Below are 223,821 nucleotides of genomic sequence, written 5' to 3'. Positions count from 1 at the left end.
TGATCCGGGGCGGCTTTTTGCGCCGCCCCCAATACGTTTTTCTGACGACCAAGGAGCATGTCCATGATCCGGGCCCTTTTCGCGTCCATGCTGTTCAGTCTCTTTGCCCTCAGCGCTGTGGCGCAGGAGGCACCTGCGCCGGACCGGACGGCGACAGGCGGCGCGCAGACTCTCGAAGACATCATGGCGCGGCAGCAGCAGTTGCAGATCGATGACAGCTTCCGCAGTGAGGCACTGGGCAATCCGGACGCCGCCGCGCCGTTGACTGATGATCTGGGCGCGCGCGGCGGGCTTTCGGACAGCGAGCTGTGGCGCGGTCTGCGCTTTGACGCGGCGGATGTGACCACGCAGGCGCGAGGTGATGCGCCTGCGGTGCTAATCCAGGACAGCGGGATGTGGTGGTATGAATTCCGGCAGGGGCCGCTGATGACGTTCGGGACCTATATCCTATTGGGAACGCTGGGCCTATTGGTCCTATTCTTCGTGCTGCGCGGGCGTATCCGCATTGATGGCGAAAAGACGGGGCGTACGATCACACGGTTCAAGGCGATTGAGCGTTTTGGCCATTGGCTGATGGCCGGATCGTTTATCCTGCTTGGCATCACCGGGCTGATCACGCTTTTTGGGCGCAAGGTGATCATCCCGACCTTTGGGCATGAGAGTTTTGCGACAATCGCGCTGGCCTCGAAATGGATCCACAACAACGTCTCATGGGCCTTCATGCTGGGCCTGATCATGATCTTTTTCATGTGGGTTCTGGAGAATATCCCGAACCGCACCGACCTGCGCTGGATCGCTGTGGGTGGAGGCCTTTTCAAGAAGGGCGTGCATCCGCCAGCCAAGAAATTCAATGCAGGCCAAAAGGTTATCTTCTGGTCTTGCATCATTCTGGGGGGCTCGATCTCCGCCTCTGGCTTGTCTTTGCTCTTCCCGTTTGAGCTGCCGATGTTCGCCAAGACCTTCGCCGCGCTCAACGCCACCGGCATCCCGCAGTTCATTGGCTTCGGCGTCTTGCCGACCGAGTTGACGCCCCATGCTGAGATGCAATATGCCCAGCTGTGGCATGCGCTTGTGTCCTTCGTGCTGATGGCCATCATCATCGCCCATATCTATATCGGCTCAGTCGGGATGGAGGGGGCCTATGACGCAATGGGCACCGGCGAGGTCGAGGAACAATGGGCCCGCGAACACCACAGCCTGTGGGTGGAAGAGGTCAAGGCCAAAGAGGCCGAGGCCCCCACGGGCGCGACCCCGGCAGAGTAGGAGCACGCAATGAAAGTCATGCTGACCGCCTTTGCCGTCACAGCCCTGATTTCGGTGGGCGCCTATTATGGCCTGCACGCGGCGGGGTTCGGCGCGGCAGACAGCACCGCCAGCGCGTCGGTCCGGTTAGGTGATTGATGCAAGTGTTCAATGGTAGCGGAGCCTCTGGCAGGAATTGCCGTACGATACCGTTGGATGAAAGACGCAATGACTTCGCATTGCAAAATGCGGACGGGGTGGACATTATCGGTAGCTGCGCCAACAGTCGGTTTCAAGAACGTCTGTTCAACTCAATCAGCTGTTCAAAACAGACCTCGCAAAGAAGACGGATCTTAGCAAATCCTTCTGTCTTGTCGTTCCAGTCCCCACCATTTGCCAATAGATAGTCGTCGCACTCACCGCACCATCCGTTGTATTGGTCGTTTTCGTCTCGAACGAATACTAGCCCCCGCTCAATACCATCGCTCAAAGACTCGACTGAGTGAGAGCACGCATAGGCCGGATTATTCTTGCCATGCTTGTTGCAGTGCATCTTCTTTTCTTCTGGCGACCTCGGTCACCTTTCTCTGAGTTGTTCTCGCCTAGTCGATGTTGACACCGATAAGCTTCGCAGTGTCGGTCAATGACGGGTTCCCGACAGACAATTGCTGCGTTTCAAATGGATAACCGTTCAATATCAAATCTGCCTCCCTTTTTGGTGCAGATTCAATGATGCACACGACATCGGTTTTCGGATGTTGCCTTAGCGATGATCAACAATTGGGCATCATTTGTGGCGCTTCCCTCTAGTCCCCATCTGCCACGCCTTCCTGCCGCAGCCGCGCGCGGCGGGCGCGGTAGCTGGGAAGGATGATGAGGAGGGCTGCAATGACCAGAAGGCCCAGGGTCAGCGGCCGTTCGTAGATGAAGGATGGTCCGTCGAAGAGGTTCATGGAGCGGGAGAAGTTGTTCTCAAGCATTGGACCAAGGATGAAACCGATCAGGAGCGGCGCGAGCGGGTAGTCGGCGAAACGCAGGATTGTCGCGCAGACGCCGAGGCCCACGAGGATCAGAAGTTCGGTCGCGTTGTTCTGGCCGATATAGGCGCCCATCAGCGTGAAGAATAGGATGAACGGAATCAGGAAGGTGCGCGGGACGGCGAGGATTTTCGCGATATAGGGGATCAGCGGCAGGTTCAGCATCAAGAGGATCACGTTGCCGACATACATGGAGATGATAACGGCCCAGAAGACCTCTGGCTCATCGATCATCAGGCGGGGCCCGGGCGAGACGTTGAGGGCGATCAGAGCGCCCAAGAGGATCGCGGTTGTGCCGGAGCCGGGGATGCCGAGCGTCAGAAGCGGCACGAAGGAACCCGTTGCGGCGGCGTTGTTGGCGCTTTCAGGGGCGGCGAGGCCTTTGATGCTGCCTTTGCCGAATTCTGCCTGATCTTCCTTGCTGGCGATATTGCGCTCCACCGCGTAGCCGAGGAATGAGGCGATCGTGGCCCCGGCACCAGGCAAGACGCCGATGAAGAAGCCCTGGATCGACTGGCGCCCGACAACGGGTGCGATCTGGCGGGCCTCGGAGCGGGTGATGCGCAGGTCCTTGATCTCGGACGAGCCGCCATCGGATTTGGAGCGGTTGGGATCGAGAATCAGATAGATCGCCTCGGGCAGGGCGAACATCGCCATGGCGAGGGTGATGAAGCCGAGGCCGGACTGCAGGTCCATGATGCCGAAGGTGAAGCGTGGCTGGTTGAAGAGCACGCCTTCGCCGATGGTTGCGAGCATCAGGCCGAGGACGGTCATCAGGAGCGCTTTGGCGACCTGTCCGGTGCCTGCGAAGGCGGCGATGGCCGAGAGGCCCACAACCATCAGGGCGAAGTATTCAGGCGATCCGAAAAGGAGCGCGACGGTGGAGAGGGCCGGGGCGAAGATCAGAAGCAGGATCGCACCCAGTGTGCCGCCGACAAACGATGAGATCGCGGCGACTGTCAGCGCTTTGCCGGCCTTGCCTTGGCGCGCCAGTGGGTAGCCGTCGAAACTGGTGGCGACGGTGGAGGCGACACCGGGTGCGTTGATCAGGATGGACGAGGTGGAGCCGCCAAAGATCGCGCCGTAATAGACACCTGCGAGCAGGATCAGTGCGGCGGAGGGGTCACCGATGGAAATCGCCACCGGGATCATGATCGCGATGATCGACATCGGCCCAAGGCCCGGCAGCATGCCGATGAAGGTGCCGATCAGGCAGCCGCCGATGACCATCAGGATGTTGGTAAGCGAAAAGGCCGTCGTGAGGCCGATCATCAATCCTTCAAGCATCGCCTAGACCCCCATGAATGCGGGCCAGGGGCGCAGAAAGATGCCTAGCACCTCTTGCACCAGATACCAGATGCTGCCCGCCGCGATGACGGCAACGGGGATCAGGATGTGCAGGCGCCGTTCGCCGAGAACGAGCGAGCCGATGGTGAGAAATCCGACCGTCGCCGCCAGAAATCCAATGGGGCGCAGAAGCAGCGCATAGGCGATCATCAGGCCAATCAGGGTGAGGGCGGGAACAACCTGATATTCCAGCAGCCGCCGATAGACGATGACTGAGGGGTCCTCTTCCCGCGGTTTTTCGTTTTTCTCAAAGCCCAGAAGGATGATCAGAGCCGCGATGATCGCCATGACCGACAGGACCTTGGGGAAGGTCGACGGCCATATGGGATTGTTCCGCATGAAAGGGGCGAGGGCGCCGTCCATCGTGAAAAATGCCGTGTAAGCATAGCCGAGGCTCATCACCAGAATGATGAGCGCGATCCAACGATCAAGCGCCATTGGCTCCTCCCCTTATGTCTTGAAAGTGTCCGGCGGCACACCGCCGGACACGAGATGGCTTTAGAGAAAGCCCAGTTCGCGCATCAGATCGCCGATGACCTGTTCCTGGTTCTCCAGGAAGGTCAGGAACTCATCGCCGCTGTTGTGAATGTTGACCCAGCCGTTGCGGGCACGGACCTCTTCCCATTCGGGCGTGTCGTACATCTTGCCGATGGCGTCCTGATACATCGCAAGTTTGTCATCCGGCAGACCCGGTGCGGCAAAGAACCCGCGCCAGTTAACAAACTCCGCGTCGATCCCCTGCTCTTTCATGGTGGGGGCGTCGGCGAATGTGTCCACACGCTCTGGCGCTGTGACGCCGATGATCTTCACCTCGCCCGCATTAGCCAGATCGACCGCTTCTGAGAAGCCGGTGCTGAGCGCTGTGATCTCGCCTGACAGGAGTGCGGCCATCGCCTCACCACCTGCGTCATAGGGGATGTACTTCACAGCTGTCGGGTCTTCGCCCGCCGCCTGCATCACGATGGCTGCCACAATATGGTCCATGCCGCCGGGGACAGAGCCGCCGCCAATGGCTGTGCCCCGCGGATCATCGCGGTACGCCGCTAGGAAATCGTCCATCGTGTTGATGGGGCTGTCCTTGCCCACAACGATGGTCGCATAGTCACCGATGGTGCCTGCGACGAGCGTCAGGTCACGGAAGTTCTGCGGGAACACGCCCGTGAGCGAGCGGATCACGATGGGGGTGGAATTCACCATCAAGGTGCCGTGGTTGCTTTCGGCGTTTTCAATCAGATAGCCGATGGCCTTGCCGCCGCCGCCGCCTGACATGTTCTCGTAAGTGGCCTGACCGACGAGGCCCGCATTTGTCAGCGCCTCGCCCGTGCCGCGCGCTGTGCCGTCCCAGCCACCGCCGGCTCCGCCGGGGATCAGAAAGTGGATGCTGTCGACCACCTGATGGCCATCGGCCATCGCCGGTGCGCCAAGTGAGACGCTAGCCGCAGCCGCCGCGATCACGGCCCTGCGGGTCATATTGAATAGTTTCATTGTTTTCCTCCCAAGTCGTATGGCGATGAACGCCTTGGAGGATTTTTCACGATCACCGGGCGCGACGCAACCGTCATTTTGGTCTTGATGTTTTGGCGAAAATGACAGCACGTGCCTTCTTTTTTGGCGGTACTTGGCTGTCAGCGGCCCAAGCTGCGTGCGATCTGTTCCGAGAGAGTCAGCAAGGCGGCGGATTGCGCGGCGGCTATGCTTTGCAAGCTTTGATCGGGCATGTCTTGCGTAATGGCGAAGGCGCGGGTGCTGTTTGGAAAATCGATGCCGTCACCGCCGACGTAATACTGGCCTGTCAAGCGAAACACGCCGTCAGCCCCGGCGAGCATCCGGGCGATGCGGATGTCAATGGCGACATCAGGCAGGCCTACAAAGGGCCAGGGGTCCGGCCCAACTCGTGTGTTGAGGATATTCGCCAGTGTCTGCGCGATGTTCAAAGTCACCGCACGGTCGGGCATATCCGCCCAAAGCACGTTTTCATTGATCGCGATCAGCCCCGAAGGCGTTTCAAACGCAACCTCTTCAAGCTCGGCATAGGTTGGCAGGATGACTGTGCGCACCATTGCGCTGCCCACCAATGGGCTGAGCGACAGTTCCGATTGCAGGCGTGGCATGGCCAGCCGGTCAATCGGTGGGGTACAGGCGATCAGCGCCATTGCAGCTAACACGACGAAAAAGCGCACCATCATTACCGTCCTACGATCAGAGAATTGGGATTGCGCTCAATTGCGCGCGCGAGCGAGGAGACTGCATCCGCCGCGATCTGGATATCGCGCAAGGTCGCGCGGGTTTCGGCGCCAAAGCGTGAGCGTTCGCTATAGCTTTCGATCACCTCTTCGGTCCGCGCGACAAGGGCATTGGTGCGGGCGGCGAGGCCAGGCAGACCCCCGACAGCTTCTTCAATGGCCTGCGCGGCGTCATTGGCCGCTTGCAGAGCCGCATTGACGTTGTCAATCGCGCCGCCCTCGCGCACATCCGCGAGAAAGCCGCGCATCTCATCCAGCGCGGTGTTGAGCGTGCCGGGTAGCGCGCCGGTGTCCTCGGCGCTGACGAAGGCCTCAATCGCGTCCAGCGTGTCCGTTGAGGACGCGACAAGCGCCTCAAGCTCCAGCGCGTTTGCCGTCGCCATCAGCGTGTCGATCTGGTCTGCAATCTGCGGCAGGCTTTGTGTCGCTTCTTCGATGTTCGCGGCCGCCTGAGCCGCGTTTTCGAGCGCTGTGTCGAGGTCACCGATCAGATCGACCTCATCCGCGCGCGCAATAATGGCATCGAGATCGGTGATGACATTGCGCAGGTCACCCGGCATCGCCTGCAGATCGTCGTCATTGATCAGGGCGCGGCTATCCTCAAGTAGCGCCAACAGCGAGGCGGGCGCGGCCACCGTTGCCTCATCATTTGCCAGCCGTTCGATACTGTCCATCAGGTCAATGGCGCCATCCATCAGTTCCTCGACAGGGAGGGCGTTGATCCGGGCCAAGACCCCCTCTGCGGTGGCTGCGACATCCGAGATCTCGGACTCGGTTGTCGGGATAATCGGGTATTGGCCGCCCGTGCCCGTCATGATGGCGGGCAGCGCATCATCGATCTGGACAAGCTCAACCAACAGGGCCCCGGACAGAATGTTGCCCGTTACCATCCTTGCCCGCAGACCGCGGGCCACGAAATCGGACAAAAGGACCATTGCGTCATCGGCAGTCGCATCGGCCCCCATGCCCAGCCGCGATGGCTCAATATCCAGCACGGCTTGCAGCCGCACCTCGGCATCCGCACCTTCGCCCACAACGATAGCGTTCAGATCGTTGACCTCGCCAATGCGGATACCCTGAAAGCGCACTTCTGATCCTGGTGTCAGACCGCTCACCGATTCCTCGAACAGAACCGCCACCTGCAACACGTCGGCGTTGGGATCGGTAAACAAGCTGTCCCGGGCGCTTTCTTCGGTGCTGAAGATGTCAAACAGATGGCCATCCCGGATGGGATTGCCGCCGGAGACGATGGTATCAAACGCGATGCCGCCTTCGATTAGAGAAGCGAGCGAGTTGACGTCCAGCGACACCCCGCCCGCACCAAAAGACACGCTAAAGCCGGAGGTATCCCAAAACCGCGTGCTGGTTGTGATCCGGCGGTCATAGGGGCTTTCGATAAAGGCGGTGACCACAACTTGCGTGCCGTCAAAGGACAATTCGGGTTCTTCGAGATATCCGACTTGCAGCCCCTTATGCAGAACCGGTGCCCCGGCCGCCAGTGATCCGCCATCACTCGTACGCAGGACAATGCGCGTACCGCGCTGGCCTGCGCGGGTCAGGACAGGCTGTTCCAGACCGCGAAACTCGAACTGCTGAACATCGGCCTGTGTATCCCAGTTGCCTTCGATGTAGACGCCTGACAGGACCGTATCGAGGCCGGTGATCCCGCGCACCGAGACGTCCGGGCGCACCACCCAGAATTGGGCATCGTCGTCCATGAAGGGGGCAACGGTCTGGTCAACACGGGCATGCACAAGGACCACGGCAAGACCTTCGTCAAACTCGACCGTTTCAACCTCACCAATGGTCACATCACGATAGCGGATCTGCGTCTCGCCCGATGTGATGCCTGCGGCATTCTCGAACGCAATGGTGATCAACGTGCCGCGATCCTGGTAATTCTGCCAGGCGGCGAAGAGAGAGACACCAAGTGCGATCAGCGGCACGAACCAGACCAGCGACAAACGCTGCCACACCCGCCTTTTGATCGGGCGGATATCCAAAGGCGCGGCCCCGATGGGGTCTTGGTCGCTCATGCTGTGTCCTGTCCCTTGTCCCAGATCAGGCGGGAGTCAAAAGCCTGCGCTGCCAGCATGGTGAAAATCACCGATAAAGCAAAGCTGACGGCCGCAATCCCCGGATTGACCGTGGCAATTGTGTCGAGTTGCACAAGCGCTGACAGAATTGCAACGACAAAGACGTCGATCATGGACCAGCGCCCGATAAACTCGACGACTTCATAGGCACGATGACGCTCATGCTGATTGTCCAGTGAATGCCGCTGCACGCTGATCGCCAGATACATGATGACGAGGAACTTGCCGATCGGGATCATGACCGATGCGACGAACACGATAAAGGCGACGCCGTATGAGCCATACTCAATCAGTTCGACCACGCCGCCGATGATCGTGCTTTCGCTGCGTTCAATCAGGGTCGATGTCAAAAGCATCGGATAGATATTGGCGGGGATGTAGGCGATCATGCCCGCAATCAGCCAGGCCCAGACCTTTTGCAGGCTGAGTTCGTCACGGCTGCGCAAGGCGGCGCCACAGCGCTTACAAAAAGCGGTCTCTTGCCGGTGCACCTGTCCGCAGCGCTGACAGGCCACAAGGCCCGCCTCACGGGCCGAGATTATGCCGCTGACCGGTCCAGTGTTTCCCAAATCGAATACCTGCAAATCAGTTGGTCTTTGAGAACGGTGATGATGACGACCCCCGCAAAAGCCCAAAAAGCGGGGCCAATGGTGACTGCTGCAAGCCCTGCAACCTTGATCAGCGCCACTGTCACACCGACGATAAAGATCTCCGCCATGCTCCAAGGCCGCAACCGTTCGGCCAGACCAAAGGCCACGCGTGCACCCGCGCGTGGTTTTTGTTCGCGCACCAAGGGCCCGAGCGCGTAAATCAGCGCGCCCAGCCGGATTAGCGGGATCACGACGATGAAGAATGCAACGGCGATGGCCAATGGAAATGCCAACCCATCATTAAAGGCGAGGACAGCGTCAATGACCGACGTCGCGTTTTGCAGCCCCCCGGCATCAAGCGTCAGAAACGGAAAGCTGATCGCGGCGATCATCATGATAAAGGCCGTGAGCGCGAGGCTGATCACACGTGCGATGGCGGCAGGTTGCGAGGTCATCAACACGATCCCGCAACGCTGGCAATGGGCGCGTGCATTGGGCGGCAATGCGCTGGCCCGATGCAACGTATCGCATTGCGGGCACGCAACCAGATCATCTAATGGTGGCAGTGTAACTGACACGCAAAATCCTTTCGGCTTGTCCCGGATAGCCCCAAGTCTAGCGCGACCGCGCCGGGTTTGACATAGATATGCTATGATCCCGCCTCGTACAATTCAATAAAGAGAGAGCATGCATGCCCGATCCTGTCTTTCCGCCTCGTCCCGTTCCACTTGTTCCGGTGACCACAGGCGGCGCCTTCCCGGTTGCAAGGATTTTCTGCGTTGGACGCAACTATGCCGCCCATGCTGCGGAAATGGGCCACGCGGTGGATCGCGAGGCGCCATTCTACTTTACGAAATCCGCGCATGCCGTGCTTTTGTCGGGTGAGGACATGCCGTATCCGCCGCGCACCGCGGATTTGCATCATGAGATGGAGCTTGTCGTGGCCATTGGTGGCGAGGCTCGTGCCATCAGTGAAGGCGACGCGTTGGGCGTCGTCTTTGGCTATGGCTGCGGTCTCGACATGACCCGCCGCGATCTGCAGGCCGCTGCCAAGGAAAAGCGGCGTCCGTGGGATACGGGCAAGGATTTTAAGAATGCGGCGATCCTCGGCCCGCTGACACCGGCATCGGCGATTGAAGACATCACGCAGGCGACCATTGAACTGCAGGTCAATGGTGAGGTGCGGCAGAGCGCCACCATCGCCGATATGGTCTGGTCGATCCCTGAAATCATCGCGGATCTGTCGACGCTTTACACGCTGATGCCCGGCGATCTGATCATGACGGGCACGCCGGCAGGGGTTGGCCCGGTTGTGGCTGGCGATACGCTCAGCGGAACGATTGATGGCCTGTCACCTGTATCCACGCGCATCGCTTAGGCAAAAGTGACTTGCATGAGGTCTTTTGCTTCGCCAAACAACGTCAAAGTCATGTTTGTCGGAGGAACCCCATGACGCTCACCCGCCGTACCGTGTTTGGTTTGGTCGCTGCCGCTTGCCTCTCGACTGGCGCTGCGGCGCAAGAGGTCACGTTGCGCCTGCATCAGTTCTTGCCCGCACAGGCGAATGTGCCCGCGCATATCCTTGATGTCTGGGCGGATAACGTCGAGGCAGACAGCGGTGGCCGGATCAAGGTGGACCGGTTTCCGTCCATGCAGTTGGGCGGCACGCCGCCGCAACTGATTGATCAGGCGATTGATGGCGTGGCCGATGTGATCTGGACTGTTGCGGGCTATACGCCGGGCCGTTTCCCGCAATTGGAGGTGTTTGAGCTGCCGTTCATTTCGACCAGCGCTGAGGCGACGTCGCGCGCCTATTGGGAACTGGCCGAAGAGCGGATGATGGATACCGATTTTGCGGCGTTTAAACCCCTAGGGCTTTGGGTCCATGGCCCCGGTCTGATCCATGCCAATCGGCCTATTGCCGATGTGGCGGACCTGAACGGGCTGAAGCTGCGCGCGCCCACGCGCACCACGACGACGCTTTTCACGGGGCTGGGTGCCACATCCGTGGGCATGCCGGTTCCTGCGGTGCCGGAGGCGCTGTCGAAGGGGGTGATCGATGGAGCTGTCATCCCGTGGGAGGTCGTGCCGGCGCTTAAGGTCCATGAACTGGTCAGCAACCATACCGAGTTTGGTGACGCGCATCTTTACACGACCGCTTTCATCTTTGCGATGAACAAGGGTGTTTATGAGGGCCTGCCCGATGATCTGAAAGCCGTGATTGACGCCAATTCCGGTCTGGAATTTTCGGCCTTTGCCGGCAGCATGATGGAGGAATATGACGCGCCCGGTCGTGCCATGGCGGAAGAGGCGGGCAACACAATCGTGACGTTGACCGATGAACAGGTGGCAGCGTGGCGCGTGGCCAGCCAACCCACAATCGACAACTGGATAGCCGAGGCGGATGCGGCGGGGATCGACGGCACCGGCCTGTACGAGGCCGCCACAGCGCTCATTGCCAAGCACAGCGTGGGCAACTGACCCACGCGGCGTGATCGGGCAGGAGGCGGGATTGCTGCATAAAATTATCTCCCTACTGGCCCGCGTGATGGCGATGTTGGGTGGGCTTGTCCTGTGCGCCCTTGTTGTGATGGTCTGTCTGAGCATCATCGGGCGTGAGGTGAACGGCATTGCTCATGGCGGGTATCTTGGTGGCTTTGGCGACTGGCTGATCGCGCAAGGGATTGGCCCGATTACCGGCGATTTTGAGCTGATTGAGGCGGGGATTGCGTTTGCGATTTTCGCGTTTCTGCCCCTGACGCAACTGACGGGCGCCCATGCGACGGTTGACATCTTCACCAGCGGTTTGGGTCCCAAGGCCAACAACCTCATCGCCGCGTTCTGGAGCGTGGTGATGGCCGCGATCATTCTGCTGATCACCTGGCGGCTTTTTGCAGGAATGCAGGACAAGCTGCGGTATGGTGAGACCACGTTCCTGATTCAGTTTCCGGTCTGGTGGGCCTATGCGGCGAGCTTTGTCGCCGCGTTGGTGGCAAGTATTGTCAGCCTTTATTGCGCGGCCATGCGCCTGATAGGTGCGCGCACCATATGAGCGATCTCGCCCTCGGTTACCTGTCTTTTCCGGTCCTGCTGTTGCTCATCTTTCTGCGGGCGCCGATTGGCTTGGCCATGCTGCTTTGCGGGATTGGCGGGCTGTGGCTGGCGACGGGTGGCACGATCGTCTTCATGGCGCGGCTGAAGTCCGAGGTTTACACGACGTTCTCCAACTACAACCTGTCGATCATCCCGATGTTCCTGCTGATGGGGCAGTTTGCGACGCTGTCGGGGATGTCGCAGTCGCTCTTTCGTGCGGCGCAATCGTGGCTGGGCCACCGCAAAGGCGGGATGGCAATGGCGGCGGTGGGGGCCTGTGCGGGGTTTGGGGCGATCTGTGGGTCTTCGCTAGCCACCGCCGCAACAATGAGCCGGGTCGCCTTGCCGGAATTGCGGTACTATGGCTATTCCGGGGGCTTTTCGACAGCGACGCTGGCGGCGGGTGGGACATTGGGCATTCTGATCCCGCCCTCGGTCATCCTTGTGATCTATGCGATCCTGACCGAGCAGAATATCGCGAAGCTCTTTGTTGCCGCCTTCGTTCCCGGCCTGCTGGCGGCCTTGGGTTACATGCTGACCATCGCGATCTATGTGCGCATCTACCCCAATCAGGCGGGCAAACAGGAGCGGCTGCCCTATGCCGCGCGGTTCCGGTCACTCTTCGCTGTCTGGCCGGTGCTGCTTGTCTTCGCGCTAGTCGTGGGCGGCATCTATAACGGCTGGTTCACCCCAACCGAAGGTGCGGCGGTGGGCGCGATGGGCACCGGGTTGATAGCGCTTCTTTCCGGGTCACTGAACTGGACGGTCTTCCGCGACAGCATCTTTGAGACGGCGACGGGCACAGGCATGATCTTTTTCATCGTGCTGGGGGCGGGGTTCTATAACGGCTTTCTGGCGCTCACGCAGGTGCCGCAAGAGCTGTCATCATGGGTGACAGACCAAGGGTTCAGCCCGTGGCTGGTGATGATCATGATCCTCGCCTTCTACCTGATCCTCGGCTGCCTGATGGACAGCCTGTCTATGATTCTGTTAACGATCCCCATCTTCTGGCCGGTTGTCTCGACACTGGATTTCGGGATGACGACCGAGGAAGTGGCGATCTGGTTCGGGATCCTTGTTCTCATCGTCGTGGAGGTCGGGTTGATCACGCCGCCTGTGGGGATGAACCTGTTTATCATCAACAGCATGGACAAGGATACGCCGATGACGGCGACCTATAAGGCGGTGCTGTTCTTTGTGGGCTCGGATATCCTGCGCGTGGTGATCCTGCTGATGTTCCCGATCATCACGCTGGTTTTCATCTAAGCGCGTCGCAGTCCCGGACTTGATCCGGGACCTCTTGCTCTACGTTTTGACATCCGGCCCATCGCGGCCTGTGCGGGATTTGATCTGGGCGATCTCTTCTGCGGCGGCGATGACGGGCGCGAGTGCGTCCTCCACCGGCAGTGCCAGGTTTTCAGGATCAGTTTCCAGCCGCTCCAAGTAGACGCGCAAGGTTGCGCCCTTTGTGCCGGTGCCAGAGAGCCGCAGAACGACACGCGCGCCGCCGTCGAACATGATGCGGATGCCTTGGCCTGTTGTCGTGCTCTGATCGACAGGGTCGGTATAGGCGAATTGGTCTGCGGATTGGATGGTCAGACCATCAAAGCTCTGGCCCGGTAGGTCCTCTAGCCGCGCTTCCAAGTCGGTGATCAGCGTCTTCGCCGCATCGCTGTCCACACCTTCATAATCATGGCGCGAGTAGTAGTTGCGCCCATAGGTCTGCCAATGCTCGGCCATCAGGTCCGTCACCGGCTTCTTGCTGACTGCCAGAATGTTGAGCCACATGAGAACGGCCCAAAGCCCGTCCTTTTCGCGCACATGGTCCGATCCGGTGCCGGCACTTTCCTCACCACAGAGGTTGACGCGGCCTGCATCCAGCAGCGAGCCGAAGAATTTCCAGCCCGTGGGCGTTTCATAGCATTGCAGACCCTTCGCGGCGGCAACCCGGTCGACTGCGCCAGAGGTGGGCATCGAGCGGGCGACGCCTGACAGGCCGTCGCGATAGCCCGGTGCGACATGCGCCTGCGCAGCAATCAGAGCGAGACTGTCGGAGGGCGTCACATAAGCACCGCGCCCCACGATCATGTTGCGGTCGCCATCGCCGTCGCTGGCCGCCCCGAAATCGGGTGCGTCATCGCCCTTCATGATCCCCATCAATTCATGCGCCCAGATCGGGTTGGGGTCCGGGTGGCCGCCGCCGAAATCGGGCAGGGGGGTGCCGTTCAGAACAGTGCCTTTGGAGGCTCCCAGGCGCTCTTCCAGCAGGCGATGCGCATAGGGTCCGGTGACCGCATGCATCGCGTCAAAGACCATGCGAAACCCGCCCTGAAAAAGCGCACTGATCGCGTCGAAATCGAAGAGCGTTTCCATGAGTGCGGCGTAGTCGTCGACCGAGTCAACGACACGCACGCGCATCTCGCCCAATGTCGTTTCGCCGATCTGGCTCAGATCAACATCCTGCGCCTCAAGCACCTTGTAGCTTTCGATTGTCTGGGTCTCGGCATAGATCGCGTCCGACACGGCCTCGGTCGCTGGGCCGCCATTGGCCATGTTGTATTTCAGGCCGAAATCGGCGTCGATCCCGCCGGGATTGTGGCTGGCTGACAGGATGAACCCACCGTCCGTCTTGTTGAGCCGGATCAGATGCGATGCGGCGGGGGTTGAGAGGATGCCGTTTTGCCCGACGATCACCTCTGCCGCGGCACCGGCTGCGGCCATGCGCAGGATCACCTGAATGGCGCGGTCGTTGAAATAGCGGCCATCGCCGCCCAGCACAAAGCGCTTGCCCGCGGCCCCGCCAATCGCGTTCAGGATCGCCTGCACGTAGTTTTCCAGAAAATGCGGCGCCATGAAGTCGCGCGTCTGGCGGCGCAAACCCGAGGTCCCCGCCTTTTGACCAGTGATCGGTTGGGTGGGAACGTCGATGACATGCATGGCAGCAGACCTTATATCTGGGCGTTCTGGGCAGGGGCAGGTTGCCCGTCGAATGTAAAATCACAAGGAAGCGCGCGATCAATCACACGTTGCGCGTTCGGAATATCATTGCCTTCGGCCCGGCGCGTGGCGACTGCGCGGGAGTAATTGAGGCTGAGCCAGCGATGGATCAGCCGCGCGCGCAATTCCGGCATCGGCACGTCGAGCCGCGCGGTCACGTCCCAGAGCCCGGCGAGCTCTGACCACGGTGCCTCATCAAACATCAGGTAATTGCCTTCGACGATGACGACCTTCGCGTCCACCGGCACGGCAATGGCACCCGCAATCGCGATGTCGCGGGTGCGATCAAAGATGGGGGCAAAGACTTCTTCGCCTGTCCTGAGCGCCTTGACGAGCCGGATGAAGCCGGGCGCGTCGAACGTCTCTGGCGCGCCCTTTCGCTGGGTCAATCCGCGCGCCTCAAGGATCGCGTTATCGAGGTGAAACCCGTCCATCGGAACGACCGTGGCCTTGACGCGCTGCGCATTCAGCCGCCGCGCCAGCTCGCTCGCGAGCGTGGACTTTCCACAGCCTGGCGCGCCAGTGATGGCAACCAATTGCCGTGTGTCTGCCTTGTCCAGCAGATGCTCTGCCAGCGTGTTGATATGAAGCGTTAAACTGCTCAACTTATGACCTGCCAGCCGAAAGGGTTTTTCCCCGTTTTGCGGAAACCTTAACCTGTGTTTCGGGGTGAGGCGAATGGTTTTTGCAGTGCTTTCGCTTTCTTGCCGACGCCTGATCATTAGGCTGCGGGCAAAAGTGGCCATGGCCGGTGCTTTGCCTTAGGTTTGCACAACAAGACGACATTTGTGAAAGCCTGCTTCATGGCGACATTGCTGCATATCTGGCGCGTTCTGGCGGCGGTTTGGACATCCGCTGGTGAGAAACATCTGGGGCTAATCGCGGCTGGTGTCGCCTTTTTCGGCGTTTTTGGCATTTTCCCCGGGATCGCGGCGGTGATTGCCATCTTTGGTCTGGTGGCGGACCCGGTGATCATCGCCGAGCAATTGGTGCTGATGGAGGATATCATCCCGCCTGACGCCTACCAATTGCTGTCGTCGCAGATCACGCGTCTGGTGAGTGCGCCGTCAGAGGCGTTGGGTTGGGCCACATTCGTGTCGATCACGCTCGCGCTCTGGTCGTGCCGAGCAGGCGTCAGCGCGCTGATCGGTGGGCTGAATGCGATTGCGGGGCAGAGGCTGCGCAATGGGATATGGCAGACCGTGGTGGCGTTTCTGCTGACGATTGCGCTGGTCAGTCTGGCGATTGTCGCCTTGACGGTGGTGGTGCTGTTGCCGATTGCCTTGGCGTTCATTCCGGTTGCGACATCGACCGCGTGGGTTCTGGAAGGCGTGCGGTGGCTGATTGCGCTGGGGGTTCTGATCGTGGCGCTCAGCCTGCTCTATCGCTTTGGTCCCGCGCGGACGGGCGGCCGGGGGCGTTGGGTGACCATTGGTGCGTTTGTGGTGGTGATCTTGTGGGTGGCTGCCTCGGCGGGGCTGTCCTACTACCTGACCAACTTTGCCAGCTACAATGAGGTCTATGGCTCGATTGGGGCGGTGATTGGCCTGCTGCTCTGGCTTTATGTCAGCGCCTATCTGATCCTGCTGGGGGCCGCATTAAACGTGGAAGTGCATGGATATGACTGCCCGCCGTCAGACGAAGATACGTCTTTCCTGCCAGAGGGTTAGGTGACGGCGGCTTTGGTTTTGTAGGTCTGATCATCCCACAAGCGGTTGGTCATGACATCGGCGATCACTGCGATGGCCTTGTCGACATCGGCGGCATCAATAAAGAGCGGCGTGAAGCCAAAGCGCATGATGTCCGGGGCGCGGAAATCTCCGATGACGTTGCGGGCGATGCAGGCCTGCATCGCGGCATAGCCTTCGGCAAACCGGAACGACACCTGACTGCCGCGCCCATCGGCGTCGCGCGGGCTGGCGAGGGTCAGCATGGGGCAGGCGGCCTCGACCCCCGCGATGAATTGCTCAGTCAGCGCGATAGAGGCCCGGCGCACGTCCTGCATATCCACCTCATCCCAGATATCGAGGGCCGCATCGAGTGCGGCCATCTGCAAGACAGGCGGTGTGCCGACGCGCATGCGTTCGATCCCCGTGCCGGGGCGATAGTCGAGATCAAAGGCGAAGGGGGCCTCGTGACCCAACCAGCCGGAGAGCGCGGGTTTGCAGCTATCGATGTGGCGCGGTGCGACGTAGATGAATGCGGGCGCGCCAGGACCGGCGTTGAGATATTTGTAGGTGCAGCCCACCGCGAAATCGGCACCGCAACCGGCCACATCGACGGGCAGTGCGCCCGCAGAATGGGCCAGATCCCAAAGCGTGAGCGCTCCGGCTTCGTGCGCGGCCTTGGTCAGCGCGGCCATGTCGTGTTTGCGCCCGGTGCGGTAATCGACCTCGGTCAGCATCAGGACCGCGACATCGTCGGTTACGTTGTCTGCGACATCTTCGGGTGCCACGACGCGCAATTCGTGACCGCGTCCGAGCATCTTGATCAGCCCCTCGGCCATGTAGATGTCAGTGGGGAAATTCCCGCTATCGGTCAGGATCACGCGGCGATCCGGGACAAGGTCAAGGGCGGCGGCGAGCGCCTGATAGACCTTGATCGAGAGCGTGTCGCCCAGCACCACATGGCCCGGTTGCGCACCGATCAGCCACCCCAACCGGTCGCCCAAGGCGGATGGTTGCGCCATCCAGCCCGCGCGGTTCCAGCCGGTGATCACCATCTCGCCCCATTTCTGCGCCATACAGCGCTCCATGCGGGCAAGCGCAGCCTTGGGCAAAGGCCCCAGCGAATTGCCGTCCAGATACGTGACACCTTCGGGCAGGTGAAAGAGCTTCTTGGTTTCGGCGAAATCGGACGTCACACCTGACCGCCTGAAATCTCGATTGTCTGGCCATTGATGCTGCGGGCACCCTCGGAACAGAGCCACATGAGGGCCGTCGTCGTCTCATCCACCTCCAGCAGCTTGCGGTGGCGGTTGCCTTTGGCAATCGCGTCAATCGCGCCTTGTTCATCGACACCGAAACGCTTCATCAGGCCCGGTAGCTGGTTGCGGACAATCGCCGTGTCCACATAGCCGGGGCAGAGCGCGTTAAAGGTGATGGGCCGCCGCATGAACTCTTCCGAGAGGCCCCGTATCAGGCCGATCACGCCATGTTTGCTGACCGTATAGGGGATCGCGTTCTTCAGACCGCGCACCCCGGCAATGGAACTGACGACGATCATGCGGGCAGGGTCTTCCGGTTTCAGCGTGGACATGGCCGCCTGAAAGGTCAGAAACACGCCATCAAGATTGGTCGTCATGATCTTGCGCCAGGCGGCGAGGCTGGTCGTCTCAAACGGGCCACCTTCGGCGATACCCGCATTGGCAATGCAAATCTGGACTGGTCCCCGTTGCTCTGCCGCGGCCTCAATCCCGTCACGGACGGCCTGTTCATCGTCGATATCCATGACCATGGGGTGCAGGCGCTCTTGCGTGGCGGCAAGCTCTTCCAGCACATCGGCGCGCCGGCCTGTGATGGTGACCTCTGCCCCGGCCTGCGCGAGGGCGACGGCGATGCCCTTGCCAATGCCCGTCCCGCCCCCGGTGACGAGCGCGTGTTTGCCTGCATGTTCCATGATCACCTCCTCGATTTTGCCGCAGGTTAGCGGCCCCAGCCCCGTGGACAAGCCCAAAGCGGCGCGGCACAAACGGTGCATGAAATGGATTGATCTTCCCCCTATCTGGCTGGCGCTGGCGATATTCATGACCTGGTGGATTGCAGAGTTGCAGCCTGCAGGTCTGGCGTTCGGTGGTCCAGTGATGGACCTGTTGGGCGGCTTGCTTGTGGGCGGCGGTCTGGTGCTGATGCTTCTGGCGGTGGCGGAGATGCGCAAAAGACGCACCACGGTCATTCCGCATATGGAGGCGAGCCATCTGGTGACCACCGGTATCTTTTCCCGCACGCGCAACCCGATCTATCTGGGCGATGCACTTGTCTTGGCGGGTCTGGCGCTGCGGTGGGACGCACCTGTTGCGCTGATCCTTGTGCCGCTTTTCGTCGGGACGATCACCCAGCGCTTTATCATCCCGGAAGAAGACCGTTTGCGGCGTAAATTCCGTGCCGATTTCGCGCGCTACACGCAAAAGACGCGACGTTGGTTGTGATGTTAGCGCATGACATGAAATGTCATGGCGGCCCGTCTCTTGTGAAATATTCTTCCGCCCTATACTCCAACACCAACAACCTGACTAAGATGGGGGACGGTCCGTGAAAATCGGCACGCCGAAAGAGATATTTGCGGGTGAGGATCGGGTCGCGATGACCCCGGCCTCGGCCAAAGACTTGCAGAAGCTGGGATATGAATGCCTGATCGAAACCGGCGCCGGGATGGCCGCGGGTTTCTCGGATGCGGCTTATGAGGAAGCGGGCGTGAGCGTGGTGAAGACTGCCGCGGCACTGTTCAAAGAGGCCGATATCATCGCCAAGGTACGCCCACCGGAGGATGCTGAGGTCAAGAAATTGCGCGAAGGGCAGACACTGATCTCGTTCTTCTATCCGGGTCAGAATGAGGCGCTGATGGAGGCTGCCAACAAGAAAGGCGCCACCGTCATCGCGATGGATATGGTCCCCCGGATTTCGCGTGCGCAGAAGATGGATGCGCTGTCGTCGATGGCCAATATCGCGGGTTACCGCGCTGTGATCGAGGCGGGCAACAACTTCGGCCGCTTCTTCACGGGGCAGGTGACGGCGGCTGGTAAGGTGCCGCCAGCGAAGGTGCTGGTTGTCGGTGCCGGTGTGGCTGGTCTGGCTGCCATTGGCACGGCAACGTCGCTGGGCGCCATCACTTACGCGTTCGATGTGCGCCCCGAAGTGGCGGAACAGGTCGAGTCGATGGGGGCTGAGTTTGTATTCCTCGATTTTGAGGAAGAACAGCAGGATGGCGCGTCGACGGGGGGCTATGCCTCTGTGTCTTCACCGGAATTCGCGGCGGCGCAGTTGGCCAAGTTCCGTGAATTGGCACCGGATATGGACATCGTCATCACGACGGCCCTGATCCCCGGCCGCGATGCGCCGGAGCTTTGGACCGAGGATATGGTGCAGGCGATGAAGCCGGGCTCGGTCATTGTCGACCTTGCCGCAGAGCGTGGCGGGAACTGCAAGCTGACCGTCAAGGATGAAAAGATCGTGACGGAGAACGGTGTCACCATCATCGGCTACACCGATTTCCCAAGCCGGATGGCAGCGCAATCCTCCACCCTTTACGCCACCAATATCCGCCACATGATGACCGATTTGACGCCGGAGAAAGACGGCGTTGCGGTTCATGATATGGAAGATGATGTGATCCGGGGCGCCACGGCCACCCATAAAGGCGAGATCACCTTCCCACCGCCGCCACCCAAGGTGCAGGCGATTGCGGCCCAGCCGAAGAAAGAGCCGCCCAAAGAGCTGACGCCAGAGGAAAAGCGGGCGCAGGAAGTGGCCGCTTTCAGGAAGGAAACGCGCAATCAGGTGACATTGCTGGCGATTGGCGCCGCACTGGTTCTCGGCATCGGGATGATCCCCGGCATGCCGGCGAGCTTCATGCAGCATTTCATCGTGTTCGTCCTGTCGGTCTTCATCGGCTTCCAGGTGATCTGGAACGTCGCACATAGCTTGCACACACCGTTGATGGCCGTGACCAACGCGATTTCGTCGATCATCATCCTTGGGGCGCTGATACAGATTGGGTCGACCTCGTGGCTGATCACGATCCTCGCCGCGCTCGGTATCTTCATGGCGGCGGTCAACATCTTCGGCGGCTTCCTCGTGACACGGCGTATGCTCGCCATGTTCCAGAAATCCTAAAGGGGCAGGGCAATGGATAACGCATTCACGATCGCGGCCTATGTGGTCGCTGGTATTCTTTTCATCCTGTCGTTGGGCGGTCTCTCGGGGCAGGAAAGCGCGAAACGGGCGGTGTGGTACGGCATCGTCGGCATGGCGATTGCGGTCTTTGCGACGCTGATCGGGCCGGGGGCGGGGCTGAGCATCGTCTCACTGGTGCTGATCGCGCTTGGGGCGGCTGTGGGCTATCAACTGGCGACGCGGGTCGAGATGACCCAGATGCCGGAACTTGTGGCGATTATGCACTCGCTGGTGGGGCTTGCAGCGGTGTTTGTCGGTTTCAACGCCGACATCATGATCAACTATATCGGCAATATCTATGAGGCGAACGGGCAGGTGCTGGGCGCTGTTGGGCCCGATGGCATCACCGCGATTGGCCTGCCGAAAGAGGTGTACGATGAGCTGAGCGCCTTTGGTCAGTTGATTGCCAAGAAATCGAGCGTCGAGATCGGCATTCTGCGTGTCGAACTGGTGCTGGGCATCTGGATCGGGGCGGTGACCTTCACGGGTTCCGTGATCGCCTATGCCAAGCTGGCCGGGTCATCCTCGTTGTTGCCGTTTAAAGTCGATACCGGGGCGAACAAACTGCCTGGCGGCCATCTGCTGAATGCGGCTGCGGCGGCTTTGTCCGTCCTGCTGCTGTTTGTCTACCTGACCGGCGGCGGTTCCTGGGCGCTCGTGCTGCTAACCCTCGCGGGCCTCTTCATCGGCTACCACCTGATTATGGGGATCGGCGGGGCGGATATGCCCGTCGTCGTGTCCATGTTGAACAGCTATTCCGGCTGGGCGGCGGCGGCGATTGGCTTCTCGCTCGGCAATGATCTGTTGATCGTTGTGGGTGCCCTTGTCGGCTCCTCCGGTGCGATCCTGTCTTACATCATGTGCAAGGCGATGAACCGGTCCTTCGTCAGCGTGATCCTTGGCGGCTTCGGCGGCCCTGCGGGTGAGCAGATGGCGGTTGAGGGCGAGCAGGTTGCGATTGATGCCGATGGTGTCGCGACGGCACTGAACGAGGCTGACAGCATCATCATCATCCCCGGCTACGGGATGGCCGTGGCGCAGGCGCAAACGGCGGTGGCCGAACTGGTGCGCAAGCTGCGGGCCAAGGGCAAAAATGTGCGGTTCGCCATTCACCCCGTCGCGGGGCGCCTGCCGGGGCATATGAACGTGCTCTTGGCCGAGGCGAAGGTGCCTTATGACATCGTGATGGAGATGGACGAGATTAATGACGATTTCCCCGACACAGATGTCGCCATCGTCATCGGGTCCAACGACATCGTGAACCCGGCTGCACAGGACGACCCCAACAGCCCTATTGCAGGCATGCCGGTGCTGGAATGCTGGAAGGCGAAACAGGTCTTCGTGTCCAAGCGCGGGCAGGGGACGGGTTATTCGGGCATCGAAAACCCGCTTTTCTTCAAGGAAAACACGCGGATGTTCTATGGGGACGCGAAGGCGTCGTTGGACACGCTCTTGCCCAAGATCGACTAGCCGACCAAGCGTCTGTGCCGTTCTGAGAACCGCCCCGGATACTGGCCCGGGGCGGTGTCTTTCCGGAAACCGCCAATCAGTAGGTCGGACCAGTCAGGCCGTCGCCTCTGGTGTCTTGGCTCCGTCGGTTTCGGACGCAACTTCATCCTCGTCAGTCTCGCGTTCCACTTCAATGCGGACATGGGATACCAGCGCTGCAATCGCACCGAGGATGGCAAGCCATGGGGCGGCAAGTGTCACCACGCCACCAACAACAAGGCCGATATTCAGCGGCGTTTCCAGAAATACATCGCCGTCATCTGCGATGATGCGCATCCGGCGTACATTGCCTTCCCTGGCGAATTCCTTCACGCGTTCGACAAGGTTCTTGCCGTCAACTTTGACCTCTTCAACGACCGTCTTCTTGGTGTTTGCCCGTTCTTCGGCCATGACATTCCTCCATCAATGGATTTCGATTGGGATAAAGTAGCGTCGAACCGGCGCGCGCGATTGATATTGCTCAACATGGAAATGGCAGATCGGGCTGCCTTGCTCGAATCAACGTCAACGGGCAGCATTCACCTATTCATTGTCTCATATTCTTCGGAGAACGCATTATGCCTGCATCTGTCGGTGCGATCACGCTTCACATGGGACCCGATACGATCGGTGCGCCGGACAATCTGGAAGCGCCCATCATCGATTTCATTGCCGCCGCGCAAGAGGAATTACTTGTTTCCGTTCAGGAACTGGATCACCGGCCCATTGCGGAGGCCCTGATCGCCGCCCGTAAGCGGGGTGTCTTTGTCAGGGTGATTCTTGAGCAGGATTACCTGCGCGAGGCGAAGCCACCTGCCGATGACGGCCTTGGCACGCAAGAGATCAATCGCGAGCTTCTGACCCGTATCTTGCGCGGCGGGGTGGATGCGAAGGCCGATTACAACCCCAACATCTTTCACCAGAAATTCATCGTGCGCGACAGGGATGCGGTGCTGACGGGCTCGACAAATTTCACCACAACCGGCGTGACCAAGAACCTCAATCACATCGCGATCATCACCGATGAAGAGGTCGCGCGCGAATATGCCCGCGAGTTCCGGCAGATGCGGCGCGGTATCTTTGGCAAGCGCAGCCTTGAGACGCCGCGCAAACCGCTGGAAGACCACACGGTTTGCGGTGTCCGCATCAAGCCGCTTTTTGCGCCGGATCACGCGCCGGAGATGGAATTCATCAAGCAGATGATCAAGGCGCAGACCCGTATCGATTTTGCGGCTTTTACCTTTTCGCAATCGTCCGGGATCGACGATGCGCTGGTGAATGCGCAGCAGAAGGGGTTACAGGTCACCGGTATTCTGGACCGCAGGCAGGCCAACCAGACCTGGGCGGCGAAGACGACGTTGCAGGCGGGTGGCGTGACTTTGCATCGCAACAAGACGGGCACTGGCGTGCGCAAGGTGCATCACAAGCTGATGGTGATTGACGATGCGCTGACGATCATCGGGAGTTTCAACTATACGGGGCCTGCGAACCTTTTGAATGATGAGAACATCGTGGTGCTCGGCGATCTTGATTTGCCAGCAGGGCAGGCGCGCGATGATCAGGAGCGGCTGGCGATCTATGCGCGGACCGAGATTGACCGGATCATCGCCACGCAGGCTGAACCGATCGCGCCTTAGTGGGATCACTCTGCCCGTGCGGCATCCTCGATAACATCCAGCATGATGCGCTGGCCTTCCACCTGTAGTGCGGCACTCTGCCGGCGCACTTCGGCCATGGCGGCAACAAGCGCCTCGCGGTCAAGGGGGCGTGCCTCGGCGGCGGCCATCATTGCACGGCGCGCATCGCCGAGCCGGGCGAGTTGTGTCCAGATCTCCTCCTCATCCTCGATCACCTCCATGAAGGCGCGGCCAAGCTCTGGTGGAAAGCGCGTGTCCTGCAGGCCCGCGCGGTCGCGCAATTCGACCGCCCGCAGGATCACACCGATGACCAACGCATTGGCCAGCAACGACAATACCAGAACAACCCGCAGGGCGATCCGCAGAACCCGGTTCCGCATCAGAAAATCCCTCCGAAAAGTGAGACTGGGTTGCCGGTAATCAGACCGAGCAGGAGTTGTGTGGGATCAGCCGTTAGGACGAGGACGAGCGGTGTCAGAAGCAGCGCGGCGAAGATGATGGACACGAGTACGGCCGGAACACGGCTCTGCCGCGGTCGCTCTGGTCGTTGGGGTGGTTTGCCCGGCGGTTGCCCGATCCCGCCACGCAGCAAGGCATCGATGGCATCGTCTTCATTCATGTCCCGTCTCCTTCATGCGTGCGCGCAGGTGTCGCCTTGCGCGCACGATCAATTGCTCCACCGCGCCCTGACTGCTGCCCATAATCGTGGCGATTTCATGCGTATCCAAGCCCGCTGTCGCGCTGAGCAAAAGCGCCATACGTTGCCGGTCGGGCAGATCAAGCATTTCGGCCTGAACCTGGCGCAGTTTGGCGCGGTCATCGGCCTGCACCGTTTGATCCGGTGCGGTGTCCACGGGTTCTGTCACAAGCGCGTCAAGCCCCACCAGCCAGCGCAGCCGCTGCCTGCGCAGGTGATCACGGGCCACGTTGCGGACAATCGTGAAAATCCATGCCGTTCCCGTGCCGCGGTTTGGATCGAAGCGATGGGCATTCTGCCAAATTTTGACAAAGGCCTCCTGCAGCACGTCCTCACCCGCATCCGCCGTGCCCAGAAACCGCATGCCGATCCCGTGGATCGCGCCGCCATGCAGCACCCAGAGCTGATCGAGCGCGCCGCGATTGCCGTCCGCCAATTGCCGGAGCAGTGCATCAGTCTGGTTGGTCTTGTCCGGCAATTGCGCGTCATTCCCAAGGATACGGCCCAGCCTTGCCCGGCCGTATCCTTGGTGCAACCCTTAGCGGTCGCGGCGCCATGTCGTAACCCGCTCGCGGCCAGACGGGTCTATACCAATCCGGGTCCCACTGACGCCGTTCTGGTCGTAAACGCGTCGCGCGGTGCTGCTGTAGGTTTTCCCGGCGGCTGTGGTCCATGTGCTCGTCGTCTCACACACGCGTTGGCCGTCAACGCGTGAACATGTGGTCGACCCGCCGCCAGAGCCGCCATTGGAGTTGGTGGCGCTCCAATCCGCATGGGCGGGCAGGGCGAGGGCCGTCAGCGCAAGGGCTGCAAAAGTCGTTCGCATCAGCATTGGGTTTCTCCTGTCTAAGCTGCGATACTTATCCTTACGCAGCGCGGCAGGAGCTCCTACGCAGCATCGACAAAAAAATCACTGACCGCGGATGCGTGGATCAAGCGCGTCGCGCAGGCCGTCGCCGATATAGTTGACCGACAGGACCGTCAGCGAGATCGCCATGCCGGGCCAGATGACGCGTTCGGGGAAGGCGGTCATGCGGTCGACGCTGTCAAACAGGATCTTGCCCCAGGTGGGGAAGTCCGACGGGAAGCCGAGGCCAAGGAATGAGAGTGCGCTTTCCGTGATGATTGCTGTGGCGAGGCCGAGCGTTGCCGAGACCATGATGGGCGACAGCACGTTGGGCAGGATATGCCGGGTGATCATCCGGCGCGGCGGTGTACCGATGGATTTGGCGGCGAGCACAAATTCACGCTCTTTCAGCGCCATGACGTCGCCGCGCACGATCCGTGCTGTCTGCATCCACGAGGTGATGCCGATCCCGAACACGATCAGCAGGAAGATCCCGTTCTCTGGCCCGAACGCCGCGCGCAGTGGGTCGCGGAAGAGGAGCATCATCACGAGGAGAAGCGGCAGGAGTGGCAAAGACAGAACCAGATCGGTGAAACGCATCAGCGGCCAGTCCAGGCGCTTGAAATAGCCCGCCAGCACGCCGACCAGTGTACCGATCAGAATGGCCAGGATCATCGCGGTCCAGCCCACGGCAAGGCTGATCCGGCCGCCTTGCATGATATTGGCCATGATATCGCGGCCCAGATGGTCGGTGCCCATGGGCCGGGCCCACGAAACCTTCGCATCACCATCCCAGATCACAGTGTAGATCGGGCGCAGGTCCTTGTTGCGGATGTCCAGCTTGCCGGGATCGACATCCCATGCAATCGGTCCCAAGGCGCAGAAAACCGTGATGAAGAACAGGAAGAACAGACCTGCCATCGCGCCCTTGTGGCTGCGGAACTGGTCCCAGACATCCCACCATTGGTTGCGGGCTTTCTCGTCCTTCTCGACGGGTTTGGCGAGGGTGGCATCAGTCATAGCGGATCCTCGGATCAAGCACACCGTAAAGGATATCGGCAATCAGGTTCATCATCACGATCAGTACCGCCAGAAGGAACGTAATGGTCATCACCATCGGAATATCGTTGCCCTGCAACGCGATGATCAGAAGCTGACCGAGGCCATTCACCTTGAACACCTGCTCGGTAATGATCGCGCCTCCGAAGATCGACGGGATACCCAATGCGATGACGGTGATGACGGGGATCATGGAGTTGCGCAGGACGTGCTTCATGACCACAACGCTTTCCGACATCCCCTTGGCCCGTGCGGTGCGCACGTAATCCTGGCCGAGATTGTCGAGCATGGAGGCGCGCATGTAGCGGCTCACCTGCGCAGTGGTCTGCAGGGCCAGCACCATGACGGGCATGATCATCTGCTGGATCTGGAACTTGAAGGTCTCCCAATCCACCACCTCATGGGTCGTATCGTAAATTGACGGCAGCCAACCCAGCTGGACCGAGAAAATGACGATGACCAGAACGCCAGAAAAGAAGGGCGGGACGGAAAAGCCGATCATGCTGACGAATGTACCGGCCTGGTCAAAGACGGAATACTGCTTGTAGGCGCTGATGATCCCGATAGGCAGCGCAATGGCGACGCCCACGACATAGGACATGCCCACGACCCAGAGCGTTTGCGGCAGGCGCTCAGCAATCGTATCGAAAACCGGGCTGCGGGACTGGAAGCTGATGATGCGCTGGGCATCGTTGGCGAAGTTGGTGCCGAAGGCGCCGTCAATCCAGTATTGCGGCTCGACGATGAAGAACTGGTAAAGCCAGAGGTAAAAGCGTGTATACCACGGCTCGCCCAGACCCAGCGCCTCGCGCATGCGTTGTTTGACGTCGTCGGGGATCGTCAGGGGCATCTGGCCCATCGGGTCACCGGGGGCCAGTTCCAGCAAAAGAAAAATGACCAAAGCAATAAACAAAAGCGTCGGGATCGACAGGACCAATCTACGGATCGTGTAGTTGAACATGGGCGGCGCCTTGGTTGATGGCTTTGGGTGAAAATGGGCAGCAGCCCCGGCGCACTGACCGGGGCTGCAAAAGGTTTAGCGGTTGTCGCCGGTCCGGTACCAGTCAGCGATGTTCCACAGCTCACTGTCCCAAACGTTCAGGTCAATGCCGCCCAGGCTGTTGGCATGGGCCGACAGACGACCACGGTGCACCAGCGGGATCATCCCGCCACGGCTAACCATGATGTCGTTGAGCTGGCGGGCAATCGCGGCGCGCTCGGCCGCATCGGCGGTCTGCGTCAATTGCGCGTGCAGGGCGTCATATTCCTCATCGCAGAAGCGGCTGACATTCTCACCCTGCCACTGGGTTGCAGGGCTTGGTGCCTTGTCGCAAAGACCGTTGCCGAGATAGGACTGCGGATCGGTGCCGTTGAACGTGTTGGCGTACATTTCTACATCCGCGTAGAACTTCTGGAACGTGTCAGGCGAACCTGGGTCACCGCCGAAGAACACGGATGCGTCGATGTTGCGCAGTTCCGCCTCGATACCAATCTCGGACCACCACTCCTTGATCAGCGCCTGGAAGTCCTGACGGACAGCGTTGGTCGAGGTCTGGTAGAGCACGCGCATCGGTACGCCGTTCGCTTCACGGATGCCGTCACCGTCACTATCAACGAAACCGGCTTCGTCCAGCATCGCATTCGCGCCAGCGATATCCTGCACGTCACATGTGAAAGTGTCTGAGTTCACGGCAGCCGGGGCAGGGACCCAGTTACAGGTGACCTTACCGGCCTGACCATAGCCGATTTCCACCAGCAATGGACGGTCGATAGCCATCGACATCGCCTGATAGACGGCAGGCTCACCCAGGAATGGGTGCGGGCGGATGACGGCGCGCTCATCTGGCCCAAGGGCCGGATCAGGGTTGGTGTTGTTGAGCATGATGCGCTCAACCAGTGGACCAAAGCCTGCAACCGGCGTGCCAAGGCCACCCTCTTGCATGCTGGCGATCACATCAGGCGCGAGTTGCAGGTTCCAGGCATAGTCAAACTCGCCCGTTTCCATCACGGCGCGACCCGCCGCTGTTGCGTCGCCACCACCTTTGAAAGTCACGCTTGCAAAGGCAGGTTTGTTCGGATCGCGGTAGTTGTCGTTAGCGACCAGCTGGATCACGTCATTCGTGCGGAATTCGGTGACGACAAATGGACCGGTGCCGATGGGGCCGAAGTTTTCGTCGGTGCATTCAGGTGCCCGCGCGCCCATGCAATCGGCGAACTGTGCGGCCTGCAGGATCGGGCTTTCACCGCCAACAAACGGGCCGTAAGGGAAGGGTGTCGGGTTTTCGAAGTTGACGACGACGGTCAGATCGTCAGGCGTTTCGACCGAGGATACACCTTCGAACTTGGTGACCTGCGCGCAACCGGATTCAGGATCGGTGCAGTATTCATAGGTGAATTTCACGTCAGCAGAGGTGAACGGTGTTCCGTCCGACCACAGGATGCCTTCGGAAATCTGCCATGTGATCGACATCAGGTCTTCGGACACGCCGCCATTGGCAACGGTGGGCACTTCGTCAACCAGCCATGGGATCAGCTCACCATCGGGATTGTAGCGCGCCAGCGGCTCAATGATCAGCGAGGCGGATTCAACATCCTTCGTGCCGCCCGACAGGAACGGGTTCAGGATCGATGGCGCCTGCCAATAGATGATCTTGACTTCGCCATCGCGCCCGCGCTCGCCTTCATGCGCGTCGGCAAAGGCCATCGGCGCAAGGCTTGCTGTGGCAACAGCGCCCATAAGGGCTGTTTTGAGTTTCATGTGATTGTCTCCTTGTTGGTGCTCGTAGTCGCCTCGGCTCCTGCCGTTTGGTCGGCAGTGTTGTTCATGTCGTTGTAAAGGTGGCAGGCGGTGAACCGGCCCGGTGCGACCTCGCGGTAATCCGGCTCAACTTCTTTGCAGATATCCATCACAGAAGGGCAGCGCGTGCAAAAGTTGCAGCCCTGTGGCGGGTTGGCGGGAGAGGGCACATCGCCTTTGAGTATGATGCGTTCGGTTGTGCGGGCCAGACTAGGGTCTGGTTCAGGAACCGCCGAAAGCAGCGCCTTGGTGTATGGGTGCAGCGGCTCGGCATAAAGCGCCTCGCGTGGGGCGAGCTCGACGACTTTGCCGAGATACATCACCGCCACGCGGGTTGCGATGTGGCGTACCATGGAAAGGTCATGGCTGATGAAAAGGTAGGTCAGCCCGTATTCTTCCTGCAGATCCTCCAGCAGGTTAACGACCTGCGCCTGAATAGAGACGTCGAGGGCAGCAATTGGCTCATCACAGACGATGAATTTGGGGTTGAGCGCGAGCGCGCGGGCAATCCCGATCCGCTGGCGTTGCCCGCCTGAGAAAGCATGGGGATAGCGCTTGGCAAATTTGCGATTGAGCCCCACCGCATCCATCAGCTCCGCGACCTTGGCGCGCTTTTCGCGGTCGGTGAGCGTCGTGTGTTCGTCCAGCGGTTCCTTGATGATGTCCTCAACCGTCATGCGGGGGTTGAGCGAGGCTTGTGGGTCCTGAAACACCATTTGCATGGTGGGCCGCATCTCTCGCAGGGCAGGCTGGGGGGTGGCACCGATTTCGCGTCCATCGACCACGATTGAGCCGTCGGTGATGTCGTAGAGGCGAAGAACGGCGCGGCCGCAGGTGGATTTGCCGCAACCGGATTCGCCGACCAGGCCCAGCGTCTCGCCTTCCATCACATCAAAGCTGACACCATCAACGGCCTTGACCTCGCCCACGCGGCGGCGGAAGAGGCCCGCGAAAATCGGGAAATGCATCTTGAGGTCCCGAACCGAGACCAGCGGTTTTCGTTCAGCGTCAAACATCGCGGGGCGCCCCCGTCCGCGCGTCAAAGAAGCAGGCGACGTCATGCCCTTCGCCCACGTCGTAGCGGGCCGGGTTTTCCCGTGCGCAACGGTCAAGCGCAACATCACACCGGTCGCGGAACGGGCAGGATGATGGCGGGCCGGCCATGATCGGCGGTTGCCCTTCGATGATCGTCAGGCGCGCGGCGCGTTCGCCATGAATGGTGGGGATCGTTTTCAAAAGTGCACGGGTATAGGGGTGTTGCGGATTGCCGAAAAGCTCCTTCACAGGCGCATGTTCGACCACCTGACCGCCATACATCACCATGACCCGGTCGGCGATACCGGCGATCACGCCCAGATCATGGGTGATCCAGATCACAGCCATGCCGAGCTTCTCGCGCAGCTCTTTCATCAGTTCGAGAATTTGCGCCTGAATGGTCACATCAAGTGCCGTTGTCGGCTCATCCGCGATCAGGACTTTCGGATCACAGGCCAGCGCAATCGCAATCATCACGCGTTGGCGCATCCCGCCGGAAAACTGGTGCGGATAATCTTCAAGACGGCGTTTTGCATCAGGAATACCGACAAGTTCCAAAAGCTCCTGTGCTCGCACCGCAGCCTGTTTCTTGTTCATCCCCATATGCTTGCGCAAAGGCTCTGCCAATTGCATGCCCACGTTGAAGACCGGGTTCAGCGACGTCATCGGGTCCTGAAAAACAAAGCCGATCTTGCCACCGCGCACGGCACGTAAGGTCTCTGGATTGACCTTCAAAAGGTCTTTGCCGTCGAAATTGACAGATCCGTTGCGCACATCTGCGGGCGGGGACGGCAAGAGACCCAAAAGGGACATCATCGTCACCGATTTGCCGGAACCGCTTTCGCCGACAACGCCCAACAACTCACCTGGCTTGAGTGAGAAGCTGACATCGTTAACCGCATGGACCTCTCCGGCCCGCGTTCTGAACACAGTTTTGAGGTCCTGGACGTCCAGGACGGGCAGCGCCCCATCGGGCATAGATGAACCTCCCAAGTGGTTCAGATATTGTTCTTGTTCCGCCGCGCTTATGAACAGAAAAGCGGCGTTTGCCCAAACGGTAACATCAAAATTCGAACCCGCAAGACGATTCCTGTTTGCGCAATCACAGAGGCCGCGCAACACTGTGTTGCATCTGCTTTGTGCAGACCGGAAATCGTGTGGTGCGATTTAATGCAAAAAATGAAGGACTTCCCATGACACTCAGCGCCCGTGACCTCCTGGACCGGCTTGTCAGCTTTCCGACCGTCAGCCGCGACAGCAACCTGGAGCTGATTGATTTTGTTGAGGATTATTTGAACGGGTTTGGCGTAAATGCGACCCGGGTGCCAAATGAAGACGGCACCAAGGCCGCACTTTACGCGCATATCGGTCCGGAGGTTAAGGGCGGTGTGGTGTTGTCAGGCCACACCGATGTGGTGCCGGTTGACGGGCAATCCTGGGACACCGATCCCTTTGTTGTGACGGAACGTCATGGCAAGCTTTTTGGTCGCGGCACCTGCGATATGAAAGGGTTCGATGCACTGGCCTTGTCTGCGGTGCCAGTGGCGCTCGAAAAAGGGATCAAACGCCCCATACAGATTGCGCTGAGCTACGACGAGGAGGTCGGCTGCGTCGGCGCCCCGCCGATGATCGACCACATGGTGGCAATGGGCATGCCGCGTGCGGATATGGTTCTGGTGGGCGAGCCGTCGATGATGAAGGTGGTGACGGGCCATAAAGGCGGCATCGGCTACCACATGCATTTTCGCGGCTTTGAAGTGCATTCCTCGCTCGCGCCACAAGGTGTCAGTGCCATCATGATGGCCGCCAAACTGATCAACTGGGCCAATGAGGTGAATGCAGAGAACGCTGCCAAGACACCTGGAGAACTCGCCGCCGATTTCGTTCCGCCCTACACAACGCTGCATGTGGGCACAATGAGCGGTGGCACGGCACACAATATCACGGCGAAGGACTGTCATTTCGGTTTTGATTTTCGGATTGTGCCGGGCGAGGACATCGCGGCGTGGCAAGACCGGTTCCTCGCAAAAGTGGCTGAGATTGAGGCCGAGATGAAATCAGTCCGGCCAGAGGCGGGCATCACGGCGCAGCAATACTTTGAGGTGCCAGGTCTCAAGCCTGAACAGGATGGCAAGGCGGAACGATTGATCCGCGACATCACCGGTGAGAATGCCAGCAATGTCGTCAGCTATGGCACCGAGGCCGGGCAGTTTCAGGAGCGCGGCTATTCTGCCGTCATCTGTGGGCCTGGCGATATCGCGCAGGCGCATCAACCCAACGAATTCATCAGTGTCGACCAGTTTCAGAAGGGCGAGGCTTTTATCGGCAGGCTCGTCGACAAACTGGCCGAATGACGCCCTCGTGAGTGGGCGCGTCATTTCGGCGGATTGCCGCCCATCTAGTGACGGGGCATGATAGGTGCCGCAATATCGTCCGTTTTCACTTGTCACTGTCGTCGGATGGATCAACACTAAGGTCAGAACAAATCTTTAAACGACATCGCGCAGACTAGCTCACAGTCGTATTGGCGCGACAGACCATTTTCGGAGACCAAAATGCCCGTTAAGAATCGTTTTGCAGAGTTGCTGCCTGAAATCACGGCATGGCGACGCGATCTGCATGAACATCCCGAAATCCTGTTTGAGACGCATCGCACCTCCAAGATTGTCGCCGATAAGCTCAAGGAATTTGGCTGCGACGAGATCGTGACAGGTATCGGGCGCACAGGTGTTGTTGGGGTGATCAAGGGCAAATCCGACACGTCGGGCAAGGTCGTTGGTTTGCGCGCCGATATGGATGCCTTGCCGATTCATGAACAGACAGATGTGCCTTACAAGTCAAAAACTGACGGGGCCATGCATGCCTGCGGGCATGACGGGCATACGGCGATGTTGCTCGGGGCGGCAAAGTATCTGGCGGAGACCCGCAATTTCGACGGCACGGTCGTGGTGATCTTTCAGCCCGCCGAAGAGGGCGGCGGCGGCGGTAAGGAAATGTGTGACGACGGCATGATGGATCGCTGGAACATTCAAGAGGTCTACGGCATGCATAACTGGCCCGGCATGCCCGCCGGTCAGTTTGCGATCCGGTCAGGTGCGTTCTTTGCCGCCGCTGATCAGTTTGAGATTGAGATCGAAGGCAAGGGCGGTCACGCCGCAAAGCCGCAGGAGACCATCGATACGACAGTGGTTGCAAGTCACGTGGTTTTGGCACTGCAAACCATTGTGTCTCGGAACGCGAACCCTGTTGATCAGGTCGTGGTGTCTGTCACCAGTTTTGAGACATCGTCAAAGGCGCACAACGTCATCCCCCAGCGGGTGAATTTGCGTGGCACGGTGCGCACGCTGAATGCCGAAACACGCGACCTGGCCGAGAAGCGGCTGACAGATGTGGTCCAGGGCACCGCCGCGACATTCGGGGCGAAGGCAAAGGTTGACTACATGCGCGGCTATCCGGTGATGGTCAACAGCGAGGACCAGACCGAGTTCGCCATGGAAGTGGCCAAATCCGTGTCGGGCAATTGCACGCATGCGCCACTTGTGATGGGAGGCGAAGATTTCGCCTTCATGCTGGAAGAGCGTCCCGGCGCCTACATTTTGGTGGGCAACGGTGATACGGCCTCGGTCCATCACCCAGAATACAATTTCAATGATGACGCGATCCCTGCCGGATGTTCCTGGTGGGCGGAGATCGTTGAGCAGCGGATGCCGGCGGCCTAGTTTACCTAACATAGCAGGCCCCCATTTGTCGGGATTCAGCAAATGGCAGCTTCGGCACATGCAGACACTCTTGTTCGGTTGTTGAGACTTCTCGATGACCGATGATAAGTCGCGACTTCCCCGCACAGTGCTGTGGCGCCGCATTGACGTCGAAGGACTGGATGCCTGTCACTATGGGCGATCGGAGAGCGGTTACGAGATTTCGGGTACGGCGATCTATCTGGAGGGCAACGAACCGGCCAATTTCACCTACCGCATCTCATGCAGCACAGATTGGTCGAGCAACTCTGCTTGGGTGACCGGACGGCTTGGTGCCACGGAGAAGAACATCAAACTATCGCGGGACGCTGGTGGCGAGTGGGCCTTCAATGATGAGAGCGTTGCCGGCCTAGATGGTCTTCTTGACATCGACCTCGGCTTTTCGCCTGCCACCAATACGAATGCGATCAACCGGCTAGGGTTATCAATTGGTGAGGAAGTCGAAACAACCGCCGTTTGGCTCGATACCGCGGACTGGCGCATCATTCCGCTGAGGCAGGTTTATCGACGGCTCTCGAGCACCGAGTTCGTCTATCGCTCACCATCACATGACTATTCAGCAAAGCTGACAACCGATGATTTCGGGATCGTTCGCGAGTACCCTGGACTGTGGACGGCTGTATCACAGCGCGGCAGCTATGCTGGCTAACCGCTTACCCACCGGTATGCGACATGTGCCTGCTGACCTGACCGTCGACCTGCTGGCGCGAATAGTCGAAATCGTGGCCCTTGGGTTTCAGCGCGATGGCCGCGCGGATGGCGTTTTCGAGGTCGATATCGGCCTCAGATCCGCGCAGAGGTGCGCGGAGATCCGAATGCCCCTCTTGGCCAAGACAGGTGTAGATCTCACCGGTGCAGGTGATGCGCACACGGTTACAGCTTTCACAGAAATTGTGGCTGAGCGGGGTGATGAACCCGATTTTCTGACCCGTATCGTCTGCGCGGACATAGCGAGCGGGGCCACCCGTCCGCTCCGGTAGGTCAGTCAGCGTCGAGCGCTCCTCGAGCCGCGCACGCAGGTCCTTCAGCGACCAGTATTGGCCCAGCCGGTCTTCGTTGCCGAGATCGCCCATCGGCATGACTTCGATAAACGTCAGGTCCATATCGCGGGATGCGCACCATTCTGTCAGATCGAAGAGCTCATCCTCATTGAAACCTTTCAGGGCGACCGTATTGATCTTCACCCGCATGCCCGCGCGCTGGGCGGCATCGATGCCACGCAAAACCTGGGGCAGGCGGCCCCAACGGGTGATCTGTGCAAACTTTTCCTCATTGAGCGTATCAAGCGAGATGTTGATGCGGCGCACACCCGCCGCAAAAAGATCGTCGGCAAAACGCTCCAACTGACTGCCATTGGATGTCAGCGTCAGTTCCTGCAAAGCACCGCTTTCCAGATGCCGCCCCATGCCTCTGAAAAACGTCATGATGTCGCGGCGCACCAGCGGCTCACCACCCGTGATCCGCAATTTCTTCACGCCAAGCCGGATGAAGGCCGAACACATCCGGTCAAGCTCTTCCAATGTCAGAAGCTCTTTCTTCGGCAGAAACGTCATGTTCTCGGACATGCAATAGACGCAGCGAAAATCGCAGCGGTCGGTGACCGAGACGCGCAGATATTCGATATGGCGGGCGAAGGGGTCGATCAATGGCTGGCTCATACACATGACATTAGGCACCGGCATCTGGCTGCGCAAGACGCAAGCCGGTCGTTGTCACGCCCCCGTGTGCGACATAAGCTACCGGTATGAGAGCTTTTCTGATCCTTCCCGTCTTGGCCTTGGCCGGGTGCACGTCACCCTCTTTGCAAGGCATCTTCGGCACCGAACCTGTGCAGCCAGTGGCCGCGCCCGCGCCGACGCTTGACCCCACACCGCCACCGCCACCGCCAACGACAGCGACGACGGTGGATCAGTTTGATACAACGACACAAGAGGACCGCGACGCGGCAACAGCCGTTGATGAAAGCGACGCAGGCGAGGCATTGGGCACAACCATCGCCTCCCTCGGCCCCCCGACAGAGCCGGGGATCTGGCTGGAAACGCCATTGGTCGATGAACTCACACCAGGCCGCGTGGCCTATCAGGGAACCGAAATTAATATCGAACTGCGCCCGTCCGGTGGCCCGCCCGGTTCTGGCAGCCAAATCAGTCTGGCGGCGATGCGGCTCTTGAACGCACCGTTGACGGGCCTGCCGGAGATTGAGGTGTTTACGAGGTAGGATGCTTTCGAACACGTCTTGCAGGGCAAGTATAAGTTAGGCAACTCAGATGACCGTGTATTGTTGCTACGGTTATGAAATCGCAGAATAACACCTGAATGTAAGGATTTCTTCTTTTGTCAGACTTGGAAAGACAAGTTCGGGAATTTGCTTTCATCGTTGCGTTTTGTTCGAACCGCTTGTCCTGGAAATTGAATGTCAATCATCCGATCTCCGCGTGGGGAGGAAAGAAAGATAAACGAGTCGGTGAGCTTGAACCCGGGTTAATTTATCAATTTCACGGTGTTGGTTGTACGTTCGAATTTGAGGGGGATTTTAGACGGGTCTTTAGTTGTGAGGCTGTTAGCGTTGACTACGACCGTTCTGGTAATATCATTCTTGAGCCCTGGCACATACACTATTTCCTGACTGAGCGTGCTGTATGCGCCTCGAAAGATGAGATCGAGTATGTCCTTCAGGATGCGGCTTGGGTTAGGCGTTTTGCAGATCAATGTGCTGGAATCGAACGGCAAAGCTACATCTTTCTTGCCCATTAGAGACGACATGTCCGGAGGTCTCGGAGGATGTAAGGCCAAAGACTTTACCCAATGCAGTTTAGTTTCCGTGCCGCCTCCTTCACCGCAAATGCCTTCATCCCCTCCGCGTGTTCTGCCAAAAACACCCGCACCCGCTCTGCATCATGTTTCGATAGTTCGCGCAGCCACCAGGCAATGGCTTTCTGGATGAACCACTCGTGGTCGCCAACATAGGACGCGGCCCAGCCGAGAATCCGGTCGCGGGCGGCCAGATCCGCGGGTTTGGGGTTGTTCTGTTTTGTCCAGGGCAGCGTCATGACGAGCGCTGCACGCCGGGTCCACATGTGATCCGACGTGGTCCACGTTTCGACTTCGTCCAACCGTGAAGGATCGGCGACAAGCCGTTTTTGCCCCGCAATGCTTGCATGATCGGCAACCGCCCAAGCGTCAAAATCGGGGACCCATGATTTGATCAACTCCCACGCACCCTGATCGTCGGGACGGATCCGCGCCTGGGTCAGGAGTTTGGCTGCAGCGACGCGCCCCTCGTGCGTGTTGCTTTTCCAAAGCCCTTTGGCGAGCGTCAGCCGTGTGTCGAGGTCAATCGCCGCACGCCATTCCTTCACCAAAGCATCAATCTGCGGATTTGACACGCCCAGATAGGGGCGGTCGACTTTGTGGTAGCGGTGAATTTCCGCTGCCTTGACCGGGTCGCCCAAGGACCGCAGGGCTGCGATGGCCTGTTTCGGTGTCATGGCAGTTTTGCGGTCAGATGTGCTTTGACCGCCGGCCATTCGGTGGCGATGATCGAGTAGACGGCCGTATCCCGCAACGTCCCGTTTGGCATGATCACATGGTTGCGCAAGATGCCATCAAGCTGCGCCCCAAGTCGTTCAATTGCGGCTCTCGATTGTCTGTTGAGCCGGTGCGTTCGAAACTCGACAACATTGCAGGACAGCTTTTCGAATGCGTGATGCAGCATCAGATACTTCATTGCTGTGTTCACAGAGCTGCGCTGCACCTCGCGTGAGAGCCACGTGGCGCCGATTTCCACCCGCGCATTGTTCTGATCGGTATTGCAATAGGTGGTCATCCCAACGGGCCTTCCGTCCGGCAAAAGCACCGCAAAGGGCTGCATGTCCGACTGTCCAAGGCGTTTGGTAATCTCTGCAGGCACGTCCTGCGGTATGCCCGTGTACCATGGATCACCGAGCGAAGCTGCGGCCTTCGCCAAGGCAGGTGCGTGTTCCTGGTTGAGTGGTTTAAGGCGCACGTATCGGTTTTCGAGCGTGACCGGCGCAGGCCAGGTCATTCGACCGTCACCGATTTCGCAAGGTTGCGAGGCTGGTCCACATCAGTCCCCTTGGCCACGGCAGTATGGTAAGCCAGCAGCTGGGCTGGGACGGCGTAAAGGATCGGGGCCAGAAACGAATCTATGTCGGGCATCAGGATCGTCTCCCAAACGCCGTCGCCAGCCTCCTTTGCGCCTTCACTGTCAGTGATCAACAGGACCTTGCCGCCGCGCGCCATCACCTCTTGCATGTTCGACACGGTCTTGTCGAAAAGCGCGTCACGCGGCGCCATGACGATGACGGGTACGTGTTTGTCGACAAGCGCTATAGGCCCATGCTTTAGCTCACCAGATGCATAAGCTTCGGCATGTATATAGCTGATTTCCTTTAGTTTAAGCGCCCCCTCGTGGGCGAGCGGATACATCGCACCCCGTCCCAGAAACAGGATATCGCGGGCCTCGGCCAGTTTGCGTGACAGGTCCAAGGTTTTGCCCTCGATCCCAAGTGCCAGGTTCAAAAGCCCCGGCAAGCTGCGCAGCGCCTTCAGTTTCTCTGAGAACTCCTCTTCAGAGATTTTCCCCCGCACGCGCGCGGCTTCAAGGACCAAAACGGCCAGGGTCGTCAACTGGCACGTAAAGGCCTTGGTCGAGGCCACGCCGATTTCGGTGCCTGCAAGGATCGGCAGGGCCAAGTCACTTTCGCGGGCGATCGAGCTTTCCGCGACATTGACGACCGAAACGATCTTGTCCGCTTTGCCGTCCATATATCGCAGTGCCGCGAGCGTATCTGCCGTCTCGCCCGATTGGCTGACAAAGACGGCGACTGTGGCGGGGGTGACGGGTGGTTCGCGGTAGCGGAATTCGGAGGCGACATCGACCTCCACCGGCAGGCCCGCGAGCTGCTCAAACCAGTATTTCGCCACCATGCAAGCGAGATATGCCGTCCCGCAGGCGACCATCGTCAGTCGTGAGACATGCGTGAAATCAAGACCGGGCTCCGGTAGTTGCACTGCCGTAGCGTCTGCGTTGATGTAATGCCCAAGGGCGCCTTGCAGCACATTCGGTTGCTCCGCGATTTCCTTGGCCATGAAGTGCTTGTAACCCGCCTTGTCCACCTGCGCGGTGTCGATCTGGATCATTTTGACCGCGCGATTGGCGATGTCGCCGGTGCGGTCGCGGATTTCGACGGAGTTGCGTGTGACAACCGCCCAATCGCCGTCTTCAAGATAGGTGATCCGGTCCGTCATGCCTGCAAGCGCAATTGCATCCGAACCAACAAACATCTCGCCATCGCCGTGGCCGATTGCCAAAGGCGGGCCCATCCGGGCGGCAATCAAGAGATCGTCCTGGCCATCGAACAGAAAACATAGCGCAAATGCCCCTTTTAGTCGTGCAATGGTCTGATCGGCAGCGTCACGCGGGCTCAGCCCTTGATCGATATAGTATTGTGCGACGAGGGCGACCGTCTCTGTATCGGTGTCCGTTTCAAAGCCGATGCCTTTCTCAGCCAAAAAGTCACGCAACTCGCGAAAGTTCTCGATGATGCCGTTATGAACCACTGCAACTGTGCCGGTGCGGTGGGGATGTGCATTTCCGACGCTTGGTGCACCATGGGTGGCCCAGCGGGTATGGCCGATCCCGGCCTTGCCTGGCAGGGGATCGTGGACCAGCAGATCGGACAGATTGATCAGCTTCCCAACCGCACGGCGCCGGTCGAGCCTGTCATTGTTGATCGTCGCGATGCCCGCACTGTCATAGCCGCGATATTCGAGCCGCTTGAGCGCCTCGACCAGAATGGGGGCGACCTCATGGTTTCCCAATACGCCGACGATGCCACACATGGGTTATTCTCCCCTCGCTTTACGCGCTTTGAGTTTTTCGAAGAGCCGGATTGCAAATCCCGGTTTGTTGTCCTGCCTCGCGCGCGCAAGGGCCAGATCGCCATCGGGCACATTGCGCGTAATGACGGAACCGCTGGCCGTCATCGCCTGATCGCCCACGGTGACAGGCGCAACAAGCATCGTGTTAGAGCCGATGAAGGCATCTGCGCCGATGGTTGTCTTGTGCTTGAAAACACCGTCATAATTGCAGGTGATCGTGCCCGCGCCGATATTGCTACGCGCACCGATCTCGGCATCGCCGATATAGGTCAGGTGATTGACCTTGGCGCCTTCACCCACTTGCGCGTTCTTGATTTCCACAAAATTGCCGACCTTCACGTCTTCTGCCAGCTCCGCGCCGGGGCGCAGGCGGGCATAGGGGCCGACCACCGCCCCGCGCGCGACGTGGCAGCCTTCAAGATGGGAAAAGGCGCGAATGGTGGCACCGGATTCGACCGTGACGCCCGGACCGAAGACTACGTTGGGTTCGACAACGCTGTCGCGCCCGATCACAGTGTCATAGGCGAAAAAGACGGTTTCGGGGGCTGTCAGCGTTACACCATTCGCTTGTGCCTCTGCGCGGGTCTGCATCTGGAAAAGACTTTCGGCTCTTGCCAGACCTGCGCGCGAATCCACGCCAAGCGTTTCCGCCTCATCGCAGCGGACCACCGTGGCGCTCAAACCTTTGGCGCGTGCGATGCCGACGATATCGGTCAGGTAATATTCGCCCGCCGCGTTGTCATTGCTCACGGCGTCGATGAGCGTAAAGAGCGTTTGCGCATTCGCCACAATCACGCCGCTATTGCACAAGGTCACCGCGCGCTCTTCTTTTGTTGCGTCCTTGAACTCAACAATGCGGTCCAACTGGTCGTCTTGCATGATCAGCCGACCGTAGCGCGCCGGATCAGCGGCCTCAAAACCAAGTACCACGACATCATGGGTGAGCCGCGCCGCCATCATCGCGGCGAGGGTCTCGGGCCGAATAAAGGGCGTGTCGCCATAAAGGACAATCGCATCGCCGTCGAACCCGGCCAGAGCGTCCTTTGCCTGGGCAACCGCATGGGCGGTGCCGAGCTGTTCGGTCTGGAGCGCGATTTCGGCGGTCTCATCATATGCTTTGGCCGCCTTGCTCACCGCTTCAGCGCCGTGGCCTGCCACCACAACAGTTTTGTCGGGGTCGAGCGCCGCACCCGATTGCATCGCATGCACCAAGAGCGGCGCCGAGCCGATCTGATGCAGTACTTTGGGCATATCAGAATTCATGCGGGTGCCCATGCCCGCGCCCAGAATGATCAATGCAACTGCCATGGCTGCCCCTGCCTTTTGTTGGCCCCGACTTCTACTTGGCTTTTTGCGTATCACAAGGGCAGGGGCTTCACATCAGTTTACATGGCGTTACAGAGGGGGCTGGATGCCGAGATGGAAAGGACCCTGATGCGCACCGTGATCTTCGACCTTGATGGAACGCTTGCCGATACAAGCGGTGATCTGATTGCGGCGGCCAATCATTGCTTTCGCGGCCTTGGCCTTGGCGATTTGCTGGACCCTGCGCAGGATGCGGCGACGGCCTTGCGCGGTGGGCGCGCGATGCTCAATCTGGGCTTCTCGCGGGTGACAGGGTTCGGGCAGGCCGAGGTTGATGCGCAATACCCGGTCTTGCTGACCGCATATGGCGACGCCATCGATACTCACACAACGCTCTATCCCGGTGCGATGGATGCGGTCATGCAACTAAAATCTGATGGCTACCGGGTTGGGATCGCAACAAATAAACCCGAAGCTTTGGCCGATGCGCTCCTGCGCAGCCTTGGGGTGCGCGACGATTTTTCTTCTCTGATCGGGGCGGATACACTGCCGGTGCGCAAACCTGATCCCGAGCATCATTTTGAGGCCGTGCGCCGGGCCGGCGGCGACCCGCGTCAGTCGCTCTTGGTGGGCGACACTACGACCGATCGTGAGACGTCGCGGAATGCGGGCGTGCCATCCGTTCTGGTCACCTTTGGCCCCGGTCGTGAGGATGTTCTGGCGCTTGATCCCGATGCGACAATTGACGGCTATGCCGAATTGCCGGGTGTCGTGGCGCGGCTGATCGGCTAAGCATTGACCTTGCGGTATCCGCATCCCACAATCTGCCCATGACAGAGATTTTTACCGGCAGTTTCACCCAACAGGAACCGATCCCCGATGAGGGGATCGCCGCAGCCAATGCCGTGATGCAGCACGGGCGCCTTCACCGCTACAATACGGTTGGCGACGAGGTGGCAGAGGTCGCTTTGCTTGAGGAAGAGTTTGCCGCGTCCACGGGGGCAAGATACTGCCTTGCTGTTGCATCGGGCGGCTACGCGATGACCACGGCGTTACGGGCGAGTGGCGTGAAACCGGGGGACCGGGTCCTAACCAATGCATTCACCCTGGCACCTGTGCCAGGAGCGATTGCCGCTGTCGGTGGCGTGCCGGTTTTCGTGGGCGTGACCGAGGATCTGGTCATTGATCTCGATGATCTGGCCGCGAAGCTGGATCAGGCCAAGGTCCTCCTGCTCAGCCATATGCGCGGGCATATCTGCGACATGGGCACACTGATGGCGATGTGCAATGCCGCAGGGGTGACAGTGATCGAGGATTGCGCCCACACGATGGGCGCCGCGTGGGACGGCGTGCCCAGCGGGCGTTGGGGCCGCTTTGGCTGCTATTCCACACAGACTTACAAACACATCAATTCGGGCGAGGGCGGCTTTCTGATTGGTGACGATGCCGAGGATATGGCGCGCGCGATCATGCTCTCTGGCAGCTATATGCTTTTTGAAAAGCATAGGGCGGCCCCCCCGCCAGAGGTGTTTGCGCAGATCAAATATGAGACGCCGAACATCTCGGGCCGCATGGACAATCTGCGCGCAGCGATCCTGCGCCCGCAATTGCGCAATCTCGAAGAGCAGGCCGCGCGCTGGAACGAACGCTATCGCGTCGTCGAGGCGGGGCTGGCCGATACGCCCGGCCTGCGCCTTATCGACAGGCCAGAAAAGGAACATTTCGTCGCCTCATCCTTTCAGTTCCTGCTGCTTGACTGGACGCCCGATGCGGTGGCGGATGTGATCGGACGCTGTGCTGCGAGAGGGGTTGAGCTGAAATGGTTTGGCGGGGCGGAACCGAAAGGCTTCACATCGCGCTACGATAGTTGGCGCTACGCGCCGTCCGCGCCGATGCCACACTCGGACCGGGTGCTTGCGGGCATCATCGATATGCGTCTGCCGCTGACCTTCAGCCTGGATGACTGTGCGCTGATCGCCCGGATCATCCGCAGCGAAGTTGCGGCGGTCTATCAAGGTCAAGCCGCCGCGCAATGACCTCATGCGCGTAGGTCGCGGCCATCGCCTGCGTATCCGTTTCAGTCCCCATGACTGAAGGAGCATCAGGATGAAATGGATCAGTATCTTGACGGTCGCGATGAGCGGCTTGGCCGCCACTGCCTATGGCCAATCGCTTGAGAGCCAGTTGGCCACAGCCCGGCAGGCTGCAGAGCCCTATATGAATATCGATACAGCGCGCAGAGATGGATGGCGCCCGTTTGGCGGCGATGAACCCCTGATGGGTCAGCATTGGCATCAACGCGGTGGCGTCGATTATGCTAGCGGCGCACCCATCGATCCACGGCGCCCGTCCAACCTGCTTTACACAGACCTTGGCGGTCAGATGCAATTGGTGGCCCTGTCCTACAATGTCCGCATCGCACCGGGTGAACCTGTGCCGGAGGGGTTCGTCGGCTCTTCGGATGAATGGCACGTGCATGACGTGGCCGCCTTTATCGCCGCAGCGGGTGCGGACCGACCGCTTCTGCGTGGACTAGCCCAGGGTTGGCTGGACCGTGAGATCGCACAGCGGGACGGGAAGACTCGTCTGGCCATGGTGCATCTATGGCTGATCCCAAATCCAGACGGAGTTTTCGCGAGCCACAACCGAACCCTTGCCTATCTGGATCTTGGATTGCCAGCCGCCTGGGCCAATGGCGCGCCCATGGCGTCAGCACGCGGCCTCGCGCTGGCCGGGCCAAATGGCTGCGATGAGGCGCTGGAGGGCAGGCTCTGGGTCGCGAATGTCGATCGGTCGACGGCCCGCAGGCTCATGCAGGGCTGCGAGCAAATGGCTGATTTCGTGCAGGAAGGCTTGCCAGGCGACATGGCCACTACAAATGCGCGCGCCGCGTCTGCCTGGATGTCGTTCGACCGCTTTCTGCAAGACACACTCACTGCTGATCAAAAACGCAGGATTGCGGCGATTGCCGAACACGGGATGGACCACGGTGCGGCAGAGCATCACTAGCCTTCGGGCAAAAATGACTCGACAGCCGCTTCGCCTGCTGCCTATAAATGAACAAGCGTTCAATTAAGCGGAGCGGTCCGGATGTTTCACGCCTCAATGACTTTCGATCTGGGCGAGGATGTGAACGCGCTGCGCGATGTGGTGCACGCTTGGGCGCAGGACCGGGTCAAGCCGATGGCGGCAGAGATCGACCGGACGAATGCCTTCCCCTCGGAACTCTGGCCCGAGATGGGCGAGCTGGGTCTTTTGGGCGTTACCGTGGACGAAGCGCATGGCGGCGCGGGCATGTCCTACCTCGCGCATACAGTCGCCATTGAAGAAATCGCGCGCGCCAGCGCCTCTGTCTCATTGTCCTACGGGGCTCATTCCAATCTGTGCGTCAACCAGATCAAGTTGAACGGAAATGATGAACAAAAGGCAAAATACCTGCCCCGGCTGATTTCCGGTGAGCATGTGGGCGCCTTGGCGATGTCCGAGGCGGGGGCGGGGTCAGACGTGGTCTCAATGACCTTGCGCGCCGAGAAACGTAACGATTACTACCGCCTGAACGGCAACAAATACTGGATCACCAATGGCCCTGACGCCGATACGTTGGTCGTCTATGCCAAGACCGACCCGGATGCAGGCTCCAAGGGGATCACCGCGTTTCTGATTGAAAAGGAGATGACTGGCTTCAGCACCTCCCCCCATTTCGACAAGCTGGGCATGCGCGGCTCCAACACCGCCGAGTTGATCTTCGACGACGTGCAGGTCCCGTTCGAGAACGTGCTGGGCGAAGAAGGCAAAGGCGTCCGCGTCCTGATGTCCGGCCTCGACTATGAGCGTGTGGTGCTTGCGGGCATCGGCCTTGGCATCATGGCCGCCTGTCTTGATGAGGTCATGCCTTATATCAGTAGCCGCAAGCAATTCGGCGAACCGATTGGGAACTTCCAACTGATGCAAGGCAAGATCGCCGATATGTATACGGCGATGAACTCGGCCCGCGCCTATGTCTACGAGGTCGCGCGCGCTTGCGACCGAGGGACGGTCACGCGACAGGACGCAGCCGCCTGCTGCCTTTACGCTTCTGAGGAGGCGATGAAACAGGCGCATCAGGCCGTACAGGCTATGGGAGGGGCAGGCTTCCTGAACGACGCGCCCGTCGCCCGCATCTTCCGCGACGCAAAGCTGATGGAGATCGGCGCCGGCACCTCCGAAATCCGCCGCATGCTCGTCGGGCGCGAGATGATGGGGGCGATGGGGTGAAAAGGCAACGTCTTACCCCTCAAGAGAAGAAGGCTTTCTCCTACGCGAAAGATCGTCGCAACTGTTATGGTGAGAACGATAAGTCGTCTCGCAAGAATATACCGTTGAGCAAGGCCAAGGCCGTTCGGGCAGTGCGTCGTGCAGACAAGGTCAAGTTACAAGCTGCTCCATTCTCGGATGAAGTTTTTGGCGAACGCATCAAGCCGCGTTGGAGAAAGTCCCCCGACCGGGCGTTGGGTGCGATGCTTGATTATCGTGACGCCGGGTATCCCGAGAACGGCAGTCATTCCGATAGTGACCGTTTGCTTGAGAAGCGCCGCATGAGAAAACGTATCTCGCGTATTGGCAAGCTAAACAAACAAGCCGACAGCAGATAAAGATGGGGCGATGGACATTCTTTCTGCCATTGGTCGTTCTCATCGCTTTCGCGGGATATCTCGGCCTGCGTGCAGGGCGATTGCCGAGCGAAACGGAGATCATCAATCGCTACGCCGCACTTTATGTGGCCGAGGCCGGGGCGGGCGCGCAGATGACCGATTGTGCGGCTATACCGCATCCGGATCCGACCATTCGGATGACAGTCATGTGCCAACCACCAAAGGGCGATGCGATCACCTATCTCGTTGGCCCGCGTGGAGGCCTGGTTGCACGGGCGGGCAGCGAGGCAGAGGCATGAAGTCCCTGATCGTTGTCATGAGCCTTTCGGCATGTTCATTTGCCCATGCACAAGGCACCGATACGCTGACGGTCGATACCGCGGCAGTGCGGGAATGTCACGCGACCACCCCCATCGGAGCCATCTATCCCGATTGTCTGGGGCAGGCGTCGGATCGTTGTCAGTTGCAGGATGGTGGCGGTACAACGCTTGGCATTGCGACCTGTATCAGTGCTGAAACGGCTGTCTGGGATGCGATCCTGAACGAAGAGTATCAGGCACTGCGCGCCGCATTCGAGGGGCAAGATGGCGGTGTGGGTGGCGCAACTTCCGATGAGCTACTCATTGCCCTGCGCGATGCGCAGCGTGCATGGATTGCTTTTCGTGATGCCGACTGCGGACTGCGCTACACGCTCTATCAGGGCGGCACGATCCGCTCGATTGTGGCCGCGAACTGTCACATGACGACGACGGCCCGGCGCGCGTTGGCGCTGCGGGACATGCGCGCGCCATGACCGCGGCAGATCATCAGGTGGCGCTTGCATTGGTGGCCGACGCGGCCAACGCTGCGGCGCAAGGAGGTGGCGAAAAAGCCCGTGACCGGCATGTGGGTCGCGGCAAGATGCTGCCGCGTGACAGGGTGGCCGGGCTGCTTGATCCGGGGTCTCCTTTCCTCGAAGTGGGCGCGACTGCGGCCCACGGCATGTATCACGGCGCGGCCCCTTGTGCCGGGGTGATTGCTGGCGTCGGGCAAGTTAACGGTGTTGAGGTGATGGTTGTCTGCAACGACGCCACCGTGAAGGGTGGGACCTACTACCCGATGACCGTCAAAAAACACCTGCGCGCGCAGGAGATTGCAGAGGCTTGTCATATCCCCTGCGTCTACCTCGTCGATAGTGGCGGCGCGAACCTGCCCAATCAGGATGAGGTCTTTCCCGACCGCGATCACTTTGGCCGCATCTTCTACAATCAGGCACACATGTCGGCCAAAGGTATCCCGCAGATCGCTGTGGTCATGGGCTCTTGCACGGCTGGCGGCGCCTATGTCCCTGCAATGGCGGATGTGTCGATCATCGTGAAGGAACAGGGGACCATCTTTCTGGCAGGGCCACCGCTGGTGAAAGCGGCGACAGGCGAGGTTGTCAGTGCCGAAGACTTGGGCGGCGGTGACGTGCACACGCGGCTGTCTGGTGTGGCGGATTATCTCGCCGAGGATGACGCCCATGCGCTGGCGCTGGCTCGGCAGGCGGTCACATCATGTGCCCGGCAGAAAGCATTGGAGATAAAGCGGTTGGCACCTGAACCTCCTGCTATCGATCCTAATACGATGTTTGACGCGGTCCCCGCCGATTTACGGACCCCCTATGACATTCGCGAGGTGATCCGGCGGATCGTCGACGGCTCGCGCTTTGATGAATTCAAGGTGCGGTTTGGGGAGACGCTCGTCTGCGGTTTTGCCCATATTGATGGATGGCCTTGCGGGATCATCGCGAATAACGGCGTTTTGTTTTCTGAGAGCGCGCAGAAGGGTGCGCATTTTGTGGAGTTGTGTTCTCAGCGCCGTATCCCGTTGGTTTTCCTGCAGAATATCACCGGGTTCATGGTGGGCCAGAAATACGAAAACGAAGGGATCGCCCGCCACGGGGCCAAGATGGTGACCGCGGTGGCGACGACATCCGTGCCCAAGATCACGATGCTGGTGGGAGGCTCATTCGGGGCCGGAAATTATGGCATGGCGGGAAGGGCTTACAGCCCGCATTTCATGTGGTCTTGGCCCACGTCGCGGATCAGCGTGATGGGCGGAGAACAGGCCGCTGGGGTCCTTGCAACCGTCAAGCGCGACGCAATTGAACGGTCTGGCGGAGACTGGTCGGCGGAGGAAGAAGCGGCCTTCAAACAGCCCACCATTGACATGTTCAACGAACAATCGCACCCGCTCTACGCCTCCGCCCGGCTTTGGGACGACGGCATCATCGATCCCCGCAAATCACGAGAAGTGCTGGCGCTTTCCCTTTCTGCCGCGCTCAATGCCCCAATCCGGGAGACACGTTTCGGCGTGTTCCGGATGTGATGTTTTTGGAAGACAGGCGTGGAGTGCTGGTCGGGCCGTTGGCGCCACTGGGAGGGGAACGGGATGTTTGACAAAATCCTGATTGCCAATCGGGGTGAGATTGCATGTCGCGTGATCCAGACTGCCCGCGCGATGGGAGTGCGGACAGTGTCGGTGTATTCGGATGCCGATGCGGGTGCGCTGCATGTGCGGCAAGCAGATGAGGCCATCAGGTTGGGGCCCGCGCCTGTGGCCGAGAGTTATTTGCGCGGCGACCTGATCGTTCAGGCGGCGTTGGAGACGGGTGCACAGGCGATCCATCCCGGATATGGGTTTTTGTCGGAAAACCCGGACTTCGTGGAAGCTGTGGAGGCGGCGGGTCTGCGCTTTATCGGGCCGTCCGCGAAAGCCATCCGTGCGATGGGTCTCAAGGACGCGGCCAAGGCGCTGATGGAGCAGGCGGGCGTGCCGGTGGTGCCAGGCTATCACGGCGAAAACCAGGACCCAGCTTTTTTGTCCAAAAAAGCTGAGGCGATTGGCTACCCCGTGCTGATCAAAGCCGTCGCTGGGGGTGGCGGCAAGGGCATGCGGTTGGTCGAGGGGCCGAAAAATTTTCTCGAAAATTTTTCCTCTACCCAGGCCGAGGCGCGCACGGCGTTTGGCAATACGGATGTGCTGATTGAGAAATACATCCAAAGCCCACGTCATATTGAGGTGCAGATCTTTGGTGACGGGACAGATGCCGTGCATCTTTTTGAGCGAGATTGCTCGCTACAGCGCCGCCATCAGAAGGTGATCGAGGAGGCACCTGCACCGGGCATGACGGACGCGATGCGTCAGGCCATGGGGGATGCTGCCGTGCGGGCAGCCAAAGCCATCGGTTATGCGGGCGCGGGCACCGTCGAGTTCATTGTCGACGGGTCTGACGGGCTGCATCCAGACGGGTTCTGGTTCATGGAGATGAACACGCGCTTGCAGGTTGAACATCCGGTGACAGAGGCGATCACAGGCGTTGATCTGGTGGAATGGCAGTTGCGCGTGGCAGCGGGAGAGCCGCTGCCCGCCCGGCAAGAGGAGCTGTCCATCAGTGGCCACGCTTTCGAGGCCCGGCTTTATGCCGAGGATGTGCCCGCCGGGTTTCTACCGGCTACTGGTGTGATCGATCACCTGTCTTTCCCCAATGATGCCCGGATTGACAGTGGGGTGACAGCAGGGTCCGAGATTTCGCCGTGGTATGATCCGATGATCGCGAAAGTCACTGTGCATGGGCCGGACCGGGCGAGCGCTTTGCGGTCACTCTCGGCAGCGCTGGATGCCACGCAGGTCGCAGGTACGGTCACGAACCTGAGTTTCCTGCGTAAGCTTTCACGTGAGCCTGGATTTGTTGCGGGTGACGTGGATACCGGCCTCATTGCGCGCGAAGAAGCGCTGCTTTGCGCAAAGGATCAGCCCACGTCGCGCGACATCGCGGTAGCGGCCGCCGCCGCAGCGGATATCGGGCAGGGGCCGCTGGTGGGGTTCAGTCTTTGGGCGCCGCTTCAGCGTGACATTGTGCTGGCCTTTGACGGGGATGTGCAGGTGGTGCGCCTCACGGTTCATGATGACAGCCGCATCGACGTACAGATTGGTGATGAGATCACGACACTCACGCGGCGCGGACCGGATTGGGGCATGCCTGCCGTTCGCCATGGCGACAGGGTCACAGTTTTTGGCGCGCAGACGCTGACCTTTGACATTGTCGACCCGCTGGATCGCGGCGGTGTCGCGATGGGCGGCGATACGGTGTTGGCGCCGATGCCCGGGCTTGTGCGCGATGTGGCGGTGACCGCCGGACAAGCCGTGGCGGAGGGCGACCGGATCGCCGTGCTGGAGGCGATGAAGATGGAACATGTGCTGCGCGCGCCGCGCGATGGTATTGTCGCCTCCGTGTCAGTCGCGACAGGGGATCAGGTGACAGCAGGCGCACTCATGGTCGCATTGGAGGAGGCGTCATGATCCGGCTGCATCACTGTCACCAGACCCGGTCAATGCGTAGTCTGTGGCTGCTTTACGAGATTGGCGTGGATTTCGAACTGCAGGTCTATCCATTCGACAAGACGCTGCGTGAGGAGCCTTACAGGTCGCTCAATCCGACCGGTCGGGTGCCGACGCTGGAGATTGACGGGCTGACGCTGACCGAAAGCGGCGCAATTGCCGAATATCTGTGCGAGCGCTTTCCCGAAGCGGGTCTTGGGCGAGAGCCGGGCCACAACGAACGCGGCGCCTGGCTCAACTGGATCCATTTCGCCGAGACGATCAGCCAGCATACTGCCGCGCTGACCCAGCAGCATGTCGCGCTTTACGAGGACCACATGCGCTCGCCCATCGTGATGCAGTTGGAGGCGAAACGTCTGGCCAAGACCTTGGCGACTGTCGAGACCGGTTTGGCTAATGACTTTCTGTTGTCATCCTTCTCCGCAGCCGATGTCGGGGTGGGGCAGGCGGTCTACATGGCGGGGCATTTCGTGAAACTGGAGCAGTTTCCGAAGCTTTCAGCCTGGTTTGACCGGATAACCGCCCGTCCAGCCTATCAAAAGGCCCTTCCGGAGGGCGCGGGCCTTTATGCCAAGGACTTTTACCCTCCATGGGAGATCTCCGCGTGACCGACTTTGTCCGCATTCACGAGGTCGGGCCCCGCGACGGATTGCAGAACGAAAAGGGGGTCATCCCGGTCGCCGACAAAGTCGCGCTGATCGATTTGCTGAGCCGCTCTGGTTTGCAGGACATCGAAGTGGGCAGCTTTGTCAGCCCGAAATGGGTGCCGCAGATGGCTGATACGGATCAGGTCCTGGCAGACCTGACCCCCGCGCCGGGCGTGCGCTACGCCGTACTGATCCCTAATATGCGCGGCTGGGAGGGGTTTGTTGCCGCGCGTGTACCGGACGTCACCTACGAGGTGGCGGTGTTCATTTCCGCCTCCGAAGGGTTCTCGCAAAGCAATCTGAATTGCTCCATCGCAGGGGCGGTGGAGCGACTGACGCCGGTTGTCCGGGCCGCGCTGGCTGCCGATGTCACTGTGCGCGGTTACGTCTCTTGCGTGACCGATTGCCCGTTTGACGGGCCGGTCGCCCCTGATGCCGTGGCACGGGCCTGTCACATGCTGCTGGACGTCGCGCCAATGCAATTGTCACTGGGCGACACAATCGGCAAAGGTACGCCTGAGACAGTGGGGCGCATGCTGGACACGGTGCTGGAAAACGTGCCTGCGTGGGGTTTGGCCGGGCATTTTCATGACACGGGCGGGCAGGCGCTCGCCAATATCGAAGTGTCTTTGGACAGAGGTCTGCGCGCGTTTGACAGCGCAGTCGGGGGGCTGGGCGGCTGCCCCTATGCGCCCGGAGCACCGGGGAATGTCGCAACCGAGACGGTTTTGGACCTGGTTCATGGGCTTGGTTTTGAAACGGGTGTCGATCCCGACATCATCAAGCAGGCGGCGGTATTGGCACGGGGAATGCGATGATTGATCTTACAGTCGATGACCGGGGCGTGGCGACGCTGGCGCTGGCCCGACCCGACAAACACAATGCGTTGTCGCAGGCGCTGATCGATGCGCTGCGCGATGCGGCTGATCAGATCGCAGGCAATCGGGACATCCGGGTGGTCGTGCTGGCCGGGCAAGGGCCATCATTCTGCGCTGGGGGTGATCTGAACTGGATGCGCGACCAGATGGCGGGCGATGCGGAGATGAAACGCAGCGCCGCCCGCTCCATTGCCGGCATGCTTGGCGCGCTCAACACCCTGCCGCAACCGCTGATCGGGAAAGTTCATGGAAACGCTTTCGGCGGTGGTGTCGGCATGGCGTGCGTCTGTGACATCGCGATTGCCGCAGATCACGTGAAATTCGGGCTGACCGAGACCAAGCTGGGGCTGATCCCGGCCACCATTGGCCCCTACGTTTTGGCCCGCATGGGCGAAGCCAATGCGCGGCGCGTCTTCATGTCGGCGCGCATCTTCGGCGCAAAGGAGGCCGTCGATCTGGGTATTCTCGCAAAGACCGTCCCAGCCGCCGCGCTTGATGCCGCAATTGAGGCCGAGGTCACGCCATATCTTGCCTGCGCGCCCGGCGCGGTTGCCGCGGCCAAGGCATTTGCGCGATCCCTCGGTCCTGTCATCGATCAGGAAACAGTAACCCGCTCTATTGATGCATTGATCGCGCAATGGAATTCCGATGAAGCGGCGGAAGGTATCTCTGCGTTCTTTGAAAGGCGTTCTGCGGCTTGGAACCCTACGTTATAAGGCGTTCGACAGATTTCCGTCTCACTTTAGACCCATTCGCCCCGTTAAGTCATCTTAACGAGGAGAGACCGATGCTGTTTGAATGGCCCACACCTGATCAGATGCTCTACCGTGTTGTGCGGTTGCGGCGCCTTGTGGCCTTGGCCATCGCGATTCCTGTTGCTGTGATGCTGATCGGCGCGGCAATTGATCCTGCATTTCTCGCACCTGATCGGGCTACCTTGGGTGCGCTCGCCGTCGCTGTCATGGTTGTCGGTCACGTGATGCTGTTTCCCAATGTACCGACCGAGACGCTGAGCCTCTCGTTTGGTGTGACCGGTCTGGTGATCGCGGCACCCTGGGTCAAGGTGCTGGCCTGGATGGCACCGGCGGAAAACGCGGCGGCGGCCTACACGATTTTGGTAGGTTTCGCCCTTTTGGGTGCCGGAGCTTTCACCGCACTTTGCAAGGCTCTGCTGTCAATGTTGGTGTACGCAGGACCCGCGATCAAGCTGCGGGTCAAGGCCGCGATGGATTTGCCCTGCTCGATATCGGTCGCACACCGTCAATTCGCATTGCAGCCCGCGACACGCCGCGGCCGCATCCTTTGTGGTGCTGACGATAGCGACGGCCTTTTCGACGTGGCGGTTGTGGCACCGCAGGTGCCCGATCCGGAAAATCCGGATCAGCCCTTCGTTGCACGGCTCGCTGCGAAGGTTCTGCATTCGGATGAAAACAGCCATCAGGTCATGCTGGTCCTCGGTGATGGTCGGGTGGCCGCGACATCGCTGTCGTTCGCGGCGCATGATGAAGGATGCCGTGTTGAGATGGTTGAGATGCCAGGCGACTTCACGCTGGGCATGCACGCCATGTATTGGTTGACCGATCAGCAGGCCGACAACATGACCGAATGCGCTGACACTATCCTGTCAGAGCCTGCACGGGCCAACGGCTTGGCCCATGGTGTCTCGCTCCTGTCGCTGGCTAGCGCAGTGCTTTCCCCAAGGGCACCAGCCGTAGGGCGCGCGAAGTAGGCTGACCCCTGTCACCGCATCGTCTGCCTTAGGGCTCATGCTAAAGCCCTCGCCCCCGCATCCATAGACTTCGTACCAAGCGACGACACCGGCCTCCTGAAAGGGGCCGTGGGCGCGATCTTTGCATTACTCAACAGCAGGGATGCCAAATTCGAACAAGCCGACGCTCCGGTTCGGTTGACGCTGTCGGGGCCGACCGGTATGCATCTTTCAGCCACGCCGCGTGACTTTTGTGCGGCGCCAGTGAAGGGACGCACAAGTGCAAGAGATGCTATCCGAATATCTGCCGATCATGATCTTTCTGGGCCTCGCAATTGCATTGGGCCTGATCCTGATCCTTGCTGCCGCAATCGTTGCGGTCCGCAACCCGGATCCTGAGAAAGTGTCGGCCTATGAATGCGGCTTCAATGCGTTTGACGATGCGCGGATGAAGTTCGATGTCCGTTTTTACCTCGTCTCGATCCTCTTCATTATCTTCGATCTTGAAGTAGCGTTTCTCTTCCCCTGGGCAGTTGCCTTCCAAGAGGTCAGCATGGTCGGCTTCTGGTCGATGATGGTTTTTCTTGCCGTTCTGACGGTCGGATTCGCCTACGAGTGGAAGAAGGGTGCGCTTGAGTGGGAATAACCGCTTTTCGCGGCTCTGATCCCTCATTCGCTATGGCCTGAACCGTGTGGCGTCTACGGACCACGCCAGCACCTTCCCCGGTAATAAGCGCCTGATGAGACACCGGAGCATCACAATTCAGCGGACGCTTTGACGTCCCTGATCTATCGCCGTCTTCAGTATTCTATGTGACGCATTGCGGCACTTGTCTTCCCGTCTCGAACACAGGATCCGAGGTTCCTGGCAACAGAAAACGCCCGCAGCATGGTGCTGCGGGCGTTTTGTACTCAGAGAGATTGAGTCGTGATCAGGTGGGCGAGTTGATCCACACTTCCACGCGGCGATTGATCCGGCGACCCTGGTCGGTCTCGTTGCAGCCTGATGGAGCCACTTCGCCATAGCCCACAGAGCGCAGGCTAACGCCCGACAATTGATTGCCCGCAGTGGCAACGACCTCGGCCGCCACCTGCGCCGCACGGCGTTCGGCCAGGTTCAGGTTGCTGTCAAAGCGACCAACGCTGTCGGTAAAGCCAACGAACAGAACTTCGGTTCCGGCGGGCTGCTCGGCTAGGTACGAGATCAGGCGTTCCTTGTCGACATTAGCCCGTTCATCCAGCTCGGAGGAGCCGGTGCGGAACCGGAACGTGGTTGAGAGACGGTCGAAGTCGCGCATCTGGCCCAGCATCCGCTGTGCGGTCTGCTGTTCAAGCTGGCCACCAGGCGTGTTGCGCAAGGCAGCACCACGCAAGTCGGTTGGGGATTGCTCCTTACGGTTCACGCGGAAGCCAATAAAGCCCGCCTTGCGCAGAACACCGTCCACCTCGTCAGAGGTCGCGTAGTTCACGAAGTCACTGACGTTTTCGTTGTCGGTGTCACCACGTGTGTAAAGATACAAACGGCGCTGAAGGGCGTATTCTTCGGTCTGGGCCGAGAATGCGTCAGGCACCATCGTGATCCCGCACTGGTTCACGATGTTGATCGTGTTCGCACCACGCTGGAAGGCATAGCCAACCACGCCAATTGCGCCGGGATTTTCGTTCACAAATTGCGCCACAGCATTACTGCTAGGCACGATTTCAGCGCTTGGTGTCAGGCTGATATCAGCGCTGCCAAAGAAGCTGCTTTCGAAGGCGTCCTGACGGTTGCTCCCAACGATGTTGCGCAAAACAACCTGAACCGGCAGATCGGGTCCGCCAAGTTGGGCCCAGTTCGAAACCGCACCGCTATAAATGCCGAAGAGCTGCCGTACATCAAGCGTACCGATCGGGTTGTCAGGATGGACAACAACGATCAGGCTATCGACCGCCAGAATGTGTTCCTGTGAGGGTGAGAGCATGTCACCGGCGCCTACATCACGCAGCGCGCTGACTTCCTGTGCAACAAGCCGGCGCGACGTCATGGCAACGTCAGATTCGCCGGAAAGGAGATCGGCGACCCCTGCGGAGGCGCTGGAGCCTGTCACCTGGATATTCGCAAGATCGTCACCAAAGCCCTGATCGGCAACAAGTTTTGCCACAAATTGGCCCGGCACCGCAGTATTGCCGATATCAGCCGCAGCGTCTTTCGAGCCTGCGAAACCTTCAACCAGAAGCGGCATAAGCCCGGCGCCGATTTCTTCGGACCCTGAAATTGCAAGGTCAACTTCGGCCACGCTCAGATCAGGGCAGGCATCGCCGCTGCAGATCACGCGATTGGCTTGTACCCGCAGGGGGCCCAGCAGCGTTTGGATCGTGTAGGTGTTGTTTTCAAAACTCAGTAGTTCACCGGTCATGTTGACCGTGCCGTCGCTTGATCGCAGCGTGACCTCTTGTGCCAGCGCGCTGCTTGCCATGCCTGCAATAGCAGTTGCTGCCACCATGCCAAGCCAACGGGCGTTTCCAGGTTTTCTCATAATACTTTGGCCTCCATTATATTCCATAAACGCGATCGCGGACCGATTCATGCGCATCGCCCATGGCGCTCTGCTCAGTGATTAAACTTTATTGCGTCGTCTCTTTAGCTAAAATGTGGGCAAAGTTGGGCATATTGTTTCGGGCCAATAGGCAAATGTGACGCGTTGCAATGGGACCACCCTCTGCCGGTTTCTCAGATCGTTTTGGGATAGGTTTCAACCGGGCATCCGCTCACGCAACAATGCGGTCTTCAATCGCCGCGCGGCAGTGATGTGGTAATCCCGTAAGCCGCCCAGAATACCCTTACGCATTCTGTAAGGTGTGCGTCTGCCGCTCCGGGCTTCAACGTTTTTGCCGCGCCGGTGAGCATGGCCTCGCTCGTTGGACCGCCCATGATCAGCCAGTTGAACGTCTCTGCCGCGCGACGCGGTTCTGGTGTGTTCAGCTTGCCTGCTGCATGCCACTTGCTGAATGCGCGTTCGAGCCGATTGATGGAACTGCCGGGTCCCAGTTCGAACACGGCTTTACCAAAATCGGGAAAGCGTGCGGCCTCCGCAATTGCGACCCGCCTGATTTGCATCAGATTCGGGTCATGCGCCGTACGCAGCTGTTGGCGCGCATGGGCCAATAAGAAGGTATAAGGGTCGTCAGCTCGCTGTGGTTCGGCTGTTGCCTTGCGCTGGGCCGCAACCGCATCTGCGATCATTCTTTCGGCCATCTCGAGAAACAGTGCTTCCTTGGTGCCCGCATGCGCATAAAGCGTCTGTTTTGAAACTTTCGCCTGTGCTGCGACCTCATCCATGCGGGTTTCGACAAAGCCTTTACTGAGGAACAGTTCTGTCGCCGCAGCGAGGATTTTTTCGCGGGTACGCCTGACACGCGGAGGAAGTGTTTCGCTGTTCATGACCGGTGAGGTAGCGCATATCCGTTGACAAATCAAACTGGACGGTCAAGTTTGATTTTGAAAGGATTGCTATGAAGCAGATTCGTCTAACATGTCGCTGCGGCAAGGCCGCGATGGTTCTTGCCGGTCCGCCGATTGTGGCGGCGGAATGTCATTGCGCCAGTTGTCAGGACGCAGCCAGAATCATGGAGGCACTGCCAGACGGCGTATCAGAGCGGGCTGAGACTAGCGGCACGCAATTCGTGCTGATGCGCAAGGATCGCGTCCGTTTTGCCGACGGCGCTGAACACCTGCGTCATTTTCGCCTGAAACCGGACAGCAAAACCCGGAGGGTTGTCGCGATCTGTTGTTCGAGCCCGATGTTTCTTGAGTTCTCTGACGGGCATTGGCTGTCGATCTATGCTGCCCGTTGGCCAGAAGATCAGCGACCGCAGATGGATTTACGCACAATGACAAAGGATCGCGAAGAGGGGCCATCGCTGCCGGATGACATTCCCAATCCAAAGTCACACACGGTTGGGTTTATGGTCAGGTTGCTGGTCGCGTGGGCCGCAATGCGGTTCCGGGTGCCGAAGGTGAATGTGGCGGAAGAAAGGATGACGTTTGATGTCTGACGAAACGATGGAAGTGCTCACGGCTGCCGGAAAGCCCTGGCGTGTGAACAAGGCAAAGTTCGAGGCGATGCGCGCCAGCCTTTTGGAAGCGTTGCCAGACGAGGCGCCCGGCATCACGGTGGCCGAAGCGAAGGCGGCCCTGCTTCCCACATTGGACGCGGCGCTTTTTCCCGGCGGCGAGAAGGCCGGGTGGTGGATCAAGGCCGTGCAACTGGATCATGAGGCGCGCGGCCTGATCAAACGCAGCAAGGGCAGTCCCTTGCGGATTTATCGCACCAAGTAACCAATCTGCAGTTTCAGTGAAAAAGGGCGTCCTCTGCGGCGCCGGATCGCGTTGACGGCCTTGAGCCTGGCGTCTACATGGAAAGGAGCCAAAGGCAGCAGCCCTGCCAGATGAAGGGAGCCACCATGGGTGTCATGACCGGAACCGCAGTTGGGGCCGATAAGGAACACGGCGCGCAATTGATCAACAGCGAGTTGCAGGACAAGGGGTTCCTCGTCACATCCACTGCCGACATCATCAATTGGGCGCGGACCGGGTCCTTGCACTGGATGACGTTCGGCCTTGCCTGCTGCGCGGTCGAGATGATGCATACTTCCATGCCGCGTTATGATCTGGAGCGGTTCGGGACGGCCCCCCGCGCATCCCCCCGCCAGTCCGACCTGATGATCGTGGCGGGGACGCTGACAAACAAGATGGCCCCGGCCTTGCGCAAGGTCTACGACCAGATGCCAGAGCCGCGTTATGTGATCTCGATGGGCTCCTGCGCCAATGGCGGCGGCTATTATCACTACAGCTACTCCGTGGTGCGTGGGTGCGACCGGATTGTGCCCGTGGATGTCTATGTGCCGGGCTGCCCGCCCACGGCAGAGGCGCTGCTCTATGGTATCCTGCAATTGCAGCGCAAGATGCGTCGGACGGGGACAATCGTGCGCTAAGCCGCACGCGAGGAAGGAACGAAGATGACCGAAGCCCTGCAAGAACTTGGCACCCATCTGGAACTCAAGCGTACCGATTGCGTGCTGTCGTGGGAGGTCGCACATGATGAGTTGACGGTGAATGTCGCGCCGTCGTCGTTGGTGAGCTTTGTGGAGTTCCTCAAGACCGATCAGAACTGCAAGTTCTCGACGCTGATTGACATCACCGCCGTCGATTATCCCAGCCGGGCGAAGCGGTTTGACGTCGTCTACCATTTCCTGAGCATGTATCAAAACCAGCGTATCCGCCTGCGGGTGCAGATCCGCGAAGAGGATATGCTGCCCTCGATCATCAGCATTCATCCGTCAGCCAATTGGTTCGAACGGGAAGTCTTTGATATGTTCGGCATCCTTTTCAGCGGTCACCCCGATCTGCGACGGATCCTGACCGATTATGGATTCCGGGGGTATCCGCTGCGCAAGGATTTCCCGACCACGGGCTATACCGAGGTTCGCTATGACGAGGTGCAGAAACGGGTTGTCTATGAGCCGGTGAAGCTGGTGCAGGAATATCGGCAGTTTGACTTCATGTCGCCATGGGAAGGTGCGGAGTATATCTTGCCGGGTGATGAGAAGAAGGACGAAAAGGCAGGCTGATGCCTGAGCTGCGCGGCAGATGCATGTGCGGTGCTGTGCAGTTTGCTGCGGACCCGCCCGCGCTGGAGGCAGGTGTTTGCCATTGCGGACAATGCAGCCAATGGACGGGTGGGATGTTTATCAACGTCTATTGCGCGGACACGATCCGCTTTGATGAAGGGGCGCCAGTAGGCTCATACAAGGCGAGCGAATGGGGCGAGCGCCTTTTCTGCCAAAAATGCGGGTCTTCGCTGATCTGGCAGACACAGGATGGCCAACATCAAAGCGCCTCGATCCATTGCTTTGACAACCCGTCTCAGTTCAATCTCACCACCCAGATTTTCATTGACCGCAAGCCGGATTGCTATGCTCTGGCCAATGCCACGGAAAACCTGACTGAGGCAGAGGTCTTCGCGAAGTTTGCGCCTGACGGTGACGTGTGACGCAAGCAGACCTGATTGACGGCATCGACGCCCGGTTCCGCACCGCAGACCGGCTATTGTTCATTATCGGCAGCCAGAAATGCGGCACGAGCTGGTTGCACCGGTACTTTGAAGGCCACCCCCAGGTGTGCCTACCGGCGTGGAAAGAGCACAATTACTGGAACGCTGTGGACGGCCACCCAGTGGACGATTTCTTGAAGTTGCGTCGCAGGCAATTGCAAGGGCCCAACCCGGTGCTGCGCCTTGCCCGCAGAGTGGGGCTGAAACCTTACAAAAGGCCCGCCAAGCTCGCTGCCGTTACTCGCGCCCTTGCTGCACAGCGTAATGCGGGACCACCGCATAGCGTCTATGCGGATTCTATCTTTGAGTTCCGCACGCCGGAAAGCCGCGTGTTTGGCGAAGCCTGTCCGCAATATGCGTTGCTGCACAGCGATACTTACCGTCAGATGGACCGGCTTGGGCCAGTGGTGCGGTTTGTCTTTGTGATGCGCGATCCGGTGGCGCGTATGATTTCTGGCGTTAAACACTCCATGCGGATGGCCGCCAAGCAATCCACCTTTCGGCGGGAAGATGTGGTTGATGCCGTTCTTACCTCGACGCGCGACCCAGGCAGTTGGGGCTATCAGATGACGCGCTATGACGAGATGATCGCGCGGCTTGAGGCGGCCGTCTCGCCAGAGCGGATCGGCTACTACTTCTTTGAGGATCTGTTCGATCAGGCGCAGATTGATCAGCTATGTGATTTCGTTGGGGTCCCGCGCCACACCGCCGACTTTGAAGAAAAGGTCAACTTTGACGGACGGCCCCAACTGACCCTCACCGCAGAGGAACGGGTAGAAGTGGTTGCGACCTTTCGTAATGTCTATGAATCGGTCGTTGATCGGTTTGGTGATCAGGTGCCTGACGCATGGCACAGATCGCTGGAACTGTTGCCTGAGATGGCTGCGTCGTGACATCGCCAACAATCCTGTTTTGCGTTGGCGCGACCAAGGCCGGGACCTCCTGGCTGTATCGCTACCTGCACGACCACCCCGACTGCGCCATGCCAGCCGTGAAAGAGGCGCATTACTGGGACACCTTTGATGCGGACGCGCTCGCCAAGCAGACGACGATGTTCCGCGTTCGTTTGCGTGAAATGCGCGAGATCAAGGCGCATGCGGCCGAAGAAGGGCAGGGTTGGAAGGTCAAGAATCTCGACCGGCGGATCAATGAGATGAAGGCGCTTCTCGCTGTTCTCGAAGGGGACAGGGTAGAGGATGCGGCTTATCGAGGCTGGCTGATGGATCGGGCAGGTAGCCCGAAACTGGTGGCGGATATGACGCCCAATTACGCCACGCTCCCCGATGAGACGCTTGCGCGCATGGTCGCGCTGAGCCCTGATGCCAAGGTCATGTTTCTGATCCGCGACCCGCTGGATCGGCTCTGGTCCCATATCCGCATGCAGGCCCGTCGTCAGCGGCAGGATCATGAAGTCTACGAGAAGAAGGCCAACAACATCCTTTACCGCATGCTCAACCGCAATCAGGAGCGGCATATCCTCAAGCGCGGTGACTATCCGAGCATTATCCGCAAGCTGCGTCGCGTCGTCCCGGACGAGCGGTTGCGCGTGCAATTTGCCGAAGACCTCTTTACAAATGATGGCGTGGCCGCGGCGTGTGCTTTTCTGGGGATTGCGCCTGTGGCCGCAGAGGTTAAAACACCCGTGCATGAGGGCCCGGAGGTCGTCATGCTCGACAAGTTGCGCCCGAGGGCGCTGGGATTGTTGGACGAACACTATGATTGGGTGGCCCGCAATATCGGCCCCCTGCCACAACGCTGGCATGATAACCGCGCAAAGGGCTAGGCCATGATGGACGGCGATATTCGGACAAACACATATGATGACGGCTCGACCGACGCCGCCACCGATGAACAGCAGATCCGAAATTTCAACATCAACTTTGGCCCGCAACACCCTGCTGCGCATGGTGTTTTACGGCTGGTGTTGGAGCTGGACGGTGAGATTGTGGAGCGGTGCGACCCGCATATCGGCCTCTTGCACCGCGGTACCGAAAAGCTGATGGAAAGCCGTACCTATCTGCAGAACCTGCCTTATTTCGACCGGCTCGATTACGTGGCCCCGATGAACCAGGAACATGCCTGGTGTTTGGCGATTGAGCGGCTGACCAAGACAGAGGTACCGCGTCGCGCGTCGCTGATCCGCGTGCTTTATTCCGAGATTGGTCGCGTTCTGAACCACCTCTTGAACGTGACGACTCAGGCGATGGATGTGGGCGCGCTGACACCGCCGCTTTGGGGCTTTGAAGAGCGTGAGAAGCTGATGGTGTTTTATGAGCGTGCCTGTGGCGCCCGCCTGCACGCCGCCTATTTCCGTCCCGGTGGTGTGCATCAGGACCTGCCGGATCAGCTCATCGAAGATATCGATCAATGGGCGGTGGAATTCCCGGCGGTGCTTGACGACATTGACGGGCTCTTGACAGAAAATCGGATTTTCAAGCAGCGCAATTGCGATATCGGGGTGGTGACCGAGGACGAGATCCTCGAATGGGGCTATTCTGGTGTGATGGTGCGCGGATCGGGTCTTGCCTGGGATCTGCGCCGGGCGCAGCCTTATGAATGCTATGACGAGTTCGAATTCCAGGTGCCGGTCGGCAAGAATGGTGACTGCTACGATCGTTACCTGTGCCGGATGGAGGAGATGCGCCAATCGACGCATATCATTCGGCAGGCCTGCGAGAAGCTGCGTGTTGAAAAGGGCGACGTGATGGCGCGGGGCAAGATGACGCCGCCGACACGAGGTGAGATGAAGACCTCAATGGAGGCGCTGATCCATCACTTCAAGCTTTACACCGAAGGGTTCCGCGTGCCGGAGGGTGAGGTTTATGCGGCCGTTGAGGCACCGAAAGGTGAATTTGGCGTCTACCTGGTGGCGGATGGCACGAACCAGCCTTATCGCGCAAAACTGCGCGCGCCGGGTTACCTGCATCTGCAGTCCATGGATCATGTAGCCTCGGGCCATCAATTGGCCGATGTTGCGGCGATCATCGGGACGATGGATGTCGTGTTTGGTGAGATCGACCGCTAAACGCGTCTGATCATTTCATCGCCGATTCCGGTTTTTGGGCATTGCCGCGCTTGGCCGCTTGCCGAAGACTGGACGCGGGCATGAAAGGCATCATCCAATGAGCATTGCAGATTTTCTTTTGGGCTTTCTGGTTGCAGGCGGTTTTTTCGTCTCGGCCGCGATATCACGCCTGTTTAGGCGTACGGCGACGGGGATCATCGTCGGCGGGGTGATGGGGATCGCCTTTTCCGTGGTCATCCTGCGTTATGGTCTGGCGGATCAATTTGATGCATTGATGGCGCCCGTGGGTGAATGATTGATGACAAAGGGTGCCTGTAGATGACGATCACATTTGATCTTTGGATGCTTTTGATCGGGGCCGGGGCGGGGCTCGCGGGCGCCCTGGTCGCACGCGGCAGGAACCGGCTGATCAAGGCGGCGATAGCCGGCGCAGTTGCGGTATTTCTGATTGACCTCGCCCGCGGGCTTTTGTGAACATCGCCACAAATTGGTGGGAACTGGAAGGAAAAGCCCAATGGTCCGTTATGTCGCAGCAATATCGTTGATGGGTCTTGCAGCTTGTGTTGCACCCGTTCCAATCTCTTCGCCAACCCCCTTGCCGACAATTGAGCCAGACCCTGAGCCTGCACCCAATCCACGGTCCGCCAAGGAGCGTTTCGTCGCGGCGGTCGAGGCAAATGGCTGTGTCATGACGGCACAAAATGTGCGCACGATTATGGATCAAGCCACCGTTGGTACGGGTGATCTGGAAAACATCATCGTCACCCTACAGGCCGAAGGTCGCGCCGCGCCTGATGGTGCTAATATTCGGGTGATCACGGATACCTGCGTGGCCTGATGATCCTTGGAGTTGTGCCGGATTTGCTCGTGCTGTCAGGCGCTGCCTTCAATCCATTGGCATTTGGTGTCTTTGCTGGGGCGACCCTTTTGGCAGGTGCACTGGGCGCGCTTTAGCGCGTTGATTTAAGGGCGCGGCCCGTTGTCATCGCAACATCATCGGTGTAGTCCGACAACAAAGCGGAGCACATCCGCATCCCAAAGACCCTGAGCCGAGGTTTTTTCATGCTGCGTCGTCTTCACCCCGAGCAACCTGACAGCTTTGCGTTCACGCCCGACAACCAGAAATGGGCCGAGGCGCAGATGAAGAAGTTCCCGGAGGGACGCCAGGCCTCGGCCATCATCCCGCTTTTGTGGCGCGCGCAGGAACAGGAAGGGTGGCTGAGCCGCCCGGCGATTGAGCATGTGGCAACAATGCTCGATTTGGCCTTTATCCGGGCTTTCGAAGTGGCGTCGTTCTACTTCATGTTCCAGCTGCAGCCGGTTGGTGCGGTGGCCCATATCCAGATCTGTGGGACCCTATCCTGCATGATTTGCGGTGCTGAAGATCTGGTGGGTGTCTGCAAGGACAAGATCGCGGCAAACCCGCATGAGCTGTCTGCTGACGGCAAGTTCTCCTGGGAAGAGGTGGAATGCCTTGGCTCTTGCGCCAATGCGCCAATGGCCCAGATCGGCAAGGATTATTACGAGGATCTGACGGCGGAGCGTCTGGGTGAGATCATCGATGAACTCGCAGCAGGCCGGGTGCCGGTACCCGGACCTCAGAACGGGCGTTTTGCGGCAGAGCCACTCAGCGGGCTGACCAGTTTGAAAGACTACGAAAGCGGCAAGACAAAGTACAATGCCAGTGTGCAAGCGGCTGTGGATATTGGCGACACCGTCAAGCGGATTGACGGGACCGAGGTCCCTTTGTTGACACCATGGATCAACGATGCTGCCGCGACATCGGCAAGGGCTGGCGCGCCTACAGCCGAACCAAAGGCGGCTGCCAAACCGCAGCCTTCGGCAAAGCCGAAGGCTGCGAAGGAGGACGCGGCAACACCAGTCGCCGAAGCCGCCCCTGAAACTCTGTCCGCGCCACGTGAAGGCGGCGCTGATGACCTGAAGAAGATCACCGGTGTCGGGCCAAAGCTCGAAGGCGTGCTGAACGAGCTTGGCTTCTGGCACTTTGATCAGATCGCGAATTGGACAGCGGAAGAAATCGCCTGGGTCGACTCTCGACTGAAATTCAAAGGCCGGATCGAACGCGACAACTGGGTCGCGCAGGCGACCGCCCTCGCCAAGGGCGACTAGTCGACACCTGCACAGCGATTCTGGGTGCTCTCGCATGACGAGACATGCACTGGATTTGCACAGCGAAGGTGCGACTGAAGCGGCAATTTGACTCTTTTTCGGGTGTTAACCGTCAAGGTTGCATAAATAATTTTCGATTTCGGCCTGTTTCGGTTACAGCTTGTAGTCAGCAGGGGCTGAGGCGTTTTGCCGCAGGCCCCGTTCACGATCTGCATGGCCGCTGCCCGGTCACCTGAGGGAGAGAGATTAAGATGAAAGATTCAGCACCAATCAGCCTAGGCATCATCGTGGTGGCGGGCCTCTTCGGCATTATCGCCATGGGCGTGGCCATGGTCCTTTATGATTACCAGATGGCGGGGGGCGCGTTGATCGGCGGGATTGTTGCATTGGTTGCAGCGCTTGTGCTGGCGCTTGGCTGGCGAGAGCCGGCGCCGGGGCCTCTTGGTGTTGCCGCACCGGTCGCCGCACCTGCACCGACAGCCGCCCCAGCGCCTGCCGCCGAACCAACGCCGGTGGCCGAACCTGAGCCCGTGACAACGCCGGAACCGGCGGCGGCGTCAGAACCCGAAATCACCGCTGAGGAAGCACCAAAAGTCATGCCGTCAGCGGCCTTGCCCGGAGAAGCAGAGCTCGACGCCAAGAAGGGTGAATGGAAATACGAGGGTGATGCAGCCCCTGCCGAAGAGGCATCTGCCGCCGCGCAACCTCAATTCCTGACGGCTGCACGGGAAGGTGGACCTGACGATCTGAAGCTGATCAAGGGCGTTGGCAAGAAACTGGAAGAGACGCTGCACGGCATGGGCATCTATCACTTTGACCAGATCGCCGAATGGGGCCCGGCAGAGCAGGCCTGGATGGACGACAACCTCAAAGGGTTCAAAGGCCGTGCGACGCGTGACAATTGGGTTGAACAGGCCAAGACTCTTGCCGCCGGTGGCACCACCGAATTCTCCGACAAGGTGAAAAAGGGCGACGTTTACTAAGTCGCATTTAACACCAATCGCGCGCGTCTTTTTCGCGCGCGATACTTCACGCCTGCTGCGAAACGCATTAGAGGTTTGCGCAAGATGGCGGGACACGGACAGACCAAACAGGCCAAGGCAGGGCAACGCGTCGCGTTGATCTTAGCGGGTACCGGTGCTTTATGGGTGTTGATGAACTTGATCGGCGCCGAATATGGCTGGTCAAACCGGACCCGCGCGTTTTTTGATCTTGCGGCATTGGCCGGTTTCGGATTTGCCCTGTGGCAGACTTACAGGCTGTGGCGCGCGCGCCAGGATGAAAAGGGCGGGAAATAATGCTCAAAGATGAAAACCGAATTTTCACCAACCTTTACGGGATGCATGACCGGACGCTCGCCGGCGCCAAGGCCCGTGGCCATTGGGATGGCACGGCGGAGATCATCAAGAAGGGGCCTGAGTGGATCATCAATGAGATGAAAACCTCTGGCCTGCGCGGGCGCGGCGGGGCGGGTTTTCCGACAGGACTGAAATGGTCCTTCATGCCCAAGGAAAGCGATGGGCGACCTGCCTATCTGGTGGTGAATGCGGACGAATCCGAGCCGGGCACCTGCAAGGACCGCGAGATCATGCGGCATGATCCGCATACGCTGGTCGAAGGCTGTCTGATCGCGAGCTTCGCAATGAATGCGCATGCCTGCTACATCTACATTCGTGGCGAGTATATCCGCGAGAAAGAGGCGCTGCAGGCGGCGATCGATGAGGCTTATGAGGCTGGTCTGGTCGGTAAGAACGCCGCCAAATCCGGTTGGGATTTCGATATCTACCTGACCCACGGCGCGGGTGCCTATATCTGCGGTGAGGAAACGGCGCTGCTCGAAAGCCTTGAGGGCAAGAAGGGCATGCCGCGCATGAAGCCGCCCTTCCCGGCGGGTGCGGGGCTCTATGGGTGTCCGACGACGGTGAACAACGTCGAATCGATTGCCGTCGTGCCCACGATCCTGCGGCGCGGCGGGGAATGGTTCGCGTCCATGGGCCGTCCGAACAATGCGGGCACAAAGCTCTTTGCGATTTCGGGACATGTGAACAACCCCTGTGTGGTTGAAGAAGAGATGTCGATCAGCTTTGAAGAATTGATCGAAAAGCACTGCGGAGGTATCCGCGGCGGCTGGGACAACCTCAAGGCCGTGATTCCGGGTGGGTCGTCTGTGCCCTGCGTGCGTGGCGAACATATGCGCGATGCGATTATGGATTTCGATGCGCTGAAGGAAAAAGGGTCCTCCCTCGGAACGGCGGCGGTCATCGTCATGGATAACTCCACCGACATGATCAAGGCGATCTGGCGGCTCTCCAAGTTCTACAAGCACGAAAGCTGCGGTCAGTGCACCCCTTGCCGCGAAGGCACCGGCTGGATGATGCGCGTTATGGCGCGTCTGGTGAAAGGGGATGCAAGCCCCGAAGAGATTGATATGCTCTTTGACGTGACCAAGCAGGTTGAGGGGCACACGATCTGCGCCCTTGGCGATGCGGCGGCATGGCCCATTCAGGGTCTGATCAAGAACTTCCGGGACGAGATCGAGGACCGGATCAAAGACAAAAGACTTGCGGGGATGGCTGCGGAATGATGGGACGTGGATTGATGATGGGGGCGGCGTTCGCGCTTGCCGCATGTTCAACGGGATCAGGGGCGGCTCGGTCGTTCGAGGACCCGGCGGTGCAGCAGCTCTTCAATATGCCAACGCCGCGCTATTTCGCGACGCTCAAAGTGGCCAATCAGGTCGCACAGAACTGCGCACGCTATCGCTATGACGCGATCCTTGATGCGGAACTGAATGAGCGCCGCAACGAAGTCGGGCGCGGGACCCTGACCGCACGCCCACTGACCGCGCAGATTGAAGCGGAAACGGATGTGACGCAGCGCAGTTTCCAAGGCAAGCATGGTGTCGAGCTCACTGGTGCTGACCTTTGCCCGGCCGCAGACGCGGAAGTGCTGGAGAATTCGGCGCTGAGCGCGTTGCTTGTTCCTGTCTAAGTTCATTGAACAAGGGAACGCTGATGCAGCTGAGAACCGTAGGTGTTGGGGTGTTGAGCGCCCTGGTCATGTCGGGCTGCGCGCCGATGATTTCCCCGAATGACACGCCAATTGCGTTGCGCAATGTTTTCGCCGACTCAGTATTTGCTTTCGAGGCAGAAGCAACTTGCTCAGGATTCTCCGTAAATGAAGAAGCCGTCGACGAACGCTTTGAGGATGTGCTCGTCGAAATGATCGAAGCGGGCTATTCGTCCGTCCAGTTCGAAGCAATGCTGGTCGGTCTCGATGTCGAAACCGATTGGTTTTTCCCCTACCTCATCGCTTTTGAACGCAAACACGATATCGATGCAGAAAATGATGCGCAGTTTTGTAATGTGATGGCGCGCGAGAGGCGCGAGCGCAGTTCAATCGGGCGACTGCTGAACTAGCGCGCTCTGGAAAGGCCAGAAAATCACTGACATTGCCTCAAGATCGCGTTTCGGGGTAGCTCTGAAGCGATGATGGTGAATGGGTCATGAGGGGCTGACATGCATCTGGCGGAACTGAATATCGGGCGCTTGATCGCCCCACCTGACGATCCGCTTGTGGCGGAATTCATGGATAATCTCGACCGGATCAATGGGCTGGCGAAGCGGATGCCGGGCTTTGTGTGGATGATGGAAGGGTCGGGTGAGCCGGGGCGCGGCAATACCGAGACCTGCATCGACGGCGATCCGCGATTTATCGCGAACCTGTCGGTGTGGGAGACGCCCGCGCAGTTGGAGACCTTTGTTTTTGGAACGCTGCACAACACATTCCTCAAGCGTCGTCAGGCGTGGTTTGAGGCGCTGGAGCAGATGCATTTCGTCATGTGGTGGGTCGAGGAAGGGACGGAGCCGACCCTGGATGAGGCGTTGGCGAAGCTTGATCACCGTGCTGCGCATGGTGACAGCCCGGATGCCTTTGGCTGGGACTGGCTGCGCGCCGCAGCGCAATGACCCGGCATCTGGCGGAGTTCAATTTCGGCACGCTCCGCTACCCGTGGGATGATCCGCGCCTTGCGGATTTTCAGAACGGGTTGGATCAGGTCAACGCGATTGGCGCGCGCAGCCCTGGTTTTGTCCGGCGGATGCCTGATGACGAAATGGAGGCTGCGCAAGAAGACCCGAATGGTCCGTTGGCGCATCGGCCGAATACGGCTTCGACGCTGTCGGTCTGGACGGGGCCAGGTCCGCTTTACCGTTTCGCGATGAAGACGCTGCATGCACGGTGCATGGCGCGCAATGATGAATGGTTCGTGCCCGGTGATCGCGGCTACCTCGTCTGCTGGTGGGTGCCCATCGGTTACCGCCCTGACGTGGCCGAGGGGATGGCGCGCTGGCACGAACTGCAGGCGCAGGGTGAGACAGAGAATGTGTTTGGTAGCAATATGTTAGCAAATCTCGCTGCGCGCGAAACCGCCTGAAATAGCCGATAACCCGGCGCTGATATTGAATAGCGCGGGCGCTTGCCCACATCTGTTCGCATGCAAGGCACCGATGCGCCTGCTGTTGAGGAGAGTGAATATGACCAAGTTTCCGGCTTTGGCCCTTGCGGCCCTTGTTGCGATAACTGCGATTGCGGGCAGCCTGTCGGCACAGCCGCCGCTGAAGGACGTTCAACGCGTGCGCGACGGGATTATTCACGTGGGCATGGCCTATGAGATCTCCGAAAAGTGCAGCAGTATTCGTGCGCGGACCTGGCGTGGTATCAACTTCTTGCAATCGCTGAAGAACCACGCCGAAGAGCTTGGCTATTCAGACGCCCAGATTGACGCCTATATCAATGACGACGCCGAGAAAGACCGGCTGGAAGGTATTGCGCGGCGCGAGCTTGCGCGATTGGGCATCGTGGAGGGTGACGAATCCACCTATTGTGCAGTCGGTCGGTCGCAAATTGCTGCAAATACGCGCGTTGGCTGGCTGCTGCGTTAAGCCGCGAGCCAACATGCGAAAATCAGGTTCTTTTTTGTCGATCTGACTGGCATCATGTGTTTCGTCGCGCTAGAACGCGGCAACGCGCGAGCCGCCGCCACCGCGGTGCCCGCGCTCAGGGAACACATAGGGCACCAGCCATGTCTGATTTACGCAAAGTCGTCATTGACGGAACTGAGGTCGAGGTGGACGGGGCCATGACCCTGATCCAGGCTTGCGAGGAAGCGGGCATCGAAATCCCGCGGTTCTGCTATCATGAACGGCTTTCCATTGCAGGCAATTGCCGCATGTGCCTCGTTGAGGTTGTGGGTGGCCCGCCCAAACCCGCCGCCAGTTGCGCGATGCAGGTCCGCGACCTGCGCCCCGGTCCCGAAGGCCAGCCGCCAGTTGTGAAGACCAACTCCCCCATGGTCAAGAAGGCCCGCGAGGGGGTGATGGAGTTTCTGCTGATCAACCACCCGCTCGATTGCCCAATCTGCGATCAGGGCGGTGAATGCGACCTGCAGGATCAGGCCATGGCGTATGGTGTTGATTTCAGCCGCTATCGTGAGCCCAAGCGGGCAGTGGATGATCTAGACCTCGGTCCGCTGGTCGAAACCCACATGACCCGCTGCATTTCCTGCACCCGCTGTGTGCGTTTCACGACCGAGGTCGCGGGTATTCACCAGATGGGTCAGACGGGCCGTGGCGAGGATGCGGAGATCACGAGCTATCTTGGTGAGACGCTGGATTCGAACCTACAGGGCAACATCATTGATTTGTGCCCGGTTGGCGCACTTGTTTCGAAGCCTTACGCTTTCACCGCGCGGCCTTGGGAGCTGACAAAGACCGAGAGCATTGATGTGATGGATGCGCTCGGCTCCAATATCCGGATCGACACCAAGGGCCGCGAGGTCATGCGTTTTCTGCCGCGCAACCATGACGGCGTGAATGAGGAATGGATTTCCGACAAGACCCGCTTTGTCTGGGACGGGTTGCGGCGGCAACGGTTGGACACGCCTTACATCCGTGAGAACGGCAAGCTGCGCAAAGCCAGCTGGCCCGAGGCGCTGAGTGCCGCTGCGGCGGCGATGAAGGGCAAGAAAGTTGCCGGGCTTGTGGGCGATCTGGCCCCGGTCGAAGCCGCCTTTGCGCTGAAGCAATTGGTCGAAGGGCAGGGCGGTAGTGTCGAATGCCGCACTGATGGCGCCAAGCTGCCTGCTAGCAACCGTTCGGCTTACGTCGGCAACGCGACCATCGAGGATGTCGATGACGCGCAGATGATCATGCTGATCGGCACCAACCCACGTGATGAGGCGCCGGTGCTGAACGCCCGCATTCGCAAGGCCTGGCTGAAAGGCGCCAAAATCGCGCGGATCGGTGAGCCTGCCGATCTGACCTATGACGTGGTCGATATCGGAACTGATCGTGCGGCGCTGGAAAACCTCGCGGGCATGGACCATTCCGACAAGCACGGGGTGCCCGGCGTCATGATCGTGGGGCAGGGTGCCCTGAACGAGGCCGATGGGGAAGCGGTGCTGAGCCTGGCCATGAAAGCTGCCGAGGCCGCGCAATCGAAATTCATGGTCCTGCACACCGCCGCTGGCCGCGTTGGTGCGATGGATGTGGGTGCCGCGACCGAAGGTGGCATGGATGCGATCAAGGATGCCGAGGTGATCTACAACCTTGGCGCTGATGAGGTCGAGATCGCGCCGGGCGCATTTGTGATCTATCAGGGCAGCCATGGCGACCGAGGTGCGCACCGCGCCGACATCATCCTGCCGAGTGCAGCCTACACGGAAGAAAACGGGCTTTTCGTCAACACCGAAGGCCGCCCGCAATTGGCCATGCGCGCCAGCTTCCCACCCGGCGAGGCCAAGGAAAACTGGGCGATCCTACGGGCCTTGTCCGCCGAGTTGGGCGAAGCCCTGCCGTTTGATAGCCTCGCGCAACTCCGGCAGGCGCTGATCAAGACACACCCGCATCTGGGCAAGATTGACGAGGTGCCTGACAATGAATGGCAGCCGATCCCCGTCAAAAAGCCAGGCCAAGCGGCATTCCGCAATGCCATCAGTGATTTCTATCTGACAAACCCGATTGCCCGCGCCTCGACCCTGATGGCGGAACTGAGTGCAAATGCAAAGGCGCGTAAAGCTGCCCCACTGGCGGCTGAGTAAGGACGACACGTATGGTTGATTTCTTTTCCAACACCAATACGGGCATCGTCCTGGTCATTCTGTTTCAATGCCTTCTGATCCTGATCCCGCTGCTCGTCGCACTGGCCTTCCTGATGTATGCCGACCGCAAGGTCTGGGCGGCGGTGCAGATGCGGAAAGGCCCGAATGTCGTTGGTGCTTTCGGGCTTTTGCAAAGCTTCGCGGACTTCCTGAAATACATCGTCAAGGAAATCGTCGTACCCGCAGGCGCGGACAAGGCGGTGTTCTTCCTTGCGCCCATGATCGCCTTTGTGCTGGCGGTGATTTCATGGGCCGTGATCCCGTTCAACGAAGGCTGGGTCCTTGCCGATATCAACGTGGCGATCCTTTATATCCTCGCGATTGGGTCGCTTGAGGTCTATGGCGTCATCATGGGGGGATGGGCCTCCAACTCGAAATACCCTTTCCTCGGTTCGCTGCGGTCGGCCGCACAAATGATCTCCTATGAGGTCTCAATCGGCCTGATCATCATTGGTGTGATCATCTCGGCGGGCTCCATGAACTTCGGTGATATCGTCGCTGCACAGGATGGCAGCGGGGGCCTCTTCAGCTGGTTCTGGGTCGCGCATTTCCCGATGCTGTTCCTCTTCTTTGTGAGCGCCTTGGCCGAAACCAACCGTCCGCCATTCGATCTGCCCGAGGCGGAATCAGAACTCGTCGCAGGCTATCAGGTGGAGTATTCATCGACCCCATTCCTGCTGTTCATGATTGGCGAACTCATGGCCGTCGTGCTGATGTGCGCGCTGGTGAGCCTCTTGTTCTTCGGCGGCTGGCTGTCGCCAGTACCATTCCTGCCCGATGGCATCTTCTGGATGGTTCTGAAGATGGCGGCCTGCTTCTTTGTCTTCTCGATGGTGAAGGCGATCACCCCGCGCTACCGCTATGATCAACTGATGCGGATCGGCTGGAAAGTCTTCCTGCCCTTGTCACTGGCCTGGGTCGTCATCGTGTCATTCCTTGCAAAATTCGAAGTGCTCGGCGGGTTCTGGGCGCGCTGGGCTGTAGGAGCTTGAACATGTCTGAGAACAAGATCTGGGAAGCCATTGCACAATCCTCATCGCGTGAGTTGTTCAACTTTGTCATGACGCTTGAGACGCATTTTGCTTTCAAGCGCCTGGGCAAGGAAACGGACGCGGCGACGGATGTGAGCGAGGGCGAATTGGCGCAATTTCTGTTTGAGATTGCGGATGAGCAAGCGACACCCGTCCGCAGCAACGTTGTTGAGGTAAAGTCGTGAGCCACGTCAGCGACAAGCGCAGCTTGAGGTGTTTTCGCCACGATGGAAACGCAGGCGGTGCGTTAGCCGCGCCCCTTGCCAGCGCGACGATGTCGATCCGGACCAAACAACACGTGCTTTGCCCTTGCCAAGTGGTGGCGGCGTGAGGCTGCGCGCTGCCATACTTGCTCTGGCTCTGACCGGTGGCCCGGCCTTTGCGCAAGACAATGATATTCTTGACCGCTGCGCACAGATGGGTCTGGGCCTGCCGCATTGTCCGACAGAGGACTTGCAGCAAGCGTTGGATCGGCTGTCGGCGGGTGACTTCCGCCAGTTCCGTGATTTGGGCATGGAGTCATATGCCATGTTGACGGCGATGCGTCATCTGGCGGTGGCGCTGGAGTGGCGTGAAGGTTACGACGATAATTGCCGCCCGTCATATGAAGTGTATCAGGCGGGCGAGCTCTGGTTTGAATGGGTGCGATTGCCCCAGGGTGTGACCGAAGATGAAACGGCGGATTTTCAGCGCTACGCGCTTATTCTGGATCATTTGAGTGCCGCTTATGTCGGTGGAGACTGCATATGAAGCCGAGAAGTGGTGGCAACTTGCGGATGTTGCGGATTTTGGTAACCGATGAATGCCAGCCCGCACTGATGAATGAGGGGAAAGCTGAGCAATGACCCAAATCGACTACAACCGCGCGGCCAAGTATTTCCTCATGCAGGACATCTGGCAGGGGTTCAAATTGGGGATGAAGTACTTCTTTGCCCCCAAAGCCACGGTGAACTACCCGCATGAAAAGGGGCCCCTGTCACCTCGCTTTCGTGGCGAACATGCGTTGCGCCGTTATCCCAACGGTGAAGAACGCTGCATTGCCTGCAAGCTGTGCGAGGCGGTGTGCCCCGCGCAAGCCATTACCATCGACGCCGAGCCGCGCGATGATGGGTCACGCCGGACGACCCGCTACGACATTGACATGACGAAATGCATCTATTGCGGTTTCTGTCAGGAGGCTTGTCCGGTTGATGCCATTGTCGAGGGACCGAATTTCGAGTTCTCGACCGAGACCCGCGAAGAACTCTACTACGACAAAGATAAGCTTCTGGCCAACGGCGATCGTTGGGAGGCTGAAATCGCACGCAACCTCGAACTGGACGCACCTTACCGATGAGCCTTAAGACCATCCGCATTGCCAGCTATCGCGCGTCAGAGGAACGGTTATCCTCTGACAACGAAAGCCTCCGCGATGCGCTGGAGGAGGCCTTGCGCCGGATTGCAGAATTGGAAACCGAGGTTGCCCGGTTGCGCGGTGAATTACCTCCCGTTGAGGATGATGAATGACCGACACCAACCCCTTTGAAGCGATGATGAAGATGGGTCAGGACTGGGCAAAGGCCATAAACCCGGCGCTCGAATCCTTTACGCCCAACGGGTTTGAGGCGCTGTTTCCGACGATGCCAAAGGACGTCATGGAGATGTTCATGGGCAAGGGGATCAGCCCAGACGGTTTGGACGCAAAGACGCGCCTGCTTTTGACGCTGGCCGGACTGACTGTGTTGGGCGCGCAGGCCGAAGCGCAGATCAGGATCACCGTGCGTCATCTGGTCGAGGCCGGGGCGACGAAACAGGAAATTGCTGAAACCATCGCCCAGATGGGCATGTTCGGTGGTGTACCCGCCATGAGCAAGGCCATGGAACTGGCAAACGAAGTATTGGAAAAGGACGAAGCCGAATGACCGTCTTTGCATTCACATTCTATCTTTTTGCCGTTGCTACCATAACTGGTGGGCTGATGACCGTCATCAGCCGCAACCCGGTGCACTCTGTCTTGTGGTTGATCCTTGCGTTCTTGTCGTCGGCCGGGCTCTTCGTCACCTTGGGCGCGGAGTTTGTCGCGATGCTTCTGATCATTGTCTATGTCGGTGCGGTTGCAGTGCTGTTCCTGTTTGTGGTGATGATGCTCGACGTGGACTTTGCTGAACTCAAGGCGGAGATGACCAAATACCTGCCCTTGGCGCTTCTGATCGGCGTCATCATCATCATGCAGTTGGCACTGGCCTTAGGGGTCTGGGGCTTCGCTGATGGGGTCGAGAACCGGATTGCGGCGCCTGCGGGTGATTTGGACAATACCCGTGCGCTTGGGTTGCTCATCTATGACAAATACATCCTCTTGTTCCAGTTGGCCGGGCTCATCCTGCTTGTCGCGATGATCGGGGCGATTGTGCTCACCTTGCGGCACCGCGTTGATATCAAACGCCAGAACGTCCTAGCGCAGATGTATCGCGATCCCGCCAAGGCGATGGAACTGCGCGACGTAAAGCCGGGGCAGGGGCTTTGATGAGACGACTGGTAAGGTTCCTTCTGACGACAGTTGTTGCCTTGTTCATGGCAGTGAACGCGGCTTCCGCTTGTTCACCAGGACAGCCGCCAGATGGCTGGAGAGATCGTTGGATACAAGTCAACGACGATGGCAGCTTTAGCGATGCTGGGCGCTATCATTATAACGATCTGTCAGGTGATCCAATAGCGGACATTGGAGCGGGTCGAACCTTGCAGATTGTTAGGGAGGCCGTGCTTCCTTGTGGTTACTACGAAAGCTTACTGTTTGTTGATTGCCGCACGGCCGAGATTGTTGAGGTTTTGGGGTGGCCCAGTCCCGTGCCTGAAGGCACGGCAGTGTTTGGTGATGACCGACGTGTTGACGAGGTCTTGGCTCCTATGGGTCCAATTGATTTTGCGGCTCTGAATTCAGTGTCAGAGGTCGTTTCTGCCGCACAGTCACATGGCATCGAAGTAAACCTGAAAGCTGCTGAGAGAATTCTCAGTATGCGGTGGCGTAATCGCTACGACCCATTCAACGGCTGCAAGATCTTTTACCCCGATTCTGCGGGAGCTAACCTGTGATCGATCCCTTGCACCATCTTGTAGTGGCAACGGTCGTAGTGCCCTTAATGGCGACACACGCCCATGCACTGACCCTCGCGGATTGCACGCGGACCACGCATATCAGCCATGGTGGTGAGGCGGATCATATGGACCTTGGAGAAGGCCGTGTGATGTGGCGGAACTGGTGGTCTCAGGAAGGCACGGCCACAACCTTTGTTGTCGCTGATTGTGCGAGTGGTGAGGCGCTTTCGGCGCGGGCGGCAGAAGAGAACATGGGCGCGCGCCATGCTTTTGATCGGACCGATGACGTGCTTGCCGTGCTCGACCGGCATCAATCAGGCGCGCGTGTCTTTGCCACTTTCCCGCGGATTGCGGATGATCTGGGCAATATTGCACGCGACGTGGCGATCTCAACGGACGTGCAGGAAAGCTGCGCCTGCGCGGCGCTTTATCCGGAATTGCGCGGCGACAAAACGGAATTTGCGCTGGCCGGTTGAAGGCCCGCGCGGACAAGACTAAAGGGTCCATGAGCGACCCGAAATGGGACGAAGTGATGATCGGATGTGATCAGAGGGGCCGTGATCCGGTACAGGATCAAGCCAAAAGGGCCGAGGAACGGAGCCGGGGATATGCGTAAATTCGTGTTGGCGACAACCGTGCTGGCTCTGGCCGCCGGGCATTTTGCGGGTCGGGATGCTGTTTCGCTCGTTCATGGCCAACCTGTGGGTGGCCCCGGTCATACCGGTGTTGGCCCCGCCTTGCCACAAGGAGCATCCAGATGATCGGACTTGAGCATTATCTGACCGTCGCGGCTGCGCTCTTTGTGATCGGGATTTTCGGTCTCTTCCTGAACCGCAAGAACGTCATCATCCTTTTGATGAGCATCGAATTGATGCTGCTGGCGGTGAATATCAACCTCGTCGCGTTTTCCAGCTATCTGGGCGATCTGGTGGGGCAAGTCTTCACGCTTTTCGTGCTGACGGTTGCGGCCGCAGAGGCCGCGATTGGCCTTGCAATCCTTGTATGTTTTTTCCGCAACCGCGGGACCATCGACGTTGAAGACGTCAACGTGATGAAGGGCTGAACCCATGGAAACCATCATCCTTTTCGCCCCGCTGGTTGGCGCAATCCTCTGCGGGTTTGGTTGGAAGCTGATTGGCGAGACGGCAGCCCAATGGGTCGCGACGAGCCTTCTGTTTCTTGCCGCGTTCCTGTCCTGGATCGTATTTCTGACCTTTGACCCCAGCGCGCACCCCAACGGCGGCTACACCGTCACGATCCTGCGCTGGATCGAAAGTGGGGCGCTCTCCACTGATTGGGCGATCCGGATGGACCGATTGACGGCGATCATGCTGATCGTGATCACGACGGTCTCGGCGCTCGTGCACCTGTATTCCTTCGGCTACATGGCGCATGACGACAATTTCCGCGAAGGCGAGAGCTATCGCCCCCGGTTCTTCGCCTATCTGTCGTTCTTTACCTTCGCGATGCTGATGCTGGTCACGGCAGATAACCTGATCCAGATGTTCTTTGGCTGGGAAGGGGTTGGCGTCGCGTCTTACCTGCTGATCGGGTTTTACTTCCGCAAACCCAGCGCCAATGGCGCCGCGATCAAGGCCTTTGTGGTCAACCGCGTGGGGGATTTCGGCTTTGCGCTGGGGATTTTCGCGCTCTACCTCGTGACGGACTCCGTGCGGTTTGAGGATATCTTTGCCGCGATCCCAGACCTGCAGGATCATACGCTCACCTTCCTGTGGCGTGACTGGAATACGCTGAACCTGATCGCGTTCCTTTTGTTCATCGGGGCGATGGGCAAATCCGCGCAATTGTTCCTGCACACATGGCTGCCCGACGCGATGGAGGGGCCGACGCCTGTGTCGGCGCTGATCCACGCGGCGACCATGGTGACGGCGGGTGTGTTCCTCGTCTGCCGTATGTCGCCGCTGATGGAGTATGCGCCTGCGGCGACGGACTTCATTGTCTTCCTTGGAGCCTCGACCGCGTTTTTTGCCGCGACCGTGGGGCTTGTGCAGAACGACATCAAGCGCGTGATCGCCTATTCGACCTGTTCGCAGTTGGGTTACATGTTCGTGGCCACCGGTTTGGGCGTCTACTCCGTCGCCATGTTTCACCTGCTGACCCACGCTTTCTTTAAGGCGATGCTGTTCCTTGGTGCGGGCTCGGTCATCCATGCGATGCATCATGAGCAGGATATGCGGAACTATGGCGGGCTGCGCCACAAGATCCCCAAGACGTTCTGGATGATGATGATCGGGACACTGGCGATCACCGGGGTGGGTATTCCACTGCTTTATGTGGGCTTCCCGATTGGCTTTGCAGGCTTCGTATCCAAAGACGCCATCATTGAAAGTGCCTATGCGGGCACGGCGGGGGGCTATGCATTCTGGATGCTCGTGGTCGCTGCCGCGATGACAAGTTTCTATAGTTGGCGGCTGATGTTCCTGACCTTCTATGGTGAGCCGCGCGGCGACAAGCACACGCACGAACATGCCCATGAGAGCCCGATGACAATGCTGGCCCCGCTTTATGTGCTGGCCTTCGGCGCGGTGTTCAGCGGGATGGTCTGGTATGGCTCTTTCTTCGGCTCGAACGACAAGGTCGGCAAGTTCTTTGGTGTGCCCTATGCCGAAGCGTCGGAGCATGGTGATGAGAGCCACGGCGATGATCATGGCGACGACCACGCCGAGGAAGGTAGCCATGGCAAGGCGCATTACAATCTCGTCGGCGCACCGGGTGAGGGGGCCATTCACAACAGTCCCGACAACCATGTGCTGAACGACGCCCATGAGGTTTCATGGCTGGTAAAAGTAGCACCATTCATCGCGATGCTGTTGGGACTTGGGCTGGCTTATCAGATGTATATTCGCCGCCCGGATTGGCCTGCGAAGCTGGCCGAACAGCAGGCGCCGCTTTATCAGTTCCTGCTCAACAAGTGGTACTTTGATGAGATCTTCGATTTCATCTTTGTCAAACCGGCCATTGCCTTGGGTCGCATCCTGTGGAAGCAGGGCGATACCAACACAATCGACGGCGGCATCAACGGTGTGGCGATGGGTGTGATCCCGTTCTTCACGCGCCTCGCGGGTCGGGCGCAATCCGGCTACATCTTTAGCTATGCCTTCGCAATGGTGCTGGGGATCGCCATATTGCTGACCTGGGTGACACTCGCCGGGGGGGCAAACTGATGGGCAATATCCTTTCGCTCACGACGTTCCTTCCGCTTTTGGGTGCGCTGATCCTCGCCCTTTTTCTGCGAGGTGAGGACGAGGCGGCGCAGGGCAACGCCAAATGGGTTGCGTTGATCACGACGGTCGTGACGTTTATCGCGTCACTGATTATTCTGGCGAATTTCGACCCTGCCGATACCGGCTTCCAGCTTGTGGAAGAGCGGGCCTGGCTGTTGGGCCTGCAATACAAGATGGGCGTGGACGGGATCAGCATTCTGTTTGTGATGCTCACCACCTTCCTGATGCCGTTGGTGATTGCGGCTTGTTGGGATGTGAAGGAGCGGGTCAAGGAATACATGATCGCGTTCCTTGTGCTTGAGACGCTGATGCTGGGCGTCTTCATGGCGCTTGATCTGGTGCTCTTTTATCTCTTCTTTGAAGCGGGCCTGATCCCGATGTTCCTGATCATCGGCATCTGGGGCGGCAAGAACCGCATTTATGCGAGCTTCAAGTTCTTCCTTTATACTTTCCTTGGTTCTGTCCTGATGCTGGTTGCGATGGTGGCGATGTTCAGCGATGCGGGCACGACGGACATTCCGACGCTGATGACACACACCTTCGGGACGGAGACGTTCAGCGTTCTTGGTATCCAGATCATAGGTGGCATGCAGACGCTACTGTGGCTGGCTTTCTTTGCCAGCTTTGCCGTCAAGATGCCGATGTGGCCTGTCCATACTTGGTTGCCCGATGCGCACGTTCAGGCGCCCACGGCAGGCTCTGTCGTGCTGGCGGCCATCCTGTTGAAGATGGGCGGCTATGGCTTCTTGCGGTTTTCTCTGCCGATGTTCCCTGTCGGGTCAGAGGTGATGGGGCCGCTGGTCTTGACCCTGTCAGCCATCGCGATTGTCTACACCTCGCTTGTGGCCTTGGTCCAAGAGGATATGAAAAAGCTGATCGCCTATTCGTCGGTCGCACATATGGGATACGTGACAATGGGCATATTTGCCGTGAACCAGCAGGGCGTTGACGGTGCGATTTTCCAGATGATCAGCCACGGCTTTATCTCAGGCGCGCTCTTCCTCTGCGTTGGTGTCATCTACGATCGGATGCATACGCGTGAAATCGACGCCTATGGTGGTCTGGTGAACCGGATGCCAGCCTATGCGCTGATCTTTATGTTCTTCACGATGGCCAATGTGGGTCTGCCGGGCACATCCGGGTTTGTTGGGGAATTCCTGACACTGATGGGCATCTTCCAGGTGAACACATGGATTGCGGTCTTTGCCACATCCGGCGTAATCTTGTCGGCAGCTTACGCGCTGTGGCTCTATCGCCGCGTGGTCATGGGCGATCTGATCAAGGAGAGCCTGAAGACCATTCAGGATATGACAACGCGCGAACGGGCGATCTTTGCACCGCTTGTGGGCATGACGCTGCTCTTGGGTGTGTATCCGGCGCTGGTGCTGGACATCATCGGCCCAAGCGTGGCCGCGCTCGTTGGCAATTACGAAACAGCGTTGGCGACCTATGAGGCCGCCACGCAATTCGCTTCGAATTAAGGAATGCGGTAATGATTGGCGCTGATATCCAAATCCTGATGCCCGAGATTGTGCTAGCGCTTTATGCGATGGCCGCACTCATGGCTGCCGTCTACACGACGAAGGATGATGCCGCACCGCTGCTGACATGGGGCACGTCGGGGCTGTTCATTCTGCTGGCCGTGTGGATTGGCATCAACGGGCAAGGCACGAATGTGGCCTTTGGCGGCATGTTCGTCGATGACGCCTTTGCGCGGTTCGCCAAAATCACGATCCTTGTTTCCGCTGCCGCCGTCCTTTTGATGTCGGAAAGCTACATGCAGCGGCGCGGGCTCTTGCGCTTTGAGTATCCGCTTTTGGTGGCATTGGCCGTGGTTGGCATGATGGTCATGGTCAGCGCTGGGGATTTGATGGCGCTCTATATGGGCCTCGAATTGCAATCTCTGGCGCTCTATGTGGTCGCCTCTTTGCGGCGTGACAGCGTGAAATCGACTGAGGCTGGCTTGAAGTATTTCGTGCTGGGCGCCCTGTCTTCGGGTCTGCTTCTTTACGGTGCCTCGCTCACCTATGGCTTTACCGGCACGACACTCTTCAGCGGGATTATCGAGGCAACCGCAGACGACCCATCGCTGGGCCTCCTCTTCGGCCTTGTGTTCCTGACCGCAGGCTTTGCCTTCAAGGTCTCTGCCGCCCCATTCCACATGTGGACGCCCGACGTCTACGAAGGCTCGCCCACACCCGTGACCGCTTTCTTCGCAACAGCCCCAAAAGTGGCCGCGATGGCGCTGTTTGCCCGCGTGGTGCATGACGCCTTCGGCGGCATTGTCGGCGACTGGCAGCAGATTGTGGCCTTCCTGTCGGTCGTATCCATGTTCCTTGGCGCAATCGCTGCCATTGGTCAGACCGACATCAAGCGCCTGATGGCCTATTCCTCGATCGCGCATATGGGCTTTGCCCTGATGGGTTTGGCTGCGGGAACGGCGTTCGGCGTGCAGGCCATGCTGATCTACATGGCGATTTACGTGACGATGAATATCGGCACATTCGCCTTCATCCTGTCGATGGAGCGCGATGGGCGGCCTGTCACCTCAATTGACAGTTTGCGGATGTATTCCAACCAGCAACCTTTGCGGGCGCTGGCGATGCTGATCCTATTGTTCAGCCTTGCGGGCGTGCCGCCCATGGTGGGTTTCTTCGGCAAGCTCTATGTGCTGCGCGCGGCGGTTGAGGGCGGTTTGGCTTGGCTGGCGGTTCTGGGCGTGATCGCATCGGTGATTGGTGCCTTCTATTACCTGCGGATCGTCTACTACATGTATTTCGGGGAAGCGGGTGAGACGCTGGATGGCAAGATGAACCCCGTGCTCTGGACCTTCCTGATGGGGTCAGCGCTGATCATGGTGCTGGGGGTCGTGAACCTCTTCGGGATTGAGCCTATGGCCGCAGCGGCGGCAGCCACACTTGTCAACTAAGGACAATGCGCATAGCCACTGGCCCGAAGGCTACGGGCGGGTGGTGCTTGATACTGTCGACAGCACGATGGCCGAGGCCGCGCGGCGGGTTGATGATATCACCAAGCCGACCTGGATCATGGCCCGCCATCAGACCGCCGCACGTGGCAGACGGGCGCGGCCTTGGATCGCACCACCGGGCAATCTGAACGCCACCTTGATCTTCAACCCCGGCTGTACGGCCGCAGAGGCGGCGCGCCGGTCATTTCTGGCGGCAAATGCGCTCTATCAGGCGCTGGCCATCTATGTGCCCGCCGAGAAACTCAGCCTGAAATGGCCCAACGACGTTCTGTTATCGGGCGGCAAGGTCGCAGGCATCCTCTTGGAAAGCAGCGGGCAGGGGCCTTTCATTGACTGGCTGGCCATCGGGATCGGCGTCAATCTGCAGCACGCGCCGGAGGTTGCCGATGCCAGTTTCGCGCCGACCAGCCTCATGCAAGCGGGTGGTTGGGAGGTGGAGGCAGAGGATTTCCTCGCCACGCTGGCCGACGCGTATGCCACGCAAGAGGACAAGTTGCGCCATTTCGGCTTCAAACGTATCCGCGATGACTGGCTCGCCAATGCGGCGCGTCTGGGGGAGGTTATCACGGCACGGACGGGGCGCGAGGATGTGACCGGTATCTTCGACAGTATCGATGAAGACGGCAGTCTCGTCCTGATCACCGGCACCGGGCCAAGGGCGATCCCGGCTGCGGATGTGTTTTTCTAGGGAGAGTCCCCATGCTTTTGGCCATTGATTGCGGCAACACGAATACCGTGTTTTCGATCTGGGACGGCGAGCAATTCATCGCCACATGGCGCCAAAGCACCGAATGGCAGCGCACGGCGGATCAGTATTATGTCTGGCTTTCGACGCTGATGCGCTTCCAGAACATGGAGGTGCATATCGATGAGATCATCATCAGCTCCACTGTGCCGCGCGTAGTCTTCAACCTGCGCGTCTTTGCCGACCGTTACTACAATTGCCGCCCGCTTGTGGTGGGAAAGCCGGACTGCCTGCTGCCTGCGGATCCACGCGTTGACGAGGGGACCCAAGTGGGGCCGGACAGGCTTGTGAATGCGGCGGGAGCCTATGACCGCCATGGAGGCGATCTGATTGTCGTGGATTTCGGCACCGCCACCACCTTTGATGTTGTGGCCCATGACGGGGCTTATGTGGGTGGCGTGATTGCGCCCGGCGTGAACCTGTCACTCGAAGCTTTGCACAACGCCGCCGCCGCCCTGCCGCATGTGGACATCTCAAAGCCGCAGAAGGTGATCGGGACGAATACGGTCGAATGCATGCAATCCGGTGTTTTCTGGGGTTACATCGGCCTCGTCCGTGAGATATGCGCGCGCATCAAGGCGGAGCGGGGTGCGGAGATGCAGGTGATCTCCACCGGGGGCCTCGCGCCTCTGTTTCAGCAATCTGCGACGCTTTTCGATGCGTTTGAAGACGATCTGACGATGCACGGCCTGACCGTCATCCACCAATACAACAAGGACAATAAATGAGCGACCGCCTGATCTATCTGCCTCTGGGGGGCGCCGGCGAGATCGGCATGAACGCCTATGTCTATGGCTACGGGCTCCAGGACAAGGAGCGGCTGATCGTGGTCGACCTAGGCGTTACGTTTCCGGATATGGACGGCACGCCGGGGGTTGATCTGATCCTGCCCGACATCACCTGGCTGGAAGAGCGGAAGGCGCAGATCGACGGCATCTTCATCACCCACGCGCATGAGGATCACGTGGGGGCGATCGGACACTACTGGGAACGGCTCGGCGCGCCGGTCTATGCGCGGCGCTTCACCGCCAATATCGCGCGGCGCAAGCTCGATGAACACGGTCACCCTGAAAGCGTGGTCAAGGTTGTCGAGCCCTATCCGCACATGATCCCCTGCGGGCCGTTCAAGGTGTCCTATCTGCCGATCAGCCACTCGATCCCCGAAAGCGCGGGGCTGTTGATCGACACACCGGACGGACGCGTCCTGCATTCGGGTGACTTCAAGATCGATGAAACACCCGTGGTCGGCGACCCATGGGATCAGACGCTCTGGGAAGAGGTCTCGAAAGATGGCGTCAAGGCGCTGGTCTGCGACAGCACCAACGTCTTCTCCGACGCTCCTGGGCGGTCAGAGGCGTCGATTGGCCCTGCCATCACCGAGCTTATGTCCGAAGCCAAGGGCATGGTTGTGGCGACCACATTCGCCTCAAACATCGCGCGGCTGAAAACGCTTGCACTCGCGGCAAAAGAGGCGGGGCGGTCGGTCTGCCTGCTGGGTCGGGCGATGCGACGAATGGTCGAGGCCGCGACAGAAGAAGGCATCCTGCACGGCTTCCCCAGCACGGTCACGCCCGAAGACGCGCTGAACATCCCGTGCGAGAACCTGATGCTGCTGGTCACCGGCTCCCAAGGCGAACGGCGGGCCGCTTCTGCACAACTGGCGCAGGGCTCCTATCTGGGGCTGAAGCTGAAAGAGGGGGACACCTTCCTCTTCTCCTCGAAAACCATCCCAGGCAATGAACGCGGCGTGATCCGTATCATGAACCAACTCTCCGAACTCGGCGTCGATGTGGTCGATGATGCGGGGGGCAAATACCATGTCTCCGGCCACGCCAACCGTCCCGATCTGGAGCGGCTGCACCAGATCGTCAAACCGCAAATCCTGATCCCCATGCACGGCGAACACCGGCACCTGCGCGAACATGTGAAGCTGGGCAATGCGGGCGGGCTGACGGGCATTCTGGCGGTCAACGGGATGATGATCGACCTCTCCGGCAACCAGCCCAAGGTCACGGGCTATGTGGATACGGGCCGGACCTATCTGGACGGGTCGGTGCAGGTCGGCGCGCTCGACGGGATCGTGCGTAACCGCATCCGCATGGCGCTGAACGGGCATATGATCATCACACTGATCATCGATGAAAACGATGAACCGCTGGGCGAGCCATGGGTTGAGGTGAACGGGCTGCCTGAGGTCGGATCATCCAATGCGCCTCTGGTCGAAGTGGTTGAGGAAGACCTGAGCCAATTCCTCAACCGCGCCGAAGATCGAACATTGGCCGATGACGACAAGTTAGAGAAAGAGTTGCGGACCATTGCCCGGCGGACAGCGCAAAGCGAGATCGGCAAGAAGCCGGAAGTGACGGTGATTGTGTCGCGACTTGGTTGATATCGGTTGAAGCCAAATTTCTCATGCGACGCGTCAATCGAATGTCCGATTTCCTATACTTCACTGCTCGAAATCAAAGTGCGCGCGATGGCAGAGTTCTTTAGCTGAGTGTAGAATGCGGTAAGACTTTCTATGAACTCATTTTTGTTGAGCATAAGAAGTGCTTGTTCGAATTCGTCATCCAGTTTCAAAGTGCGGTTCATCCACGCCCTAACGCAAAGATACATTTCGGGGCGGTGCCCTCCATGGGGAAGCTGCTCAAGATAGAAGCTTGAAATGTCTTCCGGATCGGCGAGCTCAAGAACCTTCTCAATTACCCTGTGTCTAATATGGGTGCTCAGCCTGGCAAGCTTCTCGGCACTTACGAATTCGGGAGCGAACACCAAGTCTGGTTCCGAGAAGTTGACGAACGACCACATTCGGGATCGCGTCGGCTGCTGAAATGCGCGGTGTGATGTATTGAGGCCTGCGGCGTATAGTTTTTGTACTGGTTCCCAATGGACTTGAGGGCATGTATCGATTTGCACCGTTCCGTCTGGAAAATCTCGATGCTGCAAGACTACAGCTCCTGAGACCTCATCCGACACTTCCCACACCGCCAGTCCTCGCCGCCTCCGAGACATTCCATGCCTCATCATGACCTCGGTACCGCGCTCCAATACTTCTTTAGTAAATGGTTTCAAAAAAAGTTCCTTAAGCGCGATGTACCGACCACCATTTTCTCGGCATCAAACTAGTTCCGTAAAGCAGGCATTTGTACGAACACTGCGAACAGTGGTTACATCGGGCATAGCAGCCATCGTCTGGTAGTAGTCTCCTAAAGTCGAACTAGACTTTCGCCCGCTCTGCAAAGCTCATTGCGATGAAGGCGGGTGGCTCGTCGCCCATGCCGACGACTTCGGGTTCATTGCGCCCACGTCCACGTCCGCCGCGTGATCGTTCTGGCTTGGGCTTGTCTTCGCGCTTTGGCTTTTCGTCCTGTGCGGGTGCCTCGGCCTTTGCGACGTCCTTCTTCCGGCGCTCGCGCTTCGGTTTTTCTTCCGGTGCGGGCATCGGATTGTCGAGGCGGGGGATCTCCTGCTTCACCAGCCGTTCCACGTCTTCAAGGTTCTTCTCGTCGCGGGGGATGCAGATCATGATCGCGGTGCCGGTGCGGCCCGCGCGGCCGGTGCGGCCGATGCGGTGCACGTAATCCTCGGCATGGCTGGGTACGTCGAAGTTGAAGACGTGGCTGACCATGGGTATGTCGAGGCCGCGGGCGGCAACGTCGGAGGCGACGAGGAAACGGAGTTCATCATCGCGGAACTTGTCCAGCGTGCGGGTGCGGTGCGATTGGTCCAGATCGCCATGGATCGGGGCGGCGTTGTAGCCGTATTTGTTGAGTGATTTCGCGACGATATCGACATCCGACTTGCGGTTGCAAAAGATGATTGCGTTGGTGCAGGCGTCGCCTTCGGCATCGATCAGCGCGCGCAGCAGGGCGCGTTTCTCGGAGGGTTCCTTGCGCTTGTCGGACCCTTTGAAGATTACCACGCCCTGTTTGATATTGTCATTCGTGGTCGCCGCGCGCGCCACTTCGATCTTGGCCGGGGCGGAGAGGAAGGTGTTGGTGATCCGCTCAATCTCGGGCGCCATGGTGGCGCTGAAAAACAGCGTCTGGCGGGTGAAGGGGGTGCGTTTGAAGATTTCCTCGATATCCGGGATGAAGCCCATATCGAGCATCCGGTCGGCCTCATCCACCACCATGACCTTCACATCCGTCAGGATCAGCTTGCCACGTTCGAGGTGGTCGAGCAGGCGACCGGGCGTGGCGATCAGCACATCAACGCCCTTGTCGATGATCTTGTCCTGATCCTTGAAACTCGTCCCGCCGATCAGCAAAGCCTTGGAAAGCTTGGTATATTTGGCGTATGTGTCGAAGTTCTCGGCGACCTGCGCGGCCAGTTCCCGTGTGGGCGCCAACACCAGCGAGCGCGGCATGCGCGCCCGTGCGCGACCACGTCCAAGCAGGGTAATCATCGGCAGGGTGAAACTGGCGGTCTTGCCGGTGCCGGTCTGTGCGATCCCCAGCACGTCTTTGCCTTCAAGGGCAGGGGGAATGGCGCCCGCCTGAATGGGGGTTGGGGTCTCATAGCCGGTATCAGCGACGGCTTTGAGAACCTTGGGGTCAAGGTTCAAATCAGTGAACTTGGTCATCTACGTCCTATATCTGCGGGTCGGTCCGCAAAGGTGAATGGACGCGTGTTCCCTGCGCCCTGGCATCATCTGCCCGTTTAACGGGTGGGCAGGCGATAGCCCAATTGCTGCAATGCGTCAAGTTGGGCGGGGTTTTCCACGGTTTAGTGTGTTTTTGCCGCCGTTTCGCGCATCAGGGCAAAGCGGCGAAAGACGGTGCCGTCATCTTCGTTCAAGAGGCTCAGGAGATGCCGGGCGAGCCGCCCGCAGCCCGGCGCATGTTTCGCTTCGCGCCAGAGGGGGGCAAGGAGGTGTGCCTCAAGATCGCCGTTCAGTACGGAGAAATCCTTCATCCCCATTGGTAATGGGGACTTGTTACGATCCCTGATCTTGAAGGGCTTTCGGGCGGGCAGGCCGGAGAAGCAGCGTTCGGCCTCGTAGATTTTCATCAATGAAAAGAAGATGTTCATAGATTGCGCAAGCATCCTGTCACCTTCAGTTTCGCCGAACTTGGCAAAGGTGATAACGGCAGAGATCAGCCAGCGGGTTGGCAGATTGGCCAGCAGCCAATCCTCTTCCTCGGCCCAGAGGCGCAGGAAGAGCGTGGGTGCTTCATCGGGGTAGGTGTGTTTGCGCAAATGCGAGATCAGGAGGCCATGCAAAAGCGCGAGTTCCGAATGGCCTGCGAGTTCGTCCAGCAGCATATGGCGTTTCTTCGCCACGCGGCTGAGGCCTTCGGGCCGGGGCAGTTCTTGCGCGGGCAGGGGCATTGCGGCCAGTGCCTTGAAATCGACATCCAAGGGCGGCAGCTCTTGCCCCGGATCATGGGTCAGCAAGGCGCGTCGTTTCTGGTATTGCGGCAGCAATCCGGCAATGCCGTCGTTAAAGGTCAGTTTGGGTTCGGTCACATCACACCTGATTTTGCCCGACTATGGCCCGGTGCTGCGCGTGCTTACAAGTGTGATGTCGAGTGCAGGATCGGGGCAAAGCCCGCGCGCAGGACCTCCACCATCGGGCGAGGGGTGAGAACGATTGCAGTTCCCGAAGGGCGCGGAATGGGCGCACCGTAACCCTCTGGCGCGAAGGGCAGAAGGTGGTTGCCCTGCACCATGTACGCTGCGTCGCTAAGCAGCACGAAGACTCCATCGGGCAGCGTATCAAGATCCGCCTCATGCCGGATCTGCTGGCGGGTTCGGGTCACGCGCGCGCGGTGCAGGGCGGTATCCATCGCCATGCGGTTGGCCCCGTCCGCGACACCTGCGGCCCAGGTATCACGGAACGCATGATAGGCGTCACGTCTGCAGTAATGGCAGGGGCGGTGGCCGGCGGTGAGGGCAACAGCCTCGTCAAGAAAGAACAGGGCCGACCAGCCACGCTCTGGCATGGGGCCATGATAGACACCGCGCGGATGATCGAGCGTGCAGACAAGCCAATGCTTATGCGACCAGCGCGAGGTGCCTAAAGTGCCGTCAGGTTGATGGATGATCCCACGATTGCCCGTGAATAGGCCGCGCGCCGGGTTTGCTACAATCTCGCCAGTCGGCAGAACGCGGTTTTGCAGGGGCATCCAGCACTCCTTTTCCCGCGCCGACTGGTCTTAGCCGTCGATCACCACGGCATCGCGCATGATTGTCGATTGCCAGGTCTGAGGGTCGTCGATCGTCTCAAGCGATCCGCGCAGGGACAGGCGCATGCCTTCCATGACAAAGGGCATCGGCTCCGTCAGGCTCACCTGAAGTGCGGCGCCATGATCGGGGTCACCGCAGAAGGGGCAGAAGCCCATATCCGAGACCAGCATGAATTCCCGCACATTGCTGGTATCGCCCAAAGGTACCGCAAAGCCGGTGATGTCGAATTGCTCCACGCCATCCTTGATCTCGGACGGGAAGACCTTGCGGACCTCATAGGAGTTTTCGGTGATGATCTCTTCGATTTCGATGCCTTGGATGGCGTCCCATGCCGGGCTGTCGATCCGCTCGGCCAAGGCCGGGGATGCGGCGGCCAGCGCGGTTGCAGAAACGCTCATCGTCAGGGATCGTGCCATCGATTGCCTCATCTTTTTTTGTCCTTGGACTGACATATCAAATCCGCACATCCTGTCCAGTGTGGCAAGAATCCGTGGGCGGAAATGATCTTATACCATCATTTCCTTCGTGGCGCTTAATGTGACGTCGGGGTAATCGCGGCCGACGCGGTCAATGTCCCATTGCAGGCGGGTGAGGAAGACCGCGTCGCCATCATTGTCTTCGGCGATATGCTGTTTGTTGGCGGCGGCGAACTTTTCGACTGCGTCCTTGTTGCCATGCACCCAGCGGGCGGAGGTAAACTGCGAGGGTTCGAACCGGACAGGCAGGCCGTATTCCATCTCGATCCGGCTGGCGAGCACTTCGAATTGCAGCGCGCCCACGACACCCACAATGAAGCCGGAGCCGAAAGTGGGTTTGAAGACTTTGGCCGCACCTTCCTCGGCAAATTGCATCAGCGCCTTTTCCAGATGCTTGGCCTTCATGGGGTCGCCTGCGCGGCAGGTCTGCAGGAGCTCCGGCGCGAAGGAGGGGATACCGGTGACCCGGATTGCTTCGCCTTCTGTCAAAGTATCACCAATGCGCAGCTGCCCGTGGTTGGGGATGCCGATAATATCCCCGGCCCAGGCCTCTTCCGCCAATTCGCGGTCAGCGGCGAGGAACAGGACGGGGTTCGTAATCGCCATCTGTTTCTTCGACCGAACATGGGTCAGCTTCATGCCGCGTTCGAAATGGCCTGACGCCAGACGCAGAAACGCCACGCGGTCGCGGTGTTTAGGGTCCATATTCGCCTGCACCTTGAAAACGAAGCCAGCGACCTTCTTTTCCTCCGGTGCAATCTCGCGCGGCTGGGCGGTTTGCACCTGCGGTTCCGGTCCATAGGTGCCGATCCCGTCCATCAGCTCTTTCACGCCGAATGAGTTGATGGCTGAGCCGAACCAGATCGGCGTCATCGACCCGTTCAACACCGCCTCATGATCAAGCGTGGGTAACAGCTCCTTAGCCATCTCGATCTCTTCAAGGAACTTCTCAAGCAGATGTTCAGGCACGTGCTCCGCGAGTTTCGGGTCGTCGAGGCCTTCGATTGCGATGCTCTTGGCCACCTTGTTGCGGTCGGCCCGGTCCATCAGTTCCAGCCGGTCGCGCAGGATATCATAGGTGCCGATGAACTCACGCCCCACGCCGATTGGCCAGGCGGCGGGGGTGACATCAATGGCGAGGTTTTCCTGAATTTCGTCAATGATCTCAAACGTATCGCGGCTTTCGCGGTCCATCTTGTTGCAGAAGGTCAGGATCGGCAGATCGCGCAGGCGGCAGACCTCGAAGAGTTTCTGTGTCTGGCTTTCGACACCCTTTGCGCCATCAATCACCATCACGGCGGCATCAACTGCTGTCAGCGTGCGATAGGTATCTTCCGAGAAATCAGAGTGACCGGGCGTGTCGACCAGATTGAAGCGGAACTTCTCGAAATCAAACGACATCGCGGATGCTGAAACCGAAATCCCACGGTCCTTCTCCATCTGCATGAAATCCGACCGGGTGCGCCGCGCCTCACCCTTGGCACGCACCTGTCCGGCCATCTGAATGGCACCGCCATAAAGCAGGAATTTCTCGGTCAACGTCGTCTTGCCCGCATCCGGGTGCGAGATGATCGCGAAGGTGCGGCGACGGGCGATTTCAGGCGGAAGGTCGGGGCGGTTTGTCATGCGCGGTCATGTATGTCGTCAGGCCGTAAAGGGCAATTCCCGATCTTGCTTAACCGATACTTTGGGAATGTCCGCTACACCCGGTGCAGGAAAAGGGGGCGCAAGATGCGCGGGTGGATCTGGATTTTGATGATGGCTGTTGCCGCTTGCGGTGGCGGCGGTGGTGATGGCGGCACCGGTGGTGGGATTGATCCCCGCCTCACGCGGCTTGATATCTATGAGGCGCAGAAACTTCGGGTGCTGGGTGATCCGGGGGCAGGGGTCATGGGGATGGCACCGACGCCTGAACTGGCGATACCGGATAGCGGTTCGGCGCTCTTTACCGGCTCGGCCACAATCCGGGTAGAGACCGATGTGGCCCCTTTGGTTCTTTTTGGTGATGCAGAGGTGACCATCGGTTTTGCCGACGGCCAGACCGACGGTACGCTTGATCGCTTCTTTGGCACGAACGCCAGCGGGCCGGTTGTTGACTACGATGGTGCGATCACAATCGATGGTGGAGAGTTAACCGACGGCCTGTCGCTCGACTACAGCGGCGCCCTGACCGGTGCAGGCGAAAACCTGATCTTTGACGGCACGATGGAGGGGCAGTTTCTTGGCGACCCAATTGGCGCATTGAGTGCCGCAGATCTCGAAGCCGATGTGATCGTCAGCGGCACGCCAACTGACGCCACGCTGGTTGTGATCGCCGAGACGGATGGTGTGGAGGCTCCCACGACCCCCTAGCTAGCAGAGGCCTTGCGCAGGAGGCGTGCCGCGTCCGCCGTCGGCAATAGATGGTCTTTGACCTCGTATGCGCGGCTGAGGTCGTGTCGATGGTTCAGCATTCCGGCTTCCGCAGGCAGGGCCGCGCGGGTTTGGGGATCAACTAGATGCGACTCTGCCGCAATTCCCTCAGCATAGATGATGAAGTGCTCATCAAAGATCAGTTGGAAGTAATCAACGAATCCGCCACGACGCCGGACGACCGTCTCTCCATTCACCAAATGCCGCGCTTTGAGCAGCACTTCTGATCGGCCCACGCCAATCTCGTCGGCGCGCTGATAGACGAACAAACGATGATCCGGGCGCAGGACCAGGTCGTTTTCATTATTGAGAGCGCCCTTGCTAATTACGACCGGTGCAAAGCTACCCGTCGCGCGCAATGTGGCTTGCCCGATCCACCGGATCGGCCTTTTGCCCGCATCACGGGTCAGTACGAGGTCGCCATTTCGCAGGGTCTCAATCGTCCGTTGGGCGCCGTCAGCCATGGTGATGTGTGTGCCCCGCGCGAAAGAGCCGCTCGCAGCTTCGGCAAAGCGTCGGGTCGCCGCATGTCGCGCGATGCCGACTAAACGATATTCGAGGTTTGGGATCAACTCTCCCAACGGCAGAAGATATATCGCGGCCACCGTTCCTGCAGCGACCTCGACGAGGATAAGTACATCGTGGGTGCCACCATCCTTGCCCATCAGTGTCAGGCAGCAATCCAGATGCACATCGTGGTGCGGCGGGTCCGCCCGCTGCAGCCCGTCCGCGCCAGAGTTCAGTGCAAGAGGATGAAGAACGGCGCGATCACTGAGCTGATAGACGTCGTCCATCACCAGTTCATCCGCAAATGACATCGGTTCGCCCACCGTCACGCCCGCCGTTGCAACAAACGCGGCTGCGTCAAAAACATCGATTGTCAGTTGATGCATGCTCATCGTCATCGGCCTATCAAGCGATGGATGCGATTGAAAGTCTCGTGTGGTGATTGCCGCTGGGTCATCCGGGTGCTACCTCCGGCAAGGTAGAATGAAAGGAAGGCATCTGATGGATCTGGGCATCAAGGGAAAACGCGCGCTGGTTTGCGCATCATCAAAAGGGCTGGGTCGCGGCTGTGCGGAGGCTTTGGCCGAGGCGGGCGTGGACCTTGTGCTGAATGCCCGCGGGGCCGAGGCGTTGGAGGCGACGGCGACCCATATTCGCGATACGTACAGCGTTGATGTTGTAACTGTCGCTGCCGATGTCGCGACGGATGCGGGGCGAGATGAACTGATCGCCGTGGCGCAGGGCGTTGATATCCTTGTGAATAATGCGGGTGGTCCCCCTCCGGGTGTCTGGTCGGATTGGGATCGCGACGATTTTATCAAAGCACTGGATGCGAACATGCTGGCGCCCATCGCACTCATCAAAGCGCTGATGCCGGGGATGATTGATCGCGGTTGGGGGCGGGTCGTGAACATCACATCCGGCTCGGTCAAGGCGCCTATTCCGCAACTGGGTCTGTCCAATTCCGCACGCGCGGGCTTGACCGGTTACGTTGCTGGAACCGCGCGTCAGGTGGCGCAATTTGGGGTGAACATGAACAACATGCTGCCTGGCATTCACGCCACCGATCGGGCGATCAGTCTCGATACCGGCGTGTCCAAGGCGCAAGGCATCACAATGGACGAAGCGAAAAAACAGCGCGAGGCGACGATCCCGACCCGCCGATACGGCACAGCTCAGGAATTCGGCGCGATGTGTGCGTTCCTGTGCTCACAACATGCGGGCTTTATCGTCGGGCAGAATATCGTTCTGGACGGCGGTGCGATCAACGCGACGATCTGATGGCCGAGCGCTTCAGTCTCAAGGATCACCTGTTCAACCCGGAGACGGTTGGGCGTCTCGGTGGGCATTTTGAGGCGGCGGGGGTCTTCAAGGCCGCCCCCTTCGTCGCGGATGTGCTGGCCGAGATGGGACCGCTTGAGCTAAAGGCGCGGATCAATCTGATCGCGGAGGTTCTGGAACGGTATCTGCCGGGTGACTTCCAGGCGGCGGCGGATGCGATCAATGCCGCGTTGCCGCCGCCATTGGATCCGACGCTTACGGATGATGACTTTGGCCACTTCATCTATGCACCTTTAGGGGTTTACGTGGAAAATCATGGCCTTGAGGATCATCTTGAACTCAGCCTCACCACGTTGGAGGCGGCCACTCAGCGCTTTTCCATGGAATTCTCGATTCGCGCGTTCCTCAATCGTTGGCAAGACGCCACGCTCGAACGCATGCAGGATTGGGTGCACCACGATCATTACCATGTGCGGCGTCTGGTGAGTGAAGGGACACGGCCCAAGCTGCCTTGGGGGCAGGCCGTCGGGCTGACCACGGCACAGACCTTGCCGCTTCTGGACCAGTTGCATGGCGACCCGACACGGTTTGTCACGCGCTCCGTCGCCAATCATTTGAACGATATCACCAAGAAAGAACCGGACGCGGTGATTGCTCGGTTGAGCGCATGGCAAAGCGCGGATCGGCAAAATGAAAAGGAACTGGCCTGGATGCGCAAACATGCCCTGCGTGGCCTCATAAAGGCGGGTGATCGGGCGGCGCTGTTGCATCTGGGCTACCGGCCTGACGTGGCTGTGACGGTCTCGGATTTTGGCATCACACCGGATGCGCTAGCCCGTGGTGACAGTGCCGAGGTGGCGATGACCATCGAGGTTAAGAAAGACGCGCCGCTGATCGTGGATTACGTGATCGACTTCGTGAAGGCGAATGGCAGTACAGCGCCAAAAGTCTTTAAGATGAAGGTGTTCGACGCCAATGCGAAGGCACCTGTCAATCTTCGCAAGAAGCATGTGTTCAAGGACAATGCGACGACCTTCACCCTCTATCCCGGCCCGCATAAACTGCATGCGCAAGTGAACGGGCGGATCGTGGCCTCTGCCGCTTTTGATCTGACGTGACCTTGCCCCATCGGCGAACTGTTGTTAGGTGAGCAAAACCTTAACGTTTCAGTCAGGCATCTCCTTCGTTTATGCAAACCCCCCGTCTTGAGATCAAGGATATCGTCAAGGATTTTGGCGGGCGCCGGGTGGTGGACCATGTCGACCTGACCGTGATGCCGGGGCAGGTGACCTGCCTCTTAGGGCCGTCAGGCTGCGGGAAGTCCACCACCTTGCGGATCATCGCTGGCGTTGAAAAGCAGGATAGCGGCACGATCCATGTGGATGGCAGCCTGGTCTGCGACACCGTGTTTCGCTTGCCGCCCGAAGAACGCTCCATCGGGTTGATGTTTCAAGATTTTGCTCTGTTTCCGCATCTGACGGTCGGGAAGAACGTGGCTTTTGGGCTGAAAGGCAAGAACAGCGCCGCGCGTGTTGAGGCGCTTTTGAAGAAAGTCGGTATGCTGAGCCATATCAACGACTACCCCCATCAATTGTCCGGCGGTGAACAACAGCGCGTGGCGCTCGCCCGCTCTCTCGCCCCAAAGCCGCAGATCATGCTGATGGATGAGCCGTTTTCGGGCCTAGATGACCGCTTGCGCGATGGTATCCGCGATGAAACGCTGGACGTTCTCAAAAGCGAAGGCACAGCGGTCCTGCTGGTCACGCACGAGCCGGGCGAGGCGATGCGGATGGCCGACGAAATCGCCCTGATGCGCGACGGGCGGATCGTGCAGCAGGGCGCGCCTTACAACATCTATAATGCGCCGGTGGATCTTGAAGCTTCAGCATTTTTCAGTGATATCAATGTGATCCGTAGTAAAGTTAAGGGCGCTTTGACCAACACACCCTTTGGCCAATTCCTCGCCCCCGGCGTGCCTGACGACACTGAAGTGGATATCGTCATCCGCCCGCAGCATCTCAAGATCGATTTTGACCGCGGCGGCCGCGGCCCGAATCCAACCCCTCAAGACGGCACCGCCGCGCGCGGTGTGGTGCAACGCGCGCGCTTTATGGGCGCATCGAGCCTCGTCGAGTTCCGCATGGATTATGACGGATCAATCCTGAAGGCGGTGGTTCCCTCGGTGTTCCTGCCCAAGCCGGACACCGCCCTTTGGCTAATGATCCGGCGCGACAGGTGCTTTGTTTTCCCACGGCAGTGAGATTTGGCAAAAATGCCTTGAAATCAAACTACTTGTGGGACAACACGTTGAGAAGCTTGCCCACCGGGTCCAACAGGAAAAAGCGGCGCACGCCCCAGGGTTCGTCGGTGAGTTCATACTTAATGCTGCAGCCCAAAGACTTTGCCCGCTGATATACCGCATTAACATCATCGACCTCGATTGAGGCATCTGGAACCGGTGTACCCGAGCCGCCCTCGGACGCAATGCTGACCTGAACACGGGCAGAGTTTTCCGAGGCAAGGGTGACGATCCATCCTTGGTCCATGATGGGTTCAAGACCAAACAGGTCTGAATAGAACTGCTGAACTTCCGGAACCGATTCAGTCGCGATGTCCAGCACGATGCGTTTTACGACCATTCAGCGCCCCCCGTTTACGCGCATTCTACACTGGGTCGCGAATATTGTCAGCTTTGGCCACGCACCGTGTATTGCCCGTTAGCTCAATCTTCCCGCGCGCCCGCCGCGCCGCTTTGTGATCTGACCGGCGCGCGACGGCAGGTCTTCCATCACCTCTTGCCGGGCTTCGGGTGTCATTTGCGACCATGCGCCGATCTCATCAATTGACCGCAGGCAGCCGGTGCAGAGCCTGCTTTTCGGCTCAATCACGCAGATTTTCACGCAAGGGCTTTCGATCTCGGCGCGGGCCCAGATGTGGTCGGTGTTTTCTGGCTTGCTCACGCCTCGTTCCTTAGATGGAGTAGTCGGTCTAATAGTCCTTGCAAGATATAGCCCGCAGCGACGTGATCAATAACCTCTGCGCGACGTTTTCGCGACGTATCCGCCGCTAATAGAGCACGTTCGGCCGCCACGGTCGAAAGCCGCTCATCCCAGAAGGTGATGGGCAGCGGCGTCAACCGCTCCAGGTTGCGGGCGAAGGCGCGGGTGGCCTGACAGCGCGGCCCTTCGGAGCCGTCCATGTTGATGGGCAGACCCAGCACAAAGCCGGTCACAAGGCGACTGCCGGAAATCTCCAGCAGCTTCGCGGCATCCACCCCGAATTTCTTGCGGCGGATCGTATCAACCGGCGTTGCGACCGACCGCATGACATCAGAGATCGCCAGCCCAATCGTCGCCGTGCCCAGATCAAGCCCCATGATCGCGCCGCTTTCCGGCAGGGCATCGCGAAAGGCTTGGGGTGTGTCGAGGATCATTCGTCGAGCACGCCTGCATCACGGGCCGCATTGGTCAGGATTTCCATGCCGCGCATGGAACTGACAAAGACCTGCTGCGCCTCCTCCCAAACAGCGCGAGCAGCCTCTGTCTCACCGATTGAGGCATAGGAACGGATAAGGCGCGCCCAATCCTGGGCAGGACCGCCTTGGGTGGCCAACCGATTTGCAAGACCCGAGACCATGTCGCCAATCATCGCTTGCTGTTCTTCCGGCGGAAGCTGCGATGCGGCTTCCATCTGCGCGAATGTCGGTCCGCGTGTTTCGGGCAACGCGTATTCCACGCCCGCGCGGAAGGCCGCATCGCTGATCTGTGCCCTTGCGCTCGCGATGTGGAAATTGTTCGGATCGCCCGTTTCAACCAGATCGCGCCAGAGCCGCAGCGCCAGATCGGGGCGGTCAGTTTGATTATAGAGCGCGCCCAGATAATAGAGCGCGGCGATATTCGCTCTATCTTCGTCGAGGATCGTGTTGATCACATCCTCGGCTTCGGGCGAGACGAAGCCACCCGCCGCCACGACCATCAGATCAAGCAGGCGCTGGCGGTCGATCATTTCGACCGCGTCGCCCTTGATCGCGATCACCTGGGCCTGCGCTTTGGCAGCATCTGCGTAGTTGCGCAACTCGACCTCATGACTGGCGAGTAGCGACCAAGCTTCAAGATCATCAGGCCGGGTTGGCGCGATCACGCGCAACTGGGCGATAGCTTCGCGGTATTCATCGGGCACTTCGACAGGCGGTGGCGCGGGTGCGGCGGCCTCTAACGCGGCCTGGCCGGGGCGGTTGGTGCGCATTTCTTCGCTCGCGGCAAGCCGGGCCTGCAGCGGCATATCCGGATAGCCGGGCGCACCGATGGCCCAATAGACATAGACGCTTATGGCAAGGACACCGGCGGCGATCAGAGCAGGGGTAAGCAAGCTGCCTTTGCCCGCCTTGTTTGGTGTCGTCTTGGCGCGATTTGCGGCGAGCAGACGGCGCGCGACTTCGGTGCGGGCGCGCTCCGCCTCATCGGGCGCGAGCAAGTCGCGGGCAAGGTCGCGCTCAATCTCATCCAGTTGCGCGCGATAGACGGCGATGTCGGGATTTTCCTCGGCTACGCGGCCACCGCGCACCAGCGGTCCCGCAATGATCGCGGCGACAACCAAGGTCATCACAATGCAGACAAGCCAGAAAATCATCGTTCCCCGTGAATTTGATCTTTGTTGCACATAACGATCGCAATGCTCCCTGAAAAGAGCCTGCGACATGGCATCCATTCACGGTGTCGCGCGCATGTCGTAAAACGCAAATCAGACGCCGCTGGCAGTTGCTAAGGCGTGGCGCGTTCGGTCCAGATAGATGGGCAGGCGCGGGTGCGTGCCATAAGGGGATTTGGGATCGATGAAACGCTATTCCGCTTTTGCCATCGCGCGCGAGGCCTTGCGCCAGCACAAGGGCTGGGATCGCGCCTGGGCCAAGCGTGAGCCCAAGCAGAAATACGATGTGATCATCATCGGGGCAGGCGGGCACGGGCTGGCGACGGCCTATTACCTTGGCAAGAATTTCGGGATCACGAATGTGGCGATCCTGGAGAAGGGCTGGCTGGGCGGCGGCAATACGGGCCGGAACACAACGATCATCCGGTCGAATTATCTGCAGGACCCGTCAGCGGCGATCTATGAGAAGTCCCGCAGCCTTTACGAGAACATGAGCCAGGATCTGAACTACAACGTCATGTTCAGCCCGCGCGGCGTGATCATGCTGGCGCAGACGCAGCATGAAATCCGCGGCTACCAGCGCACGGCGCATGCCAATGCTCTGCAAGGGGTCGAGACCGAATGGATCGGGCCGGAGCGGGTGAAAGAGCTGTGCCCGATCATCAATATCGACGGTCCGCGCTATCCGGTGCTTGGCGGGCTGTGGCAAGCGCGCGGTGGCACCGCGCGACATGATGCGGTGGCCTGGGGCTATGCGCGGGCCTGTTCGGATATGGGCATGGATGTGATCCAGAAATGCGAGGTCACGGGTATCCGGCAAGAGAACGGTCACGTAGTCGGGGTCGACACCACGAAAGGCGCGATTGATTGCGACAAGCTCGGCGTTGTCGTGGCAGGCCATTCCGGCGTGCTGGCGCAAATGGCCGGTTTCCGGTTGCCGATTGAAAGCGTGGCGTTGCAGGCGCTGGTGTCAGAGCCGATCAAACCCTGCATGGATGTGGTTGTGATGGCGAACACCGTGCATGGCTACATGTCACAATCCGACAAGGGCGAAATGGTGATCGGCGGGGGTGCCGACGGCTACAACAACTACACCCAGCGCGGATCGTTCCACCATATCGAGGAAACGGTGCGCGCGCTGGTCGAAACCTTCCCGATGATCTCACGGCTCAAGATGTTGCGGCAATGGGGCGGGATCGTCGACATGACGGGCGACCGTTCACCCATCCTGTCGAAAACGCCGGTGGGTGGCATCTTCGTCAATTGCGGCTGGGGCACGGGCGGGTTCAAGGCGATCCCCGGCTCAGGCTGGGCCATGGCCGAACTGATGGCCAAGGGTGCCTCACCACTAACGGATGAGTTCAGCATGTTCCGCTTTCGCGAGGGAAAGTTCATCGACGAAAGTGTCGCGGCAGGGGTGGCGCATTGATGGAAGTGGTAAAGAGCGCCAACGCGCGGTCACTCGTCCCGTTTGCTGTCCGGAAATCCTTCGTGGAAGTCTCCAGGGACAATCATGTCGTCGTCGTCGGGGAAATCACCCCGCAGCCGGTCAATTATCATGAAGACAATCGCCGTCGTCAGCGCGCCACCAACTATGATCAAAAGCAGTTCCATGCGTCACCCCTACCAAAACGCGTTGGCGCAACGAACCCGATGATTGACGCCCCGGCAACGCTTGGCCGACGTGATGCGCCAAATCCGGCTGAGCCTTGCTCATATAAGCCGGGGAAATCCGCCGATGTTCCCCTTACGTCACAGTCTGCTTTGATGTGCGTGTCTCAAAAGGAGGACGCACCATGGATGACTATACCCAATCACGGACCAGCAGCGGCAGCGGCATCGGCTTCCTCGTGGCGGCTGTTATCGTTGTGCTTGTACTACTTTATGCGCTTTTTGCAGGTGGTTCGGTCGATCCGAATACAGACCCCGCGGCGGCCGGGGCCGCAGACGGCACGGCACCTGTTCTTGAAGAAACGGCGCCCGCGGCACCCGCTGTGCCTGTTACCGAATAACGCCACTCACCCGAACACCGCCAAAGGCGGGCGCTTTCACGCGTCCGCCTTTTTTGCGCGCGTATGCTGGGTGATGGCGCGTTGCATCCCCCAAAAATCAGTAAGTGAGGGTGTCCCATGCTGATCCTGCGCTGCCCCTTTTGCGGCATGGATGTGGATGAAACCGATCTGCAGCCGGGTGGTGAGGCCCATCTGAAACGCGAAGGGCCGGGATCGTCGGACGAGGATTTTGAGGATTACCTGTTCTTGCGCGCCAACCCCAAGGGCGTGCATATCGAACGCTGGCGCCATGCCTATGGCTGCGGCAAGTGGTTTCATGCGGCACGCTGCACCAATACGCTTGAGGTCTTTGGCACCTATCCCGCCCAGACGCTAGAGCCCCCGCAAGAGATCAAGGACAAGATTGCCGGTAAGCGCCCCGGATGGTCATGGGGGGTCTTCAAATGAGCACGCGACTCGCCGATCATGGCCGTCTTATTAACAAAGCCAAGCCGGTTTCTTTCACCTTTAACGGCAAGCATTTGCGTGGTTTTGAAGGGGACACGCTCGCCTCGGCACTTTTGGCGAATGATCAGATGCTGGTCGGTCGGTCCTTCAAGTATCATCGCCCGCGCGGCGTTGTGGCCGCGGGCGCGGAAGAGCCGAATGGGCTTGTGAACCTGGGCAAGGGCACACGCTTTGAGCCCAATCAGCGGGTAACGACGACTGAGTTGTTTGAGGGGCTGACGGCCACATCGCAGAACCACTGGCCCAGCCTTGAGTTCGATGTGGGTTCTATCAACAGCAAGCTCTCGCGTTTTCTGCCTGCGGGCTTCTATTACAAGATGTTCATGTTTCCCCGCCCATTCTGGAAACATGTCTATGAGCCGTTCATTCGTAAGTCTGCGGGCCTTGGGAAAGCGCCCAAGGATCGTGATGCGGATACTTACGAGCATTTTCATGTGACCGTTGATGTTCTGATCATCGGCGGCGGGATTGCCGGACTTGCGGCGGCCTTGGCAGCCGGAGAGCGCGGCGCGCGTGTGCTGCTCATGGAACAAAGTGCCGATTGGGGCGGGCGGGCGCTTGTGGACAGCCCTGAAATTGATGGGCAGCCTGCAGAAGAGTGGGTTAAGAGTGCTATTCAAGTCATTGAAAAGATGCCACATGTTGACATGCGCCTGCGTTGCATGGGGGCCGGTATCTACGACCATGGCTATGCGCTCGCCTATGAACGGCTGACGGATCACGCGCCAGAGGATGAGGGGCCACGACACCGCCTTTGGCGTATTCGCGCCAAGCAGATTGTCACCGCCACAGGCGCGATTGAGCGGCCATTGTCCTTTGCTGGCAATGACTTGCCCGGTGTGATGCTGGCCTCTGCCGTGCGAGACTACGTCGTCAACTACGGCGTGTCGGTCGGTGATCGGACGGTCGTTGTCACCAACAATGATGATGCCTATCGCACTGCGATCACGCTTAAGAAGGCCGGGTTGGAAGTCCCCGTGATCGTAGACGCGCGGTCGGAAATCGCAGGTGACCTGATTGACGAGGCGCGCGATCTTGGCATCCGGGTCGAGACGGGAAAGGGCATTGCGGCGGTCAAAGGCGGCAAGCGTGTCACCGGGGTCGCGCTTTGCGCGCAGGCTGGCGAAGGTGCGGTGCTGGAAGAAATTGCTTGTGAGTGCGTCGCCGTGTCGGGCGGCTGGTCTCCGGTCGTGCATCTCTGGTCCCATTGTGGCGGCAAGCTGAACTGGGATGCGGATCAGGCGATGTTCCGGCCTGATCCCGAACGCCCTCCCACAAGCCATGACGGGCAAGGTTTCGTCGCGACAGCGGGAACGGCGAATGGGCATCTGTTCACAGCCGAAGTTCTGGGCGATGGCTGGGCCGCCGGGCGCGCGGCAGCAAAGGCAGCCGGTCACACCAAGCGTGGCGGTCAGGCACCGGACGGGCAGGATGCGGGTGAGGGGCCGATGGCTCCGGTCTGGCTGATGCCGCAGGGTGCGGCCCATGCGTTGCGGTCAAAGGCTTGGCTGGATTTCCAGAATGACGTAAAGGTGTCCGACGTCCAACTGGCCGCGCAAGAGGGGTTTGAAAGCGTTGAACATGCCAAACGCTACACGACGCTCGGCATGGCGACAGATCAGGGAAAACTGAGCAATATCAATGGCCTTGCGGTGCTTTCTCAATCGTTGAATGATGAAATCCCGAATGTCGGCACGACGACGTTCCGTCCGCCTTACACGCCGATCTCCATGGGCTCCATTGCCGGGGTTGCGCGGGATGAGCTGTTCCAGCCGATCCGCAAAACGCCGATCTCGGACTGGGCCAATGAAAACGGCGCGGATAACGAGCCGGTGGGCTATTGGCGCAGACCTTATGCCTATCTCCGTCCCGGTGAAAGCGTTGAAGATGCGGTCAACCGCGAGGTGAAGAATGCCCGCGAAAACCTCGGCCTGCTCGATGCCTCGACCCTTGGCAAACTGATCGTGAAGGGGCCGGACGCGGGCAAATTCCTCGACATGATATATACCAACATGATGTCGACGCTGCCGGTCGGCAAATGCCGCTATGGGCTGATGTGTACTGAGAACGGCTTTCTGATGGATGACGGCGTTGTGGTGCGCATGGCCGAGGATACCTGGCTTTGCCACACCACAACCGGCGGGGCCGACCATATCCATGCCCATATGGAAGATTGGCTGCAATGCGAATGGTGGGACTGGCGGGTTTATGTCGCCAATGTGACCGAGCAATATGCGCAAATCGCCGTCGTCGGCCCGAATGCCCGCAAGGTGCTGCGCAAGCTGGGCGGGATGGATGTCTCAGCCGAGGCGCTGCCCTTCATGCAATGGGCGGAAGGGAAGATTGGCGATTTTGATGCGCGGGTGTTCCGGATCTCGTTCTCCGGTGAGCTGTCCTACGAAATCGCCGTGCCTGCGGGGCAGGGTCGCGCCTTTTGGGGCGCGCTGATCGAAGCAGGCGAAGAGTTTGGCGTGATGCCTTACGGAACCGAGGCGCTGCATATCATGCGTGCCGAGAAGGGGTTCATCATGATCGGGGACGAGACCGACGGCACCGTGATCCCGCAGGACTTGAACCTGCATTGGGCGCTGTCGAAGAAGAAAGAGGATTACTTGGGCAAACGTGCCCATGCGCGCACTCACATGGCGAGCGCTGACCGCTGGAAACTGGTCGGGCTGGAGACCGAAGACGGCTCTGTCCTGCCTGACGGGGCCTATGCGCTCGCGACCGGCACAAACGAAAACGGTCAGCGCAATACGCAAGGCCGCGTGACTTCAACCTACTACTCGCCGACGCTTGAGAAGGGCATCGCCTTGGGGCTGATCCATAAAGGGCCGGACCGCATGGGTGAGGTGATCGAGTTCAACAAGGTCGATGGCACGACAATCCGCGCCAAGATCGTTGATCCCGTCTTTTATGACAAGGAGGGGGAGAAGCAGAATGTCTAACCCTGTCAGTGCATTACAAGGCAAGGTTGCGGCAGAAGAGGTGACGATCCGCGAAGCGGGCCTGCGCGGCATGATCACTCTGCGTGGTGATTTGGCGGATCGGAAGCTGAAGGCCATTTGTACCAAGCTGACAGGTGCCACCTTCCCTACACAAGGGCAGGCGAACTGCGAAGGCGAAAAGGGCCTATGCTGGATGTCCCCTGACGAGATGCTGGTGCTGCTGCCCTACGCTGAGGTTCCTGAGGCGCTGGCGCAGATCAATGAGGCCCTGGCGGGCACGCATTATCTGGCCGAAAACCTCTCGGATGCCCGCGCGATGTTCTTTGTCGAAGGGGAGTTCTGCCGTGAGGTCATCGCCAAACTCGCCCCCGTCGATCTGCATCCCGACACATTCAAACCGGGCGATTTCCGCCGCACAAGGTTGGGCCAGATCGCCGCGGCCTTCTGGATGCGCGATGAAGACACGTTTGAGGTGATCTGTTTTAGGTCGGTGGCGGGATATGCGTTTGACCTACTCGCGGCGAGTGCGAAGGCGGGTTCTGTTGGGCACTTCCAGTTGGGACAAAGCAATTCCTGACACAGGAATTGCCGCCAAATCCTCAGCCGAGGATTTGCCGCCCAGACTTTCGCGGAAAGTCTGACAGTGCGGGCCGTCAAGGGCACTTGACCTTGCGTGACCATGTGACATGTATCAGCCCATCCGGTCCTTAACTCAGAAAGATATGAGCCATGGCTTTTGAACTTCCCGATCTTCCTTATGCACATGATGCGCTGGCCAGCAAAGGCATGTCGAAAGAGACGCTCGAATACCACCACGATCTGCATCACAACGCCTATGTCACCAATGGCAACAAGGCGATTGAGGGCACCGAATGGGCGGACAAGTCCATGGAAGAGATCATCGTCGGCACCTATGATAAATCCGCCGTGGCGCAGAACGGGATATTCAACAATATCAGCCAGTTGTGGAACCATAACCAGTTTTGGGAGATGATGGGCCCCGGTGACAGCGCGATGCCCGGTGAGCTGGAAAAGGCGATCACTGAGAGCTTTGGCTCGGTTGATGAATTCAAGACCCAGTTTGGTGCCGCAGGGGCTGGTCAGTTTGGTTCTGGCTGGTGCTGGCTTGTGAAGAATGCCGACGGCTCACTGGCGGTGACCAAGACGGAAAATGGTGTGAACCCGCTTTGCTTTGGCCAGACGGCCCTGCTGGGCTGTGATGTGTGGGAGCATTCCTACTACATCGACTTCCGCAACAAGCGCCCTGCCTATCTGACCAACTTCCTTGATAATCTGGTGAACTGGGAAAACGTGGCCTCTCGGATGTAACCGATCTGACATGGACAATGCCAAAGGCCCGTGGGACACCGTCCTGCGGGCTTTTTTGATTTGAGGGCGGACATGGTTGGACCGGACTTGGATGAGGTCGCCGAAGCGGCGGAGCTTCTGGTGGATGCGATCATCGAAACGCCAATCCTGCCGCTGAAATCCGCGCGCTGGGACACGGTGTTACCGGATTGCGCGTCCGTGACGCTAAAACTGGAACTGTTCCAGCAAACCGGATCGTTCAAGGCGCGCGGCGCGCTTTTGGGGCTGCGCCGTTTGACAGATGACCAGCGCCGCGCGGGTGTCGTGGCGGCAAGCGGTGGGAACCATGCTCTGGCGGTGTCATGGGCTGCGAGAATGGCTGGGGTTGATGCGTTGATCACGATGCCAGAAGCGGTGGATCCCGCGCGGATTGCTGGTTGCAAGGCGTTGGGCGCGACGGTCACGCTGCATGCGGACATGGCCTCTGCCTTTGCGGCTATGAGCAGTGCGGCAGAGGCCGGGCGCACGATCATGCATCCGTTCGAGGCAGAGCATATGATCCTGGGCGCCGCGACCTGTGGGCGTGAATATGCTTTGCAGGCGCCGGATATCGATACTTTTGTGATCCCCGTTGGTGGTGGCGGACTGGCCTCTGGCATGGCTGCTGCGATCAAGCAGATGAAACCCGGCGCAATGGTGATTGGTGTCGAACCGATGGGCGCCGATACATTGTGGCGTAGTCTTGCCGCAGGCAGCTCGCAGTCGATTGCCGAAGTGAACACCATCGCCGATAGCCTTGGCGCGCCCTTCGCGCTGCCGGAGAGCTTTGCGGTGGCGCAGGCCTATGTTGATGAGGTCGTCCGGATCGAAGATCACGAAATGCTGCGGGCCATGGCGCAGTATCAGGAGATCCTGCGGATCACTGCCGAGCCCGCTTGTGCGGCATCACTTGCTGCGTTGACGGGGCCGCTGTCTGACCGTGTTGCCGGGCGGCACATTGGGTTGATCGCCTGCGGCTCAAACATCTCGCTCACGCGTTATGCGGAACTGATGCAGGCGCTATAGCGCGTGCTTGAGCATGCCCTCCAGGCTCGCCATATCTTCAGCAACAGTTGTGAATTCCAGAATGTTGTTGTCGGCAAATCCGTGATCGACAACATGTTGCAACAGGTCACAAAGCGGGTCCCAGAACCCATCGACATTCAACAGGACGATCGGCTTGGCATGCAGGCCAAGTTGGCGCCAGGTGAGCGCCTCGAAGAACTCGTCCAGTGACCCGGCACCGCCTGGCAGGACCACCACCGCGTCGGCATTCATGAACATGACCTTCTTGCGTTCATGCATCGTCTCAGTCACGACGAAGCTGTCGAGGTCACGCTTGCCCACTTCCCAATCCATTAGATGGGCGGGAATGACGCCAAATGTCGCTCCGCCTGCCGCCTGAACTGCGTTGGCAACCTGGCCCATCAGCCCCACATCACCTGCGCCATAAACAAGGCGCCAGCCATTGTTGGCCAGCATTTGCCCCACGGCCACTGCCGCCTCGCCATAAACAGGATCATCGCCATTGCGCGAGCCGCAATAGACACAGACCGATTTTTCGAAGGTTGACATCACATCGGCCTCACGCAGCTTCGCTTTGACCGGTCATAGCGGTGTTGGTAGGGTGTCTCAACATTATCCGTGCGTGCGGTGAGCAAAACCGCCGAAGAAGGGGTTGCACGTGGCAGAGGAAAAGACATCGCGGGTTGTGCCGCTTGTGCTGGGTGGTGCAGCGGCCATTGTCATCGGGGCAGGGGCGATCATGCTTTTGCCTGCGCCGGAGCCTCTATCTGAAGTCGCAGAGGCCGCGCCGCCTTCGCCTGAGCCGGCGCCCGTTGTTGCCGAGGAAGTTGTTGCCGAGGAAGTTGTTGCCGACGAAATCGCCGCAACGCCGCCTGTTGCTGCCGAAGAACCCGCCGCACCCACCGCGCCAGCCGGCCCGTCCTTTGATACCTTCCGTGTTGAGGCGGACGGCTCCATGGTTATCGCGGGCCGCGCCGAACCCGGGCAGGTCGTCGACATCATGTTGGCTGGAGAGGCGATTGACCGCGTGACGGCGGATGCGACGGGCAGCTTTGTGGCCTTGCCTTCGGCAGGACCAGCGGAGGAGCCGCGCCGGTTGACGCTGCTGGCCGATCCGGAGGGTGCCAAGCTCGGCTCTGACACCAGCTATATTGTTGCACCGATTGCAGCGCCTGTCGTGGCATCCGTCATTGCGGAACCAGAGACTACAGAGGAGGATGCACCCGAGGCCGTTGCCAGCGCCGAAGAGGTGCTGCCGACGCCCGTGCAAGAGCCAACGCCAGAGCCGGAACCCGAAGTTGTGGCACTGGCCGCGCCAACCGTCCTTGAAGCGGATGAAGACGGCGTGCGCGTGGTGCAATCAGGCACCGGCCCGACACCGCCAAATGTCGCCCTTGATGCGATTACCTATGATCCGACGGGTGAGGTTCAATTGGCCGGGCGTGCCACGGGTGACGGGGCGGTTCAGGTCTACATTGACAACCGGCCGATCACCGCTTCACCCGTTCTGGAAGGCGGAGACTGGCAGATCGACCTGCCAGAGATCGACACTGGCGTGTACACCTTGCGCATTGATGAACTTGATACCGCGGGCGAAGTTGTTTCCCGCATCGAAACCCCGTTTCGCCGCGAAGAGGCAGCGGATGTTGCCGCAGTCCTGGCCGAGGAAACAGACAAGGAGGGGTTTGAAGTTGCGGTCAGAACCGTGCAGCCCGGTGCCACCCTATGGGCGATTGCGGAAGAGAACCTGGGCAGCGGGATTTTGTATGTTGAGGTGTTTGAGGCCAATGCCGACCTGATCCGTGACCCGGACCTGATTTACCCCGGTCAGATTTTTCGCATTCCCGAAATCACGCAATAGCGCGCCGCCACTGGTGTTCCTCCACAGCCCGGCTTAGGTAGTGGTTTGCTAAGGCGGAGCGAGTGATGCGTGGTCTGACGAAAACCGATGCCAATCTGAATGATGCCCAGGTCCAGGGCTGGGCTGTGATCCGGCGCGTTGTGCCTTATCTCTGGCCGGACGGGCAGGCATGGGTCAAGCGCCGGGTGGTGATGGCGCTTGCGGTCTTGCTTTTGTCTAAGGTGATCGCGGTGGGCACACCGATCCTTTACAAACAGGCAGTCGATGCGCTGGCGCCAGAGGGGGCGGATGCCGCGACTGTGCTTGGATTGGGCGCCGTGGGCCTGACGCTGGCTTATGGTATGGCGCGTCTGATGACCGTCGGGTTTCAGCAATTGCGCGACGTAGTCTTCACACGCGTCGGCCAACGCGCTTTGCGGCAACTGGCGCTTGAGACCTTCACCCATATCCACCGTCTGTCGATGCGCTATCACATTACGCGCAAAACCGGCGGGCTGAGCCGGATTATCGAACGTGGTGTGAAGGGGGTGGATTTCCTGTTGCGCTTCCTCTTGTTTTCGATGGGGCCACTGGTTCTTGAGCTTCTGATGATCTCGGTCGTTCTGTTTTTTCTTTTTGATGTCTGGTACTTGGCGGTCGTTGTTCTGACGATCGCGCTCTATGTCTGGTTCACGTTCAAAGTTACGGAATGGCGCGTGCGCATCCGTAAAGAGATGAATGACCAGGACACGGATGCCAATCAAAAGGCCATCGACAGCCTCCTGAACTTTGAAACCGTCAAGTACTTTGGGGCCGAAGGATGGGAGGCTGATCGGTACGACACCGCAATGGCCAACTACGAAAACGCCGCCATCCGCACGAACTACTCGCTGGCCTTTTTGAATTTCGGGCAGTCGGTACTAATCACCGGCGGTCTCGTTGCGGTCATGGTCATGGCGGCAATCGGCGTGCAGCGTGGTGATTTGACGGTGGGCGACTTCGTGATGGTCAACGCCTACATGATCCAGATTACGATGCCGTTGAACTTTCTTGGCACCGTCTATCGCGAAATCCGGCAGGCGCTGATCGATATGGGGGACATGTTCGATCTGCTCGGCCAGCCCGCCGAGGTGCAGGACAAGCCGGGTGCCAAGGACTTGCAGGTGAATGGCGGACGTGTCGAGTTGCGCGATGTGGCCTTTGGCTATGATGCGGAGCGGCCCATTCTGAAGGGGGTCAGTATTGATGTTCCGCCCGGCCAGACGGTCGCGATTGTCGGTTCATCCGGGTCGGGCAAATCGACAATCGGGCGGCTTCTCTTTCGGTTTTATGATGTCGGATCCGGTGCTTTGTTGATCGATGAGCAAGATGTGCGCGACGTGACCCAGGCCAGCCTGCACGCGCAGATCGGTGTCGTGCCGCAGGATACGGTCCTCTTTAACGACACCATCTATTACAACATCGCTTACGGGCGCCCCGATGCGACAGAAGATGAGATCATCGCTGCAGCCAAGGCGGCGAAGATCCATGATTTTGTGTCGGGTCTGCCTGAAGGCTATCAAACCACCGTCGGTGAACGCGGGCTCAAACTCTCGGGGGGTGAAAAGCAACGGGTGGGGATCGCGCGGACCCTTCTGAAGAACCCGCCGATCCTTTTGCTCGATGAGGCCACTTCGGCGCTTGATACCGAGACCGAGATGGAGATTCAGGCGGAACTCAAGGCGATGGGCGAGGGGCGCACGGTGATCACCATAGCCCACCGTTTGTCGACCATCGCCGATGCTGACCGGATCATCGTGCTGGAAAACGGGCACATCGTCGAAGAGGGTCGCCACGAAGACCTGCTGGCCCGCGAGGGCCGCTATGCCCATCTTTGGAACCGGCAATCCGAGGAAGAACCGGTCGGGTAACCCATGGCGAAGAAAGGGCCCATTACAGATATTCTGGATATCCTTGAGGCCCGCATAGCTACTGGACCTGTTGATGGGCGTGACCTTTTTGATGCGCTGGACGCTGCGGGGCTCGTGCCCGCGCTAATGCTGCCCGCGCTGCTGATCGTATCACCGTTGAGCGCCATTCCACTCTTTTCCAGCTTTTGCGGCCTGATCATCGTGTTCATCGCCCTGCAGGGCGCGTTTGGCCGTAAACACCCCTGGCTGCCGGGTTGGCTGTTGGACCGTCACCTACCTACGCAACGCACAAAAAACGCCGTGGCCGTCATGCGGAGGGTGATCAGCTGGCTCGATCGGGTTGCGCAGCGCAGGCTGTCACTGTTGGTGCGTGGACCGATGAGCAGGCTGCTCTACCTCGCCTGCGCTTGTGCGGCCGCCTTTATCCCTTTTCTGGAGCTAGTACCGATGTCATCAACGACCATCGGGGCCGGCATCCTGCTGATCTCTGTCGGCATTCTGACGCGCGACGGTATCTTCGCGGTGATGGGCCTGGTCTGCTTTGGCCTTGCGTCGCTCATTCCGCTATTTGTCGTCACGCAGGTGGCAGCACTTGCGGCTTGAAAACGGTCGCGCAGCAACCTGCGCGGCCATTGCGTTACTCTGCCGCCTGCAATGGGTTCTTGAGCTGCAGTGGCGGTAGCGGCTCTTCTACCTGTTCTTCATCCCAGATGAACTCTGGCGCCTTGACCCGGCGCGCCTGCCGCTCAAGGGCCCAGTCACGCGCCGCACGGCTGCTGCGACCCAGGGACAGTTTGGCGAGGAGCCGCGCGATCCAAATTGCGTAGGTGACGACCCAGACACGGACGGCGAGCATTGAGGGCGTGAAGACCAGCGTCAGCATCGTCGCAATCCCAAGACCAAAGACGACTGCTGTCGCCAGCTGCTTCCACCAAAGCGCCGTCGGGCTGTCGATGGAATAGCCGCCATTCATGAAGTCAAGGCTGAGGCCAAACATCATTGGTGCAAGGCCCGCCATCGTTGTGATCGTCGTCAGCAGAACTGGCCTGATCCGCGCCTGAGCGGTGCGTGTAATCGCCTCGGTCCGTGGCATGTATTTGCTGTATTCCTGATAGGTGTCGATCAGGATGATGTTGTTGTTCACGACGATGCCCGCGAGCGCCACGATGCCGGTCCCGGTCATGATGATCGAGAATGGCTGCCCCATGACCAGCATCCCCACAAGCGACCCAGCAGTGGACATCACCACAGCCATCAGCACGAGGATCGAGTTATAGATGCTGTTGAACTGCGCCAGCAGGATGATGAACATCAGACCCAAAGCACCGGCAAAAGCCACCTGCAGGAAGGCGCCGGATTCTTCCTGATCCTCCTGATCGCCGGTCCATTCCCATGCAATGGATGCGGGCAGAGGGTTCGTCTCCAGCCACTCGGTCAGCACCGCGATCCGCTCATTGGGGTTGACGGGCACTTCGTTGACATCTCCGGCGTCCACGAGCGCCGCCAGATCGGTGAAGCTGGCCGCTGCCTCCAGACTGACAACATTGTATCGGTCCATCCCGGTCGCCTCATCGTTGACGCGTTCGACAATGGCCTGCGTTTCGCCGTCAACCAGCTTGAAGAGATTGGCGCCAACGTCGGCCTTCACGTCGAAATACCGTGTCTGATCGATCCGGTCGATTTGCGCGAGTTTGGCGACAGGCGTGCGCGTGATGAAATTTGACAGCGGAACGAGCCCCTGATTGGTCCGCACCCGCAGACTGTCGAGCGTCGAAAGCACCCGGTCTTCGGCGGGCAGGCGGACGCGGATCTCAATCTCTTCGTCAGAAGTATCAACCCGCATCGTATCAAGCAGGATGCCGCGCGTGACCATCTGCACCATCGCGCCAACTGTCGCCACGTCTGCGCCAAAACGCCCGGCCTTTTCGACATCGACATCGATCTGCCAGTCGATGCCGGGCAGGGGGAGTGAATCCTCTATCGTGATCAGGCCTGGTGTCTGGTCGAAATGCGCGCGTGCGGTACTGGTTGCCAGCAGCAGATCATCCCAATCATCGCCTTTCAGGCGCAGATGCACGGGCTTGCCCGAGACGGGGCCACGGTTTTGCGCGAGGATCTCTGTCTCAATGCCCGGCAGCTTGGCAAGCTCTGCCTGAAGCTCATCAAGCACGATGTCACCGTCAAGCTCGGCAATCCCCGCACGATCTTCCCAAGGGATTGTCTCAAGCTGCACCTGACCGATCGTGTCGGCAGGGATTGCGGCACCACTGGCATCCGTGTTCAGCCCGCCATCACCGGCAAAGGCGAAGGCCGTGATCACACCGGGATGGGCGAGCACGATATCCTCGGCCTGACGCACCAGCGCATCCTTTTCAGCCAGAGATAGGTTGCCGCGCGCCCGGACATAGACGATGGCCTGTTCGGGCTCGGATTCCACAAAGAATTCAACGCCGTTGTTGTTGCTGCCATAATAACCAAAGATCGAGAAGACCGTGAAAGCGACAGCGCCGACTGTTACCAGCGGCATGATCGGGTTGCCCACGATGAAATGCATGAAGTGACCGAAGGCGCTGCGCTTGTAGCCCGCCTGGATCTTCTTTTCACCGCGTTCGAACTTGGCCGCGCCCATTGTGATGGACAAAAGGAACGCACCGACCAAGAAGAGGAGCATGCCGGGTAACGAGTCACCAAGCCCGTTGGTTTGTACCGCTTCTCCGGTCAAATAGCCGGGGTTCAGCGTAAGCATCGCTCCCGTGAACACAACCATGATCGCCGGAAACACCAAAAGTGCCCGCACGAACCATGGCAAGCGCGCGCGCAAGGCATCAGACGCACGGCCGAACATCCGGCTCATCCGGCCGGTCACGCCGCCCATCACCGGTAGGTAGATGAGGGCGACAACAAGTGATGCGGAGAGAACGAAGATCAGCGTCACCGGCAGCATGCCCATGAACTGCCCCGGCACACCGGGCCAGAATAGCATGGGCAGAAAGGCGCAGAGTGTCGTTGCTGTGGATGAGATGATGGGCCAGAACATTCGCTTCGCCGCCTCCACGTAGGCATGCATCGGCCCGGTGCCTTCGCGGATGCGTTTGTCGGCATATTCCACGACCACAATCGCCCCGTCGACGAGCATGCCCACCGCCAGGATCAGCCCGAACATGACGATGTTCGAGATACTGATCTCCATCACTGCAAGCAGCGCGAAACAGAGGAGGAACGAGGTTGGAATCGCAAAGCCCACCAATAGCGCAGGCCGTGTGCCCAACGCCGCCAGAACCACGATCATCACCAGCGCGATGGCGGTCAGAACCGAGCCTTCCAACTGGCTGACCATCGAGGCCACGTTGCGCGACTGGTCATTGGACGTACCCACCTGAATCGCCGCCTGCAATTCCGGCGGCCAGCTGGCGCGCTCTAGTTCGACCTCTTCTTTCACCAAGGCTGCGGTGTCGATCAGGTTAAAGCCCTTGCGTTTGACGACTTGCAGCGCAACGGTGTTGACGCCGTTAAAGCGCGCTGTGCCCTCGCGGTCTTCGAATGTCAGACGGATCGTCGCCAGATCTCCTAGGGTGATCACGCGGTCGCCATCTGTCTTGACGGGCAGGTTGTAGACATCCTGCGGCTCATCAAAGGAGGAGGGGATTTTGACGGCAAAGCTGCCTTGTGCCGTTTCCACTTCACCAGCCGCAATCAGAAGGTTGTTGTTGGTGACAACACCGATCAGCTCACTGGCCGTGACGTTGTATGCCTCCAGCCGCAACGGGTCGATCACGACTTCCAGCATCTCGTCACGCTGCCCGGCAAGCCCTGCCTCCAGCACTGCATCCAGCCCTTCGATCCGGTCCTGCAGGTCCTTGGCGACGCGCAAAAGCGTACGCTCAGGCACCTGACCGGTCAGGTTCACGATGACGATGGGAAACTCAGAAAAGTTGATCTCGGTGATCTGGTATTGATCGGCACCTGCGGGAAACTGTGCCTCGGCATTGTTCATGGCCGAACGGATATCGGCAATGATGGCGGACTTGTCCCAACCGAATTCGAACTCCAGCGCCATGCCGGCAAAGCCCTCTGCCGCCGTCGCGGACATGGATTTCAGACCGTCAAGATCAGAAAGCTCCGTCTCCATCGGTTGTACGAGCAGCGTCTCACTGTCTTCGGCGGAGATGCCAGGGAAGGGGACAGAGACGAAGATCGCCGGGATTTCGATATCCGGTTCACCCTCTTTTGGCAGGCCCACATAGGCCATGCCCCCCGCCAGCAGCGACAGGGCAATAAAGGCCAGCACCATCCGCGCACGCGCGGCGGCCATATCTACTATACCGTTCATCCCTTGGCCTCTTGAAATGTGGGCGCGACAGCGACGCCATCCACGACGAATTCCTGCCCGATCGTGATAATATCAAGCGCATCCGGGAGGTCGGTGACCCACACACCCTGCGCGGTGTCGCGCAGCAGCGTGACGGCCATGAACCTCGCAGTATTATCCGCAGCGACCGTCCTGACACCCAGCACCCCGTCATCATCCAAAGTGAGAGCCGATTGCGGGATCAGATGGGCCATCTGCCCGTCAGAGGCCACAATGATCTCGGCAGTTTGGCCGTCCCTGATCGCAAGGTCATCGTTCGGAATGGTGACCTCGACCCGGAATGTGCGGGTCAACTCGTCAGAGCTGCGCGACAAGAAGGTGACAAGGCCCTGCACCTCTCGCCCGTCCGCAAGGCGCGCACCGGCGATGGCGCCAACCGTGATCTTGCGCACGTCGAGTTCCGGCACAAAGCCCACCAGCTTGATCTCTTCAAGCTGAATGATCGTCGCGCACAGCGCGCCGGGTTGCATCAGTGTGCCCAGTTCGGCGGTGTCCGTTTCCAAGAGGCCGGAGAAAGGGGCCGTGATTTCGAGACGCTCAATCTCGCGTTCGGCGGATGCTACCGCGGCTTCCGCAGCTTCAATGCCAGCTTCGGCGGAAGCTACGGCAGAGTTTGCGCGCTGCCGACCTGCAGTTGCGGCATCCATGGCCGCCTGAGCGCCGACCAGCCGCGTTTCAGATGCGAAGCCGTCCTCTGACAGCTGTCTTGCGGCGTTCAGATTGATCTCTGCCTCGCGCACACGCGCATCGGCTTCTGTCACACCCGCCAGCGCTTCCGGCACGCGCCCCATTGCCTCGGCCAGACGTGCACGCGCTTCTGCCAAGGACGCCTCGCGCGTGCCGGGGTCAAGACGGCACAGCATATCGCCTTCACTCACGCTCGCCCCCTTGCGTAAAGGTTCCGAGATCACAAGGCCAGACGTCTCAGCTGCAACCGAAACCTGGCGCGCGGCCTCGGTCCGGCCACGCAAAACGACAGCGCTATCAATGGTTTGCGCAGTCGAGTGCATCGCCACGACTCCTACCGCTGCAGGCATAGCCGCGTCATTCGCGGCGGCCTCGGTGGCTGTCTCGTCAATGGCCTCTGCGGCGGGTGCTGCGTCACCTTGCGCGAACGCTACCAATTGGTCCCGCTCAAAGATCACGAAATACAATACGCCAAGCACCAGCAATGCGGTGATCACAGGAATGAGTCTCATACCAAGGCCCCTATACCTATCGGCCAAGTGCCGATAGCAATTGGATTTTTTCGTCGTCCTGCGTGTCTGAGGTCATCCTGGATCACGCAATTTGCACTAAACTACTCAGTTCACTTTACACCTCTGTTTCCGTGACGACAAGTTCACTTTTCTGCGTTGCGGCTGGATCGTTATGCTCGGCTCTTGTTCATCCTGTCTGCTTCACGATATGTACGCGCAAACGGCGCGTCGTATGCCGCTGATGAAAGAGGCCCAAGGTGAGCAATCCGGACAGTTTTATCAACGAAGTCACCGAAGAGGTGCGCCGCGAGAAGCTTTTTGGATATCTGCGCCGTTATGGCTGGATCGGCGTTGTCTGTGTTCTCGCACTTGTCGGTGGCGCGGCCTGGATCGAGTATCGGAACGCCCAGGCGCGAAATGCGGCAGAGGCGACTGGTGACGCCCTGTTGGCCGCACTTGAGCAAGATGATCCGGCCGCACGTGCAGCGGCCATTTCCGCTGTCGCAACAGATGGCAGTGCGGCTGCTGTTACGGCACTGCTGACGGCCTCAACGCAGGTTGAGGCCGGCGATGTTGAGGCCGCTGCGGCAACACTTAGTGCGCTTTCAACAAATCAGGACGTGCCAGAGACCTATCGCGAGCTTGCGACGATCAAGGCAGCGATGTTGCCGGTGGCAGATACCGAAGCGCGGCTCGCGTCGCTTGAGTTTCTGTCGCAGCCGGGCCAACCCTTCCGGCTTCTCGCCTTGGAGCAGCTTGCCTATGTGACGCTGGAGACCGGCGATATTGAAGCCACCCTTGCGATTTTGCGCCAGATCGAAGAAGACGCAGCCGTGAGCCGCGGCCTGCTGGAGCGGGCGCAAACCCTTATGGTGGCCTTGGGTGAGCCTTTGCCCGAACCCGCCACCGAGTAGATTTCAGATCGGATCACGGACGTGACAGCCAGAACACTTATCGGCGCGACGCTCGCACTCGCTTTTCTGGCGGCTTGCGGCGAAGACGATGTCATCCTGCCGGGCGAGCGGTTCGATGTCCGCCCACAAGCGGTAAGTGTGAACGAGGTCCGGTCCGTTGACCTACCAGCGGCTGAGGTGAACGCTGACTGGACCCATCGCAATGGCGGGCCTGCGCACCGGATCAGCCATCCGGCTTTGGGCGCGACCCTCAGCCCTGTTTTTGTTGCGGATATCGGTGAGGGCGATGGTCGCCGCGCGCGCATTACGGCGGAACCGGTCGTGGCAGGCGGCGTGATCTACACCGTGGATTCTCGTTCAACCGTAACCGCGACGACAACGGCGGGCGAAACTCTGTGGTCCCGCAATCTGACACCTAGCCGTGATGGTCCTGCGGACGCGTCCGGTGGAGGTGTCTCTGCTGGTGGCGGGCAGGTCTTTGTGACGACCGGGTTTGGTGAGATTACGGCGTTGAATGCGGCCGATGGCCAGGTGCAATGGGTGCAGGATCTTGATGCGCCGGTCACAACCGGACCCACTTTGCGTGGTGACTTGGTCTATGTCGTCTCGCGCGACAGTACGGCCTGGGCGCTCGACAACAGCAATGGTCGCATTCGCTGGCAACGCAGCGGCACGCCTTCGGACGCCAACTTTGGCGGCGGGGCGTCACCTGCCGTGCAGGGAGAATTCGCGATCTTTCCGTTCCCATCGGGTGAGGTGGCCGCAACTTTCCCGCGCGGTGGTTTGCCACGCTGGTCTACTGTCGTGTCAGGTGATCGTCTGGGGCGCGCAGCCTCGCTGATCAACGATATCGCCGGTGATCCGGTCATTTCCGGTAACCGCGTCTATATTTCCAACTTTGGGGGTCGCACCGTGGCGCTTGACCTCCGGGACGGTACCCGCATCTGGACGGCGGGTGAGGGGGCGGTCAGCCCGGTCTGGCCCGTAGGCGATGCCCTGTTCCTGATCAACGATGTTAATGAACTGGTGAGGCTCGACACACGCACTGGCCGCCCCGTCTGGCGCGTCGCGCTGCCAAACTTCGGCGAAGGGCGGACCGTGCGCCAGCGCGCCATCTTTGCCCATTACGGCCCGATCCTGGCCGGTGGACGGCTGATTGTTGCCTCATCCGATAATTTGATCCGTCAGTTTGATCCTGCCTCTGGCGCGCCGTTGGGTACGCTTGATTTGCCGGGTGGTGCTGCCTCCGCGCCCATAGTGGCGGGTGAGACGCTGTATGTGCTCAGCAAGACGGGCCAATTGCACGCTTTTCGTTAAGCATCACTTCGTGTAACGGGTGCGGTCAAACCCGTCAGGAGCCGCTTGATGACCTTTACGCTTGCCATTGTGGGGCGTCCCAATGTGGGCAAATCCACGCTATTTAACCGTCTGGTGGGCAAGAAACTCGCGCTGGTCGATGATCAGCCGGGGGTGACCCGCGATCTGCGCGAGGGCGAAGGGCGGCTGGCCGATCTGCGCTTTACCGTGATCGACAGCGCCGGACTGGAAGAGGCGACAGATGACAGCCTGCAGGGCCGCATGCGCCGATTGACCGAGCGTGCTGTGGAAATGGCAGATGTGTGTTTGTTCATGATCGACGCGCGGGCCGGGGTGCTGCCCGCGGATGAGGTCTTTGCCGATATCCTGCGCAAGAAAAACGCAAATGTCGTGCTCGCCGCCAATAAGGGCGAGGGGAAGGCGGCGGATGCCACCATTCTTGAGGCTTACTCGCTCGGGTTGGGAGAGCCAATCCGCCTTTCTGCCGAACATGGCGAGGGGATGGGCGATCTTCTGGAGGTTCTGCGCCCGATTGCGGAGGCGCATGCCGAGCGCGTGGCAGCGGATGCGCCCGAGGTCGACGTAGATGTGGGCGACGATGATGAAGACGCGCCGCGCGTGCCGACACATGCAAAACCGTTGCAGATTGCGGTTGTCGGGCGGCCTAATGCTGGCAAATCGACCCTGATTAACAAGATCATTGGTGAAGAGCGCTTGTTGACCGGGCCGGAGGCCGGGATCACACGCGATGCGATTTCGGTTCAGACCGAATGGGGCGGCGTACCGATGCGCATCTTTGACACAGCCGGCATGCGCAAGAAGGCGAAGGTTCAGGAAAAGATCGAGAAACTCTCCGTATCAGACGGGCTGCGCGCGGTGAAGTTTGCGGAAGTGGTTGTCGTCCTGCTCGACGTGGAAATCCCCTTTGAACAGCAGGATTTGCGGATTGCCGATCTGGCCGAACGGGAAGGTCGCGCCGTGGTCGTCGCCGCCAACAAATGGGATGTGGAGGGCGATAAACAGGCCAAGCTCAAGCAATTGCGCGATGATTTTGAGCGCTTGTTGCCACAGCTGCGCGGGGCGCCCTTGGTCACCGTGTCTGCCAAGACGGGCAAGGGTCTCGACCGGCTGCAGCATGCCATCATGCGTGCGCATGAGGTCTGGAACCGCCGCGTGACGACGGCCCAACTCAACCGCTGGCTGACCGGCATGCTCGAACAGCACCCGCCACCGGCACCGGGCGGCAAGCGGATCAAGATGCGCTACGCGACGCAAGTGAAGACGCGTCCACCGGCCTTCGTGGTGATGACATCGCATCCCGATGCAGTACCTGAAAGCTACAAGCGCTATCTGATCAATGGGTTACGGCTCGATTTTGATATGCCGGGTACGCCGATCCGGCTGTATCTGCGCGATCAGGGGGACAAGAATCCCTATAAGGATAAGAAGTCCTCGCAACCATCGCGCCTGTCCAAGCATCTCAAAAAGACCCCAACGGACCGCTAGCCGCCCTTTCTATTGCTGTGGGGTGATTGCCACGTCTGGAAATGGTCGGGAAATGCCGACTTGTCAGATAGCTGACCTTGCGTCAGCATGCTCGCATTAAGCCAAAGGATTTTGACATGAAACGGATTGCAATTCTGTGCGATGGCACGTGGAATTCACCCACGATGAAGATCCCGACAAATGTGGTGAAATTGCGCGATGCCTGCCTTGATGATGGTGAAAACCAGGTCGTCATATACATCCCAGGTGTGGGGGTTAATGAGATCACGAACAAGCTGATCGGCCTTGTCCATAAACTCGGTGGCGGTGCTTTTGGCTGGGGGCTTGGCGCGAATGTGAGACGCGCCTATCAGCAACTTTGCCAGCATTATGAACCGGGGGATGAGATCTATATCTTCGGTTTTTCGCGCGGAGCCTACACCGCACGATCTTTGGGTGGGATGATCCGCAAATGCGGGATTGTGCCCAAAAACCGGATCAAAAGCGTCTTTACGCTGAACAAGGCATGGCGGCTTTACAAGCGGCGCGGTGCGGAACTGGACAAAGGCCCGCTTTGGACCCAGCGCAAGGCCTTGTCGCCCGATATCGCCACGTCAGAAGACGATTGGAAGGAACGCGGGCAGACTGGTAGTATCGTTGATGTCCGCTATATCGGCGTGTGGGATACGGTTGGGGCCAAGGGCTTGCCCGTGTCTTTGCTGGGGCCTATCGCGAAGTTTTGGAACCGGCGTTATGAGTTCTATGACATGAAGCTTTCCGGCATGGTCAAGAACGCGCGCCATGCGATTGCGCTGGACGAACAACGTATCCTTTTCGAACCGACCGAATGGGACAATCTCGACAAACGAAACGCTGGCGCGGTTGGCCCGGATCGGCCATATCAGCAGCTTTGGTTCATCGGCGATCACGGCACGGTTGGTGGTAGTAAGGAGACCCGTGAACTGGTGTCATTTCCATTGGATTGGATCGCCAAAGGCGCCGTGAAGCTTGGTTTAAAGCTTGATGATAGCGTGCAAATCCCTGACGTGCCGGGTGATGCGGCGGCCCGGTCACCGCATCTCGATCAGCGGATCGGCCCGCTTTATGCGTGGCGCGTGGGGCCGGCTGACCCGCTGCACTACCACTTTTCAGTGGCAGAGCGGATGCGTTTGCTTGGCAATGGGTACAGACCGCAATCGGCAAGTGGCGTACGGCAGGCCTTGCTTCAATTGCCTGCCGAACAGCCCGATGTCAGGCCAGAAGTCCTTCATGCGTGATCCGGGTTTTGCCGCGTAGATAGGGATGCAGGGCGGCGGGCAGGGTAACCGACCCGTCCTCCTGCTGCCCGTTTTCCACAACGGCAATCAGAGTGCGCCCCACAGCGAGGCCTGAGCCGTTGAGCGTATGCACGAATTGCGGTTTGCCCCCTTCCGAGGGCTTGTAACGCGCATTCATGCGTCGCGCCTGATAGTCTCCTGCGACCGAGACAGAGCTGATCTCGCGATACTTGTTCTGACCGGGCAACCAGACCTCGATATCATGGGTCTTGCGCATGCCGGCCCCCAGATCACCAGTGCAAAGCACGACCGTCCGGTAGGGCAGGTCCAGTTTTTCGAGGATCGCTTCCGCGCATTTGGTCATACGGTCATGCTCAGCCGCACTGTCTTCGGGTTTGGTCACACTGACCATCTCAACCTTCTCGAATTGATGCTGGCGCAGCATGCCCGATGTGTCGCGCCCTGCCGATCCGGCCTCTGACCGGAAACACTGGGTGTGGGCGACATAGCGGCGGGGGAGGTAGTCTTCCTCAATCGTCATGCCATTGACGATATTGGTCAGCGTCACCTCAGCCGTGGGGATCAGCCACCAACCATTGGTCGTCTGATAGCTGTCCTCGCCGAATTTCGGCAATTGGCCGGTGCCGTACATCATCTCTTCACGCACGAGCACGGGCGTGATGGTTTCGGTCAGCCCGTGTTCTTCCACATGGACGTCGATCATGAATTGCGCGAGCGCCCGGTGTAGACGCGCGACAGCGCCTGAGAGAAGCACGAACCGGCTGCCCGACAGCTTGGCCGCCGTCTCAAAATCCATGCCGGGGCGGATGGCGGGAATGTCGTAATGCTCAACAGGATCAAAGCTGAAGTTACGTGGGCTGCCGTTGCGATGGATTTCGACATTGTCGTCTTCGTCATCACCGTCAGGGATCGTCTCATCGGGCAGGTTCGGGATGCCCATCAAGAGATCGGTGAGGGCCGCATCCTTCGCTTTGGCCTCTTCGTTCAACGTCGCGATTTGCGACTTTTTCTCAGCCATAAGCGTACGCAAGCGCTCAAACTCGGCCTCATCCCCGCGCGCCTTGGCGGCACCCACCTCTTTCGCAGCTTTGTTCGCCTCGGCCTGGGCCGTCTCTGCCGCCAGAATCTTTTCACGCCGCGCCTCATCCAAGCTCAGAACCTCAAGGGAGACCGGTGCAATCCCACGACGAGACAGGGCTGCATCGAAGGCAGCGGGGTTGTCACGGATAGCGCGGATATCATGCATGGGTCCGGTCCTTTGGTGGTCGTTGAAAGTGCGCGGAGATATGCATCATTGCCCTGCCCAAGGGAAGCGCTGATGCGGGGGCTGCGGCGTAAACGGGCAGATTACAATTGCTTTCCTGAAACCCAGCGCCCATATGACAGCGAAACCAAGGCAAAAGACCCCTAGGCGCGGTTGCCAAGCGCGCGGGCGGGTCATAATGTGCCGCGAATTTTCAGGGCGGTATTGCCGCACAGACCAAGGGATGGAATATGAGAGCCGAAGACCTCATTTTATTGCTGCTGATTTTCGGGATCATGTATTTCCTGCTGATCCGGCCCCAGCAGAAAAAAGTGAAAGAACATCAGGCCATGCTCTCGGCCTTGCGGCGCGGGGATCAGATTGTCACCCAGGGCGGCGTTGTCGGGAAGATCGTCAAGGTCAAGGATGATGCGAATGAGGTGGAGGTTGAGATTGCGAAGGGCGTGAATGTCCGCGTTGTGAAATCAACCATCGCAACCGTGATGAACAAGACCGAACCGGCGAAAACCTGAACCGCCGAAAGGCTGCTTGATGCTCAATATCTCTTTTCCCAAGCTGGTCATGATCTGGTTGACGGTCGCGGTCGGTTTGCTTTTCGCCATGCCGAACGGGTTTTATGGCCGGGTTGAGACTCACAATGACGCGATGGCGATCATCGAGACGGGTCAGACCAATGCAGAGTTGGAGGCGGATGCGGCGGAATGGCCGAGCTTCCTGCCATCTGGCCTCGTTAATCTTGGCCTCGATCTGCGCGGCGGGGCGCATTTGCTGGTCGAGGTGCAGGTGGAGGATGTGCATGCTTCATTCCTCGAAGGCTTCTGGCCATCCGTGCGTGACGTGCTGGCGGCTGAACGCGATGTCGTTGGCTTTGTCACACGTGAGGACAGTCCGCCGACCGAGTTGCGCGTACGTATTTCGCAGTCCGAAGGGGCAACCCGCGCTTTTGAGCTTGTACGCGGTCTTGCCAGCCCTGTGGCCTCATTCACCGGCGCTGCGGCCACGAATATCGATGTGCGGATCAGCGGCACGCTGCTGACCATCACGCTAAGCGAAGCAGAACGCGCGGCGATGGATGAACGCACGATCCTGCAGACACTTGAGATCATCCGCCGCCGGATTGATGAGGTCGGTACACGCGAGCCCACGATCCAGCGGCAGGGCGCGGAACGTATTCTGGTACAGGTGCCTGGCGTCGGATCGGCCAATGAGATTATTGAGCTGCTGGGGACAACGGCACAGCTGACCTTTAATCAGGTTGAAGGCATCGCGTCGGATGCTGACGAGCCTCCCGGAACCGGGAACATGATCCTGCCATCGCTTGACGAGCCGGGATTGTTTTACAGGCTGGAACGGCGGCCTGTTGTGACGGGCGAAGATCTGGAAAACGCGCAACTTGATTTCGACCAGAACGGGCGGCCCGCGGTCGCATTCCGGTTTAATACCTCTGCCGCGCGGACCTTCGGGGATTACACGCTTGAAAATGTAGGACGGCAATTTGCGATTGTGCTGGATGAAGAAGTCATCTCTGCGCCTACAATCCAAAGTCATATTCCGGGTGGGTCGGGGATCATTACCGGGAACTTCACGGTCGAAGAGGCGACAAACCTTGCTGTGCTTCTGCGCGCTGGTGCGCTGCCCGCAGAACTGACATTCCTGGAAGAACGCACCATCGGCCCCGAACTCGGTGCAGATAGTATCGCGGCCGGGCAGATCGCCTGTATCGTCGCGGGTCTCGCGATCCTTGTCTACATGGTGCTGAGCTACGGGCTTTTTGGCATCTTCGCCAATATCGCTTTGGTCATCAATGTGGGTCTGATCTTTGGACTGCTCAGTATCGTCGGGGCCACGCTCACTCTGCCGGGGATCGCGGGGATCGTGCTGACTATCGGGATGGCGGTGGATGCCAATGTGATCGTGTTTGAGCGGATCCGCGAGGAGCTGAAAACCGCCAAAGGCCCGGCGCGGGCGATTGAACTCGGCTATGAAAAGGCGCTGTCCTCAATCATTGACGCCAACATCACGACATTCATTACGGCTGTGATCCTGTTCACCATGGGCTCCGGCCCCGTCAGCGGCTTTGCCGTGACATTGGGCTTTGGGATCATCACATCCGTCTTTACTGCGATATTCGTCACACGGTCCCTGATCGTGATTTGGTTTTCGCGCACCCGCCCAAAGACAATCGAGGTTTGATATGCGTCTAAAGCTGGTTCGCGAAAACACATCGATTGATTTTTTCAGCAAGGCCCGGATCTGGTTGGGTATTTCGATGATCCTGATGGTGGTCGCCTTTGCATCGTTTCTGATCCAGGGCCTGAACTACGGGATCGACTTTCAAGGCGGCACGAGCATCCGGACTGAGTCAACCACGCCCGTTGATGTCGGCGCCTATCGTACCGCTTTGGAGGCGCTGGACCTTGGTGATATCTCGATTGCCGAAGTCGATGACCCGCTTTTTGACGAAGATCAGCATGTGGCTTTGGTCCGCGTGCAGGCCCAGGAAGGCGATGAGCGGATCGCGAGCGAGACGATTGAGGCCATTCAATCGGCATTGCGCACGATTGATCCTGATATGACCTTCCCATCGGTCGAGTCGGTTGGGCCCAAAGTCTCTGGCGAGTTGATCCAGACCGCGATTATCGCTGTGGCCCTCGCGGTTGTGGCGATCCTGCTCTACATCTGGCTGCGCTTTGAATGGCAGTTTGCCATCGGGGCCGTACTGGCTTTGTCGCATGACGTTATCCTAACTATCGGCATCTTCTCGGAACTGCAGATCAAGTTCGATCTGGCGATTATTGCGGCGCTCCTGACGATCGTGGGTTACTCGATCAATGACACGGTGATCGTGTTCGACCGGGTGCGGGAAAACCTTCGGAAGTACAAGAAAAAGGACCTCAAGGAAGTCCTGAACATCTCGATCAACGAAACGCTCAGCCGGACCTTGATGACCTCGGTGACGACCTTACTTGCGCTGATTTCGCTCTTTGTTTTGGGCGGCGATGTGATCCGAGGCTTTGTGTTTGCGATGATCTGGGGCGTGATCATCGGGACTTATTCGTCGATCTTCGTGGCGTCTGCTATCCTGCTGGTGCTCGGTGTGAAACGCGACTGGTCCAAGAAGGACCCGTCCGCTGGCACACGCTACGGCCATATCGATACCTGAGGGGGGCGGATGCGCCTGAACGAAGTCGAATATAACGACGCAGTGCCAATTGATGGCTACGGCCCCGGCTTCTTTCGGATCGGGGGAGAGCGGTTCGAGGGCACGGTCGCTGTCTTTGCCAGTGGCGTGAAGAGCTGGGGCGGGTACGGCGACACGCAAACGATCATCGATCAGGTGGACAGTCTTGATGTGCTTTTTGTGGGCACAGGCGCCGAGATCGCGCATCTGCCCAATGAGTTCCGCATCACGCTTGAGGCAGCAGGTATCGGCGTGGAACCCATGGCCTCGCCCGCAGCCTGCCGCACCTATAACGTGCTTTTGTCCGAGGGACGGCGGGTCGCCGTGGCCTTGCTGCCGGTCTGAATGCTGAAGGTGGAAAACCTGACCTGCGCGCGCGGCGGGATGCCGGTGCTGAGCGATGTCGGGTTCACGGTGGAAGCCGGGCAGGCGCTGGTCCTGCGGGGGCCGAACGGGATCGGGAAGACCACGCTTTTGCGGACTTTGGCTGGATTGCAGCCCGCCATTGAAGGGGAAGTGGATTACCCAGAGGATCAGGGTGCTTATGCGAGCCATGCTGACGGCGTGAAGTCGGCGCTGACGGTGGCCGAGAACTTGCAGTTCTGGGCGGATGTCTATGGCCAGAGCGACGTAGCTGCAGATGTCCCGCCCGGCGGCACCGCCGGGCAGCCCCCGACCGCCGCCCCGGACAGGGGCTTCACCCCCACCCGCGGCCGGGGGTTGCACTCCGTTCTTGAGGCCTTCGATCTCGACGAATTGCGGAACCGCATGGGCGGCACCCTCTCTGCCGGGCAACGGCGCCGCCTCGGTCTTGCGCGGCTCGCGATGATCGGGCGCAAGGTGCTTTTCCTCGATGAGCCCACGGTGTCCTTGGATCGTGCATCGGTGAGCCTCTTTGTCGATTGGCTAAAGGCACATCTGGCGGCGGGAGGCATTGCCGTCATCGCCACCCATATCGATCTGGGGCTGGATGCGCCAGAACTTGACTTGACCCCGTTTAAAGCCGCGCCCGATCTGGGCGGCGGCGCGGATGAGGCCTTCTTATGATCGCCCTTTTGCTACGTGACCTGCGCCTCGCGGTCCGCGCAGGGGGCGGATTTGGCCTCGGCCTCGCCTTCTTTTTGATCGTCGTCGTGTTGGTCCCATTCGGTGTCGGGCCGGAGACGGAACTCCTGTCCCGTATCGCGCCGGGCATCCTGTGGGTCGCGTCTTTGCTGGCCGCGCTCCTCTCGCTCGACCGGATATTTGCACTGGATTACGAAGACGGGTCGCTGGCGCTGCTGGCGACATCACCTTTGCCGCTGGAGGGTGCGGCATTGATGAAGGCGTTGGCGCATTGGATTACCACGGGCCTGCCGCTGACCATTGCGGCTCCTGCGCTGGGGTTCCTGTTGAGCCTCGCGCCCGATGCCTATCTCTATCTGCTCATCTCGCTTCTGATCGGCACGCCAGCCTTGTCGGTGATCGGCACTTTTGGCGCTGCGCTGACCGTTGGGCTGCGCCGTGGTGGGCTTTTGCTTTCGCTGCTCATCCTGCCGCTCTACGTCCCAACGCTGATCTTCGGGGCCGAGGCTGTAAGGCGTGGCGCTGATGGGCTCGACCCGACCGGCGCGCTGATCCTGCTGGGTGGGATCACAGCTGGGGCATTCGCGCTGATGCCATTCGCCACTGCGGCGACGTTGCGCATCAATCTGCGGTGATGGGGATTGAGCGGATGATGGGGGAGGATTAGATAAGCGCCATGTCGATGTGGGAATACGCCAATCCAAAGCTGTTCATGGGCTGGACCCGTCCGGTTCTGCCTTGGCTTTTCTGGTCTGCGGGGCTGTGCCTCGTGGTCGGCCTCGTCTGGGGCTTTTTCTTTACACCTAATGACTTCCGCCAAGGATCGACCGTGAAGATCATTTATCTCCACGTGCCCTCGGCCCTAATGGCGATCAACGCATGGCTGATGATGCTGGTGGCCTCGATCATTTGGGTCGTCCGTCGGCACCATGTCTCGGCCCTTGCGGCGCGCGCTGCAGCCCCGGTTGGCGTGGTGATGACCCTGATCGCACTCTTCACCGGGGGCATCTGGGGCCAGCCGATGTGGGGGACCTATTGGGCGTGGGATCCAAGGCTCACTTCGTTCCTGATCCTGTTTCTGTTTTATCTGGGCTACATCGCCTTGTGGGAGGCGATTGAGGATCCCGACACCGCCGCGGACCTGACCAGCGTGCTCTGCATGGTCGGTTCGATCTTTGCGATCTTGTCGCGGTACGCGGTGCTGTTCTGGAACCAGGGGTTGCATCAGGGGGCGACGCTGTCGCTGGATAAGGAAGAGAACATCTCGGACGTGTTCTGGTTCCCGCTTCTCGTCTGCATCGCGGGCTTTGTGCTTTTGTTCATTGCCCTCGTTCTGATGCGCACACGCACCGAAATCCGCGCCCGCAGGATGCGGGCCTTGCAAGCGAGGGCGGCCCGTGCCTGATCTGGGGGAATATGCGGTCGAAGTGCTCTCGGCCTATGCAGTGACGCTGGCGCTTTTGGCGATCCTGATTGGACTCAGCTGGCGGCGCTATGCGCGGGTGAAGGCGGCATTGGAGGAGGTTGAACGAAATGGCTAGAATCTCGCCCCTAATGATCCTGCCGCCCGCGATCTTTGCCGCCTTTGCTGGCTTGGCGCTGGCCGGGATGCTGCGGGACAACCCCGATGAATTGCCGTCCACCTTCGTGGGCCAACCCGCGCCGCCGGTGCCGGTCGAGGCCGTTCAGGGCACCGCGCAACTGACCGATGAGGACCTGCGGTCGGGCGATATCACCATCGTGAACTTCTGGGCCAGCTGGTGCCCGCCTTGCCGGGCAGAGCATCCGAACCTCCTGGACCTTGAGGCGCAGGGCTACCGCATCGCCGGAGTGAATTTTCGGGATCAGCAAGAACAGGCCTCGACCTATTTGGTGGATTACAATGATCCGTTCTTTGCCACTGGGTTCGACCTGCGGGGCAGGGTGGCCATCGACTGGGGCGTGACCGCCCCGCCGGAGACTTTCATCGTGGATGGCGATGGGACAGTGCTCTATCGGTTTGTCGGGCCGCTGGTTGGGTCGGATTATGAACAGCGGTTTTTGCCGGAACTGGCGAAGGCGGTGGAGTAGTCGAAAATCTCATGCCCGTCTTGCGGGTCACAGCCTGCTGAACATTTTGTCGATGGATAGTTGAATGCAGAAATCGTTGAAGTCTGCGGCAACCTCCGGATAGTCATCGTAACCTGCTCCAAACGCAACAAATCGTGGACGTTCTTCATTTGTTGTGTCCATTAAGAAGCTGACGCCCATATCATCGTCAGCAATAACGATTTGGTTGAGGTTTGCTTTCGAACCTAGTGCGTCTCGATGAAATATGGTTTGCTGTACAACATCCATGAAAAAGTTGTTGCGATTACGATCCAAGCCGAAGATTTCAAATCCTTGGCCAACCATGGCTCCGTAATTTGATAGGAACTCGCGGTATTCTGGTGGAAATTTCAACCCAAGCTCAGTTTGTGCCGCCTCTATCTCTGCGGCGCGGGCCGCTTCGGCGATGTAAGTTGGGTTTGGCGGTGTCTTCGGGACGCCATTGTCAAAGTACCCACGGCCAACCACCACAGGCGTTGTCATAATGCTATCGATTTGAAGATGCATGACGCCTTGGCAGATTTACAAATAAGTTAGGCCCCAGCAGTACCGCCAGGGCCACTTTAAAATCAAGCGGCCTTCGCCAAGTTCTGCAGCACATAGTGCAGCACGCCGCCGGATTTGATGTAGTCGATCTCGACCGCTGTATCGATCCGGCATTTCAGCGTGATGTCCTTGGTCGATCCATCCGCGAAGGTGATGTTTGCCGTCACCTCTTGCAGGGGCTTCACGTCGGCCAGCCCTTCGATTGTCACCGTTTCCTCGCCCGTTAGGGCGAGCGTATGCCGGGTGTCGCCGCCGGTGAATTCGAATGGAACCACGCCCATGCCGACGAGGTTGGAGCGGTGGATGCGTTCGAAGTTTTCGGCGATGACCGCCTTTACACCCAGAAGCGAAGTGCCCTTCGCAGCCCAGTCCCGCGATGATCCGGCACCGTATTGTTCGCCACCAAAGACGACCAGCGGAGTGCCGTTGGCCTGATGCGCCATTGCGGCCTCGAAGATGGATGTTTGCGCGCCATCGGGCCCTTTGGTGTAGCCGCCTTCGACACCTTCCAGCATCTCGTTCTTGATGCGGATATTGGCGAAGGTGCCGCGCATCATGACCTCATGGTTGCCTCGGCGCGAACCGTATGAGTTGAACTCGCGCACTGGCACCTGCCGTTCGATCAGGTACTTGCCTGCTGGCGTCGTGTCTTTGAACGACCCGGCGGGGCTGATGTGGTCGGTGGTGACCATGTCGCCGAGGACGGCGAGGACCTTGGCGTTCACCACATCCTTGATCTCGCCGGGTTCCTTGGACATGCCCTGGAAATAGGGCGGGTTCTGGACGTAGGTCGAAGTGGGAGGCCAGTCATAGGTTTCGCCGGTGGATGTCTCAACCGATTGCCATTTTTCGTCGCCTTTGAACACGTCGGCATATTTGCTGATGAACGCTTCGCGGGTGACGGTTTTCTCGACCAGTTCATTGATCTCGGCCGAGGTGGGCCAGATGTCTTTCAGGTAGACGTCGTTGCCGTCCTGATCCTGTCCCAGCGGCTCGGTCGTCAGGTCGATATCCATCGTGCCTGCCAGCGCGTAGGCCACGACCAGCGGGGGCGAGGCCAGGTAGTTGGCGCGCACGTCGGGGCTGATCCGGCCCTCGAAGTTCCGGTTGCCGGAGAGGACGGAAGTGGCGACCAGATCGCCTTCGGCAATCGCGTCGCTGAGCTCCTTCTGGATCGGACCGGAGTTGCCGATGCAAGTCGTGCAGCCATAGCCGACGAGGTTGAACCCGATCTTATCCAGATCATCTTGCAGGCCGGCAGCCTCCAGATACTCCGATACGACCTGAGAGCCAGGGGCGAGCGATGTCTTGACCCATGGCTTCCGGTCAAGGCCCAAGGCAGCGGCTTTGCGCGCCACGAGGCCCGCGCCGATCATCACATAGGGGTTCGATGTGTTGGTGCAGGAGGTAATCGAGGCGATCACGACCTTGCCGCTTTCCATCGTGTAATCCTCGCCCGCGACGGCGACTTCCTTGCCCATGGGGCGCTTGAAGGTCTCCTCCATTTCCTTTTTGAACGCCGCTTTCGCGTCGGTCAGCGCCACGTAATCCTGCGGACGCTTGGGGCCGGAAATGGCGGGCACGATTGTGCCCATGTCGAGATGCAGCGTGTCGGTGTAGACCGGTGCGTAGTTCTCATCCCGCCAGAAGCCGTTTTCCTTCGCATAGGCCTCGACGAGCGCGATGCGCGCTTCTTCTCGGCCCGTGTTGCGCAGGTAGCGCAGGGTTTCACCGTCGATGGGGAAGAATCCGCAAGTGGCGCCATATTCGGGGGCCATGTTGGCGATGGTCGCCCGGTCGGCCAATGGCAGACGGTCCAGCCCTTCGCCATAGAATTCAACGAACTTGCCGACGACGCCGAGTTCGCGCAGCATCTCGACGACTTTCAGCACCAGATCGGTGCCTGTGGTGCCTTCCATCATTTCGCCGGTCAGCTCAAAACCCACGACCTCAGGGATCAGCATGGACACAGGCTGACCCAGCATCGCGGCCTCCGCTTCGATCCCGCCAACGCCCCAGCCAAGAACGGCAAGGCCGTTGACCATGGTGGTGTGCGAGTCGGTGCCGACGAGCGTGTCAGGGTAGGCGACTTCCTCACCGTTCTGGTCCTTGTCCGTCCAGACGGTCTGGGCGAGATATTCCAGGTTCACCTGGTGGCAGATGCCGGTGCCGGGAGGCACAACGCGGAAGTTGTTGAACGCGCCCTGACCCCATTTCAGAAACTGGTAACGTTCCATGTTGCGTTCGTACTCGCGGTCCACATTCATCTGGAAGGCGCGGGGATTGCCGAATTCGTCGATCATCACGGAGTGGTCGATGACCAGATCAACCGGGTTCAGCGGGTTGATCTGTTGCGCGTCGCCACCAAGCGCCACAATGCCATCGCGCATCGCCGCCAAATCAACAACGGCAGGCACCCCGGTGAAATCCTGCATCAGCACGCGGGCCGGGCGATAGGCAATCTCGCGCGGGTTCTTGCCGCCGTTTGCCGCCCAGTCGCCGAACGCCTTGATATCATCGACCGAGACCGAAAAACCATCATCTTCAAACCGCAAGAGGTTCTCCAGAACCACCTTCAGCGCCGCGGGCAGTTTGGAAAAATCGCCGAGGCCCGCAGCTTCAGCCGCCGGGATCGAGTAATAGGCAACCGACTGGTCGCCGACCTTCAGGGTTTTGCGGGTTTTGGCTGTGTCTTTGCCGACTGTGATGGTCATGGCTATCCCTTTCGTGGCTATGCAGACGAGACTTGAGGTGCTTCTGCACCAAGCAGAAAAAGCAATCAAGAGGCTCACGCAAGTTTTTGTATACCATTGCACACAATTCATCACAAGATTGATTATGACCCCCAATTGCAACATGACATAACACTCGCAATTGGTTGATTGGCTATTTCAAGCAAAGCTGCGTAAGCCTGTCGGGCAGTAGACGATCAGGACCTCCAATGCGCCATTTTTTTGCAGCCGTCGCGTTTTTCGGCCTCTTCCAGACGACCCAAGCCTTCGCACAAAATGGCCCCGTGGTGATCGAGCTTTATACGTCGCAAGGATGTTCGTCCTGCCCGCCCGCCGACGCAATGTTGCACGACCTGGCAAAGCGGGACGATGTGATCGCGCTGGCATTGCATGTGGATTACTGGGATTACATCGGCTGGAAAGATAGTTTTGCACAGCCTGCTTTCACGGCGCGGCAACACGATTACGCGCGCGCCGTAAACTCCGCTACGGTTTACACCCCTCAGATGGTGATTGGTGGCGTCGATCACGTCATCGGGTCGCGACCCATGCAGGTGATGGACACGATCCAGGCGCATAGTGCGAAAGGCAATCCAGTTGCAGTGTCATTGACCAGGCAGGGTGAGAACATCCAGATTAGCGCGCAACCCGGCGGGACCGGCGAGTATGTGGTGCAGCTCGTGCGCTATACGCCCGAAGAAACCGTCGCCATTCGTCGTGGCGAGAATGCCGGCCGCAACTTGCGTTACGCCAATATCGTCACATCATGGACGGTGATTGAGCGATGGGATGGAAGCGCGCCGCTGGACATTGTCGCGCAGGCGGATGGAGATGCACCCGTGGCGGTCATCATCCAGCAGGCCACGAACGGGCCGATTGTTGGCGCTGCACAGCTGCGCTAACGGGTTTTCCAGCGACGGTGGATCCAGAACCATTGCTCGGGATTATCGGCGATACGTGCCTCAAGCCGTTCTGTCATGGCTGCCATCATTGCTGTGGGCGTGCCGGGCGCGACAGGTTCTTCGACAACGACTTTGAATGACAAACCATCGTCGCGGCGTATGCCGAAATAGGGGATGACCAGCGCATCCATTTTGAGCGCAATATCCGCGGCGGATGTTGCCGTGCGGGCCGGATGGCCCAGAAACGGCAGCACGATCCCCTGGGCCGAGACATCAAAAAGCAGGGTTCCCATGCCGCCGGATTTCAGATGACGGGCAAATCCCATCGTGCCTTTGCGCCCTTGTGCGAACACGGGGCCGCCCCAAGACGTCATCGTCTTTGCATAATGGTCGTTGAAATAGGCGTTCTGCATCGGTCGGTAGAGCCCGCCGATCACATGCCCCATCCGTGTCAGCACATGGCGTGGTGCCTCGTGATTGCCGAAATGGGCCGTCACAAAGATGACCGGACGGTCATCTGCAGCGGCTTGGGCGAGTGGGGCGAGGCCCCCGCCCGTCGGTTCCAGATCGGCCAAACGGGCGCCGAATTCCTGCCAGGAGTAGTTTTCCATGATCGTGCGGCCGAAATTGTCGCAACAGGCCTCCGCGATCCTGCGACGCTCATTTGCTGACATATCGGGATAGATCAGCGCCAGATTGTCTTCCGCCCGTTTGCGGTAGCCAACGAGCGGGCCAATCGCGCGGTGTAGCATCGTGCCCATCATTGCCACGCGTTTTTCGTAAGGCATCAGACGCAGTGCGCCTATCAGCGTGCGCAACATGCGATCCGCGACCCAATCGGCACGTGATCCTGTAGGAATGTCCTGGTTGGTCACGAGGTCTCGGGCGTCTTTGCCAGCCCCGTGCCAATCATACTGTCGCGGGTGACGAGCTTGGCAAGATCATCCTCTGACCAGTCGTCAGTGCCCCCAGGGCGGGCCGGTATGACGATGTAGCGCATGTCGGCGGTGCTGTCATGCACGCGTACTCTGGTCGTTTCGGGCAGGTTGACGCCAAATTCCGCCAGAACCTTGCGCGGTTCTTTTACAGTGCGCGAACGGTAGGCCCGCGATTTATACCAGTCGGGCGGTAGTCCGAGTAGATTTCTGGGGTAACAGGAGCACAATGTGCAGACGATGATGTTATGAATGTCGGCCGTGTTCTCAACTGCGATGAGATGCATCGGGCCGATGTCGAACCCCATGTCGCGGCTTGCGACGCTGGCATCGGCCAGAAGTGCTGTACGAAAGTCAGGATCGGTCCAGGCCCGCGCGACAACGGCGGCGCCGTTGGCAGGAGAGCGGCTGTCCATCCTGTCGATCTGCGCGGCGATCTCGGCGGGCGTTGTAACGCCCTTCTCGATCAGCAACTCGCGGATCGCGATTTCCATCTGCTGCCAATAGGTCAGCGGGTGGTCGTTGTCAGGTCGGTAAGGGTGACCTGACGGGGACAACTCATCATGGTGATCATGGGGCATGCGGGGCGTCCACCGGTTCCAGCCAATGGCTGTAGATTTCCACGTCAATCGTGTCGTCGGGCTGCGCTGCTTCTGCCCCCCAGATCTCAGTCATGGTAAAGCGCACCCGTAAGAGCGGCAGCTTCTCCGCAGGCAGGCCGTAAGCCAGTTGTTCGGGATTTGCGAATGACCCCAAACGGCGCTCGACTTGGCCGACCTTGCCCCGCAGATAGCTGGGGGTACGGACATGGCCGGGGGGCATATCGGCGCGGACGCGCATCCATTCAACCATCTTCATCTGCCCGTGACATAAAATCGAAGGAGGCGAACTGCTCTATAGGGGCCATTTCCGCCGTCATCGTTGGTCCTTCGCCGACACGGGTCATACGTTTCCCGGCATCGGTGAAATCGACGATCTCGACCTCTTGGCGGTCGCCGCCCATCAGATAGACAAGCTGCACGTCACCGTCATTCGTCAGTTTGTGGGCCGGGCCGCCCGCTGGAAAGGCGGCAAAGCTGCCCTCGTGCATGACATGGGTGTCGTTATCCATCTCCAGCCGTCCGGTCCCGCTGATGATGTAAACCCATTCCTCTTCGTGGTAATGCCGGTGTTTGGGAAAGGATGTCTGTCCCGGTGAAAGATGGGCAAGGGTGACCGATGCGCGGGCAAGCCCGGCAGCATGTGCCAACGGAAACATGGTGATATCGGCATCCTGATCCAACGGGTGGCGAAACCGAAATCGTGTCGCGGCAATGTCGGGGGCGTGCCAGACCAAGCTATTCTCAGCCATTGGCGGCCTCGCCATAGGTGGCGCCACGTTCCGCGACCTCGGACATGCGGGCACCCAGTTCGGCGGTCGTGTAGATCCCGGCCTCGATCAGGTTCTGGTTTACCGACGCGATCCAACGCTCGTAATATGTCATCGTTTCGAAGGCTTCGGGGCCCATATCCTCAAGCACGCGGCGCAGCCCATCAACCGTGAAATGCCCTTTGGACGAGCAGATGACCATCAACGCATCCACACGCTTTTCCCAAATTGCAAAATCGTGTTGATCCCTGTCGATTGGCCCAGCGGGTTGGCCGCCCATGTCGTGCCATCTGCGGCCATCAAAAGGGTGCAAGTCGTCAGTCATGCCCCGAGGTTAACAGATGAGCCAGCACTGTCTACGCGGTTTTAGCCGTCTTCGTCGGCGGCGTCAGGGTCGCGGAAGACGATCTTGCCAGCATCCGCCAGACCACGGATTGCGGTTGTCACCTCGGACATTGCAGCCTCTGCATCCGCCTTTTTGACGGTGCCGGCCTCTTCTGCATCATCGCGCATCTGCGCCGCGATCCTCTGCGATACATTGGCTAGGATGAACTCCGCCGCGGCGCGCACATCTTCTTCGCCCGCCAAGGCACCGGCCATTGCCCTGCCAAGGACCTCCGCCGGTACTTCGCGAATACAATTGGGAATATCGACGGGTTTGATGCGGTTAGCGATGTCCTTGAAGGTGAAGATGGCCTTGCGCACATGACCCGCGAATTCCGGATCATCGTTATTCAACCCTTCAAGCACGTCGTCGCGGCGATCCGCGCGGGTCGCGTTCAGGATGTCACCCAGCCGCTGAACCGGCGCCTTTTCAAACGCGCCGATGGTGATCTGCCCGTATTCATCGGCAAGGGCGGCCCCAATAGTCCGCACAGCCTCGGACGAGGTGTGTTCGGTGCGCGACATCGCAAGGCTGATCCGCCTGGCCCGTTCGCCGGGCGTTTGCGTCAATACCTCCGCCGCCTTGGCAACTGTGAGTTTCGACAAGGTTATCGCGCTAACCTCAATGCTTTCGGCCATCATGATAGTGACCAGCCTGTCGACGGGAAGCGCTGTGATGATTGGCCAGTGATCGCCGTTGCGAACATCTGCGGTCTGTTTGCGCAGCCGATCCGCCAATTCGGGCGAGAGGTGGTCGGCGAGGGCCAAGATGGCGCCGTCTTTGGTACCCGGTGCGGTCAGTCCGATGGCCTCAACCTCGCCCAGAAACTCCTCCGCCACGGCCGCGACAGTGTCGCGGTCAACAAGGCGCAGCGCCCCCAACTCTTGGGTCAGAAGTTCCTGCAAATGAACGGGCAATTGTGACAGCGACAACTGGCTGCCATCACCGACAATCATTTGCACGATCATGGCTGCCTTGCGCCGACGTGTTAACTGGGCTTGTGCAGCAATAGGGGCCTGAACGTTCATGCCCCCGTACTACGGTTATTTGCGTAAACGAAGCGTTAGCCGGACCTGTCAGGAACCGGGATGTGTCACCAGAATCGACATTTTTCTTAGCTGTGCGACCGTTTCGTCGGAAAGGTGGGCCTGGCTTTGCGTCGAATCGTGCAATTCGTTGAACCGGCGAGAGATACTGGCAACCTCTTCATCGGTGAAGTCACGGTCGCCGCGCGCGAAACTGCCGACGCTTCGGATGCCATCGGTCACACCTGGCGTTTCGTGAGCGCATGTAATGCCGAACTTGATCCCGTGCTCGTTCGCGAGCTCCAAAACGCCGACAGGGTCGTTGTCACGCAGCTTGTCCCACCGGATCGCGCCGGTATTGTCAAAACCCCATGCTAAGGTCGGGTCGCTCATCAGCAACCCCTTTTCCGCGTAAAGGTCCAACCATGCCTTGCTGTAGGTCTGGAACATAAACTTCGGCGTGGCATACTCAATCTGCAAACCAATCGCATAACCCGCAGGTGCCAACTCGTTCAGCTCGCCCAGGACAGCACTGATTTCAATCTGGGTCGACGACATCATTACTACTCGCTTTCCGGTTGCCAAACTGGACACTGTCCCAATAGAGTTCAGTTTAGCGTTGTCTCTTGGCATAGTAGAGATAAGAGTCAGGCCGAAACAAGAGCTATGTGAAGTTGGCGGCTCTTTGAGGGAATTGAATGACGACACTTCTGGGTCCAGAGGAGATCGCGCAGCTTGCGCCGTCGGGCTATTACATCGCGTTGCGCATCGGTTTTGCGTTCCCGATGGAAGAAGTGAACGCTTTCCCCGAGGAGTGGATCAGCCACTACACGAAACAGCGATTTATGCTTTTCGATCCGATTGTTAGGTGGGCTTACAGCCACACGGGAACGATCCGTTGGAGCGAGCTCCCGCTTGACGATCCTAAGCGGATAATCGCGCAGGCCCAAACCTTTGGTATGCGCTACGGCGTGACCGTGTCACTGTTTGACAGTGGGGCTGACGCACAGCGATCGTTTGCGTCGTTCACACGGTCTGATCGGGAGTATACCGACCTTGAAGTGAAACTTTTGAAGGCATTTTTAGCGCGACGGCACAACGAAACGGCGCCGCCGACGAACCTGACCAAAGCAGAGCTGGAAGCCTTGGGAATGGTGAAGGATGGGAAGCGTCTGAAGGAGATCGCCTTTGAGTTGAGCGTGAGCGAGGGGGCTGTCAAACAGCGCCTCAAGAACGCCAAGCTGAAACTAGGTGCAAAAACAGGTAGTCAGGCTGCCGCACTTGCCAACCAATATGGCCTGATCTGAAACTTTACCTGATTTTTTTTCTCACTTAGGAACAATTCGCGTTAATTTGTCGTTGTCTTGGTTAAGAAGGCAATGAAACGAATGGACGGCGGACGCGTTTTCGTCTTTGGGTAGAAAGAAAATCGGCATGGAAAACATAACGTTTAACCTCGCGCAGCTGCACCAGTATGGCACTGCATTCTATGAGTTTTTGGGTCTGCGAAAGCGATTCTTTGTTGATCAGTTGGGATGGAGCATCCCACATGATGACAATGTCGAAATGGACCAGTACGACAATCCGAAAGCGTATTATTCGCTTGTGTTGCGTGATGGGGTCGTGATCGGCGGAACTCGCGCAATGGCGACTACTGCGCAATGGGGGTCACATACTTACATGCTGCGCGATGCGGTTGCGGGCAAACTGATCGGCATTCCGCCCCATATTCTTCCGAACGCGGAGGTGACCACCAATATCTGGGAAATCACGCGCACGGTCATTTCGGACGATGTGAATACACAAGCGGACCGCTCAGAATGTTTGGCGCTTATGCTGGATGGTGCCGTCGATGTCGCGCGCGAACAGGGGGCAACGGAACTCATGTCATTGTCGCCCGTCGCCATGGTGCGGACCTTGCGCAAGCTGGGCTATGAGACGCAAAGGATCGGTGAGCCGTATCGAAACGCGGAAGACGGGCGGCTTTATGCCTGCATGAACATGCCGGCCAAGCGCCGAAACATCGGACCGGCTCCTGCGCCTGTCACGCCAAAGCCGACACATGCGATGGACCAGCATGCGGTGCATTCGCCATCCGTGATCTAACGTTCCTTTCCATGTCGGGCTTGCCCATTGGCGTTTCGTCAAAATCTGATTTGTCAGCTTTTGGCGAAACGTTGATTTAAACAGGCTAAGTGAATGGCTCGACGATCACCATTTCAGGACCGTTTAGACACTTGCGAAGCTTGTGCGGTCCCTCAATCCTCTCCGAAAACACGCGCGAAAATGGTATCCACATGCTTGGTGTGGTAGGCGAGATCGAACTTCTCGGCGATTTCATCGGCTGACAAGGCCGCGCGGACATCTTCATCAGCCATCAATTCGGTCTGAAAATCCGCGCCTTCCTCCCAGACTTTCATCGCATTGCGCTGCACCAGGCGATAGGCGTTTTCGCGGCTGACTCCGGCTTGCGTGAGTGCCAATAGCACGCGTTGTGACATGATCAGCCCACGGAACTTGTTCATATTTGCCAGCATGTTGTCGGGGTAGATCACCAGTTTTTCAATCACGCCAGCCAAGCGGTTCAGCGCAAAGTCCAGCGTCACCGTCGTATCCGGCCCAATCGCCCGTTCCACCGATGAATGGCTGATATCGCGTTCATGCCACAGCGTGACATTCTCCAAAGCAGGCACAACCGACATCCGCACGAGGCGCGCGAGCCCGGTCAGGTTTTCGGTCAAAACCGGGTTGCGTTTGTGCGGCATGGCGGAGCTGCCCTTTTGCCCTTTGGAAAAGAACTCCTCCGCCTCAAGCACCTCGGTCCGCTGCATGTGGCGGATTTCTGTTGCGATGTTTTCAATGCTGCTGGCGATCACGCCAAGTGTGGCAAAGAACATCGCATGCCGGTCGCGCGGGATGACTTGTGTGCTGATGGGTTCAGGAGTTAGCCCCATTTCCTTGCACACATGCTCTTCGACCGCCGGATCGATATTGGCGAATGTGCCCACAGCACCCGAGATGGCGCCGGTCGCGATTTCGGCACGCGCATTAACCAGACGCGCGCGGCCCCGGTCCATTTCGGCGTAGAACCGGGCAAAGGTCAGGCCCATCGTGGTCGGTTCCGCATGGATGCCGTGGCTGCGGCCGATGCGGACGGTATCCTTGTGCTCATAGGCACGGGTTTTGAGGGCGGCAAGCACGCGGTCCATATCCGCAATCAGGATGTCGGAGGCACGGACCAGTTGAACATTCAGCGTGGTGTCGAGCACATCCGATGAGGTCATACCCTGATGGACAAAGCGGGCTTCATCATTGCCGATGATCTCGGCCAGGTGGGTGAGGAAGGCGATGACGTCATGCTTGGTGACCGCTTCGATCTCATCAATCCGGGCGACGTCGAATTCTACATCCTTGGCCTTCCAGACCGCCTCCGCATTTTCCTTTGGAATGACACCCAACGCGGCCTGCGCGTCACAGGCATGTGCCTCGATCTCGTACCAGATCCGGAACTTCGTGGCAGGCTCCCAAATGGCGGTCATTTCGGGGCGGGAATAGCGAGGGATCATGAAAGGGCACCTTTATCCGGGCTGGCCAGCAATTGCAGGTCGCGTCATAAGGGGGCGGGCCGGAACCCTCAAGGGAGAGATGACATGTTGGACGCTGTCGATTTCATCGGCCAATGGCAGGTGCAGCGCGTGATCGATGATCGGTATGGCGGGCAGCAAGGTGTGTTTGAGGGGACATGTGTTTTTTCTGAGCAGAGCGCATCGCGGCTGGACTACGCCGAAGAGGGCAAGATCAGGATGGGGGCGGGGCCCTCGCTGACAGCCAACCGGCGCTATCTCTGGGTTTTTGGGTCCGAGAGGGTTGACGTGTTCTTTGCCGATGGCGGCGCGTTTCACAGCTTTGTTCCTGCAGGGCAGACGGATGGGACGGATCACCCCTGCGGTGACGACTATTATCGGGTTCAGTATGACTTCCGCCACTGGCCCGATTGGCAGGCGACTTGGCACGTGACGGGGCCACGCAAGGACTACACCTCAACATCCCGCTACAACCGCGTGTCACCATAGCGCCGCTGAGGCGTTGGCGCTAACGCGCTTGCGCCGCATTGCCGCATCGGGCAATAACCGTGCAACGAAACAAAACAGGGGAAGGCGGCAGATGGCGCTTGCACTCAATGACAAAGTCCTGACCGAGACGTTCGGTCCATCCGAAGGCACCGCGCTGCGGATCAAGCAGGTGTTGATGGTTGTGCTCGGCATCGTGGCATTGGCCGTTTTCGCCAAGATCACGATCCCGATGTGGCCGGTACCGATCACCATGGGCACATTCGCCGTTTTGACCATCGGTGCCGCCTATGGCCCGCGTCTGGGTCTGGCGACGATCCTGGGTTACATGATCATTGGCGCGCTCGGCTTTGATGTTTTCGCCAGCTCATCGGCCGAGAGCTTTGGTATCGCATACATGATGGGCGGCACCGGCGGCTATCTTGTGGGCTATGTCCTTGCAACCCTGGCCTTGGGCTGGGCCGCGCGTGCTGGATGGGATCGGTCGGTACTGTGGATGGCGTTGGCCATGCTGATCGGGAATGCGCTGATCTACGTTCCCGGACTTTTGTGGTTGGGTCAGCTTTATGGCTGGGATCAGCCGATCCTGGAATGGGGTCTGACGCCATTCCTTGTTGGCGACGCGCTTAAACTTGGTCTGGCAGCGTTGTTGGTGCCCGGCTTGTGGAAGCTGTTCGGTGACGCGCGCCAATAAGCTTGGCACAAATCAGCTATCTGAAAAGGCGCCGCAATCCGCAGCGCCTTTTTTTCATGCAAGCTCTGTGCTGATCTCAGAACTCCGCTCCAGCGTCTTATGCACGGGGCACTTGTCGGCAATCTCAAGCAGTCGTTCACGCTGCTCATCTGAGAGATCGCCCGTCAGATGGATCATCCGCTGAAAGCGATCGACTTTGGCACCGGGGTCAGCTGCATCGGCTCCGTGTTCCTTGGCGTGTGTGATATCCACGCTGACGTCGGTCAGCGGCCAGCCTTTGCGCCGCGCATACATCCGGATTGTCATGGATGTGCAGGCACCCAACCCGGCCGAAACTAGGCCGTAGGGTGTGAGCCCCTTGTTTGTGCCGCCGAATTTGGCGGGCTCATCAGCAAAGACATGATGCGGGCCGGACTGGATGTCTTGCAGAAAGCCGTTCGCATCGGCCTCCGTCACGCGCAAGACACCTTCGGGCACATCCGCAGGTTTAGGTGGCTCCGGCAGCTTGAGATATCGCTTCGACCAGGCGGCAATCACGTCGGCGGCATACTCCGCATCTGCAGGACGTGACACCAGATGATCGGCGTCGTCGAGTGTGACAAAGCTCTTTGGATGTTTGGCTGCCAGAAAGATGTCAGAGGCATTTTCAACGCCCACCGTTGCATCGCGTGGCGCATGCAGGACGAGCAGCGCTGCTTTCAATTTGGCAATTGAGGATGTCAACGCCGCCTCAGACACGTCATCCACAAAACCCTTGCCGATGCGGAAGGGGCGACCGCCAAGGCTGACCTCGGCCACGCCTTTGTCGACAATCTCTGGCAGCGCTTCGGAGAAATTGTGCGTCACGTGCCCTGGATCAAACGGCGCACCGATGGTGACAACGGCCTTGATGCTCTCCATCATCGGTGCGGCCTTCAGAACGGCTGCCCCGCCCAGCGAATGGCCGATGATCAGCGAAGGGGCCATGCCGCGCGCTTCAAGCGCCCGACAGGCGGCGATGAGGTCATCCACATTGGACGTGAAGCTGGTATTCTCGAACTCGCCTTCCGAATGTCCCAGCCCCGTGAAGTCAAACCGCAACACCGCAATCCCCATGGCCGAGAGGCGCGCGGCGATCCGGCGCGCGGCAGTGATATCTTTCGAGCACGTAAAGCAATGAGCGAATAGTGCGGTGGCCAGATGCGGGCCGTCCGGCATGTCGAGACGGGCGGCAAGGATGTCCCCCGCATGGCCCTGAAATGTCAGCTTTTCTGTCGGCATGGGATCGCCTTTCGCGTTGTCTGCACAAATTCTGCGCAAGACATGGGCAAGGGTTGCAAACGAAACAACTCTTCTTGCAGGCAATCGCGGCAAGGTGAGAGATGTTACTGAGATGAGATTCTTTCGGATTGGTTTGGGATTGGTGCTTGGATGCGCCGCTTTGGGCGTCTGGCTCGGCTTTGCAGGTAGGCTGCACCCGATAGGGGACAGCGTGTCGCTTTTCCGGATCGTCCTGGGGCTTGTCTGCCTACTGGGGTGCCTTTGGCAGATCGGTCTGATCTGGCGGGCCGCACTGGGGCTGACAGCCGCCGCTGCTTTGCTGACGACGTTGCCGCTGTTCTGGGGCAGCGGTGCTGACGGCGAACTCAGCGTCTATTCCAAGAACCTGTGGTATCGCAATGATCAGGTTGCAGCCGTTGCAGCCGATATGCGCGAAAGTGGGGCCGAGGTGATTGCCTTGCAGGAAGTGTCAGGCCGCAATCTGCCTTTGCTTGCGGCGCTGAGCGACACGCATCCGTTTCAGCATCTTTGCCGGTTTGCCGGGTGGAGCGGGGTTGCCGTGCTCTCTAAACATCCCATTACCGATCAGACCTGCTCGGATAGGCGTGGCATTGCGGTTGCCCGCATTGACCACGAGGGAGAATATGTTTGGGTCGGATCGGTCCATCTGAAATGGCCGTTTCCTTACGCCAACGCGCATTCGTCGCGCGCGGTCAAAGACGTCCTCAGCGGTCTTGACGGTCCGGTGGTGCTGGCCGGTGATTTCAACATTTTCCCATGGGCCAACAGTGTCAGGCAATTGCAACGGAGTGCCAATATGCAGGCCGCGCAACCGATCAGGCCGACCTTCTCGTTGCGGGGCACCCCGCTTTTTCTTGACCACGTTCATGCGCCTGGTGGCGGGTCCGCGACCTACCGTGACCTGCTTGGGTCTGACCACATGGGTGTGCTAGCGCAAGTAAGGCTCAGCCGGTAGTCGCGCTACAATCCCATCAAAGCCGGATCGTGCGGATACTTGGTGAGGTTTTCGTACCCGTCTTCGGTGATCAGGACCTGATCTTCCAGCTTGATCGAAAAATCGCCACCGTCGGGGCTGACCAAAGCCTCAACACAAAACACCATCCCGGCTTGCACTTCGTAGTCAAACGCGCCTTCGACCCAGTTGTCCGGATAGGCGATCAATGGCCATTCATCGCAAAGGCCCACGCCGTGCATCAGGCAGCCATATTTTAGCTTCTGATACTTGTCGGGAAGCACATGTGTATTGTGGGTCAGGTCGTTGAACGAGACGCCGGGTTTCAGCATTTCCATGTTCGCTTCGATATGCTCGACGCCAATTTTCATGGCCTCAATCATATCGGGCCGTGGTTTCCGATCGCCGATCCACCAGGTGCGGCTGATATCCACGCAGATGCCGTAGGACCCGACAAGATCGGTGTCGAAGGCCACGATTTCGTTGTTCTGGACGATGCGCGGCCCGCATTCCTGAAACCACGGATTCGTGCGCGGGCCGGATGTCAGAAGGCGGGTCTCGATCCATTCGCCGCCGCGCTTGATGTTTTCCGCATGCAGGACGGCCCAGATATCGTTTTCCGACATATTGCCCTGCGGCACGCCGCTGCGCGCGGCATCTTCCATCGCGTAACAGGCAGCTTCGCAGGCATGCGAGGCGCAGCGCATGGCGAGGATCTCATCCGGTCCTTTGATGCTGCGTGCTTTTTCGGTCAATTCCTCGCCGGGGAAGATCTCAAAAGCCGCAGCCTCCAACGCGCGCAACCCGTGCAGCATGGGTTTATCGGCCCCAAGCCGCATGATCCCGCCGCCATGTTCGGTGATGAGGTCCCGCACCTCGGTTGCAAAACGGGCGGCGGCGGCGTTTAGTCCATCGCCACGATCGAAATAGAACAGGTCCGCGCCGGTGCGTTGTTCGTCAACAAGCGGATTGAACTTGGTCAGGAACATGCCGTTCTTGTAGTCCCAGACCACCATATAGCCGTCCGCGCAGACCAGACAGGCGCGGAACGGATTATGGGTGTTCCAAAGCTGCATATTGGTGCTGTCAGTGGCGTAGCGGATGTTGAGCGGGTCGAAGAGGAGCACGCCCCCATAGCCACGGGCATTCACCGCATCCACCAGCCGCCGGTGGCGCCAGGCACGCATCGCAGGCAGGTTTGGCAGCGTCAACCCGGCCTCAGCCCATTCGCGAAAGGCAAGCTGCGTCGGCCCGATCTCAACCCGGTCCTGATTGTTGGGCGTGCCATCCCCCAATTCCGCACCACGTGTGGGGTCAATCTTGCGGGTGTCGCGATAATGGGTGTTCATGCCGAGCCCTCGTTACTGACGGGGAGGGTGGCAGAGCAGGGGCCCAAATTCTGGTAGAATTGCGACCTCTGGCGATGTGCGGCGCGGCATCAGGCGGCCAAACTCTCCCAGATCAAGGGCCAGATGCAAAGATGACGGACAATCGCCCGCCACCTGTTACTCGCGACTTGCCTAGTTTGCGGCACTTACCACTGGAATGAGATGCCGGCCTTGCCGCCTGTCGTCCCTTCGGCGCCCGCAATCCCGAAGTAGAGGACCGTGTTGCCTGTCGCCCCAATCCGGCCAGAGCCTGTGATGCCGAATGCGGCTTCACCATCATGGAAACCAGTGCCGATATTCATCCGAAAATCAGAACCCGGATCGGGTGCAAAAACCTCCATCGCGTTAGCCATGGCAAGCCCACGGTTCAGGTCCCTCCGAAGGTCAGAAATGTCCGCGGCGTTTTGAGCGATGCCGTCGGCATTGGCTGCGATGTTATTGGCGTTGGTCTGGATGTTGTCTGTATTGGTCTGAATATTCGTGGCATTCACCGCGATATTGTCTGTGTTCGTTTGGATGTTTGTGGTGTTTGTCGCGATGTTGTCCGTGTTCGTCTGAATGTTGTCCGCGTTGGTTTGAATGTTGGTAGCGTTCGTTGCGATATCATCCTCATTTTCTGTCACGCGCGTATCAAGATCGGTGATGTCGTTTGCGTTTTGCGCTATCGCGTCGTCTTGTGCCGCGTCCGTGATTGCCTGATCAGCAACCACATCAGCCAATGCCTGATCCTGTGCCGCGTCCGTGTTCGCCTGATCGGTAGCATTCTGGTTGATCAGATCGGTGTTATCGGAAATCGCCTGTTCGGCGGTGTTCAGATCATTCTGTATATCGTTCACAAAGTCCTCGACATCGGCCATGTCGTCGTCGTCACAAAGGTTCGTCGCGGTATCGGCGTTTGTGTTGCAGGTGATGTCCAGGCTTTGCGCGTGCGCGCTTTGTGGGACCGTAATGGCCAGGCTGGTGAAAGCGGCCAATCCGATTGCCGCAAGTCTTGTTTTGTCGATCATTCTTATCGCTCCAATAGGTTTGTGTTTGATCCTGCGGTGCCCGAGCGATTTCGTGCTCAACCTGCCGCCTCTAACGAATGGCGGTTTGTCTAGCGCGGCGAATTTCCATAAAAAAGCTTTTAAATACAAATAATTACGTTATCTTGATAACATGGTTCTGACCTCGGTTTTCACAACGGTTTTTGCCACGGGTCATTCCACGGTCCCTGGCTCAAACGTGTCATTGTCCGTGTGAAGGCCTGCGATCAGCGACGGCTTGGCCACGCCAACTGGGACGATTATCTGGGAATCATCCTGAGTTCCGCGCAGCGCCTGCGACTTTGTGGGAGCCGTCAGTTGATTTGCTGCATGGTTGTGGAGCCGAATATGGCTTGGATCGCTTCCACTTCATTGCTGAGATGAAAGATTAGGAAATAGAGCCCAAAGGCGACGACAATCTGACTTGCAATCCTGAAATAGCTGTGCCCACGTGCGCGTTCACCAATCAAGGCGGCCCTGATCTTGTGGTACAATAGAGCGGGGCCAAACAGGTTGGCGCTGAGCGGTGTTTCTTGCAGGGCCGCTTTTTCGGCATCCCGACCGATTTTTTCGCGGGCGCGCCGCTCTATCTCGTCACTGTCGCGGATTGGCCCGGCTTTGGCACCGGGTGGGACAGGCGGCTCATAGGGTTGCCGCCATGGCTTCTCGCTCTTCTTTGGGTCTGTGTCCTTATCGGCTTTGTGCCGCGTATCGAGCGGATGGTAATTGGCCATCAGAACAGAACCGTGACAAGGATGTATATCAGCGCAATCGACCAGGCCCATCCCAGACGGCGAAAGAGGTTCAAAACCAGCTGGAACGGCCAAGGGATAAGCAGGCGCATCGCCAGTGGCATTTGCTGCGGCTTTCGCGGTTTGGCGTCGACCGCTTTGCGGACAAAGGCCTCAAGCTCGCTCGTGTTCTTGCCGCCCCAGGGATTTGTGGGCTTGCTGGGTGCTGCACGCTGAACGGGCGTAGATGGCGTCTTGGGCGCTGCGATGTTGGATGCCGGCGTGGAATTGCTCTTCTTCTTGGACGACCCGGTATAGGCGGTCGAAGGGCCTTTGTAGCGGACGTCGATGGGGTGATACTTTGGCATGCGTTTCGGCTAGGGGAGAATTGGGGCGTTTTTGCGACCGCCATGGTGGTTTGCGCAACGTAAAGGCGCAAGACGCAAAAGGCGCCCTCGAAAGGACGCCTTCGAAGATCGGCAATGGGCCGAATTTAGCAGCTGTAGTAAAGCTTGTATTCCATTGGGTGAGGCGTGTGCTCGTAGGCATAAACCTCTTCCCATTTCAGCTCCATGTAGCCTTCCAGCTGGTCTTTGGTGAAGACGTCACCGGCCAGGAGGAATTCATGATCGGCTTCCAGTGCTTCCAGCGCCTCGCGCAGGGACGCGCAGACCGTTGGGATCTCAGCCAGCTCTTCCGGTGGCAGATCGTAAAGGTCCTTGTCCGAAGACGCGCCCGGATCGATCTTGTTCTTGATGCCGTCAAGGCCAGCCATCAGCAGGGCCGAGAAGCAGAGATATGGGTTCGCCGCCGGATCGGGGAAACGCGCCTCAACACGTTTCGCCTTGGGGCTTTCCGCCCATGGGATCCGGACGCAGCCTGAACGGTTGCGGGCAGAGTATGCGCGCAGCACAGGTGCTTCAAAGCCGGGGATCAGGCGCTTGTAGCTATTGGTGGAGGGGTTGGTGAAGGCGTTGAGCGCCTTGGCGTGTTTCAGGACCCCGCCAATGTAGTACAACGCTTCCTGGCTCAGGTCAGCGTATTTGTCGCCTGCGAAAAGGGGCTTGCCGTCCTTCCAGATCGACATGTTCACGTGCATGCCGGTGCCGTTGTCGCCAGCAATCGGCTTGGGCATGAAAGTGGCGGATTTGCCGTAAGCCTGTGCCACGTTGTGGATCACATACTTGTACTTCTGCAGCTCGTCCGCTTGCGTGGTCAGCGTGTTGAAGATCAGACCCAATTCGTGCTGGCACGACGCCACCTCGTGGTGGTGCTTGTCGACCTTCATGCCCATCCGCTTCATGGTGGAGAGCATTTCAGAGCGCATTTCCTGCGCGTCGTCGATGGGGTTCACTGGGAAGTAGCCGCCTTTGACGCCGGGGCGATGGCCCGTATTGCCCATCTCGTATTCAGTGTCGGTGTTCCAGGCACCGTCAAGCGCGTCCACCTGGTAGGACACTTTGTTCATCGACACGCTATAGCGCACGTCATCGAACACAAAGAATTCAGCCTCTGGTCCGAAATAGGCGGTGTCACCGATGCCGGTCGACTTCAGATAGGCCTCAGCCTTGACCGCGGTGCCGCGTGGGTCACGCGCATAAGCCTCGCCCGTGTCAGGCTCAACGATATTGCAGTGAATGCAGACGGTCTTTTCCGCATAGAAGGGATCGACATATGCGCTTTCAGACTGCGGCATCAGCTTCATGTCGGATTGATCGATGGACTTCCAACCAGCAATGGAAGACCCATCAAACATGAACCCTTCTTCAAGGAAGTCCTCATCGACCAGATCTGCCATCACTGTCACGTGCTGTAGCTTGCCGCGTGGATCAGTGAAGCGGATATCGACATAGTCGACTTCTTCATCCTTGATCAGTTTCAGAACAGCTTTGTTGTCCATCTATAACGTCCCTTTTTAGCAGATGTATGGATTAGAGCGCGTCGTCGCCGGTCTCACCGGTGCGAATGCGAATGGCGTGTTCGATAGGTGAGATGAAAATCTTGCCATCGCCGATTTTGTCGGTCTTGGCGGCGCCAATGATGGCGTCAACAGCCCCGTCGACTTGATCATCACCCAGCACGACCTCAATTTTTACTTTGGGTAGGAAATCGACCACGTATTCAGCGCCGCGATAAAGTTCTGTATGGCCTTTCTGGCGACCGAACCCTTTGACTTCAACCACCGACAGGCCCTGTACACCGACCTCCTGGAGCGCCTCTTTCACCTCATCAAGTTTGAACGGCTTGATGATCGCTTCGATTTTTTTCATGCGCCGGCGACTCCCCCTTTGGTGTTTCGGTAGTGGTCAGACCATTTCTCTTGCAGAGGGACAATTCGCGGGCGAACCTATCCCAAGGCCCGTTGGGGGAAAGCGTAGGGTTTGCGTAAATTTTGTGCAACTCGCTTTTCCGATGGGCGCTGTGCGAATTTGAGGTGCTGAAACCATGACCGAACTCCTGACGGCTGCCCAAATGCGCGCCATTGAGCAGGCTGCAATCGAGAGCGGAGAGGTGACCGGGCTGGAGCTGATGGAGCGCGCCGGGCAGGGGGTTGTGGATGCGATTTTTGAGGAATGGCCGGAGTTGAGCAAGGGCAAGCGTCGGTCAGTTGTGCTATGCGGGCCTGGGAATAATGGTGGTGACGGTTTTGTTGTTGCGCGGCTTTTGAAAGAGGCCGGGTGGGCTGTGGAGGTGTTTCTCTATGGCGATCCGGAAAAACTGCCTCCGGATGCGCGGATGAATTATGACCGGTGGTTGGAGATAGAGGATGTGGTTCGGCTCAAAGACGCTGCTTTCGACGGTGGCTTTGATGATGACGCTGCGCCAGACATTTACATTGATGCGCTCTTTGGAACGGGGCTCACGCGCGCATTTCTGGATCTTCCGAAGCTGCAAATGACCTTGAACACAGCACATTCATATTGGCTCTCACAAGGGAAGGGCGCGCGCGTCGTTGCAATCGATATTCCAAGCGGTCTTTGCGCTGATAGCGGGCGGTGGCTCGGCGACGATCAGCCATACGATTTCGCGGGGCTGGCGCATCTGACAGTTTCTTTCCACCGTCCCAAATCGGGGCATTTTCTGGCTGATGGACCATGGTCCTGTGGCAGCCTGCGGCACCGCGAAATTGGCTTGCCAGCCGCTTGGCGCGCCACACGACAATTGACTTGGAACGATATTGTTTTTGCTGCGGAACGACCTGAAGGGATCGACGTTTGGCATTTGTCCAAGAACAAGCTCTCAGGCAAGGCACACAAGTATTCGCACGGACACGCCCTCATCCTCTCTGGCGGCGTCGGCAAAGGCGGTGCTGCGCGTCTTGCCGCGCGTGGTGCGCTTCGGGTCGGGGCAGGAGCAGTGACCGTTGGCGCGCCGCTTGCGGCGCTGGCCGAGAATGCAGCGGAGCTGAATGCGATTATGCTGACCGCAGTGAAGGATGCAGATGGGCTGACTGGCATCTTAGAAGATGACCGCATCAATGCGCTCTGCATCGGTCCCGGTCTGGGCCGGAGCGAAGAAAGCGCGGGCCTCGTAGAGGCCGGCTTGATGAGCGGGCGGGCGATTGTTTTGGATGCGGATGCGTTGACGCTCATCGGACGCGATGCGTCTCTTTTCGCGGCGCTTCATGAGAAATGTGTGCTGACGCCCCATGCGGGGGAGTTTGCGCGGCTGTTTCCCGATATTGCTGAGACGCTGAACGCGCCCGCGACGACCGGCCCGGCTTACTCCAAAGTGGATGCGACTCGCGAGGCGGCAAAGCGCGCTGGCTGCGTGGTGCTGTTCAAAGGTCCGGATACGGTGATCGCAGACTCGTCCGGGCGATGTGCGATCAATGCGTCGGTTTATGAACGGGCAGCCCCGTGGCTCGCCACGGCGGGATCGGGAGACGTCTTGGCGGGGTTCATCACCGGCCTCCTCGCGCGCGGCTTTCACCCCATGCAGGCCGCCGAAACCGGCGCCTGGCTGCATACGGAATGCGCGCTAAGCTTTGGGCCGGGTCTGATCGCCGAGGACTTGCCCGAAGAACTCCCCAACGTCTTTCGTAAACTGGGGCTTTGAGCCGCATTTTCCGCTCGCATCGCCCAAAAACCTTTGCTAGAAGCCCCGCAACATCGGGGCAGGCGCAGGCTTGCCCCTTTTAGATCATGCGGGTGTGGCGAAATTGGTAGACGCACCAGATTTAGGTTCTGGCGCCGCGAGGCGTGGGGGTTCAAGTCCCTCCACCCGCACCAAAATAACGAAGGACGGATAGAGAAATGCAGGTCACCGAGACCCTGAACGAAGGCCTCAAGCGCGGTTACGCGATCACGGTCACTGCGGCAGAGCTTGATGCAAAGGTTGAAGAAAAGCTGAAAGAAGCCCAGCCGAATGTCGAGATGAAGGGCTTTCGGAAGGGCAAGGTGCCGATGGCGCTCTTGCGCAAGCAGTTTGGCCAGCGCCTGATGGGTGAATCGATGCAGGAAAGCATTGATGGCGCCGTTTCCAAGCATCTGGAAGAATCCGGTGACCGTCCTGCGGCGCAGCCTGAAATGAAGATGACCAATGAAGATTGGAAAGAAGGCGATGACGTGAATGTCGAGGTCTCTTACGAGAAGCTGCCGGACATCGCCGAGGTCGACTTTTCCAAGATCAAGCTTGAGCGGATGGTCGTGAAAGCGGACGAGGATTCCGTTAAAGAGGCGTTGGATAACCTCGCCGAAAGCCCGCAGGCCGTTACATACGAGACCAAGAAGGGTGCCGCCAAGAAAGACGACCAAGTCGTACTTGATTTCGTGGGTAAGGTTGATGGTGAGGCTTTTGAAGGTGGCTCTGCGGAGGACTATCCGCTGGTTCTGGGGTCAAACTCGTTCATTCCCGGTTTTGAAGATGGCCTTCTGAAGGTCAAAGCGGGCGACGAAAAGGACGTTGAGGTCACCTTCCCCGAAGACTACCAGGCCGAAAACCTCGCCGGGAAAAACGCCGTCTTCTCTTGCACGATCAAAGAAGTCAAAGGCCCCAAGAAACCGAAGATCGATGATGAACTGGCAAAGAAGTTTGGTGCCGATGATCTTGAAGCGCTGAAGACGCAGATCACTGAGCGGCTGGAAGCGGAATATACGGGCGCATCGCGTGCCGTGGCCAAGCGGGCGCTGCTCGATACGCTCGATGCGGAAGTGGCCTTTGACCTGCCGCAATCACTGGTCGATGCGGAATCCAAGCAGATCGCACATCAGCTCTGGCACGAGGAAAACCCTGATGTTGAGGGCCACGATCATCCAGAAATCGAAGCGACCGATGAGCATGTGAAACTCGCCGAACGGCGCGTGAAACTGGGCCTTCTTTTGGCGGATATCGGTCAGAAGGCCGAGGTCAAAGTGACTGATCAGGAGATGACCCAGGCCATCATGAACCAGGCGCGGCAATATCCGGGGCAAGAGCGTCAGTTCTTTGAGTTCGTGCAGCAAAATGCGCAGTTCCGTCAGCAACTGCAGGCACCACTTTTTGAAGACAAGGTGGTCGACCACATTTTTGAGATGGCCGATGTCGCTGAAAAGGACGTCAGCAAAGAGGATCTGGAAAAAGCTGTCGAGAAGCTTGAAGAAGAATAAAGCTGTTTCAAAATCGGCAACAAAGGGCACCTTTCGAGGTGCCCTTTGTTTTTCGGGATGGAACGGATACGCAATCGGTAACGCGAAGACGACGAACGGGTTTTCGCCTCTGGGTGGGTCGGCCCGCCTGAATAATGGCGGGCCTTTGCCACTCTGTAGATTAATTAACTTGGTCTTTTGTCCTCGAAATACTGAGGCGCTGTGTACTAAGAATGTCCACAAGTTACCGCAAGGTTAACGAATCCACTGTGCGGATTGTCACAAACAGCCAAAAAAGTGCGCTGACTTGCAAAGCAGACTGTGCGACGTAAGTCCTTTTAATGGACCATATTCCTGAAATTGCGTTGTCCGTTCGCCAGCCTTGGGCGTGGGCGATCGTTGCCGGTTACAAGAAGATTGAAAACCGATCTGCAGGGGGGATCCGGGCGGGTGGGATGACGTGTCGGCGCATCGCGCTGCATGCGGCGACGGGCATGAAACAGGACGAATATGAGTGGGGTGCCTGGAGGCTCGACAAGCATGGCGTGCTTTGTCCGCGCCCGGAAAAGTTGATCCGCGGTGCAATTGTTGGCGCAGTCGATGTGGTTGATATCGTCTCAGAATCCGACAGCGAATGGTTTGGCGGGCAGATGGGTTTGGTGCTGGAGAATGCTGTGATGTGCAATCCGATCCCGGCAAAGGGGGCCTTGGGGTACTTCGCATGGGAAAGGGCCGAAGATTTTGCGCCTGTGAAACCCTGGATGGTGAAATGGGGCGGTGATGCCCCGACGCTGTTTGATGATCTTGCCCCGTCTTGGGAGAGGGTGCCGAAGCGACCATTCTAAAGCGGCGCGACATCGGTTCACAGCGCCTGTACAAAAAAGGCCGCCCTCTGCCGGGCGGCCCTGCTTTTATAACGGTGTTAGACGATTAGTCTTCGTCGTCTGTCTGTTCAGCTGTCTCGTCCGATGGCGTTTCAACGCCAGCGGCCTCGGCCAGGTCCGCATCGTCAGAGGCGGCCGCACCGATATCGTCAAAGAGTTCCTGAATTTCGAACTCTGCAGCAGCTTCCTCTTCGGCAGCCAGTTCAGCAATAGATTTGCCAGCTTCTTGCAGTTCCGCCTCTTCAACCGAGCGTGCGACGTTCAGTGTGATCGTCGCCTCGACCTCTGGGTGCAGGTTGATCGTGACGTCATGAAGGCCCAGTTCCTTGATCGGGCCGGTCAGGACAACTTGCTTTTTGTCGATCGAAAAGCCTGCTTCGGTTGCGGCTTCGGCGGCGTCACGGGTGGTGACGGAGCCATAAAGCGACCCGGCGTCAGATGCCGAGCGAATCACGATGAACTTTTGACCATCGAGTTTGGCGGCCAGTGCGTCGGCTTCTTTCTTGGTCTCCAGATTGCGGGCTTCCATCTGCGCTTTCTCAGCTTCGAACCGCGCCATGTTGGCGGCGTTCACGCGGAGCGCTTTGCCCTGTGGCAAGAGGTAGTTGCGTGCGTAGCCTTCCTTGACCGACACAACTTCGCCCATCTGGCCCAGCTTCGCGACGCGTTCCAGTAGAATGATATCCATGGGATGTTCCTTACTTTACGGCGTAGGGCAACAGGGCGAGGAACCGGGCACGCTTGATCGCCTGGGCGAGCTTGCGCTGGTTCTTGGCACCAACTGCGGTGATACGGGCGGGGACGATCTTGCCACGCTCTGAGATATAGCGCTGCAGCAGTTTCGTGTCTTTATAGTCGATCTTGGGGGCGTTATCGCCTTCAAACGGATCAGACTTGCGACGGCGGAAAAATGGTTTCGTTGCCATGGTTTATGGTCCTTTCCTGATCTGACTTAACGGCGCTCGCGACGGCTGTCGCGGTCTTCACGCTTCTGCATCTGAATGGAAGGGCCTTCTTCGTGGGCGTCGACCTTGATGGTCAGCACGCGCATCACGTCTTCATGCAGACGCATCAGGCGCTCCATTTCCTGCACGGCAGGGGCAGGTGCATCGGTCCGCATAAAGGCATAATGCCCTTTGCGGTTCTTGTTGATCTTGTAGGCCATGGTCTTCACGCCCCAATATTCGTTCTCCAGCATCTTGCCGCCATTGTCGGCAAGAACGGTTCCGAAATGTTCGATGAGGCCTTCAGCTTGCGTGTTGGACAGGTCCTGACGCGCAATCATGACATGCTCGTATAGCGGCATGTTAACTCCAGTTCATATATCGGCGCATTTCAAAGGATGGGCGGTTGACCCGGGGCGTCCCATCCACGAGAGACTGCGCAGTTCATCAGATTGCCCGCGGGATGCGGCCTTATACATAGACTGCATATTCTTGCAAGCCTTGCCGCTGCTGCGCGTGAGTCTGTTTGGCAACAATCCGAAATTTCTTAACGCTGCCTTGAGGTTGCCCATATATTGCCGGGTTTATTGTGCAAGAAAACAGCATCGAGCAAGGAGAATGCACATGGCCGACATGCAAGCATCAGTGGTGGGGTTCCAGGATCAACTCGCCAAGCCGTCAAGCTTTTCAGTCGAAGATACCTTTTGGGGATACATCGTACGTTCGGGCAAGGGCCCATCGCTGGGTGTGGCGATTGCGCAGGCCGTGAGCTTCTTTTTTGGCGTATGTCTGCTGACCGCTGCCGCGGGCATTCTGATACTGCCGGCACTGTTTTTTGACGGTGGCATTGGCACGATGCGCCTTGGCGCTGCCGCGATGTTTGGCGGGTTTGCCGCATATCTTTTGTGGTTTGCAAGCCGTGGCACACAGGCCGAGGTGCACGTTGATACCAGCGTCGGCGAACTGCGTGAGGTGATCTGCAATCGTGCGGGAAAACCAACGACGGTGGGGTCTTACGGGTTCGACACGATCAGCGGCGTCCACCTTGATACTGACGAGGCCAGCAACAAGGCTGTGCTGTCCTTGCGGTATCGCAACACATCGCAAAGCGTGATGGTTGCTGAAGGGACCGAAGCACAGCTGGTCGGCCTGCGCGACCGTTTGGCAAGTGACCTGATGGTGACGCCAACGACGACAGAGCACGCGGCCTGAGCACTCGCTGAGTTGCGGCGCCTCTGTGGCGTTGAACAGAATTTGTTCAGAATTGTAGAGTTGCGCAATTTGTCGCAGCGCTATTTGTGTGGGTTACGATTGCAACTCACGCAAGGAGCTCACAATGAACTACGCACGCGCCGCAGCCGTTTTGGCCGCAACAGCACTGGCAACGCCAGCATTGGCCACGGCAGAAGATTACATCCTGGATGCCAGCCATAGCCAGATTCTGTTTACCTATGACCACCTTGGTTACTCGACCACTTACAACATGTTCTCTGGTTTCGAGGGTGAGATTTCATTCAACCAAGAGGATCCTGCCGCATCTTCGGTCTCCGTATCTTTCCCAGTTCGTACAATGTTCACCGGGTGGGAAGCACGGTTTGATCATTTCATGGGTGACGATTTCTTTGCCGCCGCCGAAGACGAGATGGTCACCTTTCAGTCGACGTCGATCGAAGTGACCGGCGAAGATACAGCGCTGATCACGGGTGACTTGACGCTGAATGGCGTGACGCAATCCGTCGTTCTGGACACAAAGCTGAACCAGGTCGGCATGCATCCGATGGCCGAGAAACCTTGGGCAGGCTTCGACGCAACGACAACACTGCTTCGCTCTGATTTCAATGTTGGCGCATTTGCCCCGTTCGTCAGTGACGAGGTCGAGGTGCAGATCTCCATCGAAGCGATGCAGGCTGAGTAAGCCGACAACAGGATAGTCTGAAGGGGCGGTTGCGGCAGCAGCCGCCCCTTTTTCTTTACTCTGCGGCGCGCGTGGCGGTCAGATTGATACTGATCCCAACGCCAAATCCAAGATTGGATTCGTCCGTCACGCCGTTGCCAATGGCAAAGTCGCGACGGTCAAGCGCAACAATACCTGCCATGACCGCTGTGCCGCCTTCCAACGTGAGCTTAAAGGGCAGGGTGACAGGCACGGTGCTGTCTTTGATGGTCAGCGTACCGTCCGCCACATAGTCGGTATCACCGCGCGTGATTTCTGCGGTGAAGGTCGCGGTGGGAAAGGCCTCGACGTTGAAAAAGTCCGCGCCCATGGCCTGCCCGGTGACGGAGCCAAGCTCAAGCGATCCGATGGCGATGGTTGTCGTGACATCTCCCAAAACACCTTCGGCTTCCGGGTCAAAGGTGATGGCCGATGTCCATTCATTGAAGTCGCCGGTCACCTGGCTGCCAAACTGGGTCACTGTGATTTCGAGACTGCCGTCGGTGACCCGCCAATCGGATGAGACCTCCTCGAGTGCCACGGCGGCATCGACGGTTTCATGATGTGTGTAAAGGCCAGCCATGGCGCCGCCGCCGGTGGCAAGCGCATAGATCGTCACGGCGGTAATGGGCGCGGTGAGTGACTTTGGGTTGGCAGGCACGTCCGGAGCTTCAGTGTTGCCGAACCACATCCGCCGCATGGTCGCGTCTTTATCGACGATCTGGTGTTTCAGTGCGCCTGCGATATGCAGCAGGATCGCGCCCACCATGATCTTGCTCCAGACCCAATGCAGCCCGGCGAACAGCTCAGAGACGCCTTCATCCTTGGGCACAAGCGGCAGACCCTGGCCGATTGGCAACAGGATCGGAGCAAAACCGGCGGACGCGGCATGGTGTATCCATCCGGTGAGTGGCACCGCCACCAGTGAGATGTAAAGGAGCCAATGCACCATCTCGGCAAGTTTCGTCTCTAACGTCCGTTCCGGGTGTAGCGAGCCGGGCTTGGGCTGACCCAATGCCCACAGGATTCTTGCCAGGGCGACAGCAAAAACCAGAACGCCAAGCGTTTTGTGGAAAGAGAAAAGCTGTGCCTTGAAGGCGAGCTGATCGTTTGTTTCATAAGGCAGTCGGTTCGCCACCGCCCCCAGAATGATCGCGGTGATGATCAGAAGTGCGGTAAGCCAGTGAAAGGTTTTGGTCACCGTACCATATGTCGTGGTGCTGTTTGTCGCTGCCATCGTCTGCTCCGATATCTGAGTTCAAGGCTAACTCTCTTACGATACGAAGCAAGCCTCAGCTTTATTCGCACAGGCACAGAGATTGTGCAGATATGAAAAATGCGCAGCTTGCTTGTCGCGGGCTTGCGTCCGCGTTAAGCGAGAGCAAGCAACGAAGAAGTGGGGGACAGATGCGGGCATTCGTATTTCCGGGACAGGGTGCACAGGCAATTGGCATGGGCAAAGCATTGGCCGACGCCTATCCAGCAGCGAAAGCTGTGTTCGATGAAGTGGATGATGCGCTGGGAGAGCCGCTGTCAAAGCTGATCTGGGAGGGCGAACTGGCCGATCTGACGCTGACGGCGAATGCGCAGCCAGCATTGATGGCAACGTCGTTGGCGGTCATGCGGGCGCTTGATGCCGAAGGGGTCAAGGTGACATCTGCATCTTTTGTCGCGGGCCATTCGTTGGGGGAATACTCCGCGCTGGCCGCTGCCGGTGCGCTGAGCGTTGCAGATACTGCGCGTTTATTGCGGGCACGCGGCACAGCAATGCAAGAGGCCGTGCCGGTTGGCGTCGGGGCCATGGCGGCCTTGCTTGGGCTTGATTTTGAGACCGTGCGCAACGTGGCGGACGAGGCTGCGCAAGGCGAGGTCTGTGAGGCCGCGAATGACAATGATCCGGCACAAGTCGTCGTTTCAGGTCATAAGGCTGCGGTTGAACGCGCGGTGGAGATCGCCAAGGCAAAGGGTGCCAAGCGCGCGGTCTTGCTGCCAGTGAGTGCTCCGTTTCATTGCAGCCTGATGGCACCGGCTGCGGAGGTCATGGCGACAGCACTTGAGGCGGTCGCGATTTCGGAGCCTGCGGTGCCGGTTGTGTCCAATGTCAAAGCCGAAGGTGTAACGGATCCCGATGAGATCCGCGCGCTGTTGATCCAGCAGATCACAGGCTCTGTCCGGTGGCGCGAATCCGTGGCCTATATGGCCGCGCAAGGCGTGACGGATGTCTTTGAGATCGGGGCGGGCAAGGCGCTGTCGGGCATGGTGAAACGTGTTGATCGTGCGTTGACAGCGACGGCCGTAAGCACACCGGAGGACGTGCAGGCGATGGCCGCAAAGATCAAGGAAGAGACTTAGAGGAAGGGCAGGGACATGTTTGATCTGACAGGAAAGAATGCGCTGATCACGGGCGCCTCTGGCGGTATTGGCGGGGCGATTGCGAAGGCTGTGCATGATGCCGGGGCGGTGGTGGCCTTGTCCGGAACACGGGTTGAGCCGCTTGAGGAACTCGCCGCCAGTCTGGGTGAGCGTGCGCATGTCCTGCCCTGCAATCTGAGCGATGCAGAGGCGGTGAATGCGCTGCCGAAACAGGCGGCAGACGCCATGGGATCCGTCGATGTATTGGTGAATAATGCAGGTATTACCCGCGACAACATCTTTATGCGCATGTCGGACGAGGAATGGGCGAGCGTGTTGGAGGTTAACCTGACCTCGACCATGCGTCTCTGCAAAGGTGTGATCCGCGGGATGATGAAATCGCGTTGGGGGCGCATCGTCAATATCTCGTCGGTTGTGGGGGCGACAGGCAATCCCGGCCAGGCGAATTATGCGGCGTCAAAAGCGGGGATGGTCGGCATGTCGAAATCGATCGCCTATGAGGTGGCGAGCCGGGGCATCACGGTCAATTGCGTGGCGCCCGGCTTTATCACCACAGCCATGACCGACAAGCTGACCGAGGATCAGAAGGCGGGAATTCTGGCGCAGGTTCCGGCTGGCCGAATGGGCGATGCGGATGAGATCGCCGCGGCGGTCTTGTACCTTTCCAGCACGGAAGCAGCTTATGTTACCGGTACCACCTTGCATGTGAATGGTGGCATGGCCATGTTCTAAAACTGCGGTGTGAAACCGTTTGCCTATGTGGAATTCTCTGTTATAGGCCACGCAGATTTGCCGGAACGCGGTTGTGACGCGGCGTCACACGCAATAAGCGCAGATTGGCAAAAGCCCCGGATCAGCGGGCGTGAAGAACGGGCATGCGCCCAAGGTTAAATCGGGCTTGAGCCCAGAAAGACATGAGGAATTGATATGAGCGACGTTGCAGACCGCGTGCGCAAGATTGTTGTTGAGCATCTTGGTGTTGAAGAAGACAAAGTGACGGAAGCTGCGTCTTTCATTGATGATCTGGGCGCTGACAGCCTGGATACTGTTGAACTGGTCATGGCGTTTGAAGAGGAATTCGGCATCGAGATTCCTGATGACGCCGCCGAGACCATTCAGACATTCGGTGATGCAGTCAAATTCATCGACGGCGCACAGTAAGCGTCCGATATTTTGACTAGGCGGCGTCCAATTGGGCGCCGCTTTGCTTTTGTGGTGTGGCGCCCTTTTTTGTACGCACTTCCTGGACCACATCTAGGCTGACGCTGCGCTTGAATTGCACGCCGGCATAATGTGCATTCGTCCACATCACGCTGGCTGAAACCCAATCATCACCAATCAAGACGTCGAGCGCCGTGCCTTTTGAGGGTGGCACATTCTGGCCATGGCGCAGTTTGGTGCCGTAGCAGTTGATGTCGATCAGTCGTCCGGGTCGTGTTGCATTGGCGAGCCGATAGGCCGTCTTGTACGTCACTGCATGACGTTTCGCGCGGCGTTTCCGGCGTACCGAAAAGCGGTGCCAAAGCCGGATGATGACAAGGGTGCTGAGGCCAATGCTTGTGAAGAGAAACAGGTTGGTCCAACTGATGAGTTGCTGGGCGGCTTCGCGGATGATCTCGACGGCATCATCATCAGAGGTGTCGGTGATTGCGACAGCGGCGGCATCTTCGGCTGCCGCAATCTCTTCTGCGGTGCAGCGTAGATCGACCAGATACGAGCGCACATTGGCAAGGTTGGTGCGCACGCGTGACGTGAAATGCGGCGCGACACTGTTGGGGTCATCGAGGCTGGCCAGTTCCAGCAATGCGCGTGTGTTTTGCAGAAAGCGCGTGAAAGTGTTTCCCTTGATAGCCAGCGTGTTGCTTTCGACCGCCTCAAGCGCCGCTCGGTCGCTGATATCGCTGACCGTTTTGCGCAGCATGCGGATGTCATCGACAAACATTACTGAGTCTGGATTTCTAGCGAGACGGGTCTGGATGTCGTGCAAACGGTCAATGTCGGCGATGACAAGGCAACCTTGTGAGACCGACTGCGCTTGCGCGCCGGTGGCCAGGCAAATCGCAAAGGCGCAGGCCAGCAGGCGCACTCGACATCCCTTCTTTCACTTGGACCTGATGATAAGCGCGCGCCGCTTAAGCATTCGTGAAGTGGCGTTAGGTTGCCGATGTCAGCGTATTGGCTGCCCTTGCTCCTTCCTGCGGGCCTGGGGTATCAGTAGTCCAAATACGCCAAGAGGTGAGGGCAGGAAATGCGTCGCGTTGTAGTCACAGGCCTGGGGTTGGTCACACCCCTGGCGGATGGTGTTGAGCATAGCTGGAGCCGCATTTTGGATGGGCAGTCCGGCGCTGGGCCGATTACGGGGTTTGATCCCAGTAGATTGACGACGCAATACGCCTGCGAGGTCCCGCGCGGCGATGGCAGTGATGGTACGTTCAATGCTGACGCCTATCTGGACCCGAAAGAGCAGCGCAAGGTGGATACGTTTATCTTGTTCGGCATGGCTGCCGCGCAGCAGGCCATCAAGGATGCCGGTTGGCAACCAGAGGATCGCGAGGCGCAGGATCGCACAGGCGTGCTGATCGGGTCGGGGATTGGCGGTTTGAACTCAATCGCCAACACATCGATCATGATGGCCGAGAAGGGGCCACGGCGGGTGTCGCCGTTCTTTGTGCCGGGTGCTTTGATAAATTTGATTTCCGGTCAGGTGTCGATCAAATACGGGTTTCGGGGGCCGAACCATTCGGTTGTCACGGCATGTTCAACCGGCGCGCATGCGATTGGCGATGCGTCGCGATTGATCCAGTATGGCGATGCGGATGTGATGGTCGCAGGTGGTGCGGAGGCTGCGATTTGCGAGGTGGGGATTGCTGGTTTCAATGCTTGTAAGGCGTTGAGCACGAAGCATAATGATGATCCGACAAAAGCGAGCCGCCCTTGGGATGAGGACCGTGATGGCTTTGTGATGGGCGAGGGTGCGGGCATTGTCGTGCTGGAAGAATACGAACATGCCAAGGCGCGTGGCGCGAAGATCTATGCCGAGGTGCTGGGCTACGGGCTGAGCGGGGATGCGCATCATATTACCGCGCCGCCGCCGGATCACGAAGGGGCCGAACGTGCGATGCGCGCTGCCTGCCGCAATGCGGGTATTGAGCCTTCGAGCATTGATTATGTGAATGCCCATGGCACATCGACCATGGCCGACACGATTGAGCTGGGCGCTGTTGAGCGGCTGGTGGGCGACGCTGCGGCAAGTTTGGCCATGTCGTCAACGAAGTCCGCGACGGGGCATTTGCTGGGCGCGGCGGGCGCGATTGAGGCGATCTTTTCGATCCTAGCGATCCGCGATCAGGTGGCGCCGCCAACGATCAACCTCGACAATCCTGCGGCTGAGACCAAGGTGGATCTTTGTGCCAATGAAAAGCGTCGTCGGAAGATTGATATCGCGCTTTCGAACTCATTTGGCTTCGGTGGGACCAATGCGAGCGTCATCTTTGGGAAGACCGACTGATGTGGCGCCATATCGCATCCAACGCGATGACGTTTCTGATCGTGGCGCTGTTTCTGATGGTCGGTGCCGTAGCTTGGGGCACGCGTGAATATAGCGCGCCGGGGCCATTGGAGGCGGCGATCTGTCTTGAAGTGCCAAGTGGGGGGACATTTGGGCGGCTCAGCAATGATCTGATCGAAGAAGGTGCCATCACGTCGGCGTTCATTTTTGAGACGGGTGCCGACTACACCGACAAAGCTGGCGATTTGAAGGCGGGGCGTTTCCGCGTGCCGGAAAGCGCGTCGATGGAGGAGATTGTCGATATCGTCACGCGTGGCGGGCGGAATACGTGCGGCACGGAAGTGATCTACCGGGTCGGCATTACGCGGACACTGGTGGATGTGCGCGAGCTTGATCCGGCCACGAACCAGTTTCGCGAGATCGTGAGCTTTGACGTCGCGGATGAAGAAATCCCTGCAGAATATACCGAAGTGCGTGGTGACAATGGCGCAAGTTACCGTATCGTGGTGGCTGAGGGTGCGACAAGCTGGCAGGTAGCGAATGCGCTAAGTCAGCTCGACGTTTTGCGCCCGGACGTGACCGATACACCGTCTGAAGGGTTCCTCGCACCTGGTGACTATGATGTGAGCGCAGGGGATGCTGTATCCGCTGTGGTTGAGCGGATGCGTGAGCGGCAGGAGGAGAACCTGCGCACGGCCTGGCAGAACCGGGCGGATGGATTGCCGCTGGCCTCAGCCGACGAGGCGCTGGTACTGGCCAGTATCATCGAGAAGGAGACGAGCGTTCCGGATGAGCGGCGGCAGGTGGCGAGCGTCTTTGTGAACCGCCTGAACCGGGGCATGCGGTTGCAGACGGACCCGACGGTGATCTATGGGATCACGCGGGGAGAGGGCGTGTTGGGGCGTGGCTTGCGGCAAAGTGAGCTAAGGGCGGCAACACCCTGGAATACATACGTTATTGAGGGATTGCCGCCGACACCAATTGCTAATCCGGGTCGGGCAAGCATCGAAGCGGCGCTGAACCCTGATACGACTGATTACATCTTCTTTGTGGCTGATGGCACTGGCGGGCACGCATTCGCGACCAATCTCGATGACCACAACCGCAACGTCGCACGCTGGCGCGAGATCGAAGCGCAGAGGGCGAATGACGGTTAACCTCTTGTCGTGGTTAACAAAGTCTTGATGTAGCGTGCGGATCGCAACCCCGGATTGATTGACTTTTTCGGGGCGGCAAACGTAGCTTTAAACCCGCTAGAAAGCAGGTATTTTTCGCCTGTTTCTCGACTGTAACGGAAGTATCCTTACAGGCTTTGTTAATCATGACTGAATTGGACGAACGGGGGCAATTGGCCCTTGATGATGCGCAGACGCGCATTGATGAACTTGCTGATCTTTTTCGCAGTCTGCGCACCACGGTCAGGCTGGCGATTGCGCAAATGGGATCTCCCGACGCGCAAACGCCGAAAGTGACCCTTTCCAAACTGAACGAATTGCAATCCGTACATTTCAAACTGCTTGAGGCAGAGGAGGCGTTTTATGCCAAACAAGACCAAGGCTGTGACACCGCAGAGATCGATTTTGATGCCATCCGTGCTGAGATCGGGCGCCAACTTGATCGCCTCCGCAAAGCCCTGCCACCAGAGTGAGTTTCTGGAAACGCTGACGCCTGCGCAGGCTTTGGCGCTGCCGTACTTGTTTGATTTCTGGGCTTTGCCGCATCAAGTGCCACCTGCCGGAGATTGGCGCACATGGGTGATCCTTGGGGGGCGCGGAGCTGGGAAGACGCGTGCAGGTGCGGAATGGGTGCGGTCCATGGTGGAGGGGCCGACACCAGCGGCGCCGGGGCGTGCCCGGCGGTTGGCGCTGGTGGCGGAGACGATGGAACAGGCGCGCGAGGTGATGGTCTTTGGCGAGAGCGGGATCATGGCAGTGTCGCCGCCCGATCGCAGGCCCGATTGGATTGCTGGGCGGCGGTTGCTGGTCTGGCCGAATGGGGCGCAGGCTTATCTTTACTCAGCGCATGAGCCGGAGAGTTTGCGGGGGCCGCAATTTGACGCGCTGTGGGTCGATGAGCTTGCAAAATGGCGCAAGGGGCAGGCGGCCTGGGATATGCTGCAATTCTGTCTGCGTTTGGGCGACGATCCGCGGGCTTGTGTGACGACGACACCGCGCCGGGCGAAAGTGCTGCGTGATCTGTTGGAGCGGGACAGCACCGTTACAACGCACGCGCCGACCCAAGCGAACCGGGCCAATCTGGCGGAGGGGTTCCTGGAAGAGATTGAGGCGCGCTATGGCGGTACTTCGCTGGGGCGGCAGGAGATTGATGGGGTGCTGCTGGCGGATGTGGATGGGGCGCTGTGGTCCCAAGAACAATTGCTGAGCGCACAGATGGATGAGGCGCCGGTTTGCGACCGTGTGGTGGTGGCAATTGATCCGCCGGGATCGTCGCATCGCGGATCGGACGCTTGCGGGATTGTCGTGGTGGGCGTGGTCATGCAGGGGCCGATGCAGGACTGGCGGGCTTATGTGATTGAGGATGCCTCAATTCAGGGTGCGCGGCCCACGGACTGGGCCAAGGCGGCCATTGATGCGATGCATCGCCATGATGCGGACCGGCTGGTGGCGGAGGTCAATCAGGGTGGTGAGATGGTGGAAAGCGTGGTGCGCCAGGTTGATTCGCTGGTTCCCTATCGGTCCGTTCATGCCAGCAAAGGCAAGGTGGCGCGGGCTGAGCCGGTGGCGGCGCTTTATGAGCAGGGGCGGGTCTGGCATGCCCGTGGCCTTGGGCTGCTTGAAGATCAGATGTGTCAGATGACAACGCGCGGATTCGCAGGTTCGGGATCGCCGGACCGAGTCGATGCGCTGGTTTGGGCTTTGTACGATCTGATGATTGAACCGGCCAAAACCTGGTCAAACCCCAAGATACGTGGGCTGGGATAGCGTTGCGGGGGCACCGCGCGGTGGTGTCCCGGCTTCGTAAGACCTTTGCTGCAAATTGTCTTTCGTGGATCGCAGACGGCCATCACCGGCCGGCACCGAGGAGTTTTGGATGTTTGAGTTTTTAAATCGTGCAAAGCCGGATGCGGCAGCGGTTGAGGTCAAGGCCTCGGCCGCGGGACGTGTGCGCGCGATGTCCGGTGCCGGCCGCGTGGCCTGGTCCCCCCGCGATGTGGCGTCGTTGACCCGCAACGGGTTCACGGCGAACCCGATTGGGTTCCGCTGCGTGAAACTGATCGCAGAGGCTGCGGCGTCCTTGCCCGTGGTCGTGCAGGATGCGGAGCGTCGGTATGAGACGCATCCTGTCCGTTCTTTGCTGGCGCGGCCAAATGCGGGGCAGGGGCGTGCGGAATTGCTGGAGGCCGTGTTCGGGCAGGTGCTGCTGACCGGCAATGGTTATCTTGAGGCGGTTGCCGATGAGGATTTGCCGGTAGAATTGCACTTTCTGCGTTCTGACAGGATGTCGATTGTGCCGGGCGCGGATGGCTGGCCGGTGGCCTATGAGTATAGTGTGAGCGGGCGCAAGCATCGCTTTGCGGTCACGGATGGGCTGAGCCCGATTTGCCATATCAAGAGTTTTCACCCGCAGGACGATCATTACGGGTTCTCGGCCCTGCAGGCTGCGGCTGCGGCGATTGACGTGCACAATGCGGCGTCGCGCTGGTCAAAGGCTTTGTTGGACAATGCAGCCAGGCCTTCGGGGGCGATTGTCTATCGCGGTGCTGATGGGCAGGCTTCGCTGAGTGCGGATCAGTATGATCGCCTGTTGGGTGAGATGGAGACGCAGCATCAGGGCGCGCGGAATGCGGGGCGGCCGATGCTGTTGGAAGGTGGGCTTGATTGGAAGCCGATGGGCTTTTCGCCATCCGACATGGAGTTTCAGAAGACCAAGGAGGCGGCAGCGCGCGAGATTGCGATTGCCTTTGGGGTGCCGCCGATGCTTCTGGGGATTCCGGGGGATGCGACTTACGCGAATTATCAGGAAGCGAACCGGGCGTTTTACCGGCTGACTGTGCTGCCGCTGGCCGCGCGGGTGATGAGCGCGATTGCGGAGTGGTTGTCGGATTTCACCGACGAGACGGTCGAACTGCGCCCCGACCTCGACCAGATCCCCGCGCTGTCCGCAGAGCGCGATGCGCAATGGCGCCGGGTGAGTGAGGCCGCGTTTTTGACGGATGCGGAGAAGCGCGCGCTCTTGGGCTTGCCTGCGCTGGAGGTGGGCGATGGATAACAAGATTGTCGATATGCATGGCAATCCGCGCCAGCAGACGCAGCCGCCGGTCTCGGACTTCTGGTTCGCGCAGGTGGATGTGCGGCTGGGCCGGATCGAGTTCATGGTGTCGCGGTTGGAGCGGCAGATATGGCTGATCGTTTGCGGCTGTGCCGGATTGTTGATTTTCGAAATTGTCAAAGCGCTGAGCGGGGGTGCGTCATGAATTTAGAGCATAAGTTTTGTGCGCTGGGCACGGATGTGACCGTAACGGATGGCACGACGATCAGTGGCTATGCCTCGCTCTTTGGCAAGACCGATCAGGGTGGTGATGTGGTTGAGGCGGGTGCATATGCGGCCTCGCTCTCCAAAGGGCGTGGCGTGAAGATGCTGTGGCAGCATGATCCGGCGCAACCGATTGGCGTTTGGGACGAGGTGCGCGAGGACGACCGGGGGCTTTGGGTTAAGGGCCGCTTGCTGACGGATGTGACCAAGGGTCGTGAGGCGGCATCGCTGATTGGGGCGGGTGCGATTGATGGGCTTTCCATCGGCTATCGCACCGTCAAGGCCCGTAAGGATGACAAGGGCAATCGCCTTTTGTCAGAACTGGAACTTTGGGAAGTGTCGCTGGTGACGTTCCCGATGCTTCCCGATGCGCGTGTGGGGGCCAAAGGGGATGACCCGGCGGATGCCGCGATGCGTGACTTGGCCGCTGCATTTGAGGGTGCACGCCGTTTGATGGCACGGGACTAACCCCGCCACGATCAAAGGACTGATTGATGACGACAACTGAGAGCGAGTCTCGGGTCGGGGAAGATGTGTCTCCTGCCCAGGCTTTGAATACGGCCATCGCCGGGTTCATGAGCGATTTCAAAGATTTTTCCAACGGCGTGAATGCCAAACTTCAAAAACAGGATGACCGGATGAACAAGCTGGATCGAAAGACGATGATGAATGCGCGCCCTGCCTTGGCGGCGGCAGCAAGCGAGGAGGCCCCGCATCAGAAGGCATTTGCGGCCTATCTGCGATCAGGCGATGATGATGGCCTGCGTGGGCTGGAACTGGAAGGCAAGGCGCTGAACACGAGCGTAGCTGCTGACGGCGGTTATCTGGTTGATCCGCAGACGGCGGCGACGATCCAGAGCACGTTGTCTTCGACAGCGTCCATCCGCTCGATTGCCAATGTGGTGAAAGTGGACGCGACCTCTTACGATGTGCTGGTCGATCACACCGAGCTTGGTGCCGGTTGGGCGACTGAGGCCTCGACGATTACCGAGACCGACACGCCGCAGATTGAGCGGATTTCGATTCCGTTACATGAATTGTCGGCCCTGCCGAAAGCGTCGCAGCGTCTGCTAGACGATTCTGCGTTTGATATTGAAGGCTGGCTGGCGGGCCGGATTGCAGACAAGTTCGCACGGTCTGAGGCGAATGCATTTGTTGCGGGTGACGGCGTGGACAAGCCGACCGGCATCCTGAACTACACAAGTGTCGATAATGACAGCTGGTCTTGGGGCAATATCGGTTATGTGCCCTCTGGTACGGCTGGCGGCATCACGCGCGCTGATCCGATTGTGGACCTTGTTTATGCGCTGGGTGCGGAGTATCGCGCAAACGGGACGTTCGTGATGAACTCCAAGACCGCGGGCACGGTGCGCAAGCTGAAGGATAATGACGGTCGCTTCGTCTGGGTCGATGGCCTTGCAGTGGGTGAGCCTGCGCGGCTGATGGGCTATCGTGTGCTGATCGCCGAAGACATGCCGGATATTGCGGATGATGCGATGGCGATTGCCTTTGGTGATTTCTCGGCTGGTTACACCGTGGCTGAGCGCCCTGATCTGCGCGTGCTGCGCGATCCGTTCTCGGCCAAGCCGCATGTGCTGTTCTATGCGACCAAGCGTGTGGGCGGTGCGGTCAGTGATTTCGCTGCGATCAAGCTGCTGAAATTCGCGGTCAGCTAAGGCTTGGCCCGCGAAGGGGTGCGCCCTCATGCAGGGCGTGTCCTTCCCGGACGCATGCGAGACATCCCTTGTGTTGTCTAGCTGCTCCCTTCCGTCCGAGCAATGCGGGGGGTGTGCATGCGTCCGGGAACCCATCGGACGAGACGTGATTTTCGGAGTATTTCCATGATGTTAGTCGAAGAGACCACCGTGCCGCAATCGGCCTTGCCGGTCGCACAATTGAGAGAGCATTTGCGTCTTGGTTCGGGGTTCTCGGACGACGATCTGCAGGATGTGGTGCTGGAGAATTATCTGCGCGCCAGCATGGCGGCGATTGAGGCTCGGACGGGCAAGATCCTGATTGAACGGGAGTTCAGCTGGACCCTGACCGCCTGGCGCGATGGGCGCCGCCAGCCGCTGCCAGTTGCGCCGGTGAACGCGATTTCCGCGGTGATGCTGATTGACATGAATGGGGATGAGAGTTTTGCCGATGGCGATGCCTGGTATCTGGAACCGGACAGCCAGCGCCCAAGTCTGAAGGCGGTCAGCAATTGCCTGCCTGCGGTGCCTGTGAACGGGTCCGTGCGGATTGGGTTGCTTGCGGGCTTTGGTCCCGAATGGGGTGATTTGCCGGCTGATCTGTCGCAGGCCGTGCTGATGCTGGCGGCGCACTATTATGAATATCGTCATGAGGTGTTGCACGGCGCGCCTGCGATGCCCTTTGGTGTCTCATCGCTGATCGAACGCTACCGAACTGTGCGCCTGTTCATGGGGGGGCGGGTATGAACGCCCCACATTTGAACCGTGCGCTCACGCTGGAGGCCCCGGTCCGCGTGCTTGACGGCTCAGGCGGCTATACGGCGGATTGGCAGGTGCTGGGCGTCATCTGGGGCGAGGTGAAGGCCGGCGCAGGTCGGGAGCGTGCTGCTTTTGCCGTGACAGTCTCCCGCGTGCCTTATCGGATTACCGTGCGTTCTGCACCTTATGGTGCGCCGTCGCGCCCTGTTGCCGGGCAACGTTTTCCGGACGGCGCCCGCGTCTTTCAAATCAATGCCGTGGCCGAGAAGGGCCATGATGGCCGGTTCCTGACCTGCCATGTCGAGGAAGAGGTGGCGTCATGAGCTATGGTGTTGCGGCGGCCCTGCAGGGGGCTGTGTTTCAGGCCCTGTCGAATGATGCAGCTTTGGACGCGCTTGTGAATGGCGCGATCTATGATGCCTTGCATGCAGGCGCGTTGCCCACGCTTTACGTGATCCTGGGATCAGAGGATGTCAAAGACGCCTCGGACCAGACGGGTGGCGGGGCGCTACATGAGTTCACCGTGTCTGTGGTGACCGAGAGTGCGGGCTTTGCGTCGGCCAAGGCGGCGGCTGCGGCGGTGAGCGACGCGCTGGTTGATGCGGACCTGACGCTGACGCGGGGCAGCCTTGTGTCGTTGAATTTCTACAAGGCCAAGGCAGCCCGTATTGGCACCGGCGATATGCGCCAGATCAACCTGATTTTTCGTGCCCGCGTGGCGGATGACACGTAACCCCAATTTTTCCAAAGGAGTGAGCCGATGGTGGCCCAGAACGGTAAAGACCTGCTGATCAAGATCGATATGACAGGTGGTGGATCATTTGAAACGGTGGCGGGGCTGCGCGCGACGCGGATCAGCTTCAATGCCGAAAGTGTTGAGGTGACGAGCCTGGAGAGCTCCGGCGGGTGGCGTGAATTGCTGGGCGGCGCGGGGGTGAAGACCGCGGCTATTTCTGGCTCTGGCGTCTTTAAGGATGAGGCGACGGATGAGCGTGCGCGTCAGATTTTCTTTGATGGAGAGACGCCTAATTTTCAGGTGATCATTCCGGATTTCGGGACGGTGGAGGGGGCCTTCCAGATCACATCTATCGAATATGCGGGGTCGCATAACGGGGAGGCGACGTACGAGCTGTCCCTCGCCTCGGCGGGGCCGCTCACCTTTACGGCACTGATCTAATGGCAAACCCCTGGACGGGAGAGGTGAGCGTGACCATCGACGGGGTGCCCCATATCTGCAAGCTGACATTGGGTGCCCTGGTGGGGCTTGAGGAGGCTTTGGGGGAAAGCTCCCTGGTGGCGCTGGCCGAGCGGTTTGAGGCGGGGCGGTTTTCCAGCCGTGATGTGATGGCAGTGATCGTCGCGGGGCTGCGCGGCGGGGGATGGCAAGGTGCATCAGCAGATCTGATGCGGGCCGAGATAGCGGGCGGGCCGGTGGGTGCGGCGCAGGTGGCGGCCGCATTGCTGGCCCGTGCCTTCGCGGTGCCTGATTGATGGATTGGAACGGGTTGCTGCAGGCGGGGCTGGGGCGGCTGCATCTGCGGCCGGCAGAATTTTGGGCGCTGACCCCGATTGAGCTGCAGCTGATGTTGGGTGTCACAGGCACCCAGGCGCCGATGGGCCGGATGCGTCTGGATGATTTGCTGAAGGCATATCCGGACGAACCAAAGGACGAAGAGAATGGATGAAATCGACCAAATCGACGGGCTGGAAAGCGATGTTCAGGCGTTGGAGACGACGCTGGGCGACGCTCGCGAGGTGACGGCCGCCTTTGATAGTCAGTTGCGTGGTGTGCAGGGCACGTTGGCCGATACAACGCGCGATTTGGGCAATCTGGAGCGGGGCTTTTCCGGCGGTTTGCGGCGTGCCTTTGACAGTCTGATTCTAGACGGGGCGAGCCTGTCGGATGCTCTGGGCGGGCTCGCGCAATCGATGGTGAACGCCGCCTATTCAGCGGCGATGAACCCGGTGACCAACCAGTTGGGTGGTGTTCTGGCTAATGGCTTGAATGCGGCGGTTGCCAGCATCATGCCCTTTGCAAATGGCGGATCGTTCTCGCAGGGTCGTGTGATGCCCTTTGCCAAAGGCGGCGTTGTGAGCAGCCCCACGACATTTCCAATGCGCGGTGGCACAGGCCTGATGGGCGAGGCGGGGCCAGAGGCGATTATGCCACTTGCGCGTGGCGCTGATGGCCGGTTGGGCGTGCAGGCTCAGGGTGGGCGCACCGTCAACGTGTCCATGCAGATCAACACACCCGATGTGCAGGGCTTCCAGCGCAGTCAAAGCCAGATTGCCACCCAAATGGCCCGCGCTTTGGGCCGTTCACAGCGCAATCGTTGAGGGGAGAACGAGATGGCATTTCATGAGGTGAGATTTCCTGCTTCGTTGAGCTTTGGCTCGGTCGGGGGGCCAGAGCGGCGTACCGATATCGTGACGCTCGCCAACGGATTTGAAGAGCGGAACACGCCCTGGGCGCATGGGCGTCGGCGCTATGATGCGGGGCTTGGGCTGCGGTCATTGGATGATCTTGAAACCCTGATTGCGTTTTTTGAGGCGCGTCAGGGGCAGTTGATCGGGTTTCGTTGGAAGGATTGGAGCGATTATCGATCTTGTGCGCCATCTGACGATATCTCGGACAGTGACCAGTTGCTGGGGGTGGGTGATGAACTCTTGGATACATGGCAACTGACCAAGACCTATCGCTCTGGTGCGTTTTCCTATGCGCGGCCGGTCAGCAAGCCGGTTGAGGGTTCCGTGCGCGTCTCTCTGGGGGGTGATCCGCTGCAGGAAGGGGTGGATTACACCGTCGACCATGCCAGCGGGCAGGTCAGCTTTGCCCATCCGCCAGACGTGGGGGCGGAGATCAGGGCCGGATTCGAGTTTGATGTGCCGGTCAGGTTCGACACCGATCGCATCATGACCTCGATTTCGAACTTTCAGGCGGGTGAGGCGCCGAACATTCCGGTTGTGGAGATCCGGGTATGACGAAGCCAGCTTTGCTTGCGCATCTGGCGACAGGTGCGACCCATGTCTGCCATTGCTGGGCCGTGAAACGGAAAGATGGGCTGGTGCTCGGCTTTACGGATCATGACCGCGCGTTGTCGTTTGACGGAATCAATTTCCAGCCGGAAAGCGGGCTGACGGCGCGCGCGCTTGCGAGTACGACCGGTCTTTCCGTCAATAACTCTGAGGCGGTTGGTGTTTTGTCTTCCGATGCGATTTCGGACGCGGATATCGAGGCAGGACGTTACGATGGCGCCCTGGTCGAGATGTGGCTGGTGCAATGGGATGATCCGGCAGTCCGTCAGGTGCAGTTCGCTGGCACGCTGGGCGAGATCACGCGGGCAAGTGGTGCCTTTGAGGCGGAATTGCGCGGGCTCTCCGAGGCGCTGAACCAACCGCGCGGTCGATCCTATCTGAAGACCTGTGGTGCGGTGCTGGGCGATGGGCGTTGTGGTGTTGATCTCAATGATCCCAACTTCATGGTGGTGCGCGATTTGGCTGCTCCCACGGACGGTGTTGAGTTTCGCTTTTCAGATCTAAGTGGGTTTTCGGAGGGTTGGTTTCAGGGTGGTGTGCTGACCATAGAAACTGGCGAGGGTCGTCGTTTGACCGCGATGATCCGCGAGGACATGCAAGAGGCTGCCATGCGCGTAGTGCGGTTATGGGAACCCATCCGGTCGCCTATCGCCCTGGGGGACCGGGTCAGGATGACGGCGGGGTGCGACAAGCGGCCTGCGACATGTCGTGAGAAGTTCGCCAACTTCCTTAACTTTCAGGGGTTTCCGGACATTCCCGGCGATGATTGGCTGGTTGGCGTGCCGCGATCCGACCGGCCCAATCGTGGTGGGAGCCGAAGCCGGTGAGTGTGGCCATCGTTGAGGCTGCCCGGAGCTGGATTGGCACCCCCTATCTGCATCAGGCATCGCGCAAGAGTGTCGGCTGTGACTGTTTGGGCTTGTTAAGGGGCGTCTGGCGCGAGGTTTTTGGGGCCGAGCCTGAGCAGGTGCCGATCTATACCGCCGATTGGTCGGAGCCGCAGGGGGACGAACGGCTTTATCGCGCGGCGATGCGGCATATGCGGCGGGTTGATGAGGCGATACTCGCACCCGGTCAGGTGCTGCTCTTTAGGATGCGTGAAGGTGCGGTGGCGAAGCATCTGGGCATCGTTTCGGCGGCGGATCCGGTGCCGCGATTCATCCACGCCTATGCCGGGCATGGGGTCTGTGAAAGCCCGCTTTCGCAGCCCTGGCGCAAACGGATCGTCGCACGTTTCGAGATTTCACAAGGATAAATGACATGGCAACGATTGCGCTTTCTGCCGCCGGGATGGCTTTGGGTGGCTCTATTGGCGGCTCGGTTCTGGGCATTTCAATGGCTGCAATTGGCCGTGCTGCAGGTGCTGCGATTGGCCGCCGTCTGGATCAGCAATTGCTGGGTGGCGGGAGCGAACCGGTGGAGAGCGGGCGCGTTGATCGTTTCCGCCTGACAAGTGCCGCTGAAGGATCAGACATCCAGCAGGTTTTCGGGCGTATGCGCGTACCGGGGCAGGTGATATGGGCGTCGTCATTTAAAGAGGAACGCAGCACCTCTGGCGGTGGCAAGGGCGCACCGCCGGAGCCGGAAGTGACCACTTTTACCTACAGTGTGAGCTTGGCGATTGCCTTGTGCGAAGGCGAGATCAACCGGGTGGGCCGGATTTGGGCCGATGGTGAAGAGCTCTCAAGAGAAGACCTGAATATCCGGGTTTATCCTGGCTCACCTGATCAGGTGCCGGATCCGAAGATTGCGGCGGTTGAAGGACTGGAGAATACGCCCGCTTACCGGGGGACGGCGTATGTCGTTTTTGAGGACCTTGCCCTTGGGCAGTTTGGTAACCGGATTCCGCAGTTTACTTTTGAGGTTATGCGTGCTGGGGCTGATGACCTGTCCGATCAAGTGACCGGCGTCGCGCTGATCCCCGGCACGGGCGAGTATAGCCTGGCGACATCAAGGGTGTACTTGTCGCCCTCATTCGGCCAGCAGGTGGCGATCAATGCAAACTCGCCTTCGGGTCGCAGCGACTTTTCTACCGCGATGGACGCGCTGGAAGGCGAATTGCCGCAGTGCAAGTCGGTGGTGCTGGTTGTGTCCTGGTTCGGGGATGACTTGCGCTGCGGTGACTGCCTGATCAAACCGAAGGTCGAGCAGAATGATGTTGATGCATCCCGCATGCCGTGGACGGTGTCCGGGCAGGATCGCGATGCGGCAGAGCGTGTACCGTTTCGCGAAGGCGCGCCGGTTTATGGCGGCAGGCCGGCAGATGCGTCGGTCGTCCAGGCCATTTCATCCATGCGCGCGCGCGGGCTGAAGCCCGTCTTTTATCCCTTCATCCTGATGGAGCAGCTTGAGGGGAATACGCTGATCAACCCCTATACGGGCACGCCTGGCCAGCCGGTCTTGCCATGGCGAGGTCGGATCACGAGCGCGCTGGCGCCGGGAGTGGATGGCAGCCCGGATGGCACGGCGCTCGCGGCAGATGAGGTTGCGGCCTTTATGGGCAACGCGGACCCGTCGGATTTTGCGGTTTCCGGTACATCCGTAAGCTATACGGGGCCGACGGATTGGGGCTATCGCCGGTTTATCCTGCACTACGCCCATCTTTGTCAGGCAGCGGGCGGGGTTGATGCATTCTGCATCGGTTCGGAGATGCGCGGCCTGACGCAAGTTAGGGGGGCTGGGAATTCCTTCCCGGCAGTTGCGGCTCTGCAGGCGCTCGCTGCGGATGTGCGCAGCATTCTGGGGCCGGATTGCAAGATCAGCTATGCCGCCGATTGGTCTGAGTATCACGGCTATCAGCCTGCAGGTACGGGTGACAAATTCTTTCACCTCGACCCGCTTTGGGCCGATGATAATATCGACTTCATCGGGATCGACAATTACATGCCGCTGTCTGATTGGCGTGATGGTGAAGGTCACACAGATGCCACTGCTGGCAGCATATACAACCTCGACTATCTCCGCGCGAATGTGGCGAGTGGTGAAGGGTATGACTGGTTCTATTCCACGCCCGAGGCCCGTGATGCACAGAGGCGTACCCCCATCACTGATGGTGATGGCGAGCCTTGGGTCTGGCGCTACAAGGATTTTGAGGGCTGGTGGTCGAACCCGCATCATGACCGGATAGGTGGTGTGCGGCAGAGCACGTCAACTGCCTGGATCCCCGAAAGCAAGCCTTTTTGGTTCACAGAGTTTGGCTGTGCCGCTATCGACAAGGGCACCAATCAACCCAACAAGTTTCTGGATCCAAAATCCTCGGAATCGCGGCTGCCCTATTATTCAAACGGGCGGCGCGACGATTTCATGCAGATGCAGTATCTCAAGGCGGTTTATGCGCATTTTGCTGATCCCGCGAATAATCCCGCCTCGGCGGAATTTGACGGGCGGATGGTGGATACCGCGCGCATGCATGTCTGGGCCTGGGATGCGCGGCCCTATCCATTCTTCCCCGCCAATAAGGCCTTGTGGTCGGATGGTGACAATTACGCACGTGGCCATTGGCTGAATGGTCGGGCGACCAGCAGATCCTTGTCCTCGGTCGTCGCGGAGATTTGTGAAAGCTGGGACGTCACGCGCTATGATGTCTCGCAGCTTTACGGTGTTGTGCGTGGCTATGCGATCAGCGATGTCAACTCGGCCCGCGCAGCGCTACAGCCGCTGATGCTTGCCTATGGCATTGAGGCGCTGGAGCGTGGGGGTGTGCTGGTGTTCCGCAATCGTGATGGGCAGGCGACGGCAACGCTTGATGACAGCGCGCTGGCGCTTAATCCCGAGACGGACCAATCCGTTGCACTCACCCGATCGCCCGCGACAGAAGTCGCCGCGCGTGTGCAGATCAGCTATTTGGATGTGGATGCGGATTATGATCCCATCGCTTCTGAAGCGATCCATCCTGAGCCGATCAGCCCCAATGTCACCCGCAGTGAGTTCCCGTTGGCGCTGACCCGCGCGGAGGGGCAGGGTGTGGCCAATCGCTGGCTGCAAGAGGTGCGTATGGCCGATGAGAGCGCCAGTTTTGCCCTGCCGCCGTCGCGCATGGATATTGAGGCGGGCGATGTCGTGGCGCTACAGACCGATGCCCATCAGGGCCAATACCGGATCGACCGGATCGAAGATGCTGGTCTGCGCCTGATCGAGGCGACGCGGGTAGCGCCAAGCGTCTATACACCGCAAGAGCTTCCGGCAGACGGTCCGGTTTTGCCGCCCGTCGTCGCGCCGGTCCCGGTAACGTTGCAATTCCTGGATCTGCCACTGCTGACCGGGGACGAAGTGCCGCATGCGCCTTTTGCGGCGGCCACATCGATGCCCTGGCCGGGTGACGTGGCACTTTATGGCGCGGCCCAGGATAGCGGCTATGCGCTGCAGGACGTGCTGTCGAGCCCCGCCACGATGGGCTTGACGGAAACGCCGCTTGTCGCGGGGCCAGTTGGGATCTGGGACCGGCAGGCACCGCTTGAGGTGACGCTGGTTGATGGAGCGCTGGGCTCCGTTGATGCAACAGCGTTGTTTGCAGGGGCAAATACGCTTGCGATTGGCGACGGGACGCCGGATTTCTGGGAGATCATTCAGTTCCAATATGCTGAACCTGTGGGGCAAAACCGTTTTGCGTTGCATGGGCTGCTGCGGGGGCAGGCGGGCAGTCGCGGGCTCATGCCGGATGTCTGGCCGGTCGGGTCACGTGTTGTGCTGTTGGACGGCGTGCCTGCGCAGATCACGCTACCCTCAGCCGCACGTGGTATCACGCGGCATTTCAGGTATGGCCCGGCCAAACGCCCTATGTCAGACGAGAGCTTTCTTTACGCAAGTTTCGCATTTCAAGGGAACGGATTGCGGCCTTATCCAGTTGCGCATCTGCGCGCAAAGGACGGCGTTGCTGGATTGGACGTCTCGTGGATCAGATGTAGCCGGATCGACGGCGATGTGTGGACTGATGGTGAGATTCCGCTCGGCGAAGACGAGGAACTCTATCGCGTGCGGATCATTCAGGACGGCGTGACGCGGCGCAGCGAGACCGTCACTATGCCCGGTTGGACCTATGCAGCGGGAGATTTGGCGGCCGAGGTCGGCTCTGCGCCTTACCGGCTGGAGGTGGCGCAGGTTTCGGCCCGCTTTGGTGAAGGGTTATGGTCGGCGTTGGTGATGCAGGCGTAACGCTGTGCGGCCCGTGAACATAGCGGATATTGAGGTCGGCGTGATGGCGTTGCTGGCTGTGCCCAAAGGCGAACGTGCCGGACTGGCCCGCCGCTTGTGTGACCATGCGCGTACTGCTGATCGCCATCGCGCGCATACTCAAAAGCTCCATCCTCGCTATGGAACGGGGACTCTGATGTCGGCAGCGCAAGGCTATCAGAAGGTTGCGCGCAACGCCATCAATCCAACTGAGTTCTTGTTTTCACTGCAAATTCTCGTCGATACACTCTGCGCGTGCCAGCGCGATCAATCCTCGTGATGGGCCAGATCACGGCTTTATTCTTGGCGCAACGGGGAAAAGTGCACTAAGTAAGGGCTAGACCGAGAGGGAGCCGAGCTATGGCGCATTTGAAACCATCGATCAGTGAAGTTGACCCGATCTGGCATCGGATCTGTGATGAAGCTGAAGAGGCGATCGCAGCAGAACCGCTGATGGGCGGTTTGATCCATTCGGGAATCTTGCATCATCAGACGTTCGAGGGGGCGTTGGCCTATCGGTTGTCAATGAAACTCGCCTCATCCGAGATGTCGGAGCAAATCCTGCGGGAAATCGCAGATGCCGCCTACATGGCTGATCCGAGCCTCGCCGCTGCCGCACGGGCCGATCTGGTTGCGATCTATGACCGTGATCCGGCGTGCCATCGCTTCATGCAACCCATCCTGTTCTTCAAGGGGTTTCAGGCTGTGCAATCCTATCGTTTGGGACACTGGCTGTGGCAGAACAATCGCCGGGATCTTGCCTACTTCGTGCAAATGCGGGTGAGCGAGATGTTCGGGGTGGATATTCATCCCGCAGCGCGGATTGGCAAGGGGATCATGATTGATCACGCCCATTCTGTTGTTGTGGGGGAGACGGCTGTTGTTGGTGACAATGTGTCGATGCTGCATTCTGTGACGCTGGGGGGGACCGGCAAGGAAGATGATGACCGACATCCAAAAATTGGTGACGGCGTGCTGATCGGTGCTGGTGCGAAGGTCCTTGGCAATATCAAGATCGGCCATTGCAGCCGGATCGCTGCAGGTTCGGTCGTGCTCGAAGAAGTACCGCCTATGAAGACCGTTGCCGGTGTGCCCGCGAAGATCGTTGGCGAGGCGGGGTGTTCGCAACCTTCGATCACTATGGATCAGTTGTTAGGCAACTAAACTGAGATTTCGTTGCGTCTTGTGATGCGCCGCAACACTCGGCCTTGCCAGCGAATGCACCACTCAATCAACGCGGCCAAGACAATGCACGTTGCGAGCGTCATGCCTAGCAAGATCAGATCGCGGCCAAGCCCCTGTGAATGAGCTTCGAGACTTGCTTGCGTGAAGTACATCACCGGGAAATGCAGAACATATACTGGGAAGCTTGCACGGGCCAAGAACTTGGTCACGTTGACAAGAGGGCCTTCAACGATACGAAGATTGCGACACCAGTGATACAACGCAAGAAGATGCGCGGTAAAAAGCATCGCTACTGTAAGCTGCCAAACAAAGTTCGCGGAAAACCGCAATTGTGCAAAGACTTCGATAGAAAGAACATGTGCCGTTAGGAAAAGAAGCGCCTCAGGCAATTGGACTAACTGAGCCAGCACATAACCCACGACTGGGATGAGCATCAGGTAAAATGGCCGTCGTTCGAAGCTCTCTTCAGCAACCTGGTGATAGAGCCAGACACCCATGTACCAGCATGGAAACAGCAGTACGATGTTCGGTCCGACCAGTAGGCATAGTCCCAGCATCAACATGATACGCAAGTGGCCACGCAGAAACACCGCAATTGCAAACGCGGCGTAGTAAGCAACTTCGTATGATAGCGACCATAAAGGAACGTTGGTCCCCAACCTAATTGGGTCCCAATACCATTCGGTTGAGAATGTTAGACCCCGAAAGAGCTGCTGAAAGAGAGTTGTCGGATCATAGGACACACTTTCATAGCTTTCAGGAAAGAGTTGTGCCCCTGAACGATCTATGATGAAGCCCAGGATCAACGCTGGAAGCAACACCGAGACCAGCCTGGTAAGGCGTGACAACGTAAACGTGGCGATTGTTTTGTTTTTTGTGTCCACGCGAAAGGCAATAAGAAAGCCGGACATCACAAAAAATGCGATCACAGCGTCGGGCCCTAGCCCTAAATCGTGAAACGCCTGATATCTGCCACCAGTGAACAAGGGATGCGAAAAATGGTAAAGTACGACGGCAAATGCCGCCAGAGCACGAGTTATGTCGAGGTAGAATGAGAAAGCTGAATTCGGCATCCTAGAAGGCTGGGGCCAATCTGTTACTTCCAATCAAGATCAACCTCGCCATTCAAGCAGCCGATTTTTGTATGTCAAGCGCAACGAAGAATAGTGGCGGTTTTGCTCCGGTTGCGCGAATTTGTGGCGATCCGGCAATGATCGCCACAATTCAGGTCCTAGGCCAACATCGTCATCGGGCTTTCGAGGTTGTCTTTGATCGCCTGTAGCAGATTGGCGCCAAGAGCCCCATCGATCACTCGGTGATCAACTGAAAGCGTGACCGACATGATTGTGCCCACGGTCAACTCGCCATCTTCACCGACAATCGGCTTTTTCACACCTGCACCCACGGCCAGGATCGCCGCGTGAGGAGGATTGATGATAGCGTCGAAATTGTCGATGCCAAACATGCCAAGGTTGGAGATCGCGAAGCTGCCGCCTTGATATTCGTGCGGGGCGAGTTTGCGTTCACGCGCGCGGGCAGCAAGGTCTTTCATCTCGGAGGACAACGCGGAAAGGGACTTCATGTCCGCGTCTTTCAGGACCGGAGTGAACAGCCCCCCCTCGATAGCAACGGCGACTGCCACGTCCGACTTCTCGAACTGCAAGGTGCGATCACCGGCCCAAACGGCATTCGCTTCGGGTACCTGTTGCAGCGCCAAGGCGCAGGCCTTGATGATAAAGTCATTCACCGACAGTTTCACACCGCGCGGTTCAAGCTGCTTGTTCAACTGGCTGCGGAATTTGAGCAATGCGTCAATGCCGATGTCGCGACGCAGATAGAAATGCGGCACCGATTGCTTGGCCTCGGTGAGGCGGGCGGCAATGGTTTTGCGCATGCCGTCAAGGGGCACCTCTTCATGAGGGCGATCGGCGTAGGTCTTCAGTACAGCGTCGGTAGATGGGCCGGTCGCTGGGGCAGGGGCCGCAGCTGGCGTCTTGGCTGCGGCTGGAGCTGCTTTTGGCGTGGCCGTTGCATTTTCCACATCTGCTTTTACGATCCGGCCATGTGGGCCGGAGCCTGAGATCTGCGCCAGATCAAGGCCCTTGTCTGCCGCAATACGCCGAGCCAGCGGGGTCGCAAAGATCCGGTTACCATCTTTAGAGGGGGCTGCCGGTGCGGGCGCTGAGGCTGCTGGCGCAGCACTCGGCGCTGGTTCTGGTGAAGACGGCGCGGCAGCGGCGGATGAACCACCCGCAGACACATCGCCGATATCATCAGCACTTTCGCCGTCTTCCAGCAGGACTGCGATGACATCGTTGACTTTCACGCCCTCGCTGCCCTCCGGCACGATGATCTTGCCAATGACACCCTCATCGACGGCCTCAAACTCCATCGTTGCCTTGTCGGTTTCGATCTCGGCCATGACATCGCCGGATGAGACGGTGTCACCCTCTTTGACCAGCCACTTGGCAAGCGTGCCCTCTTCCATCGTGGGGGACAGGGCGGGCATCAGGATTTCTGTTGGCATGACGCTGTCTCCTTAGCGGTAGGTCACTTGCTTGACCGCGGCGATGACTTCGTCGGTGGTCACAAGGGCATGTTTTTCAAGGTTCGCGGCATAAGGCATCGGGACGTCCTTGCCTGTGCAGGTGATGACCGGTGCGTCCAGATAGTCGAAAGCCTGCTGCATGATTTCGGAGGCGATCCATGACCCGACAGATCCTTGCGGCCAGCCTTCTTCTACAGTGACGCAGCGATTTGTTTTTTGTACTGAGGCCAGAACTGTTGGCAAATCCAGCGGACGCAAGCTGCGCAGGTTGATCACCTCGGCATTGATCCCGTCCTCCGCAAGTTTCTCGGCCGCTTCCATGGCATAGGTCATGCCGATGCCGAAGCTGACGATGGTGACATCGTCGCCAGCGCGTTCGATCTTGGCCTTGCCGAATGGAATGGTAAAGTCATCCATCACCGGAACGTCAAAGCTTTTGCCGTAGAGGATTTCATTCTCAAGGAAGATCACCGGGTTGGGATCGCGGATTGCGGTCTTAAGGAGACCCTTCGCGTCGGCAGCCGAGTAAGGCATCGCCACTTTCAGACCGGGGATCTGCATGTACCAGGCTGCATAATCCTGGCTGTGCTGTGCGCCAACACGGGCGGCGGCACCGTTGGGGCCACGGAAGACCATGGGCGCGCCCATCTGGCCGCCTGACATGTAAAGCGTCTTTGCTGCAGAGTTAATAATCTGGTCAATGGCTTGCATGGCGAAGTTAAACGTCATGAATTCAACGATGGGCTTCAGGCCGCCAAAAGCCGCACCAACGCCGATCCCGGCAAAGCCATGTTCGGTGATGGGTGTGTCGATCACGCGTTTCGAACCAAATTCATCCAGCAGACCTTGAGAGATTTTGTAGGCGCCTTGATATTCGGCGACCTCCTCACCCATCAGAAACACCTCTTCGTCGCGGCGCATTTCTTCGGCCATCGCATCGCGCAGCGCCTCGCGCACCGTGGTCTGCTTGACCTCAACGTCGGCATCCCAATCAGGCGTCGCGTCGGCCACCGCAGGGGCGGGGGCTGCGGCGACGGGTTCGGCTGGTGCATGCGCGGGAGCTTCGGCGGCTGGGGCAGGGGCGGGTGTGGCGCCTGCGGCAGGGACATCCTCGCCATCTTCGACCAGGATCGCGATCACGTCGTTGACCTTCACACCTTCGGTGCCCTCAGCAATCAGGATCTTCCCGACGATGCCTTCATCGACGGCCTCAAACTCCATTGTCGCCTTGTCGGTCTCAATCTCGGCCATGATATCGCCGGATGAGACGGTATCGCCCTCTTTCACCAGCCATTTTGCAAGCGTGCCTTCTTCCATCGTGGGCGACAGGGCGGGCATCAGAATTTCGGTTGCCATATCGGTTCGGGGCCTCCCACCCGGTTAGTAAAGTTGGATCATGCCGAAGACATTGCCTTCGGTATCGTAGCAATAGGATGCGCGGCCAAGATCGGGGATCTCGGAAATCGGCCGTTCTTCAGTGCCGCCGCTGGACAGCGCATCAGCATGGGCTGTGTCGATGCTGTCCACGGAAAACACGCTGACTGTGCTGTTAGGGGCAGTATGGTCTGATGCAGCTGCGGGGGTCGCCCTCGGCATCAGCGCGCCAGTAGGACGCCCGGCACCGATGCCATCACCGTCGATCAGGTAGTACTCTCGCTCACCCCATTTCTGGAACGACCAGCCAAGGACCTTGCCGTAGAAATCCATTGCCCGGTCAACATCGCCACAATGGATCTCAAAGTGCTGCACGCCGCCCATGGCTCAGGCCTTCACGTCTTCGTAGATGTCCGTCCAAAGCTCGTCCAAGTGGGGCTCGGGGCTTTCTTTTGAAAACTCTGCCGCTTCGTTGACGATCGCCTTGATCTCTTTGTCGATGGCTTTCAGATCGTCATCGGTGGCATGTTTTCCGGTGATGAGCATGTCGCGGATCTGTTCAATCGGGTCACGCTCATCACGCATTTTCTGCACTTCCTCGCGGGTGCGGTATTTGGCGGGGTCGGACATGGAGTGGCCGCGATAGCGATAGGTCTTCACCTCCAGAATGTATGGTCCTTTGCCCGCACGGCAGTGTGCAACGGCCCTTTCACCCGCTTCTTTGACGGCGAGGACATTCATACCGTCCACTTCTTCGCCTGGAATGCCGTAGGCCGCACCCCGCTCCCAAAGTGACGGCGACTTTGTCGAGCGTTTGACTGACGTGCCCATCGCGTATTGGTTATTCTCAATCACGAAAACGACGGGCAGGTCCCAAAGTTCGGCCATGTTGTAGGTCTCATAGACCTGGCCCTGGTTGGCGGCACCATCGCCGAAATAGGTGAAGGTGACGCGGTCATTCCCCTTATACTTGTCAGCGAAGGCAAGGCCTGCGCCAAGCGGCACCTGTGCCGCAACGATGCCGTGACCGCCATAGAAGTGCTTTTCCTTGGAGAACATGTGCATGGAGCCGCCCTTGCCCTTGGAAAAGCCGCCCTCGCGCCCGGTCAGTTCTGCCATGATGCCCTTGGGGTCCATCCCACAAGCCAGCATATGGCCGTGATCACGGTAAGAGGTGACGCGTTTGTCACCTTCATCCGCCGCAGCCTCCAGCCCGACCACAACAGCCTCTTGCCCGATATAGAGGTGGCAGAACCCGCCGATGAGCCCCATGCCGTAAAGCTGGCCTGCCTTTTCTTCAAATCGCCGGATCAGCAGCATCTCACGGTAGTGCCCCAGCAGCTCTTCAGCCGAGACGTTGGGTTTCGCGGCGGCCTTTTTTCTCGGCGGCATGTGCAATCCTCCAGCGCAGATATATAGTTTAGCGTTAAACTATTCTCTAAACGATGCGCGGAAAAATTGCGAGGGTCAAAGTGACGTCCCGTCACGCGTCATAGACATAGCGGCGTTGCGTCTAGCGGATGACGATCTCATCCGCGCGGATCAGGCCCAGCACGTCGCGGGCCTGTTCGTCCAGCAGATCGAGGTCCAGAAAATCATCTGACAAGCGGGTGGTGAGGTTTTCCATATGCGCGACCTCGGCTTGTAGTGCCGCGAGTTCCGCCCGCAACACGTCGCCTTCAGCCTGCACCTCGATCCGTTTGAAAAGGCCGTAGTCGCCCTGCACAGCGGCAAAGGTGAAATAGAGACCCAGCATCAAAGCACCGAGAACATAGAAAATCGCACCAAGATGAGGAGTACTGCGCCGCATGTTTATTGCCTCTCGCGCCACCTCTTTGCGGGCGGCTGAAGCAAGAATCGCATATTTGATTCGCCTTGTGAATCCCTAAAACGCCCTTGCGGCGGGATTATCCGGCGACAGACGCTTGGTAGACTTCATCAATCGTGGTGCTGATTGTGTCGTTGAACGTGGCATCGTCCTGATCGGCCGACAGACCCTCAGTCAGCGCGCGGGAAAAGCTTGCAATGACCCCCTTGTTCTGGGCCAGACGCGCATTCGCCTCGGCCCTTGTATAGCCCCCAGAAAGGGCGACAACGCGCATCACGTTCGGGTGGTCCACAAGCGGCTGATAGATATTGGCCTCTTCCGGTAGCGTGAGTTTCAGCATGACCTTTTCATCAGGCGCAAGCGCTTCCAAGTGGCTCAGGACAGCATCGCGTAACAGCACCTCGGCCTTGGCCTTATCAGCCATCTTGATGTTGATCTCGGGCTCAAGGATCGGAACAAGGCCATGGGCAATCACTCTTTTGCCCTCTTCGAATTGCTGGGAAATGATTGCGGCGATCCCGTCCGGATTGGCCTGATTGATGACGGAACGTGCCTTGGTGCCAAAAACGCCATGTGACACGGCGCGGGGCAGCACGGTATCAAGATGATCCATCGGCTTCATCAATTGAACGCCGTCCGCTTCTTCCTTCAGCCCTTTATCAATCTTCAGGAAAGGGACGACTTTCCGGTCTTCCCAAAGAAACTGTGCCGAAGGCTTGCCATTAAACGCGCGATCCATCGTCATCTCAAACAAGATGGCCCCGACGATCTTGTCTCCGGTAAAGGCAGGCGCGTTCACGATGCGGCTGCGCATCGCGTGGATCATGTCAAACATCTCGTCATCGTTGGCATAGGCATCCGCAGGCACGCCATAGGCGGCAAGCGCCTTTGGCGTTGACCCACCGCTTTGATCCAATGCCGCGATAAAGCCCGCCCCGTCGCGCACCTGCTTTGCCATCTCATCGTTTGCCATGAAATCCACCTTCGTCACTTCAAATCGTCCGGGGCGTGCCCGTCAGGACAGGGTTGTAGGCAACGGGCAGCCACCTGACAATTATGGTCGCGCTAACAGGCGTTTAGAAATGTCTGGGCGGGCTGCCGTTCAATTCGTTGTTAGGTAGACAGCGGGCAGATCGGCGTTGATCCAGTCTGTAATGGCCAACTGCTGCATGTCTGCCGCGATGTCACTCCAGACCTGTGCGACGTCCGGTCCTCTTGCGCCAAACCGGGCAGCGATCTCTTCACGCAGTGTTGTTGCGGCGATGTCGCCCGCCGCCTCTGCCAGAAGGGCGTAGTAGTAGGCCCGCGCATAGGAACGGGTTTCGCCAACACCCGCGAAATGCGCGAGTGCCAACCGGCGCAAATCACGTGGATCACTGCCAGAGACACGACTGATCGGGGCGGGTGCGCCAGTTTGTTTCAGATAGCTATCCTGCGCGGCAAGCACAGCCTGTGTTGTCATCTGCAACTCCAGACGATCAAGCTGGGCCGTGGCGTTTGGCATGTCTGCGGCGGCGGCAATCAGTGCATAGCCGTAGGCCGCCGGGATGTCGCGATCCTGGGTGGCTTGCGCCAAAAGTGCTGCGGCCTCACCCGCCACTTCTGGATCGTCCAGTAGCGACATCAGCAAATCAGGCACCAGGGCGGCACCGCGCGGCACGCCGTTCCCTTCCAGAAGGGCCGTCGCAAGAGTGATCCGCTGTGTTGGGGACAGATTGTCCGGGCTTTGAATTTCAGCGAGATCTGCGACGCTCAGAATCTCAGTTCGCACCAGCGGTGTGCTGCGCGCCTGCAGCCCGAGCGCGGCAATCAGCGTCTGCGGTGCCGCGTACATGTCCGGTTCAATGACCACACCAGATGGGGGCAAATCAGCCTCGATCGTGATTTCGCCGGTCTCCGTGACAAAGTCTTCGACCTCATCCATCAGGTCCCTGATAAAGTTGCGCTCGACTGCGCCAAGCGGGCGTAGGCCGCCGTCGCTCAGGTATTGCGAAATCGCCTCTGTTCCCAATTCACGGATTGTAAGGGGATCGCGTAGGTTTTCCGGTAGGACCTGCGATATCGCGGCCCAACCGCCGTCGTCCTTCAGCGTTACAACTGCGCGGCTCACACGGACGGCCGGATCGCCGGGATAACCGAATTCGCCCAAGCGTGGCAGAATGGTGCCGCTGCCAGAATAGTCCAGTGCCCCAAAACCGTTGACCGCGATGCTGCCATCAAGGGTGGTTTCCCCGGTCGTGTAGGCGTAGTTGGCGCTGACTTTGAACTGGTCCAGCGATAATTCCCGCAGGCCCGCCGTCCGCAGGGGCAGGGCGATCTCACGCTCTAGGCAGGCGAGGTTTATCTGGGTGCCGATCAGATTCAGGTTCAGTTCCGCCACCGCTTCAAACGGCGTGGCAAGATCGCTGGACAAAGTTGCCCGCTCAATTGTGATCTCGCATTGGCGGGCTTGATCGTATGGCAAAAGAGGCCGCGCGACGATACCTGAAACCGACACAACCCCGCGCATCGGATCGGCTGACAGATGATCGTATTGCAGTTCCATCCGGGTCCTGAGGGCGGTGATCGCGCTATTTGCGAGTGCCGTGGCAATCCGGTCGGGGCTGAAGAATTCGCCCAAAGTCGGTTGCGGGTCACGTTCCTGCGCGAAGATCGGCGTCGCAACGACGCATGCAATGGCGGTGGCTGAAGTCAATTTGGTAAAATGGGTCATTGTGTTGCTCCTTTATCTAGAATTGACATATGTGAACAACGTTCAAATTTCAACAAAAAAGTAGATATTGCTTCCGCCCGGAGACTGGCGCCGAAGCTTTATGCGCTATCCGAGCGCTGCAACTCCGGGCAATTCCTTGCCTTCCATCCATTCCAGAAATGCGCCACCGGCGGTCGAGATATAGGTGAAATCATCAGCCGCACCCGCCTGATTGAGCGCGGCGACTGTATCGCCACCGCCCGCGACCGACACGAGTTGGCCTGCCTTTGACAATGCCGCAGCTTTGGTCGCGGCGGCATTGGTCGCGGCGTCAAACGGGGTGATCTCAAACGCGCCAAGGGGGCCGTTCCAAACAAGGGTTTTGGCCTTGTCGAGAACCTCACCGATATAGGCAACTGTTGCGGGACCGGCATCGAGGATCATCGCATCGGCGGGGCAGGCGTCGGGAGCCACCGTTTCATGCGCAGCACCTGCCTTGAATTCGCGTGCGACAACGATGTCGCAAGGCAGGATAATCTCGCAGCCTGCCGCATCAGCCTTGCCCAGAATCTCGCGCGCGGTCTCGGCCAGGTCATGCTCGCAAAGCGACTTGCCCACATCCATGCCTTGCGCGGCCAGAAACGTATTCGCCATCCCGCCGCCGATCACCAGATGATCGACCTTGCCCACGAGGTTCCCCAACAGATCGAGCTTGGTCGAGACCTTAGCTCCACCCACAACCGCGACAACGGGACGGTCGGGCGTGCCCAAGGCCTTTTCCAGCGCGCCCAGTTCTTCGGCCATCAGCCGCCCGGCGCAAGCTGGCAGAAGATGCGCGATGGCCTCGGTGCTGGCATGGGCTCGATGGGCGGCTGAGAAAGCGTCATTGACATAGATGTCGCCCAGACCCGCGAGCCGTTTTGCGAAGCCCTCATCATTCGCTTCTTCACCCGGATTGAAGCGCAGGTTCTCCAAAAGCAGAACCTCGTCTTCCTCCATCTCGGCGACAGCGGCCCCGAAATCGGAATTGACCCAGGTCACCGGCACGCCCAGAACATCCGCCACGGTCGGGGCGATGATCTCAAGCGACATCTCTGGCACAACCTTCCCCTTGGGACGGCCGAAATGCGCCATCAGAATGACCTTACCGCCCTTGGCCTGAATGTCTTCAACAGTTGGGACAATGCGTTCAATCCGCGTGGCATCCGTCACAACGCCATCCTCGACCGGTACGTTGATGTCCACGCGAACAAGGGCCCGCTTGCCCGTAAAGTCAAAGTCATCAAGGGTTTTCCAGGCCATCTGCCGCTCCTGTCATCGGGGTTATGTCCGCTTTGTTGCGGCAATGTGCTGCGCGCGTCAACCTGACCTGCTTGGCAATCCGGCGCGTGGGCCATATGACAGTCCCCAACAAATGAATAGGAGCATTCCATGGCCGAGATCAAAGACCCAGAGAACACCATCATCATGACCCTCAAGGATGGGGATGTAGTGATTGAGCTGCTGCCAGACGTGGCCCCCGCCCATACCGCGCGGATGAAGGAACTCGCGCGCGCCGGTGCTTACGACAATGTCTGTTTTCACCGGGTGATCGACGGGTTTATGGCGCAAACGGGCGATGTGGCCAACGGCAACATGGAAAAGGATTTCAACATCGGGCGCGCGGGCACCGGTGGGTCCGACATGCCGGACCTGCCTGCGGAGTTTTCCAAGGTGCCGCATGCACGCGGCTCACTGGGTGCAGCGCGGTCGCAAAACCCCAACTCTGCCAACAGCCAGTTCTTCATCAACTTCAAGGACAACGATTTCCTGAACGGCCAATACACGGTCTATGGTCAGGTGATCTCCGGCATGGAGCATGTGGATGCCATCACGCGCGGTGAGCCGCCAATGAACCCCGACCGGATGATCAGCGTGAAGGTGGCCGCCGATGTTTAGGCTGGCGGCACTCCTGTCCGTGCTGGCCGTACCGGTTCTGGCCGACGGGCTTGAGATCGATGTGGAGGGTGAGGCGAATGGCACCATCGTGATCGACCTCTTCGAAGAAACAGCACCACTCCATGTCGCGCAGATCACAACGATTGCGGCGGCTGGCGATTACAACGGCGTTGTGTTCCACCGCGTGATCGATGGTTTCATGGCGCAGACCGGCGATGTGCAGAACGGCGTGATGGGAGGGAACCTGTCACGTGCGGGCATGGGCGGCTCTGACCTGCCGGACATTCCGGCGGAGTTTTCGGACATCCCGTTTGAGCGCGGCGTTGTTGGGATGGCCCGCGCGCAGAACCCGAATTCGGCCAACAGCCAGTTCTTCATCATGTTTGAGCCGGGGTACTTCCTGAACGGTCAATACACCGTGGTTGGTGAGGTGACCGAGGGGATGGAGATCGTGGATGCGATCAAACGCGGCACCGGCGCGAATGGCTCTGTGATCGGTCAGCCGGATATGATGAGCGAAGTGCGCGTCATCGAATAGCACCTAACGGCCCCCTCACTTTGCTGCGAGGGGGCTATTCCAAGCCGAAAGCATCGGCCACTCTTTGCGGCATGCGAGGAGGAACAAGATGCGATTCATCCCGACATTTGCCGCCGCTTGTGTCAGTGCCAGCATGGCATGGGCGAGCCCCGAATTCTGGGCCAATGAATGGCCGCGCACGAATTTTGAGGAAACCAGCGTTGAAAGCTGGTTGGAGATCATATCGGGCGGCCCGCCGAAGGACGGGATACCGGCGCTCGATAACCCGACCTTCAAATCCGTGGCCGAGGAAATCTCGCTCAGCGACCGCGAGCCGGTGATCACGGTCGAGATCGACGGTGCCGTGCCGCGCGCCTATCCGATCCGGTACCTCACCTGGCATGAGATCGTGAATGACGAGGTGGGGGGTATTCCCGTAGCAGTCACTTTCTGCCCGCTCTGCAATTCGGGGATCACATTTGATCGGCGCACCGAGGTCGGCGTGCTGAGCTTTGGCGTGTCCGGCAAGCTGCGCAATTCGGATATGATCATGTATGACCGCGAAACCGAAAGCTGGTGGCAGCAGGCGGTGGGGCAGGCCATTGTCGGTGACCTGACGGGCATGGAACTGACCGGTCTGCCCAGTTGGATGGAAAGCTGGGAGATGTTTCGCGCCCGCAACCCTGATGGTTTGGTGATGGTGCAACCTGATTTTGCGCGCAGCTATGGCGCAAACCCTTATGTCCGCTACGACAGTTCGCACCGCCCGTTTCTCTATTCCGGCGAGATTCCCCCACACGGCATCCCCGCACTCGCGCGGGTCGTGCGGGTGGGGGAACGGGCCTGGCCGCTGACCCGGCTTTCTGAGGTTGGTGAATTGACCGAAGGCGGGTTGACTTTCAGTTGGGCCGCAGGGCAGGCATCGGCGCTCGACACCCGCAATATCGGCGCGGGCAAGGATGTGGGCAATGTTCGCGTGCGCGATGCCGATGGTGCCGATGTGGTCCACGACGTGATGTTCGCCTTTGCCTTCCACGCCTTCTGGCCGGACGGCGAATGGATGCTGGGCGAGTAGGCGGCCCGCGGCGCCTTGACACTTCCATTGGCGCAGCATGATCTGCGCCCATGGAAAAGAAGTCTCAGATCGATCTGTTCGGCGCCGTGGCACTGACCGGATTTGCCCTCCTCCTCGCGTTCAATCAGGTTGTCATCAAGGTCACGAATGGCGGGTTGCAGCCGGTATTCTTTGCGGGTGTCCGCTCTGCCGGAGCGGTCTTGTGCATCTGGCTTTGGCTGCGCTGGCGCGGCATTCCCTTGCGATTTGAGCCCGGAACCCGCGTTGCGGGTTTTTTGATCGGCTGCGTCTTTGCCTTTGAATTCTTGTGCCTTTTCATCGCGCTTGATCTGACGGCGGTGAGCCGCGCGAGCGTGATTTTCTATTCCATGCCAGTCTGGCTGGCGCTGATGGCGCATTTCATCATGCCGGATGACAAGATCACACCGCTGAAGGCCATGGGGCTTGGTCTTGCGCTCGCCGGCGTGGCGTTGGCGATCCTGACCCGTGACGACAGGGCAGGGAGCTTGTGGGGAGACATCGCCGCCTTGGGCGCTGCGATTGGCTGGGCCTTGACAGCCATGCTCGCCAAAGCCTCACCGCTCGCGCGAGTCCGGCCAGAGATCCAGCTTTTCTGGCAGGTCAGCGTGTCCGCCCCGATCCTGCTGATTGCAGCCCTTTTCTTCGGCCCCTTCATCCGCGATCTGGAGCCAATCCATATCGCGGGGCTTCTGTTTCAGATCGTGGTTGTCGTCAGCGCGGGCTTTATCTTCTGGCTCTGGCTCTTGTCGATCTACCCGGCCTCTGGTGTTGCGTCGTTCAGCTTCCTCTCACCGGTCCTGAGTGTCGGCCTCGGCTGGCTTTTACTGGACGAAGAGGTTGGTCCGAGCCTCTTTGGCGCGCTCATCCTCGTCGCCGCAGGTATCGTGTTGATCAACCGCCCCGTCAGGTCCCGCAGAATGTCCGCGTGACGCGTTCTTCCTTGCTGGGCGCGCGCGCGAAACGGGCCGTCTCATCGGTCAAGGGTGCGTAAGGCTGGGTGACGGCGGCGAGGAGGGCGTGGAACGGCTCCAGATTGCCGCTGCGCCCGGCGGTGATCGCCTCTTCCACGCGGTGGTTGCGCGGGATGATTTGAGGGTTTGCCTTGGCCATGATCGCGGCAGCGTCGGGGGATTTCCGCGTGTTCCAGCGCAGCGCCCAGGCATCAAACGCGTCCCGGTCGATGAACTGATCGCGGGCTGTGTCAGTGCCAAGATTGGCAAAGACATTCGTGAAATCCGCACCGTCCTTGGTCATCATGTCCAGCAGATCGGCAATCAGGGTGCGGTCATCTTCGTCAGCATCCATGATGCCCAGCTTGCGCCCAAACGCCTCAAGCCACGCGGCCTCGTAGTGTTCTGGGAAGCGATGCACGGCGGCGGTGAAATCCTCAATCGCCTTGTCGCGGTCGGGCATGAGCGGGATGAGCGCCGTCGCAAACTGTGCCATGTTCCACGCGCCAATGCCGGGCTGATTGGAATAGGCATAACGGCCATATTGGTCGATGGCGCTGAAGACCGTATCGGGGTGAAACGCGTCCATAAAGGCGCAGGGGCCGTAGTCAATCGTCTCGCCCGCGATCGACACATTGTCGGTGTTCATCACACCATGGATGAAACCAAGGCTCATCCACCTCGCAATCAGTCTGGCGTAGCGAGCGATCACGCTATCAAGCAAATCGGCGGGGCCGGTCGCGTCCGGGTAGTGCCGGGCGATCACGTGGTCTGTCAGCGCCTGCAGCGCCTCCATATCGCCGCGCGATGCGAAGAACTGGAAGGTGCCCACGCGGATATGGCTTTGCGCGACGCGGGTGATGACGGCACCGGGCAGCACCTCTTCGCGGTAGACAGGCTCTCCGGTTGTGACTGCCGCGAGTGCACGCGTTGTTGGCACGCCCATTGCATGCATGGCCTCACTGATGATGTATTCGCGCATGACCGGGCCGAGCCAGGCGCGCCCGTCGCCACGACGGGAATAGGGCGTCGGGCCGGAGCCCTTCAGCTGGATGTCGCGGCGGATGCCGTCGGTCCCGATGACTTCACCGAGAAGGATCGCGCGCCCGTCGCCCAGTTGCGGGTTCCAGTTGCCGAATTGATGGCCCGCATAGACCTGCGCGAGGGGGGCGGCCCCATCGGGGATATGGTTGCCCGCAAAGATCTTCGCGGCTGTCAGGTCCTGGAACGCCATCGGATTGATGCCGAGCAGCTTTGCGAGTTCCGCATTCGTCGCGATGATCTGCGGGTCTTTCACCGGCACCGGCAATTGCGCCGTGAACATCTGCGGCGGCAGTTTGGCATAGGTGTTGTCGAAAGCGATCTTCATAGCCGCGCCAACCGGGCTGCAAGAAGCGCATAGAAGCCTGACGCGTCAATATCCTTCATAAACATCGCATTGGCGGGCCTGTCCGTCACACGCCACCAATCGGCGACGGTCATGCCGAGCGTCAGGTCGGATTGCGTTTCAATCTCAACATTGATGTGGCGCCCCTGAAAAAGCTGCGGTTCGATGAGATAGGCGATGGTGCAGGGATCATGCAGCGGCGCGCCTTCGGAACCGTACTTCTCCATATCGAACCGCTCAAAGAAGTCGGTCCATTCCGCGACCATATCACCCACGCGGCTATGCATGGAGCGGAACGCGTCGATGCGCGGTTTCGTTGTCAGCGCCTTATGCGTCACATCGAGCGGCATCACCGTCAAAGGCGCGCCCGAACTGAACACGATCTTCGCGGCTTCCGGGTCCACGTAGATGTTGAACTCAGCGGAGGGGGTGATGTTACCCACCTCAAAGTAAGCGCCGCCCATCAGCACGATTTCCTGCACGCGGTCCATGATATCCGGCGCGCGTTCAAAGGCCGTCGCGATATTGGTCAGGGGGCCGATAGGGCAAAGCGTGACGGTGCCGGGTGCCTCCGCCCGCAGGGTTTCGATGATGAAATCCACACCGTGCTGCTCTTGCAGGGGCATGGTCGGGTCTTCCATCACCGGGCCATCAAGCCCTGTCTTGCCGTGGACATGTTCTGCCGTGATCAGCTTGCGTTTCATCGGCGCGTCACAACCGGCAAAGACCTTCACATCCGGACGCCCCGCCAGTTCGCAGACGATCCGCGCATTCTTTTGTGTCAGTGCAAGCGGGACATTCCCGGCGACAGCCGTTATGCCAAGCAAATCAATGTCTTCGGGGGAGGCCAACGCCAGCAAAATGGCGACCGCGTCGTCCTGTCCGGGGTCGGTGTCGATAATGATTTTGCGCGGTGGCATGCTTGGGTCCTTGGCTATTCGACCCTTAAGGTGGAGCAGTGACCGGGCAGGGGCAAGGGGTCAAACCCGCCCAAATGCGCGCAAACGATCATGGAGCGATTTTGACGCAGCGTCCCCGGTCTCAAGCGCAAAGATGTAAGCCTGGGTCAGAAAAAAGCAGGTCGCGTCAATGCTTTCGGCGGTATCAGCCGCGCGGGTGTAAAGCGTGACAAGTGCGGTGCGATCATCCCGCGCATGGGCGTCAAGCAGCGCCTCATCCAGCGTCATAAGATGCGATCTTGCCCGCCACCCAATCGTGAAAGCAATGGGTGGGCCCATCCATCGCCGGGCTGAAGCGGCCGCCGTCAAAACCCGGTGCCGCGCGGCCCTTTTGCATGCCTTCGACGACAAAAATGTCCTCTTCAAACACGTCACGCCATTGCACGCTGTTGCGGGCGCGTAGCGCGTCATCGATTTCAGGCGCGGCATAGTAGATGTGCACGTGTTCGTCGGTCAGACTATGCGACTTTGGCTCAAGAATGATGATAAAGGCATGGTCACGCTGCACGCCGAGCAAGACATTGGGATAGACAGTCAGGTATTCACCGCCGGTCTCCCATTTCTCGCTGAGGCCTTCGAAATCGGGGAAGACGGTGCCATCTTCCCCCTTCATCTGCCGATACACCAGGGTGCCCTGACCGGAATACTTGCCCTTTTCATTGATGTTGTAGTGGTCTTCCAGCCGGGAATAGCTGTTCAGACCCGGATGCACCCAGGGCAGGTGATAGCTTTCGCAGTAGTTCTCAACGGCCAGCTTCCAGTTCGTCGCGACCCCCAGGGTAAAGCGGCTATCAGCGCCGCCGTGATACATCTTTTGATCAAACTCCGACCAGCGGTTGATGAGATCGGCATGGACCTCTTCAAACCGGGCAGCGTTACCATCGAGATTGATGAAAACCGTGTTGAACCAGATATGGCTGCGCACTTCGATCAGGCCGAGGGTGGATTTGTCGATCGCCTCATGCGTGTTGTAGCCCGGACCGCCCACATGCGGGGTGGAGACCAGCGCGCCGTCGGTCCCATAGCACCACGAATGATAAGGGCAGCGGATCGCCCCTTCGATCTTCTTGGCCTCGCTGACGAGGATCATGCCCCGATGGCGGCAGATATTCTGAAAGACGCGCACCTGACCCGTGCGGTCACGGATCAATAGAAGCGGGATGCCGAGGAATTCCACCGGTTTCGCATCCCCGATCTCTGGCACGTCGTCGGTCACGGCCAGTCCCGCCCAGCTCGTCATCAGCACGGCGTGTTTTTCACGCTTGAACATGTCTGGATCGGTGTAATGTGCGTTTTGCAGGCCGTTGGCCGTTTCAATCGGCCGCCTTACTGCGTCAAGGGTGTCCAATTCAGCATCTTTGGCCATGTCGCACCTCCTTATTGTCTGATGATGACGCGTGCTGCACGCGAAAGGCGCGTCCCTCCGCGACCTCGATTTTTCTCGCTGCGACATCGGCAAGAGGGATTCGCAGCCAGAATCTGCCGAGTGCCGCAGAACGCTTAGGAAAAGAATTGCCTGTTGCCCGTGTGCTGCGATTCGTGAGCACTTTTTGGCGCATATTGTTCCCGAATTTGGCACAGAGATGCCGCAACCGGGCGGTTGTTTCCCTGCATCTGGAAAAACTTGGCGACGCTGCGCATCTAGGGTAGCGAAGGCAACACCGCCTTCTTCATGTCCTAGATAGGAGAACGAAAATGACCCGTACGACTAAGCTGCTGACACCACTTGCTGTTCTGACTGCGCTGGCTGTTCCAGCTTTTGCTCAGGACGCCGCAATCGATGTGAACGGCGATGGGATGTACAGCTTTCCTGAACTTCAGGCTGTGATGCCTGAAATGACAGAAGAAGACTTCACAACGCTGGATGTTTCAGGTGACGGCATGCTCGACACCGATGAGATCACAGCGGCGACCGAAGCTGGCCTGCTGCCAGAATAAGATGTGCGGTGGCCACGCGATCAGCCTCTGATCGCGCGCCGGACGCGCCCCTCGCGTCACGCCCCAATCGGATGCGAGGGGTTGCAAGAGGGCCCGGTCGTTCCTTCCCTACGGCCGGGCTTTTGATCAGAACTCCGCGCCACGCGACAGGGCGGCGACGCCCGTGCGGGCGATTTCCTCTAACCCAAGCGGCTGCATGAGTTCGGCGAAGGCATCGATTTTTTCCGATGTGCCTGTGATCTCGAAGACAAACGATTCCAGCGTGCTGTCGACTACATTGGCGCGGAAAATATCGGCTAGACGGATCGCTTCAATCCGGTGATCGCCGGTGCCGACGACTTTGAACAGCGCCAATTCCCGTTCAACAGATGGCCCCTCAACAGTCAGGTCGTTGACCTTGTGAACATCCACAATCCGGCCCAGTTGCGCCTTGATCTGCGTAATGATTTGCGGCGTGCCGGTGGTGACGATGGTGATGCGGGAGCGATGCCCCAAATGGTCCACCTCGGCGACGGTGAGGCTGTCAATATTGTAGCCGCGCCCGGAGAATAGCCCGATGACACGCGCCAACACACCGGGCTCGTTTTCCACCAGAATGGCCAGCGTATGCTGCTCTTCCCGGTCCGAGAACGTGGGGCGCAGATTATAGGCGGAGTGGCTCGTCGCGCCCTTTTTGATCTTAAGCGGTGACATCGTTTCTAACCTTTTCGGTTTCGGGCTGTAGCGGCCGTTGTTTAACCTGCCAAAGTGCGAATGCAAAGCCGATCAGCAGGACCGGGGGGACGACAATGGTCGGATAAACCCAAGGCAGGTGAAAGAAATACGTGTTCCATAGCGTGATACCCGGGCCCGCCCAGACGATACCCAGTAAAACCCAGTGCAGTGCATGCCATCCCTGCGTGCCCGCCCGATAGATGAACATCGCGGCCAATGCGGAAAAGCCCGCATCGTAGTGCCAAAGATATGGTGTCGACAGAGGGATAGCCGCGCACAGAACCGCGCAGGCCGCATCCGACTGCGCCCCCTGTTTGCGCCAGATCCAGAAAAGTGCAGCAGCTGCAAATGCAAGCAAGGTCATATTGACGGCGATACCAAGTGCCGGTGACGCACCGAGACGTGTCGCAAAGGCGGCGATGCTTGCCATCGAAGCGCTCTCTGTGACGCTGGTGCTGAGTGAGGCGCCATGGCTGCCGGACGCCGCAATCCAGGTGGTGAAGTAATCGAAACCATAGAGTGCCGTCGCGCCCAGATGCAGGATCACCGTAGTAATGATGGCTGATATGATCGTCCCGTATCGACGGTCGGCCAGCAAAATCACGGGGATCAACAAGCCCAGCGTTGGTTTCAACGTCAGCAAGCCGATCAAGACACCCGAAAGAACATGGCGGTCTTGACGCATCGCGCTGATCGCGGCCAACAATCCGACGCACCACAATATGGTGAATTGCCCGACCATCAATGCGGGCAACCAGGCAGGTGCAAAGACGATGGCGATCAGCGCGGTCCGATCCTTGGGAAAGTAGCGCCGGACGGCGAGTGCCAGAAGACCAAGCGAGAGCACCTGAAAACCAATATAGGCCGGCAGAAACGGCAGCGCGCCAACAGGTGTCAGAAGAACGGCCATTGGCGCAGGATAAAGCCAAAACATGTTGATCTGTTCGCATGCCGAATAAGCTTGTTCGAGCGTTTGACGCTCAAACGCAGCAATCGGGTTCATCTCAAGCGCGAGGCGTGCCGCGCCCCAGATCGCATGGAAATCGACGAATCTTGTCACGCAATTGTCGCGCCCGGGCACATCGATGCCGGTCACGACAAAGGTCGCGACCATAATCAGAACCGTGATCGCATTAACCCAAGCAAGCAGGTAATAGCGTTGATGGGGCGACAGGTTCGCAGAGTTTTCAGAGTGTGTTGACATGTGAGTAGGCCGGTACAGCAGGTGCGCTTTGCCTGCATTGCACCGCGAAACGTGCTTTTTTATGGCTTTGAGGGGAATTGTGAGTCGGTCTTAGCTGCAACTTCACCCGCAGATGCCTCATATTGCAGATACTGCAGCGACCGGGCCCGTCTTCCCACATCTCATACACCTTCCTGCCGCTCGAAGGGCTGAGGGCTGGGCATGCGGAGGAGTAAAACACTGACTGCAAATCCAAGAAACAGTATTGCCGGATCGATGAGAGGAGGGCTTATCCAATCCATCCGCAGCGTGTAGCTGTTCCAGATGGTCAGGCCCGGACCCACCCACAACAGCGCGATAACGATCCACCAGCCTGGGTGTCGCTTGTGCAATCCTGCGCGATAGAGAAAGAGGGCTGCCAGTGCAGAGAACGCCGCATCGTTGTGCCAAAGATAGGGTGTCGACAAGGGGATGGCGGCACAAAGCGCGGCGCAGGCCCCGTCCGACCGGGCGCCGAACTGTCGCCAGATGACCCACAAGATCACCGCCGCACCAACAAGAACGCCTGTGTTGGCTAACAAGGCAACGTCGGAGGGTGCCCCGAGCTTTGCCGCCAACACAGCCACACTTCCCATCGCGTCAAGCATCGCCAGATTTTCTGCAAGCGATGCGCCATGCGTGCGCGATGCCTCAATCCAGGCGGTCAGGTAATCAAACCCATATAGTGCAATCGCGCCAACATGCAGGACAAGTGTTGTCACAATGGCCGCACCAATGGTCACATAACGCCGATCTGCCAGCAGGATGACCGGCACCAATAGTCCCAATGTGGGTTTGAGCGTCAGCAACCCGATAAAGCAGCCCGCGACGATGTGCCTGTCAGCGCGCATCGCCCAGATCGCCGCCAAAAGACCTGCGCACCACAGGAGAGTGAATTGACCGATTACAATCGCGGGCAGCCAGGCCGGTGCGGACACGAAGGCCAGCAAGGCCGTGTTGTTGCCCTTAAGATAGGGGTGCATGCTCAGCGCCAGTGCCGCAATTGATAGCGCCAGAAAGGTGTAGAAGGCCACCATGAAAGGCAGTACGCCGAATGGCATGACAAGTGGAACCATCGGTGCTGGATAAAGCCAGTACATATTGACCTGCTCGCAGGCGGAATAAGCCTGTTCCAACACATCACGCTGAAAAGCGAGGATCGGCTGCCCATCCAGTGCGATCCGCGCTGTCCCCCAAATCGCGTGAAAGTCGATAAAGCGGGTGACGCATGTCGCGCGTTCGGGCGCATCAACCCCGAAATAGACAAAAGTCGCGAAGATGACTGCGAGGGTGAGGATGTTGACCCAGATAATTGCCTGATAAAGGCGCGGTCTTGTCATGCTGTGTTGGCCCGCATCTGGGTCGCGAGGGTGCGGGCTCAGACGAGCACCGCACCACCGGCCTGGATTGCATTCGATGTGTCCGCATCGGCACCCAGCAGCATTTCGTTGTGAGCCTTTCCTGACGGGATCATGGGGAAGCAGTTTTCATGCTTTTCGACGAGGCAGTCGAAAAGGACGGGGCCGTCGTAGTTGATCATCTCCATGATCGCATCGTCCAAATCATCGGGGTTATCGCAGATGATGCCTTTGGCGCCAAAGGCCTCTGCCAGTTTGACGAAATCGGGCAGGCTTTCGGACCAGCTGGAGGAGTACCGTTCGCCATGCAAAAGCTCCTGCCATTGGCGCACCATACCCAGCCGTTCGTTGTTCAGGATGAACTGCTTCACCGGCAGCCCATATTGCATGGCCGTCCCCATCTCCTGCATGTTCATCAGCCAGGACGCTTCGCCCGCCACGTTGATGACCAGTGCGTCCGGGTGGCCCATCTGCACGCCGATCGAGGCGGGGAAGCCGTAGCCCATTGTGCCAAGTCCGCCGGAGGTCATCCAGCGGTTCGGATCCTCGAACCCCAGATATTGCGCGGCCCACATCTGGTGCTGGCCCACTTCGGTGCAGATGTAGCGGTCATGCTTCTTGGTCAGCTCTTCCAACCGCGCCAGTGCATATTGCGGCTTGATGACTTTGCCTTCCTGTTTGAATGCCAAACAATCGACCTTTTTCCAGTCATTGATCTGGTGCCACCATTTCTGCACCGCTTCTTTGTCGGTCTTGCGCCCGCGCGATTTCCATACATTCAAGAGGTCTTCCAGCACATGGGCCACATCGCCCAGGATCGGGATATCGACCTTGATCACCTTGTTGATCGAGGAGGCGTCAATATCGATATGTGCCTTGGTGGATCCAGGGCTGAACGCGTCAAGCCGCCCGGTGATCCGGTCATCGAACCGCGCGCCGATATTGATCATCAGATCGCAATCATGCATGGCCATATTGGCCTCATAGAGCCCATGCATGCCCAGCATGCCGATCCAGTTCTCACCGGATGCTGGATAGCAGCCCAGCCCCATTAAGGTGGATGTGATGGGAAAACCGGTCGCGGCCACGAGTTCACGCAGCAATTGCGATGCGGCAGGGCCGGAATTGATCACGCCGCCACCCGTATAGAAGATCGGGCGCTTCGCCGTTTCCATCGCCTTGGCCAGCTCGGTGATATTTTCCATGTCACCTTTGAGCTGCGGGTTATAGTGGGTCTCAACCTGGCGGGCTTCGGTGTAGTTGCCGGTGGCAAACTGCACGTCCTTGGGGATATCAACGACAACCGGGCCAGGACGGCCCGAGGTTGCGATATGGAACGCCTCATGCAGGGTGGGGGCCAGACGGTCGGTTTCCTTCACCAGCCAGTTATGCTTGGTGCAGGGACGCGTGATACCGACGGTGTCACATTCCTGAAACGCGTCAGAGCCGATCATGAATGTGGGGACCTGACCGGTCAGAACGATGATCGGAATGGAATCCATCAGCGCGTCCGTCAGACCCGTGACGGCATTCGTGGCACCAGGGCCCGAGGTGACCAACGCGACACCGGGCTTGCCGGTGGAGCGGGCATAGCCTTCGGCGGCATGCACAGCGCCCTGTTCGTGGCGGACCAGTACATGCTTGATGCTGTTTTGCTGAAAGATTTCGTCATAGATCGGGAGGACCGCGCCACCGGGATAGCCAAAGACGACCTCCACGCCCTGATCAATCAAGGCTTGTACGACCATTTTTGCGCCCGTCATGGCTTTGCTCATCTGTCTCGCGTCCTGTCGCTCTCTGGTGTCTCGGTCACAAAAAAACCCCCGATTGTGTCGGGGGCGCATGGGATCGTTATGGTCTTACCGTTACCGGCCCATGCGCGTGTTTCCTACGATTAGTACGACGTTCTTCATCAGGGTTCCTTTGCGTGGCAGTACCCTTAATGCGGGTGGCATCTGTGGTCAACCGTTTACGTGGAGAAAATGTCGCGCACGGGCAGGTTTCCGCAATTTTCTTTCGATGTCTGTGCCTTGCGCTCTTCAACGTATTTTAGGTGCTTTGGCCTATCCTGCGCGAATGACGTCCACAAATGCATATATGACCAAGATCGTTCAGATCGTTGCCCCCAAAAGCTGGTGGCATTGGCCAGTGGGTATCGCCTTCTGGGGCGCTGTCACGGCGGTCATCGTCTATATTGTCGAATGGTTCTGGAAACCTTCGGCGATGGGTGCCCCGCTTGAGCATTACATCGTCACGACCATCATGGCCGCGCCATTGCTGCTGGCGGGCTTGGCGCTGCTTGCGCATATGGACAGGCTACATACCGAATTGGCAAAGCTGGCGGCGACCGATCCGCTCACAAACCTGATGAACCGGCGCGCGTTTCTGACCGCTTTGGAGCAGGCGGGGCCGGGCGCGCTTTTGATGATCGATCTTGATTACTTCAAATCGGTCAATGACAGCTATGGTCACATCACCGGCGACAAGGTGCTGCTGCTCATGGCCGCCCGGCTGCGCGACAGTTTGCGAAAGGACGATCTGGTCGGTCGTCTGGGGGGAGAGGAGTTTGCCGTGTTTCTTCAGGATGCGGGGGCCGACGGCATGAAGGTCTGGGGGCACGACATATCAAGCGGCGTCCGGTATAAGGATGACAATGTGCAATTTGTCGTCACCGCCTCGGTCGGGGGCGTCATCATGCAGGCAGATGATCATGTGCTGCACGCGCTCAACAAGGCGGATCAGGCGCTTTATCAGGCGAAGGATGCAGGTCGCGCCCGGTTCCAGGCGTATGTTGCGGAATCGCGGGCCAGTTCGCGGAAGAAGTCCGGCTAGAGGTAACGGCTGCGCCGCAGGAAAAGGTGTCGCGTCAGTTCGGCCAATTGGCTGCCGAACAAAATGGCATGGGCAATTGTGAGTGCGGCGAACAGCACGATCCCGTAAAGGGCGAGGATCTGCAGCATCGGGACCTGGAAATTCAGCGGTGACAGGTTTGCGATGATCAACGGGCCGTACCACGAAACAAACGAGACGATGCCCATCGTCACAAAGACGATCTTGCGGGGGAGCGACACGCCGTCCAGCATCCGATGCCCGATCTGCCCATGAATGAAGGGGATGACACTGCGATGGATGAAATAGCCATTGATGGTCAGGATACCCACGATCACCATCTTCGCCCAGACTTTTTCATTGCCGAGTTTCACAGGCTCATAGAACCAATAGAAGATCAGGAAACCCAAGCCCGTCACCCAAAGCAGCTTGAGCCCGGCTGAGACGAGGTCGGCCAGAAACGTGAACATCTCGAACGTTTGTTCCGTGGTCACGCGGCCCAGAAAGAAACGGATGATCATCAGATCCAGCAGTGTCGCAGCACCCAATCCGAGCGTCAGCCCCAGAAAGTGAAAGATGCGCAGGATACTGCGGTTGAGTTGCTCAGGATCGCTTGAGAGGGCGGCAAAAAGCTCGGTCAGTTGCATGGCTCACATCCGGTTCGTAACGGCCCGCCCCCGCGAGGCCTCTTACCGTCAGTGGCACCGATTGCGCCCTCTCTCACAAGTGTTTCCTGATGGACCTTACGGCATCGGCGGGATTGCGCGCCTTATCGGGGTATTTTGCCCCAATCCTGCCATTATTCGTCTGCGTTGCTCTCTTCGGCCGGTTTGATCTTGTCCCATGTGCGGGTCTCAAAATCGGACGCGTCGTGCCGTTCGCGCAATTGTTCGCTTTCCTCGCCCCAGGCGCGATTCACCATCTTGCCACGCTTGTAGGCGGGGCGTTCGGTCACAAGATCAGTCCAGCGGGCAACATTCTTGTAGGATTGCGCGTCAAGAAAGGTCGCCGCATCGTCATATATCGTACCCTGCATCAGCGTGCCGTACCAAGGCGCGATGGCCATATCGGCAATCGTATAGGTGTCGCCTGAAATGTATTCATTGTCGGCCAATTGCCGGTCGAGCACATCCAATTGCCGCTTGGTCTCCATCGCAAAGCGGTTGATGGGGTATTCGAACTTTTCAGGCGCATAGGCGTAGAAGTGGCCAAAACCGCCGCCCAGATAGGGCGCGCTGCCCTGTAGCCAGAATAGCCAGTTCAGGGCTTCGGTTCGCGCTGCGCGGTCTTCGGGCAGGAATGCCCTGAATTTCTCGGCGAGATACAAAAGAATGGCGCCGCTCTCAAACACGCGGCTGCCAGTGCCATGGTCCATCAAGGCGGGGATCTTGGAATTGGGATTCACACCCACAAAGCCGCTCCCGAATTGATCACCCTCCTGAATATTGATCAGCCATGCGTCGTATTCCGCGTCATGCCCGGCGGCTAACAACTCTTCAAGCATCACGGTTACTTTGACCCCGTTGGGTGTTGCCAGCGAGTAAAGCTGTAGGGGATGTTCGCCAACGGGCAGGTCCTTGTCATGGGTTGGACCGGCGATGGGGCGATTGATATTGGCGAACCGGCCGCCACTCTCGGCGTCCCAGGTCCAGACTTTTGGGGGTGTGTAGGTGGTCATCGGGGCGCTCCTGCGGCAAACGGTTATCGTGCCAACAAGACGCTGAATGGGTGCGAATTCAAGGGGTGCGCGCAATCGTGAAGATTTGAAACGCGAGCCCAAGAATTCATCAGAGTGGCGACACTTCGCGCAAAGCCTAGAAAACGTGCCTCGCTCTCGGTGACTCGGCCAGACTTGTCAACATTTCGCCATTTTTCGCCCAATAGTAGCAATCATGGAAACGCTGATCGGAAAGGACATGCGTATGACGCAAAAACATCCCCTCAAAGTACAAAACCAATACCTGTCTGTCTTGATGACCGGGACAGCGGGGGTCGCGCTTGCATTGGGTGTTTTGGGCGGTGCACCACAGCAAGCGGCTGCGCAAGAACTCTGTTCCTCCTACGCGGTCGTCCGTGGCGATACGCTAAGTGGGATTGCCGGTACCGCCGATGTGCCGGGTGGGTTTCAGTTTTTGTTTAACGCCAACACCGATGTACTGGCCAATCCAAACCTGCTTGAGGTGGGGCAGGTGATCAAGATTCCTTGCGCCGATGGGTCCTTACCAGGTGCCGAAGCTTCGGTCGTGCGACCCGCAACGCCACTGGCCGCAGCCCAACCCGCTGAGCTGAGCCGCCCCATTCGCATCGCGACGGCCACAGGATATGCGCCCTTCACGGATGAAGGTTTGCCGGGTGGTGGCATGATCACCCAGATGGTGGACCGGTCCATGCAATTGGGGAACCCTGATCAGGAATACACGCTGGTCTTCATCAATGATTGGGGGTCGCATCTTGAAACGCTGCTGCCCTCAGGCGCCATTGACATGGTGTTCCCGTGGTTCCGGCCCAATTGCGACCGGGTCGAGAACCTTTCACCCGCAAGCGCATATCGCTGCACTGACTTCAATCACTCCGAGCCTTTCTATGAGCTTTTCGTCGATTTCTACACGCTCAACGGCAGTGATTATGCGGCTGCCGACAGCTATGACGACCTGATCGGGGCGCGGATCTGCAGGCCAGAGGCTTGGTTCACCTTTGATCTCGAAGCCGAAGGTCTAACCCCGCCAAATGTGGACTATATTACCACCGTCGAGCAAAACGGCTGCTGGCCGCTTCTTGTTACCGGAGAGGTCGATATCGTCACCTATGATGCGCTTCCCGCCGAAGAAGACGCCAGAAATGCCGGGCTGACCGATCAGATCACCACGCTTGAGGCGCTGCGCGGCACGGTGACGTCGCACGTGTTTGTCTCCAAGAACAACCCGATTGCGAATGAGGCCTTGCCGATCCTGAATGCAGGGCTGGAAGAACTGCGGCTGTCGGGTGAGTGGTTCAGCATCGTGCGCGAAAGCATCAGGGAGACGGTCGAGAACTAAGCCAGCTGTGACGACGGTCTGGCCGTTCAACAGGCGGCCAGATCAAATACCGGTGCCCTGCAGCACCCCATGCTCCATTGCATATCGTGTCAGCCCTGCAGTTGAACTGATCCCCAATTTGCGTTTGATGTTCTTGCGGTGCGTTTCCACGGTACGCACTGAAATATTCAACGTGTTGGCCACATCCTTGTTGGACTGGCCCTGGGCGAGTTCGAGCAGAATGGTCTGTTCGCGGCTTGTCAGCGTCTCGCGCCCATCGCTGATTTTCGGCTGAAGCGCGCGTTTGGCGCCGGTGCAAAGATACTCCTGCCCATCCATCACCGTCTCAATCGCCGTCTTTATCTCATCGGTGGGCACATCCTTGAGGATATATCCTCGTGCACCGTGGCTGAGGGCCGTGGAGATGTATTCAGGGCTGTCATGCATCGACAGGACGAGAATGCGCGTATTGGGCCGCTCTTCCAGGATCATCTCGGTCGCGTTGAGGCCAGAAAGACCCGGCATGTTGAGGTCCATCAGGATCACATCGGGGGCGAGTTCATTGACGCGATCCACCGCCTCTTGCCCGTTGCCCAGCGTGCCCACGACACTGATATCATCATAGCTTTCAAGGATTGCCTGGATCCCTTCGGTCACCATCGGATGATCATCAACAATCAGAACGCGTGTGGTCATGCACTTTCCTTGGTTGTCTTTTGCGGGCTGAGCATATGGGTCAGCGGCACCTGTGCCTCTATGACAGTACCGGTTTTGCCCGTCCGGGCCGAGAGGATGCGGAGGGTCCCGCCCAATTGTTCAATCCGTTCTTGCATGTTGCGCAAACCTAGCCCGCCCAAAACGCGCCGGGAAGGGCGGGGCCATATCATGCCAATGCCATCGTCCTTGATTTGCAACATCGCCCCGTTGCGATGGCCCTTAATGCTGATGAACACATTCTCGGCCTGCGCATGCCGTTCGATGTTGTTCAGCGCTTCCTGCGCGATCCGGTAAAGGGCGATCCGCGCCTCTTGGTCCAGCCGGTTGCGGAAGACGACTGTTTCAAATTCAATCTGGATACCTGTGCGTGTGCTGAAATCCTCGGTCAGGGCCTGCAGGGCGGGGCCGAGGCCCAGGTCATCCAAGACGCCGGGGCGCAGGTCGCGACTGATCCGGCGCACCTCCTGAATGGTCGAGCCTAACCCATTGATCCCTTTGTCGAGCAAATTGCTGGTTGCTGGATCGCTCGCAAGTTTGCGCTTGGTCAGCTCCAGCGCATAGCGGACGCCGACCAGCATCTGGCTGATCCCGTCATGCAGTTCACGTGCGACCCGCCCACGCTCTTCTTCCTGTGTGTCGATGATCCGCTGCGTGAGCTGTTTCAGCTTGGCGTCGGCCAGTCGCCGTTCGCGGACATTTAGAACCATGCCCGTCATGAAGACGCCAAGCAGTGCCACAACGGCGATCCCAACGATGTAATAGGATGTCGTCTGAATACGTGTTTCCACATCGGCCCTCGCGGCGGCTACGTTTTCCAGCACGTCATCGATGAAAACGCCCGTCCCGATAACCCAGCGCCAATCCTGCAGGCCGTTGACATAGACGATCATGCGTTCCGTCGCCCCGGTTGAGGGTTTGGGCCAGTCAAAGCTGTGATAACCGCCGCCCGTCCGCGCGATCCGGATCAACTCATCGGTGATGGGCGTGCCATTGAGGTCTTCCAGCCCGGTCCAGTTTCTGCCGATCAGATAGGTCTGGCGGGGTGCGACGAGGTTGTTGCCGTCATAGTCAAAGACAAAGAAGTACCCATCCTGCCCATAAAGCATCGCGGCAAGTTCGCGGGAAACAGCAAGCTTCGCATCCTCATCGTCGGGCGCGGCGCGGCCGTAAGTGTTCACGACGGCAGTACGCGCGATGGACAGATAGTTCTTCAGCTCAGCGCGTTTGGTTTCGATCAGTTGTGTCTCTAACGCCTGGATTTCGCGCTCGGCCAATTGGCGCGATTGTGACGTGACCACCAGAAAGATCAGGAACACGGCAACGATCAGCGGCAAGGTGGCCAAAAGAAAAACCTTCTGGCCATAGCTGATGCTGAAGAAATCGCGCAGTCGCATCAAGAGTCCCGTCATCCTCTGATCGTTACGCGGGAATCGTCTTTGACGCAAATTCGGCTGGCGCCGTTTTTCAAGGCAGATCAGCGTCAACAGGGCCAATGCGCACTATAAACGGTCAGAAAATGTGACAGAAATGCGAAATCTACGCAGTACTGCGTATTTCGTCTTGCAAGTCCGCAGAGTAGGGTGCCGCCACGAAATCCATTGGGGGGCGTGGTTTCGTGCTCCCCTTGAGACGTTAATAATCGGGAGGATACTCTATGGATCGTCGTTCATTTCTGAAAAACTCGGCACTTGGCGGGACGGCTGCCGCAGCGACAACGCTGGCCGCACCGGCCTATGCGCAAGGCAACCGAACGCTGACGCTGGTGACCACATGGGGTCGCGGCCTGGCCGGTGTGCATGATGCTGCACAACGCGCCGCTGACACAATCACTGCGATGTCCGGTGGGTCGCTGACAATTGACCTTAAAGCCGCCGGCGAACTTGTTGGCGCATTTGAGGTTTTCGACGCTGTGACCTCTGGTCAGGCCGATATGTATCACGGTGCCGACTACTACTTTGTCGGTCAGCATCCGGGCTATGCGTTCTTCACCTCGGTGCCATTCGGGATGACACCGATTGAGCTGATGAACTGGTACTATCAGGGCGACGGTCAGGCGCTGCATGATGAGCTGGGCTCGATCTTTGGTCTGAAATCCTTCCTTGCTGGTAACACGGGTCCTCAGGCCGGTGGTTGGTTCGCCAAGGAAATCGCAGGCCCCGAAGACTTCCAGGGTCTTAAGTTCCGCATGCCGGGTCTTGGCGGCGAAGCGCTGGGCAAGATGGGTGCGTCGGTGCAGAACCTTCCCGGTGCGGAAGTGTACCAGGCGCTGGCATCCGGTGCCATTGACGGGACCGAGTGGATCGGACCATGGGCGGACGAAAAGGCTGGTTTCCAGGAAATCACGAAGTTCTACTACACCGCTGGTATGCACGAGCCGGGTGCGGCCCTGTCGCTCGCCACAAACCTTGATGTGTGGGAGAGCCTGAGCCCCGAGCACCAGAAAATCGTGGAGATCGCATCGGGTGAAGCGCATCAGTGGAACCTTGCGCAGTTCATGAACAATAACGGTGCCGCACTGCAACGTCTGCAGGCCGGTGGTGTGAAGGTTCTGGAATTCCCCGACAGCGTTTGGGACGCAATGGGTGCCGCAGCGCGCGAAACGCTGGACCAGTATAACGGTGACGACATCTATGATCGTATCCGTGCCAGCTATAACGCCTCCATGGCAGCCTCCTCTGGTTGGATCACCCAGTCTGAAGGTGCCTACCGCGCACAGCGCGACCGTGTTATGGGCTAAGCGCCAAAAACGAACAAGGAAAGGGTCCGCAAAAGCGGGCCCTTTCAGCCAAAAAATAATCATCTGTCACGGGCTGGGGTGGAGCCTTAGACGACAGGGGGGATCATGGAAGAAGAGATCACGTGCAGCGGTTTTTTCCGCGCATCGGTGGAGGATACGGTCAGCTGTCTTGACAGTTTTCAGGCCTCCGGCTGGTGGCAATTCATCTTGGGCAACCTGCTCGAAGCGTTCTACAACATCTTCTACGCGCTCCTGAACCCGCAGCTTTGGCTCGCCTGGCTGCCCTTTATCAACGCACCAATGGACGACCTGGAGGTCAAGCAATCGCTGATGCGCTTTATCTATTACGGCGCCTCGGTTGAGTTCTTCTTTGTTGTCCTTGTCATCTTCCTGATCGTCACGATCATCGGTTTCATCAACAACCGCTTCATGTGGGGCTGCGTGCGGGGCCTTGAGGGCTTTGCCAACATCGTCGGGCGCACCGCGGCCTGGGCGGGCCTTCTGATGGTGCTGCAGCAGATCGTCATCATCTTCATGCAGCGTGTTTTTGCCGTCTCTGAGATCGGCATCGGCTTTGGCGTGACCTTCACCAAGGATGTCAGTTGGTGGTCGGAAGAATTGAAATTCTACAACGCGATGATCGTCTGCCTCTGTGCGGCCTACACATTCGTGCAGGGCGGCCACGTGCGCGTCGATCTTGTCTATTCCGCGATCAGCTACCGCGCCAAACGTGTCATCGACATGTTCGGATCGCTGGTCCTTATGGTGCCCGCCGCGATCATCACATGGCTTTACGGTTGGTTCTTCATGTGGCGGCATCTGGTGGTGCCGAACCCGTCGGCCTCAAGCTCGCTTGATCGTTTGCTGACACAGGCGCGCGCTGTCCGCTGGAATATTGAAACCATCGGTTTCTCGCCCAACGGCTTTAATGCTTACTTCCTGTTCAAGGTTCTGCTGGTCGTCTTCACCCTGATGGTGTTGTTGCAGGCCGTTGCGTTCTTCTATCGCTCGTATCTTGAGTGGAAAGAGGGCCCCGAAAGTGAGGGCAAGTTCCTCGACAAAGACAAGCTTGGCGATCCAACGGCCGAACTTGCCGCTGACATCCACTAAGACCAAGGACGCTTACCCATGCTATTCGGACTTGATGGGATCGAAGTCGGTATCATTATCGTCTTTCTGACCTTGTTTGCCGGGATCCTGTCCGGTTTCCCGGTTGCCTTTGCCATCAGCGGCTCGGCAGTCATATCCTTTGCCATCATCGCGGCCCTCGACAGTGCGGGGCTGTTGATCCATGCCGCTGTCGATACGAATTCGGCCGAATATGCGGCCTTGATTGCCGAAGGTGTCAGGCCAGACGCGATCTCGGTTTTCCGATACCCCGAATTGCCGCGATATGAGGATGTGCTGTTCCCGCAGGGCTGGGAAGTCGCACTCGACCGCAATATCGGCTTCATGGTCAACCGCATGAACGAACGCGTGCTGGCGGGCCAGTCGATCGAGACGCTGCTGGCGGTGCTGATGTTCGTCATGATGGGGATCGTGCTGGAGCGGTCGCGGATCGCGGATGAGCTTCTCACGACCATGGCCAAGGTCTTTGGCCCGCTTCCGGGCGGTCTGGCCGTGTCCATCGTGATCGTGGGCGCATTCCTTGCCGCTTCGACGGGGATCGTCGGTGCGACGGTGGTGACCATGGGCCTGCTGGCCCTGCCGACGATGCTGAAGAATGGTTATTCGCCACAGCTTTCGACCGGTGTGATTGCAGCATCAGGGACATTGGGGCAGATCATTCCGCCCTCCATCGTCATTGTGCTTTTGGGCACGCTCGCGGGGGACCTTTATTCCGCGGCACAGGAAGACCGCGCGCAGCTTGCGGGCTGTTCCGACGCACTCACATTTCTGGGTGAACCGGCTGTTGTCTCAGTAGGGACACTGTTCCAGGCCGCATTGCTGCCGGGCATCATGCTGGCTGCGCTCTATGCCGCCTATGCGTTTGGCTTTGCCCTGTTCAACCCGTCAAAGGCACCGCCCGTCCAGCTTGATGGCACCGGCGAGGGCGAGGTCATCACCCGCAACGAAAGCTTCACATGGTTCCTGGCCGTGCCTGTGGGCATCATCGGCCTGGCCATCGGGTTGGGGCAGGTGAATATCGTCGGCTCGCAATCGGTGATCGTCGACAGTTTCACCGATGCGGGGCAGACCGCATCTTTGCGCACGCGGGTGAGCGAGGACTGCCAGGCCTCTATGATTGAGCTGCACGGACAAGCCGCCTGGGACCAAGCGGTGGCCGAGCAGGCCGCGATTGATGAGGCGGGTGGCGTGGTCGAAGCACGCGCGCTATCGGATGAAGAGCGTGCGGCACTGGTTCTGGAAAAGGTCGACGCGGCGGCGCCGATTGGGACAGGGATCGCGATCACGGCGGTGCTTCTGGGCCTGATGCTGGCCATTGCGCGCGGCGTTGCGCCGACTGCAGATCACCGGCCGTTGATCATCGGTGCGGTGGGGATTGGTCTGCTGCTTCTGGTCGACATCATCCTGATATCGCCGTTGACCACACCGGGGTGGACCACACTGATGATCCTGATCCCGTTGGCGGTGACCTATATCGGGCTCAAACCGGCGGCAGCTTTCCTTGCATCAAACGAGATCTTGCGTGTTGTCTTCCCACCGCTCGTTCTGATCGTCGCGGTACTGGGTTCGATCCTTGGCGGGATCACCAACCCGACACCGGCTGCGGCCTTGGGGGCAGGGGGCGCCATCCTGCTCGCCACCTATCGCAAGCGCAAGGATCAGGGCAAATCGGGCCGGATCGTGATGCTGACGGCGGGTGCGATTGTCCTCATGCTGATCGTCGGGGTGAATTTCGACATGCGGCTTGGGCAGGAAGTTGTTCTGTTCGAAAACCGCCTCGCCTATCTTGTTGCCTTTGGCTGCTTCCTCTTCTCGCTCTTCGGCCTCCTGTGGTCCTGCTGGGTCCTGATCTCGGGCGGCGTGCTCGGCCCCGTTGTGCGAGAGACGGCGAAGGTCACGTCGATGGTCTTCACCATCCTGATCGGTTCACAGCTGTTGAACCTCGTGCTGATCTCTTTCGGCGGGGAGCATTACATCCAGCAATTCCTGCGCTCATTCGACAATGAATGGCAGGTCTTCTTGCTCGTCATGCTGGTTCTCTTTGTCCTCGGCTTCGTGCTCGATTTCCTTGAGATCATCTACATCGTTATCCCCATTGTCGGGCCGGTCATCTATGGCGGCACGTTTGATCCCAAATGGGTGACGATCATGATCGCGGTGAACCTGCAGACATCTTTCCTGACCCCGCCCTTTGGCTTTGCGCTGTTTTATTTGCGCGGCGTGGCACCAAAGACGATCACGACCGGGCAGATCTACAGGGGTGTGATGCCGTTTATCGTTATTCAGGTTGTGGGATTGTTGCTGCTCGCCTTCTTCCCCAGTGTGGTGACGATTGTACCGAACCTGCTGAACTGACAACGGTTTTGAGGGCGGTGCCACTTGCACCGCCTTTTTCCCTCTGTCAGGTTCGCGCCAGTTGTTGCCAGTGCCGAGATTCAGTCGGGAAAAGGAACTGCTCTCCAACATCATGAACATGCTCGCAACATTCATCAAACCGATGCATCCGGAAGGTCGGAAGTTCGTGGCGATCTTTGCTGCGATCACATTCGTCCTCTTCTGGATCTGGAATGTGCTCGGTTGGATCGGCGTAGGCCTAACGATCTGGTGTTATTACTTCTTCCGCGACCCCAAACGGACGACACCGACCCGAGATGGGTTGATCGTCAGCCCGGCCGATGGCGTTGTTTCACTCATTGAAAAAGCGGTGCCGCCTGCGGAATTGGGCATGCCGGATACAGCGCTGACCCGTGTCAGCGTGTTCATGAATGTTTTCAACTGCCATGTGAACCGTGCGCCGGTGGCGGGCGAGGTGGCGGCGCTCGCCTATCGGCCCGGCAAGTTCTTCAACGCCTCGCTTGATAAGGCGAGCGAAGACAATGAGCGAAACTCGCTTTGCCTGCAGATGGCGGATGGACGGCAGATCGCAGTCGTGCAGATCGCGGGTTTGGTGGCCCGGCGCATTGTGTGCTTTATTGAAAAGGGGGCGACATTGGAAACGGGTGAACGGTTCGGTCTGATCCGGTTTGGGTCGCGGCTGGATGTTTATCTGCCAGAGGGTGTCGCGCCGCTTGTCGCAGTCGGGCAGGGGATGATTGCTGGGGAGACAGTGCTTGCCGACCTCAAATCGGACGAGCCACCCCGTGATGGACGCACCGCCTGAGCCATGGTGCAGCAAGCCTCCCCACGTTCAGAACTCCCGATTGTCACGCTGTTGCCGAATCTGGTCACGCTTGCGGCCATTTGCGCGGGGCTGACGGCCATCCGGTTTGGGTTTCAGGGCAACTACGAACAGGCGGTGCTGCTCGTTTTGCTGGCCTGCGTTTTTGACGCAGTGGATGGGCGCCTCGCACGTCTTCTGAAATGCGAAAGCAAGATGGGAGCGGAACTCGATTCACTTGCGGACTTCCTGAACTTTGGCGTCGCCGCACCGTTGCTCCTTTACCTCTTTGCGTTGCAGGACATGCGCAGTGCAGGCTGGATTACGGTGCTTGTGTTTGCGCTTTGCTGCGTAATCCGATTGGCACGGTTTAACGTGACCGCCAAGACCCACGACGGAGAACGGCAGGCGCAGTATTTTATCGGTGTACCGGCGCCGGCAGGGGCCATGCTGGTTCTGATGCCGATGTTCATCTCGTTTCTTTTCGCAAATGAATCGATCATTCCGCCAGTCGTGGTAGCGCTCTGGACGGCCTTCATCGGGGTGTTAATGATCAGCACCATGCGCACCTATTCATTCAAAATGCTGACAGTGTCGCGCGAAAACGTACCCTTTGTGCTGTTGGGTGCAATGGTGCTGGTTGCGGCGCTGCTGACCTATGTATGGGTCACATTGGTGGCGATCAATCTGGTTTACATTGCCGGTGTGATCTGGGCGTGGCGCCGAGGCAAATTCAAGGACTAGCTATGGATATCAATGCCGTCGGGACCTCTTACGCGCGATGGGCGCCGATCTATGACCGCACTTTCGGCGCGATCACCAATCGGGGGCGCCGCAAGGCTGTTGCATACATCAATGCCAATGGTCACGAGGTCCTCGAAGTCGGGGTGGGCACCGGGCTGTCGTTGCACAACTACGATCCGGCGCTCGCGGTCACAGGTATTGATTTCAGCCATGACATGCTGGCCAAGGCCAAACAAAAGGTTTCTGAGGAAGGGTTGGGCCATGTCAAAGAGCTGCGCCAAATGGATGCCCGTGAACTGGATTTCGCCGATGACAGCTTTGACACGATCGCGCTGATGCATGTCATCTCTGTCGTGCCGGAACCTGAACGTGTCATGGCCGAAATTGCGCGTGTCTGTAAACCGGGCGGTAAGGTTGTCATCACCAACCATTTTGCGCGAGACAAGGGGTTTCTGGCGCTGATTGAAAGGCTAACGGCACCCTTCGCCAACCTGCTGGGCTGGCATTCGGATTTCGAAATGGGGACAGTCTTGCGCGAAGACAGGCTGTCGGTAGTGGAACAATCCACGATTCCGCCCATGGGTATGATGACGTTCCTGGTTCTGGAAAAAACTGCAGCCGCGCGTTAGTTGCGCCCGTCCGGCAGGCTGATCCTTGCCACCTGCTCGGCAATGGGATCGGTCGACAGGGGATGTACCTCTGCATCGTATTTCTTGGGGTCGCCAATCGGGCTCCAGGCACCGTGACGATAGACTTCGAGGCCTTTGAATTTGGCCTTGTAATCCATCTTTGGGCTGCCAGGCACCCAATAGCCCAGATAGACGTAAGGCAAGTTCAATTCGCGCGCGATCATGATGTGATCAAGGATGATGTAAGTCCCCAGCGACAGCTTCTGATGCGCCGGATCAAAGAAGGAATAGACCATCGAGAGACCGTCATCGAGAATGTCGGTCAGGCATACGGCGCGCAGCTCGTCCTCCTCGTCATATTCGATCAGGCGCGACCGGATCGGCGTTTCCTCGACCATCGCGGCAAACTCGAACATATCCATGTCCGCCATACCACCGGTTGCATGCCGCCCGTCCAGATACTGACGGAAAAGCGTGTATTGCTCTTCGGTGGCCCAAGGCGAGGTTGCGCGCCTTTTTAGATGGTCGGCGCGCTTTTGCACCCGGCGCTGACTGCGGCTGGGCGCAAATTGCGACACATCAATGCGCGCAGACATGCAGGCAGAGCATTCTGAACAGGAAGGACGGTAGAGAACATTCTGCGACCGGCGGAAGCCCTGTTTCGACAGCGCATCGTTCAGTTTTGTCGCTGTGTCACCCTGCAGGGCGGTGAACAGCTTTCGCTCCATCCGCCCTTCGAGGTAAGGGCAGGGCTGCGGCGCAGTTACATAGAACTGCGGAGCAATGGGAAGCGTGTGGCGCATTGTGAATCCGTCTGGTTTCCGAAAACACTAGCAACCGATGCCGCATCCGCCAAGCCTTTCGATTAACCTATGGTTAAGGCTAAGCGGCGCGTCGCAAAAATGTCCGGTGCGCAACCTTTGGATGTGCTGCGGTCCTTGAAGCATCCGCATCAGCTTTCATCTGCAAATCGGGTTTATGGCTGGAGCGTTTGCCACAGCTGGTTCATCAGCACCTTTGCCGCATGGATGTCGCTGGCGAGCCCGTCGACACCGATCAGTTCGATGGCATCCGCAGCCTCTTCCACGATGTGTCCGCTGACGAATATCATCGCATCGGGCCGATTGATCCGCAGCGCCACAATCAGCCGCGACAAGGCCTGCAAGGAATGCGCACCGCCCGCCGATATCCCGACAAGCTGTGTGGGCGCGTTTGAGATATGCGATACCAGCGCATCGTGATCGCCTTCGATCTGCAGGTCGATCCGCCAGCCGTCCTTGCGAAATAGATCGGTTGCCATGCGAATGCCCAAAGTGTGCGTTTCACCCGGTGCGATGGTGAAGATTGCGGATTTGCTCGCAGTCGTGGTGGGCAACGCAATTTGACGCCGTATGGCCCGCATAATGGCGTACATGCGGCTTGTACCAAGAGTGACTTCGGAAAAGGTGGCCAGATCATTGTCCCACCAGAGGCCGAGCATCCGCGCTGCTCCTGCCAGATAGGTCAGATAGATCGCTTCGATCGATGCGCCCGCCGCACGTGCCTGTTGGATAAAGGCAGCACCTGCCTGGTCATCATCCGAGATCAGGGCATAAAAAAAGCTCTCTAGCTGGTATTCCGATGGTCTTTGTGCGCTGATCTCTGCCCCCTGAGCGGCCAGGCGGCGGATCACTTCACGGGCCAGTCCCGCGACAGATGCAGGTGGTAAGCGTGCCTTGAATTCACGGATCTGGCTTTGTGATTTTGCATAAAGTGCGGCATCCAGGTGGCAGGTGTCCGGGCCTTCTTCAAACATCGTCCCCTCCCTGGCAAAATGCAGGTGAAGCAAAAACGGCTTGATGACTCAATAAACGGCTAGATGTGTAACAGGCTGACGTAAAGTAACGTGTCAATCAATATTGACACGTTGTATTTGGCGCGGAGGTGGTCAATTTGACGCAGGCATTAGGGCCGACCACGGCTGCACGCGCGATGCTGCGTGGCGAGCGGCAACCCATAGTTGCCGCCGATATGGCCCTTAGTCTGTTGCGTCGTCTATGACGTCTGTGTCTGCTGTCGCGCGCCTGACACGTGCTGCGCGGCGATCAAGGAAATCGTCAAACTCTGATTTGTCCTTTGCGGCGCGCAACCGGCCTAGAAAGTTTTCGAAGTTCTCCTGCTCTTCTTCAAGGCGGCGCAGGGTTTCGGAGCGATAGGCGTCAAAGCTGGCATTGCCGCTTGATCTCTGCTGCGCCTCGGGCGCGAGGGGCATGATGTTGTCCAGTTGTGGCATTTGCGGGGGAGGACCCCAGGCGCCCGGCGCAAAACCGCCGCGCCAGCCGATGATGGCCGCAACCACGATGCCGCCAAAGAGCGAATAGTTGAAGGCGAAGATGACGGCGAGGATACCGAAAGCGCCGAAAAGGACGGTTGAAATGATCTGTACCGGAAGCGGCAGATTTTGTGCGGGAATATGCGCGGGCTTCTTTGCGGACATGGGAATGCTTGTCATATGATGTACTCCTGAAATGAAAAGCTCCCCCAAACCGGGGGAGCTTTCTGGGGTCCTTAGGCTTGACCCGTTGGTTCGTCCGGCGTGCTGTCTGTCGTATTCGCAGCCGCGGCGCGTTCGTTCATGAACTGGTCGAACTCTGCCTTGTCCTTGGCTTCACGCAGCCGCTTGAGGAAGTCCTCAAACTTGTCCTGCTCTTCTTCCAGACGGCGCAGTGTTTCGGCCTTGTAGGCGTCAAATGCGCTGTTGCCCGAAGATTTGCTCATGTGGCGGGGGCGATAGCGGGTCATGGATTTGCAGGAATTGCTGAACATGCGTTTGCTCCAGATCATATAGGCGAGGATGGCAAGGCCGATGGGCCAGACAAAGATGAAGCCCAGAACCATAGCGGCGATCCAGGCGCCTTTGCCGCGCTCATCAAGCCAGGCCTCGGCACGGGCGAAAAAGCCGCGGGGGCTGTCATAAGCCATCGGGGCTGGGTTGGTGGCGGTGTTCATTCTTGGGCTCCTTATCTCTTGGTGTGAATTTCAATGTGAATGTCTTTCACATGACCAAGATATCGGCTGCCACCGGTCTTACTTCAAGAGTTTATGTGAATGTTTTTTACATTTACTTTTGAAGCGCAATGAAATCAGCCACTTGCGCGCCAGAAATCTTGATAAGCGTATCGGGCTTAATCGGAAAAATGTGACGCGGTGTGCCTGCAGCGGCGTAGATGACGTCAAATTCAATGAGCCGCGGGTCGATAAAGGCCCGGATCGGGTTCAGATGACCCACGGGTGCCACGCCACCGATGGCAAAGCCGGTCTGCGCCCGGATCAGCCCTGCATCGGCCTTGCCCAATGGCTCACCTGCGGCGGCGCTGGCTTTGGCCGCATCCACCTGATTGCCGCCTGCGGTGATGAACAGGATGGCCCGACCACTTTCTTGTCCAGCAAAGATGACCGATTTCGCGATCTGATCCAGATGACACCCGGCAGCATCGGCGGCTTGCTGAGCAGTGCGGGTCTCCGCACCCATCTCGATAGGAGTGATCGAGAGGCCCAGATCGCTCAAGGCGCGTGTCACGCGTTTCAGACTCTTGCTCATGATCATACTGTCCTTTTTGCGGCACTTTAGCCGCTGGCAGGTGATTGACCAGCCTGTCGCGACCGATCACTCTGCGCCCATGTCCTTTGCCGCCGCCATGACGCGATGCCCGCGCGCCCATGACCCTGATCGCGGTGCAGATGCCTTGCGCCTTGTTCCGGACATTACGGGGGATTTGGCCAGGCTGATCGCGGGCACAGCAGGGTGCAGCCCCTATCTGGCAGGGCTGATAGCGAAAGAGGCAGAATGGCTGACCTCCGCGCTGGATGATCCAGATGGTGCGGTGCGGTCACTCATTGAGGCTCTCCCGGATGTCGCTGTGGATGATCTGCCCGGTCATTTACGCACGATGAAGCGGCGGATAGCACTTATTGTCGCTTTGGCCGATCTCGGCGGCGTGTGGTCGCTCAAACAGGTAACCGGAACACTCACGGATTTCGCCGATGCGGCGGTGCAGGCCAGTTTGGCCGCCCTCGTGCAGGCGGAGATCGCACGCGGCAAACTGCCGAGTCATCTTGACCCGACCAAAGGCGGCGGCATGGCGGTGCTCGCCATGGGCAAGATGGGCGCGGGAGAGTTGAATTATTCCTCTGACATCGACCTGATTTGTTTGTTTGACGAAACGCAGTTCGATGCGGATGCGTATCATGATGTCCGTGCCGCCTTTATCCGCGTCACGCGGAAGATGACCGCAATGCTGTCAGACGTCCGCGAAGGTGGCTATGTCTTCCGCACCGATCTGCGTCTGCGCCCGGATGCCTCGGTCACACCCGTCTGCCTGTCGATGGAAGCGGCAGAGCGTTATTACGAAAGCGTTGGCCGCACTTGGGAGCGTGCCGCCTATATCAAGGCGCGGGTCTGCGCCGGTGACATCGCGGCGGGCAACAGGTTTCTGGAGACGTTGCGCCCGTTTGTCTGGCGCAAACATCTGGATTTCGCCGCCATTCAGGATGCGCATGACATGCGTCTGAAGATTCGCGACCATAAGGGCTTGGGCGGGAAGCTGACGCTCGAAGGCCACAATATGAAACTGGGGCGCGGCGGTATTCGGGAGATAGAGTTCTTCACCCAGACCCGCCAGTTGATTGCCGGAGGGCGCGATCCGGCGCTGCGGGTGCGCCGAACGGATGAGGGCCTTGCGCGGCTCGCAACAGCAGATTGGATCCCGCAGGAGACAGCCAAAACGCTCACGACCCACTACGAAGCCCATCGCGAGGTCGAACACCGCGTGCAGATGATCAACGATGCGCAGACCCATCATTTGCCAGGTGATGCCGCAGGCTTTGAACGGCTCGCGGCCTTTATGGACACGGAAGCGGCCAGTCTGCGGGAAACGCTGACCCAGCGCCTGAGCGACGTACATACCTTGACCGAGGGTTTTTTCGCACCAGAGCCGACCGCACCGGTCACCACCACATGGGGTGCCGATGTGGTGACGCGCTGGCACAGTTATCCGGCGTTGCGATCTGCCCGCGCGACAGAGGTATTCGACCGGCTGACCCCGGAAATCCTCGCCCGCCTGCAAGAGGCGGCGAAACCGGATGAGGCGCTGGCGCAGTTCGACGCATTTCTACGGGGTTTGCCTGCGGGGGTGCAGCTATTTTCGTTGTTTGAGGCGAACCCGCAACTGACCCAGTTGATCGTGGACATCGCGGCTACTGCGCCCGCGCTGTCGCAATATCTGTCGCGCAATGCAGGTGTGCTGGATGCGGTGATTGGCGGTGCCTTCTTTAGTGACTGGCCGGGTGTTCAGGGTCTCAAGGCCGACTTGGACGCGGTGCTCGGCGACATTGATGACTATGAAACCCAGTTGATAGCCGCGCGTCGTTGGGCGAAGGAATGGCATTTCCGCATCGGCGTGCATCACTTGCGCGGGCTGATTGATGCCGCCACAGCAGGTCGGCAGTATGCCGATCTCGCCGAGGCGGTGATCGCCGCACTTTGGCCCGTCGTTGTGGCCGAATTCGCGCGTAAGCATGGGGCGATGCCCGGACGCGGCGGCGCGGTGCTTGGCATGGGTTCCCTTGGGGCAGGTCGGCTGAATGCAGGCTCTGATCTGGACCTGATCATGATCTACGATGCCGGCGGTGTTGAAGCCTCTGACGGGCGGCGCCCGCTAGCCACCCGTGCCTATTTCGCACGTTTAACGCAGGCGCTCGTCACAGCACTCAGCGCGCCGATGTCCGAAGGGCGGCTTTACGAGGTTGATATGCGCCTGCGCCCCTCTGGCCGTCAGGGGCCGGTTGCCACATCCTTCGATGCGTTCCGCACCTATCAGCGCGATGAGGCTTGGACGTGGGAGCATCTGGCGCTGACACGTGGTCGCGTCGTGGCGGGGGAAGCGGGGCTTGCGGGTGAGATTGAAAGCTTTCGAACCGCGTTGCTGGCTGAAAAGGCAAACGGTCCGACCGTCCTGACTGACGTGGCCGAGATGCGCAGGCGGATCGCCGAAGCCAAACCGCCGCAAGGGGATTGGGATGCCAAGATCGGGCCGGGGCGGCTGCAGGATATCGAACTCTTTGCCCAGACCGCAGCCCTGCGTTCAAAGTCGCCTGCGCGCAATATCGCGGCACAATTGCAGGCCGGTGTCGCGGATGGGTGGCTTGATGCCGTGGATGCGCAGGCCATGACCGAGGCGACGCGGTTTTTGTGGGGCGTGCAGGCGGCGGCAGGCCTGTTGACGGGCGGCGCGCTTGACCCAGATACACTTGGCGAGGGTGCCAAACGCCTGATCCTGCGCGAAAGCGCCTGTGACGATCTGGACGGGCTTTTGGCCAAGCTGGTGCAGGCGCGTGACCGGGCCGATGCCATCATCACGCGGATGTTGAAAGAGGATGCGACATGACGGACCCCAACGATCCCAAGGGACTGATCCGAGAAGCTTACCGCATTGAGGGTATAAGCGCACCGGAATGCCGCACGATTTTCCTCGATTGGGCGCTTGGGGTGCCCCCGGATGCCAACCCGCGCGCGGCGGTCACCGCTTTGTTGGATCGCTATGCTGGCGAGCCGCGGGACCATCCCATGACCCAGACCTTGAAAGAGGCGCTGAATGAAAGTGCCGCACCCAAGCGCCGGGGCGGGCGCGCAGCGCGTCTAGCCTAGCTGCGCTGCCTCTTCTGCCAGCGCCGTGATGCCCGCCCAGTCGCCGGCGGCCACCTTGTCTTTCGGTGCAACCCAAGATCCACCAACGCAGAGCGTATTGCTGAGCCCCAGATAGGTCGGCGCATTTGTCAGGCTGACACCGCCCGTGGGGCAAAATTTCACCTGCGGGATGGGCGCGCCGATGGCCTTCAGCGCGGGCGCGCCGCCATTGGCTTCTGCCGGGAAGAATTTCTGCACGGTGTAGCCGCGCTCCAAGAGGCGCATCGCTTCGGTCGCCGTTGCCGCACCGGGCAGCAGCGGCAGGTCATTGGCTTCGCAGGCATCCAGAAGCCGGTCTGTGGCTCCCGGCGAAACGCCAAAGGTGGCACCGGCCGCCTTGGCCTCTTCGACATCTTTCGGGGTGAGCAACGTGCCCGCGCCAACAACGCCGCCATCCACCGTCGCCATCTCTTTGATCACGTCTAGTGCGGCGGGTGTGCGCAGCGTGACCTCCAACGCGGGCAAACCGCCAGTGATAAGCGCGCGGGCCAGATCAGCGGCGATGCTCGCGTCGTCAACGACAAGTACGGGGACCACGGGGGCCAATTGGCAGACCTTGGCGGCGGCTGCAGAAGCGTCTTGGGGTGTCATAGTTGGTCTTTCGTTGTTCTTGGTTCAGACGGCGACGCCCGCGCCGTCGGCGGCAAGGCCCACATTCCGGCGGAAGACGTCAAAAAGCTCGCGCCCCACGCCATTGCCATTGCCGCTGAGGTCTGCGGTGGCGGGTGTACGGGTGCTGAGGTCAACGCCCAGCACTTCGATGCTGCCCTTTGTGGCATCCAGCCGGATCACATCGCCATCGCGCACTAGCGAAATGGGTCCGTCATCCGCCGCTTCCGGGCAGACATGGATGGCCGAGGGGACCTTGCCGGATGCGCCTGACATCCGCCCGTCCGTCACAAGTGCCACACGCAGGCCACGATCCTGCAGCACCGCCAGTGTTGGGGTCAGTCCGTGCAATTCGGGCATGCCGTTCGACTTCGGCCCCTGAAACCGCACGACGATCACCGTGTCTTCGGTAAACTCCCCGGCTTTGAAGGCTGCTTTCACTGAGTCCTGGTCGTGGAACACGCGGGCAGGGGCCTCGATAATGTGCCTTTCGGGCGCGACAGCTGAGGTCTTGATCACCCCACGCCCCAGATTGCCCGCAAGTTGGGTCAGTCCGCCGGTCGGGTGGAACGGATCATTGGCGGGGCGCAGGACCTTTTCGTTGTGCGATTTACCCGCACCAGGTGCGTAGGTGATACGGCCCTCGGTCAGCTTGGGCTCTTGCGTGTAAAGCTCCAGCCCGTCACCGGCGACGGTCTTGGTGTCGTCATGCAAGAGGCCCGCATTCAGCAGTTCGCCGATCATGTAGCCCAAGCCACCCGCAGCATGGAAATGGTTCACATCCGCCAGCCCGTTGGGATAAACCTTGGCCATTAGCGGCGTGACCTCGGAGAGATCGCTGAAATCTTCAAGATCCAGCATGATGCCCGCAGCCTTCGCCATGGCGGGCAAGTGGATAACAAGGTTGGTTGAGCCGCCTGTGGCCATCAAGCCGACCATGCCGTTCACAAACGCCTTCTCGTCCAGAATGTCACAAACGGGGCGGTAATCATTGCCGAGCGCGGTAATCTCCAAGGCGCGTTCGGTGCCTGCGGTCGTCAGTGCCTCGCGCAAGGGCGTGCCGGGGTTAACGAACGAAGCGCCGGGCAGGTGCAGCCCCATGAACTCCATCAGCATCTGGTTGGTGTTGGCTGTCCCATAGAATGTGCAGGTGCCCGGACCGTGATACGAAGCCATCTCGGCCTCCATCAGCTTGTCCCGGCCCACTTCACCGGTCGCGAATTGCTGGCGCACGCGGGCCTTTTCATCATTCGGCAGGCCAGAGACCATCGGCCCCGCAGGCATGAAGATGCCGGGGATGTACCCAAAAGTAGCGGCAGCCATGACGAGGCCCGGCACGATCTTGTCGCAGACGCCTAAGTAGATCGCGCTGTCAAAGACGTTATGCGACAGGCCAACGCCCGCAGCGAGCGCAATTACGTCGCGCGAGAAGAGCGACAGCTCCATTCCGGTCTGGCCCTGTGTGACGCCATCACACATCGCGGGTACGCCGCCCGCGACCTGCGCCGTCCCACCCTCAGCCCGCGCAGCCTCGCGGATCAGGTCGGGGTATTTTTCAAACGGCTGATGGGCCGACAGCATGTCATTATAGGCCGTGATAATCCCGATATTGGGGCTGCGTGCGGCGGTTAGCGCATCCTTGTCCTCGCCCATCGCGGCATAGGCATGGGCCTGGTTGCCGCAGGTCAGATGGGCACGGCGCGGCCCTTCGGCGGCTGCGCGTTCCATCGTGTCCATATAGATAGCGCGGGGTTTTTCGGAACGGGCTTTGATGCGGTCAGTAACTTCAGCGATTTTCGGGTGAAGTGGCATGGGGGTCCTCGTCGGCGGGATTTGCGCGCATCTTACCACAGTGTGTTAGCGCTAACAAGCAATGCCAGGCACACCCTCACATTTATGTCTCAGCGCGTACCAAGCTGGCCATAATCTCTGCATATTTGCTTGCTACCCGCCGCAGAGGCGAAAGGTGGATCATGCGAATGCTTCATAGACTGTTCATACTTCTGATAGCGATTGTCGGTCTTGCGGCCTGTTCGGGAGGCAACAATTTCTCCTCTGGCGGTGCGACGGATGTTGCTCGATCCTACACACTTGCGGATTTTTCCTTTGCGGCACCTGCGGACCTGACCGTTTCCGAGAGTGAAAACTACTACCCATTTGCGGATGTCGTCTGGCGCGGCGATCCGCGTGGCGCACGCGTCCCGCAAATTGCGGCGATGTTCGAAACCGCAGCGCGTCGCAGCGCGACCGGTCTGACCGGGGATGTGCCGGTTGCCGTTCAGGTGCGGCTTGTACGTTTTCACGGTGTCACCGACCGGACGCGGTATTCCGTTGGCGGCAACTACCATATCGTATTTGACATGACTGTCCGGGATGCCCGCACCGGCACTGTCCTTGAGCCTGCGCGCCGGGTCACCGCCAATCTGGATGCGCCGGGCGGATCGCGGGCAGTCGCGCTGGAACAAGGCGGGCAAACCCAAAAGGTGCGCGTGGTGAATTTCCTGACCGAAGTTCTGCTTGCAGAGCTGTCCTGACTACCCTTTCAAACCCATTGTGAAGCCGCTAGGAGAGCGGCCATGACAGGTTCAGACACTTCCGCCTTGCCCATTGTGCGCCTTTTGCCGAAAGCCGAGGCGCGCGCCATCCGTCACGGGTTTCCGTGGGTCTATGCGAATGAACTGGTGACAGATCGGCGGACGCGCAAACTGGCGCCGGGGACGATCGCACAACTCGAAGACGCGAACCGGTCCTTTCTGGGTATTGTTGCGGTGAACCCGACGTCGAAGATCATCTGCCGGATGCTGGAGCGCAATCCGAATGTCGTGATCGATGAGGGGTGGTTTATCAATCGGCTGCAATACGCACTCACGCATCGCGAACGGCTTTATGACGAACCCTATTACCGCCTCGTGCATGCCGAGGCGGATGGCTTGCCGGGTATCGTCATTGACCGCTTTGGCGATATCGCGGTGGTCCAGCCGAATGCCGCTTGGGCGGATCGTCTGTTGGGACCCATATGTGCCGCTTTGCAATCGGTCACGGGCGTCAGCACGATCATCATGAACGGCACTGGTCGCGCCCGTGGCCTTGAGGGCTTGGAAGAGCGGACCGAGGTCATTGCTGGTACTGCGCCAGACGACCCCGTCCCGGTGCCGATGAATGGGGCCACCTATATGGCCGATCTTCTGGGTGGGCAGAAGACAGGGCTATTCTTTGATCAACGACCAAATCATGACTTTGTGGCCGGGCTGGCATCGGGGGCGGATGTTCTGGACGTCTTTTCGCATGTCGGCGGCTTTGGTCTGGCATCGCTAGCGCAAGGTGCCGCCTCAGCATTGGCCGTCGATGGCTCGGATGCGGCGCTGAAAC

The 223,821-nt window shown here is 59.1% G+C and carries 241 protein-coding genes and 1 tRNA gene (1 of these 242 only partly in view); 148 read left to right on the top strand and 94 right to left on the bottom strand.

Translation table 11 applies throughout. The features are described from left to right. Positions 1–63: 63 nt before the first annotated feature. Positions 64–1,263 (top strand): formate dehydrogenase subunit gamma, encoded by a 1,200-nt coding sequence (locus SLH47_RS08525; RefSeq protein ID WP_320239046.1) that lies wholly within the window; start codon positions 64–66, stop codon positions 1,261–1,263. Between the two features lie 9 nt (positions 1,264–1,272). Beyond that, entirely contained in the window at positions 1,273–1,401 is a 129-nt protein-coding gene (locus tag SLH47_RS08520) for a hypothetical protein (RefSeq protein ID WP_320239045.1), read from the top strand. A 647-nt stretch (positions 1,402–2,048) separates the two neighbouring features. Here the strand turns inward: SLH47_RS08520 and SLH47_RS08515 are convergent. The 7 genes from SLH47_RS08515 to SLH47_RS08485 form a co-directional block, all read right to left on the bottom strand. Beyond that, entirely contained in the window at positions 2,049–3,566 is a 1,518-nt protein-coding gene (locus tag SLH47_RS08515) for a tripartite tricarboxylate transporter permease (RefSeq protein WP_320239044.1), read from the bottom strand. Positions 3,567–3,569: 3 nt separating this feature from the next. After that, positions 3,570–4,064: a tripartite tricarboxylate transporter TctB family protein gene (locus SLH47_RS08510; RefSeq protein WP_320239043.1), complete on the bottom strand. Its 495-nt coding sequence runs from the start codon at positions 4,062–4,064 to the stop codon at positions 3,570–3,572. 60 nt (positions 4,065–4,124) lie between these two features. Continuing rightward, the gene (locus tag SLH47_RS08505; RefSeq protein ID WP_320239042.1) at positions 4,125–5,111 is read right to left on the bottom strand and encodes a tripartite tricarboxylate transporter substrate binding protein; all 987 of its coding nucleotides are present in this window, start codon (positions 5,109–5,111) and stop codon (positions 4,125–4,127) included. 140 nt (positions 5,112–5,251) lie between these two features. Beyond that, on the bottom strand, positions 5,252–5,809 hold the full coding sequence (locus tag SLH47_RS08500; RefSeq protein ID WP_320239041.1) for a membrane integrity-associated transporter subunit PqiC: 558 nt from the start codon (positions 5,807–5,809) through the stop codon (positions 5,252–5,254). 2 nt (positions 5,810–5,811) lie between these two features. Then, the gene (locus tag SLH47_RS08495) at positions 5,812–7,905 is read right to left on the bottom strand and encodes an intermembrane transport protein PqiB (RefSeq protein ID WP_320239040.1); all 2,094 of its coding nucleotides are present in this window, start codon (positions 7,903–7,905) and stop codon (positions 5,812–5,814) included. After that, positions 7,902–8,534: a paraquat-inducible protein A gene (locus SLH47_RS08490; RefSeq protein WP_320239039.1), complete on the bottom strand. Its 633-nt coding sequence runs from the start codon at positions 8,532–8,534 to the stop codon at positions 7,902–7,904. The genes SLH47_RS08495 and SLH47_RS08490 overlap by 4 nt, the downstream gene beginning before the upstream one ends. Continuing rightward, entirely contained in the window at positions 8,504–9,133 is a 630-nt protein-coding gene (locus SLH47_RS08485) for a paraquat-inducible protein A (RefSeq protein ID WP_320239038.1), read from the bottom strand. Before SLH47_RS08485 ends, SLH47_RS08490 begins: the two co-directional genes overlap by 31 nt. Before the next feature lie 113 nt (positions 9,134–9,246). On the opposite strand from SLH47_RS08485, the gene SLH47_RS08480 reads away from it, so the two are divergent. The 4 genes from SLH47_RS08480 to SLH47_RS08465 all read left to right on the top strand — a co-directional run bounded on the left by SLH47_RS08480 (position 9,247) and on the right by SLH47_RS08465 (position 12,914). Further along, positions 9,247–9,933: a fumarylacetoacetate hydrolase family protein gene (locus SLH47_RS08480; RefSeq protein WP_320239037.1), complete on the top strand. Its 687-nt coding sequence runs from the start codon at positions 9,247–9,249 to the stop codon at positions 9,931–9,933. Positions 9,934–10,004: 71 nt separating this feature from the next. Continuing rightward, entirely contained in the window at positions 10,005–11,036 is a 1,032-nt protein-coding gene (locus tag SLH47_RS08475) for a TRAP transporter substrate-binding protein (RefSeq protein ID WP_320239036.1), read from the top strand. 34 nt (positions 11,037–11,070) lie between these two features. Continuing rightward, positions 11,071–11,607 (top strand): TRAP transporter small permease, encoded by a 537-nt coding sequence (locus SLH47_RS08470; RefSeq protein ID WP_413785632.1) that lies wholly within the window; start codon positions 11,071–11,073, stop codon positions 11,605–11,607. Beyond that, positions 11,604–12,914 carry a TRAP transporter large permease gene (locus SLH47_RS08465; RefSeq protein WP_320239034.1) on the top strand — a complete coding sequence of 437 codons (1,311 nt, stop codon included), beginning with the start codon at positions 11,604–11,606 and terminating at the stop codon, positions 12,912–12,914. Before SLH47_RS08470 ends, SLH47_RS08465 begins: the two co-directional genes overlap by 4 nt. 39 nt (positions 12,915–12,953) lie before the next feature. Here SLH47_RS08465 and SLH47_RS08460 read toward each other — a convergent pair whose 3' ends face one another. Together SLH47_RS08460 and SLH47_RS08455 are read right to left on the bottom strand one after the other, a co-directional pair. Beyond that, positions 12,954–14,585: an alpha-D-glucose phosphate-specific phosphoglucomutase gene (locus SLH47_RS08460; RefSeq protein ID WP_320239033.1), complete on the bottom strand. Its 1,632-nt coding sequence runs from the start codon at positions 14,583–14,585 to the stop codon at positions 12,954–12,956. An 11-nt stretch (positions 14,586–14,596) separates the two neighbouring features. After that, on the bottom strand, positions 14,597–15,250 hold the full coding sequence (locus SLH47_RS08455; protein WP_320239032.1) for a nucleoside/nucleotide kinase family protein: 654 nt from the start codon (positions 15,248–15,250) through the stop codon (positions 14,597–14,599). Positions 15,251–15,448: 198 nt separating this feature from the next. On the opposite strand from SLH47_RS08455, the gene SLH47_RS08450 reads away from it, so the two are divergent. Then, positions 15,449–16,315 carry a YihY/virulence factor BrkB family protein gene (locus SLH47_RS08450; protein ID WP_320239031.1) on the top strand — a complete coding sequence of 289 codons (867 nt, stop codon included), beginning with the start codon at positions 15,449–15,451 and terminating at the stop codon, positions 16,313–16,315. Here the strand turns inward: SLH47_RS08450 and kynU are convergent. Together kynU and SLH47_RS08440 are read right to left on the bottom strand one after the other, a co-directional pair. Next, complete coding sequence (gene kynU, locus SLH47_RS08445) at positions 16,312–17,508, bottom strand: kynureninase (protein WP_320239030.1); 1,197 nt, start codon at positions 17,506–17,508, stop codon at positions 16,312–16,314. The two genes, SLH47_RS08450 and kynU, sit on opposite strands and share 4 nt — an antisense overlap. Beyond that, a complete protein-coding gene (locus tag SLH47_RS08440; protein ID WP_320239029.1) occupies positions 17,505–18,263 on the bottom strand; it encodes an SDR family oxidoreductase in 759 nt (252 codons plus the stop codon). The genes kynU and SLH47_RS08440 overlap by 4 nt, the downstream gene beginning before the upstream one ends. A 79-nt stretch (positions 18,264–18,342) precedes the next feature. Between SLH47_RS08440 and SLH47_RS08435 the strand changes: the two genes are divergently transcribed. The 3 genes from SLH47_RS08435 to SLH47_RS08425 all read left to right on the top strand — a co-directional run bounded on the left by SLH47_RS08435 (position 18,343) and on the right by SLH47_RS08425 (position 22,006). Further along, complete coding sequence (locus SLH47_RS08435) at positions 18,343–18,792, top strand: isoprenylcysteine carboxylmethyltransferase family protein (protein WP_320239028.1); 450 nt, start codon at positions 18,343–18,345, stop codon at positions 18,790–18,792. A 103-nt stretch (positions 18,793–18,895) separates the two neighbouring features. After that, the gene (locus SLH47_RS08430) at positions 18,896–20,476 is read left to right on the top strand and encodes a Re/Si-specific NAD(P)(+) transhydrogenase subunit alpha (protein ID WP_320239027.1); all 1,581 of its coding nucleotides are present in this window, start codon (positions 18,896–18,898) and stop codon (positions 20,474–20,476) included. A 12-nt stretch (positions 20,477–20,488) separates the two neighbouring features. Continuing rightward, the gene (locus SLH47_RS08425) at positions 20,489–22,006 is read left to right on the top strand and encodes an NAD(P)(+) transhydrogenase (Re/Si-specific) subunit beta (RefSeq protein WP_320239026.1); all 1,518 of its coding nucleotides are present in this window, start codon (positions 20,489–20,491) and stop codon (positions 22,004–22,006) included. 93 nt (positions 22,007–22,099) lie between these two features. Here SLH47_RS08425 and SLH47_RS08420 read toward each other — a convergent pair whose 3' ends face one another. Continuing rightward, on the bottom strand, positions 22,100–22,435 hold the full coding sequence (locus SLH47_RS08420) for a DUF4342 domain-containing protein (protein ID WP_320239025.1): 336 nt from the start codon (positions 22,433–22,435) through the stop codon (positions 22,100–22,102). 167 nt (positions 22,436–22,602) lie between these two features. Between SLH47_RS08420 and SLH47_RS08415 the strand changes: the two genes are divergently transcribed. Continuing rightward, on the top strand, positions 22,603–23,661 hold the full coding sequence (locus SLH47_RS08415; protein ID WP_320239024.1) for a phospholipase D-like domain-containing protein: 1,059 nt from the start codon (positions 22,603–22,605) through the stop codon (positions 23,659–23,661). 5 nt (positions 23,662–23,666) lie between these two features. Here SLH47_RS08415 and SLH47_RS08410 read toward each other — a convergent pair whose 3' ends face one another. The 9 genes from SLH47_RS08410 to SLH47_RS08370 form a co-directional block, all read right to left on the bottom strand. Then, entirely contained in the window at positions 23,667–24,041 is a 375-nt protein-coding gene (locus SLH47_RS08410; protein ID WP_320239023.1) for a hypothetical protein, read from the bottom strand. Then, positions 24,041–24,280 carry a hypothetical protein gene (locus SLH47_RS08405; RefSeq protein WP_320239022.1) on the bottom strand — a complete coding sequence of 80 codons (240 nt, stop codon included), beginning with the start codon at positions 24,278–24,280 and terminating at the stop codon, positions 24,041–24,043. Before SLH47_RS08405 ends, SLH47_RS08410 begins: the two co-directional genes overlap by 1 nt. After that, positions 24,273–24,893: an RNA polymerase sigma factor gene (locus tag SLH47_RS08400; protein WP_320239021.1), complete on the bottom strand. Its 621-nt coding sequence runs from the start codon at positions 24,891–24,893 to the stop codon at positions 24,273–24,275. The genes SLH47_RS08405 and SLH47_RS08400 overlap by 8 nt, the downstream gene beginning before the upstream one ends. Positions 24,894–24,896: 3 nt before the next feature. After that, positions 24,897–25,190: a hypothetical protein gene (locus SLH47_RS08395; RefSeq protein WP_320239020.1), complete on the bottom strand. Its 294-nt coding sequence runs from the start codon at positions 25,188–25,190 to the stop codon at positions 24,897–24,899. A 78-nt stretch (positions 25,191–25,268) separates the two neighbouring features. Continuing rightward, positions 25,269–26,225 carry an ABC transporter permease gene (locus SLH47_RS08390; RefSeq protein ID WP_320239019.1) on the bottom strand — a complete coding sequence of 319 codons (957 nt, stop codon included), beginning with the start codon at positions 26,223–26,225 and terminating at the stop codon, positions 25,269–25,271. Next, the gene (locus SLH47_RS08385; RefSeq protein WP_320239018.1) at positions 26,218–27,225 is read right to left on the bottom strand and encodes an ABC transporter permease; all 1,008 of its coding nucleotides are present in this window, start codon (positions 27,223–27,225) and stop codon (positions 26,218–26,220) included. Before SLH47_RS08385 ends, SLH47_RS08390 begins: the two co-directional genes overlap by 8 nt. Before the next feature lie 75 nt (positions 27,226–27,300). Then, positions 27,301–29,022, bottom strand: a complete 1,722-nt coding sequence (locus SLH47_RS08380) for a peptide ABC transporter substrate-binding protein (protein ID WP_320239017.1) — start codon at positions 29,020–29,022, stop codon at positions 27,301–27,303. After that, positions 29,019–30,077: a dipeptide ABC transporter ATP-binding protein gene (locus SLH47_RS08375; protein ID WP_320239016.1), complete on the bottom strand. Its 1,059-nt coding sequence runs from the start codon at positions 30,075–30,077 to the stop codon at positions 29,019–29,021. The genes SLH47_RS08380 and SLH47_RS08375 overlap by 4 nt, the downstream gene beginning before the upstream one ends. Next, on the bottom strand, positions 30,070–31,074 hold the full coding sequence (locus SLH47_RS08370) for an ABC transporter ATP-binding protein (protein WP_320239015.1): 1,005 nt from the start codon (positions 31,072–31,074) through the stop codon (positions 30,070–30,072). The genes SLH47_RS08375 and SLH47_RS08370 overlap by 8 nt, the downstream gene beginning before the upstream one ends. Before the next feature lie 215 nt (positions 31,075–31,289). On the opposite strand from SLH47_RS08370, the gene argE reads away from it, so the two are divergent. The 3 genes from argE to SLH47_RS08355 all read left to right on the top strand — a co-directional run bounded on the left by argE (position 31,290) and on the right by SLH47_RS08355 (position 34,503). Then, positions 31,290–32,450, top strand: a complete 1,161-nt coding sequence (gene argE, locus SLH47_RS08365) for an acetylornithine deacetylase (protein ID WP_320239014.1) — start codon at positions 31,290–31,292, stop codon at positions 32,448–32,450. 201 nt (positions 32,451–32,651) lie between these two features. Beyond that, positions 32,652–33,815, top strand: coding sequence for a M20 aminoacylase family protein (locus SLH47_RS08360; protein ID WP_320239013.1), 1,164 nt, complete (start codon positions 32,652–32,654; stop codon positions 33,813–33,815). Positions 33,816–33,909: 94 nt separating this feature from the next. Then, a complete protein-coding gene (locus SLH47_RS08355; RefSeq protein WP_320239012.1) occupies positions 33,910–34,503 on the top strand; it encodes a putative glycolipid-binding domain-containing protein in 594 nt (197 codons plus the stop codon). A 4-nt stretch (positions 34,504–34,507) separates the two neighbouring features. Here the strand turns inward: SLH47_RS08355 and moaA are convergent, their stop codons facing one another. After that, positions 34,508–35,512 carry a GTP 3',8-cyclase MoaA gene (moaA, locus tag SLH47_RS08350; protein WP_320239011.1) on the bottom strand — a complete coding sequence of 335 codons (1,005 nt, stop codon included), beginning with the start codon at positions 35,510–35,512 and terminating at the stop codon, positions 34,508–34,510. Between the two features lie 86 nt (positions 35,513–35,598). Between moaA and SLH47_RS08345 the strand changes: the two genes are divergently transcribed. Continuing rightward, positions 35,599–36,072: a D-galactarate dehydratase gene (locus tag SLH47_RS08345; protein WP_320239010.1), complete on the top strand. Its 474-nt coding sequence runs from the start codon at positions 35,599–35,601 to the stop codon at positions 36,070–36,072. Between the two features lie 116 nt (positions 36,073–36,188). Next, positions 36,189–36,608 carry a DUF6896 domain-containing protein gene (locus SLH47_RS08340; RefSeq protein WP_320239009.1) on the top strand — a complete coding sequence of 140 codons (420 nt, stop codon included), beginning with the start codon at positions 36,189–36,191 and terminating at the stop codon, positions 36,606–36,608. 44 nt (positions 36,609–36,652) lie between these two features. On the opposite strand, the gene SLH47_RS08335 is transcribed toward SLH47_RS08340, so the two are convergent. Genes SLH47_RS08335 through glmU form a run of 4 tightly spaced genes read right to left on the bottom strand, consistent with a single transcriptional unit; the run spans position 36,653 to position 41,066 of the window. Further along, a complete protein-coding gene (locus tag SLH47_RS08335; protein WP_320239008.1) occupies positions 36,653–37,342 on the bottom strand; it encodes a DNA alkylation repair protein in 690 nt (229 codons plus the stop codon). Beyond that, positions 37,339–37,899, bottom strand: a complete 561-nt coding sequence (locus SLH47_RS08330) for a GNAT family protein (RefSeq protein WP_320239007.1) — start codon at positions 37,897–37,899, stop codon at positions 37,339–37,341. Before SLH47_RS08330 ends, SLH47_RS08335 begins: the two co-directional genes overlap by 4 nt. Beyond that, a complete protein-coding gene (gene glmS / locus SLH47_RS08325) occupies positions 37,896–39,719 on the bottom strand; it encodes a glutamine--fructose-6-phosphate transaminase (isomerizing) (protein ID WP_320239006.1) in 1,824 nt (607 codons plus the stop codon). The genes SLH47_RS08330 and glmS overlap by 4 nt, the downstream gene beginning before the upstream one ends. Before the next feature lie 3 nt (positions 39,720–39,722). Then, complete coding sequence (gene glmU, locus SLH47_RS08320) at positions 39,723–41,066, bottom strand: bifunctional UDP-N-acetylglucosamine diphosphorylase/glucosamine-1-phosphate N-acetyltransferase GlmU (protein WP_320239005.1); 1,344 nt, start codon at positions 41,064–41,066, stop codon at positions 39,723–39,725. Positions 41,067–41,192: 126 nt separating this feature from the next. Between glmU and SLH47_RS08315 the strand changes: the two genes are divergently transcribed. The 14 genes from SLH47_RS08315 to SLH47_RS08250 all read left to right on the top strand — a co-directional run bounded on the left by SLH47_RS08315 (position 41,193) and on the right by SLH47_RS08250 (position 53,935). Then, positions 41,193–41,855, top strand: a complete 663-nt coding sequence (locus SLH47_RS08315; protein WP_320239093.1) for an HAD-IA family hydrolase — start codon at positions 41,193–41,195, stop codon at positions 41,853–41,855. A 38-nt stretch (positions 41,856–41,893) separates the two neighbouring features. After that, entirely contained in the window at positions 41,894–43,099 is a 1,206-nt protein-coding gene (locus SLH47_RS08310) for a DegT/DnrJ/EryC1/StrS family aminotransferase (protein WP_320239004.1), read from the top strand. A gap of 70 nt (positions 43,100–43,169) precedes the next feature. Beyond that, positions 43,170–44,072: a hypothetical protein gene (locus SLH47_RS08305; protein ID WP_320239003.1), complete on the top strand. Its 903-nt coding sequence runs from the start codon at positions 43,170–43,172 to the stop codon at positions 44,070–44,072. 81 nt (positions 44,073–44,153) lie between these two features. Then, positions 44,154–45,317, top strand: a complete 1,164-nt coding sequence (locus SLH47_RS08300) for an isovaleryl-CoA dehydrogenase (protein ID WP_320239002.1) — start codon at positions 44,154–44,156, stop codon at positions 45,315–45,317. Then, positions 45,314–45,694 (top strand): hypothetical protein, encoded by a 381-nt coding sequence (locus SLH47_RS08295; protein ID WP_320239001.1) that lies wholly within the window; start codon positions 45,314–45,316, stop codon positions 45,692–45,694. The genes SLH47_RS08300 and SLH47_RS08295 overlap by 4 nt, the downstream gene beginning before the upstream one ends. A 2-nt stretch (positions 45,695–45,696) precedes the next feature. Beyond that, on the top strand, positions 45,697–45,993 hold the full coding sequence (locus tag SLH47_RS08290; RefSeq protein WP_320239000.1) for a hypothetical protein: 297 nt from the start codon (positions 45,697–45,699) through the stop codon (positions 45,991–45,993). Beyond that, positions 45,990–46,487 (top strand): lysozyme inhibitor LprI family protein, encoded by a 498-nt coding sequence (locus SLH47_RS08285; protein ID WP_320238999.1) that lies wholly within the window; start codon positions 45,990–45,992, stop codon positions 46,485–46,487. The genes SLH47_RS08290 and SLH47_RS08285 overlap by 4 nt, the downstream gene beginning before the upstream one ends. Beyond that, entirely contained in the window at positions 46,484–48,043 is a 1,560-nt protein-coding gene (locus SLH47_RS08280; RefSeq protein ID WP_320238998.1) for a carboxyl transferase domain-containing protein, read from the top strand. Before SLH47_RS08285 ends, SLH47_RS08280 begins: the two co-directional genes overlap by 4 nt. A gap of 63 nt (positions 48,044–48,106) precedes the next feature. Further along, positions 48,107–50,017: an acetyl/propionyl/methylcrotonyl-CoA carboxylase subunit alpha gene (locus tag SLH47_RS08275; protein WP_320238997.1), complete on the top strand. Its 1,911-nt coding sequence runs from the start codon at positions 48,107–48,109 to the stop codon at positions 50,015–50,017. Next, positions 50,014–50,664: a glutathione S-transferase family protein gene (locus SLH47_RS08270; RefSeq protein WP_320238996.1), complete on the top strand. Its 651-nt coding sequence runs from the start codon at positions 50,014–50,016 to the stop codon at positions 50,662–50,664. The genes SLH47_RS08275 and SLH47_RS08270 overlap by 4 nt, the downstream gene beginning before the upstream one ends. Then, positions 50,646–51,521: a hydroxymethylglutaryl-CoA lyase gene (locus SLH47_RS08265; RefSeq protein WP_320238995.1), complete on the top strand. Its 876-nt coding sequence runs from the start codon at positions 50,646–50,648 to the stop codon at positions 51,519–51,521. The genes SLH47_RS08270 and SLH47_RS08265 overlap by 19 nt, the downstream gene beginning before the upstream one ends. Beyond that, complete coding sequence (locus tag SLH47_RS08260) at positions 51,518–52,297, top strand: crotonase/enoyl-CoA hydratase family protein (RefSeq protein ID WP_320238994.1); 780 nt, start codon at positions 51,518–51,520, stop codon at positions 52,295–52,297. Before SLH47_RS08265 ends, SLH47_RS08260 begins: the two co-directional genes overlap by 4 nt. Before the next feature lie 71 nt (positions 52,298–52,368). Next, the gene (locus SLH47_RS08255) at positions 52,369–53,310 is read left to right on the top strand and encodes a hypothetical protein (protein WP_320238993.1); all 942 of its coding nucleotides are present in this window, start codon (positions 52,369–52,371) and stop codon (positions 53,308–53,310) included. A gap of 259 nt (positions 53,311–53,569) precedes the next feature. After that, a complete protein-coding gene (locus tag SLH47_RS08250) occupies positions 53,570–53,935 on the top strand; it encodes an NADH-quinone oxidoreductase subunit A (RefSeq protein ID WP_320238992.1) in 366 nt (121 codons plus the stop codon). A 286-nt stretch (positions 53,936–54,221) separates the two neighbouring features. Here the strand turns inward: SLH47_RS08250 and SLH47_RS08245 are convergent, their stop codons facing one another. After that, positions 54,222–55,805 (bottom strand): phosphate ABC transporter substrate-binding/OmpA family protein, encoded by a 1,584-nt coding sequence (locus tag SLH47_RS08245; RefSeq protein ID WP_320238991.1) that lies wholly within the window; start codon positions 55,803–55,805, stop codon positions 54,222–54,224. 251 nt (positions 55,806–56,056) lie between these two features. Then, positions 56,057–56,710: a TetR/AcrR family transcriptional regulator gene (locus SLH47_RS08240; protein WP_320238990.1), complete on the bottom strand. Its 654-nt coding sequence runs from the start codon at positions 56,708–56,710 to the stop codon at positions 56,057–56,059. A gap of 71 nt (positions 56,711–56,781) precedes the next feature. Here SLH47_RS08240 and SLH47_RS08235 point away from each other — a divergent pair, with 71 nt between their 5' ends. The 38 genes from SLH47_RS08235 (at position 56,782) to SLH47_RS08050 (ending at position 85,166) form a co-directional block, all read left to right on the top strand. Beyond that, positions 56,782–57,324, top strand: coding sequence for a hypothetical protein (locus SLH47_RS08235; protein WP_320238989.1), 543 nt, complete (start codon positions 56,782–56,784; stop codon positions 57,322–57,324). Then, complete coding sequence (locus SLH47_RS08230) at positions 57,317–57,607, top strand: DUF6958 family protein (protein WP_320238988.1); 291 nt, start codon at positions 57,317–57,319, stop codon at positions 57,605–57,607. The genes SLH47_RS08235 and SLH47_RS08230 overlap by 8 nt, the downstream gene beginning before the upstream one ends. A gap of 125 nt (positions 57,608–57,732) precedes the next feature. Further along, positions 57,733–58,263: a NuoB/complex I 20 kDa subunit family protein gene (locus SLH47_RS08225; protein WP_181417207.1), complete on the top strand. Its 531-nt coding sequence runs from the start codon at positions 57,733–57,735 to the stop codon at positions 58,261–58,263. Between the two features lie 24 nt (positions 58,264–58,287). Further along, positions 58,288–58,899: an NADH-quinone oxidoreductase subunit C gene (locus SLH47_RS08220; protein WP_320238987.1), complete on the top strand. Its 612-nt coding sequence runs from the start codon at positions 58,288–58,290 to the stop codon at positions 58,897–58,899. Then, positions 58,899–59,321 carry a GFA family protein gene (locus SLH47_RS08215; RefSeq protein WP_320238986.1) on the top strand — a complete coding sequence of 141 codons (423 nt, stop codon included), beginning with the start codon at positions 58,899–58,901 and terminating at the stop codon, positions 59,319–59,321. Before SLH47_RS08220 ends, SLH47_RS08215 begins: the two co-directional genes overlap by 1 nt. Further along, on the top strand, positions 59,318–60,274 hold the full coding sequence (locus tag SLH47_RS08210; RefSeq protein ID WP_320238985.1) for a sulfotransferase: 957 nt from the start codon (positions 59,318–59,320) through the stop codon (positions 60,272–60,274). The genes SLH47_RS08215 and SLH47_RS08210 overlap by 4 nt, the downstream gene beginning before the upstream one ends. Beyond that, positions 60,271–61,164 (top strand): sulfotransferase, encoded by an 894-nt coding sequence (locus tag SLH47_RS08205; protein WP_320238984.1) that lies wholly within the window; start codon positions 60,271–60,273, stop codon positions 61,162–61,164. Before SLH47_RS08210 ends, SLH47_RS08205 begins: the two co-directional genes overlap by 4 nt. 3 nt (positions 61,165–61,167) lie before the next feature. After that, positions 61,168–62,406 carry an NADH-quinone oxidoreductase subunit D gene (locus SLH47_RS08200; RefSeq protein WP_413785630.1) on the top strand — a complete coding sequence of 413 codons (1,239 nt, stop codon included), beginning with the start codon at positions 61,168–61,170 and terminating at the stop codon, positions 62,404–62,406. Positions 62,407–62,503: 97 nt separating this feature from the next. Further along, entirely contained in the window at positions 62,504–62,701 is a 198-nt protein-coding gene (locus SLH47_RS08195) for a hypothetical protein (protein ID WP_320238983.1), read from the top strand. Between the two features lie 23 nt (positions 62,702–62,724). Then, the gene (locus tag SLH47_RS08190) at positions 62,725–62,880 is read left to right on the top strand and encodes a hypothetical protein (protein ID WP_320238982.1); all 156 of its coding nucleotides are present in this window, start codon (positions 62,725–62,727) and stop codon (positions 62,878–62,880) included. Between the two features lie 40 nt (positions 62,881–62,920). Next, a complete protein-coding gene (locus SLH47_RS08185) occupies positions 62,921–63,244 on the top strand; it encodes a hypothetical protein (RefSeq protein WP_320238981.1) in 324 nt (107 codons plus the stop codon). 224 nt (positions 63,245–63,468) lie between these two features. Further along, positions 63,469–64,536, top strand: coding sequence for an NADH-quinone oxidoreductase subunit NuoE (gene nuoE, locus SLH47_RS08180; RefSeq protein WP_320238980.1), 1,068 nt, complete (start codon positions 63,469–63,471; stop codon positions 64,534–64,536). A 251-nt stretch (positions 64,537–64,787) separates the two neighbouring features. Beyond that, on the top strand, positions 64,788–65,519 hold the full coding sequence (locus SLH47_RS08175; RefSeq protein ID WP_320238979.1) for an NADH:ubiquinone oxidoreductase: 732 nt from the start codon (positions 64,788–64,790) through the stop codon (positions 65,517–65,519). Positions 65,520–65,603: 84 nt separating this feature from the next. Next, positions 65,604–65,834: a DUF5337 domain-containing protein gene (locus tag SLH47_RS08170; protein WP_320238978.1), complete on the top strand. Its 231-nt coding sequence runs from the start codon at positions 65,604–65,606 to the stop codon at positions 65,832–65,834. After that, positions 65,834–67,120 carry an NADH-quinone oxidoreductase subunit NuoF gene (gene nuoF / locus SLH47_RS08165; RefSeq protein ID WP_320238977.1) on the top strand — a complete coding sequence of 429 codons (1,287 nt, stop codon included), beginning with the start codon at positions 65,834–65,836 and terminating at the stop codon, positions 67,118–67,120. Before SLH47_RS08170 ends, nuoF begins: the two co-directional genes overlap by 1 nt. Next, on the top strand, positions 67,120–67,527 hold the full coding sequence (locus SLH47_RS08160; protein WP_320238976.1) for a hypothetical protein: 408 nt from the start codon (positions 67,120–67,122) through the stop codon (positions 67,525–67,527). The genes nuoF and SLH47_RS08160 overlap by 1 nt, the downstream gene beginning before the upstream one ends. A 23-nt stretch (positions 67,528–67,550) precedes the next feature. After that, the gene (locus tag SLH47_RS08155; protein WP_320238975.1) at positions 67,551–67,955 is read left to right on the top strand and encodes a hypothetical protein; all 405 of its coding nucleotides are present in this window, start codon (positions 67,551–67,553) and stop codon (positions 67,953–67,955) included. 99 nt (positions 67,956–68,054) lie between these two features. Further along, the gene (locus SLH47_RS08150; RefSeq protein ID WP_320238974.1) at positions 68,055–68,504 is read left to right on the top strand and encodes a DUF3291 domain-containing protein; all 450 of its coding nucleotides are present in this window, start codon (positions 68,055–68,057) and stop codon (positions 68,502–68,504) included. After that, entirely contained in the window at positions 68,501–68,971 is a 471-nt protein-coding gene (locus tag SLH47_RS08145; protein ID WP_320238973.1) for a DUF3291 domain-containing protein, read from the top strand. Before SLH47_RS08150 ends, SLH47_RS08145 begins: the two co-directional genes overlap by 4 nt. Positions 68,972–69,071: 100 nt before the next feature. Beyond that, on the top strand, positions 69,072–69,479 hold the full coding sequence (locus SLH47_RS08140) for a DUF5333 domain-containing protein (RefSeq protein ID WP_320238972.1): 408 nt from the start codon (positions 69,072–69,074) through the stop codon (positions 69,477–69,479). Positions 69,480–69,619: 140 nt separating this feature from the next. Continuing rightward, positions 69,620–71,635: an NADH-quinone oxidoreductase subunit NuoG gene (gene nuoG / locus SLH47_RS08135; protein WP_320238971.1), complete on the top strand. Its 2,016-nt coding sequence runs from the start codon at positions 69,620–69,622 to the stop codon at positions 71,633–71,635. An 11-nt stretch (positions 71,636–71,646) separates the two neighbouring features. Next, positions 71,647–72,687, top strand: a complete 1,041-nt coding sequence (gene nuoH, locus SLH47_RS08130) for an NADH-quinone oxidoreductase subunit NuoH (RefSeq protein ID WP_320238970.1) — start codon at positions 71,647–71,649, stop codon at positions 72,685–72,687. A gap of 2 nt (positions 72,688–72,689) precedes the next feature. Further along, positions 72,690–72,911, top strand: coding sequence for a hypothetical protein (locus SLH47_RS08125; protein ID WP_320238969.1), 222 nt, complete (start codon positions 72,690–72,692; stop codon positions 72,909–72,911). 142 nt (positions 72,912–73,053) lie between these two features. Continuing rightward, positions 73,054–73,476 (top strand): hypothetical protein, encoded by a 423-nt coding sequence (locus tag SLH47_RS08120; RefSeq protein WP_320238968.1) that lies wholly within the window; start codon positions 73,054–73,056, stop codon positions 73,474–73,476. Positions 73,477–73,567: 91 nt separating this feature from the next. Then, positions 73,568–74,062 carry an NADH-quinone oxidoreductase subunit NuoI gene (nuoI, locus tag SLH47_RS08115; protein WP_320238967.1) on the top strand — a complete coding sequence of 165 codons (495 nt, stop codon included), beginning with the start codon at positions 73,568–73,570 and terminating at the stop codon, positions 74,060–74,062. Then, positions 74,059–74,232: a hypothetical protein gene (locus tag SLH47_RS08110; RefSeq protein ID WP_320238966.1), complete on the top strand. Its 174-nt coding sequence runs from the start codon at positions 74,059–74,061 to the stop codon at positions 74,230–74,232. Before nuoI ends, SLH47_RS08110 begins: the two co-directional genes overlap by 4 nt. After that, the gene (locus SLH47_RS08105) at positions 74,229–74,627 is read left to right on the top strand and encodes a carboxymuconolactone decarboxylase family protein (RefSeq protein WP_320238965.1); all 399 of its coding nucleotides are present in this window, start codon (positions 74,229–74,231) and stop codon (positions 74,625–74,627) included. The genes SLH47_RS08110 and SLH47_RS08105 overlap by 4 nt, the downstream gene beginning before the upstream one ends. After that, positions 74,624–75,229: an NADH-quinone oxidoreductase subunit J gene (locus tag SLH47_RS08100; protein WP_320238964.1), complete on the top strand. Its 606-nt coding sequence runs from the start codon at positions 74,624–74,626 to the stop codon at positions 75,227–75,229. The genes SLH47_RS08105 and SLH47_RS08100 overlap by 4 nt, the downstream gene beginning before the upstream one ends. Next, positions 75,229–75,795 carry a hypothetical protein gene (locus tag SLH47_RS08095; protein WP_320238963.1) on the top strand — a complete coding sequence of 189 codons (567 nt, stop codon included), beginning with the start codon at positions 75,229–75,231 and terminating at the stop codon, positions 75,793–75,795. The genes SLH47_RS08100 and SLH47_RS08095 overlap by 1 nt, the downstream gene beginning before the upstream one ends. A 47-nt stretch (positions 75,796–75,842) precedes the next feature. After that, the gene (locus SLH47_RS08090; protein ID WP_320238962.1) at positions 75,843–76,274 is read left to right on the top strand and encodes a hypothetical protein; all 432 of its coding nucleotides are present in this window, start codon (positions 75,843–75,845) and stop codon (positions 76,272–76,274) included. A gap of 132 nt (positions 76,275–76,406) precedes the next feature. Further along, complete coding sequence (locus SLH47_RS08085; RefSeq protein ID WP_320238961.1) at positions 76,407–76,559, top strand: hypothetical protein; 153 nt, start codon at positions 76,407–76,409, stop codon at positions 76,557–76,559. After that, a complete protein-coding gene (gene nuoK / locus SLH47_RS08080) occupies positions 76,556–76,861 on the top strand; it encodes an NADH-quinone oxidoreductase subunit NuoK (RefSeq protein WP_008235370.1) in 306 nt (101 codons plus the stop codon). Before SLH47_RS08085 ends, nuoK begins: the two co-directional genes overlap by 4 nt. 4 nt (positions 76,862–76,865) lie before the next feature. Continuing rightward, positions 76,866–78,983: an NADH-quinone oxidoreductase subunit L gene (gene nuoL / locus SLH47_RS08075; protein WP_320238960.1), complete on the top strand. Its 2,118-nt coding sequence runs from the start codon at positions 76,866–76,868 to the stop codon at positions 78,981–78,983. Then, the gene (locus SLH47_RS08070; RefSeq protein WP_320238959.1) at positions 78,983–80,524 is read left to right on the top strand and encodes an NADH-quinone oxidoreductase subunit M; all 1,542 of its coding nucleotides are present in this window, start codon (positions 78,983–78,985) and stop codon (positions 80,522–80,524) included. The genes nuoL and SLH47_RS08070 overlap by 1 nt, the downstream gene beginning before the upstream one ends. Positions 80,525–80,535: 11 nt before the next feature. After that, the gene (nuoN, locus tag SLH47_RS08065; protein ID WP_320238958.1) at positions 80,536–81,972 is read left to right on the top strand and encodes an NADH-quinone oxidoreductase subunit NuoN; all 1,437 of its coding nucleotides are present in this window, start codon (positions 80,536–80,538) and stop codon (positions 81,970–81,972) included. After that, complete coding sequence (locus tag SLH47_RS08060) at positions 81,962–82,720, top strand: biotin--[acetyl-CoA-carboxylase] ligase (protein WP_320238957.1); 759 nt, start codon at positions 81,962–81,964, stop codon at positions 82,718–82,720. Before nuoN ends, SLH47_RS08060 begins: the two co-directional genes overlap by 11 nt. 11 nt (positions 82,721–82,731) lie before the next feature. Continuing rightward, the gene (locus SLH47_RS08055) at positions 82,732–83,505 is read left to right on the top strand and encodes a type III pantothenate kinase (protein ID WP_320238956.1); all 774 of its coding nucleotides are present in this window, start codon (positions 82,732–82,734) and stop codon (positions 83,503–83,505) included. Next, positions 83,502–85,166, top strand: a complete 1,665-nt coding sequence (locus SLH47_RS08050) for a ribonuclease J (protein WP_320238955.1) — start codon at positions 83,502–83,504, stop codon at positions 85,164–85,166. Before SLH47_RS08055 ends, SLH47_RS08050 begins: the two co-directional genes overlap by 4 nt. 53 nt (positions 85,167–85,219) lie before the next feature. On the opposite strand, the gene SLH47_RS08045 is transcribed toward SLH47_RS08050, so the two are convergent. The 6 genes from SLH47_RS08045 to SLH47_RS08020 form a co-directional block, all read right to left on the bottom strand. After that, complete coding sequence (locus tag SLH47_RS08045; protein WP_320238954.1) at positions 85,220–85,849, bottom strand: hypothetical protein; 630 nt, start codon at positions 85,847–85,849, stop codon at positions 85,220–85,222. A gap of 145 nt (positions 85,850–85,994) precedes the next feature. Next, positions 85,995–87,362, bottom strand: coding sequence for a DEAD/DEAH box helicase (locus SLH47_RS08040; protein ID WP_320238953.1), 1,368 nt, complete (start codon positions 87,360–87,362; stop codon positions 85,995–85,997). A 143-nt stretch (positions 87,363–87,505) separates the two neighbouring features. Next, the gene (locus tag SLH47_RS08035; RefSeq protein ID WP_320238952.1) at positions 87,506–88,249 is read right to left on the bottom strand and encodes a hypothetical protein; all 744 of its coding nucleotides are present in this window, start codon (positions 88,247–88,249) and stop codon (positions 87,506–87,508) included. Between the two features lie 44 nt (positions 88,250–88,293). After that, a complete protein-coding gene (locus SLH47_RS08030; protein WP_320238951.1) occupies positions 88,294–88,908 on the bottom strand; it encodes a hypothetical protein in 615 nt (204 codons plus the stop codon). Between the two features lie 30 nt (positions 88,909–88,938). Next, positions 88,939–89,385 (bottom strand): hypothetical protein, encoded by a 447-nt coding sequence (locus tag SLH47_RS08025; RefSeq protein WP_320238950.1) that lies wholly within the window; start codon positions 89,383–89,385, stop codon positions 88,939–88,941. Positions 89,386–89,475: 90 nt separating this feature from the next. Continuing rightward, positions 89,476–91,071: a peptide chain release factor 3 gene (locus tag SLH47_RS08020; RefSeq protein WP_320238949.1), complete on the bottom strand. Its 1,596-nt coding sequence runs from the start codon at positions 91,069–91,071 to the stop codon at positions 89,476–89,478. A 105-nt stretch (positions 91,072–91,176) separates the two neighbouring features. Between SLH47_RS08020 and SLH47_RS08015 the strand changes: the two genes are divergently transcribed. Continuing rightward, complete coding sequence (locus SLH47_RS08015; RefSeq protein WP_320238948.1) at positions 91,177–91,797, top strand: hypothetical protein; 621 nt, start codon at positions 91,177–91,179, stop codon at positions 91,795–91,797. Here the strand turns inward: SLH47_RS08015 and SLH47_RS08010 are convergent. Beyond that, positions 91,794–92,756, bottom strand: coding sequence for a Hint domain-containing protein (locus SLH47_RS08010; protein WP_320238947.1), 963 nt, complete (start codon positions 92,754–92,756; stop codon positions 91,794–91,796). The genes SLH47_RS08015 and SLH47_RS08010 overlap by 4 nt on opposite strands. Before the next feature lie 109 nt (positions 92,757–92,865). Here SLH47_RS08010 and SLH47_RS08005 point away from each other — a divergent pair, with 109 nt between their 5' ends. The 3 genes from SLH47_RS08005 (at position 92,866) to SLH47_RS07995 (ending at position 95,905) form a co-directional block, all read left to right on the top strand. Further along, positions 92,866–93,645 carry an SDR family oxidoreductase gene (locus SLH47_RS08005; RefSeq protein WP_320238946.1) on the top strand — a complete coding sequence of 260 codons (780 nt, stop codon included), beginning with the start codon at positions 92,866–92,868 and terminating at the stop codon, positions 93,643–93,645. Beyond that, a complete protein-coding gene (locus tag SLH47_RS08000) occupies positions 93,645–94,763 on the top strand; it encodes a DNA alkylation repair protein (RefSeq protein WP_320238945.1) in 1,119 nt (372 codons plus the stop codon). Before SLH47_RS08005 ends, SLH47_RS08000 begins: the two co-directional genes overlap by 1 nt. A gap of 71 nt (positions 94,764–94,834) precedes the next feature. Next, positions 94,835–95,905 carry an ABC transporter ATP-binding protein gene (locus SLH47_RS07995; RefSeq protein WP_320238944.1) on the top strand — a complete coding sequence of 357 codons (1,071 nt, stop codon included), beginning with the start codon at positions 94,835–94,837 and terminating at the stop codon, positions 95,903–95,905. Positions 95,906–95,933: 28 nt separating this feature from the next. Here SLH47_RS07995 and SLH47_RS07990 read toward each other — a convergent pair whose 3' ends face one another. The 4 genes from SLH47_RS07990 to ccmI all read right to left on the bottom strand — a co-directional run bounded on the left by SLH47_RS07990 (position 95,934) and on the right by ccmI (position 98,274). Then, positions 95,934–96,284, bottom strand: coding sequence for a VOC family protein (locus SLH47_RS07990; protein ID WP_320238943.1), 351 nt, complete (start codon positions 96,282–96,284; stop codon positions 95,934–95,936). Between the two features lie 78 nt (positions 96,285–96,362). Next, positions 96,363–96,605 carry a DUF1289 domain-containing protein gene (locus tag SLH47_RS07985; protein ID WP_320238942.1) on the bottom strand — a complete coding sequence of 81 codons (243 nt, stop codon included), beginning with the start codon at positions 96,603–96,605 and terminating at the stop codon, positions 96,363–96,365. Beyond that, the gene (ruvX, locus tag SLH47_RS07980) at positions 96,602–97,078 is read right to left on the bottom strand and encodes a Holliday junction resolvase RuvX (RefSeq protein ID WP_320238941.1); all 477 of its coding nucleotides are present in this window, start codon (positions 97,076–97,078) and stop codon (positions 96,602–96,604) included. The genes SLH47_RS07985 and ruvX overlap by 4 nt, the downstream gene beginning before the upstream one ends. Beyond that, positions 97,075–98,274 carry a c-type cytochrome biogenesis protein CcmI gene (ccmI, locus tag SLH47_RS07975; RefSeq protein WP_320238940.1) on the bottom strand — a complete coding sequence of 400 codons (1,200 nt, stop codon included), beginning with the start codon at positions 98,272–98,274 and terminating at the stop codon, positions 97,075–97,077. The genes ruvX and ccmI overlap by 4 nt, the downstream gene beginning before the upstream one ends. A 202-nt stretch (positions 98,275–98,476) precedes the next feature. Here ccmI and SLH47_RS07970 point away from each other — a divergent pair, with 202 nt between their 5' ends. Next, entirely contained in the window at positions 98,477–99,721 is a 1,245-nt protein-coding gene (locus SLH47_RS07970; RefSeq protein ID WP_320238939.1) for a sarcosine oxidase subunit beta family protein, read from the top strand. Between the two features lie 29 nt (positions 99,722–99,750). Here the strand turns inward: SLH47_RS07970 and SLH47_RS07965 are convergent, their stop codons facing one another. Then, a complete protein-coding gene (locus tag SLH47_RS07965) occupies positions 99,751–99,906 on the bottom strand; it encodes a hypothetical protein (protein WP_320238938.1) in 156 nt (51 codons plus the stop codon). A 182-nt stretch (positions 99,907–100,088) separates the two neighbouring features. Here SLH47_RS07965 and SLH47_RS07960 point away from each other — a divergent pair, with 182 nt between their 5' ends. The 6 genes from SLH47_RS07960 (at position 100,089) to SLH47_RS07935 (ending at position 106,132) form a co-directional block, all read left to right on the top strand. Then, a complete protein-coding gene (locus SLH47_RS07960; protein ID WP_320238937.1) occupies positions 100,089–100,304 on the top strand; it encodes a hypothetical protein in 216 nt (71 codons plus the stop codon). 117 nt (positions 100,305–100,421) lie between these two features. Then, complete coding sequence (locus SLH47_RS07955) at positions 100,422–100,751, top strand: sarcosine oxidase subunit delta (RefSeq protein ID WP_320238936.1); 330 nt, start codon at positions 100,422–100,424, stop codon at positions 100,749–100,751. Beyond that, positions 100,748–103,759 (top strand): sarcosine oxidase subunit alpha family protein, encoded by a 3,012-nt coding sequence (locus tag SLH47_RS07950; RefSeq protein ID WP_320238935.1) that lies wholly within the window; start codon positions 100,748–100,750, stop codon positions 103,757–103,759. Before SLH47_RS07955 ends, SLH47_RS07950 begins: the two co-directional genes overlap by 4 nt. Next, positions 103,752–104,336, top strand: coding sequence for a sarcosine oxidase subunit gamma (locus tag SLH47_RS07945; RefSeq protein WP_320238934.1), 585 nt, complete (start codon positions 103,752–103,754; stop codon positions 104,334–104,336). Before SLH47_RS07950 ends, SLH47_RS07945 begins: the two co-directional genes overlap by 8 nt. Before the next feature lie 152 nt (positions 104,337–104,488). After that, a complete protein-coding gene (locus SLH47_RS07940) occupies positions 104,489–105,088 on the top strand; it encodes a superoxide dismutase (RefSeq protein ID WP_320238933.1) in 600 nt (199 codons plus the stop codon). A gap of 72 nt (positions 105,089–105,160) precedes the next feature. Then, positions 105,161–106,132, top strand: coding sequence for a threonine/serine dehydratase (locus tag SLH47_RS07935; protein WP_320238932.1), 972 nt, complete (start codon positions 105,161–105,163; stop codon positions 106,130–106,132). On the opposite strand, the gene SLH47_RS07930 is transcribed toward SLH47_RS07935, so the two are convergent. Continuing rightward, positions 106,127–106,681 (bottom strand): TIGR00730 family Rossman fold protein, encoded by a 555-nt coding sequence (locus SLH47_RS07930; protein ID WP_320238931.1) that lies wholly within the window; start codon positions 106,679–106,681, stop codon positions 106,127–106,129. The genes SLH47_RS07935 and SLH47_RS07930 overlap by 6 nt on opposite strands. A gap of 109 nt (positions 106,682–106,790) precedes the next feature. Between SLH47_RS07930 and SLH47_RS07925 the strand changes: the two genes are divergently transcribed. From SLH47_RS07925 to SLH47_RS07915, 3 genes are all read left to right on the top strand, one after another. Then, entirely contained in the window at positions 106,791–107,993 is a 1,203-nt protein-coding gene (locus tag SLH47_RS07925) for a LysM peptidoglycan-binding domain-containing protein (protein ID WP_320238930.1), read from the top strand. 65 nt (positions 107,994–108,058) lie between these two features. Beyond that, entirely contained in the window at positions 108,059–109,882 is a 1,824-nt protein-coding gene (locus SLH47_RS07920) for an ABC transporter ATP-binding protein/permease (RefSeq protein WP_320238929.1), read from the top strand. Between the two features lie 3 nt (positions 109,883–109,885). After that, positions 109,886–110,485 (top strand): exopolysaccharide biosynthesis protein, encoded by a 600-nt coding sequence (locus tag SLH47_RS07915; protein WP_320238928.1) that lies wholly within the window; start codon positions 109,886–109,888, stop codon positions 110,483–110,485. A 34-nt stretch (positions 110,486–110,519) separates the two neighbouring features. Here the strand turns inward: SLH47_RS07915 and SLH47_RS07910 are convergent, their stop codons facing one another. Together SLH47_RS07910 and SLH47_RS07905 are read right to left on the bottom strand one after the other, a co-directional pair. Continuing rightward, a complete protein-coding gene (locus SLH47_RS07910) occupies positions 110,520–114,212 on the bottom strand; it encodes an efflux RND transporter permease subunit (RefSeq protein WP_320238927.1) in 3,693 nt (1,230 codons plus the stop codon). After that, positions 114,209–115,450, bottom strand: coding sequence for an efflux RND transporter periplasmic adaptor subunit (locus SLH47_RS07905; protein WP_320238926.1), 1,242 nt, complete (start codon positions 115,448–115,450; stop codon positions 114,209–114,211). The genes SLH47_RS07910 and SLH47_RS07905 overlap by 4 nt, the downstream gene beginning before the upstream one ends. 257 nt (positions 115,451–115,707) lie before the next feature. On the opposite strand from SLH47_RS07905, the gene SLH47_RS07900 reads away from it, so the two are divergent. The 4 genes from SLH47_RS07900 (at position 115,708) to SLH47_RS07885 (ending at position 120,443) form a co-directional block, all read left to right on the top strand. Beyond that, positions 115,708–116,364 carry a tetratricopeptide repeat protein gene (locus SLH47_RS07900; protein ID WP_320238925.1) on the top strand — a complete coding sequence of 219 codons (657 nt, stop codon included), beginning with the start codon at positions 115,708–115,710 and terminating at the stop codon, positions 116,362–116,364. A gap of 21 nt (positions 116,365–116,385) precedes the next feature. Further along, positions 116,386–117,681: a PQQ-like beta-propeller repeat protein gene (locus tag SLH47_RS07895; RefSeq protein WP_320238924.1), complete on the top strand. Its 1,296-nt coding sequence runs from the start codon at positions 116,386–116,388 to the stop codon at positions 117,679–117,681. Between the two features lie 48 nt (positions 117,682–117,729). Further along, positions 117,730–119,187: a ribosome biogenesis GTPase Der gene (gene der, locus SLH47_RS07890; RefSeq protein WP_320238923.1), complete on the top strand. Its 1,458-nt coding sequence runs from the start codon at positions 117,730–117,732 to the stop codon at positions 119,185–119,187. 116 nt (positions 119,188–119,303) lie between these two features. Beyond that, positions 119,304–120,443, top strand: coding sequence for a DUF2235 domain-containing protein (locus SLH47_RS07885; RefSeq protein ID WP_320238922.1), 1,140 nt, complete (start codon positions 119,304–119,306; stop codon positions 120,441–120,443). Here SLH47_RS07885 and serS read toward each other — a convergent pair. Further along, entirely contained in the window at positions 120,418–121,710 is a 1,293-nt protein-coding gene (gene serS / locus SLH47_RS07880; RefSeq protein ID WP_320238921.1) for a serine--tRNA ligase, read from the bottom strand. The genes SLH47_RS07885 and serS overlap by 26 nt on opposite strands. Before the next feature lie 248 nt (positions 121,711–121,958). Between serS and yajC the strand changes: the two genes are divergently transcribed. From yajC to SLH47_RS07835, 9 genes are read left to right on the top strand one after another with little or no spacing between them, the layout of a single operon-like run. Next, a complete protein-coding gene (gene yajC, locus SLH47_RS07875) occupies positions 121,959–122,240 on the top strand; it encodes a preprotein translocase subunit YajC (RefSeq protein ID WP_320238920.1) in 282 nt (93 codons plus the stop codon). A gap of 19 nt (positions 122,241–122,259) precedes the next feature. After that, complete coding sequence (gene secD, locus SLH47_RS07870; RefSeq protein WP_320238919.1) at positions 122,260–123,921, top strand: protein translocase subunit SecD; 1,662 nt, start codon at positions 122,260–122,262, stop codon at positions 123,919–123,921. A gap of 1 nt (position 123,922) precedes the next feature. Further along, positions 123,923–124,891: a protein translocase subunit SecF gene (secF, locus tag SLH47_RS07865; protein WP_320238918.1), complete on the top strand. Its 969-nt coding sequence runs from the start codon at positions 123,923–123,925 to the stop codon at positions 124,889–124,891. 9 nt (positions 124,892–124,900) lie between these two features. Beyond that, a complete protein-coding gene (locus tag SLH47_RS07860; protein ID WP_320238917.1) occupies positions 124,901–125,254 on the top strand; it encodes an Mth938-like domain-containing protein in 354 nt (117 codons plus the stop codon). Next, complete coding sequence (locus SLH47_RS07855) at positions 125,255–125,956, top strand: heme ABC exporter ATP-binding protein CcmA (protein ID WP_320238916.1); 702 nt, start codon at positions 125,255–125,257, stop codon at positions 125,954–125,956. Further along, entirely contained in the window at positions 125,953–126,609 is a 657-nt protein-coding gene (gene ccmB, locus SLH47_RS07850; RefSeq protein ID WP_320238915.1) for a heme exporter protein CcmB, read from the top strand. The genes SLH47_RS07855 and ccmB overlap by 4 nt, the downstream gene beginning before the upstream one ends. Positions 126,610–126,650: 41 nt before the next feature. Next, positions 126,651–127,379 (top strand): heme ABC transporter permease, encoded by a 729-nt coding sequence (locus SLH47_RS07845; protein ID WP_320238914.1) that lies wholly within the window; start codon positions 126,651–126,653, stop codon positions 127,377–127,379. Next, on the top strand, positions 127,372–127,515 hold the full coding sequence (gene ccmD, locus SLH47_RS07840; RefSeq protein ID WP_320238913.1) for a heme exporter protein CcmD: 144 nt from the start codon (positions 127,372–127,374) through the stop codon (positions 127,513–127,515). Before SLH47_RS07845 ends, ccmD begins: the two co-directional genes overlap by 8 nt. Next, positions 127,508–128,044, top strand: coding sequence for a DsbE family thiol:disulfide interchange protein (locus tag SLH47_RS07835; RefSeq protein ID WP_320238912.1), 537 nt, complete (start codon positions 127,508–127,510; stop codon positions 128,042–128,044). The genes ccmD and SLH47_RS07835 overlap by 8 nt, the downstream gene beginning before the upstream one ends. 27 nt (positions 128,045–128,071) lie before the next feature. Here SLH47_RS07835 and SLH47_RS07830 read toward each other — a convergent pair whose 3' ends face one another. Next, positions 128,072–128,569 (bottom strand): SMI1/KNR4 family protein, encoded by a 498-nt coding sequence (locus tag SLH47_RS07830; protein ID WP_320238911.1) that lies wholly within the window; start codon positions 128,567–128,569, stop codon positions 128,072–128,074. Positions 128,570–128,631: 62 nt separating this feature from the next. Then, positions 128,632–131,322, bottom strand: a complete 2,691-nt coding sequence (acnA, locus tag SLH47_RS07825) for an aconitate hydratase AcnA (protein ID WP_320238910.1) — start codon at positions 131,320–131,322, stop codon at positions 128,632–128,634. A 227-nt stretch (positions 131,323–131,549) separates the two neighbouring features. On the opposite strand from acnA, the gene SLH47_RS07820 reads away from it, so the two are divergent. Further along, positions 131,550–132,242: a DUF1223 domain-containing protein gene (locus tag SLH47_RS07820; protein ID WP_320238909.1), complete on the top strand. Its 693-nt coding sequence runs from the start codon at positions 131,550–131,552 to the stop codon at positions 132,240–132,242. On the opposite strand, the gene SLH47_RS07815 is transcribed toward SLH47_RS07820, so the two are convergent. The 7 genes from SLH47_RS07815 to SLH47_RS07785 form a co-directional block, all read right to left on the bottom strand. Continuing rightward, on the bottom strand, positions 132,239–133,063 hold the full coding sequence (locus SLH47_RS07815) for a lauroyl acyltransferase (RefSeq protein WP_320239091.1): 825 nt from the start codon (positions 133,061–133,063) through the stop codon (positions 132,239–132,241). The two genes, SLH47_RS07820 and SLH47_RS07815, sit on opposite strands and share 4 nt — an antisense overlap. 50 nt (positions 133,064–133,113) lie before the next feature. Beyond that, the gene (gene nthA, locus SLH47_RS07810) at positions 133,114–133,758 is read right to left on the bottom strand and encodes a nitrile hydratase subunit alpha (RefSeq protein WP_320238908.1); all 645 of its coding nucleotides are present in this window, start codon (positions 133,756–133,758) and stop codon (positions 133,114–133,116) included. Continuing rightward, complete coding sequence (locus SLH47_RS07805; RefSeq protein ID WP_320239090.1) at positions 133,748–134,029, bottom strand: SH3-like domain-containing protein; 282 nt, start codon at positions 134,027–134,029, stop codon at positions 133,748–133,750. Before SLH47_RS07805 ends, nthA begins: the two co-directional genes overlap by 11 nt. After that, on the bottom strand, positions 134,022–134,528 hold the full coding sequence (locus tag SLH47_RS07800) for a cupin domain-containing protein (protein ID WP_320238907.1): 507 nt from the start codon (positions 134,526–134,528) through the stop codon (positions 134,022–134,024). The genes SLH47_RS07805 and SLH47_RS07800 overlap by 8 nt, the downstream gene beginning before the upstream one ends. Beyond that, a complete protein-coding gene (locus SLH47_RS07795) occupies positions 134,521–134,826 on the bottom strand; it encodes an SH3-like domain-containing protein (RefSeq protein WP_320238906.1) in 306 nt (101 codons plus the stop codon). Before SLH47_RS07795 ends, SLH47_RS07800 begins: the two co-directional genes overlap by 8 nt. A gap of 86 nt (positions 134,827–134,912) precedes the next feature. After that, entirely contained in the window at positions 134,913–135,959 is a 1,047-nt protein-coding gene (locus SLH47_RS07790; RefSeq protein WP_320238905.1) for a FliG C-terminal domain-containing protein, read from the bottom strand. Positions 135,960–136,007: 48 nt separating this feature from the next. Further along, a complete protein-coding gene (locus SLH47_RS07785) occupies positions 136,008–136,514 on the bottom strand; it encodes an autoinducer binding domain-containing protein (RefSeq protein WP_320238904.1) in 507 nt (168 codons plus the stop codon). 140 nt (positions 136,515–136,654) lie between these two features. On the opposite strand from SLH47_RS07785, the gene SLH47_RS07780 reads away from it, so the two are divergent. Beyond that, positions 136,655–137,263, top strand: coding sequence for a helix-turn-helix transcriptional regulator (locus SLH47_RS07780; protein ID WP_320238903.1), 609 nt, complete (start codon positions 136,655–136,657; stop codon positions 137,261–137,263). Positions 137,264–137,390: 127 nt separating this feature from the next. Continuing rightward, complete coding sequence (locus tag SLH47_RS07775; protein WP_320238902.1) at positions 137,391–138,062, top strand: acyl-homoserine-lactone synthase; 672 nt, start codon at positions 137,391–137,393, stop codon at positions 138,060–138,062. 152 nt (positions 138,063–138,214) lie between these two features. On the opposite strand, the gene purB is transcribed toward SLH47_RS07775, so the two are convergent. Further along, a complete protein-coding gene (gene purB, locus SLH47_RS07770; RefSeq protein WP_320238901.1) occupies positions 138,215–139,522 on the bottom strand; it encodes an adenylosuccinate lyase in 1,308 nt (435 codons plus the stop codon). Between the two features lie 84 nt (positions 139,523–139,606). On the opposite strand from purB, the gene SLH47_RS07765 reads away from it, so the two are divergent. Together SLH47_RS07765 and SLH47_RS07760 are read left to right on the top strand one after the other, a co-directional pair. Continuing rightward, positions 139,607–140,029: a DUF6314 family protein gene (locus SLH47_RS07765; protein ID WP_320238900.1), complete on the top strand. Its 423-nt coding sequence runs from the start codon at positions 139,607–139,609 to the stop codon at positions 140,027–140,029. Positions 140,030–140,120: 91 nt separating this feature from the next. Continuing rightward, on the top strand, positions 140,121–140,720 hold the full coding sequence (locus SLH47_RS07760; protein WP_320238899.1) for a biotin transporter BioY: 600 nt from the start codon (positions 140,121–140,123) through the stop codon (positions 140,718–140,720). A 54-nt stretch (positions 140,721–140,774) separates the two neighbouring features. Here the strand turns inward: SLH47_RS07760 and SLH47_RS07755 are convergent, their stop codons facing one another. Continuing rightward, a complete protein-coding gene (locus SLH47_RS07755) occupies positions 140,775–141,980 on the bottom strand; it encodes a bifunctional alpha/beta hydrolase/OsmC family protein (protein ID WP_320238898.1) in 1,206 nt (401 codons plus the stop codon). A gap of 94 nt (positions 141,981–142,074) precedes the next feature. Between SLH47_RS07755 and SLH47_RS07750 the strand changes: the two genes are divergently transcribed. Then, positions 142,075–142,956: an endonuclease/exonuclease/phosphatase family protein gene (locus tag SLH47_RS07750; protein WP_320238897.1), complete on the top strand. Its 882-nt coding sequence runs from the start codon at positions 142,075–142,077 to the stop codon at positions 142,954–142,956. Between the two features lie 5 nt (positions 142,957–142,961). Here the strand turns inward: SLH47_RS07750 and dddP are convergent, their stop codons facing one another. The 6 genes from dddP to SLH47_RS07720 all read right to left on the bottom strand — a co-directional run bounded on the left by dddP (position 142,962) and on the right by SLH47_RS07720 (position 148,367). Next, positions 142,962–144,302: a dimethylsulfonioproprionate lyase DddP gene (gene dddP / locus SLH47_RS07745; protein WP_320238896.1), complete on the bottom strand. Its 1,341-nt coding sequence runs from the start codon at positions 144,300–144,302 to the stop codon at positions 142,962–142,964. 185 nt (positions 144,303–144,487) lie between these two features. Next, positions 144,488–145,348, bottom strand: a complete 861-nt coding sequence (locus tag SLH47_RS07740) for a YadA C-terminal domain-containing protein (RefSeq protein ID WP_320238895.1) — start codon at positions 145,346–145,348, stop codon at positions 144,488–144,490. A gap of 332 nt (positions 145,349–145,680) precedes the next feature. Continuing rightward, positions 145,681–146,100 carry a hypothetical protein gene (locus SLH47_RS07735; protein WP_320238894.1) on the bottom strand — a complete coding sequence of 140 codons (420 nt, stop codon included), beginning with the start codon at positions 146,098–146,100 and terminating at the stop codon, positions 145,681–145,683. Beyond that, a complete protein-coding gene (locus tag SLH47_RS07730) occupies positions 146,100–146,465 on the bottom strand; it encodes a hypothetical protein (RefSeq protein WP_320238893.1) in 366 nt (121 codons plus the stop codon). The genes SLH47_RS07735 and SLH47_RS07730 overlap by 1 nt, the downstream gene beginning before the upstream one ends. Before the next feature lie 125 nt (positions 146,466–146,590). Beyond that, a complete protein-coding gene (gene glnA, locus SLH47_RS07725) occupies positions 146,591–147,997 on the bottom strand; it encodes a type I glutamate--ammonia ligase (protein ID WP_320238892.1) in 1,407 nt (468 codons plus the stop codon). Between the two features lie 31 nt (positions 147,998–148,028). Beyond that, complete coding sequence (locus tag SLH47_RS07720; protein WP_320238891.1) at positions 148,029–148,367, bottom strand: P-II family nitrogen regulator; 339 nt, start codon at positions 148,365–148,367, stop codon at positions 148,029–148,031. A 175-nt stretch (positions 148,368–148,542) separates the two neighbouring features. Here SLH47_RS07720 and SLH47_RS07715 point away from each other — a divergent pair, with 175 nt between their 5' ends. From SLH47_RS07715 to SLH47_RS07700, 4 genes are all read left to right on the top strand, one after another. Further along, positions 148,543–150,156 carry an NAD(P)H-hydrate dehydratase gene (locus SLH47_RS07715; RefSeq protein WP_320238890.1) on the top strand — a complete coding sequence of 538 codons (1,614 nt, stop codon included), beginning with the start codon at positions 148,543–148,545 and terminating at the stop codon, positions 150,154–150,156. Between the two features lie 88 nt (positions 150,157–150,244). Next, positions 150,245–150,329: transfer RNA gene (locus tag SLH47_RS07710), tRNA-Leu, on the top strand. 24 nt (positions 150,330–150,353) lie between these two features. Beyond that, on the top strand, positions 150,354–151,685 hold the full coding sequence (gene tig, locus SLH47_RS07705; protein WP_320238889.1) for a trigger factor: 1,332 nt from the start codon (positions 150,354–150,356) through the stop codon (positions 151,683–151,685). 320 nt (positions 151,686–152,005) lie between these two features. After that, positions 152,006–152,509 (top strand): hypothetical protein, encoded by a 504-nt coding sequence (locus SLH47_RS07700; protein ID WP_320238888.1) that lies wholly within the window; start codon positions 152,006–152,008, stop codon positions 152,507–152,509. A gap of 85 nt (positions 152,510–152,594) precedes the next feature. Here SLH47_RS07700 and rplI read toward each other — a convergent pair whose 3' ends face one another. The 3 genes from rplI to rpsF are packed head-to-tail and all read right to left on the bottom strand — an operon-like array spanning position 152,595 to position 153,854. Continuing rightward, positions 152,595–153,236 carry a 50S ribosomal protein L9 gene (rplI, locus tag SLH47_RS07695; protein WP_320238887.1) on the bottom strand — a complete coding sequence of 214 codons (642 nt, stop codon included), beginning with the start codon at positions 153,234–153,236 and terminating at the stop codon, positions 152,595–152,597. Positions 153,237–153,246: 10 nt separating this feature from the next. Beyond that, the gene (gene rpsR / locus SLH47_RS07690; RefSeq protein WP_320238886.1) at positions 153,247–153,474 is read right to left on the bottom strand and encodes a 30S ribosomal protein S18; all 228 of its coding nucleotides are present in this window, start codon (positions 153,472–153,474) and stop codon (positions 153,247–153,249) included. Between the two features lie 26 nt (positions 153,475–153,500). Beyond that, complete coding sequence (gene rpsF / locus SLH47_RS07685; RefSeq protein ID WP_320238885.1) at positions 153,501–153,854, bottom strand: 30S ribosomal protein S6; 354 nt, start codon at positions 153,852–153,854, stop codon at positions 153,501–153,503. A gap of 262 nt (positions 153,855–154,116) precedes the next feature. On the opposite strand from rpsF, the gene SLH47_RS07680 reads away from it, so the two are divergent. Both SLH47_RS07680 and SLH47_RS07675 read left to right on the top strand, forming a co-directional pair. Next, on the top strand, positions 154,117–154,704 hold the full coding sequence (locus tag SLH47_RS07680; RefSeq protein ID WP_320238884.1) for a hypothetical protein: 588 nt from the start codon (positions 154,117–154,119) through the stop codon (positions 154,702–154,704). Positions 154,705–154,828: 124 nt separating this feature from the next. After that, a complete protein-coding gene (locus tag SLH47_RS07675; RefSeq protein WP_320238883.1) occupies positions 154,829–155,407 on the top strand; it encodes a YceI family protein in 579 nt (192 codons plus the stop codon). 55 nt (positions 155,408–155,462) lie between these two features. Here the strand turns inward: SLH47_RS07675 and SLH47_RS07670 are convergent, their stop codons facing one another. Next, positions 155,463–156,662, bottom strand: coding sequence for a cytochrome b/b6 domain-containing protein (locus SLH47_RS07670; protein ID WP_320238882.1), 1,200 nt, complete (start codon positions 156,660–156,662; stop codon positions 155,463–155,465). 170 nt (positions 156,663–156,832) lie between these two features. Here SLH47_RS07670 and fabD point away from each other — a divergent pair, with 170 nt between their 5' ends. The 3 genes from fabD to SLH47_RS07655 all read left to right on the top strand — a co-directional run bounded on the left by fabD (position 156,833) and on the right by SLH47_RS07655 (position 158,959). Then, on the top strand, positions 156,833–157,777 hold the full coding sequence (gene fabD / locus SLH47_RS07665) for an ACP S-malonyltransferase (protein WP_320238881.1): 945 nt from the start codon (positions 156,833–156,835) through the stop codon (positions 157,775–157,777). A gap of 15 nt (positions 157,778–157,792) precedes the next feature. Continuing rightward, entirely contained in the window at positions 157,793–158,530 is a 738-nt protein-coding gene (fabG, locus tag SLH47_RS07660; RefSeq protein WP_320238880.1) for a 3-oxoacyl-[acyl-carrier-protein] reductase, read from the top strand. A gap of 195 nt (positions 158,531–158,725) precedes the next feature. Then, entirely contained in the window at positions 158,726–158,959 is a 234-nt protein-coding gene (locus SLH47_RS07655) for an acyl carrier protein (RefSeq protein ID WP_272146625.1), read from the top strand. A 16-nt stretch (positions 158,960–158,975) separates the two neighbouring features. Here SLH47_RS07655 and SLH47_RS07650 read toward each other — a convergent pair whose 3' ends face one another. Then, positions 158,976–159,884, bottom strand: a complete 909-nt coding sequence (locus tag SLH47_RS07650; RefSeq protein WP_320238879.1) for a hypothetical protein — start codon at positions 159,882–159,884, stop codon at positions 158,976–158,978. A gap of 162 nt (positions 159,885–160,046) precedes the next feature. On the opposite strand from SLH47_RS07650, the gene fabF reads away from it, so the two are divergent. The 21 genes from fabF to cysE all read left to right on the top strand — a co-directional run bounded on the left by fabF (position 160,047) and on the right by cysE (position 177,622). After that, positions 160,047–161,306 carry a beta-ketoacyl-ACP synthase II gene (gene fabF, locus SLH47_RS07645; RefSeq protein ID WP_320238878.1) on the top strand — a complete coding sequence of 420 codons (1,260 nt, stop codon included), beginning with the start codon at positions 160,047–160,049 and terminating at the stop codon, positions 161,304–161,306. Continuing rightward, complete coding sequence (gene mltG / locus SLH47_RS07640; protein WP_320238877.1) at positions 161,306–162,463, top strand: endolytic transglycosylase MltG; 1,158 nt, start codon at positions 161,306–161,308, stop codon at positions 162,461–162,463. Before fabF ends, mltG begins: the two co-directional genes overlap by 1 nt. A 164-nt stretch (positions 162,464–162,627) precedes the next feature. Further along, on the top strand, positions 162,628–162,954 hold the full coding sequence (locus SLH47_RS07635; RefSeq protein ID WP_320238876.1) for a hypothetical protein: 327 nt from the start codon (positions 162,628–162,630) through the stop codon (positions 162,952–162,954). Beyond that, on the top strand, positions 162,890–164,248 hold the full coding sequence (locus SLH47_RS07630) for a DNA-packaging protein (protein WP_320238875.1): 1,359 nt from the start codon (positions 162,890–162,892) through the stop codon (positions 164,246–164,248). The genes SLH47_RS07635 and SLH47_RS07630 overlap by 65 nt, the downstream gene beginning before the upstream one ends. A gap of 109 nt (positions 164,249–164,357) precedes the next feature. Then, on the top strand, positions 164,358–165,536 hold the full coding sequence (locus SLH47_RS07625; RefSeq protein WP_320238874.1) for a phage portal protein: 1,179 nt from the start codon (positions 164,358–164,360) through the stop codon (positions 165,534–165,536). After that, positions 165,529–165,741 carry a hypothetical protein gene (locus tag SLH47_RS07620; RefSeq protein ID WP_320238873.1) on the top strand — a complete coding sequence of 71 codons (213 nt, stop codon included), beginning with the start codon at positions 165,529–165,531 and terminating at the stop codon, positions 165,739–165,741. Before SLH47_RS07625 ends, SLH47_RS07620 begins: the two co-directional genes overlap by 8 nt. Further along, positions 165,738–166,268: an HK97 family phage prohead protease gene (locus SLH47_RS07615; protein ID WP_320238872.1), complete on the top strand. Its 531-nt coding sequence runs from the start codon at positions 165,738–165,740 to the stop codon at positions 166,266–166,268. Before SLH47_RS07620 ends, SLH47_RS07615 begins: the two co-directional genes overlap by 4 nt. Before the next feature lie 26 nt (positions 166,269–166,294). Then, on the top strand, positions 166,295–167,476 hold the full coding sequence (locus SLH47_RS07610; RefSeq protein ID WP_320238871.1) for a phage major capsid protein: 1,182 nt from the start codon (positions 166,295–166,297) through the stop codon (positions 167,474–167,476). 165 nt (positions 167,477–167,641) lie between these two features. Further along, complete coding sequence (locus tag SLH47_RS07605) at positions 167,642–168,241, top strand: head-tail connector protein (protein ID WP_320238870.1); 600 nt, start codon at positions 167,642–167,644, stop codon at positions 168,239–168,241. Further along, positions 168,238–168,576, top strand: a complete 339-nt coding sequence (locus SLH47_RS07600; protein ID WP_320238869.1) for a head-tail adaptor protein — start codon at positions 168,238–168,240, stop codon at positions 168,574–168,576. Before SLH47_RS07605 ends, SLH47_RS07600 begins: the two co-directional genes overlap by 4 nt. Then, entirely contained in the window at positions 168,573–168,986 is a 414-nt protein-coding gene (locus tag SLH47_RS07595; RefSeq protein ID WP_320238868.1) for a DUF3168 domain-containing protein, read from the top strand. Before SLH47_RS07600 ends, SLH47_RS07595 begins: the two co-directional genes overlap by 4 nt. Positions 168,987–169,013: 27 nt before the next feature. Further along, positions 169,014–169,430, top strand: coding sequence for a phage major tail protein, TP901-1 family (locus SLH47_RS07590; protein WP_320238867.1), 417 nt, complete (start codon positions 169,014–169,016; stop codon positions 169,428–169,430). Beyond that, positions 169,430–169,744, top strand: coding sequence for a gene transfer agent family protein (locus SLH47_RS07585; protein WP_320238866.1), 315 nt, complete (start codon positions 169,430–169,432; stop codon positions 169,742–169,744). The genes SLH47_RS07590 and SLH47_RS07585 overlap by 1 nt, the downstream gene beginning before the upstream one ends. Beyond that, positions 169,744–169,938, top strand: coding sequence for a rcc01693 family protein (locus SLH47_RS07580; RefSeq protein ID WP_320238865.1), 195 nt, complete (start codon positions 169,744–169,746; stop codon positions 169,936–169,938). Before SLH47_RS07585 ends, SLH47_RS07580 begins: the two co-directional genes overlap by 1 nt. Further along, on the top strand, positions 169,931–170,590 hold the full coding sequence (locus tag SLH47_RS07575) for a phage tail tape measure protein (protein WP_320238864.1): 660 nt from the start codon (positions 169,931–169,933) through the stop codon (positions 170,588–170,590). Before SLH47_RS07580 ends, SLH47_RS07575 begins: the two co-directional genes overlap by 8 nt. Positions 170,591–170,602: 12 nt before the next feature. Next, positions 170,603–171,235 carry a DUF2460 domain-containing protein gene (locus tag SLH47_RS07570; RefSeq protein ID WP_320238863.1) on the top strand — a complete coding sequence of 211 codons (633 nt, stop codon included), beginning with the start codon at positions 170,603–170,605 and terminating at the stop codon, positions 171,233–171,235. After that, positions 171,232–172,116 (top strand): DUF2163 domain-containing protein, encoded by an 885-nt coding sequence (locus SLH47_RS07565; protein WP_320238862.1) that lies wholly within the window; start codon positions 171,232–171,234, stop codon positions 172,114–172,116. The genes SLH47_RS07570 and SLH47_RS07565 overlap by 4 nt, the downstream gene beginning before the upstream one ends. Beyond that, on the top strand, positions 172,113–172,544 hold the full coding sequence (locus tag SLH47_RS07560) for an NlpC/P60 family protein (protein ID WP_320238861.1): 432 nt from the start codon (positions 172,113–172,115) through the stop codon (positions 172,542–172,544). The genes SLH47_RS07565 and SLH47_RS07560 overlap by 4 nt, the downstream gene beginning before the upstream one ends. 5 nt (positions 172,545–172,549) lie before the next feature. Further along, on the top strand, positions 172,550–176,440 hold the full coding sequence (locus SLH47_RS07555) for a glycoside hydrolase/phage tail family protein (RefSeq protein WP_320238860.1): 3,891 nt from the start codon (positions 172,550–172,552) through the stop codon (positions 176,438–176,440). Positions 176,441–176,483: 43 nt separating this feature from the next. Continuing rightward, on the top strand, positions 176,484–176,738 hold the full coding sequence (locus SLH47_RS07550) for a hypothetical protein (protein ID WP_320238859.1): 255 nt from the start codon (positions 176,484–176,486) through the stop codon (positions 176,736–176,738). A gap of 80 nt (positions 176,739–176,818) precedes the next feature. Next, positions 176,819–177,622 (top strand): serine O-acetyltransferase, encoded by an 804-nt coding sequence (cysE, locus tag SLH47_RS07545; protein WP_320238858.1) that lies wholly within the window; start codon positions 176,819–176,821, stop codon positions 177,620–177,622. On the opposite strand, the gene SLH47_RS07540 is transcribed toward cysE, so the two are convergent. From SLH47_RS07540 to SLH47_RS07500, 9 genes are all read right to left on the bottom strand, one after another. Then, on the bottom strand, positions 177,619–178,716 hold the full coding sequence (locus SLH47_RS07540) for an acyltransferase (protein WP_320238857.1): 1,098 nt from the start codon (positions 178,714–178,716) through the stop codon (positions 177,619–177,621). The genes cysE and SLH47_RS07540 overlap by 4 nt on opposite strands. 158 nt (positions 178,717–178,874) lie before the next feature. Next, entirely contained in the window at positions 178,875–180,170 is a 1,296-nt protein-coding gene (locus tag SLH47_RS07535; protein WP_320238856.1) for a pyruvate dehydrogenase complex dihydrolipoamide acetyltransferase, read from the bottom strand. 12 nt (positions 180,171–180,182) lie between these two features. Beyond that, positions 180,183–181,547: a pyruvate dehydrogenase complex E1 component subunit beta gene (locus SLH47_RS07530; protein WP_320238855.1), complete on the bottom strand. Its 1,365-nt coding sequence runs from the start codon at positions 181,545–181,547 to the stop codon at positions 180,183–180,185. A gap of 24 nt (positions 181,548–181,571) precedes the next feature. Then, positions 181,572–181,949 (bottom strand): VOC family protein, encoded by a 378-nt coding sequence (locus SLH47_RS07525; protein ID WP_320238854.1) that lies wholly within the window; start codon positions 181,947–181,949, stop codon positions 181,572–181,574. 3 nt (positions 181,950–181,952) lie between these two features. Then, positions 181,953–182,957 carry a pyruvate dehydrogenase (acetyl-transferring) E1 component subunit alpha gene (gene pdhA, locus SLH47_RS07520; protein ID WP_320238853.1) on the bottom strand — a complete coding sequence of 335 codons (1,005 nt, stop codon included), beginning with the start codon at positions 182,955–182,957 and terminating at the stop codon, positions 181,953–181,955. Between the two features lie 121 nt (positions 182,958–183,078). Further along, complete coding sequence (locus tag SLH47_RS07515; protein ID WP_320238852.1) at positions 183,079–183,375, bottom strand: FtsB family cell division protein; 297 nt, start codon at positions 183,373–183,375, stop codon at positions 183,079–183,081. Positions 183,376–183,472: 97 nt separating this feature from the next. Then, a complete protein-coding gene (locus SLH47_RS07510) occupies positions 183,473–184,366 on the bottom strand; it encodes a fructose bisphosphate aldolase (RefSeq protein WP_320238851.1) in 894 nt (297 codons plus the stop codon). A gap of 129 nt (positions 184,367–184,495) precedes the next feature. Beyond that, a complete protein-coding gene (locus SLH47_RS07505; protein WP_320238850.1) occupies positions 184,496–186,106 on the bottom strand; it encodes a hypothetical protein in 1,611 nt (536 codons plus the stop codon). A 105-nt stretch (positions 186,107–186,211) separates the two neighbouring features. After that, positions 186,212–187,387: a phosphoglycerate kinase gene (locus SLH47_RS07500; protein WP_320238849.1), complete on the bottom strand. Its 1,176-nt coding sequence runs from the start codon at positions 187,385–187,387 to the stop codon at positions 186,212–186,214. Between the two features lie 129 nt (positions 187,388–187,516). On the opposite strand from SLH47_RS07500, the gene SLH47_RS07495 reads away from it, so the two are divergent. The 4 genes from SLH47_RS07495 to SLH47_RS07480 all read left to right on the top strand — a co-directional run bounded on the left by SLH47_RS07495 (position 187,517) and on the right by SLH47_RS07480 (position 190,565). After that, complete coding sequence (locus SLH47_RS07495; protein ID WP_320238848.1) at positions 187,517–188,023, top strand: peptidylprolyl isomerase; 507 nt, start codon at positions 187,517–187,519, stop codon at positions 188,021–188,023. Then, positions 188,016–188,561, top strand: coding sequence for a peptidylprolyl isomerase (locus tag SLH47_RS07490; protein WP_320238847.1), 546 nt, complete (start codon positions 188,016–188,018; stop codon positions 188,559–188,561). Before SLH47_RS07495 ends, SLH47_RS07490 begins: the two co-directional genes overlap by 8 nt. Positions 188,562–188,649: 88 nt before the next feature. Continuing rightward, entirely contained in the window at positions 188,650–189,615 is a 966-nt protein-coding gene (locus SLH47_RS07485) for a DUF3179 domain-containing protein (protein WP_320238846.1), read from the top strand. 50 nt (positions 189,616–189,665) lie between these two features. Beyond that, positions 189,666–190,565 carry a DMT family transporter gene (locus SLH47_RS07480; protein WP_320238845.1) on the top strand — a complete coding sequence of 300 codons (900 nt, stop codon included), beginning with the start codon at positions 189,666–189,668 and terminating at the stop codon, positions 190,563–190,565. Here SLH47_RS07480 and SLH47_RS07475 read toward each other — a convergent pair. From SLH47_RS07475 to SLH47_RS07460, 4 genes are read right to left on the bottom strand one after another with little or no spacing between them, the layout of a single operon-like run. Continuing rightward, positions 190,540–191,955 (bottom strand): protein adenylyltransferase SelO, encoded by a 1,416-nt coding sequence (locus SLH47_RS07475; RefSeq protein ID WP_320238844.1) that lies wholly within the window; start codon positions 191,953–191,955, stop codon positions 190,540–190,542. The two genes, SLH47_RS07480 and SLH47_RS07475, sit on opposite strands and share 26 nt — an antisense overlap. Continuing rightward, entirely contained in the window at positions 191,952–192,893 is a 942-nt protein-coding gene (locus tag SLH47_RS07470) for a nucleoside hydrolase (protein WP_320238843.1), read from the bottom strand. The genes SLH47_RS07475 and SLH47_RS07470 overlap by 4 nt, the downstream gene beginning before the upstream one ends. A gap of 60 nt (positions 192,894–192,953) precedes the next feature. Further along, positions 192,954–193,160: a hypothetical protein gene (locus SLH47_RS07465; RefSeq protein ID WP_320238842.1), complete on the bottom strand. Its 207-nt coding sequence runs from the start codon at positions 193,158–193,160 to the stop codon at positions 192,954–192,956. After that, positions 193,147–194,298: an aromatic ring-hydroxylating dioxygenase subunit alpha gene (locus SLH47_RS07460; protein ID WP_320238841.1), complete on the bottom strand. Its 1,152-nt coding sequence runs from the start codon at positions 194,296–194,298 to the stop codon at positions 193,147–193,149. The genes SLH47_RS07465 and SLH47_RS07460 overlap by 14 nt, the downstream gene beginning before the upstream one ends. A 329-nt stretch (positions 194,299–194,627) precedes the next feature. On the opposite strand from SLH47_RS07460, the gene SLH47_RS07455 reads away from it, so the two are divergent. Continuing rightward, positions 194,628–194,870, top strand: coding sequence for a hypothetical protein (locus tag SLH47_RS07455; protein WP_320238840.1), 243 nt, complete (start codon positions 194,628–194,630; stop codon positions 194,868–194,870). Between the two features lie 126 nt (positions 194,871–194,996). Here the strand turns inward: SLH47_RS07455 and ilvN are convergent, their stop codons facing one another. The 4 genes from ilvN to SLH47_RS07435 form a co-directional block, all read right to left on the bottom strand. After that, complete coding sequence (ilvN, locus tag SLH47_RS07450; protein ID WP_320238839.1) at positions 194,997–195,563, bottom strand: acetolactate synthase small subunit; 567 nt, start codon at positions 195,561–195,563, stop codon at positions 194,997–194,999. Next, positions 195,550–196,788, bottom strand: coding sequence for a glycosyltransferase family 87 protein (locus SLH47_RS07445; protein ID WP_320238838.1), 1,239 nt, complete (start codon positions 196,786–196,788; stop codon positions 195,550–195,552). Before SLH47_RS07445 ends, ilvN begins: the two co-directional genes overlap by 14 nt. A gap of 161 nt (positions 196,789–196,949) precedes the next feature. Further along, a complete protein-coding gene (locus SLH47_RS07440) occupies positions 196,950–198,146 on the bottom strand; it encodes a glycosyltransferase family 87 protein (RefSeq protein ID WP_320238837.1) in 1,197 nt (398 codons plus the stop codon). Between the two features lie 38 nt (positions 198,147–198,184). Further along, entirely contained in the window at positions 198,185–199,939 is a 1,755-nt protein-coding gene (locus SLH47_RS07435; RefSeq protein WP_320238836.1) for an acetolactate synthase 3 large subunit, read from the bottom strand. Between the two features lie 322 nt (positions 199,940–200,261). Here SLH47_RS07435 and SLH47_RS07430 point away from each other — a divergent pair, with 322 nt between their 5' ends. Next, on the top strand, positions 200,262–200,996 hold the full coding sequence (locus SLH47_RS07430) for a GGDEF domain-containing protein (protein ID WP_320238835.1): 735 nt from the start codon (positions 200,262–200,264) through the stop codon (positions 200,994–200,996). On the opposite strand, the gene SLH47_RS07425 is transcribed toward SLH47_RS07430, so the two are convergent. Both SLH47_RS07425 and yghU read right to left on the bottom strand, forming a co-directional pair. Further along, positions 200,993–201,640, bottom strand: coding sequence for a hypothetical protein (locus SLH47_RS07425; RefSeq protein ID WP_320238834.1), 648 nt, complete (start codon positions 201,638–201,640; stop codon positions 200,993–200,995). The genes SLH47_RS07430 and SLH47_RS07425 overlap by 4 nt on opposite strands. A 152-nt stretch (positions 201,641–201,792) precedes the next feature. Beyond that, positions 201,793–202,671 carry a glutathione-dependent disulfide-bond oxidoreductase gene (gene yghU / locus SLH47_RS07420; RefSeq protein WP_320238833.1) on the bottom strand — a complete coding sequence of 293 codons (879 nt, stop codon included), beginning with the start codon at positions 202,669–202,671 and terminating at the stop codon, positions 201,793–201,795. Positions 202,672–202,915: 244 nt separating this feature from the next. Here yghU and SLH47_RS07415 point away from each other — a divergent pair, with 244 nt between their 5' ends. After that, positions 202,916–204,028, top strand: coding sequence for a LysM peptidoglycan-binding domain-containing protein (locus tag SLH47_RS07415; protein ID WP_320238832.1), 1,113 nt, complete (start codon positions 202,916–202,918; stop codon positions 204,026–204,028). Positions 204,029–204,070: 42 nt separating this feature from the next. On the opposite strand, the gene SLH47_RS07410 is transcribed toward SLH47_RS07415, so the two are convergent. Both SLH47_RS07410 and SLH47_RS07405 read right to left on the bottom strand, forming a co-directional pair. Beyond that, complete coding sequence (locus SLH47_RS07410) at positions 204,071–204,703, bottom strand: response regulator transcription factor (protein ID WP_320238831.1); 633 nt, start codon at positions 204,701–204,703, stop codon at positions 204,071–204,073. After that, the gene (locus SLH47_RS07405) at positions 204,700–206,133 is read right to left on the bottom strand and encodes a cache domain-containing protein (RefSeq protein ID WP_320238830.1); all 1,434 of its coding nucleotides are present in this window, start codon (positions 206,131–206,133) and stop codon (positions 204,700–204,702) included. Before SLH47_RS07405 ends, SLH47_RS07410 begins: the two co-directional genes overlap by 4 nt. Positions 206,134–206,378: 245 nt before the next feature. Here SLH47_RS07405 and SLH47_RS07400 point away from each other — a divergent pair, with 245 nt between their 5' ends. From SLH47_RS07400 to SLH47_RS07375, 6 genes are all read left to right on the top strand, one after another. Beyond that, positions 206,379–207,461 (top strand): TRAP transporter substrate-binding protein, encoded by a 1,083-nt coding sequence (locus tag SLH47_RS07400; RefSeq protein WP_320238829.1) that lies wholly within the window; start codon positions 206,379–206,381, stop codon positions 207,459–207,461. A gap of 105 nt (positions 207,462–207,566) precedes the next feature. Continuing rightward, positions 207,567–208,571, top strand: a complete 1,005-nt coding sequence (locus SLH47_RS07395; protein WP_320238828.1) for a TRAP transporter small permease subunit — start codon at positions 207,567–207,569, stop codon at positions 208,569–208,571. A gap of 18 nt (positions 208,572–208,589) precedes the next feature. Beyond that, complete coding sequence (locus tag SLH47_RS07390) at positions 208,590–210,944, top strand: TRAP transporter large permease (RefSeq protein WP_320238827.1); 2,355 nt, start codon at positions 208,590–208,592, stop codon at positions 210,942–210,944. Positions 210,945–211,014: 70 nt separating this feature from the next. Next, a complete protein-coding gene (locus tag SLH47_RS07385) occupies positions 211,015–211,749 on the top strand; it encodes a phosphatidylserine decarboxylase (protein ID WP_320238826.1) in 735 nt (244 codons plus the stop codon). 3 nt (positions 211,750–211,752) lie between these two features. Continuing rightward, a complete protein-coding gene (pssA, locus tag SLH47_RS07380) occupies positions 211,753–212,490 on the top strand; it encodes a CDP-diacylglycerol--serine O-phosphatidyltransferase (protein WP_320238825.1) in 738 nt (245 codons plus the stop codon). Positions 212,491–212,492: 2 nt separating this feature from the next. Continuing rightward, positions 212,493–213,119 carry a class I SAM-dependent methyltransferase gene (locus tag SLH47_RS07375; protein ID WP_320238824.1) on the top strand — a complete coding sequence of 209 codons (627 nt, stop codon included), beginning with the start codon at positions 212,493–212,495 and terminating at the stop codon, positions 213,117–213,119. Here the strand turns inward: SLH47_RS07375 and SLH47_RS07370 are convergent. The 5 genes from SLH47_RS07370 to SLH47_RS07350 form a co-directional block, all read right to left on the bottom strand. Next, entirely contained in the window at positions 213,116–213,922 is an 807-nt protein-coding gene (locus SLH47_RS07370; RefSeq protein ID WP_320238823.1) for an arginyltransferase, read from the bottom strand. The genes SLH47_RS07375 and SLH47_RS07370 overlap by 4 nt on opposite strands. 173 nt (positions 213,923–214,095) lie before the next feature. Further along, positions 214,096–214,914, bottom strand: coding sequence for a cobalamin B12-binding domain-containing protein (locus SLH47_RS07365; protein WP_320238822.1), 819 nt, complete (start codon positions 214,912–214,914; stop codon positions 214,096–214,098). A 222-nt stretch (positions 214,915–215,136) separates the two neighbouring features. Beyond that, entirely contained in the window at positions 215,137–215,610 is a 474-nt protein-coding gene (locus tag SLH47_RS07360; RefSeq protein WP_320238821.1) for a DUF2852 domain-containing protein, read from the bottom strand. A gap of 56 nt (positions 215,611–215,666) precedes the next feature. After that, positions 215,667–216,107, bottom strand: a complete 441-nt coding sequence (locus tag SLH47_RS07355; RefSeq protein ID WP_320238820.1) for a DUF2852 domain-containing protein — start codon at positions 216,105–216,107, stop codon at positions 215,667–215,669. Positions 216,108–216,219: 112 nt separating this feature from the next. Then, positions 216,220–216,699, bottom strand: coding sequence for a YbaK/EbsC family protein (locus SLH47_RS07350; protein ID WP_320238819.1), 480 nt, complete (start codon positions 216,697–216,699; stop codon positions 216,220–216,222). 79 nt (positions 216,700–216,778) lie between these two features. Between SLH47_RS07350 and SLH47_RS07345 the strand changes: the two genes are divergently transcribed. Then, positions 216,779–219,544, top strand: coding sequence for a glutamine-synthetase adenylyltransferase (locus SLH47_RS07345; RefSeq protein WP_320239089.1), 2,766 nt, complete (start codon positions 216,779–216,781; stop codon positions 219,542–219,544). Next, on the top strand, positions 219,541–219,804 hold the full coding sequence (locus tag SLH47_RS07340) for a hypothetical protein (RefSeq protein ID WP_320238818.1): 264 nt from the start codon (positions 219,541–219,543) through the stop codon (positions 219,802–219,804). Before SLH47_RS07345 ends, SLH47_RS07340 begins: the two co-directional genes overlap by 4 nt. Here the strand turns inward: SLH47_RS07340 and eda are convergent. Further along, a complete protein-coding gene (eda, locus tag SLH47_RS07335; protein ID WP_320238817.1) occupies positions 219,796–220,434 on the bottom strand; it encodes a bifunctional 4-hydroxy-2-oxoglutarate aldolase/2-dehydro-3-deoxy-phosphogluconate aldolase in 639 nt (212 codons plus the stop codon). The genes SLH47_RS07340 and eda overlap by 9 nt on opposite strands. Before the next feature lie 24 nt (positions 220,435–220,458). Continuing rightward, the gene (gene edd / locus SLH47_RS07330; protein WP_320238816.1) at positions 220,459–222,264 is read right to left on the bottom strand and encodes a phosphogluconate dehydratase; all 1,806 of its coding nucleotides are present in this window, start codon (positions 222,262–222,264) and stop codon (positions 220,459–220,461) included. Between the two features lie 167 nt (positions 222,265–222,431). On the opposite strand from edd, the gene SLH47_RS07325 reads away from it, so the two are divergent. After that, complete coding sequence (locus SLH47_RS07325) at positions 222,432–222,986, top strand: DUF6778 family protein (protein ID WP_320238815.1); 555 nt, start codon at positions 222,432–222,434, stop codon at positions 222,984–222,986. Positions 222,987–223,028: 42 nt separating this feature from the next. Next, on the top strand, positions 223,029–223,821 hold the 5' portion of the coding sequence (locus SLH47_RS07320) for an RSP_2647 family RNA methyltransferase (RefSeq protein WP_320238814.1). 413 nt of this gene lie beyond the right edge of the window; the window shows 793 of its 1,206 coding nt (coding positions 1–793); it begins with the start codon at positions 223,029–223,031; its stop codon lies beyond the right edge, outside the window.

Origin of the sequence: Cognatiyoonia sp. IB215182 (assembly GCF_033963905.1) — a bacterium.
Taxonomy (GTDB): Bacteria; Pseudomonadota; Alphaproteobacteria; order Rhodobacterales; family Rhodobacteraceae; genus Yoonia.
This window is presented reverse-complemented; position numbering and strand designations above follow the sequence as displayed.

Bases quoted from the DNA above. Each gene is read 5' to 3' on its own strand.
- SLH47_RS08525 (WP_320239046.1), top strand. From the start codon at position 64: ATGATCCGGGCCCTTTTCGCGTCCATGCTGTTCAGTCTCTTTGCCCTC.
- SLH47_RS08520 (WP_320239045.1), top strand. From the start codon at position 1,273: ATGAAAGTCATGCTGACCGCCTTTGCCGTCACAGCCCTGATTTCGGTG.
- SLH47_RS08515 (WP_320239044.1), bottom strand. From the start codon at position 3,566: ATGCTTGAAGGATTGATGATCGGCCTCACGACGGCCTTTTCGCTTACC.
- SLH47_RS08510 (WP_320239043.1), bottom strand. From the start codon at position 4,064: ATGGCGCTTGATCGTTGGATCGCGCTCATCATTCTGGTGATGAGCCTC.
- SLH47_RS08505 (WP_320239042.1), bottom strand. From the start codon at position 5,111: ATGAAACTATTCAATATGACCCGCAGGGCCGTGATCGCGGCGGCTGCG.
- SLH47_RS08500 (WP_320239041.1), bottom strand. From the start codon at position 5,809: ATGGTGCGCTTTTTCGTCGTGTTAGCTGCAATGGCGCTGATCGCCTGT.
- SLH47_RS08495 (WP_320239040.1), bottom strand. From the start codon at position 7,905: ATGAGCGACCAAGACCCCATCGGGGCCGCGCCTTTGGATATCCGCCCG.
- SLH47_RS08480 (WP_320239037.1), top strand. From the start codon at position 9,247: ATGCCCGATCCTGTCTTTCCGCCTCGTCCCGTTCCACTTGTTCCGGTG.
- SLH47_RS08475 (WP_320239036.1), top strand. From the start codon at position 10,005: ATGACGCTCACCCGCCGTACCGTGTTTGGTTTGGTCGCTGCCGCTTGC.
- SLH47_RS08465 (WP_320239034.1), top strand. From the start codon at position 11,604: ATGAGCGATCTCGCCCTCGGTTACCTGTCTTTTCCGGTCCTGCTGTTG.
- SLH47_RS08460 (WP_320239033.1), bottom strand. From the start codon at position 14,585: ATGCATGTCATCGACGTTCCCACCCAACCGATCACTGGTCAAAAGGCG.
- SLH47_RS08450 (WP_320239031.1), top strand. From the start codon at position 15,449: ATGGCGACATTGCTGCATATCTGGCGCGTTCTGGCGGCGGTTTGGACA.
- SLH47_RS08440 (WP_320239029.1), bottom strand. From the start codon at position 18,263: ATGGAACATGCAGGCAAACACGCGCTCGTCACCGGGGGCGGGACGGGC.
- SLH47_RS08435 (WP_320239028.1), top strand. From the start codon at position 18,343: ATGAAATGGATTGATCTTCCCCCTATCTGGCTGGCGCTGGCGATATTC.
- SLH47_RS08425 (WP_320239026.1), top strand. From the start codon at position 20,489: ATGGATAACGCATTCACGATCGCGGCCTATGTGGTCGCTGGTATTCTT.
- SLH47_RS08420 (WP_320239025.1), bottom strand. From the start codon at position 22,435: ATGGCCGAAGAACGGGCAAACACCAAGAAGACGGTCGTTGAAGAGGTC.
- SLH47_RS08415 (WP_320239024.1), top strand. From the start codon at position 22,603: ATGCCTGCATCTGTCGGTGCGATCACGCTTCACATGGGACCCGATACG.
- SLH47_RS08410 (WP_320239023.1), bottom strand. From the start codon at position 24,041: ATGCGGAACCGGGTTCTGCGGATCGCCCTGCGGGTTGTTCTGGTATTG.
- SLH47_RS08405 (WP_320239022.1), bottom strand. From the start codon at position 24,280: ATGAATGAAGACGATGCCATCGATGCCTTGCTGCGTGGCGGGATCGGG.
- SLH47_RS08395 (WP_320239020.1), bottom strand. From the start codon at position 25,190: ATGCTGATGCGAACGACTTTTGCAGCCCTTGCGCTGACGGCCCTCGCC.
- SLH47_RS08390 (WP_320239019.1), bottom strand. From the start codon at position 26,225: ATGACTGATGCCACCCTCGCCAAACCCGTCGAGAAGGACGAGAAAGCC.
- SLH47_RS08385 (WP_320239018.1), bottom strand. From the start codon at position 27,225: ATGTTCAACTACACGATCCGTAGATTGGTCCTGTCGATCCCGACGCTT.
- SLH47_RS08380 (WP_320239017.1), bottom strand. From the start codon at position 29,022: ATGAAACTCAAAACAGCCCTTATGGGCGCTGTTGCCACAGCAAGCCTT.
- SLH47_RS08375 (WP_320239016.1), bottom strand. From the start codon at position 30,077: ATGTTTGACGCTGAACGAAAACCGCTGGTCTCGGTTCGGGACCTCAAG.
- SLH47_RS08370 (WP_320239015.1), bottom strand. From the start codon at position 31,074: ATGCCCGATGGGGCGCTGCCCGTCCTGGACGTCCAGGACCTCAAAACT.
- argE (WP_320239014.1), top strand. From the start codon at position 31,290: ATGACACTCAGCGCCCGTGACCTCCTGGACCGGCTTGTCAGCTTTCCG.
- SLH47_RS08360 (WP_320239013.1), top strand. From the start codon at position 32,652: ATGCCCGTTAAGAATCGTTTTGCAGAGTTGCTGCCTGAAATCACGGCA.
- SLH47_RS08355 (WP_320239012.1), top strand. From the start codon at position 33,910: ATGACCGATGATAAGTCGCGACTTCCCCGCACAGTGCTGTGGCGCCGC.
- moaA (WP_320239011.1), bottom strand. From the start codon at position 35,512: ATGAGCCAGCCATTGATCGACCCCTTCGCCCGCCATATCGAATATCTG.
- SLH47_RS08345 (WP_320239010.1), top strand. From the start codon at position 35,599: ATGAGAGCTTTTCTGATCCTTCCCGTCTTGGCCTTGGCCGGGTGCACG.
- SLH47_RS08335 (WP_320239008.1), bottom strand. From the start codon at position 37,342: ATGACACCGAAACAGGCCATCGCAGCCCTGCGGTCCTTGGGCGACCCG.
- SLH47_RS08330 (WP_320239007.1), bottom strand. From the start codon at position 37,899: ATGACCTGGCCTGCGCCGGTCACGCTCGAAAACCGATACGTGCGCCTT.
- glmS (WP_320239006.1), bottom strand. From the start codon at position 39,719: ATGTGTGGCATCGTCGGCGTATTGGGAAACCATGAGGTCGCCCCCATT.
- glmU (WP_320239005.1), bottom strand. From the start codon at position 41,066: ATGGCAGTTGCATTGATCATTCTGGGCGCGGGCATGGGCACCCGCATG.
- SLH47_RS08315 (WP_320239093.1), top strand. From the start codon at position 41,193: ATGCGCACCGTGATCTTCGACCTTGATGGAACGCTTGCCGATACAAGC.
- SLH47_RS08310 (WP_320239004.1), top strand. From the start codon at position 41,894: ATGACAGAGATTTTTACCGGCAGTTTCACCCAACAGGAACCGATCCCC.
- SLH47_RS08305 (WP_320239003.1), top strand. From the start codon at position 43,170: ATGAAATGGATCAGTATCTTGACGGTCGCGATGAGCGGCTTGGCCGCC.
- SLH47_RS08300 (WP_320239002.1), top strand. From the start codon at position 44,154: ATGTTTCACGCCTCAATGACTTTCGATCTGGGCGAGGATGTGAACGCG.
- SLH47_RS08290 (WP_320239000.1), top strand. From the start codon at position 45,697: ATGGGGCGATGGACATTCTTTCTGCCATTGGTCGTTCTCATCGCTTTC.
- SLH47_RS08285 (WP_320238999.1), top strand. From the start codon at position 45,990: ATGAAGTCCCTGATCGTTGTCATGAGCCTTTCGGCATGTTCATTTGCC.
- SLH47_RS08280 (WP_320238998.1), top strand. From the start codon at position 46,484: ATGACCGCGGCAGATCATCAGGTGGCGCTTGCATTGGTGGCCGACGCG.
- SLH47_RS08275 (WP_320238997.1), top strand. From the start codon at position 48,107: ATGTTTGACAAAATCCTGATTGCCAATCGGGGTGAGATTGCATGTCGC.
- SLH47_RS08270 (WP_320238996.1), top strand. From the start codon at position 50,014: ATGATCCGGCTGCATCACTGTCACCAGACCCGGTCAATGCGTAGTCTG.
- SLH47_RS08265 (WP_320238995.1), top strand. From the start codon at position 50,646: ATGGGAGATCTCCGCGTGACCGACTTTGTCCGCATTCACGAGGTCGGG.
- SLH47_RS08260 (WP_320238994.1), top strand. From the start codon at position 51,518: ATGATTGATCTTACAGTCGATGACCGGGGCGTGGCGACGCTGGCGCTG.
- SLH47_RS08255 (WP_320238993.1), top strand. From the start codon at position 52,369: ATGCTGTTTGAATGGCCCACACCTGATCAGATGCTCTACCGTGTTGTG.
- SLH47_RS08245 (WP_320238991.1), bottom strand. From the start codon at position 55,805: ATGAGAAAACCTGGAAACGCCCGTTGGCTTGGCATGGTGGCAGCAACT.
- SLH47_RS08240 (WP_320238990.1), bottom strand. From the start codon at position 56,710: ATGAACAGCGAAACACTTCCTCCGCGTGTCAGGCGTACCCGCGAAAAA.
- SLH47_RS08235 (WP_320238989.1), top strand. From the start codon at position 56,782: ATGAAGCAGATTCGTCTAACATGTCGCTGCGGCAAGGCCGCGATGGTT.
- SLH47_RS08230 (WP_320238988.1), top strand. From the start codon at position 57,317: ATGTCTGACGAAACGATGGAAGTGCTCACGGCTGCCGGAAAGCCCTGG.
- SLH47_RS08225 (WP_181417207.1), top strand. From the start codon at position 57,733: ATGGGTGTCATGACCGGAACCGCAGTTGGGGCCGATAAGGAACACGGC.
- SLH47_RS08220 (WP_320238987.1), top strand. From the start codon at position 58,288: ATGACCGAAGCCCTGCAAGAACTTGGCACCCATCTGGAACTCAAGCGT.
- SLH47_RS08215 (WP_320238986.1), top strand. From the start codon at position 58,899: ATGCCTGAGCTGCGCGGCAGATGCATGTGCGGTGCTGTGCAGTTTGCT.
- SLH47_RS08200 (WP_413785630.1), top strand. From the start codon at position 61,168: ATGATGGACGGCGATATTCGGACAAACACATATGATGACGGCTCGACC.
- SLH47_RS08195 (WP_320238983.1), top strand. From the start codon at position 62,504: ATGAGCATTGCAGATTTTCTTTTGGGCTTTCTGGTTGCAGGCGGTTTT.
- SLH47_RS08190 (WP_320238982.1), top strand. From the start codon at position 62,725: ATGACGATCACATTTGATCTTTGGATGCTTTTGATCGGGGCCGGGGCG.
- SLH47_RS08185 (WP_320238981.1), top strand. From the start codon at position 62,921: ATGGTCCGTTATGTCGCAGCAATATCGTTGATGGGTCTTGCAGCTTGT.
- nuoE (WP_320238980.1), top strand. From the start codon at position 63,469: ATGCTGCGTCGTCTTCACCCCGAGCAACCTGACAGCTTTGCGTTCACG.
- SLH47_RS08175 (WP_320238979.1), top strand. From the start codon at position 64,788: ATGAAAGATTCAGCACCAATCAGCCTAGGCATCATCGTGGTGGCGGGC.
- SLH47_RS08170 (WP_320238978.1), top strand. From the start codon at position 65,604: ATGGCGGGACACGGACAGACCAAACAGGCCAAGGCAGGGCAACGCGTC.
- nuoF (WP_320238977.1), top strand. From the start codon at position 65,834: ATGCTCAAAGATGAAAACCGAATTTTCACCAACCTTTACGGGATGCAT.
- SLH47_RS08160 (WP_320238976.1), top strand. From the start codon at position 67,120: ATGGGACGTGGATTGATGATGGGGGCGGCGTTCGCGCTTGCCGCATGT.
- SLH47_RS08155 (WP_320238975.1), top strand. From the start codon at position 67,551: ATGCAGCTGAGAACCGTAGGTGTTGGGGTGTTGAGCGCCCTGGTCATG.
- SLH47_RS08150 (WP_320238974.1), top strand. From the start codon at position 68,055: ATGCATCTGGCGGAACTGAATATCGGGCGCTTGATCGCCCCACCTGAC.
- SLH47_RS08145 (WP_320238973.1), top strand. From the start codon at position 68,501: ATGACCCGGCATCTGGCGGAGTTCAATTTCGGCACGCTCCGCTACCCG.
- SLH47_RS08140 (WP_320238972.1), top strand. From the start codon at position 69,072: ATGACCAAGTTTCCGGCTTTGGCCCTTGCGGCCCTTGTTGCGATAACT.
- nuoG (WP_320238971.1), top strand. From the start codon at position 69,620: ATGTCTGATTTACGCAAAGTCGTCATTGACGGAACTGAGGTCGAGGTG.
- nuoH (WP_320238970.1), top strand. From the start codon at position 71,647: ATGGTTGATTTCTTTTCCAACACCAATACGGGCATCGTCCTGGTCATT.
- SLH47_RS08125 (WP_320238969.1), top strand. From the start codon at position 72,690: ATGTCTGAGAACAAGATCTGGGAAGCCATTGCACAATCCTCATCGCGT.
- nuoI (WP_320238967.1), top strand. From the start codon at position 73,568: ATGACCCAAATCGACTACAACCGCGCGGCCAAGTATTTCCTCATGCAG.
- SLH47_RS08110 (WP_320238966.1), top strand. From the start codon at position 74,059: ATGAGCCTTAAGACCATCCGCATTGCCAGCTATCGCGCGTCAGAGGAA.
- SLH47_RS08105 (WP_320238965.1), top strand. From the start codon at position 74,229: ATGACCGACACCAACCCCTTTGAAGCGATGATGAAGATGGGTCAGGAC.
- SLH47_RS08100 (WP_320238964.1), top strand. From the start codon at position 74,624: ATGACCGTCTTTGCATTCACATTCTATCTTTTTGCCGTTGCTACCATA.
- SLH47_RS08095 (WP_320238963.1), top strand. From the start codon at position 75,229: ATGAGACGACTGGTAAGGTTCCTTCTGACGACAGTTGTTGCCTTGTTC.
- SLH47_RS08090 (WP_320238962.1), top strand. From the start codon at position 75,843: ATGGCGACACACGCCCATGCACTGACCCTCGCGGATTGCACGCGGACC.
- SLH47_RS08085 (WP_320238961.1), top strand. From the start codon at position 76,407: ATGCGTAAATTCGTGTTGGCGACAACCGTGCTGGCTCTGGCCGCCGGG.
- nuoK (WP_008235370.1), top strand. From the start codon at position 76,556: ATGATCGGACTTGAGCATTATCTGACCGTCGCGGCTGCGCTCTTTGTG.
- nuoL (WP_320238960.1), top strand. From the start codon at position 76,866: ATGGAAACCATCATCCTTTTCGCCCCGCTGGTTGGCGCAATCCTCTGC.
- SLH47_RS08070 (WP_320238959.1), top strand. From the start codon at position 78,983: ATGGGCAATATCCTTTCGCTCACGACGTTCCTTCCGCTTTTGGGTGCG.
- nuoN (WP_320238958.1), top strand. From the start codon at position 80,536: ATGATTGGCGCTGATATCCAAATCCTGATGCCCGAGATTGTGCTAGCG.
- SLH47_RS08055 (WP_320238956.1), top strand. From the start codon at position 82,732: ATGCTTTTGGCCATTGATTGCGGCAACACGAATACCGTGTTTTCGATC.
- SLH47_RS08050 (WP_320238955.1), top strand. From the start codon at position 83,502: ATGAGCGACCGCCTGATCTATCTGCCTCTGGGGGGCGCCGGCGAGATC.
- SLH47_RS08040 (WP_320238953.1), bottom strand. From the start codon at position 87,362: ATGACCAAGTTCACTGATTTGAACCTTGACCCCAAGGTTCTCAAAGCC.
- SLH47_RS08030 (WP_320238951.1), bottom strand. From the start codon at position 88,908: ATGCCCCTGCAAAACCGCGTTCTGCCGACTGGCGAGATTGTAGCAAAC.
- SLH47_RS08025 (WP_320238950.1), bottom strand. From the start codon at position 89,385: ATGGCACGATCCCTGACGATGAGCGTTTCTGCAACCGCGCTGGCCGCC.
- SLH47_RS08020 (WP_320238949.1), bottom strand. From the start codon at position 91,071: ATGACAAACCGCCCCGACCTTCCGCCTGAAATCGCCCGTCGCCGCACC.
- SLH47_RS08015 (WP_320238948.1), top strand. From the start codon at position 91,177: ATGCGCGGGTGGATCTGGATTTTGATGATGGCTGTTGCCGCTTGCGGT.
- SLH47_RS08010 (WP_320238947.1), bottom strand. From the start codon at position 92,756: ATGAGCATGCATCAACTGACAATCGATGTTTTTGACGCAGCCGCGTTT.
- SLH47_RS08005 (WP_320238946.1), top strand. From the start codon at position 92,866: ATGGATCTGGGCATCAAGGGAAAACGCGCGCTGGTTTGCGCATCATCA.
- SLH47_RS08000 (WP_320238945.1), top strand. From the start codon at position 93,645: ATGGCCGAGCGCTTCAGTCTCAAGGATCACCTGTTCAACCCGGAGACG.
- SLH47_RS07995 (WP_320238944.1), top strand. From the start codon at position 94,835: ATGCAAACCCCCCGTCTTGAGATCAAGGATATCGTCAAGGATTTTGGC.
- SLH47_RS07990 (WP_320238943.1), bottom strand. From the start codon at position 96,284: ATGGTCGTAAAACGCATCGTGCTGGACATCGCGACTGAATCGGTTCCG.
- ruvX (WP_320238941.1), bottom strand. From the start codon at position 97,078: ATGATCCTCGACACACCCCAAGCCTTTCGCGATGCCCTGCCGGAAAGC.
- ccmI (WP_320238940.1), bottom strand. From the start codon at position 98,274: ATGATTTTCTGGCTTGTCTGCATTGTGATGACCTTGGTTGTCGCCGCG.
- SLH47_RS07970 (WP_320238939.1), top strand. From the start codon at position 98,477: ATGAAACGCTATTCCGCTTTTGCCATCGCGCGCGAGGCCTTGCGCCAG.
- SLH47_RS07965 (WP_320238938.1), bottom strand. From the start codon at position 99,906: ATGGAACTGCTTTTGATCATAGTTGGTGGCGCGCTGACGACGGCGATT.
- SLH47_RS07960 (WP_320238937.1), top strand. From the start codon at position 100,089: ATGGATGACTATACCCAATCACGGACCAGCAGCGGCAGCGGCATCGGC.
- SLH47_RS07955 (WP_320238936.1), top strand. From the start codon at position 100,422: ATGCTGATCCTGCGCTGCCCCTTTTGCGGCATGGATGTGGATGAAACC.
- SLH47_RS07950 (WP_320238935.1), top strand. From the start codon at position 100,748: ATGAGCACGCGACTCGCCGATCATGGCCGTCTTATTAACAAAGCCAAG.
- SLH47_RS07945 (WP_320238934.1), top strand. From the start codon at position 103,752: ATGTCTAACCCTGTCAGTGCATTACAAGGCAAGGTTGCGGCAGAAGAG.
- SLH47_RS07940 (WP_320238933.1), top strand. From the start codon at position 104,489: ATGGCTTTTGAACTTCCCGATCTTCCTTATGCACATGATGCGCTGGCC.
- SLH47_RS07935 (WP_320238932.1), top strand. From the start codon at position 105,161: ATGGTTGGACCGGACTTGGATGAGGTCGCCGAAGCGGCGGAGCTTCTG.
- SLH47_RS07930 (WP_320238931.1), bottom strand. From the start codon at position 106,681: ATGTCAACCTTCGAAAAATCGGTCTGTGTCTATTGCGGCTCGCGCAAT.
- SLH47_RS07920 (WP_320238929.1), top strand. From the start codon at position 108,059: ATGCGTGGTCTGACGAAAACCGATGCCAATCTGAATGATGCCCAGGTC.
- SLH47_RS07915 (WP_320238928.1), top strand. From the start codon at position 109,886: ATGGCGAAGAAAGGGCCCATTACAGATATTCTGGATATCCTTGAGGCC.
- SLH47_RS07910 (WP_320238927.1), bottom strand. From the start codon at position 114,212: ATGAACGGTATAGTAGATATGGCCGCCGCGCGTGCGCGGATGGTGCTG.
- SLH47_RS07905 (WP_320238926.1), bottom strand. From the start codon at position 115,450: ATGAGACTCATTCCTGTGATCACCGCATTGCTGGTGCTTGGCGTATTG.
- der (WP_320238923.1), top strand. From the start codon at position 117,730: ATGACCTTTACGCTTGCCATTGTGGGGCGTCCCAATGTGGGCAAATCC.
- SLH47_RS07885 (WP_320238922.1), top strand. From the start codon at position 119,304: ATGAAACGGATTGCAATTCTGTGCGATGGCACGTGGAATTCACCCACG.
- serS (WP_320238921.1), bottom strand. From the start codon at position 121,710: ATGCATGATATCCGCGCTATCCGTGACAACCCCGCTGCCTTCGATGCA.
- yajC (WP_320238920.1), top strand. From the start codon at position 121,959: ATGAGAGCCGAAGACCTCATTTTATTGCTGCTGATTTTCGGGATCATG.
- secD (WP_320238919.1), top strand. From the start codon at position 122,260: ATGCTCAATATCTCTTTTCCCAAGCTGGTCATGATCTGGTTGACGGTC.
- secF (WP_320238918.1), top strand. From the start codon at position 123,923: ATGCGTCTAAAGCTGGTTCGCGAAAACACATCGATTGATTTTTTCAGC.
- SLH47_RS07860 (WP_320238917.1), top strand. From the start codon at position 124,901: ATGCGCCTGAACGAAGTCGAATATAACGACGCAGTGCCAATTGATGGC.
- SLH47_RS07855 (WP_320238916.1), top strand. From the start codon at position 125,255: ATGCTGAAGGTGGAAAACCTGACCTGCGCGCGCGGCGGGATGCCGGTG.
- ccmB (WP_320238915.1), top strand. From the start codon at position 125,953: ATGATCGCCCTTTTGCTACGTGACCTGCGCCTCGCGGTCCGCGCAGGG.
- SLH47_RS07845 (WP_320238914.1), top strand. From the start codon at position 126,651: ATGTCGATGTGGGAATACGCCAATCCAAAGCTGTTCATGGGCTGGACC.
- SLH47_RS07835 (WP_320238912.1), top strand. From the start codon at position 127,508: ATGGCTAGAATCTCGCCCCTAATGATCCTGCCGCCCGCGATCTTTGCC.
- SLH47_RS07830 (WP_320238911.1), bottom strand. From the start codon at position 128,569: ATGCATCTTCAAATCGATAGCATTATGACAACGCCTGTGGTGGTTGGC.
- acnA (WP_320238910.1), bottom strand. From the start codon at position 131,322: ATGACCATCACAGTCGGCAAAGACACAGCCAAAACCCGCAAAACCCTG.
- SLH47_RS07820 (WP_320238909.1), top strand. From the start codon at position 131,550: ATGCGCCATTTTTTTGCAGCCGTCGCGTTTTTCGGCCTCTTCCAGACG.
- SLH47_RS07815 (WP_320239091.1), bottom strand. From the start codon at position 133,063: ATGTTGCGCACGCTGATAGGCGCACTGCGTCTGATGCCTTACGAAAAA.
- nthA (WP_320238908.1), bottom strand. From the start codon at position 133,758: ATGCCCCATGATCACCATGATGAGTTGTCCCCGTCAGGTCACCCTTAC.
- SLH47_RS07805 (WP_320239090.1), bottom strand. From the start codon at position 134,029: ATGGTTGAATGGATGCGCGTCCGCGCCGATATGCCCCCCGGCCATGTC.
- SLH47_RS07800 (WP_320238907.1), bottom strand. From the start codon at position 134,528: ATGGCTGAGAATAGCTTGGTCTGGCACGCCCCCGACATTGCCGCGACA.
- SLH47_RS07795 (WP_320238906.1), bottom strand. From the start codon at position 134,826: ATGGGCGGCCAACCCGCTGGGCCAATCGACAGGGATCAACACGATTTT.
- SLH47_RS07790 (WP_320238905.1), bottom strand. From the start codon at position 135,959: ATGAACGTTCAGGCCCCTATTGCTGCACAAGCCCAGTTAACACGTCGG.
- SLH47_RS07785 (WP_320238904.1), bottom strand. From the start codon at position 136,514: ATGTCGTCGACCCAGATTGAAATCAGTGCTGTCCTGGGCGAGCTGAAC.
- SLH47_RS07780 (WP_320238903.1), top strand. From the start codon at position 136,655: ATGACGACACTTCTGGGTCCAGAGGAGATCGCGCAGCTTGCGCCGTCG.
- SLH47_RS07775 (WP_320238902.1), top strand. From the start codon at position 137,391: ATGGAAAACATAACGTTTAACCTCGCGCAGCTGCACCAGTATGGCACT.
- purB (WP_320238901.1), bottom strand. From the start codon at position 139,522: ATGATCCCTCGCTATTCCCGCCCCGAAATGACCGCCATTTGGGAGCCT.
- SLH47_RS07765 (WP_320238900.1), top strand. From the start codon at position 139,607: ATGTTGGACGCTGTCGATTTCATCGGCCAATGGCAGGTGCAGCGCGTG.
- SLH47_RS07760 (WP_320238899.1), top strand. From the start codon at position 140,121: ATGGCGCTTGCACTCAATGACAAAGTCCTGACCGAGACGTTCGGTCCA.
- SLH47_RS07755 (WP_320238898.1), bottom strand. From the start codon at position 141,980: ATGCCGACAGAAAAGCTGACATTTCAGGGCCATGCGGGGGACATCCTT.
- dddP (WP_320238896.1), bottom strand. From the start codon at position 144,302: ATGAACACCCATTATCGCGACACCCGCAAGATTGACCCCACACGTGGT.
- SLH47_RS07740 (WP_320238895.1), bottom strand. From the start codon at position 145,348: ATGATCGACAAAACAAGACTTGCGGCAATCGGATTGGCCGCTTTCACC.
- SLH47_RS07735 (WP_320238894.1), bottom strand. From the start codon at position 146,100: ATGGCCAATTACCATCCGCTCGATACGCGGCACAAAGCCGATAAGGAC.
- SLH47_RS07730 (WP_320238893.1), bottom strand. From the start codon at position 146,465: ATGCCAAAGTATCACCCCATCGACGTCCGCTACAAAGGCCCTTCGACC.
- glnA (WP_320238892.1), bottom strand. From the start codon at position 147,997: ATGGACAACAAAGCTGTTCTGAAACTGATCAAGGATGAAGAAGTCGAC.
- SLH47_RS07720 (WP_320238891.1), bottom strand. From the start codon at position 148,367: ATGAAAAAAATCGAAGCGATCATCAAGCCGTTCAAACTTGATGAGGTG.
- SLH47_RS07715 (WP_320238890.1), top strand. From the start codon at position 148,543: ATGACCGAACTCCTGACGGCTGCCCAAATGCGCGCCATTGAGCAGGCT.
- tig (WP_320238889.1), top strand. From the start codon at position 150,354: ATGCAGGTCACCGAGACCCTGAACGAAGGCCTCAAGCGCGGTTACGCG.
- SLH47_RS07700 (WP_320238888.1), top strand. From the start codon at position 152,006: ATGGACCATATTCCTGAAATTGCGTTGTCCGTTCGCCAGCCTTGGGCG.
- rplI (WP_320238887.1), bottom strand. From the start codon at position 153,236: ATGGATATCATTCTACTGGAACGCGTCGCGAAGCTGGGCCAGATGGGC.
- rpsR (WP_320238886.1), bottom strand. From the start codon at position 153,474: ATGGCAACGAAACCATTTTTCCGCCGTCGCAAGTCTGATCCGTTTGAA.
- rpsF (WP_320238885.1), bottom strand. From the start codon at position 153,854: ATGCCGCTATACGAGCATGTCATGATTGCGCGTCAGGACCTGTCCAAC.
- SLH47_RS07680 (WP_320238884.1), top strand. From the start codon at position 154,117: ATGGCCGACATGCAAGCATCAGTGGTGGGGTTCCAGGATCAACTCGCC.
- SLH47_RS07675 (WP_320238883.1), top strand. From the start codon at position 154,829: ATGAACTACGCACGCGCCGCAGCCGTTTTGGCCGCAACAGCACTGGCA.
- SLH47_RS07670 (WP_320238882.1), bottom strand. From the start codon at position 156,662: ATGGCAGCGACAAACAGCACCACGACATATGGTACGGTGACCAAAACC.
- fabD (WP_320238881.1), top strand. From the start codon at position 156,833: ATGCGGGCATTCGTATTTCCGGGACAGGGTGCACAGGCAATTGGCATG.
- fabG (WP_320238880.1), top strand. From the start codon at position 157,793: ATGTTTGATCTGACAGGAAAGAATGCGCTGATCACGGGCGCCTCTGGC.
- SLH47_RS07655 (WP_272146625.1), top strand. From the start codon at position 158,726: ATGAGCGACGTTGCAGACCGCGTGCGCAAGATTGTTGTTGAGCATCTT.
- fabF (WP_320238878.1), top strand. From the start codon at position 160,047: ATGCGTCGCGTTGTAGTCACAGGCCTGGGGTTGGTCACACCCCTGGCG.
- mltG (WP_320238877.1), top strand. From the start codon at position 161,306: ATGTGGCGCCATATCGCATCCAACGCGATGACGTTTCTGATCGTGGCG.
- SLH47_RS07635 (WP_320238876.1), top strand. From the start codon at position 162,628: ATGACTGAATTGGACGAACGGGGGCAATTGGCCCTTGATGATGCGCAG.
- SLH47_RS07630 (WP_320238875.1), top strand. From the start codon at position 162,890: ATGCCATCCGTGCTGAGATCGGGCGCCAACTTGATCGCCTCCGCAAAG.
- SLH47_RS07625 (WP_320238874.1), top strand. From the start codon at position 164,358: ATGTTTGAGTTTTTAAATCGTGCAAAGCCGGATGCGGCAGCGGTTGAG.
- SLH47_RS07620 (WP_320238873.1), top strand. From the start codon at position 165,529: ATGGATAACAAGATTGTCGATATGCATGGCAATCCGCGCCAGCAGACG.
- SLH47_RS07615 (WP_320238872.1), top strand. From the start codon at position 165,738: ATGAATTTAGAGCATAAGTTTTGTGCGCTGGGCACGGATGTGACCGTA.
- SLH47_RS07610 (WP_320238871.1), top strand. From the start codon at position 166,295: ATGACGACAACTGAGAGCGAGTCTCGGGTCGGGGAAGATGTGTCTCCT.
- SLH47_RS07605 (WP_320238870.1), top strand. From the start codon at position 167,642: ATGATGTTAGTCGAAGAGACCACCGTGCCGCAATCGGCCTTGCCGGTC.
- SLH47_RS07600 (WP_320238869.1), top strand. From the start codon at position 168,238: ATGAACGCCCCACATTTGAACCGTGCGCTCACGCTGGAGGCCCCGGTC.
- SLH47_RS07595 (WP_320238868.1), top strand. From the start codon at position 168,573: ATGAGCTATGGTGTTGCGGCGGCCCTGCAGGGGGCTGTGTTTCAGGCC.
- SLH47_RS07590 (WP_320238867.1), top strand. From the start codon at position 169,014: ATGGTGGCCCAGAACGGTAAAGACCTGCTGATCAAGATCGATATGACA.
- SLH47_RS07585 (WP_320238866.1), top strand. From the start codon at position 169,430: ATGGCAAACCCCTGGACGGGAGAGGTGAGCGTGACCATCGACGGGGTG.
- SLH47_RS07580 (WP_320238865.1), top strand. From the start codon at position 169,744: ATGGATTGGAACGGGTTGCTGCAGGCGGGGCTGGGGCGGCTGCATCTG.
- SLH47_RS07575 (WP_320238864.1), top strand. From the start codon at position 169,931: ATGGATGAAATCGACCAAATCGACGGGCTGGAAAGCGATGTTCAGGCG.
- SLH47_RS07570 (WP_320238863.1), top strand. From the start codon at position 170,603: ATGGCATTTCATGAGGTGAGATTTCCTGCTTCGTTGAGCTTTGGCTCG.
- SLH47_RS07565 (WP_320238862.1), top strand. From the start codon at position 171,232: ATGACGAAGCCAGCTTTGCTTGCGCATCTGGCGACAGGTGCGACCCAT.
- SLH47_RS07555 (WP_320238860.1), top strand. From the start codon at position 172,550: ATGGCAACGATTGCGCTTTCTGCCGCCGGGATGGCTTTGGGTGGCTCT.
- SLH47_RS07550 (WP_320238859.1), top strand. From the start codon at position 176,484: ATGGCGTTGCTGGCTGTGCCCAAAGGCGAACGTGCCGGACTGGCCCGC.
- cysE (WP_320238858.1), top strand. From the start codon at position 176,819: ATGGCGCATTTGAAACCATCGATCAGTGAAGTTGACCCGATCTGGCAT.
- SLH47_RS07540 (WP_320238857.1), bottom strand. From the start codon at position 178,716: ATGCCGAATTCAGCTTTCTCATTCTACCTCGACATAACTCGTGCTCTG.
- SLH47_RS07535 (WP_320238856.1), bottom strand. From the start codon at position 180,170: ATGCCAACAGAAATCCTGATGCCCGCCCTGTCCCCCACGATGGAAGAG.
- SLH47_RS07530 (WP_320238855.1), bottom strand. From the start codon at position 181,547: ATGGCAACCGAAATTCTGATGCCCGCCCTGTCGCCCACGATGGAAGAA.
- SLH47_RS07525 (WP_320238854.1), bottom strand. From the start codon at position 181,949: ATGGGCGGCGTGCAGCACTTTGAGATCCATTGTGGCGATGTTGACCGG.
- pdhA (WP_320238853.1), bottom strand. From the start codon at position 182,957: ATGCCGCCGAGAAAAAAGGCCGCCGCGAAACCCAACGTCTCGGCTGAA.
- SLH47_RS07515 (WP_320238852.1), bottom strand. From the start codon at position 183,375: ATGCGGCGCAGTACTCCTCATCTTGGTGCGATTTTCTATGTTCTCGGT.
- SLH47_RS07510 (WP_320238851.1), bottom strand. From the start codon at position 184,366: ATGGCAAACGATGAGATGGCAAAGCAGGTGCGCGACGGGGCGGGCTTT.
- SLH47_RS07505 (WP_320238850.1), bottom strand. From the start codon at position 186,106: ATGACCCATTTTACCAAATTGACTTCAGCCACCGCCATTGCATGCGTC.
- SLH47_RS07500 (WP_320238849.1), bottom strand. From the start codon at position 187,387: ATGGCCTGGAAAACCCTTGATGACTTTGACTTTACGGGCAAGCGGGCC.
- SLH47_RS07495 (WP_320238848.1), top strand. From the start codon at position 187,517: ATGGCCGAGATCAAAGACCCAGAGAACACCATCATCATGACCCTCAAG.
- SLH47_RS07490 (WP_320238847.1), top strand. From the start codon at position 188,016: ATGTTTAGGCTGGCGGCACTCCTGTCCGTGCTGGCCGTACCGGTTCTG.
- SLH47_RS07485 (WP_320238846.1), top strand. From the start codon at position 188,650: ATGCGATTCATCCCGACATTTGCCGCCGCTTGTGTCAGTGCCAGCATG.
- SLH47_RS07480 (WP_320238845.1), top strand. From the start codon at position 189,666: ATGGAAAAGAAGTCTCAGATCGATCTGTTCGGCGCCGTGGCACTGACC.
- SLH47_RS07475 (WP_320238844.1), bottom strand. From the start codon at position 191,955: ATGAAGATCGCTTTCGACAACACCTATGCCAAACTGCCGCCGCAGATG.
- SLH47_RS07470 (WP_320238843.1), bottom strand. From the start codon at position 192,893: ATGCCACCGCGCAAAATCATTATCGACACCGACCCCGGACAGGACGAC.
- SLH47_RS07465 (WP_320238842.1), bottom strand. From the start codon at position 193,160: ATGACGCTGGATGAGGCGCTGCTTGACGCCCATGCGCGGGATGATCGC.
- SLH47_RS07460 (WP_320238841.1), bottom strand. From the start codon at position 194,298: ATGGCCAAAGATGCTGAATTGGACACCCTTGACGCAGTAAGGCGGCCG.
- SLH47_RS07455 (WP_320238840.1), top strand. From the start codon at position 194,628: ATGACCCGTACGACTAAGCTGCTGACACCACTTGCTGTTCTGACTGCG.
- ilvN (WP_320238839.1), bottom strand. From the start codon at position 195,563: ATGTCACCGCTTAAGATCAAAAAGGGCGCGACGAGCCACTCCGCCTAT.
- SLH47_RS07445 (WP_320238838.1), bottom strand. From the start codon at position 196,788: ATGTCAACACACTCTGAAAACTCTGCGAACCTGTCGCCCCATCAACGC.
- SLH47_RS07440 (WP_320238837.1), bottom strand. From the start codon at position 198,146: ATGACAAGACCGCGCCTTTATCAGGCAATTATCTGGGTCAACATCCTC.
- SLH47_RS07435 (WP_320238836.1), bottom strand. From the start codon at position 199,939: ATGAGCAAAGCCATGACGGGCGCAAAAATGGTCGTACAAGCCTTGATT.
- SLH47_RS07430 (WP_320238835.1), top strand. From the start codon at position 200,262: ATGACCAAGATCGTTCAGATCGTTGCCCCCAAAAGCTGGTGGCATTGG.
- SLH47_RS07425 (WP_320238834.1), bottom strand. From the start codon at position 201,640: ATGCAACTGACCGAGCTTTTTGCCGCCCTCTCAAGCGATCCTGAGCAA.
- yghU (WP_320238833.1), bottom strand. From the start codon at position 202,671: ATGACCACCTACACACCCCCAAAAGTCTGGACCTGGGACGCCGAGAGT.
- SLH47_RS07415 (WP_320238832.1), top strand. From the start codon at position 202,916: ATGACGCAAAAACATCCCCTCAAAGTACAAAACCAATACCTGTCTGTC.
- SLH47_RS07410 (WP_320238831.1), bottom strand. From the start codon at position 204,703: ATGACCACACGCGTTCTGATTGTTGATGATCATCCGATGGTGACCGAA.
- SLH47_RS07405 (WP_320238830.1), bottom strand. From the start codon at position 206,133: ATGACGGGACTCTTGATGCGACTGCGCGATTTCTTCAGCATCAGCTAT.
- SLH47_RS07400 (WP_320238829.1), top strand. From the start codon at position 206,379: ATGGATCGTCGTTCATTTCTGAAAAACTCGGCACTTGGCGGGACGGCT.
- SLH47_RS07395 (WP_320238828.1), top strand. From the start codon at position 207,567: ATGGAAGAAGAGATCACGTGCAGCGGTTTTTTCCGCGCATCGGTGGAG.
- SLH47_RS07390 (WP_320238827.1), top strand. From the start codon at position 208,590: ATGCTATTCGGACTTGATGGGATCGAAGTCGGTATCATTATCGTCTTT.
- pssA (WP_320238825.1), top strand. From the start codon at position 211,753: ATGGTGCAGCAAGCCTCCCCACGTTCAGAACTCCCGATTGTCACGCTG.
- SLH47_RS07375 (WP_320238824.1), top strand. From the start codon at position 212,493: ATGGATATCAATGCCGTCGGGACCTCTTACGCGCGATGGGCGCCGATC.
- SLH47_RS07370 (WP_320238823.1), bottom strand. From the start codon at position 213,922: ATGCGCCACACGCTTCCCATTGCTCCGCAGTTCTATGTAACTGCGCCG.
- SLH47_RS07365 (WP_320238822.1), bottom strand. From the start codon at position 214,914: ATGTTTGAAGAAGGCCCGGACACCTGCCACCTGGATGCCGCACTTTAT.
- SLH47_RS07360 (WP_320238821.1), bottom strand. From the start codon at position 215,610: ATGACAAGCATTCCCATGTCCGCAAAGAAGCCCGCGCATATTCCCGCA.
- SLH47_RS07355 (WP_320238820.1), bottom strand. From the start codon at position 216,107: ATGAACACCGCCACCAACCCAGCCCCGATGGCTTATGACAGCCCCCGC.
- SLH47_RS07350 (WP_320238819.1), bottom strand. From the start codon at position 216,699: ATGAGCAAGAGTCTGAAACGCGTGACACGCGCCTTGAGCGATCTGGGC.
- SLH47_RS07345 (WP_320239089.1), top strand. From the start codon at position 216,779: ATGTCCTTTGCCGCCGCCATGACGCGATGCCCGCGCGCCCATGACCCT.
- SLH47_RS07340 (WP_320238818.1), top strand. From the start codon at position 219,541: ATGACGGACCCCAACGATCCCAAGGGACTGATCCGAGAAGCTTACCGC.
- eda (WP_320238817.1), bottom strand. From the start codon at position 220,434: ATGACACCCCAAGACGCTTCTGCAGCCGCCGCCAAGGTCTGCCAATTG.
- edd (WP_320238816.1), bottom strand. From the start codon at position 222,264: ATGCCACTTCACCCGAAAATCGCTGAAGTTACTGACCGCATCAAAGCC.
- SLH47_RS07325 (WP_320238815.1), top strand. From the start codon at position 222,432: ATGCTTCATAGACTGTTCATACTTCTGATAGCGATTGTCGGTCTTGCG.